This is a genomic window from Stutzerimonas stutzeri (assembly GCF_002890895.1).
In the GTDB taxonomy this organism is placed as follows: Bacteria; Pseudomonadota; Gammaproteobacteria; order Pseudomonadales; family Pseudomonadaceae; genus Stutzerimonas; species Stutzerimonas stutzeri_AB.
Map to the genome: position 1 here is coordinate 224,782 of NZ_POUL01000004.1, position 226,915 is coordinate 451,696.

Sequence of the window (226,915 nt, forward strand, 5' to 3'; positions counted from 1 at the left end):
TATCGTTGCGCCAATCCAGGCGGTGGTGGGGGATTTCCATGGTCTCAACACCCTGGAGCATCAGCCCGCCAAGATCGCCGCGATGGAGGGCCACTGGGATAACGCTTCAGGTGAGCCAACGCCGCTACTGTTGTTTGGCTGGCCAGACATGGAGCGGGAAGAAACTCGCTACAAGGTCGAAATTCCTTATTTGGGCAGTCTGATTCTCAAGCACAGCCTGACCGAGCAGATCCCGGCGCTGAAGGACTTCCCCAAGGAGGACCGGCCCAATTCAACCATTGTTTTCTGGACCTTCCGGATCATGGTTGCGTTGGGGCTGCTGATGATCTTCACCGGTTTCTGGAGTCTGTGGCTGCGTCGCGGCGGCAGACTATTTCACTCCAAGCCATTCTTGCGTCTTGCATTGCTGATGGGCCCGTCGGGGATTCTCGCGATTCTCGCCGGTTGGTTTACCACCGAGGTTGGGCGGCAGCCCTGGGTGGTGTACGGGATCATGCGGACTGCCGATGCGGTATCCAACCATAGCGCCGGGCAGCTGGGGCTGACCCTGGCGATGTTCGTCCTGATTTACTTTGCGGTATTCGGCATTGGTTTCGTCTACGTCCTTCGTCTGATCGGCAAAGGGCCGATCATCAATGAAGGCAACGAGAAGGGCGCCGGTGGGCCGGGCGAGAAGCGCACGCCGATGCGGCCTCTGTCCGCAGCAGACGAGGCGATCCCTCACGATCATGGTGACCAACTGGGCGAGAGGAACTGAGTTATGGGAATTGATCTTTCGCTGATCTGGGCCGTCATCATCATCTTCGGCATCATGATGTACGTGGTGATGGATGGGTTCGATCTGGGTATTGGCATCCTCTTTCCGTTTCTGGCCGATACCTCCGAGCGCGATGTCGCGATGAATACCGTGGCGCCGATCTGGGACGGCAACGAGACCTGGCTCGTCCTAGGTGGGGCCGGACTGTTCGCCGCGTTCCCGCTGGCTTATTCGGTTGTGCTTTCGGCGCTGTACCTGCCGATCATCTTCATGCTGATGGGGTTGATCTTTCGTGGTGTGGCGTTCGAGTTTCGCTTCAAGGCCAGCGCGGCCCGACAGCACGTCTGGGACAAGGCCTTTGTTGGTGGCTCGCTGGCCGCAACCTTCTTCCAGGGGGTCGCACTGGGTGCCTTCATCCATGGCTTCCCTGTGGCTGATCGCGCTTATGCCGGTGGCCCACTGGACTGGCTGACGCCGTTCTCGGTGTTCTGCGGCCTGGCCCTGATCGTGGCGTATGCCTTGCTTGGCTGCACCTGGCTGATCATGAAAACCGCCGGTGACCTGCAGAAACGCATGCATGACATCGGTATTCCGCTGGTCTGGGCGGTGCTGGCCGTTACCGGCATCGTCAGTATCTGGACGCCGCTGACCCATCCGGATATCGCGGAGCGCTGGTTCAGCATGCCGAATCTGATCCTGTTCCTACCGGTGCCGATTCTGGTGCTGGCGTGCACCTTCGGGCTGCTGCGATCAATCAAGCGTTACGCCCATTATTCTCCGTTCCTGTTTACCCTGGCGCTGATCTTCCTGGGTTACAGCGGACTCGGGATCAGCCTCTGGCCAAACATCATTCCGCCATCCGTCACCATCTGGGACGCCGCTGCGCCACCCCAGAGCCAGGGGTTCACCTTGGTCGGAGCGCTGCTGATCATTCCGCTGATCCTCATGTACACCGCCTGGAGCTATTACGTGTTTCGCGGAAAGGTCAGTGCAGAAGACGGCTATCACTGAAACGGGCCGTCACGGAGCGATATATGCAAAACAAGCACGAAAGCGGTGCAGCCGAGCCCAAGCCTCTGTGGAAGCGCATGACCTGGTTGGTTCTGATCTGGTCAGCAAGCGTACTCGCCCTAGGAGTAGTGGCCTGGCTGATCCGACAGGCGATGACTGCAGCGGGCTTGACCTCGCCCTGATCACCGAGCTAGAGCCTTTTAGCGCACGTGCGGCGATATGGCGCGTTGTGGCTGCAGCCTGCTCAGGCTATTTAATGGTCATCCGCGCTGTGAAGTGCTTCATGTTTCCGTCATGTATGCAGGTTAGTTTCGCTGGCATGGACTTTGAAAAGCAGAACTAGGCAAACCTGAGAAGAGGATCGTTTCTATGGACGACTATCAAGACGAAATACTCGAATGGCATGCATCTGAGCAGGATGGGCCAGAGCCTGCTGACGACGCGTTCGAGCTTTGACAGATCACTCGGCTCGCCGTTGTGCGCGCCGATACTCTCCCGGCGTCTGTCCGCTCCAACGTTTGAATGCCCGCTGAAAGGCTTCCGCCGAAGAAAACCCGAGTAACCAGGCGATCTCGCCGAACGCCGATTCGGTGTCGCGGATGTAAGCCATGGCGAGATCTCGCCGAGTGTCGTTGAGAATCGCTCGGTAGCTGGTGCCTTCTTCATCCAACTTTCTACGCAGCGTCCAGGGCGGCAGTTGCAACCGTCCTGCGACCTGCTGCAGATCAGGTTCCTGGCCCTTGAGCATTGGCCCGAGCAGCTGAGCCACGCGCTCGCGGAGGCTGCGGGTGCGGGTGCGGAGCTCCAGTTCAGCTTCGCAAAGCTCAAGAAGCTGGCGCCAGGTGCCCGGGCAGTGTTCCGGGTTACGGAGCGCCAGCGTCGCCTGATCCAACCGCAGCTGATTGTGCTCCGCTGCGAATTCGGCGGGTTTCCCAAAAAATGTTTCGTAGCGTGCGGCGTAATTGGGGCGCAGAAATTCGATCTGCACCGCAACCGGATTGAGTGGTTGGCTCGCGACCGCACCAAGTTGCGTAACCCAGCTGGCCAAAACTGTATCTACGACAAACTGGTTGTAGCTGTTGTATGGGCTGATCGAATAGAACCTGAGCCAGGCACCGGTCGTATCCTCATGAAACCCTGAGGCGCCTCGGTAGTTGCTCGCATAGAGCGGCTCGTAGCGAATCAGCGCACGTGCGGCTTCGCGCACCGTAGGGGCTTGGGCTGAGGTCACCCCGACGAGTCCGAGGTGACCGGCCTTGCGTAGCCGCCCCATTTCGAGCCCCAGCCCAGGATCTCCCACCAGCTGCATGGCCGCATGGCCCAGCCGCATGTAGCGGGGGATGGACAGTCGCGCTCGCGGCTCCGACAGCCGCGCATGGTCGAGGCCGTACGCATCCAGCAGCGGTTGTGGGTCGATGTGTTGTTCCTGCAAGGCACTGATCAGGCTGTGCACGAAGCCGACCGAAAGATCACCGAGGCGAACCCGTTGACGATTCATGGTCGACTTGGCAACCACAGGTTGTTCAATCGCACCGGCTCGCCATGAAGGTGTCTTGTCGGTCTGCGAGGTGAACCTACGAGATTCCAGGGTAGTCCGAGTGTTTGCACCTCCATCCGTGCCAATGTTGCCGTTGTGCTTAGGTTCGCGCCGCAGGTGTTCAGCGGTTCGTCACGCGCACCCGGCACCGCCAGCAGCTCGGCTTCTTCGGAGACGTGTCGTGTATAGCCGTCACAGCCGAGCAGCACGATCAAACGCCCAGCTGGTGTCTGGAGCACCGATGGCGCCCGGTCCTCAGGCGCTTCGCTGTAACGGCGCTCGTAACGGCTCAGATGCTTCTTGTACTGCAGCGGGCCCAGCACATCGCCGTCTGGCATAAACGTTAGGCTGACCTGCCGAAGCGGCCCGCTACCGCTTCGAAGTCGACCCTCGTCCAGATAGGGTTCAGGCAGCACGATCGAGCCGGCGACGAGCGTCACGCCATACGCTTTCGCCAGACCTCCGAAAATTTCCTGATAATCATCGGCCATTTTCCGTGCCTTGAGCTTCAGTACCGCTTCGGTGCGGCGATCATCCCCTTCGTTATCCAGCAACGCCCGCAGGTAGTCCCATGGATTGCTCAGCGCCATCCATTGCATGGCGTCGCGTAGCGTACGGGCCTGCTGGACTTCAGGCTTCTCGCCGAGGGCGAACAAGCCGGTGCCGACATGCTCGGGCAGAATTACAACGGTTCGCGCATTCAGCAATCCGGCTGCTCGCGCCTGGTCCAGGTAGGTGGCGAACTTCAACCGCAATCGTTCGCGGCTCTGGTAGTCCGCCGGCATCAGCCGGGTCTCGATACCGAGCAGGTTGCCGGTCTCACTCGGCTGGCCATGACTCTCGATTGGCAATATCCGGAGATCGGACAGCAGAGGCCCACTGCGACGATCACGGGTCCAGTCGAGATAGATGATGAGCGCCGCCAGGGCGAGGGCGGCGATGCCGAGCAACTTGCTATAGGTGCGCATGCGATACAGAACCGAAGGTGTTGCGCAGAGCCTAGGCATCGTGCTGCCGTTTGCCAAGCGTTTTGCGCGTTTCAGTCAGATAGTTGTAATTTTCGGTCATTGAGCGCGCGGCAGGTGCTGTTTATCGTCACGGCATTGCGACTGCGCCCAACAGAGGCGTGGCGACCGACCGAAGTATTACTGGCACTGGCTGTGCCGCCTGATCGAGGAACGAACATGACTGCTTTTCCGCATCTGCTGGCTCCGCTGGACCTTGGTTTTACCACGCTGCGCAACCGAACACTGATGGGCTCGATGCACACCGGCCTGGAAGAGATGCCTAACGGTTTCGAGCGCATGGCCGCCTTTTTCGCCGAGCGGGCCCGTGGAGGTGTTGGCCTGATCGTCACCGGTGGGGTCGGGCCGAACGAGGAAGGTTCGGTACGCGCCGGAGCAGCCAAGTTGTCGACACCTGAGGAAGCAGAAGAGCACAAGGTGGTCACCCAGGCGGTGCACGAGGCGGGTGGCAAGATCTGTATGCAGATTCTCCACGCCGGGCGGTATGCCTACAGCCCGCAGCTGGTAGGTCCTAGCGCCATCCAGGCGCCGATCAACCCCTTTACGCCACGCGAGCTGGACGAAGAGGGCATCGAAAAACAGATCCGTGACTTCGTCCACTGCGCAAGCCTGGCTCAGGAGGCTGGCTATGACGGCGTCGAAATCATGGGGTCAGAAGGCTACTTCATTAACCAGTTCCTGGTAGCCCATACCAACCACCGCACCGATCGGTGGGGCGGCAGCTACGAAAACCGTATGCGTCTACCGGTTGAAATCGTCCGTCGCGTACGCGAAGCGGTTGGTGCCGAATTCATCATTATTTATCGCCTCTCGATGCTCGATCTGATGGAAGGCGGCAGTACCTGGGATGAGGTACTGATGCTGGCAAAGGCCATTGAGCAAGCCGGTGCCACCTTGATCAACACCGGAATTGGCTGGCACGAGGCCCGCATTCCGACGATTGCCACCAAGGTGCCTCGCGCGGCTTTTACCAAGGTAACGGCGAAACTGCGCGGCCAGGTCGGCATTCCGCTGGTCACTACCAACCGCATCAACACGCCGGAAGTCGCCGAGCAGGTCCTGGCAGAAGGTGATGCAGACATGGTGTCCATGGCGCGTCCGTTCCTTGCTGATCCTGATTTCGTCAACAAGGCGGCCGCGGACCGCAGCGACACCATCAACACCTGTATCGGCTGCAACCAGGCCTGTCTGGACCATACGTTCAGCGGCAAACTGACCACCTGCCTGGTCAATCCACGGGCGTGCTACGAGACCGAGCTGAATTACATCCCCACCACAACGATAAAGAAAATAGCGGTGGTGGGTGCGGGCCCGGCTGGCTTGGCGGCTGCTACCGTAGCAGCGGAGCGTGGCCATCAGGTGACGCTGTTTGACTCGTCGAGTGAGATTGGCGGTCAGTTCAATATCGCCAAGCGTGTGCCGGGCAAGGAAGAGTTCTTCGAAACCCTGCGCTACTTCAAGAGCAAGCTGCAGAGCACTGGCGTCGATGTCCGTCTGGACACCCGCGTCAGTGCGGCTGACCTGCTGGCGGGCGCCTTTGATGAGATCATCCTGGCAACCGGTATCGCGCCGCGCACACCGGATATCCCAGGTATCGATCATCCAATGGTGATCAGCTACATAGACGCGATCCTGCAACGCAAGCCCGTTGGGCAACATGTGGCGGTGATCGGGGCCGGTGGGATCGGTTTCGACGTGTCGGAATTCATCACACACAACGGCCTATCGACCAGCCTCGACAGAGAGGCATTCTGGCGCGAGTGGGGTATCGATCTCGCGCTGGAAGCTCGGGGTGGGGTTGCCGGCGTTCAGCCGGAGCCGCATGCGCCGGCACGGCAGGTCTATCTCCTGCAGCGCAAGAAGTCCAAGGTGGGCAACGGCCTGGGCAAGACAACCGGTTGGATTCACCGCACGGGGCTGAAGAACAAGCACGTGCAGATGATCAGTGCCGTTGAATACCTGGCGGTCGACGATAAAGGCCTGCACATCCGTGTGGCCGATGGCGAGCCGCAGGTGCTTCCGGTTGATACGGTCATTGTCTGCGCCGGCCAGGACCCATTGCGTGAATTGCAGGGCGAACTCGAGGCGGCCGGGCGTCAGGTTCACCTGATCGGCGGAGCCGATGTCGCCGCAGAACTCGATGCCAAGCGCGCCATCAACCAGGGTTCACGGTTGGCCGCTGAAGTCTGATCCAGACAAGTCCCGCTTCTCACGCAGTCTGTTTGGCGGGACTTTTTCGTATAGGAGCGACGATGTGAGTACATCCCTTGCGCTACAACCGGCCGCTGGCGAAACCTTGAAACGGTGGCATCAGATGATTGCAGCCGGAGATCTGAGCCGGCTTCCGGAGCTCTTGCATCCACAGGCGGTGTTCCGCTCGCCGATGGCCTTCGTGCCTTACGAAAGCGCGGCAGCGGTCAATCTGATCCTCAATACAGTGGTGACGGTGTTCGAAGATTTTGCCTACCACCGCGAGTTGGCGAGCGCCGATGGGGCAGATGTCGTGCTGGAGTTCAGCGCGCGCGTCGGTGACCGCCAACTCAAGGGCATCGACATGATTCGCTTCGATGAAGCAGGGCTGATTACCGATTTCGAAGTGATGGTTCGGCCGATGAGCGGACTGCAGGCGCTCGGTGAGGAGATGGGCCGGCGCCTGGCACCTCAGCTCGCGTCACTGAAAGGCCGACCGGCTTAGTCCGACCTGTTCACACTTTGTCGGTGGCGTTTCGACCGCTGCTCCTGGCGCCGAAGTCGCTGCCAACCCAGTCACATTGCCGGTTTCGCTTTTTCCCCTACACTTTGCGCCAACCATGGGCTAGCGGGGCGCCACGAACCCGCAGCGCGGATTCCCGCGGGCCGTTTCAAGTTGTTGAGGAAGCCGAGCATGCAGATCAAACCGCAGACGGTCGAGGCCGTACTGTTCTTCAATGATGGCGGCGTCTGCAAGGAAATGCTCTACCCCGAGTTCGAGGCCATGCTCGATGGGGTGGTGAGCATGCGGGAATTTGCCGATCAGCAGATGCAGGTCGCGTATGTGCTGATCAACCCTCGGCTACAGATTCGCGCGGCGGTTTTCTTCTATCTCGATTTCGACGAGGACGGATCAGCCGACAGTGGCTGGAATATTCCGCTGCGCAGCCTTGCCGAACGCACCGGGCGCGGGCCGGACCTCGGCGCCGGGCCGATTCGCCTGGCCTGTCGTAGCCAGTGCCCGGTTTCCTGGCACCAGATGCACTTATGGGACCCGGACTTGACGCCTGGCAAGAATCACTTCGTCATGTTGCGTGATCGCATCAAGCGCAACCAGTTGGGGCTGCTGGTCGAAGAGGAGACATCGCAAACCGTGCCCGCCGAGCGCCTGCAAATGGTGGCCGAAGATACCTGGTACGCGCCGGACGCGGCCAAGCAGGTCGCCACTCGCCGCGCCGAGCAGCTTGAAAAGGAACAACGACTCAAGGCTGCGCAGTTGATCAAGCAACAGCGTTTGCGCATTGCCAGCCTGGAACAGTTGCGTGAGGCCGACATCGGCAAACTTCGAGAGCTGGCCGCTCAACAGCAAGCAACGCTGCAGAACGAACTGGCTCGATTGCGTGGCGAGTTGCTTGAGCAGGAGCAGCAGACAGTGAAACTTCGCGCGCAGCTCGCAGAGCAGGCCGAGGGCTTCAAGAAGACCCGCGAAGAGATGAGCCGGCAGTTGCGTGCGGTTGAGCAGAACAGTCGCGACGAAGCTGACGCTGCCCGGGCGCGCTTCAGCACCGAGGTGCAGGTGCAAGTCGCCGCAGCGGTAGCCGAATACAAGGAACAGGTTGCTATCCGGGACGTCGAGCTGGCTTATCGCAACGAACTGGATGCGCAGCTTCAGGATGAGATCGAAGCGCTGCAGAAGCAGGTCGGGGTGCTGACCGAGCAGACTGGTGACCGGGTGCTTGAACGTCTTTCCCGGCTCGGCGTGATATTCATGGCTTATCATCCAGGCGCCGGGCATCTGACAATCGTGCTGCAGGACATGGCGGGTTATCAGGAGAATCCCCTGGCCTATGCCGCCGCTAAATGCGGTGTCTCCGAGGAGCAATACGGCAAGTGGGTTCAGCATTATCAGCAACCAACCTGTGTGGCCAGTCTCTCGACGGGCGAGCGCTGCAACATGCCATTGGATAAGGTGGAGTCACCCGCACGCTTCGTGATCGGCGAGTCCAACTGCTGCGCCAGGCACCGGTCTCAGGATCGCCTGCGTATCGGTAGCTGACAGGGTCTCTATTATTTCTGTGTCCATCCCCAGTCTGGCCTCGATACCGCTGCAGCGGCTTGATTTGCCTTGGCTGCACGCAGCCGATGTTCAGGTTGCCATGCTGCGCCTGGATCTGATCGACCCCGAGCTGTCCGGCAACAAGTGGTTCAAGCTCGTCCACCACCTCGCTGCGGCACAGGCCGGCGGCGCGTCAGGGCTGATCAGCGTTGGCGGCCCTCATTCCAATCACTTGCACGCGCTTGCAGCGGCGGCCAAGCGTTACGGCCTGGGCAGCGTTGGGCTGCTGCGCGGCCATGCGCAGCAAACAGCGACTGTCGAAGACTTGCAGCGCTTCGGCATGCAGTTGCACTGGCTGGGTTATGGCGGTTATCGCGATCGGCACCGGGCGGATTTCTTCGATACCTGGCGCGACCGGTATCCTGACTACTACAGCGTGCCTGAAGGTGGTGGCGGGCTTGCTGGTGCGCTGGGTTGCGCTCCGTTGGTCGGTCATGCGCAAACTCGCCTGGCCGCCCTCGGGTGGACGGATTACGACGGCTGGTGGCTTGCCGCGGGCACCGGTACCACCTTGGCCGGGTTGGTGATCGGTGAGGCGCAGCAGCGCAGGAGAACGGTCCATGGAGCCCTGGCAGGCCCGCCTTCGCACGGTGTAGCGGACGAGGTGAGTCGATTGCTGCATGACGCTGGCACAGCTGATTCTGGGTATCAGCTGATCGATGCCTGCCGCGGTGGCTTCGGTCGATTCGATGAGCCGCTGGCTCGGTTCCTGCTGGAGACCGAAGCGATGGCAGGGGTGCCGCTGGAGCCTGTTTACACGGCCAAGGCGATGATGGCATTGCGCCTTAGTGTACAGGGCGGTTATTTTGCCGCTGGTACGCGGCTCATCTTCGTGCACACCGGTGGCCTGCAGGGCAGGAGAGCTGCCGAGGCGCAACTGGAAGAGCTGCTGCGCTGACCTCTCGCTCCCTTGGGATTCATGGATGAACAAGCCGCTAGCTTCGGATCTGCTCCAACGCCTGGTTCCGCTCAACACGCTGCCGTCTCGGTATTTGCAGGAGATTCGTCATCAGTTGGTGTCGCGTACCCTCGCACCAGGCGAGGTGCTGTTCGATGAGCAGACGCCGTCGGGGCTTAGCTATTTTCTGCTCAGCGGCACCCTGTTGCAGCTGACGCCGGATGGCGAGCGTCGTTTGGTTGCGGGCTCGTCTGAAAGTTGCCATGTTTTTGCCTCCGGCGTACGGCTGAACAAAGTCTGCGCCCTGGAAGATGCCAGCGTGTTGTGCATCGACAGTGCGCAGCTCGAGCGCCTTGTGACATGGCAGCATGCCAATGCCGATCTGCTGTTGGAGCTGGCAACGGCAGGTGAGCTGACCGACTGGCTCGAAGCGTTGCTGGAAAACCCGTTGTTCGCCAAGGTGCCCCCAGCAAACGTACGCGACATGCTTACCAAGCTCGAAACCATCGACCTCCCGGCCGGCCACGTGCTGCTGCGTGAAGGTGAGGCTGGCGACTGTTGCTACTTTCTGAAGAGCGGCCGCGCCGAAGTCATGACCGGCCTTGGCAGCGCCAGCCAGGTAGTGGCGGAGCTGGACGTCGGAGCCTGTTTTGGGGAAGAAGCGCTGCTGACCGACGCACCGCGTAACGCCACCGTTACGCTGATCGAGGATGGCTGCGTGCTAAAGCTGGCGCGTGAGAATTTCGTTGCGCTATTGAAAGCGCCGGTGGTTGACGAGCTCAGCCTCGAGGAGGCCAACGCGCTGATCGAGCAGGCTGCTCAATGGCTGGATGTCCGGTTGCTGGAAGAGTATGAGCGGGGGCATGCCCAGCAAGCGCTGACGATGCCACTGCATCTGTTGCGGCTGAAGACGCGATTGCTAAAGCAGGATCGGTTGTACCTGTGTTACTGCGACAACGGCAAACGCAGCGCCAGCGCGGTGTTTCTGCTGACGCAGTTGGGCTTCAGCGCTTATCCGCTGCGGGGCGGCCTCGACGGGCTGTCGGCGGAGGATTATGCGACGTTGCTCTGTGAGCAGGGTAGCGGTTACCTCGCACGTTCCGGCGGGCGTACCGAACTCAGCGGTTGAGCCGATGTGATCCTAGCTCAGCATGACAAGTAGCCAGCCGCCGATGCCACCGGCCATCACCACCAGCCAAGGCGGAAGCTTCCACACCATCAGTGCTGCCAGAGCAATCGCTGCCAGGACAATGTCACCGGGACCAAAAATCGCGCTGGTCCACACCGGATCGTACAGCGCAGCAAGTAACAGGCCGACCACCGCCGCATTCACACCGCCCAGCGCAGCCTGCATCCTTCGATTGGCGCGCAGACGATCCCAGAAAGGCATAGCGCCAAATACCAGTAGAAACGACGGGATGAACACGGCAATCAGGCACAGCGCGGCATTGATCAGACTGCTGCCGCTGTCCATCGAGGCCCCGAGAAAAGCTGAGAAGGTGAACAGCGGTCCTGGGACCGCCTGGGCTGCGCCGTAACCGGCCATAAACGTGTCGTTGCTGACCCAGCCGTTGGGCACGACTTCGGCTTGCAGTAGCGGCAGCACCACGTGGCCGCCCCCGAAGACTAAGGCCCCGGCGCGGTAGAAGCTGTCGACCATCGCCACCAGCTGGTTGCTTGAGACAGCAGCCAAGGCAGGCAGCAGCAGCAGTAATGCAAAGAACAGCAGCAGCGCCACGACGCCGGCTGTTCGGCTCACGCGAGGCTGGAAGTGCGTCAGGCCGGACGCCGCAGCAGGACGAAACATCAGCAGTCCCGTCAGACCGGAGATGGCAATGACGACCAGCTGCGCCCAGGCACTGGCCAACAGCAGAACGGCGCATGCAGCCAGCAGGGCGATAGCGATACGCGGGCCATCGGTGCACAGATTACGCGCCATTCCCCATACCGCCTGAGCTACGACCGCGACCGCGACGATTTTCAGTCCGTGGAGGACTCCGTCCGGCAAGCTGTTTCCCCAGCGGCCGACGCCAAGCGCGAACAATGCCAGCGCGATCGCTGAGGGCAGGGTGAATCCCGTCCAGGCCGCAAGAGAACCGCGATAGCCGCCCCTCAGCAACCCTATGGCGATCCCGACCTGGCTGCTCGCCGGGCCGGGGAGAAACTGACAGAGCGCAACCAAATCCGCATAGCGTTGCTCGTCGAGCCAGCGCCGGCGGTGGACGAACTCTTCACGGAAATACCCCAGGTGCGCCACCGGACCGCCAAATGAGGTCAGGCCCAGGCGCAGAAATAACAGAAAAATTGTCCACGGACTCGAGTGTTCCGGGGCGTTTGAATGGAGCTGGTCCGAGCTCATCGAGGCTGACCCTTGCGGTGAAAGGAGGTGGCACTGCTGTCGCCGCTCAAGTCTGCAGGATGCGGATGACGTTTTCACGTCAGCTGCGGCTCAGTGAGCCGGCCAGGCGCTGGGTACCAGGAACAGACGCTCTTGTTCGATCCAGGTCCCGTTCGCCTGCGGCTCCAGGCGCACCAGCATTTTCGCTTGGCGCTGACCCTCTACTTCGCTGAGCCAACGATCGAAATCGGCCCGCTTCCAAACGTCATCCAGCGGCATCTGCGCAGGTGCCAGCCATGCATGCCGGGGTAGCGGTTGCCAGGTGGCGCGATCGTCGTGTCCAGCGAAGCTGGCCCAGTCTGGGTGACGCAGCCAGCGCCCGCCCAGATGTCTTGGGTCGGCGCCAACAGGCGCAGAGCACCTGCTTGCTAGCGGCCGGAACAGATAGCCGCCCAGCCACAGTGCGCTGTTGATCTGGGCGCAGGTCAGCTCGCTGAGCAGCAGCTGCGCGGCGGGCTCCGACGGCAGCCTGAGTTGATGCTCGCAAAGCCGCCGCAGCTTGATATCGAGCCGGTCGTGGCTGCCGGGGCCCAGCCAGCGATCGTGCCGTGCGCTGTCGCCGTCCAGCCCAAGGTAGAACTTGACGGCCAGTTCCAGGTGATGGACGCCTTCCCGGTCGCGCAGGAGCAGATCCAGTTCGCCGAGGGTATGACCGTCTTGACGGATCGGCAGATTTGCCACCAGCAGATCGATATCCGGCGCCTGGCACAACGCAAATTGCCAGAGTCGCTCGTAATACAGGCCCAGCCGCCGAACACTGCGTTGTGCAAGCCAGGCATCAAGAACGCCCGGCTGCGTGTCGAGCAGGCGCAGCCAGTCCGCGAGTTCATCAGGCTGATCAGCCCAGCGGCTGGCCGTGAGGGGGTGTCGCTGTGGTGCCGGGGCTTCGCTCAGCAAAGGTGGCGAAAGCAGCGCCCAGGCGAGATCCCGCACGGCGGGGTGCTGCAGGCTGGGAAGCAGATCACCAAGACAAGGAAGATTCATGCAAGCAGCATAGCCGAGGTTGGTTTGCTGCCACTTCCAGCTTTCGCCCATAATTCGTCGGCTGCATTGCGACAGGGCATCCAGGTCAACACAGGGCGTTGAACTTGAGTGTGCCTACGCGACACCAAATCAGTGCCTGTTAAGCTTCGGCCGGTCGGTGTTTCTTCTGTTGCGCAATTGCTTGTCACCCGTCTCGCCTCAGGGAGCTTCAATGGATCAGTTCCGCAATATCGGCATCATTGGCCGCCTGGGCAGTTCCCAGGTGCTGGATACCATTCGCCGGTTGAAGAGATTCCTCGTGGAGCGCCACCTGCACGTGATTCTCGAAGAAAACATCGCTGAGGTGCTGCCTGGCCATGGCATGCAGACCTCGTCGCGGCAGCGTCTCGGCGATTCCTGCGATCTGGTGATCGTGGTGGGTGGCGACGGCAGCCTGCTGGGCGCGGCGCGTGCGCTGGCCAAACATCGGGTCCCGGTGCTGGGGATCAACCGTGGCAGCCTTGGGTTTCTCACCGACATCCGCCCTGATGAGCTGGAAGAGAAGGTCGCGGAGGTGCTCAGTGGGCAATACACGCTCGAGAATCGTTTCCTGCTCGAGGCTCAGGTGCGGCGCTTCGAGGAGTCCATCGGTGAAGGCGACGCGCTCAACGACGTGGTGCTGCATCCCGGCAAGTCGACCCGGATGATCGAGTTCGAGCTGTACATCGATGGTCAGTTCGTCTGCAGTCAGAAGGCCGACGGGCTGATCATTGCCACCCCCACAGGCTCTACGGCCTATGCGCTGTCCGCCGGCGGGCCGATCATGCACCCACGCCTGGATGCGATCGTGGTTGTTCCGATGTACCCGCATACCTTGTCCAGCCGGCCGATCGTGGTGGATGGCAACAGCGAGCTGAAAATCGTCGTTTCCCCGAACATGCAGATCTATCCGCAGGTCTCCTGTGATGGGCAGAACCATTTCACCTGTGCGCCAGGCGATACCGTCACGGTGCGCAAGAAACCGCAAAAGCTTCACCTGATCCACCCGCTTGACCACAATTATTACGAGGTCTGCCGCACCAAACTTGGCTGGGGCAGCCGACTCGGTGGAGGGGAATAGTGTTTGTCGACCCGGAGCGCAGCTACGACCTGATCGGGGACGTGCATGGTTGTGCCCACACCTTGACCCGCCTGCTCGAGCAGCTGGGCTATCGTAAGCACGGCGATGTGTGGCGGCATCCACGCCGACAAGTGATCTTTCTTGGCGACATCATCGATCGCGGCCCCCGAATTCGCGAGGCGCTGCATCTGGTCCATGCAATGGTTGAAGCGGGGCAGGCGCATTGCATCATGGGCAATCACGAATTCAACGCGCTGGGCTGGTATACCCCGGCACCGCCCGAGAGCGGCAAGACCTTCGTTCGTGATCACACGCCGCGTTACGCCATGCTGTTGCAGCATACCTTTGAGCAGTTCGAGCAATATTCGGAAGAGTGGAGTGCCTTCCGCGAATGGTTCATGACCTTACCGCTGTACCTCGAAAGCGAGCGTTTTCGCGTCGTGCATGCGTGCTGGGACAACGCTGTGATCAGTCAGCTGCGACTGCGACTGCGGCTGAGCCAGGGCCGCGTCGATCTGGATTTTCTGCGTGACGCGGCGTTCAGCCAGGGCTTCGCTGCCAAGGCGCTGGACCGGCTCCTGCGCGGCACCGACATGCCGCTGCCGGAAGGCCTGACCTTGACCAGTGCTGAAGGCTTCACCCGAAGTTTTTTCAGAACGAAGTTCTGGGAAGAGAACCCCCAGACCTACGGCGATATCGTTTTTCAGCCCGACGGCCTGCCGGAGAAGGCTGCGCGGATGCCGCTCAGCACAAGTCAGAAAAATAAACTGTTGCTCTATGGCCCCGATGACCCGCTGTTGTTTGTCGGGCACTACTGGCGCAGCGGAACGCCGGCGCCGATCCGCCCCAACCTCGCCTGTCTTGATTACAGCGCGGTGAAATACGGCAAGCTCGTCGCCTACCGGCTCGATGAGGAAACCAGACTCGACCCGGCGAAGTTCGTCTGGGTAGACGTGGAGCGATAGATGAACATCGTTGAGGCGCTGCGCCTGCCATTGTCAGAAGACCTGAGCGGATTCATCGCCTTGTTGCATCGCCTGCAGGTCCCTTGCCGGGTCTCGGAAGAGTCCGGCGAGCAGGTGTTGCGGGTGCCGGCAGCAACCGCTGAACAGGTCCGAGAGCTGTATCAGCGCTACCCCAAGGGCGATGGCGCTGTGGTGGCCGAACAACCGGCACGCCGGGGCGGCGGTTTCTTAGCCAGCCTTCGCCGCAGCCCGCTGACAGCAGCCGTGTTGCTGCTGACGGTGATCGCCGCCGCGATCACCATGCTTGGTGAAAACTTCGAGACCATCCGCTGGTTCAGCTTTGGTGACTTCCGCATCGACGGTGAGTACGCCTACTTTGCGACGCTCGAGCAGACGCTGGCCGCCGGGGAGTGGTGGCGACTGGTGACGCCCATCTTCGTCCATTTCGGCTTCCTGCACCTTGCCATGAACTCAATGTGGTACTGGGAACTCGGGCGGCGCATCGAATATCGACAAGGTGCGCTGATGTTGCTTGGCCTTACGCTGGTGTTCGGTGTCGTGTCCAACGTGGCGCAATACACCTACGGCGGCCCGGGCCTATTTGGCGGCCTATCCGGCGTCTTGTACGGACTGCTCGGGCATTGTTGGCTGTTCCAGAAACTGTCGCCCGACGAGGCCTACCGGTTGCCCCCAGGCGTTGTGGTGCTGATGCTGGTCTGGCTGGTGATCTGCCTGACGGGCGTGATCGAAGTGGTCAGCTTCGGCGCCTTGGCGATTGCCAACGCAGCCCACGTTGGCGGGCTGGTGGCCGGCTGCCTGACGGGCATTCTAGGGGGGCTGCTGTCGCGCCGCAGGGCCGCGGTCTAGTGCAGCACAACGGCTGATCGGTTTTCCCTAAAACCGCGGCGCTCGGTAGAATGCGCCCTCGTTTCCCCGGGAGCCGGTCATGTCGTCCTTTATCGAAGCCATCGAAAACATCACCCCTGAAATCTACGAAAACCTGAAGACCGCCGTCGAGCTGGGCAAGTGGAGCGACGGCCGCAAGTTGACGCCCGAACAGAAGGAAACCTGCCTCGGCGCAATGATCGCCTGGGAGCTGAAGAATCTGCCGGAAGAGGAACGTACCGGCTACATGGGTGGCCAGGAATGCGCCTCCAAGAGCAAGAACAAGGCGCCAATCGATACCAGCCTGTTTTCACCCGCTTCCGGGACCCGACACTGATGCTCGAGCTGGGACGCGGCGCCCTGAGCAAGATGTCGATTCAACTGGGTGATCAGGCCCAGTATTCCTTCCGCCTGAACGACACGCTGGTTCCGGTCAATCCACTGATCGGCAAGACGATTCGGCTGGAGTACCTGGGCGCCATCCATTGCAGCCACTGTGGTCGCAAGACCAACAAGAGTTTCAGCCAGGGTTATTGCTATCCCTGCTTCAAGAAACTGCCGCAATGCGACATCTGCATCATGAGCCCGGAAAAATGCCACCACGACTTCGGCACCTGCCGCGATCCGCAGTGGGGCATGGACTTCTGCATGACCGACCACGTGGTGTATCTCGCCAACTCGTCGGGCATCAAGGTTGGCATCACACGTGCTACGCAACTGCCGACGCGCTGGCTCGATCAGGGCGCCAGCCAGGCGCTGCCGATCATGCGCGTCGCGACTCGACAACAGTCGGGTATGGTCGAAGACCTGTTGCGCAGTCAGGTGGCAGACCGCACCAACTGGCGCGCGCTGCTCAAGGGCGATGCTGAGCCCATTGATCTGGTCGAGATCCGTGAACAGATCTTCGATGCCTGCGCCGAAGGGTTGCGGGAGCTGCAACAGCGCTACGGGCTACAGGCGATCCAGCCAGTGGCCGATGCACAGGTGCTGGAAATCCGCTACCCCGTTGAGGCCTACCCAACCAAGATCGTCAGCCTGGACCTGGAAAAGACGCCGGTGGTCGAAGGCACCCTGCGTGGCATCAAGGGTCAATATCTGATTCTCGATACAGGCGTTATCAACGTTCGCAAGTTCACGTCGTATCAGGTAGCTGCAAGCAGCGCGGCGTAGGGTGGATCACGCGTCACCGATCCACCGGGTGGCGATCCACCGGGTGGCGATCCACCGGGTGGCGATCCACGGGTGGCCGTCCACCCAAATGAACACAGCGGCAAATTATTGGTGGATGTAGAAAGCGACATCCACCCTACGGATCGATCATGCAGCTACTGGTTGGATCACGCATGACGATCCGCCCGACAGATGCTATTCACTTGCAGCTTCAAGCTCGCCGCTTTTAGCTGCCTCGAAGAGGCCCAGCCGATGCGCATCGAACAACCGAAAGTCATTCATCTCAAGGATTATCAGGTTCCGGATTACCTGATCGATGAAACCCACCTGACCTTCGAGCTGTACGAGGACCGCACTGTGGTCCATGCGCAGCTGGTCATGCGGCGGAACCCGGAGGCGGGTGCCGGTCTGCCTTCCCTGCGGCTGGATGGCCAGGATCTCGAGCTGCTATCGCTGGCGATCAACGACCGTCAGCTCGGCCTGGGCGATTATGAAGTCGGCGAAGAAAGCCTGACGCTGCAGCCCGACGCGGCGAACTTCACCCTCGACAGCACAGTGGTGATTCACCCTGAAAGCAACACGGCGCTGGAGGGCCTCTACAAATCCGGCAGCATGTTCTGCACCCAATGTGAGGCCGAAGGCTTCCGCAAGATCACCTATTACCTGGACCGCCCGGATGTGATGAGCACCTTCACCACGACGGTCAGCGCCGAGAAGCAGGCCTATCCGATCCTGCTGTCCAACGGCAACCCGCTGGCCAGCGGCGAAGAAGACGACGGCCGTCACTGGGCGACCTGGGAAGATCCGTTCAAGAAGCCAGCCTATCTGTTCGCCCTGGTGGCGGGTGACCTCTGGTGTATCGAGGACAGCTTCACCACCATGAGCGGTCGGGATGTAGCGCTGCGCATCTACGTCGAGCCGGAGAATGTCGACAAATGCCAGCACGCCATGGACAGCCTGAAGAAGTCCATGAAGTGGGACGAGGAAGCCTACGGCCGCGAATACGATCTGGATATCTTCATGATCGTCGCGGTCAACGACTTCAACATGGGCGCCATGGAGAACAAGGGCCTCAACATCTTCAACTCCAGCGCGGTGCTGGCGCGCGCCGAAACGGCCACTGATGCTGCTCACCAGCGCGTCGAGGCCATCGTCGCTCACGAGTATTTCCACAACTGGTCGGGCAACCGCGTGACTTGCCGCGACTGGTTCCAGCTGTCGCTGAAGGAAGGCTTCACGGTATTCCGCGACTCGCAGTTTTCCGCTGATATGAACTCGCCGACTGTTAAGCGGGTGGAGGACGTGTCCTACCTGCGCACCCATCAGTTCGCCGAGGACGCCGGCCCGATGGCGCATTCGGTACGCCCGGAATCCTTCATCGAAATCTCCAACTTCTACACCCTGACCGTTTACGAGAAGGGCGCCGAAGTGGTTCGCATGATCCAGACGCTGCTGGGCGAGGAGGGTTTCCGCAAGGGCAGCGACCTCTACTTCGAGCGGCATGATGGCCAGGCCGTCACTGTTGACGATTTCGTCAAGGCCATGGAAGACGCCAACGGCGCCGACCTGACCCAGTTCAAGCGCTGGTACAGTCAGGCTGGCACACCGCGTCTGGTTGTCAGCGAGCAATACGACGCCACCGCAAAAACCTACAGCCTGACGTTCCGCCAGAGCTGCCCGCCGACGCCTGGGCAGAGCGAGAAGTCGGCGTTCGTCATCCCGGTCTCGCTGGGCCTGCTGGACGGGCAGGGCAATGAAATCGCCTTGCGCCTCCAAGGCGAAGACGCTGCAGTGGGCACTACCCGTGTGTTGGCAGTCGACCAGCCTGAGCAGACCTTCACTTTTGTCGACGTGCCAGAGCAGCCACTGCCGTCGCTGTTGCGCGGTTTCTCCGCACCGGTGAAGCTGGACTTCCCCTACAGCCGCGATCAGTTGATGTTCCTGATGCAGCATGACTCCGACGGCTTCAATCGCTGGGAAGCGGGCCAGCAGCTGTCGGTTCAGGTGCTGCAAGAGATGATCGGTCAACACCAGCGCGGCGAAGCGTTGCAGCTGGATCAACGGCTCGTTGCTGCGCTGCGCAGCCAGCTGGAAGATGAGAGTCTCGATCAGGCCATGGTTGCCGAAATGCTGTCACTGCCGAGTGAGGCCTACCTCACCGAAATCAGTGAGGTGGCTGACGTCGATGCCATCCACGCAGCGCGCGACTTCGCTCGCCATGGTATTTCTGCTGCTCTGTACGATCTGCTCTGGAAGCGTTATCAGGCCAATCGCGAGGTGTCGCGCCAGACGGCCTATGTCGCTGAAGCCAGCCACTTCGCCCGTCGCGCCTTGCAAAACATCGCGCTGTCATACCTGATGCTCAGCGGCAAGCCGGACGTGGTGGCTGCCTGCGTCGACCAGTTCGAGCAGGCCGATAACATGACCGAGCGCCTGACGGCGTTGGCGGTATTGGTCAATTCGAACTTCGAGGCCGAGCGCGCCAAGGCACTGGAAGCCTTTGCCGAGCACTTCAAGGACAACCCGCTGGTCATGGATCAGTGGTTCAGCGTCCAGGCCGGCAATACGCAACCGGGTGGCTTGGAGCGCGTCCAGCATCTGATGCAGCATCCGGCGTTCACGCTGAAGAACCCGAACAAGGTGCGTGCGTTGATCGGGGCCTTCGCCAATCAGAACCTGGTCAACTTCCACCGGGCCGATGGCGCTGGTTATCGCTTCCTCGCTGACCAGGTAATCGTACTCAACAAGCTCAATCCGCAGATCGCTTCACGGCTGCTGGCACCGCTGACCCGCTGGCGCAAGTACGATGCCGGTCGTCAGGGCCTGATGAAAACAGAGTTGGAGCGCATCCTGGCCTCCGGTGACTTGTCGAGTGATGTCTACGAGGTGGTAAGCAAGAGCCTTGCCTGATCAGGGCTGCGACTTGAGGCAATGACTGTCGAGAATCCCGCGCTTGCCGCGGGATTTTTCGTTCACAGAGGTGCTAGCCGGTCGCGATCAGACATCCCCTTCCAATGCCGGAGAAGAAGAGCGCCAAGCGCCGTGCCATAAGGCATACCTATCACGCAACATCATTGAGCCATGCTTAACAAAACATAACGTCCAGCCAATTGCCGCCGCTTTCGAAAGCCCTATAGCATGGCCTCGCCTGCCTTCCTACGCAGGCCTTACCTAATAAGAATAAAGGGGGTATGTATGAGTGAGCCCGTCATGTGGCGCACACCGGTTGGCCGCGTGGAAAAAACGACACGCACGCCGATGTTCCGTAGTCAATCGCCGCTGGCAAGAACGCTCTCGCTCTGCAGTGTTCTCTCCATCCTGTTTCTAGCCGCGCCTGCTCAGGCCCAAAACCCTGCCGAGCCGGGCGTTCGATATGCGATCGAATCGCAGAAAGCCGCCACAAGCTTGCTTCTCGATATTGCCCATGCCGGCAAGCGTCTGGTGGCGGCCGGTGATCGCGGCCACATCCTCTATTCCGACGACGGTGGTTCCAGCTGGACCCAGGCCAAGGTGCCTACCCGGCAGCTGCTGACGGCGGTGTACTTCGCTGACGAACAGCACGGTTGGGCGGTCGGTCACGACGCGCTGATCCTCGGCACCACGGACGGCGGTCAGACCTGGACGCAGCAGTACGAGAACCGCGAAGGCGAAGTGCCGTTGCTCGACGTCTGGTTCGAGAATGCCCAGCACGGTTTCGCCACCGGCGCTTACGGCGTGTTGTTGGAAACCACCGACGGCGGCGAGAACTGGGAAGACGTTGCCGATCGCCTGGACAACGAGGACGGCTCTCACCTCAATGCCATTGCCGAGATTCCCGGGTCCGGCCTGTTCATCGTCGGCGAGATGGGCGGCATGTTCCGCTCCGCCGACATAGGTGAGACCTGGGAGCGCGTTGAGTCTCCTTATCAGGGCTCGTTCTTTGGCGTCGTTGGCGGTGGCGAACCGGGTGTCGTGGTCGCGTTTGGCCTGCGCGGCAACCTGTTCCGCTCAACCGACTTTGGCGATAGCTGGCAAGCCATCGAGCTGTTGGACGATGGTGATGCGGTCGAGTCGGGACTGGCTGATGGCAACAGGCTGGCCGATGGACGCATCGTCGTAGTCGGCCACGGTGGCACCGTGCTCAGCAGCGAGGACAGCGGAAAGAGCTTCACGCTGTTTAGCCGGCCTGACCGGCGCTCCCTGTCGGGCGTCGTCTCCAATCCGGACGGCAACCTGATCCTCGTCGGGCAGAGTGGTGTCAGGATCGTTTCGCCGACCGGCGCCAACCTGCCTGCACAACAACAATAAGCCGGAGCCAACATGACCAAGCATCAGCAGAAGCCGGCGTCGTTTCTCGAGCGCCTGATATTCAACAATCGACCGGCAGTGATCCTTGTCTGCCTGTTGATCAGCGTGTTCCTGTTCTACCAGGCTGCCCAGGTTCGTCCTTCGACCAGCTTCGAAAAGATGATCCCGCTCGGGCATCCCTACATTCAGAACATGCTCCAGCATCGCGATGATCTGGCCAACCTGGGCAACACGGTGCGGATCTCCGTGGCAGCCAAGGACGGTGACATCTTCGCCAAGGACTACATGGAAACGCTGCGTCAGATCCATGACGAAGTGTTCTATATCCAGGGTGTCGACCGCTCCAACATGAAGTCGCTTTGGAGTCCCAGCGTTCGCTGGACCGAGGTGACAGAGCAGGGCTTCGCCGGCGGTGAGGTCATTCCACAGACCTATGACGGGTCGCCGGAAAGTCTCGATGACCTTCGCAGCAACATTCTCAAGTCGGGTCAGGTCGGGCGTCTGGTCGCCAACGACTTCAAGTCCAGCATCATCGACGTGCCGCTGATGGAGTCCTACTCGGATCCGGATGATCGCAGCAAGCAGATCAAGCTCGACTACCAGAAGTTCTCTCACGAGCTGGAAGAGAAGATTCGCGACAAGTACGAGGCGCAGAATCCGAATGTGGAGATTCACATCATCGGTTTCGCCAAAAAGGTCGGTGACCTGATTGATGGTCTGGTCGGCGTCGCACTGTTCTTCTTTGTCGCCATCGGCATCACGCTGGCGCTGCTGTTGTGGTTCACCCGCTGCTTCAAGAGCACCATCGCGGTAGTGGTGACTACCCTGATTGCCGTGGCCTGGCAGCTTGGTCTGCTGCACACCCTTGGATTCGGGCTCGATCCCTATTCGATGCTGGTGCCGTTCCTGGTATTTGCCATCGGGATCTCCCATGGCGTGCAGAAGATCAACGGTATCGCCATGGCTTCCGGCGAAACCGACGACCCGTTAGCTGCGGCACGGATGGCGTTCCGCCAACTGTTCATTCCCGGCATGGTGGCCTTGGCGTCCGACGCCGTCGGCTTCGTGACCCTGCTGTTGATCGATATCGGGGTAATCCGCGAACTGGCGATCGGTGCTTCGCTGGGTGTGGCGGTCATTATTCTGACCAACCTGATCCTGCTGCCGGTGGCGATTTCCTACATGGGCATCAGTCAGCGTGCCGTCAAGCAGGCTCGAGAGGAGGCCGCGCGTAACCACCCGTTCTGGCGTCTGCTGTCCAACTTTGCCAACCCGATCGTCGCGCCTATTTCCATTGTCATTGCGCTGCTCGCCGTGGGTGGTGGACTTTGGTACGGACAGAACCTGAAGATCGGTGACCTCGACCAGGGCGCACCGGAACTGCACCCGGACTCGCGTTACAACCTCGACAACGACTTCGTCATCAGCAACTACTCGACCAGTTCGGACGTGCTGGTGGTGATGGTAAAGACGGCGCCCGAGGGCTGTGCCCATTACGACACGCTCGCCGCCATGGACGAGCTGATGTGGAAAATGGAGAACACTGAGGGTGTCCAGTCAGCGGTGTCGATGGTCACCGTGGCGCGGCAAAGCATCAAGGGCATGAACGAGGGCAGCCTGAAGTGGGAGACCTTGTCTCGTAACCAGTTCGTGCTGAACAGCTCCATCGCTCGCGCCGAAGGCATGTACAACAGTGATTGCTCGCTCGCGCCGGTGCTGGTGTTCCTCAATGACCACAAAGCCGAGACGCTGGAGCATGTTGTTTCTGCGGCCCGCGAGTTCGCCGAGGAAAACAACCGCGAAGGGCTAGAGTTCGTCCTTGCTGCAGGCAATGCCGGTATCGAAGCAGCGACCAACGAAGTCATCGCCGCCTCCGAAACCACCATGCTGATTGCGGTCTACGCAGCGGTGAGTTTCATGTGCTTGCTGACCTTCCGCTCCGTCGCTGCGACCCTGTGCATCGTCCTGCCACTGGTGCTGACTTCCATCCTAGGCAACGCGTTGATGGCCTTCATGGGGATTGGCGTAAAAGTCGCGACGCTGCCGGTGATCGCACTCGGGGTGGGTATTGGTGTGGACTACGGCATCTATATCTACAGCCGTCTGGAATCCTACCTGCGCCAGGGCATGACGCTGCAGGATGCCTATTACGAAACCCTGAAGTCGACAGGCAAGGCGGTGGTTTTCACCGGCATCTGCCTGGCGATCGGTGTGTTCACCTGGGTGTTCTCGGCGATCAAGTTCCAGGCTGACATGGGCTTGATGTTGACCTTCATGTTCCTCTGGAACATGGTCGGCGCGATCTGGCTGCTGCCTGCATTGGCGCGCTTCCTGATCAAACCGGAGAAGCTGCGGCAGAAGGCGTGATGCTCGAGCCGTGACAAAAAAACCGCGACCTCAGGGTCGCGGTTTTTTTATATCCCGCTGGACCTGCAGATGACGCACCCAGTTATGGCTGAACGTTCTTGATCAGTTGCAACTTGACTGGATAGCCCTGGGCAGGCTGCACCACGGTTTCGGTCTCGGTGATGTTCAACACTTTTCCGCTCGGATCTTTTGTCACCGTTACGGTCTTGGTGTACGTGCTTTGCACGACGCAGCCTGTCAGCAAGGCTGCAGCAGCTAGGGCAGCGAAATATGCGGGCGTTTTCATCGGTTGGCTCCGTGCCTAAATGTGGGGCGCGGAAACTACCATCGCATTGCCATCATGGCCACCGAACCAATCAAACGCCTTTGTGAGTCCAATGCACGCAGGCTATGCGATTCGGCTCAAAACCTGCGTTACGGCCTGCGCCGCGACCTCACCGATGACCAGAATCGCTGGGCTCTTGAGCTGAAAAGCGGCTGCGTCAGCGCACATCACACCGAGCTGCGAACGACATTCGCGTTGCTGGGGCAATGAGGCGTTTTCGATCATCGCCACCGGGGTGCTGGCCGACAGGCCGCCTTCCATGAGACCGAGCTGAACCTGCTGCAAGCTGCTTACACCCATGTAGACGACCAGGGTAGTGCCGGTTTTCGCAAGCGCATGCCACTCGGGGCTGCTGCCGTCGAGCGTGTGCGCGGTGACCAGCGTCACGCCGCGTGCCACGCCGCGCTGGGTCAGCGAGATACCGCACTGTGTGGCACCAGCCAGGCCGGCGGTGATGCCATTCACCAGTTCGACCTCTATCCCGCGCTGGGCCAGCCATTCGGCTTCTTCGCCACCGCGGCCGAAAATGCACGGATCGCCACCTTTCAGGCGCACCACGCATTTGCCCTGGCGTGCATAGCGCAGCATCAACCGATGGATGAAGGCTTGTGGTGTCGACCGGCAGCCGCCGCGTTTGCCCACTGGGATCACCCGTGCGTTGGGGCAGTGTTCGAGAATGGCGGGATTGACCAGATCATCGATCAGTACGACCTGTGCCTCACCCATGGCGCGTACGGCCTTGAGTGTCAGCAGCTCCGGATCACCGGGCCCAGCGCCAACCAGCCAGACTTTTGCGCTCATGTTTCCACCTCACCTGTTGCTTTAATCACGTCGGCGACGCGCCTGGCATCGCCAGCTGTTGATGTTCAAGCCACTGCCGGTTGTTTCACCAGCAGCCGCTTGATTTCCGGTACACAGGAGCCGCAGCTGGTGCCGCAACCCAGCTCCCGCTTCAATCCATTCAAATCCAGGCCCCGCTCAATGCCTGAACAGATCGCGTCCTGGCTGACGTTCATGCAGTTGCAAAGCGTCTTCGCGGGGCGCACGTCGCCGCCTGGCGGCGTGCTCAACGGCGCGAGCAACCAGCGGCGCAGTGCCTGGTCGGCCTTGCCGTCGTGCCAGAGTTGCTTGAGCCAGTCGCGCGCGGCGGTTTCGCCGGACAGACTGAGGGCGACAATACGGCCATCCTCGATACGCACCCGCTTGCCGACGCTGCGTCGCGGGTCGTCATAGACCAGCACAGGGCCTTCATCCAGGCCGAGCAGTTGCTCAAGTTGCGCCAGTTGCGTGCAGCTAGGCGGCTCGTTGCATGCCGCGCGGATCACCAGCGCCGGCCGCTCGCGGCCGGTCAGGCTGAAGCTGGCGTAGGCGAAGCCTTCGAACAGCGGGCGCAGCGCTTCGAAGCGTTTCTGCACGGAGCCTTCGACGAGGGCAAAGAACTGCCACGGCAGCTCAATCTTTTCCACCTCGACCCCGGCGTGCTTGAGTTCCGGTTGCTTGGAAATCGGGTCGAAGGCCGGCAGCGTGAGGCTGTTGACGCCCAAGCCCTTGAGGAAGCGGTCACCCCAATGCATCGGCAGGAAAGCCTGGCCCGGACGTAGGCTGTCGTCCTTGTGAACCGGCAACAGCAGCTCGCCACGGCGGCTACGCACCTTGACCAGTTGGCCATCGAGCAGGCGACGACGGCGCATGTCATTGCCGTTCATGCTGAGCAGTGCTTCTTCGACGTGGCCGAATAGGCGCGCAGCGGTTCCGGTGCGGCTCATGCCGTGCCAGTGATCACGCAGGCGGCCGGTGTTCAGCGTCAACGGGAACCGCGCCTCGCGCTTCTCCTTCGGCGCCTGATATTGCTCGGCGAGGAAACGTGCGCGGCCGTTGTCGGTCGGGAACACCCCGTCTTCGTAGAGCCGCGGCGTGCCTTGCCGAGCACCAGCGGGGAAAGGCCATTGCTGCGGGCCGAGACGGTCGATCACGGCGTGGCTGAGGCCGGACAGGTCAAGGTCGCGGCCCTGCGTGAGCAGCTTGTATTCCTCGAACAGCGCCGCTGGGTTGTTGAAGTCGAACAGGCTGGCCTGACCGGGACGCATCAGGCTTTCCAGCCGCCGAGCAAAATCGCAGGTGATCGACCAGTCGGCACGCGCCTCACCCGGTGCGGTGATGGCCGAGCGCACATGGCTGACGCGGCGTTCGGAATTGGTCACCGTGCCTTCCTTTTCGCCCCAACTGGCGGCGGGTAATAGCAGGTCGGCGTAGCGGCAGGTTTCAGTGGTGAAGAAGGCTTCCTGCACCACCACGAACGGGCAAGCCGCTAGGGCTTCGTGAACCTTCTGCTGGTCCGGCATCGATTGCGCGGGGTTGGTGCAGGCGATCCACAGGGCTTTGATCTTGCCGCTGCGCACCGCCTCGAACAGCTCGATGGCCGAGAGACCAGCGGTTTCCGGCAGTGCCGGCACGCCCCAATAGTCGGCGACCTCGGCGCGATGCTCGGCATTGCCAGCTTCGCGATGACCGGGTAGCAGGTTGGACAGGCTGCCCGTCTCGCGGCCACCCATGGCATTGGGCTGACCGGTCAGCGAGAAGGGGCCGGCGCCAGGCTTGCCAATCTGCCCGGTAGCCAGATGCAGGTTGATCAATGCACTGTTCTTGGCGCTGCCGGCCGTGGACTGGTTGACGCCCATGCACCAGAGCGAAAGGAAGCTCGGCGCGCTGCCGATCGTGCGCGCGCAATCCTGCAGCTCGGCCACGCTGATGCCGCAGAGGTCCGCGACCAGGGCCGGGCTGTAGTCGCGAACCAGGCGCTTCAGGTCCTCGAAACCGTCGGTGTGGGCTTCGACGAAGTCCCGGTCGATCCAGCCCTCCCACAGCAGTATGTGCAGGATGCCGTGGAACAGCGCGACGTCCGTGCCCGGAAGAATCGCCAGATGCTGGTCGGCCAGCTCGGCGGTGTCGGTAAGCCGTGGATCGACCACGATGACCTGCATCTCGGGTCGTTTAGCCTTGGCTTCTTCGAGTCGGCGAAACAGCACCGGATGCGCATAGGCCATGTTGCTGCCGACGATCAGCACGCAGTCGCTTTGCTCAATGTCTTCGTAACTGCAGGGTGGCGCGTCGGCACCGAGGCTGCGCTTGTAGCCAACCACGGCTGAGGACATGCACAGGCGCGAGTTCGAGTCGATGTTGTTAGTGCCCACCAGCGCGCGGGCCAGCTTGTTGAACGCGTAGTAATCCTCGGTCAGCAACTGCCCGGAGATATAGAAGGCAACACTGTCCGGCCCGTGCTCGGCGATGGTCTCGGCGAATACATTGGCAGCATGATCGAGCGCGCTGTCCCAGCCGGTACGTGTACGGGCCAGGGCTTTGCCCAAGCGCAGCTCGGGGTAGAGCGCCCGGGCGTCGAGATCGCCGGTCAGGTGCAGGGTCGAGCCCTTGCTGCACAGCTTGCCGAAGTTTGCTGGATGGCTGGGGTCGCCGTTGACATCAAGGATGCGCTCGCCGTCGTGCTCGATCAGCACGCCGCAGCCCACGCCGCAGTAGCAGCAGGTAGAGGCGGTTGTCATTTGCATGGCGCGGTCTCCTGATGAGATTCCCTAACCGTAGGGTGGGCTTTAGCCCACCGTGGCTTGGCTTTAGCAACGGTCTTCAGCATTGAATTTCCAGCACGCATCTCTCTTCTATAACCCGAGCTGCGGTTGCGCGGGTTGGTGGGCTGAAGCGGAGCGCCGCCCGGCCCACCCTACGGTTGCCCGCCACGCTCAGGCGCACTCAGTTGCGCTGTTCAGCGAAAGCAGCACGCGACCGTTCTCGATGCGGGCTTCATGGCGGTGCGCACAGCCAACATCGGGCGCGACCGCTTCGCCGCTGTCGAGGTTGATCTGCCAGTTGTGCAGCGGGCAGGCGACCTGCTTACCGAACACGATGCCCTGGGACAGTGGGCCGCCCTTGTGCGGGCAGCGGTCGTCCAGCGCGAACACTTGATCGTCGGCGGTACGGAATACCGCAATGTCGCCTTTCGGCCCGGCGACAATGCGTGCGCCGAGTGGGTTGATCTCGTCCAGGGAGCAGATATCGAACCATTTCATGGAGTATTTCCTCGCGATGGGGTGATCGGCTGGAGCTGACGGCGGCCGCTCATGCCGGCTCGATCTGGGTCAACTGGATGGTTTCGTACTCTTTCTTCAACGATTGCTCGGCGATGGCCTTCTTCCAGCCGTCGCCCTCGAAACTCAGCGAGAACATCAGCCGCTGGGCCAGCGCCTTGCGCCGGGCTTCGTCCTCGAGAACGACCTTCTTGATGTGTTCCAGGCCGACCCGCTGCATGTAGTGCACGGTGCGCTCGAGGTAGAAGGCTTCTTCGCGGTAGAGCTGAAGAAAGGCAAAGCTGTACTCGGCGACTTCGTCCGCGGTCTTGACCTTGACGAAGAATTCACCGGCCTCGGTCTTGATCCCGCCATTGCCGCCGACGTAGAGCTCCCAGCCCGAGTCCACGCCGATGATGCCGACGTCCTTGATGCCCGATTCGGCGCAGTTGCGTGGACAGGCGGAGACGGCCAGCTTGACCTTGTGCGGCGAGTACATACCGAACAGCGCCTTCTCCAGATCGATGCCCAGCGCGGTCGAGTTCTGGGTGCCGAAGCGGCAGAATTCCTTGCCGACGCAGGTCTTCACGGTACGAATGGATTTGCCGTAGGCGTGGCCGTCCGGCATGTCCAGATCCTGCCAGACGTTCGGCAGGTCATCTTTCTTGATGCCCAGCAGGTCGATGCGCTGGCCACCGGTGACCTTGACCATCGGCACCTGGTACTTGTCGGCAACATCCGCAATGCGGCGCAGCTCGGCAGCATTGGTCACGCCGCCGAACATGCGGGGCACCACCGAGTAGGTGCCGTCTTTCTGGATATTGGCGTGGGCGCGCTCGTTGATGAAGCGCGACTGGGGGTCGTCCTTCGCTTCGCCCGGCCAGGAGGAGATGAGGTAGTAGTTCAACGCCGGGCGGCAGGTGGCGCAGCCGTTGGGAGTGCGCCAGTTCAGGTAGCTCATCACATCCGGAATGCTGATCAGGTGTTGCTCGACAATGGCTTTGCGCACCTGCCCATGCGGGAGATCACTGCACCCGCAGATGGCTTTCTCGCTCTTGGGCTTTACGTCCGCCGCGCCGCCAACGGTGTTCATCAGGATCTGTTCGACCAGCCCGGCACAGGAGCCGCAGGAGCTGGCCGCCTTGGTGTGCTTCTTCACGTCGTCAACGGAGAACAGCCCGTGCTCCTGAATCGCCTTGACGATGTCGCCCTTGCACACACCGTTGCAGCCGCAGACTTCCATGCCGTCGGGCATGGCCATCGCCTTGTTCTGGCCCTGATGACCGGTGTCACCGATGGCGCCTTCACCGAACATCAGGTGATCGCGAATTTCGCTGACGTTATGGCCTTCGCGCACCTGACGGAAATACCAGCCACCGTCGGCCGTATCGCCGTACAGGCAAGCGCCGACGAGAATGTTGTCCTTGATCACCAGCTTCTTGTAGACCCCGCCGATGGGGTCGGAAAGGGTGATGGTCTCGGTGCCTTCACCGCCGAGAAAATCGCCAGCGGAGAACAGGTCGATGCCGGTGACCTTGAGCTTGGTCGAGGTCACCGAGCCGAGATAGCGCGAGAAACCGAGCATCGCCAGGTGGTTGGCGCAGACCTTGGCCTGCTCGAACAGCGGCGCCACCAGGCCGTAGGCTGTGCCGCGATGGTTGGCACACTCGCCGACGGCATACACGCGCGGGTCATAGGTTTGCAGGGTGTCATTGACCAGGATGCCGCGGTCACAGGGGATGCCGGCCTTCTCGGCCAGCGCGCTGTTGGGTCGGATACCGGCGGCCATCACCACCAGATCGGCGTCGATGACCTCGTCATCGGCAAAGCGCACGGCCTTGACCCGACCGGCTTCGTTGCCGATCAGCTCGGCGGTCTGCTTTTTCATCTTGAAGCTCAAGCCGCGGCTTTCCAGGGCGTTCTGCAGGAGGGTGCCGGCCGTCTTGTCGAGCTGGCGCTCCATCGGCCATTCACCGATGTGCACAACCGTGACGTCCATGCCGCGCAGCTTCAGACCGTTGGCGGCTTCCAGCCCAAGCAGTCCGCCACCGATTACCACGGCGTGCTTGTGGGTCTTGGCAGCGTCCATCATCGCCTGCGTGTCAGCGATGTCGCGATAACCGATCACGCCCTCCAGATCATTGCCGGGAACCGGCAGGATGAAGGGATTCGACCCTGTGGCGATCAGCAGTCGGTCATATTCCGCCTCGCTGCCATCCTCAGCGATCACACGGCGCTTGACCCTGTCGATCTCGACCACCTTGCGGTTCAGCATCAAGCGGATGTTGTTGTCGGCGTACCACTTGAGATCGTTGAGCACGATCTCCTCGAAGGTCTGCTCTCCGGCCAGCACAGGGGAGAGCAGGATTCGGTTGTAGTTGGGATGCGGCTCGGCACCGAACACGGTGATGTCGTAAAGCTCGGGGGCAAGCTTGAGCAGCTCTTCCAGGGTGCGTACCCCGGCCATGCCGTTGCCGATCATCACCAGCTTGAGTTTCTTCATGCCGTTCTCCCCGTAGACCGAGCAGTCGATAGCTGCCTGCCGTGCCGTTGTAAAAATCCAGAACGAAAAAAGGCGTCCCACTGATCTCCCAGTGAGGACGCCTTTGTCCTTTTTTCCGTATTCGGAGCCCGACCCTCCACGTTGAAGGTCTGGCCTATGTGAGGCAGGTAATGCAGAGGCTGTGCCAACCGGGCTTTTGAGTGTTTTCAGCGGTTTAGCTGCCGTTACGTGAACGCAATTGGCGATTTATTGCACCGCGATGAAGCGCTCTGCGCAGCACTGGTGCAGGCCGGCACCCAAGCCTGCCGGAAATTGGCCGTTGACAGCCGCCGTGCCGCTTTTCTATTGTTCAGCCCATGCGCCGATTTAGTCAGCTACTTGCGGGGCGCCCGGAGCCGAAGGCTTCGAAATACCGCTAAAGCGCTGGTTCGGTGTCGCCTCCCACCGCTGCCCAGCGGAATTCTTGAGGCGGGACTTCTCCCAATGAATGCACTGCAACGCGCTCCTCTACGCTTGGCCCCGATCACTGGCGGGCTGGTTCGTAGCAATCCAAAAATCCTCCTTGGCGGTAGCCATCAGCCCTCGCTTCTGCGCTATCTGGATGGCTGGCCGAAGCGCTGGGGCAGACCGCGCGCCTTTGTCGTTCAGTTCACCGGAGCTGATGAGTCGCTGGCGCACTTCGCCTCCAACAGTTTTGACCTGGCGGTCGTCCAGGCGCCGAGCGCGGAGCGTCTGGAGGAGTGTGTGCGGCAGCTGACGCGCGTTTCTCGGCAAGGCTTGATCGTCCGACGCGTCAGCATTTGACGGCAGGCTGATCGCTAAGCGCCTTTCGCCCACCAGACGAGCATGACCAGGTTCAACAGCAGTGAGCACAAGGCCAGGCTGCGCCAGACCTTCAACGGTTCACGCTCCAGCAGCGGCAGTTTGGGTGCAGCGCCTGCCAGGCGCTCGCCCTGTTCCAGGGTCAACAGCCATTCTTCCGCCGTTTCGAAGCGCTGTGAGGGATCAGCCGCGACGGCGCGTTTGAGCATGTCGTCCAGCCATTGGGGCAGGTCGGGGCGATAGCGACTGGCCGGCACCGGGTTGCCGAAACGCGGCCGCTGGAAGGCTTCGATTTCGCCGTACGGGTAGTGGCCTGTGAGCAGATAAAAAAGCGTGACGCCGGCTGCGTAGAGGTCCTGTTCCCGGCTTGGCTCTGCGCCAGCAAAGGCTTCCGGGGCGATGTAGCTCGGCGTACCCGGCAGGTTGTGCGGTTGATCCTGGGACAGGCCCGGGCAGTAGGCGAGGCCGAAGTCCAGCAGGCGTAGCTCACCGGCATCATCGCTGTGCAGATTTTCCGGCTTGATGTCGCGGTGCAGGATGTTGCGCCGATGCAACATGCCCAGCGTGCGGATCAGGCGTGGCGTCAGCTGCAACCAGTCGACCATCGCCATCGAGCCCTGCTGGGTGAACAGCTGGGCGAGGGTCTGGCCGCTGTACTCGCGCTGGACGTAGTACAGGTGCTGGCGCTGCGGCAGGCCGTGGGTTTCCGGAAAGTGCCGGCCAGCGACGCGGCGTAAAAACCATTCTTCCTGCAGCAGTGCCGGCCCGGCTTGAGGCTCGTCATGACGACCTGGCGGCAAGGTCTTCAACAGCCAGGGCTGACCCTGCTGATCGCTGACCCGGTAAACCCGCGATTGCCGCGACTCGGCCAATAACGCCGTGACTGTCCAGCCTTCGAACACCTGCCCCGGGCGCAGCTTTGGCGGCAGGGGCCAGCTCGCCAGTTGCGCGAGTGAGTCAGCCAGCGCCGTTTCCGGCAGTTCGTCGACCCGGAGCAGCAGCGCGCTGGCGTTGTCCTGGCTGCCGGTCTGGTGGGCGAGATGGACCAGCGCATGGGCCGCGCGCGCGAGATCCGGCTCGGCCCGCAGGATGTTCTGAATATCGCCCTCGGTAATGCTGGCCCAGACGCCGTCGCTCAGCAGCACAAAGCTTTCGCCAAGCCTGAGTTCGCCGTCGAGATAATCCACCACCAGGTGCTGGTCCAGCCCCATCGCGCGCTTGAGCACGTGCTGCATGTTGGGTTGTTCCCAGACATGGTCTTCGCTTAGCCGCTGCAGCTCCCCATTCAACCAGCGGTAGGCGCGACAATCGCCAACATGGGCGAGGGTGAAGCGGCGCCCGCGCAGTACCAGCGCGGTCAGGGTCGTGAGCAGCGGCAGCCCGCCGCCTTTGGCCTGTAGCCAGCGATTGTGCGCTACCAACAGTCGATCCAGCGACTGCGCGACGGTCCAGGTTTCCGGCGTGGCGTAGTAGTCGGTCGCCAATGCCTGCAGGGTCGCCCGAGCGGCGAGGCCGCCGTCAGCGCAGTGGCTGACGCCATCGGCGATGGCGAACAGCGCCCCCTTGCTGGCAGCAAGGCCCGGGGTCGGTGTCACGATCCGCAGGGCGTCCTGGTTTTCTTCGCGGGGGCCGGTGGCGGTGGCTTCACCAAACGACAGCTGCAAGGGCATGGGCGAAACTCCAATGGCGCGCCTGCAAAAACGAACGACGAAGGCAGGCCCTGAGACCTGCCTTCCAAGTGTTGCCTGGATGAACTCAGACGCGGGCGGCAGTCATCGCGGCAGAACCCCAGGTGGTTCTCCAGCGGCGCTTCACACCATAGAGGCCAAACCACGCCAGCGCACCCAGGCTGGCGAACAGCCAGAGGCCCAGCTGATAGTCTCCCGTGGCCTGCTTGACGGCGCCGAGACCTGCGGTGAGCAGGAAACCACCAATGCCGCCAGCCATGCCGACCAGGCCGGTCATCACGCCGATTTCCTTGTGGAAGCGTTGTGGCACAAGTTGGAACACCGCACCGTTGCCCGCTCCCAGGCTGAGCATGGCGACCACGAACAAGGCCAGTGCAGCCGTCGAACTCGGTAGATTGAAGCCGACAACGAACAGGCAAACGGCAGCAACCGTGTACATCACCAGCAACGAGCGGATGCCGCCGATTCGGTCGGCCAGTGCCCCCCCGAGCGGGCGCAGCATGCTGCCGGCCAAGACGCAGGCGGCGGTGTAATAGCCGGCCTTGACCGGGTCGAAGGCGTACTGATCATGGAAATAGCCCGGCAGGGTACTGGCCAGACCGAGGAAGCCGCCGAAGGTGACGCTGTAGAAGAACATGAACCACCAGCTGTCTCGGTCGCCGAGGGCTTTCATATAGTCGGCAAAGGACTTGGGCGCGGGACGATTCGGTGCATTCTTCGCCTGCGTGGCGAAGATGATCAGCACCAGGACCAGTGGAATCAGCGCGAGACCGAACACATTGCTCCAGCCAAACATCGTCGCCAGCACAGGTGCGAACAGCGCCGCGAACACCGTACCGGAGTTGCCCGCACCGGCAATGCCCATGGCCTTTCCCTGATGCTGCGGTGGATACCACTGCGAAGCCAGTGGCAGGGCGACGGCGAAGGAGGCCCCCGCCATGCCAAGGAAAAGGCCGAGCAGCAGGGCTTGTTCATAACTATGAATGCCATGGAGCCAGGCCACGAACAGCGCAGCGATCACCACGACCTGACCGAACAGCCCGGCGGTCTTGGGGGAGGTGCGGTCGGCCAGCATGCCCAGCACCAGGCGCAGCACTGCACCGGAAAGGATGGGCGTGGCGACCATGAAGGCACGCTGCTGGGTGGTGAGGCCGAGGTCGGCCGCAATCTGCACGCCAAGCGGGCCAAGCACGTACCAGACCATGAAACTCAGGTCGAAATAGAGAAAGGCGGATAACAGGGTCGGCGTGTGGCCGGCTTTCCAGAAACTGGTATTCATCGGGTGGGCTCCAGGCATTCGTCTTGTGCAAAAGAGGCCGCCCCAACTTCGAGGCGAAAACAAAAAGGCGCCGCATCACGCCTGCCGGAGCAGGAATGGTGCGACGCCTTTGTCTTAGGGTGGAGACCGCCGTTGGCCTACCGTGTCGATTGCGAAGCATCTAACGTGCCAGTCAGCCTCCAGCCCCGTTCCATGCGGCTCGTGTCGTTGGTCTCGCCCGGCCAGTCGACGTCGGTTGCACAGCCGTTGTGCGGTGGGCGCCATTTCAGGGCAATGTCTTGCCGATTGTCTTTGTCCTGACGTCGGCTGTTAGGCTTTACCTGCCAAGCTTCGAGGAGTGATTGATGCCCGTTATTGCCAGCCTGACCCTGAACCCGGCAATGGATCTGTCCGTCAGCACTGCGCGGGTAACCAGCACCGAAAAGCTACGCTGCTCACTGCCGCGCCACGACCCGGGTGGCGGCGGGATCAACGTCGCGCGGGTGGTCGACACGCTGGGTGGCGAGGCGGTGGCCGTCTATCCTGCGGGCGGTCCGTTCGGCGATCTGCTCACGCGAGCGCTGGATGAGCTTGGCTTGGCGCACCGCCCCGTTCCGATCGCTGGCGACACCCGTGAAAGTTTTACCGTGGACGAGTTTGAGACCGGGCTGCAGTACCGTTTTGTACTGCCTGGGCCCTCCTTGTCCTCCGAGGAGCTGGCCCGCTGTCTCGATGCACTGACCTCGCTGGACCCGGTGCCGGCTTATCTGGTGCTGAGTGGGAGCTTTCCGCCGGGTGTGGCGCTTACGTTCTACGACGATCTGCTCAGCCTGACGCGCCGCATCGGCGCCAGGCTGGTCGTCGACCTGTCTGGCGAGCCCTTGGCCTACGCGGCACGTCAGGGCGGGGCATACCTGCTGAAACCGAGCCTCAACGAGCTTTCGACCCTGGTCGGTCGCCCGATCACCAGCGAACTGGAGCAGGAGCAAGCGCTGCGCAGTCTGATGGCGAGGGGCTGTGCGCAGATCATCGTGCTGTCGCTGGGCGCGGATGGGGCGCTGGTGGCTTGCGGCGAGCAGTTACAGCGGCTGCGCTCGCCACAGGTTCCAGTGGTCAGTGCGGTAGGCGCCGGCGACAGCATGCTCGGTGCCATCGTGCTGGCGCTGGCCGAAGGGCGCAGCTTGGACGAGGCCGTGCGCTACGGTATCGCCGCCGGAGCCGCCACCGTGATGCGCCCCGGTACCGAGCTCTGCCACCGCGAGGATGTGCAGCGACTGCTGCAGCTCGGTGATGGTAGCGGTTGATCTAGTCGATCCGGTTCACCCGCGGGAATTTGGCGGCAAATGCCTCAGGCATAGCGACAACGCGGCTCTGCACGTAGTCGTAGAAGACGAAGCCGGACTTGGCCATGGCGATCAGCGTGCCGTCCGCCGGCCGGGTGATACGAAAGGTGATATCGCCGCCGTACTTGTTGAAATCCATGACGCCGACTTCGAACAGTAGGGCGTCCCGTGCATGGGCCTCGGCTTTATAGGTGGTGGCCAGGTCGGTGACGATGATGCCGCCGCCATCCTTGCTGGTCTCGGCGATGCCATAGGCGAACAGGAAGCGCGCACGGGCCTCGGAAATCATCGAGATCATCGAGTCGTTGGCGAGGTGGTTGCCGGCGTTGATATCGGTGATGCGAACAGTCAGCTGGGTGCTGAAGCAAAACTGGTCTTCGGGAAACTGCAGGGTCAGGCGGGCCATGATGCTCTCGTTGCTTGTGTTTGGCGCTGGTTGGCAGCGCGACGTGCGGAGGCGGATTGTACGCCTCTGCACGTCAGCACCAAGCTTGATCCGGCCTGTTGATATCGCGTGCGCGGTGTCAGGCGATGCTATGGCGAATGCCTTGCAGGCGCTCATCGATGATCGGGGTGATCAGCGCGTAGCATTCGGCTGGCGCCAGGCTGACCCGCGGTGCGTCGATCAGGTTGCACTCCAGGTGTTCGATGAGGTTGCGCAGGCTGTCGCCACTAATCGGGTCGGTGAGGCGCAGGCAGAGATAGCGCATCTGGATCTGCATATCCAAAGGGCACTTTTCGAAGTTGGCTGCACGCACTGCCAGGCCGCGCAAACGTCCGAGGTCTTCCAGTGCGCGACAGGCCTCGCACATGCCGGATACCTGCGGATTGCCCTGGAAGACAAGGCGCAGCTCAAGCACATGAATGCTTTCGAGGAGTTGCTCGATCAGGATGCAGTGCGGCTCGAAATCCGCTGGGTTCCGGCGGATCTGCTGCCACAGAGCGCGCATCGCCGGACGGTTTTCCTCACCTTTCCACTCCTGCCAGAGCCGATCAATATGGCTCGCAACCTCCAACCGCTGCGCGGCGGCTGCGGCATCAGGTTGGCCACCCAGGCCACGGTGTTTCTGCACGAATTGAAGGACTTCCAGCGAATGCTGCAGCGCCTGGACATCGGTTGCGCTGAGGCGCTTGCGATGCCGCTCGGCTGCAATGCGACTGAGATGGTTGCCGAGCAGCACCAGGCCGGCGGCCAGGATCAGGGCGATCGATACTTCCATGGTCAGGCTTCCGTACGGCTGAGACGAGTGAGGTAGAGCGTCAGGCTATGCAGCTCTTCGGCCTGGGTGCGTTGGCGCTCGACGCCGGTCTCGACCTGATTAAGCTGGTCGCGCAACAGGCGGTTGCCCTGTCGCTGTTCTTCGAGGGCTGTTTGCAGGTGATCGAGTTCGGCCAGGCTCAGCTGGCTGCGCCGCGCCAACTGATCGAGTTCGGCGGCTAATGCACTGCTTTGCTCGCCGCTTTGCTCGAGCAATTGCTGGTGCTGGACGACCTCGGCCTCGACGCGGCGAACTGCGTTGCCGGTCGTGGCGACCACGCTGGTGATGTCCTGGGCGGCGCAGTCGCTGGTCAGCGCCAGCTGGCGGACCTCGTCGGCCACCACCGCGAAACCGCGACCGTGCTCGCCGGCTCGCGCTGCTTCGATGGACGCATTCAGGGCGAGCAACTGGGTCTGTTTGGCGACGTTCTGGATGCTCAGTGCGGCTTTGCCGACGGCAGCCGTGTCCTGCAAAAGCTGGCCGACCGCATCCGACGTGCGCTGCATGCTCTGGCGTACCTCGGTCATGCGGGTGCTGACCGACATCGCGTTGTCGCGGCCGGCCTGGCTTTGCCGGTGGGTGTCGGCAAAGGCTTGCATGGCTTGCTGGCCCAGCGTGCTGACCTGCTCCAGGTTGTGGCTCAGCGCCTTGCTGGCTTCGGTCATCGCCAGCACTCGCTCGCCCTGGCCGATGCTGCTGTGCTCGGCGGTTGCGGCCATGCGCTCGAGGGCATCGCTGGCGAATTGCACTTCACTTCGTAAACGTTCGCTGCGCAGCGATTGAGCGCCAAAGGCGGCGACCAGATCCTCACGAGGCTCGTTGAGCCCCTGCTGCTGGCCGAGCACGGCCAGCAAATGCTCACTGTGGCGCTGATGCTCGCGGCGTTTGCGCTGTTGGGCCAGTTGCAGACCTGCGGCGATACAGGCGAGGGCCAGCGACAGCAGTTGCTGCTGCCACAGCCCCGCCATACAGGCCATGGCCCAGGCAGCGAGCAATAGCCAATCCATGTACGACTGCAGGGCAGCGGTGGTGGCTTGCGATACGGCCTGCGTCGGGCGCGTGGCGTTCAAGGCTCTGTCCATGCTCGTGATCCTTTCTCGATTAGCTTCCTGGAGACTTGTCAGGCCGCAGGCCGCTGCTGGCGCTGGTAGAGGAACTCCAGAACCTGCGCCCGGTAGGCGTGGTACTGGGCGTCGTGGGCCAGGGTCATGCGGTCGCGAGGATGCTTGAGCTCGACGCGCAGAATCTCACCGATGGTTGCAGAGGGGCCGTTGGTCATCATCACGATGCGGTCCGAGAGCAACACGGCCTCGTCAACGTCATGGGTGATCATGATCACGGTGTTGCCAAGGTCGGCGTGGATCTCCATCAGCGAGTCCTGCAGATGCGCGCGGGTCAGCGCATCGAGGGCGCCGAAGGGCTCGTCCATCAGCAACACCTTGGGTTGCATGGCCAGCGCGCGGGCGATACCTATGCGCTGTTTCATCCCGCCGGAGATTTCGCTGGGACGTTTGTCGCGGGCGTGGGTCATGTGCACCAGCTCAAGGTTGTGCTCGATCCAGTCACGCATCTCCCGTTTGCTCTTCTGGCCTTTGAAGACTTCCCGCACCGCCAGCTCAACGTTCTCGTAGCAGGAAAGCCAGGGCAGCAGGCTGTGGTTCTGGAACACCACGGCGCGCTCCGGGCCGGGCTCGTTGACCTCACGGCCGTCGAGGATCACGCCGCCAGTGGTGGCCTGATAGAGGCCGGCGACGATGTTGAGCACCGTTGACTTGCCGCAGCCAGAGTGGCCGATCAGCGAAACGAACTCGCCCTTGGCGATGCGCAGGTTGACGCTCTGCAGCGCGCAGTAGAGTCCCTTGTCAGTGGGAAAGCTGATACCGACGCCGGTGAGTTCGAGATGGGCATTGTTCATGTGATTTTCTCAGCGCAGGTCTGCGTTCTTATCCCAGCTCACGCGGCGCTGGAGCATCAGCATGATGCGATCCAGGGCGAAGCCGATCAGGCCTATGACGATCACTGCGACCATGATCCGGCCGAGCGAGTTGGAGCTGCCGTTCTGGAATTCATCCCAGATGAATTTACCGAGGCCGGGGTTCTGCGCCAGCATCTCGGCAGCGATCAGCACCATCCAGCCGGTTGCGAGCGACAGGCGCAGGCCAGTGAAGATCATCGGAATCGCAGCGGGCAGCACGATCCGGTGCACATGGCTGAGCGGTGACAGGCGCAGCACGCGGCTGACGTTTTGCAAATCCTTATCGAGGTTGGCCACGCCCACCGTGGTGTTGATCACCGTCGGCCACAGGCAGCACAGCGCTACGGTCAGCGCCGAGGTGACGAAGGATTTCGCCATCAGCGGGTCGTCACTGACGTAGACGGCGCTGACCACCATGGTCACCAGCGGCAGCCAGGCCAGCGGCGACACCGGCTTGAAGATCTGGATCAGCGGATTCACCGCGCTATACACCGTCTTGCTCAACCCGCAGACGATGCCCAGCGGCACGGCAATCAGCGAGGCGATGGCAAAGCCGGTCATCACCGTATAGAGGCTGGTGAAGATCTGCTCGAAAAAGGTCGGCTTGCCGGTGTACGGGCGAATCTTCACCTCGGCGTCGGGATTCTTGGCCAGTTTGGCCGCATTGCGGTCCTCCTGACGCTGGTAGAACGCCTCGGCTTTTTCCCGCGACTGGATATGCGCATCGACCAGCCCGTTGAACTGCTCGGCCACCTGGCTCGGCCCGGGAAACTGACCGAGGCTGGTCTGGATGTTCGAGGCCACCAACTGCCAGAACAGCAGGAAGGCAAAGACGCCCACCAACGGCATGATCACCTGCGGCAGCCAGCGCTTGATGCGGGCCTGACGGCCAGCTCTAAGGGTTTCTTTTATGTTCTGCACGACGGCGGGATTGCTCATCGACATGTCCTCCGAAAGGTGGGAGCCGCGCATGGCTCCCGTAGGCGGAATCAGAGCGTGGTATCGCCTTTCAGGCCGATCGCGAACTGTTCGAGATAGGCGTTGGGCGTGTGGCCGTCATAAGCGATGCCATCAATGGTGTCCGCCAGTGGCTCGCGGAAGCCGTCTTCATCTGCTGGGGGGAAGTCCTCGGCTGTCATCAGCCCGTCTTCGATCAGTGCCGCTGCAGCTTCACGGTAAATTTCCGGGCGATAGACCTGCTTGGCCATGTCTAGGTACCAGCTGTCCGGCTTGGCCTCGGCGATCTGGCCCCAGCGGCGCATCTGCGTTAGGTACCAGATGGCATCGGAGTAGTAGGGGTAAGTCGCGTTGTAACGGAAGAACACGTTGAAATCCGGCACCTCGCGTTTGTCGCCTTTCTCGAATTCAAAGGTGCCGGTCATGGAGTTGGCGATGACCTTGGCGTCGGCGCCGACATATTCCGGTCGCGAGAGGATTTCCACCGCTTCCTGGCGGTTGGCGTTGTTGTCTTCGTCCAGCCACTTGCCTGCACGGATCAGCGCTTTGACCAGACGCTTGTGCGTTTCGGGATTGGCTTCGGCCCAGGCTTTGGATACGCCGAAGACCTTTTCCGACATGTTCTTGCGGATCGCATAGTCAGCAACCACGGGTACGCCGATGCCTTTGAAGACCGCCTGCTGATTCCATGGCTCTCCGACGCTGTAGCCATGAATGGTGCCGGCTTCCATGGTCGAAGGCATCTGCGGCGGTGGCGTAACGGAGAGCAACGCCTGGGCATCGATCTGTCCGCTGATGTCGCCTTTCTTCGGTGCGTAGTAACCGGGGTGAATGCCACCGGCCGCGAGCCAGTAGCGCAATTCGTAATTGTGGGTGGATACCGGGAACACCATCCCCAGGTTGAACGACTTGCCGCTGGCGTTGAGCTGCTCGATCACCGGCTTGAGTGCGTCGGCCTCGATGGGATGCACCGGCTTGCCGTCTGCCATCGGCACGTTGGGCTTCATCTGCTCCCAGATCGCGTTGGACATGGTGATGGCATTGCCATTGAGGTCCATGGTGAAGGCCGTGATGATGTCGGCCTTGGTACCAAAACCGATGGTCGCGCCGATCGGCTGGCCGGAGAGCATGTGCGCACCGTCCAGCTCGCCGTCGATGACGCGGTCCAGCAGCACCTTCCAATTGGCCTGGGCTTCGAGCGTGACGTAGAGCCCTTCGTCCTCGAAGAAGCCTTTCTCATAGGCAATCGCAAGCGGCGCCATGTCGGTGAGCTTGATGAAGCCGAGCTTGAGTTCCTCCTTCTCTGGCTCGGCCGCCCAGGCGGCCATCGGCACCAGTTGCAGCAGGGCAGAGCAGCCAATGCTGGCCACCAGCGTTTTCAACAACGTACGGCGGGTCTTGCGCATGATCTATTCCTCAATCGCGAAACGAAAAAAAGGCGTAACGGAAGCACTCTCTGCATGAGCAGAGCGAGCACCGTTGACGCCTTTGTCAATTCGTCCCGATCACCGCCGTTGGCGACCTGAAGACGTGGTAACAGAGGGATTGCAAGGGGCTTGCCAATTCTTAATCTGAGATTTTTTTGGCGACTAGGGTGTTAGGAAGATCTATGTAATACAACGGCTTACGTCTGAAACAACCGGCCAGGCTGAACATGCGTTGGACGTGCGGGCTTGGCACTCCTGGCGATCGCTCGGTGCAATAGCCGTGCACCCAATTCTATCCTTGGCTCCGTTTTGGTTCGTTTGCATGGAAGAGCTGCTTGGAAATGGCGGGCGCAGTGGCGCCCGTCATTCGGACGCGATTGGAGTGGTTAGGGGGCGGCTGGCGCAACGTGTTGTAGTCGGCGAGCAATAGGCTCGTTGGGCCTGGTCGAGAGTCGAAAATGATCGGTACTTGAGTCCCGCAAGGTTTACAGCAGGCATCCGCTCGGCTAATAGCCCCGTCTGGGCCTCGCCGAGACCAGCGCGCTGAGATTTTCGGATCACTGACCCAGCAGGTCGTTCATCGCAATGATCTGTTCAGCGACCTGGATCAGCTTCTGCTGACGGCTCATGGCCTGGCGGCGCATCAGGGTGTAGGCCTCTTCCTCGTTGCAGCTGCGCATCTTCATCAACATGCCCTTGGCCAATTCGACGCGCTTGCGTTCGACCAGTTGCTGGTCGCGTGCATGCAGTTGCGCGCGGATTGCCTGGTCGCTTTCGAAGCGGGCCATGGCCACGTCTAGGATGGGTTTCAGGCGCTGGGCCTGGATGCCTTCAACGATATAGGCGCTAACGCCGGCGCGGATGGCTTGGCGCATGGCATCGGGGTTGTCGTCGTCGGTGAACATGACGATGGGCCGCGGCTGGTCACGGCTGACCATGACCACCTGTTCCATCACGTCCCGGCCGGGGGAGTCGGTGTCGATCAGTACCACGTCGGGGCGAATCGCTTCGACCCGCTCGGGCAGGTCGATGGTCAAACCGGATTCCTCGATCACCTCGAAGCCGGCTTCGATCAGAGCGGTGCGCAGGCGACCGACCTTGCGCGGGGTGTCGTCGATCAGGAGAACGCGAAGCATGACTGTCTCCCTTCTCAAGGCTTGGGGTGTGGTGCGGTGTCGCCCAGGGCATGCAGCGCGAAGCTGCGCGCGTATCCCGCCGGATCGCTGCCATCCCAGCGACTGCCGTCCATGAGCATGGCGCTGCGCATGGGGGAGCCGGGTACGGCGATATTCAAAGCGCTCGCTGCATCGCGGTAGAGGCTGGTCTGCTGGACGCTCTGCGCCACGGCAACGTAATCCGGATCTTCACGCAGCAGACCCCAGCGGCGCAGCTGAGTCATGAACCAGAGGCCGTCGGAGTGGTAGGGCATGTTCACTTCGCCGTTGCCGAAGAAACGCAGCGGGTGCTTGTCCAGCCAGGCATGGCCGAGGCCGTCCTCATATTGACCAAGAAAGCGCGATTCGATGGACGCAACGGGCGCATTGACATAGTCGCTGCCGGCAATCAGCTGTGCAGTACTGCGGCGATTTTCCTGGCTCTCATCGATGAAGCGGCTGGCCTCGAGAATGGCCATGACCAGCGCGCGGGCGGTGTTGGGGTATTGGTCGACAAATTCGCGCGTGCAGCCGAGCACTTTCTCGGGATGGTCGGCCCAGATCGATTGGCTGGTCGCGATGGTAAAACCCATGTCTTCTTCAATGGCTTGGGCGCCCCAGGGCTCGCCGGCGCAGAAGCCGTCGATGCGTCGCGCCCGTAGATGAGCGACCATCTGCGACGGCGGCACCACCACTGTGCGTACGTCAGTCAGCGGATGGATGCCGTGGGCGGCCAGCCAGTAGTAGAGCCAGAGCGCATGAGTACCGGTGGGAAATGTCTGAGCAAGCGTGAGTTTTGCACCACTCTGGCGCACGCATTTGCCGAGCGCATCGGGATCGGTCACGCCGGCTGCTTTCAGCTCATTGGAGAGGCTGATGCTCTGTCCGTTTTGCGCCAGCCCCATCAGTACGGCCATGTCCTTACGCGCACTGCCTCCGATCCCCAGATGCACGGCGTATATCAGGCCGTACAGTCCGTGAGCGGCATCCAGTTCGCCTTCCACAAGCTTGTCTCGCACGCTGGACCAGGAACTCTGCCGTTGCAGGTTGAGCGTGAGGCCGTAGGGCTGCGCAAAGCCCTGGGTGGCGGCGACGATCAGCGATGCAGCATCGGTCAGCGCCATGAAGCCAAGATTCACGACGTGCTTTTCTGGCGCGTCGCTGCCGGCGACCCAGGCTTTGGCGTCAGGGCGGAGCGAAGGGGAGAGATCGGTCATGCTGAAGAAAACCTTTGCCATGCGAAGCGCGCACCGTCCGGGAGGGAACCGGTGCGAAGCGGGATGTCTGGTTCAGGTTTAGCAAGCCACATGCCAAGGACGGTGCAAGACGCCTCTAACTGGTGCACGAGCTCGCAGCAAAGGGCAAGACGGCTGATCGCGACCGGATATGGGAAGTCCTTCAGCTCAGCGCGGATACAGCGGCGGCAGCGCGCTGGCTTCGCGTTCGGCATCGCCAGCCTGACCTGCGGGCAGGTTCTGAATGGCCTGCCACAAGGCTTCGCCTTGCCAGCGCTGACCGGTCTCGCTGTACAGCGCACCATTAAGCCCATCGAGGGCATCGGACAGCGGCTCGAAACGGGCCGCCATATCGGCCAGCGTTTCAGGCTGTTGACGTGCCCAGGCATCGAGCGCATGTCGGGTGGCCTGGGTGTCGTTGGCCAGGCAGGCGCGTTTCAGATCATCAAGCAGGCTGCGCGGAGTCGGGCCGGTCTGCACTGTGCGGATCACCGCTGGTTGCCTGCGCGCATGCAGCCACAAGCCAAAGCCGAGCAGGGTCGTCAATGCCAGCAATGCGCTACTCAGCTGCCAGGGCCATAGCCGTCTCGCCTCTCGCTGTTCCGGCATGTCCGTCGTCTCGATGGCGGGCTGTTGCAGGTCCGGGTTGTCGGCGACCTGCAGGTTGCGACCAGGCAGCGTGCTGCGCTCCAGGCGATCTTCCAGGGTGTTCCACCAGACCACTTCCACGGGCGAGAGTTGGAACTCCCCAGTGCGTGTCGCGACCAGGGCTTCGCGCTGTTCGCGACTGCCGCTGACACCGTTGGCCGTGACTTCGTTGTTCAGGGTCGGCTGGTCGGGGTAGCTGCGCAGTCCCGGAAGCTTGGTTGAGGCGATTGGAGGCAGCTGGCTGCTGGTCAATCCGTCAGCTTTCAAGAGCAAGCTGCGGGTCAGGGCTTCGCCCAGCTGAGCATCCCCTGGTTCCGGACTCCAGGCTTCGACCAGCGTCAGGCTTCGGGCCGGTAGCCAAGCGGCGTCGGCGGGATAGTCAGATGGCTTGGGCTTTACAATTAACGGGATGGTGGGTGATTTGACCTGGGTCGAACGTCCGAACCTCGAGCCATACTGATCACCGGTCGACGGTGCCACGGCCGTGGCGCTGAACAGTTGTGCGGGAACTGTCAGCTCGCCGCTTTTCTGCGGGAACAGCGCATAGCGGATCTCAATCACGCCGTGGCGGACGCCATTGATGTCTTTTTCATAAGTGCGTGGTTCGCCCAGCCGCTGCACCAGCGCATCGTTCATCTGCAGCGGTGACAGGGTGCTGTCGTCGTACAGCGATACGGAGTGGTAGATACGCAGCGTCAGCAGCACCTGCGCCTGCACGTAGGCGACCTCCTGATCAAGACTGGCGTCGATGAATATGGGGGCAAGCAGGTCGCTGTCGCTGGCGCTGGGCTCGGTGACATGCAAGGTGATTGGCTCGCTACGGGCATCGCCGAGCTGCAACGGCGGAATGACGACGTAGCCGGTCTGCAGCGGCTGGAGCGTGACCTGCCACTGGGTAATCGCCTGTGCATCGCCGTTGGTCCCGGCAAGTTGGTTGCTCTGACGTGTCCCGGATACTTTGAACAGGCTGTCGAGGGGCTGCAGGTCGGGCTTACCAAATGCGGTGCCGTCGGCCGTTTCCAGCGTCAGCTCCACAGTTTCGTCCAGGCTCAGCTCGGTACGGTCGACCCGGGCTACCAAGGTAGCAGCGTGGGTTTGCAAGCCCAGCAGGAGCAGAAACACCAGTGTCATCCAGCGCATCATTGATTCAATTCCTGCCGTTTGCGTTGCTCATAAAGAAACTTGCGCCGTAGCAGCTCGCCGGGATCGTCCGGGATCTTGCGCAACCATTGGTTCATTGCCTGATCCTGCTCGGGATCGACCGGCACTTCCTGTGCTTGTGCCATCTGCTGATCGGTCGCGACTGGCTCGGACTCGGGAGGGCTCTCGTTCAGTGTTTCGCTCGACACCTCGCCAGCTGGCTCTGGCGGGGCCTGTGCCGTGGTTTGATCTGTCGAGTCCGACGAGGTGTCTGGCGCTTTGCTTCCACGAGGCTGCTTGCGCTGCTCGGCTTCGGATGTCGATTCCTGGGGTGGCGACGCGTCGGGATCGGCATCAGCTTGAGCCTCTTTTTGTCGCAGGGCCTCTTCGACGGTGGTTTTATTGCGCCGCGCGATGTCCAGACCCGGATCCAGCTCCAGGGCTTGTTCATAGGCTTCGATGGCGGCTTGCAGCTCGTCGTTGCGGGCCAGGGCATTGCCTCGGTTGTAGTGATCGGCTGCGGAGTCGCCCTTGCCGAACTGCTCGGCGGCGCCGGCAAAGTCACCGGCCTGGTAGCGGGCATAGCCCCGCCATTGGTGATCTTCGAAGCGGGTCGCGGCTTCGCCTGGGCGAGAAGATTCCAGCAGGCGCATGCCCTGTTGATCGGGGCGCAGCCATAGGTCGTCAAGGCTCAGGGCGCTGGCGGGTTGCGGGACGAAGAGGACGAGCGGCAAGCAGAACAGCCAACCCCGGCGCCCGGCGAAGGCGGCGAGCAATACCAGAGGGAGCAGCAGCCAGTAGCCTTGGTCCTGCCAGGCGTCGAGACGGGTGGTCTCGTCTTGAGCCACAAGCTTTCCGTTGCGTTCGAGCAAGCCGAGGTTGCGCAGGTCCGCATCATCGACTCGAGCCTGCTGATAGCGACCGCCGATCTGGCTGGCGAAACGCCGCATGGCATTGTCGTCCAGCCGGGGGATGACAATGGAACCTTTGTCATCCTTGAGGAAGCTGCCGTCCTCGAGAGGAATCGGAGCACCTTGCTCGGTGCCGATACCTAACAGAAGCAGCGACTGCTCGTTTTCGTCCAGCTGCTGCTCGATCGATGCGCGCTCCGGCTCGCTCAGACTGCTGCCGATCAGCAGAAGGCGACCAGCACCATTGGCGCCTTGTTGCAGGAGGGCAATGCCTTGCGTCACCGCCAGGTCAGCACGATGGCCGGGTTCGGGCATGAGATCGGGCTGCAATGCGTCCAGAAGGTTTTGCGTGGTGGCCATGTCGTTGGACAAGGGCACCAGGGTGTGAGCGCTGCCGGCGAAGACCACCACAGCGGTCTGGGCATCCTGGCGAGTCTGCAGCAGATCGAGGATCTTGCGCTTGGCCTGCTCGAGTCGGCTCGGCCGCACATCGGTTGCCAGCATCGCCGGGGTGGTCTCCAGCAAGATGATCAGCGGGTCTGCGCGTGTCAGGCTGGGTTGCTCGACCTGCTGCCAGCTTGGCCCTAGCAACGCCAGACAACCCAACAGCCAGGCGCTGCCGAGCAGGATCCAAGGGAGCTTGCTGTTACGCAGCTTGCCGCGAGTGAGCAGAGCGGTATGAAAAGCTTCGGGCAAGAGGCGCTGCCAGCGACCGGTCTGGCGCTGACGATGCCATAAACGCCACATCAACCATATCGGTAGCGGCAATACGATCAACCAGAACGGTCTGAGCAGGTAGGGCAGAAGTTCACTCATGATCGCTTGCTCCGAGCGCCCAGTTGACGCAGCGACAAAGGCAAGACGCTGCGCGCGACCAACAGCCAGCTGAACAGAAGTGCTGCTGCCAATGGCCAGGCGTACAACGCTGTGGCGACGCGTGCCTGAGCCGGCTGCTGGGCGGCCGGCTCAAGTTCGTCGAGGGCGGCACCGACTGCTTCCAGCTCTTCATTTGTACGCGCTCGGAAGTACTCGCCGCCGGTTTCATAGGCAATCGCGCGAAGGGTCGTTTCGTCCAGGTCGCCGCCGGGGTTGAAACCGAACCGGTTGAGCAGGCTGTCATCCGCTTCGGCACCGATGCCGATCGTATGCACCTTGACGCCGGCGGCCGCAGCGAGGCGAGCCGCGATCAAAGGCTCGACTTCGCCACCGTTGTTCGCGCCGTCCGTAATCAGTACCAGTACGCGACTGTTGGCCGGGCGTTCGCGCAAGCGCTTGACGGCCAAGCCGATGGCGTCGCCGATGGCCGTGTTGCTCCCAGCGATGCCGACCGCAGCTTCATCGAGCCAAGTGCGTACCGTTTGTCGATCGAAAGTCAGCGGCGCCTGCAGGTAGGCCTTGCTGCCAAACAGGATAAGCCCGACGCGGTCGCCGCTTCGCCCGGCAATAAAGTCGCCCAACAGGTGTTTGACCAGTTCCAGCCGGCTGACCTCATCGCCTTGCCACTGCATGTCTGGATAGTCCATGGAACCGGACACGTCGACCGCCAGCAACAGGTCGCGGCCATTGGTGGGAAGCGGCAGCGGTTCGCCGAGCCATTGCGGGCGGGCGGCGGCGAGCAACAGCAAACACCAGATGAACAAGTAGGGCAGCTGTTGCCGCCAGGCAGGCAGGGCGATCGCGGCGCGACGGCCAGCCAGCGTTTCCAGCTCGGCCAGAAAGCCGACCTTCAATGCTGCGTCGCCGCTTTCCGATACGGGTAAGACCCAGCGCAGCAGCCAGGGCAGCGGCAACAGTAGCCAGACCCACGGCCAGGCCAGCTCAAACATGCTTGCGAATCCAGATCTGCACGGACTGTTCAAGGCCCTGGATGGCCTTGTCGTCCAGCCGGCACTCGGCGCGGTAAGCGCCTTCAACCAGCACCATCCAGCGCGTCAATCCCGCGGCCGGACAACGATTGTCGAGAAAGGCCAGCCAGGCACGCCCGCTCAATGTATGGGGGTGATCGTCTGGGTAGCGGATCCGGCAAAGGCGTTTCAGTAGCGCATTGAGTTGCTGCAGCCAGTGACTGGCTGGCTGGCCATTGTATGGCTTGCTCAACTGGGCGAGTTCAAGCAGAGCCGTCTGACGTTGCGGGTCGAGCAATTGTTCGTCCTGGGCGGTCACCTCTCGCTTAGCGAGCTGAAGTCTTTTCCAGGGCTGCAGTTTCAGCAGCAGAACGAGGCTGAGCAGCAGGGCAGCGAGAAACCACCAGCCAGCCGCCAGTGGCCACCAACTCACGGCTGCTGGGGTGATCAGGGGTTCAAGCTCGAGGGCATTCATCTGAGGGCGCCTTGGTGCTGCCCGATGAGGTGCTCACGCATTTGCTCCACCAGTTCGCGCTGGGTACCAAGCGGCATCAAAGGCAGGCGCAAACGGTCGGCCAGACGCTTCCAGCGCGCACTTCGGGCTTCGCCTTGCAGCCGGTAGGCTTGTCGCAGCGCCGCGTCATGGGTATCCAATTCCAGCCGAGCGCCGAACTGCGCAAAGCGCAACAGTCCGGCCGCTGGCAGCGCGTGGTCGAGTGGGTCACAGACTGGAATCAGCAACAAGTCGACGTGGCGCGCGAGCAAGCTCATCTGCTGTTCTGCTGCGTCGCTCAGGGCGCGCTCATCACAGAGGATCACCGCCAGGCTACCTGGACGCAGTACTTCACGTGCGCGTCTGAGCGCCAGGCCAAAGGCCTCTGGATCGTCAGGCTGGTCGGCTTGCAAGCCGGCATTGGCGCGCGCCAAACGGTCCAGCAATTGCAGAAGGCTTTGCTTGCTACGCCTCGGTTTGATCTCGTGCTGATCGCCGTGTCCGAATACCAGGCCCCCGACGCGATCGTTGTGGCTTAGCGCGGCCCATCCCACCAGGCTGGCGGCTTGGGCAACCACCACCGACTTGAAGGCCCGAGCACTGCCAAAGAACAACCGCGGGCTCTGCTCGACCAGTAAGTAAATGGGTCGCTCACGTTCTTCGTGGAATAGCTTGGTATGCGGCTCCTGAGTCCGTGCAGTGACACGCCAATCAATGGTGCGAACATCGTCGCCGGCCTGGTAGATGCGCACCTGATCGAAATCCACCCCTCGTCCGCGCAACTTCGAATGGTGCAGGCCAACCAACTGGCTGCGCCGATGCGGGCTGGAAAACAAGGGCACTTCGCGGACTCGATGACGCATGTCGATCAGCTCGGCGAGGCTTACCCGGACGCCATCGCCGGGCCCTGAATGCACCGAGCTGTCGTCGGTGGGCCGCGAGGGTTGCATCAGGCCACCGCGACCACGTCGAGAATACGCTGCAGGACGCGGTCCTGATCGATACCGGCTGCTTCCGCTTCGAACGAGAGGATCAAACGATGGCGCAGCACATCGAACAGCACCGCTTGAATGTCCTCTGGGCTGACGAAGTCCCGTCCCGCCAACCAGGCATGAGCACGGGCGCAGCGATCGAGCGAGATCGAGCCGCGCGGGCTGGAACCGTAGGCAATCCAGCCCGCCAGCTCAGCGTCGAATTTGGCTGGGGTGCGGGTTGCCATGACCAACTGCACCAGGTACTCCTCCACCGCGTCCGCCATGTACAGACCGAGAATTTCCTTGCGCGCAGCGAAGATCGCTTGTTGGGAGACGCGGTGTTCCGGAGCGGCTTCCCCGTTGATCGCTTCGCCGCGAGCCTGTTGCAGAATGCGTCGTTCCACTGACGCATCGGGGAAGCCGAGCTTTACGTGGAGCAGGAAGCGGTCGAGCTGCGCTTCGGGGAGAGGATAGGTGCCCTCCTGCTCGATGGGGTTTTGCGTGGCCATTACCAGAAAGAGTGGTGACAGGTCGTAGGTGCTGCGACCCACGCTGACCTGGCGTTCGGCCATGGCCTCGAGCAGCGCCGACTGCACCTTTGCAGGCGCTCGGTTTATCTCATCGGCCAGCACCAGATTGTGAAAGATGGGGCCTTGTTGAAACACGAAGCTGCCGGTTTCCGGCCTGTAGATTTCAGTTCCGGTAATGTCAGCTGGCAGCAGATCTGGCGTGAACTGGATGCGATGGAATTCCGCTTCAAGGCCGCCTGCAAGCTCTTTGATTGCCCGTGTTTTAGCTAACCCCGGGGCGCCTTCGACGAGCAGGTGGCCGTCAGCGAGCAAAGCGATCAGCAGGCGCTCGATCAGCCGTTCCTGGCCGAGAATCTGGGTGGAAAGAAATTGTCGCAGCGCGACTATGGCTTCACGGTGGTCCATCGCTGAGCTCTTCTACAGGGGCGTGTCGGGGCGGACGCTCGACCAGCACGACTTTAATTCATTAGCGAGGGGCAGGCTATGCGCGGCTCGGCAAGTTCGTCACGCAGCGTTGAGGATGGCCAGCGCCAGTCTCCATTGGTCATGCAACTCAATTAAATGTGACCGCGCGGTCGCTGGCGGCGCCAGACAAAGGAGGCCCTACTGGGTGCATTCCCGGTCCGCTGAACTAACGTTGAACTTACAGGTTGCGTTGCCGGTCAGGTCCCGCGACTGCCCTAGTCGAATTCCAAGCCAGAATGGAGCGAAAAAATGGCGTTCTTTACAGCTGCCAGCAAAGCCGATTTTCAGCAACAACTGAAAGTGGCCCTGGCACAGCATGTCGACGAGAAACTCCTGCCACAAGTGGGGCTCTTCGCCGAACAGTTTTTCGGAATCGTCGCATTGCCCGAGCTGACTCAGCGGCGCATGACCGACCTGGTCGGCTCAACGCTGGCGAGTTGGCGGTTGTTGGAGCGCTTCGACCCAAGCAGTCCTGTTGTCCAGGTGTTCAACCCCGATTATGAAAAGCACGGTTGGCAATCGACCCACAGCGTGGTCGAGGTACTGCACCCGGACATGCCGTTTCTGGTCGACTCGGTGCGCATGGAGCTTACCCGTCGTGGCTATGCCATTCACACCCTGCAGAACAGCGTATTGCAGGTCCGCCGGGACGGTGACGGCAGCTTGGTCGAATTGCTGCCGAAGGGCAGTTCGGGTGAAGGCAGCGGCGCCGAGTCGCTGATATTTGTCGAGATCGATCGCTGCGCCAGTGCGGCGGCCTTGCACGAGCTGGAGCAGTCGCTGCACGGCGTTCTGGCTGACGTCCGTCTGACCGTCAGTGATTTTCCGGCGATGAAGGCGAAGGCCGAAGAGCATCATGCGCGTCTGGCCATGCTGCAACCGGCCGATCACGCCCAGCTGGCTGAGAGCATGGACTTCATGCGCTGGCTGGCCGAAGACCATTTCACCTTCCTGGGGTATGAGGAATTCACGGTTGTCGAACAGGGGGAGGGCGGCCGCATCATTTATGACGAGGCGTCCCTGTTGGGGCTGTCGCGAAATCTGCGCACCGGCCTTGAAGCAGACGATCAACTGATCATGCCGCCAGCGTTGGCCTATCTGCAGGAGCCGCTGCTGCTGTCGTTCGCCAAGGCGGCTACTCCCAGCCGGGTGCATCGGCCGGCATATCCGGATTTCGTCTCCATACGCGAATTCGATGAGCAGGGTCGCGTAACCCGGGAATGCCGCTTCCTCGGGCTCTTTACCTCCTCGGTCTATACCCAGAGCGTGCGTCGGATACCCTACATTCGCAGCAAGGTGGCAGAGGTCATCCAGCGTTCGCATTTCGATGATTCGGCGCATCTGGCCAAGGAGCTGACTCAGGTTCTCGAAGTGCTGCCGCGCGACGAACTGTTTCAGATGACGCTCGACCAGCTGTTCAGCACAGCCATCGCCATCGTGCAGATCCAGGAGCGCAACAAGCTGCGCCTGTTCCTGCGTATCGATCCCTATGGACGCTTCTGCTATTGCCTGGCGTACGTTCCCCGCGACAGTTATTCGACCGAAACCCGCTTGCGCATCCAGCAGGTTCTGGTAGACCGCCTGGAAGCCAGCGGCTGTGAGTTTTCCACCTACTTCTCCGAGTCTGTGCTGATCCGCGTGCAGTTCCTGCTGCGTCTGGACCCGAGCAAGCAGGTGCAGTTCGATCCGGTCCAGCTGGAAAACGAGGTGGTCCAAGCTTGCCGAACCTGGCAGGACGACTACTCGAGCGTAGTCATTGAGCGCTTCGGCGAAGCCCAGGGCACCGGGATACTTGCTGATTTCCCGAAAGGCTTCCCCGCGGGATACCGTGAACGTTTCGCGCCGCATTCGGCGGCTGTGGATATGCAGCACGTGCTCAGCCTCAGCGAGCAGCGCCCGTTGGTGATGAGCTTCTACCAGCCGATCACGGCGGTGGAAAATCGCCTGCACTGCAAGCTCTATCACCTGAACACGTCGCTGCCGTTGTCGGACATGTTGCCGATCCTCGAGAACCTCGGGCTACGCGTGCTAGGCGAGTTTCCGTTCCACCTGCGGCGCAAGGATGGCCGCGAATACTGGATTCACGACTTTGCGTTCACCTACGCAGAGGGGCTCGAAATTGATCTCATGGAGATCAATGAACCGCTGCAGGATGCCTTCATCGCGATCAACAACTGTCAGGCGGAGAACGATGCGTTCAACCGGCTGGTCCTGACCGCCGGGCTGACCTGGCGCGAGGTCGCGTTGCTACGCGCCTATGGCCGCTACCTGAAGCAGATCCGCATGGGCTTCGACCTGGGCTATATCGCCAGCGCTTTGCTCAACCACACCGACATCGCTCGTGAGCTGGTGCGGCTGTTCAAGATGCGCTTCTACCTGGCGCGCAAACTCGGCGAAGAAGATCTTGCCGACAAGCAGGCGCGGCTGGAGCAGGCGATCATCACGGCGCTGGATGACGTGGCGGTGCTCAATGAAGACCGCATCCTTCGGCGCTACCTGGCCCTGATCAAAGCGACGCTGCGGACGAATTTTTATCAGATGGACGCGGCCGGCAAGCCGAAGAGCTACTTCAGCTTCAAGCTCGATCCGCGGTCGATCCCCGAGATGCCACGGCCGGCGCCGAAATTCGAGATCTTTGTTTATTCACCTCGCGTCGAAGGTGTCCATCTGCGTGGCGGCAAGGTCGCGCGCGGCGGCTTGCGCTGGTCCGATCGTGAAGAAGACTACCGCACCGAGGTGCTGGGCCTGGTCAAGGCACAGCAGGTGAAGAACGCGATCATCGTGCCCGGAGGGGCCAAGGGTGGTTTTGTGCCACGTCGTCTGCCTACCAATGGGTCTCGTGACGAGGTGCTGGCCGAGGGCATTGCCTGCTATCGAATCTTCATCAGCGGCCTGCTGGACATCACTGACAATCTCAAAGACGGCAACGTCGTACCGCCGGCCAACGTGCTTCGCTACGACGAGGACGACCCCTATCTCGTCGTGGCGGCCGACAAGGGCACCGCAACCTTCTCCGACATCGCCAACGGCATCGCTGCGGAGTACGACTTCTGGTTGGGCGACGCCTTCGCGTCCGGTGGATCCGCCGGCTATGACCACAAGAAAATGGGTATCACCGCCAAGGGCGCATGGGTCTCAGTGCAGCGGCACTTCCGCGAGCGTGGCATCGATGTGCAGCGCGACAACGTCAGCGTGATCGGCATTGGCGACATGGCTGGTGACGTGTTCGGCAATGGCTTGCTGATGTCCGAAACCTTGCAGCTAGTGGCTGCCTTCAACCACCTGCACATTTTTATCGATCCCGATCCGGACGCTGCGCGCAGCTTTGTCGAGCGCCAACGCCTGTTCGATCTGCCGCGCTCATCCTGGACCGACTACGATGCATCGCTGATCTCCGCGGGAGGCGGCGTGTTCCCTCGCTCGGCCAAGCGTATCGCGATCACGCCGCAGATGAAGGCGCGTTTCGACATCGAAGCGGATCAGCTGACCCCGGCCGAGCTCATCCACGCGTTGCTCAAGGCACCGGTGGATCTGCTCTGGAACGGAGGCATCGGAACCTATGTGAAGAGCACTGCGGAAACTCATGCAGACGTGGGCGACAAGGCCAACGACATCCTGCGGGTCAACGGCAACGAGCTGCGAGCCAAGGTTATCGGCGAAGGCGGCAACCTGGGCATCACTCAGCTGGGACGCGTCGAATACTGCTTGCATGGCGGTGCCGCTAACACGGACTTCATCGACAACGCTGGCGGGGTGAACTGCTCCGACCATGAGGTCAACATCAAGATTCTGCTGAATGAGATCGTTAGTGCCGGGGACATGACCGGCAAGCAGCGTGACCAGTTGCTGTTCGAGATGACCGACGCGGTGGCCGAATTGGTGCTGCACGACAATTACAAGCAGACCCAGGCGCTGTCGCAGGCTGAGCATCGCGCTCATGAGGGCGGCAGTGAGTACAAGCGACTGATCAGTTCCCTGGAAGCCGATGGTCTTCTGGATCGTGCGCTTGAGTTCCTGCCTGGCGATGAAATGCTGGCTGAGCGCGCGAATCTGGGCAAGGGTTTGACCCGGCCTGAGCTGTCGGTGCTGATTTCATACAGCAAGATCGAGCTGAAGGAAGCACTGTTGCAATCGCGCGTGCCGGATGACGCCTATCTGGCACGCGAAATGGAGAGCGCATTTCCGCAGTTGCTGGCCGAGCAGTATCGCCCGGCGATGCTGCAGCACCGTCTCAAACGCGAGATCGTCAGCACTCAGATCGCCAACGACCTGATCAACAACATGGGCATCACCTTCGTTCAGAGGCTCAGAGAGGCTACAGGCCTGAGCGCCGCCAACGTGGCGGGCGCTTACGTGATCGTGCGGGATATCTTCCATCTGCCTCATTGGTTCCGACAGATCGAAGCGCTGGATTACAAGGTTCCGTCTGAACTGCAGCTCAACCTCATGGATGAACTGATGCGGCTGGGACGGCGGGCGACCCGTTGGTTCCTGCGCAATCGTCGCAGTGAGCTGGATGCGGCACGAGACGTCGGGCACTTTGGGCCGCGCGTCGCAGCGCTCGGCTTGAAACTCGACGCGCTGCTGCAGGGCGGAACTCGCGACCTTTGGCAAGCGCGCTACGAGCGCTACACCGACGCAGGTGTGCCCGAGTTGCTGGCCCGGATGGTCGCGGGCACCAACCATCTGTACACGCTGTTGCCGATACTGGAGGCCGCTGATGAAACCGGGCAGCCACCTGCTGAGGTCGCAGCGGCTTACTTCGCCGTGGGCGGTGCGCTGGAGTTACCCTGGTACCTGCAGCAGGTCACCGGTCTGCCGGTGGAAAACAATTGGCAAGCGCTGGCTAGGGAAGGTTTCCGCGATGATCTGGACAGTCAGCAGCGCGCTATCACCGTGTCGGTGTTGCAGATGAGCGACGCGCCTGACGATCTCGATGCTCGCGTTCAGCTATGGTTGGAGCAGCGGGAATATCAGGTCGAGCGTTGGCGGCGAATGCTGGTCGAACTGCGCAGTGCCAGTAGCGTGGATTACGCCATGTATGCTGTCGCCGGTCGCGAGCTGCAAGACCTCGCGTTGGAAAGCGCCAGACGCTAGTTGTGATATGCCGCTGGGTTTCCTGGCGGCTGTTACGCGAAATGAAACGCCGATGTCTATGCATCGGCGTTTTGCGTCATGGAGGCGGTGTTGGGCAGGGGGCTCGTGAGCTTCGTGGCAGTGGCGTTGCTGGATCAGTCGGTATGTACGGCCCGGTTGCCAAGGCGGAACCGAGTGATCTGTGGCAGGTCGCGCAAGTAGCGCACCATGTCCGGAGCACCGGCGAGCTTAAGCCCTTCTCCCAAAGCATTCGCAGCAGGTTGCCGCTTGTCCAGCAGAAGTAGCTCTGAGTTATTCGCGTTGCGCAGCAGCGTCAAGCGAGCATAGGGAATCTTTGCCTCAAGCAGCAGCCCCATGAAGGCGCGATCGCTCCAGGCTTGTGCCGGCATCGTGACGGCATGGTATTCGCTGTCGAGTGCCTGTAATCCGGCTGCATCAAGCCGGTAATCAGTGAGTTCGCAGGGCAGGTTGACCTCCAGCCCCCGCAACCGTGCATAGGCGATGGCGCTGGCGAAGGCTTCAGCATGGTGCTCACCGCTCCAGTAAATCCGCTCGCCAAGCCAGCTGGCTTGGCGAAGCTCGATCGGGGCCTGTGTCTGGAATTCAGGCAATGCGGAGGTGATGGTCCGCACGAAGTCCTTGTAACTGATGACCCGTAGCTGACGGCAGGCGGGTGTGGCGGCAAGCGCCTCGAACGTCGGATAGGTCGCTTCGTCGGGGCTTTGCCCGCCGAGGCCGTCGACCTGTCGCAAATCGAGCGCCGGGTAGGCGCTGCGCTCCTGGCGCACGAGCCGTGTCAACGCTGCATGAGCCTTGGCTTTGTCTTCCTGAATGGGGCCGGAAAGGGCGCTTCTCGGTAAATCGACGAATCGTTGCAGGCAAGGGCCGTCGTTCCAGAAGATGCTCGGCGCCGGCTCCGAGAGGGGAGCAAATGGCAAGCTGATCTGGCTGGCGTGCTCAAGGATCTGGCGCGGTGATTTGCCGGTTAATCCAAGGCGTTGGGCAAATCTGACGATTCGGGAAGTCACGGGCGGCATCGGCTCGGGCAGGCCCATCATGGAAGACGAACGCATAGGGCAACGGTCGAAGTGTGGCAGAGCCGTGCGCCCCGTGCACCGTATTTGCCGAGCTTTTGTTTATAGAATTGGGGATCTCGGTTCAATGACAGATCACTGTCCGAGAGCCGATATGGCAACATCGCTGCGTTGATCAATGAGGGAGCCTCCATGCCAAGCCTCTTGCTGGATATTGCACTGCCCGCCGAAAAACTGCTGGCGGTCTATCAGGGGCGCGCCAATCGTATCCTGATCAAAAGCCGGGAAGGGACGAGCGTCAGCTTGCCGGCACATCACCTGCGACCCTTTCTGACAACGGCGGGCGTGTTTGGTTCATTCGAGATGGAGTTTGCGCCTGAAGGCAAACTGATTCGCTTGCGACGGGTTGATTAGGCGCGCTTCGTCGAGCAATTCGATCACGGGCGCCACGTTGTAGCCCGCTGCGCGCGATGCCCGCCTGCTATACTCTCGCGCCACACTTTCCAGGATCTAGGCTGCGTATGTATAACCTGGCCCGCCAGCTACTTTTCAAGTTTACGCCCGAGACGTCTCATGAGCTGTCGCTCGATCTTATTGGCGCGGGCGGCCGTCTAGGCCTTAACAACATGTTGAATAAGTCTCCGGCGAGCTTGCCGGTGCGGGTGATGGGGTTGGATTTCCCGAACCCTGTTGGGCTGGCGGCGGGGCTGGACAAAAACGGCGAGGCGATCTGCGGAATGTCGCAGCTGGGATTTGGATTTGTCGAGGTGGGTACTGTCACGCCGAGGCCACAACCAGGAAATCCCAAACCGCGTATTTTCCGGTTGCCCGAGGCCGAAGCAATTATCAACCGTATGGGCTTCAACAATCATGGCGTCGACGCGCTGCTGGAAAGGGTCGACGCGGCTCGTTTCAAGGGCATCTTGGGCATCAACATCGGCAAGAACTTCGACACCCCGGTCGAGCGCGCTCAGGATGATTACTTGCTGTGCCTGGACAAGGTCTATCACCAGGCGAGCTATGTCACAGTGAACGTCAGTTCGCCCAATACACCAGGGCTGCGTAGCCTGCAGTTCGGGGACTCGCTCAAGCAACTGCTCGATGCGCTTGGTCAGCGCCGCGAAGACCTCGAAGTGCTCCATGGAAAGCGTGTTCCGCTGGCCATCAAGATCGCGCCCGACATGACCGATGAGGAAACCCGACTGGTTGCCGAAGCGGTATTCCAGGCCGGCATGGATGCAATCATTGCGACCAACACAACGCTTGGCCGTGACGGCGTGGCGGGTCTTGCGCACGCCGACGAAGCGGGAGGGCTTTCCGGGGCCCCTGTTCGTGAAAAGAGCACCCATACCGTCCGTGTGTTGGCACAAACTCTGGCGGGCCGCCTGCCTATCATTGCCGTCGGTGGTATTACGCAAGGGCAGCATGCGGCAGAGAAGATCGATGCCGGCGCAAGTCTTGTGCAGCTCTACACGGGGTTCATCTATAAGGGGCCAGCGCTGATTCGCGAGGCGGTGGACGCCATCGCTGCGCTGCAATCTCAGAAGGGTGCGAATCGTTAATCTGTGCTGCGGTGGGGCTCCCGATGGGAGCCCCGGGCTTCAAGCCCGCCGCCCGGATGGGGCGTGCTAGTCGAAGTCGGTGTGATTGTGTCAGCCGACCGCGTGAAGTTCGTTCAATCGATGAATGCCGGCTGCGCCGGTCAGACCGTCCCAGTTGTCGCCGCGACCCTCCCGCCAGCCGTTAATCCAGGCTTGGCGTACCTCGGGATGAGAAAAAGGACAGAGATCGCGAGATTTACCGTGTATGCCATGCTGATAACCGCGTAGAAATGCTCGTTCCATCGGATCACGCTTGAGTCTTCTCATTGGGTATTGCCCTCAGTGGTTGACTGGTGTTTCCGTTGTCCTCATGGCGAGGTCGGCAGATAGACTGCCAGTGAAGCCCGCTGCCGGCGTGGCGGGTTCTTCCGGCATCGTTGCGATTCCGGACTGAGTCGAGTTCTAACCCAATGACTGCCAAGCGGGAATGATCGTTTTGTAATAAGTAAGTCACCAAACCGTGGTGCCGCCCATAAGGCAGGCGGGGAGCGCTCCCCGCACTGCCAAAGTGGTACCGCAGCGTCTGCTTCGCGACGAAAGACAGCCGCAAACCGCCCGAACATCGACACGAGATCTGGGAGAGTGCTCAACCGGATCGAACAAATTAACTGGACATGCCATGACTGATCGCCACGAACTTATCCTCACCTGCCCAAAAGGGCTCGAGGGCCTGTTGCTCGAAGAAGCCAAGGAGCTCGGGCTCGAGGAGGCGCGTGAGCAGACCGCCGCGATTCGCGGCTTTGCCAGCATGGAGGTCGCCTACCGACTATGCCTGTGGTCTCGGCTGGCCAACAGGGTGTTGTTGGTGATCGAGCGTTTTTCCACGGTGAATGCCGAAACCCTCTATGAGGGAGTTCATCAGGTCGACTGGGCGGAGCATCTCGCAGCAACGGGTAGTCTGGCGGTTGAGTTCAGCGGCCATGGCTCCGGGATCGACAACACTCACTTTGGCGCTCTGAAGGTCAAGGATGCCATTGTCGATCGGCTACGCACCGCAAGCGGTGAGCGACCCAGTGTCGACAAGCTGAACCCGGACCTGCGCATCCACCTGCGTCTTGATCGGGGGCAGGCAGTGCTGTCCCTGGATCTGTCCGGGCATAGCCTGCACCAGCGTGGCTACCGTCTTCAGCAGGGTGCGGCTCCGCTCAAGGAGAACCTTGCGGCAGCCGTACTGATCCGTGCGGGTTGGCCTCGCATCGCTGCTGCTGGCGGCGCTCTGACCGACCCAATGTGTGGCGTCGGCACCTTCCTAGTCGAAGGCGCGATGATAGCGGCGGACATCGCCCCTAATCTTCGCCGTGAGCGCTGGGGGTTCAGTGCCTGGCTCGGCCATGTGCCTGCTCTGTGGAGTCGCCTGCACGCCGAAGCCCAGGCGCGTGCCGAGGCGGGCATGGCCCGACCGCCGCTGTGGATTCGAGGTTACGAGGCGGACCCGCGCCTGATCCAGCCGGCAAAGAACAACATCGAGCGCGCTGGACTGGCGAGCTGGATCCGTGTTTACCAAGGCGATGTAGCGACGTTCGAGCCTAGACCGAATCAACATCAGAAGGGTCTGGTCATCTGCAACCCACCGTATGGTGAGCGCCTGGGCGATGAGGCGAGTCTGGTCTACTTGTATCAGAACCTTGGCGAGCGACTGCGCCAGGCCTGTCTCGGCTGGGAGGCTGCGGTGCTGACGTCAGCCCCGGATCTGGGCAAGCGCATGGGCATCCGTAGCCACAAGCAATACGCTTTCTGGAACGGGGCTCTGCCTTGCAAGCTGTTGTTGATCAAAGTCGAGCTGGATCAGTTCGTCACTGGTCAGCGAGCGGCCACCGCTGAAAGCAAGAGCGAAGAGAAACCCGCAGCGGAATTGGCGCGCCTCAGTGAGGGCGGGCAGATGTTCGCCAACCGGCTGCAGAAGAATCTGAAGCTGCTCGGTAAGTGGGCTCGCAAGCAAGGCATTCAATGCTATCGCTTGTACGATGCAGACATGCCTGAGTATGCCTTGGCCATTGATCTCTACGGCGACTGGGTGCATGTACAGGAATACGCGCCACCGCGCTCGATCGATCCCGAGAAAGCCCAGGCACGACTCTACGACGCCCTAGGCGCTATCCCGCAAGCTTTGGGTGTTCCCCAGGACCGGGTGGTGGTCAAGCGTCGTGAGCGCCAGAGCGGAACGCGGCAGTACGAGCGCCAAGCCACTCAAGGCACCTTTGTTGAGGTCACAGAGGGCGACGTCAAGCTGCTGGTGAATCTCACCGATTACCTCGATACCGGGCTGTTTCTCGACCACCGGCCGATGCGCCAGCGCATTGCGCGCGAAGCGGCAGGCAAGCGCTTCTTGAACCTGTATTGCTACACCGCAACCGCGACGGTTCACGCCGCAAAGGGCGGCGCTCGCAGCACGACGAGTGTCGACCTGTCAAAAACCTATCTGGATTGGGCACGGCGCAATCTGGCGCTCAATGGCCTGTCGGATCGACAGCGTTTGGAGCAGGCCGATGTCATGGCGTGGTTGGAGGAGGACCGTGGCGAATACGATCTGATCTTTATCGACCCGCCAACATTCTCCAACTCGAAGCGCATGGAAGGGGTGTTCGATGTCCAGCGTGATCATGTCGCCTTGCTCGACCTGGCGATGGCAAGACTCGCCGCTGGCGGCACGCTGTATTTTTCCAACAACTTTCGCAAATTCGTCCTCGATCCGGGCGTTGCCGAGCGCTACGCCGTGGAGGAAATTACCGGCGCCACTCTGGATGAAGATTTCCGCCGCAACAGCAAGATTCACCGCGCCTGGAAACTCCAAGCGCGCTGATCTGTTAGGGAAGGTGCCGCGTTTCGGTATCCACCGGCATCGCATTACGCAGCTGATTCGCTGCGCCAGTGATCCAGCGTTGTTGTTTCAATTCAGTGCCGAAGTGATGTCGCGACGGCGGCACTGAACGGACTAGCGTTGCGCGGTGTTTTCGTTGCCGGGACGGTTATAGAGACTGACCAACACCTGGTCCAGCACCGAGGAAGCGCCCCACGGGCGAGGATGGTTGAGGATTGCGACAACAGCCCAGGTATTGCCGTCGTTGTCGCGGCTATACCCAGCGATCGCACGCACCGTGTTCAGCGTTCCGGTCTTGACGTGAGCCTTGCCGGCAACCCCTGTATTACGAAGCCGCTTGCGCATTGTGCCGTCCACCGCTGCCAAGGGCATCGATGAAATGAATTCGGCGGCGTATGGGCTTTTCCATGCGGCTTGTAGCAAGCTGGCCAGCTCTCGCGCGCTGACGCGTTCGGCCCGCGACAGGCCAGATCCGTTCTCGATGACCAGATGCGGCGAAATCAACCCCTTTCTTGCCAGCCACTGGCGTATCACACGCTGTGCGGCCATGGAGTCATCTGCATCCGCTTCGTTACGGAACTCAGCACCCAAGCTCAGGAACAACTGTCGTGCCATGGTGTTGTTGCTGTACTTGTTGATGTCGCGAATGATCTCCACCAGATCTGGCGAATAAGCTCGCGCGATCATCTTGGCGTCAGCTGCCACCGGTGCTACTCGATCCTCACCGAGAATGGTGCCGCCAAGCTCTTTCCAGATCGCGCGAACGGCACCGGCGGCGTAGCGCTGATGGTCCAGTACTGAAAGGTAGGTTTGTCCGCTGCATCCAGCCGGGAGCTTGCCCGTGACCACCACGGTCACCCCTTTACCGTTTTCGATCGGGTTGTAGCGGATGTCGGGCCATCCCGGGCATTTTGCTTTTGGTAAGGCCTGAATGCGATTGTCGATCTGAACTGTGGCGATTGGCGGTTCAACCAGAACCTTCACGTTCCCGCCATCGTTGCGGGCAATGAAACGAAGTGCCTTGAGGTTGACCAACAACGCATCCGGTCCGACCAGGAAAGGCTTGTTCTTGTCATTACCGTCGTCGTCGAATACTGGCAGCGTGGGTTGCACGAAATGGCTGCGGTCGAGGACAAGATCACCGGTAACGGTCTCGACGCCATTGGCCCGCAGGTCCCGCAGCAACAACCAGAGCTTCTCCATGTTGAGCTTTGGATCACCGCCGCCCTTGAGGTAAAGGTTGCCGTTCAGCGTGCCGTTCTCAATCGGCCCGTCAGAATAGAATTCTGTTTTCCACTGATGGTTGGGTCCGAGCAGTTCCAACGCGGCGTACGTCGTGACTAGCTTCATGGTCGAAGCAGGGTTCACTGAGACATCCGCATTAACAAAGGTGGGTGATCCGGTGCCGTTGAGTGGAAGCATGACTACGGAAAGGGCGCTGGTTTCGATCTTGTTTGTCTTGAGTGCCTGTACCACGCGGCTTGGTAAGGTCTGATTGACCGTTTCGGCGAAGGCCGGAATCACTAGTGGCAGCGTCAGCGCGGCAGCGGCGAGGCGGGACCGCAACTGACGGGTCGCGCGGCTCCGGTTGGCTGGTGCAGACAGGCTCGAAATCAATGACATAGCGGTTCCCTACAGCGTTCAGGGAAAAGAGGGCGGGCTATTATGCCCACGTCCGAGAAGTGACATGCTTCTCATCCGACAAGCGTAGACGTCTGGCTCGTCTCCCTGCAAACAAAGATAAGCAAGTAATCAGCGGTCGGAGTATCGGCCACCAGGCCGGCGCTGCAATCGCACAAGCCTCCTGTTGCTGTTAGAGTGCGCGCCGTCATCATCGTTATCTAAGGACCGAATCAATGGCTACCAATCGCTCGCGTCGTTTGCGCAAAAAACTTTGTGTCGACGAATTCCAGGAACTGGGTTTCGAGGTCAGTCTGACCTACCGTGACGGCCTTGAGGCCAAGGCGGTCGATGCGTTTCTTGAAGCCTTCCTGAACGAAGCCATCGAAACCAATGGTCTGGGCTATGTTGGTGGCGAGGATTACGGTTTCGTCTGCCTCGCAAGCCGTGGCTCGGTCAACGAAGAGCAGCGCGGTCAGGTCGATGCTTGGCTCAAGAGTCGCAACGAACTGTCCGAATTCAACGTAAGCCCGTTGATGGACGTTTGGTACCCGGAAAACGAGATCAACGCTAAGGCATGATCGAGTCATCCTTGCCCTGATCGGTTACGGCTGTTTGCCTGGATCTGCGCAATGCAATCCGGGTGACCAGCCGACGCAGTAGATACATCAGCAAGGTAACAGACAGCGCCACGCCGACCCCGATGGCGGCGTTAATCAGGCGCAACTGTGGCAATTCCCAGTCTTGCGCCAAGGTTTCGGCCAGCAACAGAAAGCTCAAGGTTGTTTGCAGGACAAACAAGCCATAGTGATGTGCCTGGAATGCCCTGCTGAGCATTACGAGCGGCAACATGATCATCACCATCATGGGCGGGTCGGCCAGACTGTGGCCCATGTAGATCAGTATTGCTGCTGCACAGAAGATTCCAATGCCGGCCTGTAGGGCGCGAATGAGGCTGCGTTGCAGGTCCATCTGCAGCGTGGTGAACACCGCTAGTGTCAGCCAGTAGCCGCGTGGCAGATCTGCCAGGGTAACGATCAGGCCGCCAGTCGCCGCAGCCAGAATGTAAGTGATCGCGTGCAGCCGCCATTGGCGGATTGGCGTACGCCGCGCCCGGCGACGTAACACTTTCACCATGCTCAACAGTCGCGGCATGTAAGGCCACATGCGCAGGCCATGCATGCCTCGGAGACCGAACGCCAGAAGGGTGACCCAGAGGCCTCCGAGGGCGAACAGCGCCGCAATGGCCTGAGGATTATTAAAGTCCCCGATGCCATGCTGACCTTGGCCTAGACACAAGCAAATCGCCAGGCCTATGCCGAGCTTACCGGCCTCGCTGCCATATCGCTGCAGCCACGCTAGCAGCAATCCATAAAAGGCAAACAGGCCGAGGCTGACAAGCGGGTGGGGGGCTGACCAGAAGCCGAGCCCAGCGCTCCCAGCGCCAAGCCCGATCAAGAGCAGCATTCGCAGCATGCCGAGGCGGTGGAGCGGGTTCGCCTTGGCTGCCTGGAACGCGCCGACTGTTGCCCAAAGGAAACCTGGATGCCCGCTGAATAAACCGAGCAGCAGGGGCAGGGCACAACCCAGGCCGGCGACCGCGGCAGCTCCCCAGGCGGGGCGGCCAGGTTGCCAGCCGATAACCTTCCATGGCGACCTCTTCATCAGGCTCACGTAGGGCTCGAGCGTCCGGTCATTTCGCTGGCCATCTCGGTCGCGTAGCTGTCGGTCATGCCTGCGATGAAGTCGATCATTCGAACAAATGCCTGATACAGCGGCCAATGAGGATCTGGCGCATTATTGCCGAGCAGATCCAGGATGCGGCGATTCTTGAACGATGGCGTTCGACCGCCGTGTTGCTCAAGCGCTGCACCGCAGAATGCGTTTAGCAGTATTTCTAGGGTGGTATAGGCGCCAATCTCATGCAGAGTTTTGCGCTTGTCTTGGAAAATCTTTTCCCGGGCCAGAGCCTTGGCCTGCAGAACGCATTGTTTGGCTGGACCATGCATATGTTCAACCAGATCTCCCGCGAGGCATCCCGTCAGCAGCGCTTGCTGCTGTTCAACGAACGCTTCGGCGGCAGCGTTGGTCAAGTGCTCGATGGCTTTGCCTCTGAGGATCGCCAGCTTGCGTCGACGTGAGCCTTCGGGGCCGAGTTGCCGGTATGTTTCAGGTACGTCATCGCCCACCAGATTCAGCAGTAGGGCTTCCACCTCGGCGTATTCCAGAAGGTCCATTTCAAGCCCATCTTCAAGATCGATGAGCCCGTAACAAATGTCGTCCGCAGCCTCCATAAGATACACAAGGGGATGACGCGCCCACCGTTGTTCGTCCAGCTTCGGTAGGCCGAGTTTGGCTGCTATCTGCTCCAATAGCGGCAGTTCGTTCTGGTAGCAACCAAACTTGTGTTTTTTATAGCCAAGCGCTTCGGCGTGGCGTGATGTCCAGGGGTACTTGAGGTAGGTCCCTAGCGTTGCGTAGGTGAGGCGCGTTCCGCCATCGAACTGGTGATATTCGAGTTGTGTAAGTACCCTGAAGCCTTGGGCGTTGCCTTCAAAATTGAGAAAATCGGCACGTTCGGCATCGCTCATGTCGTCCAGCCAGCCACGCGCGGCCGACTGTTGAAACCAGTGGCGTATTGCATCCTCTCCAGAGTGGCCAAACGGTGGATTACCGATGTCGTGCGCTAAGCACGCGGACTGGATAACCATGCCAAGGTCTGCCGGGCTGCACCATGCAGGCATATCATCCCGAAGAACTTCACCCACCCGCATGCCGAGCGAGCGGCCGACGCAGCTGACTTCCAGCGAGTGGGTAAGGCGCGTATGAATGTGGTCGTTGCTTGAAACCGGATGCACTTGAGTCTTACGTCCAAGCCGGCGGAACGCTCCAGAGAAGATGATTCTGTCGTGGTCCTTGTGAAACGGGCTTCGACCAAGCTCTTCATTGCTGTGTACGGATTTTCCGAGCCGCTCTCGATTCAGCAGCGTGTGCCAGTCCAAAGAGCAATCTCCTTGATGTCGCCAGATGGGGGCGGCTTGCCAGCGCAGCAGCTTGCTCGACGCACGCAACCGAACCGCCCAATAACCAATCAGTAACTGGCTGTCAGCCTACAGAGTTGCTGATCGCTAGACCATCCGCATTTGCTGAGATATTGATCGGCTCTGCTTCGCCTGCTGAGCAGATGTTTTATCCCTTAATGCCGCAGCCTGCGGATGAGGGGGTAAAGCATCATCCCTACTCTAGCCAATTTGCCAACCTTGCCCAGTCGACGGCCAAACAGGGTTAACCCCAGGGTTGCTGCAATCATAAGCGGGCCCTTGCCGTTATGGTGCTCTGAGGAAGCGCTATGGCTACGGCTCGCGACCATTCCCTTGATTCGTTGGAAGGGGTGAACCAATGGCTGTGAGTGATATAGAACTTGTTGGCGGTTCATTTCCATGCGCAAGCGAACAAGGTCCTTGCGCATGGCTAAATCGCCGGAGCTACTTAGCGGTAGGCTCATGGCAGTAAACGCTCCCGGTTGCGGGCCAATTCTTCGACCGTCGCCTGGAAAGGCGAGACGCTTTCTTTGACGATGCGCACGGCGCGGCTGATGCAGACGGCCAGCACAACTGCGTAGATAGCACAGAGAACCAGAATGGCGGCGATAGGGTTGCTGTCCCAGAAGGCGATCACGATTGCAGCTGATAGCCCAACGAGAATCAGCAGCCCGAGGATCAAGCTGAAACTGGCAAGAAGGAACAGCTTGAATACCCGGGCTCGCTCTTCCTGAATCTCAATTCCGATGAGCTCCAGATGCCCTTGTACGAGGCCAGCAAGCGCGCTGCCCATCTTCTTGATGGACGGCGTCGGGGCGTCGTCAGCGTGTCTGGTTTCCATTGGATCCGTTCCCCACATTATTAACGGCGGGTGATCAGGCCGAAGAGAAAGCCGACTCCCGCTGCGATCCCGATCGATTGCCACGGGTGAGTATGAACATACTCCTCGGTGCATTGGATAGCCGCTTGGCCCTGTTCTTTCAGTGTGCCTTCCTGGTCCTTGAGCATTTGACGCGCACGGCTAAGGTTGGCGTTGATCTTACCGCGGAGCTCTTCGGTCTGAGTGCCCGCCGTATCCTGAGTGTGTTTCAAAAGGCGCTCGGTATCACCGATGAGGGTGTGGAATTCTTCAATGAGCGCATTCTGAGCCGCCTGCAGGTTGCGGCGATGAGCTGACTTATTGATCAGAGATGAGGTGTCGGTTCCAGCTGCTCCATCAGGGATGGGCGTGTTGTCGCTGGTGCCAAAAGTCGATTCGGTAGACATCTGCAGTTCCTCTTGAGTCTCGCAGGAACGATAGGTCCCGGCGCTTAGGGTTTCGAGCGTGCAGCTGGTACAAGGTTCCCGTTCCGTTTGAATGGGACTGCAGCACTTACGCTGCCCTGGCGGTCATATTGCTTCCCCAGCATGATCAGACTCCGGAAAAAAGAAAACCCGCTGACGCGGGTTTCCATTGCTACTCAGTTTGCTGCAGCATTCGCTTATTACATCAGCGGGATGGTGTAGCTCGCGATCAAGCGGTTTTCGTTGATATCGTTACCAGTCCCATTGCTACGGGCGGTCGCATTACGCCATTTCAGGTTCAGGTTTTTAAGCGCGCCTTCCTGGAAGGTATAAGCAATGTCCATATCACGTTCCCACTCTTTTCCTTCTACGCCAGCGCTACGCTCGAAGTTGTCGCCAGTGACGTAACGGGTCATGAAGGTCAGGCCGGGAATGCCAATCGAAGCGAAATTAAAGTCGTAGCGTGCCTGCCAAGATTTTTCATCTTCGTTAGCAAAGTCGTTGATCTGAACATAATTCACAAGAAACGGATCGGTTGCGCCAGCCAGATAGGCGAATCCAGTGTCGCCACTCATTTTCTGGTAACCCAGACCAATGCTATGGCCGCTCAAAGAGTAGGTGACCATCGCTCCGAGAGCTTTGTTGTCAACATTGCTGCTACCGTCGTCAGTTGACCGCGCATAGCGCAAGTCTGTCTTCAAAGACTGCTTGTCGCCAAGTGGCAGAACATGGACGAGGTTATACGAGTGTTGCTTATACAGGTCTTCTAGATTGCTGTAGTAATAACCTGCTGTCAGGTTTTCCATCAGCTTATAGTTACCGCCGAGGAAAACGAATTCATCAGATTCGTTAACCGCGTTGGCATCCATAACGATGCCGCGTGTGTTCGTTGCTGCGCCAAATGCAGTCGCGCCATTAACTGCCATCAATTCATGGTTCATCGAATCGCGGTGGTTGATGCGATTCGCGTAGCCGGCTTCGAGGGTGAGGTCTTTGATTTCCTTGGAAACCAACTGTGCGCCTTGCATGACCTGAGGAAGCAAGCGGCTGTCGCTGGTGCCGATGGCCTGATTCTTCAGCTGAAGAGTACCGACCTTAAGTACTGTTTCGGAGAGCTTGGCTTTCGCAGTCAGTCCAAATTCGGAGAAGTCATCTGGAGCTTCGTTTCCGAAGGAGCTAGGCATCAAGCCTGAGCCGGCAGTGTCTTCGCTCGAATACAGCTTGACACCCTGCAGGCCAAGTGCATCAACACCAAAGCCTACGGTACCTTCGGTATAGCCAGATTCAACGCGCAGAATGAATCCTTGGGCCCATTCTTCTTGCTTCGATTGGCCTTTTGCTCCGCCGTCCTGACGGAAGTCGCGGTTGAAATAGAAGTTACGCAGTTCCAAACCAGCCTTGGTGTCTTCAACAAAGGCTGCTTGAGCCATAGTTGGAATAGCCAGTGTTGCTCCCAGAGTGGCAAGGGCCACGCCCCGGGCGATTGGGGTCTTGAGCATTTCTTATTTCTCCTCGTTGGATGATGCTCTGAAGTCGCTCTTTGGCGCCGTGTAATAAAACACTACCTCAGTATTTGAGCCTTTAGACCTTAGTCTTTGAGGCTTAATCGCGGGGCCTTGGTTGACTCGTCGGGAAGTTGTATTCGACCAACTAAACGTGGCCTGAGCGCCACTTCCGTTACGTACCTCAGCCTCCAACCCTGTGACTCTCCGGTCGCTTGGGCTGCAGCATCCTAGCCGTTTGCCAGCGGCGCGTCGATTCGCAAAATCAAACCCTCGTTTGAGTGGGCTCAAGGTCACATTTTTTATTCGGAGTAGTCCAAAAGAATGAGATGTTTACGGGCTGCTGCCGCACCGTGATCCGCCTGCTAGAATTGGCATGCCCTTTAGGTTGAGCGCTTGACTATGCATCTGCCGGAATGCCAATTGTTCGGAACGCTGGGCTGCCATTTGTGTGAGCAAGCCGAGGCGGTAGTACTACCGCTCGTGGAGAATGGGTTGCTGGTAGAGCTGCTAGATATCGCGGAGCGCTCGGACTGGGTAGACGATTATGGCCTTCGCATACCGGTGCTACGTCGTGTCGACACGGGCGCCGAACTGGATTGGCCGTTCGAGGTTGAGCAGGTAGTCTGGTTCTTGCGACGCTAGGATATCAGCGGTTCAGCAACGTGAGCTGAAGTGAACGTTGGTCGCGAGAGGACATGTTAGGCAGTTAATTTGGGTGGGTTCACAGTTAAGCTCTGTCCACATCTAAAAACAAAAAAAACCGGCTCATGGGCCGGTTTTTTTAGGCTAATAAGCCTGTGCGGGATTTTGGTCGGAGCGACTGGATTCGAACCAGCGACCTTCTCGTCCCGAACGAGACGCGCTACCAAGCTGCGCTACGCTCCGAAGATGGCGGGCATTTTACAGAAAAAGTTATGCTTCACAAGCGTTTAGCGAAGGCTTTTTCTGAGGCCAAACACGAGCTAGCGTTGAAAAGAAAAAGGGCTAGAGCTCTTGAACGGTGCGAACCTGGTCCTTGTTTACTCGGCCCGGTTTACCGTCGATTCCTTCAAACTCGTAGAAGCCTGCCTCGTCATCATATTCAGGCTGGTCCAGTGTTTGAATTTCGCGGCCATCGTTGAGCGTGATAACACTGGGACTTGAGCAGCCGGTAAGGAGTGCTATCCCTATCAGAACTGCCAGTGCGGAACCGGTGACTGCGCGCATAATAATTCTCCTCTGTAGTTGCGTCTGTGACGGCAGCTTACGAGGCTAAGTTCCCGCCGAAGGCGCCTGCTTAAAAAGCAGCTCGGGTGAGTTCAGATTGGCCAGGCGCGAATCGTCTATATCGAGATCAAGTGCTCGCGCTTGCAATGCCAGCAAGATCCTTAGGTTACTTCGCTCCCCGTTCTGCCAAGCGTGCTCGATGGCGGGTGCGAGACTGACCGGTATGATGCAGAACAAGGGCTCCCATTGCGCGCCTCGTCGGGCCATCAGCGGCGTTTCAGACTCAAGTTTTGCGGTAGCGTACAGTTGTACAAGCAGCGCTTCGTCGACCAGAGGTGCGTCGCAGGGCAGCACCATGAGCCACGGATGTCTGGCTGCTGCAAGGCCCGCTCGTATTCCTGCAAGTGGCCCTTGAAAATCCGCGACGTCGTCACCAACCAGTCGGTCGGCAAACGCTGCGTATTGTGTCTGGTTGCGATTGCACGAGATCAGGAGGTCATCCGTAAGGGGGCGGGCGATGCGCTGCGGCCACGCTACAAGCGGCTTCCCATGCCACTCCACGAGTCCCTTGTCCCGTCCGCCCATGCGTTGTCCGCGCCCGCCCGCCAATAGCAGGATCGAACAATTCGCCAGCCAGCTCTGAGCCATCAAGTACTCCTTTGTAAGCCGGTCTATAACACCTGGGTGCTCGGTCGATTAATTGAAGGCCAGGACGAATTACTTTTTGTCAGCCCTGCGCCGTTCTGTTGCGTTGCATTTGCCAGCGGGCAGGGAGTGAATGGTTTCAGGCCTTCGGTCAGTACAGGCATGACATGAAATTCGTTGGAGTGTTCCTGCGGTCATTTCTCTTCCAGCGAGGCCGCACCCTGGAGCCCTGGTTTGCTTTGGCCAGGGCAGACTGGTAACCAGTCAGAGGCCACGCCTAGCTGGTGCATTACGTCGGCCAATGTGGTCGGCTCGGCGCGATGGACAAACTGATTGGGTTTTTCACTGTCTACTTTTCCCGTCTTCGCAAATCTGGCTGTGATGTGTCTGGTCTTGCCCATAACTAAGGAGAAATAGGATGCAGGAGAGAAACGCCTGGGTCGATTATGCCAAAGCCATTGGGATCATTCTTGTCGTATATGGGCATGTCGCGCGTGGGGTCTTCAACGCGGGATTGCCGATGGATCAGGATGACTACCTGCTGGTAGACAGTGTCATCTACAGCTTCCACATGCCTCTCTTCTTCTTTCTGTCGGGATTGTTTTTTTACGACTCGCTCGTAAAGCGCGGTAAGGCCGGTCTGATCATCAACAAAGTAGACACCATCATCTACCCCTTTATCGTTTGGTCACTTCTGCAGGGGCTGATAGAGGTGGTGTTGTCGAACTACACGAACGGTGATGTGACGTTAGGGCAAGTATTTTCACTGCTTTGGTCGCCACGGGCGCAGTTCTGGTTTCTGTATGCGCTGTTTCTGGTTTTCGTTGTCTGCTCCTTGGTCTATGCCAGGGCTGACCGTCGCTACTTTTTACCGCTTTTGCTGGTTTTCGGTGTGCTTTACGTGCTCAGTCGAGATCTGGCTGTCGGCAGTGTCGGCAAATTTATCTTTGGTAATGCCGTGTTTTTTGCGCTCGGTATCTGGTTCAACGAGATCAAGGCGTACTTTCTCGCCAGACATGTCACGCTCACTTTGTTGCTCGGCGCGTCGTTTGTCGTCGGACAATACCTCTTTCACGTGACGTTCGGCTTGAGCTGGGAAGTGGGTGGATGGCCCGTGCTCTCGCTCGCGACTGTTTCGATCTTGTTTGTGGTAGCCCTATCAATGTGGCTCGGTCGGCTTCGCATGGCCTGGCTGCTGTTTATCGGCGCCTCATCAATGACGATTTACCTGATGCATATTCTCGCGGGAAGCGGCATTAGGGTTATCCTCGCCAGCTTCATGGGTATTGATTCCATCGCTGTACACTTAATTGTCGGAACGTTGGTCGGGCTTGCTGCCCCCTTGCTGGCTCAGATGATCATCAAGAAGTACGACCTGTACTTCCTGTTAGCCCCACCGAAATCGTTTTCCGCAACCAGCTTGCGGACGAGGGCAATGGCGCATTGAGCGCGGCGATCGGCAGGCATGACGGCTGGTCTGCCAGCTGCCTCCCGTATCGTTTTTATGCAGGAATCCGAACGGCTCTATGGGCTCTTGGCTGCGAAAGGTAGTTTTGCTCAACCACAGCTGATTCGTTGAATTTTCAGCGAATCGTCTGTCGTCAGCGTTAGCCGATGCGCGTTGTATTCCAGCGTAACTACCTCTCCGGGTCGAACAATACGAGCCGTCGCGGCTTTGCTTTTTCGGCGCGCCTGATCGAGTAGCTCCGGGCTCGCCTGCTCCCCAACAAATGTCTGAACTAAAGAAGCGTCGCATTGACTCGCGCTGCCTCCAGTTGCCTGCGCTGTGCTGGGCGATGGCTGACAGCCAATCAGGATACTGCAGCATGCTATCAATGCGGCAGGTCGGACGAGGTTCATACGCGTTCTCCTTCTGTTTGATCGTTAAAATCGATCTGGGTCGGCATGTTGAGTCTGCTGATGGCTAACCATAGCGGACAAGGGAACTGGCGGAACAGCTGCCCCGTCTTACCGTTGAGGGCACATTGCGCACCGCACTGGGCCGCCAAATAAAAAAGGAACTGCGCCATGTTTAATTCATCCGTGATGAAGCGTGTAGCCACTCTCTTGGCAGCGATGCATTTCATGCTGTTCGCTCAGATACCACTGGCCCAGGCGACGATGATTGGTAGCCCAGAAGTAATTGCCGAACAACAGCAGCAGGTGGATCGCCAGCAACTGCTGACAATGCTTGAGAACGAAGATGTTCAGAAGAAACTGGTGTCGATGGGTGTTGAGCAAGATCAGGTCGAACAGCGCATCAACAGCCTGACACCAGCAGAACTTGCGCAATTCAATCAACAGTTGGATCAAGCGCCGGCCGGTGCTGGAGTCGTTGGGATCATCGTGCTGTTTCTCGTCATCTTCATAGTGACCGATCTGCTCTGTGCCACCAACATCTTCAACTTCGTCAACTGTATCAACCGTTGATGGCGAGATTGATACTGCTGTTTGCGGTAATCCTCCTCGGGGCGTGTGCGCGAACGCCAATCGTCCCGGTTGGAGCTTCAGGACTTCCTGAGCGGGTTGAACTGGATGAAGTGCCATTCTTCCCGCAGGAAGACTATCAATGCGGGCCGGCGGCGCTTGCCACTATGCTTACCCAGCGTGGGGTCGCTACTGAGCCGCAACAGCTTGTGGAACGGGTTTATCTTCCGCAACGCAAAGGTAGTCTGCAGGTCGAAATGGTTGCGGCTGCTAGATCTCACGAGTTGCTGGTCTACCCACTGGAGTCACAACTGCAAGCGGTGCTGACGGAAGTCGCAGCGGGAAATCCCGTTCTGGTGCTGCAGAATCTCGCTTTTGATCGCTGGCCTCAGTGGCATTTCGCGGTTGTGGTGGGGTATGACCTGGCCGCGCAGACCATTGTGCTGCGCTCTGGGACTACACGGCGCTGGACCGGAAGTTTTAGCCAGTTCGAGAGAAGCTGGGCGAAGGGCAGTCGATGGGCCGTGGTAACCGTCGCGCCTGACCATTTGCCTCGTACTGCTCAGGAAACTGTATGGCTGAAGGCTGCAAATGACCTAGAGCAGACGGGTCATGCTGGTGCCGCTCGGGATGCTTATGAAACGGCTGCGCAACGGTGGTCCACGGGCTTGTCTTGGTTCGTGCTGGCGAACGCTCGGTATGCGGTAGGCGAGGAGGGCGCAGCGGAGCAAGCCCTGCGTACCAGTGTGCAGCTGGACAATTCATTCGCGCCTGGCTGGTTTAATCTTTCGCATATATTGGCGGAGCGGGGATGCCCTGTGCATGCATCTGCAGCCCGCGCTTGTGCGGTTCGGTTGGCGCAGGACGATGCACGGTTCCGGGTGGCGTTGCCCCCGGGGTCCAAAGAGCGCGGCGCCTGTGAAGCGCCGCCCGCATGTCCTGTGCGATGAAGCCTCAAAAGCCCATTCTGTCGCGCAGGCTGTAATAGAGGGCGCCGAGAGCGCTCAATGGCGCGCTGAATGTCTGTCCACCAGGAAAGGGGTAATGCGGCAAGCTGGCAAAGGCATCAAAGCGCTCGGCCTGTCCTCGTAGCGCTTCGGCTATAACTTTTCCTGCTACATGGGTGTAGGTCACACCATGTCCGCTGCAACCTTGGGAATAGTAGATGTTGTCTCCAAGCCGGCCGACCTGCGGCAGGCGCGACAGCGTCATCAAGAAGTTGCCTGTCCATGCGAACTCTGTCTTGACGTCTCGCAGTTGTGGGAAAGTCTTGAGCATTTTCGGTCGGACTATCGAATCGATATCGGCCGGGTCGCGAGCGCCGTAGACCACTCCGCCGCCATAGATCAATCGCTTATCCGCAGACAGGCGAAAGTAGTCAAGCAGGTAGTTGCAGTCTTCCACGCAGTAGTCTTGGGGGAGGAGGGTTGCAGCTAGCTCAGAGTCGAGTGGCTCTGTAGCAATAACCTGAGTGCCGCAGGGCATCGATTTGGCTGCCAGTTCCGGGACCAGTCCTCCAAGATAGGCATTTCCCGCAACGACAACGAACTTCGCGGATACCTGGCCGTGCTGCGTATGGATCCGCGGACTGCTTCCTCGATCAATGCGAACAGCGGGGGATTGTTCGTAGATAACCCCGCCGAGCGATTCGACGGCCGCAGCTTCGCCTAGTGCAAGGTTGAGCGGGTGGATGTGGCCACCGCCCTGATCCAGCATCCCCCCTGTGTATCGCTCGCACGCTACGACGTTTCTGATCCTGTCATGATCAAGCATCTCGAGTTGATCATAGCCGTAACTCTCCCATAGCGTTTTCTGTGATTCGAGGTGGTGCATCTGCTTGGCATTGAAAGCGGCAAACACGCCTCCGCTTTTCAAGTCGCAGTCGATGCCATAGCGCACCACCCGCTCGCGGATGATGCGCCCACCCTCGAACGCCATGGCTCCGATCAGCCGCGAAGCCTCCGAGCCGGCGCTGCGCTCGACGGTATCAATATCACGACTGTAACTATTAACGATCTGGCCGCCATTGCGTCCCGACGCCCCAAAACCAACCTTGGCGGCCTCGAGCACGACAACCCGAAATCCATGCTCAAGAAGGAATAACGCAGTTGACAATCCGGTATAACCGGCCCCGATTACGCAGACGTCGGTCTCGATTTCGCCGCTCAGGTGGTCGCGAGCAGGTGCTGGGTTTGCCGAGGCAGCGTAGTAGGAAGCGGGGTAAGGTGTGTGCGACATACTGGCTGTCCCGTTTAAAATAATTTACGTCGATGCTATCGCGAGAGCGCAGCAGAACGCCATAGCAGCGACAGCCTACTGCCCGCTTATTCAAAAATTACGGATATCAGTAGCTTAGCGAAAAAAAGCGCTTGACTCTCCCGGGCGAATCTCTAGAATGCGCGTCCATCGGAGGCACATAGCTCAGTTGGTTAGAGCACCACCTTGACATGGTGGGGGTCGTTGGTTCGAATCCAATTGTGCCTACCAATTCCGAAAAGGGTCGCGCTTGCGACCCTTTTTTTATGCCTTGCTTGTCAGTGCGGCAGCTTTCTGAAAGCATCCGTGCTCCGTATATCTCCAGTGACTTCGATCCGCCTCGATCAGCTTAGGCTCCTGCCACTGTGCGGCAGGTTATTCGACGGATCGCTTTCCTGGCTCATCCCAACCCACGTGGCCTTTGGTAGGGGTCACCACTAGGAGAGGAGGCGCCATGCCCATCATTACTCTTCCTGACGGTAGTCAGCGTTCATTCGATCATCCCGTTTCCGTCGCTGAGGTCGCTCAGTCAATTGGCGCAGGTCTCGCCAAGGCCACCCTGGCGGGCAAGGTGGACGGTCGATTGGTCGATGCTTGTGATCTGATTGAGCGCGATGCGAGCCTGCAGATCATCACTCCGAAGGATGACGAGGGGCTGGAGATCATTCGTCACTCATGCGCACATCTGGTTGGGCATGCAGTCAAGCAGCTCTATCCTGCTGCAAAGATGGTTATTGGCCCGGTCATCGCCGAGGGCTTCTATTACGATATCGCTTTCGAGCGGCCGTTCACGCCCGACGACATGGCTGCAATCGAGCAGCGTATGAAGGAGCTGATCGACACTGACTACGACGTGATCAAGAAGGTTACACCGCGTGAAGAAGTGATCAATGTTTTCCAGTCGCGCGGCGAGGACTACAAGCTGCGCCTGGTAGAGGACATGCCCGACGAGCAGGCAATGGGTTTGTATTACCACGAAGAATACGTCGACATGTGTCGTGGTCCTCATGTGCCTAACACCCGTTTCCTCAAATCATTCAAGTTGACCAAGCTGTCCGGCGCCTATTGGCGTGGCGATGCGAAGAACGAACAGCTCCAGCGTGTTTATGGGACTGCATGGGCGGACAAGAAGCAGCTCGCGGCCTACATTCAGCGCATAGAAGAGGCTGAAAAGCGGGATCATCGCAAGATTGGCAAACGTCTTGATCTCTTCCATACGCAGGAAGAGGCCCCTGGCATGGTGTTTTGGCACCCGAATGGCTGGACCATCTATCAAGTGCTCGAGCAGTACATGCGCGGCGTGCAGCGTGTGAACGGCTACCAAGAAATCAAAACACCGCAAGTTGTGGATCGCAGCCTGTGGGAGAGGTCCGGGCACTGGGGCAACTACGCTGAAAACATGTTTACCACTGAGTCGGAAAGCCGCGATTACGCGATCAAGCCGATGAACTGCCCCTGCCACGTTCAGGTGTTCAATCAGGGGCTCAAGAGTTACCGTGAGTTGCCGCTGCGTCTTGCTGAGTTTGGCTCCTGCCATCGCAATGAGCCCTCCGGTGCGCTACACGGGATCATGCGAGTTCGTGGTTTTACTCAGGATGACGCGCACATCTTCTGTACTGAAGAGCAGGTCAGTGCTGAGGCAGCTGATTTCATCAAGCTGACCATGCAGGTCTATGCTGATTTCGGCTTCAGTGATATCAAGCTAAAGCTGTCAACGCGCCCTGAAAAGCGTGTCGGAGACGATGCGTTCTGGGATCGCGCCGAAGCTGCGTTGGCGGGTGCGCTGGATGCGGCTGGTTTGCCTTGGGAGTATTTGCCGGGTGAGGGGGCGTTCTACGGCCCGAAGATCGAGTTTACGTTGCTCGACTGCCTAGGGCGTTCCTGGCAGTGCGGCACCTTGCAGTACGATCCGAACATGCCTCAGCGTCTCGATGCGAGCTATGTCGCGGAGGATAACAGCCGAAAAACGCCGATCATGCTGCATCGCGCGATTCTAGGTTCGTTCGAGCGCTTTATCGGTATCTTGATCGAGCACTATGAGGGTGCTTTCCCGGCCTGGTTGGCTCCGACGCAAGCTGTGGTGATGAATATCACTGACAAGCAGGCGGATTTCGCTCTTGAAGTGGAGAAAACACTCAGTCAAAGCGGCTTCCGTGCCAAGTCTGACTTGAGAAACGAAAAGATCGGCTTTAAAATCCGCGAGCATACCTTGCTCAAGGTTCCCTATCTCTTGGTTATTGGAGACAGGGAGGTAGAGACACGAGCCGTTGCTGTGCGCACCCGTGAAGGCGTTGATCTGGGCTCCATGCCCTTGGATGACTTCACGCAGTTGCTGGCACAAGCGGTTTCCCGGCGTGGTCGCCAAGAATTGGAGTAATGACTATTAAGCGTGAAATGAGACAGGATAAACGAGCTGCACCCAAGGCCCCGATCAACGAGAATATCTCGGCTCGTGAGGTCCGTTTGATTGGTGCTGATGGCGAGCAGGTTGGCATCGTCTCGATTGATGAAGCGCTTCGTATAGCTGAAGAAGCCAAATTGGATCTGGTGGAAATTTCCGCCGATGCCGTTCCTCCTGTATGTCGGATCATGGATTACGGCAAGCACCTCTTTGAAAAGAAGAAGCAGGTCGCTGCAGCGAAGAAGAACCAGAAGCAGATCCAAGTTAAAGAAGTAAAGTTTCGTCCAGGGACGGAAGAGGGCGACTACCAGGTCAAGCTACGCAACCTGGTACGTTTCCTGAGTGACGGGGACAGGGCCAAGGTTTCGTTGAGATTCCGCGGTCGTGAGATGGCGCATCAGGAGCTGGGGATGGAATTGTTGAAGCGGGTCGAAGGTGACCTAGCTGAATACGGTTCGGTCGAACAGCATCCAAAGATGGAAGGACGCCAGCTGATCATGGTCATCGCTCCCAAGAAGAAGAAGTAACCACCAGGGCACTGGCAGGCCTTGCGGTTATTTGAAATCACCCACACTGTGGAGTACCGAACATGCCAAAGATGAAGACTAAAAGTGGCGCTGCGAAGCGCTTCAAAAAGACGGCGAATGGCTATAAGCACAAGCACGCTTTCAAGAGCCACATCCTGACCAAAATGTCTACCAAGCGTAAGCGTCAGCTGCGTGGTACATCTCTGATGCACCCGTCTGACAACGCAAAAGTAGAGCGCATGCTGCGCGTTCGTTAATTCGGTCAAGACTCAGAGGAATAACTCATGGCTCGTGTTAAGCGTGGCGTCGTCGCTCGTCGCCGTCACAAGAAAATTCTGAAACTCGCCAAAGGCTACTACGGCGCTCGTTCGCGTGTGTTCCGTGTTGCCAAGCAGGCGGTGATCAAGGCTGGCCAATATGCCTACCGTGACCGTCGTCAGCGGAAGCGTCAGTTCCGCGCTCTTTGGATCGCTCGTATCAACGCCGGTGCTCGTGTAAACGGTCTGTCCTACAGCCGTTTCATTGCTGGCCTGAAAAAAGCGGCTATCGAGATCGACCGTAAGGTTCTGGCCGAGTTGGCAGTGAACGAAAAAGCAGCTTTTGCTGCCATTGTCGAAAAAGCTAAAGCTTCTCTGGCCTAAGCCCATCGACAATCGAATCTTCGGATTCGTAGCGTCACCGATAGGGGAAGAGCCTTGTGCTCTTCCCCTATTTCGTATCTGAAGGGGCATTTGCAAAAATGCACCTCGCGTAAAGCCTGAGTGCTGATCGTCTGGTGCGGTTCTGCAAGAACCTCTGGAGGTTGTACATGGAAAACCTGGATGCACTGGTCTCGCAAGCGCTTGAGGCTGTGCAACATAGTCAAGACATCACCGCCCTGGAGCAGATCCGGGTTCAGTATCTCGGCAAGAAAGGCGAGCTGACTCAGGTCATGCAGACCCTGGGTAAATTGTCCGCGGAAGAGCGCCCAAAGGCCGGTGCGCTCATCAACGCAGCGAAGAGCCGTGTTCAGGACGAGTTGAACGCCAAGAAGGCGGGTCTTGAGCAAGCTGCACTGAGCACCAAGCTCGCTGCTGAGCGGATCGATGTGACATTGCCTGGCCGTGGAGAGGTCTCCGGCGGGCTGCATCCGGTGACGCGTACGCTAGAGCGGATCGAGCAGTTCTTCAGTCATATCGGCTATAGCGTTGCTGAGGGGCCGGAGGTCGAAGACGACTACCACAACTTTGAAGCGCTCAATATCCCCGGCCATCACCCCGCGCGGGCGATGCATGACACCTTTTATTTCAACGCCAACATGCTGTTGCGTACCCATACCTCGCCAGTTCAGGTCCGTACGATGGAGTCGCAGCAGCCGCCCATTCGTATCGTCTGTCCCGGGCGTGTCTATCGATGCGACTCGGATATCACACATTCGCCTATGTTCCACCAAGTCGAGGGCTTGCTCGTCGATGAGGGCATCAGCTTTGCGGACCTAAAGGGCACAATCGAGCAGTTTTTGCGAGTGTTCTTTGAGAAACCGTTGGGGGTCCGTTTTCGGCCGTCGTTCTTCCCCTTCACCGAGCCGTCGGCTGAAGTGGACATGCAATGTGTGATGTGCAGCGGTAAAGGTTGTCGCGTCTGCAAGCAGACCGGCTGGCTTGAGGTGATGGGCTGCGGCATGGTGCATCCAAATGTGCTGCGCATGTCCGGTATTGATCCAGAAAAGTACCAAGGCTTCGCATTCGGTATGGGAGCCGAGCGGCTTGCCATGTTGCGATATGGCGTCAACGACTTACGCCTGTTCTTCGATAACGACCTGAGGTTTCTGGCGCAATTTCGCTAGGTTCAGAGTCCAGTCAAAGAATCATTAGGAGAGCAGGATGAAATTCAGCGAGCAGTGGTTGCGTACGTGGGTCAATCCGCAGGTTTCCCGCGAGGAGTTGGTGGCGCGGCTATCGATGGTGGGCCTCGAAGTCGATGCAGTCGTCCCGGTTGCCGGCGAGTTCAGCGGCGTTGTCGTGGGTGAGGTGGTGACAGCGGAACAGCATCCCGATGCAGACAAGTTGCGGGTGTGCCAGGTCAGTAATGGACGAGAGGTGTTGCAGGTGGTCTGCGGCGCGCCGAACGTTCGCGCTGGTCTGAAGGTCCCCTTCGCGATGATTGGCGCCCAACTGCCGGGCGACTTCAAAATTAAGAAAGCGAAGCTTCGCGGCGTCGAGTCCAACGGCATGCTCTGCTCGGAAACCGAATTGCAGATCGGTACCGATGACAGTGGGCTGATGGAGTTAGCTAGCGACGCTCCGATTGGTAGCGATCTGCGATCATATCTCGGTCTGGACGATGCGAGCATCGAGATAGGGCTGACGCCGAACCGTGGCGACTGCCTCTCAATCGCTGGGCTTGCACGCGAAGTTGGTGCGATGTATGACGCAGCAGTAACCGTGGTCGAAATCGCTGCCGTGCCCCCGAGCCATGATGAGGTGCGCCCCGTAGAGGTGCTCGCGCCGAAAGCTTGTCCGCGCTATCTCGGGCGCGTAATTCGTAACGTTGACCTGTCGCGATCTACGCCGCTGTGGATGGTCGAGCGGTTGCGTCGCTCCGATATCCGCAGTATTGACGCGGTGGTGGACGTTACCAACTATGTAATGCTCGAGCTCGGCCAGCCGCTGCATGCCTTCGATTTAGCCGAAATCAATGGCGGAATCAGGGTGCGGATGGCAGCGGAGCAGGAAAAGATCGTATTGCTCGATGGGCAGGAAGTAACATTGCGGAGCGATACGCTGGTCATCGCTGACCATCAGCGCGCCCTGGCGATTGCGGGTGTGATGGGCGGTGAGCACAGCGGTGTCAGCGGCTCGACTCAAGATCTGTTCCTTGAGAGCGCCTTTTTCGACACCATTGCGCTCGCCGGCAAGGCTCGCTCCTACGGCTTGCACACCGATGCGTCGCATCGTTACGAGCGCGGGGTCGATTCTCAGTTGGCACGTCGAGCCCTGGAGCGGGCTACTGCGCTATTGTTGGAGGTTGTGGGTGGCAGCGCAGGCCCTGTCATCGAGGCTGCCAGTGAAGTCGATCTTCCGACTGTTCCCCCAATCCTGCTGCGCAAGGATCGAATCGAGCAGATGCTCGGGTTGAGCATGGCGGCCGATCAGGTCGTCTCTCTGTTGTCGGCCCTGGGTCTTGGGGTAGTTGAGCTGAGTCCAGATTCTTGGGAGATCAGCGTGCCCAGTCACCGATTCGACATCAGTCTCGAGGTGGATCTGATTGAGGAGTTGGGGCGTCTGTATGGCTACGACCGCTTGCCGGTTCGCTACCCCCAGGCACGTCTCGCGCCGGAGGCCAGTCCTGAGTCGCTCGCTGGACTGCCCGCCCTGCGCCGGTTGCTAGTCGCTCGTGGCTACCAGGAAGCAATCACCTACAGCTTTATCGATCCGAAAATGTTCGAGCTGTTCAGCCCTGGTATCGAGCCGCTGCAGCTGGCCAACCCGATTTCCTCGGACATGGCGGCGATGCGTGCCACGCTCTGGCCGGGGTTGATCAAGGCGCTGCAGTACAACCTCAATCGTCAGCAAACGCGCATACGGCTGTTCGAAAGCGGGCTGCGTTTCGTCGGCCAGCTGGACACGTTGACGCAGGAGTCGATGCTGGCGGGCGTCATTACTGGGAGCCGCCTGCCAGAGGCCTGGAGCAACGAACGAGCAGCAGCAGACTTCTATGACATGAAAGCCGACGTCGAGGCCTTGCTTGGTTTTGCCGGCGATGCTGTCTCGTATGGGTTTGTCGCTGCTGAACATCCGGCCCTGCACCCCGGTCAGACGGCTCGAATCGAGCGGGATGGGCGCTTGGTTGGTTATATCGGGAGTCTTCATCCGGAATTGGCTGCGACGCTGGGAATCGATCAGCCGGTCTATCTGTTCGAGCTGCTCGTATCCGAGATCAGTGAAGGCCGACTGCCGCGCTTCAGTGAACTGTCTCGCTTCCCTGAGGTGCGCCGTGATCTGGCCATCTTGGTGGCGCGTGATATCCCGGCTGACGACGTGTTGCTATGCATTCGCGGCGCGGCAGGCGAGAACCTGACGGACCTCAAGCTATTTGATGTGTACCAAGGTAAAGGTATTGATCCTCTTAGCAAAAGTGTGGCAGTCGGCTTGACCTGGCAACACCCTTCGCGCACTCTAAACGACGATGAGGTGAGTGGTGCTATGCAGCAAATCCTCTCCTCCCTGGAAGAAAGGTTCAACGCCACGTTAAGGAAATAGCGTATGGGGGCTCTGACGAAAGCTGAAATGGCGGAACGTCTATATGAAGAGCTAGGCTTGAATAAGCGCGAGGCCAAGGAGCTGGTCGAACTGTTTTTCGAGGAAATCCGACAGGCGCTCGAGCATAACGAGCAGGTGAAGTTGTCCGGTTTCGGCAACTTCGACCTGCGCGATAAGCGACAGCGTCCAGGGCGCAACCCGAAAACCGGTGAGGAAATTCCGATCACGGCGCGTCGTGTCGTGACATTCCGGCCAGGGCAAAAACTTAAAGCCAGAGTCGAAGCCTATGCTGGAACCAAGTCATAACGACGAACTGCCAACGATACCTGGCAAGCGCTACTTCACCATTGGTGAAGTTAGCGAGCTGTGTGCTGTAAAACCGCACGTGTTGCGCTATTGGGAGCAGGAGTTTCCCCAGCTGAACCCTGTGAAGCGTCGTGGTAATCGACGCTATTATCAGCGCCAGGACGTGCTGATGATCCGGCAGATTCGCTCGTTGCTTTACGAGCAGGGTTTTACGATTGGTGGGGCTCGCCAGCGGATGTCAGGTGATGAGGCACGTGAGGATACGACCCAATATAAGCAGCTTATTCGGCAGATGATCACCGAGCTTGAGGATGTGCTTCAGGTGCTTAAAAATTAAATGCCTAGCATAAAAACTTTCACATATTCAGTCGCTTAGTGTATAGTTCGATTCGCTTTCAGCAGAGCTGAAGGCATTGTCGGGGCGTAGCGCAGCCTGGTAGCGCACTTGCATGGGGTGCAAGGGGTCGAGTGTTCGAATCACTCCGTCCCGACCAAAAAACCTAAAGAAATCCAGTCGCCTAGCGGTGACTGGATTTTTTTATGTCTCACAGTTTCTTGGCTTTGAGAGTTTTACCGACTGCTGAGGCTGTCGGCTGGGCTGGGGCGTCGCATTGGTTTCAGAGGCATGCTAGATGTGTCTCCCAGTGATGCGGCGCAATGCCGTGGGGGTGCGTAGAGTGGTTTGGCTAGGCAATCTCGTGGGTGGGTTCAGTCGCTAGCCATCGAGGATAAGCGCGTGCGCCTATCCGCTGCATCAATTATGCTTGTGCGGGTTCGGGGTGTTCAGGGTGTTCGGCTTGGATGCGGATGGCTCCAGTGATCGCCTGTCGCTCTCGTGCTGCGCCTGATCGCGTGCCGCATCGTTGGTGTGGTGGCGGGGTGGGGCTGAGGCGGTTCCAGCGATTCCGCCGGTGCTTGCCAGTAGCGCCACTGCGCGATAGGGCCTGATTGCATGCGACTGCATCGGTTTCGAATTAAGCTTTTGCTGGCGCTGCCTTGGTCAGCCATTCTCCAGCGCGCAGCTCTGGCTTGCATAATGTTGTTGAGTTGTTATGTCGGTAAGGTCGAAGGGCGGTATAGCGGCGAGCTAATCAACGCGACCGCGGGATAGCTCTAACTAGGTTGGTGGTGAGTATTGCCGTGGAGCTTTGGCGGAAAAGCTCGGTGGGGGCGGAATGCTGCATCGGCAGCTGAGGTGCTCTCGATGAGCACCCGGGGTTAGCCTGCATTTGATCCGCAAATACTCTGTGGAATAACTGGCTTGCAATTAAAAGACGCCCGGTGCGTTGCACTGGGCGTCTGGAGCTGCCTCCTCTCTGAGGACCTGGAGGTCCACTTCGGGGTGGCGGTTCGCTCTACCTCAGCGAGGCAGGTCGCGCTGTGGATGACCGGTATACAGCTGGCGCGGGCGACCGATTTTCTGTCCCATCGCAATCATTTCTTTCCAGTGCGAGATCCAGCCGACGGTGCGTGCGAGGGCAAAGATCACGGTGAACATGCTGGTTGGAATGCCGATTGCCTTCAGAATGATGCCGGAGTAGAAGTCAACGTTCGGGTAGAGGTTGCGTTCGGCGAAGTAGGGATCGTTTAGCGCAATCTCTTCAAGCTTCATCGCCAATTCGAGCTGTGGGTCGTTGATGCCGAGTTCGCTCAGCACTTCGTCACAGGTCTGCTTCATGACCTTGGCGCGGGGGTCGAAGTTTTTGTAGACGCGGTGGCCGAAGCCCATAAGTTTGAACGGGTCGTTCTTGTCTTTGGCCTTGGCTAGGAACGTTTCGATGTTCGAGACATCGCCGATCTCATCCAGCATGGTGAGCACAGCCTCGTTAGCGCCGCCGTGTGCCGGGCCCCAAAGTGCCGCAATGCCGGCCGCGATGCAGGCGAAAGGGTTGGCGCCGGTAGAGCCGGCCAGGCGTACTGTAGATGTCGACGCGTTTTGCTCGTGATCCGCATGCAGAATGAAGATGCGATCCATGGCCTTGGCTAGAACTGGGCTGATCGGCTTCACTTCACATGGCGTATTGAACATCATGTGCAGGAAGTTTTCAGCGTAGTTCAAATCGTTTCGCGGATACATCATCGGCTGACCCATGGAGTACTTGTATACCATGGCAGCCAGCGTCGGCATCTTGGCGACCAGACGCACCGCGGAGATCTCGCGGTGGTGTGGGTCGTTAATGTCTAGGGAGTCGTGATAGAACGCTGAAAGCGCCCCTACAACGCCGCACATGATGGCCATTGGGTGCGCGTCGCGGCGGAAGCCGTTAAGGAACGACTTGAGCTGCTCATGAACCATAGTGTGGTTCTTGACGGTACTAATGAACTTCGCTTTTTCTTCGGCGGTCGGCAGCTCACCGTTGAGCAGAAGGTAGCAGGTCTCGAGATAATCGGCTTTTTCAGCCAGTTGCTCGATTGGGTAGCCGCGGTGCAGCAAAATTCCCTTGTCACCATCGATATAGGTGATCTTGGATTCGCAAGAGGCGGTCGACATGAAGCCGGGGTCGAAGGTGAAGCGACCCGTGGAGGTCAAGCCTCGTACGTCGATTACGTCGGGCCCTACGGTGCCGGATAGAACGGGCAGTTCGATGGCGTCTGCGCCTTCGATGATCAACTGCGCTTTGTTGTCAGCCATGTATGGCCTCCTGTTTTATGCTTGGAATCATCATGGCCCCCCACGCAGGGCCCGCATCACTATAGTGAGATAAATCACAAAGTCAATTTGGGTGAGCCGCCAGCTGTAGAGGGGGTTTAGGGGTGAATTCGCATCCCAGAAAATGCTATTTACGCCAATTACAAACCCAGGCGCCATCCGCCTTTAGTGGCACTTCACCACATTGTCATTAGCGACCTAACTGTTTATAATCGGCGACCGACCGGCAGGGGCCTTACAGGCAGTTTCCTGTGGGTTGTCACTCGTGGGTGGCGGGTACCGCTGCGTGCTCTTCCCAACAACTTTGCCCTGCGGTTTCGGGGCTCTCAAGTGTGATAAAAAGCCGTGAAAAGCCAACGACCTGTAAACCTAGATCTTAGGACAATAAAACTCCCAATCACTGCTTACACCTCAATCCTTCACCGCATTTCCGGCGTGATCTTGTTTGTTGGTGTGGCCGTCCTACTGCTTGCGCTTGATGTCTCTTTGTCTTCTGTCGAAGGCTTTGAAGATGTGAAAGCGTACCTCGGTAGTACGCTGGCTAAGCTGGTGGTCTGGGCTTTGCTCTCTGCGTTGCTGTATCACCTGGTGGCCGGTGTGCGCCATCTGGTCATGGATACCGGCCATGGCGAAACGCTGGAAGGCGGGAAGCTGGGCTCGAAAATCGTTTTGGCCGTATCGGCAGTGCTGATCGTTCTGGCGGGAGTTTGGATATGGTAACCAACGTCACCAACTTTTCCCGCTCGGGTCTTTACGACTGGATGGCACAGCGCGTTTCAGCGGTGGTCCTAGCGGCTTATTTTCTCTTCCTGATCGGATACCTCATGGCAAATCCGGGGCTGGAATACGCTCAGTGGCATGCGTTGTTCTCCGCTCAGTGGATGCGCATCTTCAGTCTCCTTGCACTCGTTGCCCTCAGTGTTCATGCATGGGTTGGTATGTGGACGATTTCCACTGACTACCTGACCAACATGGCTATCGGTAAGTGGGCTACCGGCGTGCGTTTTCTCTTCCAGGCGGTGTGTGGCATAGCCATGTTCACTTTCTTCGTCTGGGGCGTGCAGATTCTTTGGGGTATCTGATCCATGGCTAGTATTCGTACTCTTTCTTATGACGCCATCATTATCGGTGGTGGTGGCGCGGGCATGCGTGCCGCGCTGCAGTTGGCACAAGGTGGCCATAAAACAGCGGTGGTAACCAAGGTTTTCCCGACGCGCTCGCATACCGTTTCTGCGCAAGGTGGTATCACCTGTGCTATCGCTTCGGCTGACCCGAACGACGATTGGCGCTGGCATATGTACGATACCGTCAAGGGCTCCGACTACATCGGCGACCAGGATGCTATCGAATACATGTGTTCCGTTGGTCCGGAAGCTGTGTTCGAGCTCGAACATATGGGGCTGCCGTTCTCCCGTACCGAGCAGGGCCGCATTTACCAGCGCCCATTCGGTGGCCAGTCCAAAGACTATGGTAAGGGCGGCCAGGCGGCTCGTACCTGTGCTGCGGCTGACCGTACCGGTCATGCCTTGTTGCACACCCTGTACCAGGCCAATTTGAAGGCGGGTACCTCCTTCCTCAATGAGTGGTATGGCGTAGATCTGGTGAAGAACCAGGATGGCGCTATCGTCGGCATCATCGCGATCTGTATCGAAAACGGTGAAACGGTGTATATCCGTTCCAAGGCTGTGGTGCTGGCGACCGGTGGCGCGGGTCGTATCTATGCATCCACTACCAATGCGTTGATCAACACCGGTGACGGAATCGGCATGGCGCTGCGTGCTGGTGTGCCGGTTCAAGACATCGAAATGTGGCAGTTCCATCCGACCGGTATCGCCGGCGCTGGCGTGCTGGTGACCGAAGGTTGCCGCGGTGAGGGTGGCTACCTGATCAACAAGCATGGCGAGCGCTTCATGGAGCGTTACGCGCCGAACGCGAAAGATTTGGCTGGTCGTGACGTTGTTGCTCGTTCGATGGTCAAGGAAATCCTGGCTGGCAACGGCTGTGGTCCAGATGGTGACCACGTGATGCTGAAGCTCGACCACCTTGGTGAGGAAGTTCTGCACAGCCGTCTACCTGGTATCTGCGAGCTGTCGAAGACGTTTGCGCACGTTGATCCTGTTACTGCTCCAGTGCCTGTGGTCCCGACCTGTCACTACATGATGGGTGGCATCGCCACTAACATTCATGGCCAGGCGATGACCCAGGATGCAAACGGTAATGACAAGATCATTGACGGGCTGTTTGCGGTAGGCGAAGTGGCGTGCGTGTCGGTTCATGGTGCCAACCGTCTGGGTGGCAACTCCCTGCTTGACCTTGTTGTATTCGGTCGCGCAGCCGGTCTCCATCTGGAAAAGGCCCTGAAAGACGGTATCGAGCACCGCGGTGCGACTGAAACCGACCTGGACGTTGCTTTGAATCGTCTCGCCAGCTTGAACGAGCGGACAGAGGGCGAAGACGTCGCTTCACTGCGTAAAGAGCTGCAGAGCTGCATGCAGAACTATTTCGGTGTATTCCGTACGGGCGAGTACATGCAGAAGGGTATTGCTCAGCTTGCTGATCTGCGCCAGCGCATCGCTAACGTTAAGATTTCTGACAAGAGCCAGGCTTTCAATACCGCGCGTATTGAAGCGCTGGAACTGCAGAACTTGCTCGAAGTGGCTGAAGCAACTGCCATCGCTGCGGAAAATCGCAAGGAATCGCGTGGCGCACATGCCCGCGAGGATTTCGAAGAGCGTGATGATGAAAACTGGCTGTGCCACACCCTGTACTTCCCGGGTGAGAAGCGCGTAGCCAAGCGTGCCGTGAACTTCTCTCCGAAGACTGTTCCGACTTTCGAACCTAAGGTTCGGACTTACTGAGGTCGCCGATATGTTGCAAGTGAGCGTTTATCGCTATAACCCGGATAAAGACGCAAAGCCCTATATGCAGGACTTTCAGGTCAATACCGATGGTAAAGACCTGATGGTGCTCGACGTGCTTGCTCTTATCAAGGAGCAGGACGAGGGCTTCTCCTATCGCCGCTCGTGCCGCGAGGGCGTTTGTGGCTCGGACGGCATGAACCTGAACGGCAAGAACGGGCTGGCCTGCATCACGCCGCTCTCGTCTGTAGTCAAAGGTAACAAGCTGGTTGTTCGTCCTCTACCCGGTTTGCCAGTTATTCGTGACTTGGCGGTCGATATGGGCATCTTCTATAAGCAGTACGAGAAGGTTCGCCCGTATTTGATGAACGATACCCCGGCTCCGGCTATCGAACGTCTGCAGAGTCCGGAGGATCGGGAGAAGCTTGACGGTTTGTACGAGTGCATCCTTTGCGCTTGCTGCTCCACCAGCTGCCCGTCCTTCTGGTGGAATCCAGACAAGTTCCTCGGACCCGCTGCGCTGCTACAGGCTTATCGATTCCTGGCCGACAGCCGCGACACCGAGACTGAGAACCGTCTGTCTGCTTTGGATGATCCGTTCAGCGTGTTTCGCTGCCGGGGCATCATGAACTGCGTGAGCGTGTGCCCGAAAGGGCTGAATCCGACCAAGGCCATTGGCCATGTGCGGAATATGCTGCTGCAGAGCGCAACCTGATGCACCCAAAGCGTCTGCGAGTATTAATAGTAGTTGCAGGCCTTTAATGCTTTACCGCGACACCTACGGCGCCTGAGTTCAACTCGGCGCCGTAGTCTTAGTAGGAACCCCAGCTCACAAAGCCGTGGTTTCGCTCTGAAAATTTGATGACCAGCAGGGGCATCCGGGGTGGTTCTCGGAAACTATCTGCGCGGTCCGTAGTGGCTTTACCTGGGTCGCTGCTTCAGAACTTGGGAAGTCATGCTGCGGTCTCCACGCTGGTGGTGTCTCCTTATCGAAGGTGACCAGACATGCAAGAAAGCGTAATGCAGCGCATGTGGGACAGTGCCCACCTATCCGGTGGTAACGCTGCCTATGTGGAAGAGCTCTACGAGCTCTACCTGCACGATCCCAACGCTGTGCCAGAAGAATGGCGCACCTATTTCCAGAAGCTGCCAGTCAGCGGTGGCGCTGCGGCCGATGTATCGCATTCGACAATCCGCGATCACTTCGTGTTGTTGGCCAAAAACCAACGCCGCGCTCAGCCTGCTTCGGCCGGTAGTGTCAGTAGCGAGCATGAGAAGAAACAGGTCGAAGTCCTGCGTCTTATTCAGGCGTACCGGATGCGGGGCCATCAGGTGGCTCAGCTTGATCCGCTCGGCTTGCAGCAACGGCCGGCGCCCGCCGACTTGGCAATCAACAACTACGCTCTGACTGACGCCGATCTGGATACGGTATTCCGTACCGGCGACCTTGCCATGGGCAAAGATCAGGCAACCTTGCGTGAAATTCACCAAGCGCTGCAAGAGACGTATTGCCGCACTATCGGGGCTGAGTTCACCCACATCGTCGACTCAGACCAGCGCAACTGGTTTCTGCAAAGACTCGAAAGCGTTCGTGGTCGCCCGTCTTTCTCGCCTGAAATCAAGAGTCACCTGCTTGAGCGGCTGACGGCTGCTGAGGGCCTGGAAAAGTACCTGGGCACCAAGTATCCGGGCACCAAGCGTTTTGGCCTTGAAGGTGGCGAAAGTCTGATTCCATTGCTGGATGAAATAATCCAACGCTCAGGCTCTTATGGCACCAAGGAAATCGTCATTGGCATGGCCCACCGTGGCCGCCTCAACGTACTGGTCAACACCTTCGGCAAAAACCCGCGCGACCTCTTCGACGAATTCGAAGGCAAGAAGGTTGAAGGCCTCAGTTCCGGCGATGTGAAGTATCACCAGGGCTTTTCCTCGAACGTGATGACTCCGGGTGGCGAAATACACTTGGCGATGGCGTTCAACCCGTCGCACCTGGAAATCGTTTCGCCGGTCGTTGAAGGCTCCGTCCGTGCCCGTCAGGATCGTCGTTGCGATGCGGTGGGCGATAAGGTTCTGCCGGTCACGATTCATGGTGATGCCGCCGTGGCGGGGCAGGGCGTCGTGATGGAAACGTTCCAGATGTCCCAGACTCGTGCGTATCGCACGGGAGGTACCATCCGGATCGTGATCAACAATCAGGTTGGCTTTACCACCAACAAGCAAGAAGATGCGCGCTCCACTGAGTATGCGACCGACGTTGCAAAGATGATCCAGGCGCCGATCTTCCACGTGAATGCGGATGATCCAGAAGCTGTTCTCTTCGTCACGCAGCTCGCAGTCGATTACCGGATGCAGTTCAAGCGCGACATTGTTATCGACCTGATTTGCTACCGCCGTCGTGGTCACAACGAAGCGGATGAGCCTAGCGGCACTCAGCCACTGATGTATCAGAAGATCGCCAAGCAGCGCACTACGCGTGAGCTGTATGCCGATTCGCTGACGCAATCAAAAGTTCTCGACAACGAGCGCGTTCAGGCCAAGGTCGACGAGTATCGTGCCGCGTTGGACAACGGTCTTCACGTGGTCAAGAGCCTGGTCAAAGAGCCGAACAAGGAATTGTTTGTTGATTGGCGTCCTTATCTGGGTCATACATGGACTGCTCGCTACGACACGCGTTTCGAATTGAAGGCGCTGCAGGAGCTGTCCAGCAAGATGCTGGCGGTGCCGGAAGGCTTCGTTGTTCAGCGGCAGGTTTCGAAGATTCTCGAAGATCGCCAGAAGATGGGAGCCGGTGCGCTCGCCATTAACTGGGGCTACGCCGAGACACTGGCCTATGCAACCCTGCTGTTCGAAGGCCACCCGGTTCGTATCAGTGGTCAGGACGTGGGTCGGGGCACCTTCTCGCACCGCCATGCGGCGTTGCACAACCAGAAGGATGGCAGCACCTACATCCCGCTTCAGCATCTTTACGAAGGCCAGCCTCGCTTCGACCTCTACGACTCCTTCCTGTCGGAGGAGGCGGTACTGGCGTTTGAGTATGGTTATGCCACTACCATGCCGAACGCATTGGTGGTGTGGGAGGCTCAGTTCGGTGACTTCGCCAACGGTGCACAGGTCGTCATAGATCAGTTCATCACCAGCGGCGAGCACAAGTGGGGCCGGCTGTGTGGTCTGACCATGCTATTGCCGCACGGCTATGAAGGGCAGGGACCAGAGCATTCGTCAGCACGTCTGGAGCGCTATCTGCAACTGTGCGCTGAGCACAACATCCAGGTGTGCGTGCCGACAACTCCGGCTCAGGTCTATCACATGCTTCGCCGGCAGGCGATCCGTCCCCTGCGCAAGCCTCTGGTAGCGCTGACGCCGAAGTCCCTGCTGCGTCATAAGCTGGCGACCTCGACTCTGGAAGACCTGACCCAAGGTTCTTTCCTGACTGTGATTCCAGAGGTCGATCAGATCGATCCGAGCAAGGTCGAACGCGTTGTCATGTGCAGTGGCAAGGTTTATTACGATCTGCTGGACAAGCGCCGCAACGAGGGTCGTGAGGACATCGCCATCGTTCGCCTGGAACAGCTGTATCCGTTCCCAGAAGATGATTTGGCTGAGGTGCTTGCGCCTTACCAGAACATCAAGAATATCGTCTGGTGTCAGGAAGAGCCTATGAACCAGGGTGCCTGGTATTGCAGCCAACATCATATGCGTCGTGTCGCCGTCGCACACAAGAAGGAGCTGTTCCTGCAATACGCGGGTCGTGAAGCTTCTGCAGCGCCTGCGGTCGGTTACGCCTCCATGCACGCCGAACAGCAGGAAAAACTGCTGCAGGACGCCTTCACCGTTTAATCATTCTTGCAAGAGGCCGCGAACATCGCGGCCTTGATGTAAAAACCGAATCAATAGGACCCAGCTAATGGCTATCGAGATCAAAGCCCCTCAATTTCCGGAATCGGTTGCTGACGGCACCGTTGCGACCTGGCACAAGCAGCCAGGCGATGCGGTAAAGCGTGACGAGCTTATTGTCGACATCGAGACCGACAAAGTTGTTATGGAAGTGCTGGCCGAAGCGGATGGCGTGCTGAGCGAAATCGTCAAAAATGAAGGCGATACCGTCCTCAGCGGTGAGCTGCTTGGCAAGCTCGACGCAGGTGCAACAGCCTCTGCTCCCGCCGCATCGGCACCGGCTGAAACCGCTGCTCCAGCAACCTCTGCAGCTTCGGCACCGGCAACCGGCGCAGAAGATGCGATCCTCGCGCCTGCTGCCCGTAAGCTGGCCGAAGAAAACGGCATCGACCCGAACAGCGTCAAGGGCACTGGTAAAGACGGTCGCGTCACTAAAGAAGACCTGGTTGCCGCTATCGAAGCCAAGAAGTCCGCTCCGGCTGCTAGCAAGCCTGCTGCCAGCACTGCTGCTGCTCCTGTCGCAGCGGGCGGTGATCGCACCGAGAAGCGCGTGCCGATGACCCGTCTGCGTGCGAAGGTTGCCGAGCGCCTGGTCGAGGCTCAGTCGAACATGGCGATGCTGACGACCTTCAACGAGGTCGACATGACCGAAGTCATGGCCCTTCGTTCGAAGTACAAGGATCTTTTCGAGAAGACACACAATGGCGTGCGTCTGGGCTTCATGTCCTTCTTCGTCAAAGCTTCTGTTGAAGCGTTGAAGCGTTTCCCCGCAGTCAACGCGTCGATCGATGGCACTGACATTGTCTACCACGGCTATCAGGACATCGGTGTCGCTGTCTCCAGTGATCGTGGCCTGGTCGTCCCTGTTCTGCGCAATGCCGAACTGATGAACCTGGCTGAAGTCGAAAGCGGCATCGCCACCTTCGGCAAGAAGGCGCGTGATGGCAAGCTGTCGATTGATGAGATGACTGGCGGCACCTTCACCATCACCAATGGCGGTACGTTCGGTTCGATGATGTCGACCCCGATCGTGAACCCGCCACAGGCCGCTATCCTGGGCATGCACAACATTCTGCAGCGTCCGATGGCTGTAAATGGTCAGGTGGTTATCCGGCCGATGATGTACTTGGCGCTGTCCTATGACCATCGCCTGATCGACGGCAAGGAAGCGGTCAGCTTCCTGGTGACCATCAAGAACCTGCTGGAAGATCCGGCGCGTCTGTTGCTGGACATCTAACAAGCGTCACGGGCTGCAGTTGGCAGGCTAGGCATTTGCTGGGCCTGCTGTCTGCGGCCTTTGATTTTTTTGCTGCACTCAAGAGGATTCGTAATGAGCCAGAAATTCGACGTCGTCGTGATCGGTGCCGGCCCCGGCGGTTATGTTGCAGCCATTCGCGCAGCGCAGCTGGGTCTGAAGACCGCCTGTATCGAAAAATATCAGGGCAAGGAAGGCAAAACCGCACTTGGCGGAACCTGCCTGAACGTCGGTTGCATTCCATCCAAGGCGCTGCTGGACAGCTCCTACAAGTTCCACGAAGCCCACGAGAGCTTCAAGGTTCACGGCATCAGCACTGGCGAAGTGGCCATGGATGTCCCGACGATGGTCGCTCGCAAGGACCAGATCGTTAAGAACCTGACTGGTGGTGTTGCCGGCCTGATGAAGGCCAACGGCGTGACCGTGTTCGAAGGCCACGGCAAGCTGCTCAGTGGCAAGCAGGTTGAAGTCACCGGCCTCGACGGCAACACACAGGTCCTGGGCGCAGAGCATGTGATCCTGGCTTCCGGTTCCAAACCAGTCGACATTCCGCCGGCACCGGTTGATCAGAACATCATTGTTGACTCCACTGGCGCGCTAGATTTCCAGAGCGTTCCGGCCAAGCTTGGCGTTATTGGCGCTGGCGTCATCGGGTTGGAGCTGGGTTCGGTATGGGCGCGCCTGGGGGCGGAAGTCACTGTCCTCGAAGCAATGGACAAATTCTTGCCTGCCGCGGATGAGCAGATTTCCAAAGAAGCCTTCAAGGTGCTGAGCAAGCAGGGCCTGAAGATTCTGCTGGGCGCCCGAGTCACTGGCTCCCAAGTCAATGGCGATCAGGTTACGGTCAACTTCACCAACGCAGAAGGCGAGCAGCAGCAGACCTTCGACAAGCTGATCGTTGCAGTCGGCCGCCGTCCGGTGACTACCGATCTGCTCGCTGCTGACGCAGGTGTTGATATGGATGAGCGCGGCTTCATCTTCGTCGATGATCAGTGCGCGACCAGCGTTCCGGGTGTTTACGCCATTGGCGACGTCGTTCGTGGAGCCATGCTTGCGCACAAAGCATCTGAAGAGGGTGTGATGGTTGCCGAGCGGATTGCCGGGCATAAATCGCAAATGAACTACGACCTGGTTCCATCGGTCATCTATACCCATCCGGAAATCGCATGGGTCGGCAAGACCGAGCAGGTGTTGAAGGCCGAGGGCGTCGAGATCAACGTGGGCACCTTCCCGTTCGCCGCCAGTGGCCGTGCCATGGCAGCAAACGACACGGCTGGTTTGGTCAAAGTCATTGCTGATGCCAAGACTGACCGTGTTCTGGGTGTGCATGTCATGGGGCCGGCGGCGGCCGAGCTGGTTCAGCAGGGCGCGATCGGCATGGAATTTGGCACCAGCGCCGAAGACCTTGGCATGATGGTGTTCTCGCACCCGACTATGTCCGAAGCGCTTCACGAAGCTGCGCTGGCGGTAAATGGTCACGCGATTCACATTGCCAATCGCAAGAAGCGCTAACGGCGCAGCAGCAAACGGCGGCATGCACTGGGCTTTCAGGCCTAGTGCAGCTGCCGAATACCTTCGCGCAAGGTATGACAGGTCTTTGAAAGGTATCTTCGATAGTTTTCAGCGACTTGAGGTGACGCCGCAGCAATGTGGTGTCTGATGCACATCAAACCGAACGGTAGCTAAGATGAATCTTCACGAATATCAGGGTAAGCAACTGTTTGCCGAGTACGGACTGCCGGTCTCCAAGGGCTACGCGATCGATAGCCCTAAAGAAGCGGCAGAAGCCTGTGATCAGATCGGTGGTACCGAGTGGGTGGTCAAGGCACAGGTTCATGCGGGTGGTCGCGGCAAGGCGGGCGGCGTCAAACTCGTCCGCAGCAAGGACGAAGCCCGAGCATTCGCCGAGCAGTGGCTGGACAAGCGCCTGGTGACCTACCAGACCGACGCCAACGGACAGCCGGTCAGCAAGATTCTCGTAGAAGCCTGCACCGACATTGATAAAGAACTGTACCTGGGTGCCGTCGTTGATCGCGCAACTCGCCGGGTGGTCTTCATGGCCTCCACCGAAGGCGGCGTCGACATCGAAAAAGTCGCTCACGACACGCCGGAAAAAATCCTCAAGGCAACCATTGATCCGCTCGTTGGCGCTCAGCCGTTCCAAGGTCGTGAGCTGGCGTTCCAGCTTGGCCTCAAAGGCGATCAGGTCAAGCAGTTCGTTCATATTTTCGTAGGCTTGGCCAAGCTGTTCGTCGACTACGATTTGGCGCTGCTCGAAGTGAATCCGCTGGTGATCAAGAAAGACGGCAACCTGCACTGCCTGGATGCCAAGCTGAATATCGACAGTAATGCGATTTATCGCCAGCCCAAGCTGCGCGGTATGCAGGACCCCTCCCAGGACGACCCACGTGAGGCCCATGCGGCGAAGTGGGAACTCAACTACGTGGCGCTTGAAGGCAACATCGGTTGCATGGTCAACGGTGCCGGTCTGGCCATGGGCACCATGGATATCGTCAACCTGCATGGCGGCAAGCCTGCAAACTTCCTCGACGTCGGTGGCGGCGCAACTGAAGAACGCGTGACAGAGGCCTTCAAGATCATTCTGTCGGACGAAAACGTCGCAGCGGTTCTGGTCAACATTTTCGGCGGCATCGTTCGCTGCGACATGATTGCCGAAGGCATCATCGGCGCGGTCAAGGAAGTCGGCGTCAAGGTGCCAGTGGTTGTGCGCCTGGAAGGCAACAACGCCGAGCTCGGTGCCAAGATGCTGGGTGAAAGTGGTCTGAACATCATCGGCGCAACCAGCTTGACCGATGCGGCCATTCAAGTCGTCAAAGCCGCGGAGGGCAAGTAATGAGCGTCCTGATCAATAAAGACACCAAGGTCATTTGCCAGGGCTTCACCGGCTCGCAAGGCACCTTCCACTCCGAGCAGGCTATCGAGTACGGCACCAAGATGGTCGGCGGCGTTACCCCGGGTAAGGGCGGTACTACGCATCTGGGGCTGCCTGTTTTCAACACGGTCAAAGAAGCGGTTGCAGCTACTGGTGCTGATGCGTCAGTGATCTACGTGCCAGCACCGTTCTGCAAGGACTCGATTCTTGAAGCGGTGTTCGGCGGTATCAAGCTGATCGTCTGCATCACCGAAGGCATTCCGACCCTCGATATGCTCGAAGTGAAGATCAAGTGCGATGAAATGGGCGTTCGCCTGATTGGGCCGAACTGCCCGGGTGTGATCACGCCCGGCGAGTGCAAAATCGGTATCCAGCCTGGTCACATCCACATGCCGGGCAAGGTCGGCATCGTGTCTCGTTCGGGCACGCTGACCTATGAAGCGGTCAAGCAGACCACTGATGCCGGTTTCGGTCAGTCCACCTGCGTGGGTATCGGCGGCGATCCGATTCCGGGCTCGACCTTCATCGATATCCTCAAGCTCTTCCAAGAAGATCCGCAGACCGAGGCGATCGTCATGATCGGCGAGATCGGTGGTTCTGCCGAGGAGGAGGCTGCTGCTTACATCAAGGCCAATGTCACCAAGCCGGTAGTGTCGTACATCGCCGGTGTTACGGCGCCTGCAGGCAAGCGGATGGGGCACGCTGGCGCGATCATCTCGGGCGGTAAAGGAACGGCAGACGAGAAGTTTGCAGCGCTGCAGGATGCCGGCGTGAAGACAGTTCGCTCGCTTGCCGATATCGGTAAAGCGCTGGCGGAAGTCACTGGCTGGGAAGCCAAGCAGGCCTGATTTCCAGCCTGCGTTGCCTGATGCCAGTCAGCCCTGTCTGACTGGCATTTTTGTTTCTGCAGGATGACGCCGGTGGCATTGCTCCGTCATCGCGAACCCGAGCAGCAATCGTCCAGCTTTGCGCCGTCTCAGATGGGACGGTGACTCCTCGCCCTTACGGGCCATTTCGATTAAGGTGCGTGCTTTTTTTCAGGCGGCTCGGTGTGAGTCGTATCTGGAAGTACGCGCTTGGCGCATTCCTCGCGCCTGAACCTTCTGTAGTGGTGATAGTTCAATGACTCGACTGAAAGGCCTCGACCTGCTGGCCCTCGGCTTCATGACGTTCGCGCTGTTTCTCGGCGCTGGCAACATCATTTTTCCACCCAGTGCCGGGATGGCTGCGGGACAGTCACTTTGGTTTGCTGCGTTGGGGTTTCTGCTGACAGGCGTCGGCTTGCCCTTGCTGACTGTGGTCGCGCTGGCGCGGGTCGGCGGCGGGATGGATCGCTTGACCGCTCCGCTGGGGCGTGGCGCTGGCACGCTGCTGGCCGTCGCCGTGTACCTGGCCATCGGCCCGCTGTTCGCGACGCCGCGAACGGCAGTGGTTTCGTTTGAAATGGGAATTGCACCCTTCACCGGCAACGCTGCCGTTCCCCTGTTCGTTTACACAACGCTGTTCTTTTCGGCGACGTTGTTCCTGGCGGTCAATCCTGGTCAGCTGGTGAACCGCGTCGGCAAGTTCATCACACCGGTTCTGTTGGCAGCGCTGCTGGTGCTGGGCGGCGCAGCCGTGTTCGCGCCGGCTGGCGATATTGGCGTCACCGCTGAGAGCTACCGCAGCGGTCCGCTGCTTAAAGGGTTTCTGGAAGGCTATCTGACCATGGACACCCTGGGCGCGCTGGTATTTGGCATTGTGATCGCGACAGCGATCCGTGATCGCGGTGTGTCCAGCCCGGCTCTGGTGACACGCTACTCAATGGTTGCAGGTGCCATAGCCGCGCTTGGATTGTCACTGGTGTATCTGACGTTGTTCTATTTGGGCGCAACCAGTCAGGGCATCGCTGGCGAGGCACAAAACGGTGTGCAGATTCTGACTACGTACGTGCAACACACCTTCGGTACTACAGGGAGCCTGTTGCTTGCGATCGTGATTACGCTGGCCTGCCTGACGACAGCGGTTGGGCTGACGACTGCTTGTGGCGAATTCTTCAGCGGTTTGATGCCGGTTGGTTATCGCACTGTTGTGGTGGTCTTCACGCTGTTCAGCCTGTTGGTGGCCAATCAGGGCCTGACACAGCTAATCAGTGTCTCTGTGCCCGTGCTGGTTGGGCTCTACCCACTGGCGATCATGCTGGTGGCGCTGAATCTGCTGGATCGCTGCTGGGTTTCGCCTAGCCGGGTTTTCGTCCCGGTGATGGCGGTGACATTGGTCTTCGGTGTTGCGGATGGGTTGTCGGCGGCCGGCTTTACCGACCTGGTTCCCGTTCTGTTCACCAAACTACCCTTGGCCGCGCAGAGCATGGGCTGGTTGGTGCCGGTGCTGGTGACGCTGGTAATTGCTTTCGCTATGGATCGACTGGTTGGTGAGCGGCGTCTCGCAACGTGAGGGCCGTTGCTCCTGGTGTAAGACTGATCGCCCGGATGCCTGATCAGCGGTTCCGCTGGTTATAATCACGCGCATGTGTTCAGAGGGATTGTCATGTCTATTCCCAGTCATCTGCTGCCTCATCTGATCGCGGTCGCGTGGTTCGTGCTGTGCTGGGCCGGCTACACCCGCTACGCAAGCTGGCGAGGCAGGGACACGGCATGCCTCGCTAGCGTCCTGCATCTGTATCGTCAGGACTGGATGCGACGCATGCTGCTGCGCGATAACCGCATTGCCGATGCCAATGTGATCGGCAATCTGGAGCGCAACGCGGCGTTTTTCGCCTCCAGTACCTTGATCATTCTGGCCGGCATTTTGACCGCGCTTGGCGCGTCGGAACGTGCTGTTTCACTGTTGGCAGACTTGCCCTTTGCGCAGCCGGTCAGCCGTGGGCTATCCGAAATCAAGCTGTTGGCGTTGGCGGTCGTCTTCGTTTATGCCTTTTTCACGTTCAGCTGGTGCATGCGGCAATACAACTTCGCTGCAGTACTGGTGGCCTCGGCACCCATGGCGGGTGAGCGTAATGTGAGTGACCTTGAGCGCAAGTCGTTCGCCGAGCGGGCTGCCAGGGTTATCTCAATGGCCGCAAACCAGTTTAATTTCGGTCTAAGGGCGTATTACTTCGGGATGGCTACCTTGTCCTGGTTCATTCATCCGTGGTTCTTCATGGTGGTGACCACCGGTGTAGTGCTTGTTCTCTATCGCCGCGAATTTCATTCCGATGTACTTGAAGTCATGGTGTTCACGCCAACATTGCCTGTCGAGCAACCTAAGGAGTAGGGCTCACGCAGGTAGAGCCGCTAAACTGCGCGGCTTGATCTTCTCTGAGAGTCCGCATGAGCGATAGTCTGATACTGGAGCGTACGCAGCGCTTCCTTTCCCTGTTACGCCACTGTCAGGTGCTCGGCATGCGTGTCGAGCATGCAGATGCCAAGGGGCTCACGTTGCGCCTCCCCTATAGCGAAAAGATCGTCAGCAATCCTGAAAGCGGGCTCGTTCACGGCGGAGCGATTACCACCCTGATGGATACCACTTGTGGTATCTCGACGGCATGCGCGCTGCCTGAGCTTGAGATCTGCCCCACACTTGATCTGCGCATCGATTACATGCATCCCGCCGAGCCCAATCACGACGTGTTTGGCTTTGCCGAGTGCTACCGCGTGACGCCGACGGTCATTTTTACCCGTGGAGTCGCTTACCAGCGCGATATCAATGAGCCGATTGCCCACGTAGTCGGCGCCTTCATGCGCATGGGCAAGAATAGCTTGATGACAGGTTCGGAGACGCCGCAATGAGCGCATTGGATCTCGATGCTTTGGTCAGTGAAGCGCACGCCAGCAATGACTATGACGCACTGTTAAAAATGGTGCCGTACGCCCGTCTAATCGGTATTGAGTGTTTGCGACTGGGCGATGAAATGGTGTTCCGGCTTCCAAAGAATCAGGACAACATCGGAAATCCTACGCTTCCGGCGATCCACGGCGGCGTGATTGCGGGCTTCATGGAACATGCCGCGATGCTCCATCTGTTGATGTTCATGGGCGCACCACATTTACCCAAAATCATCGACTTCTCGATAGATTATCTTCGAGCGGGTCACTATCGTGACACCTTTGCCGCCTGCCAGGTCTGGCGCCAGGGACGTCGTGTAGCCAATGTTGCTGTGACAGCCTGGCAAACCAACCAGGCTGAGCCAATCGCGACTGCGCGTTGCCATTTCAAGGTCAACGAGCCCTGACAGGCCAGCCGCCGGCGCTACTGCAGCTGTCTCGAAGGTGTTGTGAATGGATGCGTTGCTGATACTGGGTGGGCTACTGCTGATCCTGGCGGGCCTGATCTGGTTGGTTGTTCTGGCGTTCGGTACAGGCTTGTTGTGGGGCGTGGGTAGCCTACTGCCTCCGGTAACCCTGGTGTATGTAGCTCGGCATTGGAAGGTCGCTCGGAAGGCGGTGGGGCTGTCCGGTTTGGGCGTTATCCCTCTTGTGGTCGGATTTACCTTGCTCGCCAACCACGAGCCGGAGCGAGTTGCGGCCATTGCCAGTCTTGAGTGGCTTGAGCCGGATGAACAGACTCAGAGCCAACAGCTGAGTTTTCGTTTGCACGGCGAGCTTGATGGTCGTTCGTTCAGTCCTCAGTTCGGGAGCTACGTTGATGGCGTGCTGACACTGCGTGAAGGCGACCAGTTGTTCGCTCGGCAGGAAGTGAGCATTCGCCTCGGTGCAAAGCCATCCGGGGCCATACAGGTCGATGTGCTTCCTCAGGACGTTGATCCTGCTCCAGTGGTCGAAATCAACTGGATGCGGCCAGAGCAGGAGCTTCCAGAGGCCCGCCGAATTCAGAGCGGCTATACCCTTCACCTGAACCTGCAGCCAGCGCCGCCGAACAAGCTGGTCGGTGACTTCCACCTGGTCTTGCCGGCTCATTATCAAACAAGCCTCAGCGGACAGGTCGAACTGTTCACCGACAACCTTCGCTATCGCGCGGGTCACGTGGATCTGACACATGACTCGGTTGATACCCTCGCTTATGTGGCCGGTGATTATTTGCAGCGACGGTTCGATACGCGGGATGTGACCATCGAAACCGTAGCGCCTGTCAATTTACCCGCGTCGAGCTTGGTGCTCTCGATAAGCGCCAAGATTGAGGGGGCGGCGCAGCTTTTCGACCTGGCTATCAGCAAGGGTGACCAGGGTTGGGCGGTAGAAGATGACACTTTCCCCCCTTTGAGCGCCGCAGCCGAAACGCCGGTCAAGCAGACCGCTATTAAAAAAGCGTCGCTGCCGGACAGCACTGCATCGGCCCGAGTCGATCGTCGCCAGCGGTTTTCCCTGGCCCGGTTGCTGCGCAATCCGGAGCGTTACGAGCACCTGCAGGTACGCGCACAGACTAAGAGAGGGGGAGTCGCGGAAGGACGCTTTAAAGGGCTGGACCGAGACGGCAATCTGGCTATCCGGCAAAGGCTGAAGGGGGCCGGAGAGGCGGTTTTCAATCTGAGTCCAGACGATATCGTTCTGATCGAACTGCTGGAACCCTAGCTCGCGCCTAAAACGTTACTCCAGGAAAGACTGCAGCTCGCCTTGCAAGGGCTGCACTTGAATTTCCCGCGCAAGACCCCATCTGCTTGTCATCGCCGCAGTCGCGGTCCGTGCCATTGACGAAGTGGAGTTTGCAAGACGATGAGTGTGGAGACTCAAAACAAAGAAACCCTGGGCTTCCAGACCGAAGTGAAGCAGCTGCTTCACCTGATGATTCATTCCTTGTATTCGAATAAGGAAATCTTCCTTCGCGAATTGATTTCCAACGCCTCGGACGCCGCCGACAAGCTTCGATTCGAAGCGTTGGCCAAGCCTGAGCTGCTTGAGGGCGGGGCGGACCTGAAGATTCGCGTCAGCTTCGATAAGGATGCCAAGACTGTCACGCTTGATGACAACGGCATCGGCATGAACCGCGAAGATGTCATTACTCACTTGGGCACTATCGCCAAGTCGGGTACGGCTGATTTCATGAAGCATCTGACCGGTGACCAGAAGAAAGACTCGCATCTGATCGGTCAGTTTGGCGTCGGCTTCTATTCCGCCTTTATCGTCGCGGAGCAGGTTGAAGTATTCAGCCGCCGTGCCGGGACCTCTGCAGAAGAGGGCGTGTACTGGTCTTCGAAGGGCGAGGGCGATTTCGAGGTTGCCAACATCGACAAGGCGGAGCGCGGCACCCGCATCGTTCTGCACCTCAAGTCTGGCGAAGAGGAATTTGCCGACGGTTGGCGCCTTCGCAACATCATCAAGAAGTACTCCGACCACATCGCACTGCCGATTGAATTGCCGAAGGAGTTTCATGGCGAGGAGAAAGACGAGCCGGCAGAGGCTGAGTGGGAAACCGTCAACCGAGCCAGTGCACTCTGGACCCGTCCCCGCACCGAGGTGAAGGACGAGGAGTATCAGGAGTTCTACAAGCACGTCGGTCACGACTTCGAGAATCCGTTGGCGTGGAGCCACAATAAGGTCGAGGGCAAGCTTGAATACACCTCGCTGTTGTTCGTGCCTGGCCGCGCGCCCTTCGACCTGTATCAGCGCGAAGCGCCCAAGGGGCTGAAACTCTACGTCCAGCGCGTTTTCATCATGGATCAGGCGGATGAGTTCCTGCCGTTGTACCTGCGTTTCATCAAAGGCGTAGTCGACTCCAATGACCTCTCGTTGAACGTTTCCCGCGAGATCCTGCAGAAGGATCCGGTGATCGATTCGATGAAGTCGGCGCTGACCAAGCGCGTGCTGGACATGCTGGACAAGCTGGCCAAAGACAAGCCGGAAGACTACAAGAACTTCTGGAAGCAGTTCGGCCAGGTTCTGAAAGAAGGCCCAGCGGAGGACTTCGCCAACAAGGAGAAGATCGCTGGTCTGCTGCGTTTCGCTTCCACCCAAGATGCTTCTGGTGAGCAAAATGTTTCGCTGGCTGACTACCTGGGCCGCGTCAAGGAAGGTCAGGACAAGGTTTACTACCTCACCGGTGAGTCCTATGCGCAGGTGAAAAACAGTCCGCACCTAGAAGTCTTCCGCAAGAAAGGCATCGAGGTGTTACTGCTGACTGACCGCATCGATGAGTGGCTGATGAGCTACCTGACCGAGTTTGACGGCAAGCAGTTCGTTGACGTCGCGCGCGGCGACCTTGACCTCGGCAAGCTGGATACGGAAGAAGACAAGAAGGCTCAGGAAGAGATTGCCAATGCGAAGGAAGGACTGGTGGAGCGTCTCAAGACTGCGCTGGGTGACGAGGTCGCAGAGGTGCGAGTGTCGCACCGTCTGACTGATTCGCCGGCAATCCTGGCGATCGGCGAGCAAGACCTGGGCCTGCAGATGCGTCAGATTCTTGAAGCCAGCGGACAGAAAGTACCGGAGTCGAAGCCGATTTTCGAAATCAACCCGGCACACCCGCTGATCGAAAAGCTTGATGCCGAGCCGGACGAAGATCGCTTCTCCGATCTGTCACACGTCCTCTTCGACCAGGCCGCACTAGCAGCTGGCGATAGCCTGAAAGATCCTGCGGCTTATGTGCAGCGTCTCAACAAGCTCCTAGTTGAGCTGTCCGCTTAACCTTGAGCAGTGTCATTGAAAGGCCCGTCATTGACGGGCCTTTTTTGTTTCGAACGCGGCGCGGGACTTTGTCGTCGGTACCGTTGCGGCGTTATGAACCGCTACGAGGCGGCACGGTCTATCCGCTTGTTCACTAGGAGGACATCGGTTGCTCAATATACGAAACTGTCTCGCAGCGCTGTGCCTGGTTGTTACTGTCACGCCGGTGCAGGCACGGGATTACCACTACAGCGATTCACATCTTCATTTCGTCGATTTTTTCCAAGAGACCGATGGCATGCAGCAACTGCTCAAGGCCATGGACGAGAGCAACATTGACCACGTGATGATCAGCGGCATTCCGGTTGCGAAGAAGTGGCACGAGAACGAGCCTAAGCGTCCGCGATACTACGCAGGAGATGACGCTGCCGTTTACTGGTACAGCGCGACAGATGTGTTAGTTGCAGCCGCGCTTAAAGAGCTGGACGACGACCAGCGCAAACGCTTCCACCCATTTCTGTCAGGGTTCAATCCCAACGACAAAAATGCCGATGCGCACATCCGTCGGATGCTGGATCTCGATCCTGGGCTATGGCAGGGGTTAGGCGAGGTCTTTACTCGGCATGACGATATAACCGCCCTGACCCAGGGCGACACGCCGCGCGCCAACAATGAAGCGCTTACGCGCGTGTATCACCTTGCAGCCGAAGTCGATCTGCCGGTGATGCTGCATTCGAACATCACCTCCAAGCGCGAGCGCAATCCGCTCTATCTTGAGGAGCTCGAAGAGCCGCTGCGAAATCACCCGCATACCCGTTTCATCTGGGCGCATGCCGGGACGAGTATGGAGTTGTATCGGCATCAGAAGAAGCTCGACTTTCTCTTGCCTACCGTTAAGCGACTGCTTGATGACTACCCAAACCTGTATATCGATCTGTCATGGACCATGCTGGAGCCTTACCTACTGGATCGTTCGGGTAATGTCGATCCAGCCTGGGTGGCCTTGGTCGAGCGCCATCCGACGCGCTTCATGATCGGATCGGATGTGGTCGGCCGGTTTGGTGGGGTCGGCGAAGCAATGCGCGCATTTGATCCTTTCCTTGATGCTTTGTCAGAACCTACAGCGCAGAAGGTGGCGCGAGACAATTTCCTTGATGTGCTGCCGCGAAACCGTGGCCGCGGTGAGTGAGATGAGGCAGTGATTGATGAGGTACACGCACGGTGGCGATCTCAAGGCCGGCGCGTGTATCGGTCAAGCACTCAGCGCCTAGCTCTGCCGAGACTATCGCTCTGGTAAGTGACGTATTCAGCACCATTGGTTCGAGAGTTCGACTATCCGTTTCGCCCCAAAGCTGGGCAGGGCGCAAGGAGATGCGTACCATTCGGCGTTTTTCGCAAGGCATTGGCTGTCGCTTCCAGGGCGATTGGCTTCGCCTGACCCAGCCGTCTACGCCGAGACTTCATCATGTCTAGCCTTTCAACCCAGTTATTCCGCGCTTACAACCGAGTCAGCCTTGTTACACAGATCGTCGTTGGCCTTGTTGCCGGCTGTTTGCTGGCTTGGCTGTGGCCTGAGACCGCAGCGTCGGTCAGTTTGCTGGGTGATTTGTTCGTTGCGGGATTGAAGGCGGTCGCGCCAGTATTGGTCTTTGTCCTGGTCACTGCATCACTGGCTAACCACAAGCGGGGGCAGCCGACGCACATTCGCCCAATTCTGGTTCTCTACGCATTGGGTACAGTCAGCGCTGCAATCGTTGCGGTTATCGCCAGCTTCGTGTTTCCGACGAGTTTGACGCTGGTCAGCCAGGCGAATGACGTCATACCGCCTGCGGGGGTAGGGGCTGTTCTAAAAACGTTGCTGTTCAACGTGGTTGATAACCCAGTCCATGCGCTGATTGACGGCAATTTCATCGGTATCCTGGCGTGGGCAATCGGACTTGGATTTGCCTTCAGGCATGCTCGTCAGAGCACCCGCGATCTGATCTCCGATATGTCAGAGGGCGTGACCCTGATCGTCAAGGTTGTTATCGGGTTTGCGCCACTGGGCATTTTCGGACTGGTCGCCGGGACCCTGGCTGAGTCCGGCTTCGCAGCGCTGGCCGGTTACCTACAGCTGTTGATGGTGTTGGTCGGCAGCATGCTGTTCATGGCGCTGGTGGTTAACCCTCTGATCGTGTTCTGGCAGATTCGTGGGAATCCCTATCCACTGGTGCTGACCTGTTTGCGGGAGAGTGGCATAACCGCATTCTTTACCCGCAGCTCAGCAGCCAACATCCCGGTGAACATGCAGTTGTGCGAGCGACTGGGACTGCATAAAGACACCTATTCGGTTTCGATTCCGCTTGGCGCGACCATCAACATGGGCGGTGCGGCTATCACCATCACGGTGTTGACGCTGGCGGCCGTTAACACGCTGGGTATCGCTGTGGACATCCCAACCGCAATTCTGCTCAGTCTGCTGGCGGCGATCTGCGCCTGCGGTGCGTCTGGCGTTGCAGGCGGCTCGCTGCTGTTGATTCCGCTGGCGTGCAGCCTGTTCGGAATTTCTAACGACCTGGCGATGCAAGTCGTTGCGGTCGGCTTCATCATTGGCGTGATTCAGGACTCGGCCGAGACCGCGTTGAACTCCTCGACGGATGCGCTTTTTACCGCAGCTTCGTGCATGGCGCACGGAGATGTAGAAGGCGCTGTGCAGACGTCCTGATCCGCGTGCGTCTACCAGGTCGCGTCCCGCTTAGGCTACTCGACCCGGCGTGATCTACCAGTGAACAAAACACACCACAAACAATAACGGCGCCCTTTAGGCGCCGTTATTGTTTGTAGCGAGGAATCGATCAGCCTTTCCAGCGCTTCAGTACCAGCGTTGCGTTGGTACCGCCAAAGCCAAAGCTGTTACTCATGATGGTGTCGATTTTCGCATCTTCGCGGGTTTCGCGAACGATCGGCATATCGGCTACCTCTGCATCGAGCTCTTCAATGTTGGCCGAGCCAGCAATGAAGTTGCCCTGCATCATCAGCATGCAATAGATCGCTTCGTGGACACCTGCAGCGCCCAGCGAATGTCCGGACAGGCTCTTGGTCGAGCTAATGGCTGGGATCTTATCGCCAAACATGTTGCGTACGGCCTTGCTCTCAGCGACGTCACCCACTGGTGTAGAGGTGCCATGGGTGTTCAGGTAATCAATGTCACCTTCGACTGTGGCCATTGCTTGCTGCATGCAACGCAGTGCGCCTTCGCCGCTCGGTGCCACCATGTCGTAGCCATCGGAAGTAGCGCCGTAACCGACGATTTCCGCATAGATCTTGGCGCCGCGCTTGAGCGCATGCTCCAGCTCTTCAACCACTACCATGCCGCCGCCGCCGGCGATGACGAAACCGTCACGCTTGGCGTCGTAAGCCCGCGAGGCCTTTTCCGGCGTCGCGTTGTACTGGCTGGACAGGGCGCCCATGGCGTCGAACAGGCAGCTCTGGCTCCAGTGTTCTTCCTCGCCGCCGCCGGCAAAGACGACATCCTGCTTGCCCATCTGAATCTGCTCCATCGCATGGCCGATGCAATGCGCACTGGTCGCGCAGGCCGAGGCGATGGAGTAGTTGATGCCCTTGATACGGAACGGCGTTGCCAGGCAGGCGGATACCGTGCTGCTCATGGTGCGCGGCACGCGGTATGGGCCGATGCGCTTGACGCCCTTTTCGCGAAGGATGTCGATGGCTTCCATCTGATTGATGGTGGAAGCGCCGCCGGAGCCGGCGATCAGGCCGATGCGTGGATCGGAAATATCATCAGCGCTGAGCCCCGAATCTTCGAGAGCCTGTTGCATCGCCAGATAGGCGTAAGCCGCCGCATCGCCCATGAAGCGCAAGACCTTGCGGTCGATCAGCTCTTCGAGGTTCAGGTCGACCGAGCCGGAGACCTGGCTACGCAGCCCCATATCGGCATAGGCCTGATTGAAGCGAATACCGGGGTGGCTGGCCCGCAGGTTGGCGGAAACGGTCTCTTTGTCATTGCCGAGGCATGAAACGATGCCCAGGCCGGTGATTACGACGCGACGCATGCGGAAGTCCTTCAGAAGCTATCAGTAGATGTGAACAGGCCGACACGCAAACCTTCGGCACTGTAGATCTCGCGACCATCCACGCTAACGGTGCCATCGGCGATGCCGAGAACCAGAGAGCGGCTGATGGTGCGTTTGATATGGATGTTATAGGTAACTTTCTTGGCGGTCGGCAGGACCTGACCGAAGAACTTGACCTCGCCAGAACCCAGCGCACGACCACGGCCTGGGTTGCCTTGCCACCCTAGGTAGAAACCGACCAGTTGCCACATGGCGTCGAGGCCCAGGCAGCCAGGCATGACTGGGTCCCCTTCGAAATGGCAGGCAAAGAACCAGAGGTCAGGATTGATATCCAGCTCAGCAACCAGCTCGCCCTTGCCGTACTTGCCGCCGACTTCGCTGATATGAACGATGCGGTCGACCATTAGCATGTTCGGTGCCGGCAGTTGCGCATTACCGGGGCCGAACAGCTCGCCGCGGCTGCAACGGAGCAGATCTTCCCGAGTAAAGGCCTGTTGTTTGGTCATGCGTATTCCTCAATGGTCCCTTTATGGAGGGCTTGCTGCATTCATCCGACTCGACAATAGCGAGTCCGGTCATAAGACTAGTCATAGACTGCTGCCTTGCGCTTAAAGTCACAGCGCAGGGACATGAGTACCGCTCGTTTCGACCAACCACGAGACGACCATGGTGGAAACGGGCCCATACTTTAACACTCCTGACCCGTCACCACGACCATGTGACGTTCTGCCTCTGTATAGACCATTGGGGAATGTCTCCTTGCTACGTCTGCAACACAGCTCGGTAGCATCGGTCGGAAATTGTAATCTGATGATTCCGCGGGTATCAGGGTTTGCACTGGTTGCGCTCGAAGCGGCACGTATAATGCCGGCCATTGCACTTGGTGCCTAAACGGATCCCTCATGACTGAACAGCAACCCATCGCGGTGCTTGGCGGCGGCAGCTTCGGAACCGCCATCGCAAACCTGCTCGCCGAAAACGGTCACAGCGTCCGCTTGTGGATGCGCGATGCCGAGCAGGCCGAGAGTATTCGAGCGCACCGCCAGAACCCGCGCTATTTGAAAGGCGTGACGCTGCTGCCGGCCGTAAACGCTGTCACTGATCTAGGGCAGACGCTGGCCGATTGTCGGCTGATCTTTGTTGCGCTGCCCTCCAGTGCCTTGCGCCAGGCTCTTTCCCCCTTCGCAGAGCAGCTGTCGGGCAAGATGTTGGTAAGCACAACTAAAGGCATCGAGGCGCAAGGCTTCATGCTGATGAGTCAGATCCTGGAACAGATCGCGCCTCAGGCCCGCATCGGCGTGATATCAGGGCCCAATCTGGCGCGCGAAGTGGCTGAACACGCTCTAACTGCGACGGTTGTGGCCAGTGACGACGAGGCGCTTTGCCGTTGTGTGCAGCAGGCGCTGCACGGGCGGACCTTTCGGGTCTATGCCAGCTCGGATCGGTTTGGCGTCGAGCTTGGCGGCGCATTGAAAAACGTTTACGCCATCATGGCCGGCATGGCCGCGGCGCTCGGTATGGGAGAAAACACCCGTAGCATGCTGATCACTCGCGCCCTGGCCGAAATGACCCGTTTTGCTGTTAGGCTCGGAGCGAATCCGATGACCTTCCTCGGCTTGGCCGGAGTGGGTGACCTGATCGTGACCTGCACCTCCACGAAAAGCCGAAACTTTCAGGTGGGCTATGCCCTCGGCGAGGGGTTGAGTCTCGATGAAGCCGTGTCACGGCTGGGTGAAGTCGCTGAAGGCGTCAACACCATCAAGGTTTTGAAGGTCAAGGCAGAGGAGCTGCAGGTCTACATGCCGCTGGTCGCAGGTCTGCATGCCATTTTGTTCGAGGGGCGTACGCTGGATCAGGTCATTGCGCTGCTGATGCGCGGCGAACCGAAGACTGACGTCGATTTCATTTCCACCGACGGTTTCTGATACGACAACGGAGCTATCAATGAACACATCACAACGCAGCGCAGAGCGCGAGTCGCTGATTCTGCGGGCACTCTGGATGCTGGTTTTCTTTTTTGTCTGGCAACTGGCTGAATTGGTATTGCTGGTCATTGTCGTGGCGCAGCTGGTGCTGCAGGCGGTTAACGGCAAAGCGAATGACAGCTTGCTGGAGCTCGGTGACAGCCTCAGCCAGTATGTGGCGCAAATTGGTCGTTTTGGCACCTTCAACACGGACCGTAAACCCTGGCCAATGTCCGACTGGCCCAAGCCGCGTCCAGCCGACCGGGATGCAGCTCCTCCCGTGCAACCGGCCCCTTCGGAGCAGGAGCCTCAACCGTGAGGTTGTGGCTGCTACGCCACGGCGAAGCTGAGCCCCGGAACCGCACTGATGCCGAGCGTAACCTCACTGCAGCCGGTCGAGTTGAAGTGGAGGGCGCTGCCGCGCATCTGCAAGGGCGACCGGTGCAGGCCATTCTGGCAAGCCCCTACCAGCGAGCCCAACAGACCGCTGAACTTGTTCGGCAGACACTCGGTTTCGGCGGTCCAGTTGAAACCGTACCCTGGCTGACGCCGGAATCTGACCCGGCCGATGCGCTGCTCTATCTTGATCGTCGCAGCGAACAGCATGTGCTGCTGGTCACTCATCAGCCCTTTGTCGGTGTGTTCGGCGGCTGGCTGGTCAGTGGTCACCGTGAAGCGCCCATACCAATGGCAACCGCCAGCCTGGCGGAATTGGAAGGGGAACATGTGGCGGCGGGGTTGATGCACCTGGTTGGGCTGCGGCACCCGGTCTGAAGTCAACGGCTTCCTATCTATGCTGGGCCTACTGCTGCAGGTGATGATCCATAAACAATGATAAAAACAGGAGAGCGACACACGTGAGCATCTGGCAACGTCCACCGAGCCTTGAACAACTCAACGCCAACCGGCAGAACACCATTGTCGAACTGCTCGATATTCGTTTCGAAGCAGTCGAAGAGGACTGTCTCACGGCGAGCATGGTTGTCGACTCCCGCACCCACCAGCCTTATGGTCTGCTGCACGGCGGCGCTTCGGTTGTGCTCGCTGAGACCGTTGGCTCAATGGCTAGCTATCAGTGCATCGACCCCAACCGATTCTATTGTGTCGGCCTGGAAGTGAACGCCAACCATATCCGCGCGGTGCGCAGCGGCCGTGTCACTGCAGTCTGCCGTCCGGTTCATCTTGGACGCTCCAGTCACGTCTGGGATATCCGGCTGCACGGAGATGACGGCAAGCTGAGCTGCATCTCGCGTTTGACCGTTGCAGTCGTACCTCTTGGCGAAAACAGCCCACAACCTGTAGGGACATTGTAGACGCCCTTGTTTGGCAGGACTGCCTTTGCTTCTGCCGCTTCGGCCGATTGCCGTTAAGGGAAGGGGCGCCAGACAATGGCCGTCGTTTCCATTCAGCTGCTTAGAACCCATGACGCAACGCATTTTTTTCGCTCACGCCAACGGTTTTCCATCGGCTACCTATCACAAGCTGTTCGAAAACCTGACGCCCGAGTACGCCGTTACCCACCTCGATCAGCACGGTCATGACCCGCGCTTTCCGGTGAATGACAATTGGCAGAACCTGGTGCAAGAGCTTATTGAGCAGCTGGTCGAGTTGCAGGAGCCGGTCTGGGGTGTCGGGCATTCGCTTGGCGGAATGCTGCATTACCACGCTGCTCTGCAACGCCCGGAGCTTTATCGTGGGGTGGTCATGCTCGATTCACCCATGCCGACCTGGCTCGACCAGACGCTGATCTGGGCGGGCAAACGTTTTGGTTTCATTGATCGCCTTACGCCCGCCGGCCGTACCCTGGGCCGTCGCGAGCAGTTCAGCTGCGTCGACGAAGCGCGACGTTACTTCGCGAGCAAAGCACTGTTTCGCGCCTTTGATCCTGCCTGCCTGGATGCGTATGTCGAGCATGGTTTGGAGCCCACCGAGCAAGGCGTCCGCTTGCGCTTCGATCCGGAAACGGAGATTCGGATCTATCGCAGCGTGCCGCATGTGACGCCCGGCTGGCCCCATGCACTGAAAATGCCGCTGGCCGTGGTGCGCGGGCGTCAGAGCCGGGTGGTGCTGCCTCATCATCTCTATTTGTTGCGACTGGTTGCCCACGGGGAGGCACACACCTTACCTGGTGGGCATATGTTTCCGCTTGAGCGACCGGATGACACCGCGGTCCTGCTCAGGCAGTTGTTCACTCGCTGGAGCGAATCGAACAGAAGGGGTGCTGCATGAGTGTTACGTTCGAAGAGATCCGGCTAAGCCTGCCCCATATCGAGGTCGCTGCGCACCTGTACGGTCCGGAGGACGGCCAGCCTGTCATTGCCCTACACGGTTGGTTGGACAATGCGGCTACCTTCTCTCGTTTGGCGCCGTTGCTCGAGGGTCTCCGCATCGTTGCGCTAGACCTTCCAGGACACGGCCATTCCGATCATCGACCGCTCGGTGCCGCCTATAACATCTGGGACTACGCGCACGATGTACTGCAGACGGCCGAGCAGTTCGGCTGGAAGCGGTTCTCCTTATTGGGACACTCGATGGGCGCCATCGTGTCGGTGTTGCTGGCCGGAGCCATGCCTGAGCGGGTCGAGCGGCTGGCATTGATCGATGGGGTGATTCCCTTTACTGGCGAAGCCGAAACTGCGCCACAGAAGCTTGGCGAATCGCTGCAAAAGCTGCTCGCCGTGGACGACAAGCGAAAGCCGGTTTACGCCACCTTCGAGCAGGCTGTTGCGGCACGCATGAAAGGCGTGGGGGCGGTTAGTCACGAGGCGGCCGAGCGGCTTGCGCAGCGAGGACTGATGCCGGTTCCTGGAGGCTATACCTGGCGAACCGATGCGCGCCTTATGCTGCCGTCATCGATGCGACTGACCCGCGCTCATGCTCTAGCATTCGTACATTGCGTAGCTTGCCCGGCGAGCCTGATCCTGGCGGAGCAAGGTTTGCTCAACCAGCCAGCCATGGTCGAATTAACCCAGAACTTGCCGTTCGAGCTGCATCGCCTGCCCGGCGGCCATCATTTGCACCTGGATGATCAGCTCGGTGCTGAGGCGGTGGCGGCCGTTTTCAATCCGTTCTTCGCAGGCTGAGCCGAGGCAGGACGGCGTTACGCAAGAATCTGTCGCAAAGCCCTGCTTGACTTGCTTTTAGCAACTGGTGACGCTGGGCCATCGCCTCAGCAGGGACCACCTCGATGATTGACTTCCATACCATTGCCATCTCCAACGGTCGGACCGCGTCGACGGCGGTGCTCCATTGAGGTGCCGTATGCGAGTTATATCGGTAACAGGGCTGTTCTTGGCTGTCGGCATCACTGAAGCGGCAGACCTTCCGGGCAGCCGAGATTTCGACATGCTGCCACGATACCCACAGTCTGAAATTGTGGCCTTCAAAGAGCGCGACGTGCTGGACCGAACCTATCCTCTTGATTCGATTCGGCGTATCAGTGGGCGGCTACGAATGAGCGATCAGATCACCGCCAGCGGCTATCTGACGGCGGTGACTTATAGGTTGCCCGACGTCCATACGGGCATAGAGGCCTTCGAGCGGTCGCGGAGTCGCCTGTTGCAGGAGGGCGCTGAGCTGCTTTTCTGGTGTGAGGGGCGCGAATGCGGGTCGAGCAGCCTGTGGGCCAATGAAGTGTTTCACCGCTCGACACTTTACGGCCCGGAGGCAAGGCAGGCTTACCTGCTGGCGCGCCTGCCTGGCGATTCGGATCGGCTCATGGCGCTCTATGGCGTTACCCGTGGCAACGGCCGTCCCTATCTGCAAGTGGAGCAGTTCCAGCCGGATGAGCCGCTCGGTATTATCCTGCCGAATCCGGGCACCCTGTTGCGTCAGCTGAAAAGCACCGGCGAACTCTGGCTGCCGCGATTACCACAAGAGCCCACGGCAGAGTGGGGGGCGCTGCTGGCGAACTTGCTGCGGCTCGATAGTACGATACGGGTCGCATTGAGAGGCAAGGGCGCAGCGGCTTGGTACGAAGCGCTGACGCAAGAGAGGATCAAGGCGCGGCGCATCGAAGCAGAAGCCACCGACGAGGATGGGCTGCGGATCACGTTGTTGCGTTGAGGCTCCGTTTCAGTCTGCAAAAGCCACTGCTCTTCCAGGCGCACTTTGCTCTAAAGTGCGCCACCTTCTTCCATAGGTAACACCATGCTCAACAACGATCGTCTGCTGGTGCAGATTCTGCTCCTGGTGTTGCTCGGCGCCTGCGTGTGGGTGTTGGCCCCGTTTGCCTCAGCGCTCTTCTGGGCGGCGGTGCTGGCATTCGCCAGCTGGCCGATCATGCGCGTACTCACCCGATGGATGAGCGGCAATTCCACGCTTGCCGCCACCCTTTTAACGGGCGGATGGATGGTCCTGGTAGCCGTGCCGCTGGTCTGGTTGGGGTTCAACATTGCCGACCAGATCCGCGAGGTCAACGTGCTGGTGCACAATCTGCAGGTGCAGGGGCTGCCGCCACCGCCGGCGTGGCTCGCTGAATTGCCGCTGATTGGCGACAACCTGCTGAGTCTCTGGAACACGCTGGATGAGCAAGGTACGGCCTTCTTCGCGACGATCCGGCCTTATATAGGTCAGGTGGGCAACTGGTTGTTGGTGCGCAGCGCACGCGTTGGCGGTGGGATGCTGGAACTGGCGCTCAGCCTGGTACTGGTGTTCTTCTTTTATCGAGATGGGCCGAAACTGGCTGCGTTCGTACATAGTCTGCTGCATCGACTGATTGGTGACCGCGCTGATCACTACCTGGAGTTGGTAGCCGGTACGGTTCAGCGTGTCGTTAACGGTGTGATCGGCACCGCGGCTGCCCAGGCGATTCTGGCGTACGTCGGATTCAGCATTGCCGGCATACCCGGTGCGCTGATCCTCGGTCTGCTGACCTTCGCTTTCAGTTTCCTGATGGTGCCGCCGCTGATCTGGGGCCCCGCCACGCTCTGGCTTGCCTGGCAGGGTCAGTACGGCATGGCCGTATTTCTGGGGATATGGGGCATGTTCATCATCAGTGGCGTGGACAACGTGCTGAAACCCTACCTGATCAGCCGCGGCGGTAACCTGCCCTTGGTGGTGGTGCTGCTTGGCGTATTTGGTGGCGTGTTGGCGTTCGGCTTCATGGGGCTGTTCCTCGGTCCGACGCTCTTGGCAGTTGCTTACAGCCTGCTGGAAGACTGGCTGGTCAAGGAAGTGCCAGGCATCGTCTCGCCAGCAAAGCGTCCGAGCGATCAACTGGAAGATGCAGCGGTACGCGACTAGCTGACTGCTGCTGGCAGCTCTGTTGCCGGTCGGTTACGCAGGTTCGAGCCGCTAGAGCTGCTCGCTCTCGTATTTGTCCAGCGCATCGCTGGCAACGATCTGTCCCAGCTTGATCAGCTCAGGGGCTTTGTAGAATTCGTAGAAACGGCATGCGCGCTTGGGGATGTTCACCAGGACGTTGGGCGGATAGCCAGCGATCTTGTATTGGGTCAATGAGGATTGCATCACTTCGAAGCTCTGGTTGATGAGCTCCAGCAATGATGCCGGACCGCCCACATCAATCACCATCGATCCCTCGGCCGACTTCGGCGCACTTTGCCCTGATGGGGCGGCCGGCGGCTGGGCCTCGCCAGGTCCACCAACGGCAGCGAGTTCGGCAATATGCTCTTCGAGCCCTTTGCTGCGCCAGAACGGCAGGTGTGAGCTGATCGAGCTGACCATGGCATCGAAGCGTCCTGGGCGGATTATTTCCGGCAGCGGGTATTGCCGATGGTTGTTGGCGTTGAGATTGACGGCGATGATGATGTCGCTGTGGCTAGAGACCACCGGCACGATGGGCAGGGGATTGAGTATGCCGCCGTCGACCAGCATCCGGTTGCCTTGCATGACCGGCGTGAACAGGCTTGGGATAGCTGCCGAGGCGCGCATCGCCAGTTCCAGATTGCCCTCCTGAAACCAGATCTCCTGCTGATTCGTCAGGTCGGCGGCGACGGCCGTGAATGGGATTGGCAAATCCTCAATGTTGACCGAGCCGAGCATCTCCCTGATGCGTCCGAAAATCTTCTCGCCGCGTATCGCCCCGAGGCTGAAACTCGGATCGACCAATCGCAGCATGTCGAAGTAGTCGAGGCTTTCAATCCATTCGCGGTATTCCCCAAGTTTCCCGGCTGCGTAGATCCCGCCTACGACTGCGCCCATCGAACAACCTGCAACACAGGTGATCTCGTAGCCCCGGGTCTCGAGTTCTTCGATTACGCCGATGTGCGCGTAACCGCGAGCCCCCCCCGACCCCAACACCAGTGCGACCTTGTTGCCCATGTAGTTCTCCCTCTTGGCGTTGGGCGATAGCTTCCAGCTTCAGGCTGCAAGCTTCAAGCTAAAGCGAGGAGCTGGTCGTTTCCGAGCAATCCCTTCGGCTCACGCCGCAGCGATGTGGTCACCAGCCTTGCTACAATCGACGCCCGTTTTGCCAGCTTCACGAGAGTCTTTCCCAGATGAGCGAACCCATCCGCCTCACCCAATACAGCCACGGTGCCGGCTGCGGCTGCAAGATTTCGCCCAAGGTGCTGGACGTGATCCTCGCCGGCAGCGGGGCACAGAACCTTGACCCCCGCCTGTGGGTCGGAAATGCCTCGCGTGATGATGCCGCGGTCTACGGCATCGACGAAGAACGCGGCGTGGTATCGACTACCGATTTCTTCATGCCAATCGTCGACGATCCCTTCGACTTCGGCCGTATCGCCGCGACCAACGCCATCAGTGATATCTACGCGATGGGCGGTGATCCTCTCATGGCGATCGCCATTCTTGGCTGGCCCGTCAACGTGCTGCCGCCTGAGGTGGCGCGCGAGGTCATCGCGGGTGGCCGAGCCGTGTGTGAGGCCGCAGGCATTCCGCTAGCCGGCGGGCATTCGATCGACGCGCCCGAACCGATATTCGGCCTGGCTGTGACCGGTCTGGTCAAAAAGAACCAGATGAAACGTAACGACACAGCCTCGGTTGGCTGCAAGCTCTATCTGACCAAGCCCCTAGGTATAGGCATTCTCACGACCGCGGAGAAGAAGGCCAAATTGCGACCCGAGGATGTCGGCAGGGCGCGTGACTGGATGTGCACACTCAATACACCTGGTAGCCGCTTCGGCAAGCTCGACTGCGTGCGTGCGATGACGGACGTCACCGGTTTCGGGCTGCTCGGACATCTGGTCGAAATGGCTGATGGCAGCGCTGTGACTGCGTGCATCGACTACGCCCACGTGCCGCGTCTGGAAGGTGTCGAGTATTACCTCGAACAGGGCTGTGTGCCTGGCGGTGCGGGGCGCAACTTCGAGAGTTATGGTGACCGTATTGCTCCCATTGACGAAGTGCAGAAGCAGTTGTTGTGCGATCCGCAGACCAGCGGCGGATTGTTGGTCGCCGTTGCCCCTGAAGGGGAGGCAGAATTCCTCGCAGTTGCCGCTGAACTCGGCCTGATGCTCCAGCCGATCGGTGAGTTGATCGAAGCCGGCGCCTTTGCCGTCGAGGTACGTTGATGCGTGGCGATACCGATAATTTTGCCGAGCTGTTTCTTAACGATGTGCCGATGATGGACGCACGAGCGCCTGTGGAATTCGCCAAGGGCGCGTTCCCTGGCGTGGTCAACCTGCCGCTGATGAACGATCTCGAGCGCCAGAAGGTTGGCACCTGTTACAAACAGCATGGTCAAGAAGCGGCGATCGAACTGGGCCATCGGCTGGTGAGTGGTCAAGTCAAGGCTGAGCGTATTCAGGCTTGGGCCGACTTCGCCCGCAACAACCCTCAGGGCTATATCTACTGTTTCCGCGGTGGATTGCGCTCGCAGCTGGTCCAGCAGTGGCTCAAGACTGAGGCGGGGATCGACTATCCGCGCGTAACCGGTGGTTACAAGGCGATGCGCCATTTTCTGCTGGACACCATCGAACATGCGGCCGCGCATGACAATTTCGTGCTGGTCGGCGGTATGACCGGGACGGGTAAAACCGAGGTGCTGGCGCGTCTGGAAGACGGAGTTGATCTGGAAGGCATTGCCAATCATCGCGGCTCTAGCTTTGGCAAGCGCGCCACCCCGCAGCCGGTGCAGATCGACTTCGAGAACGCTCTGGCGATTCGCTTGTTGAAGATGCAGAAAGCCGGTGCCAGGCAGTTCGTGCTGGAAGATGAAGCGCGGCTGGTCGGACGCTGTTCTATCCCGCTGCCCTTGTTCCAGGGAATGCAGCACTATCCGCTGGTCTGGCTCGAAGACAGTTTTGAGGGCCGGGTCGATCGCATCCTCAAGGACTATGTGATCGATCTCTGTGCAGAGTTCATCACCGAGTTCGGCGACGAAGGTTTCACCGCATTTACCGAGCGTTTGCAGCAAAGCCTGGTCAATATCAGCAAGCGGCTCGGCGGCGAATGCTACACACGGCTGGCAGCGATCATGGATCAGGCACTTGCCGAACAGGCAAGTACGGGTTCGGTTGATCTGCACCGCGGATGGATCGAGGCGTTGTTGAGGCAGTACTACGATCCGATGTATGCCTACCAGCGTGAAAACAAGGCCGCCAGAATCGAGTTCGCTGGTGAGCAAAACGCGGTCGTCGAGTTCTTGCGCGAGCGCGCTGCGGGTCATGAACACTGAGCAGGTCTCAAAACGAGGATCTAGGGATGAAGAACTTAATCTGTCTATCGCTGTTGGCACTGACCCTGACCGGTTGCGCCGCCAAGACCGCCTACCGAGACAGCTGTGCATCACAGCTGAACGCCGCCTGGGAAGAGCAAAGCCTGGCCGAGGCGGAAGGCTTCGCCGGCACCGTCAGCTATTCCAAGGCGATGGCACTGCTGACCGGCGCCAAGACCCAGCAACAATTCGAGGCCTACCAGGGCTGCGTGGAGAAGGCCAAGAAGGCCCGTTTCTATCTGCGTGAGTCGCGCGCAGGACGCTGATGTTGCTGCCATGCTGTGGCGGTCGCCTGGCCGCCACTTCCTTATCCATCGGTTCCACGCAATCACGGAAGCGATTCAGCAGGGATCTACATGCAGGTTGATTTTTCCGCGCTGGCACCGGTCGAGGCCTATCGTTGGCTAACGTCCACCATTACGCCGCGACCCATTGCCTGGGTCTCGACTTGCTCGACCTCGGGCGTCAGCAATCTTGCCCCGTTCAGCTTCTTCCAGGTCATCAGCAGTAACCCTCCAACGTTGCTGATCAACGTCGGCTTGAAAGACGGCCTACCAAAAGACACCGCCCGGAACGCGCACGAGACAGGGGAGCTCGTTGTGCAACTCGTCAGCGCCGAGCAAGCCGAAGCGATGAACGCCTCTGCGGCTACCTTGCCACACGGCATCAGCGAGTTTGAGCACTGCGCGATTGCCAGCGAACCGGCTAGCCTCGTGAAGGTGCAGCGGGTCGCCGGTGCGCCGGTTGCCTTCGAATGTCGCGTAGCGCAGATCCTGCCATATCCGCCCGAGTCGCCTAATTGCCAGCTCATCTTCGCCGAAGTGTTGTTAGCGCACATCGACGACAGTGTTCTCGATGGGCGAGGTCGCGTCGATTCGGCCCGGCTTGATCTGGTTGGCAGGCTGGGCGGCGCGGCGTACAGCTATACGCGCGAGCGTTTCGAGATGCAGCGACCCTGACAGGCGCCCAAGTTTCTGATCGCTTGGGTCAGGAAACGACCCAAGCTGTGAAGCGGTGTGGCGTCATCACCCGCCGGATCAAGTGACGTATCACAACTTCTCAACACCAAGTTTTCACCGCTTTGCCTGCGCTCGCCGGGTCAGTAGGATCGAAGGAACAAACAAAGGAGAGTTGCATGCGCACCCGATTGGAAGTCTGTCTGCGGTCGGTCAATGAAGTGCTGCTCGGCAAGCAATCGCAGGTGCGATTAGCAATGGCCTGCCTGCTGGCGAGGGGGCACCTACTGGTCGAGGACCTGCCCGGTATGGGCAAGACGACCTTGAGCCATGCGCTTGCGAAGGTCATGGGGCTGGATTTCCAGCGCATCCAGTTCACCTCCGACCTGCTGCCGGGCGATATTCTCGGCACCTCGGTATTTGACAAGGAAAGCGCTCAGTTTGTGTTTCATCCGGGACCGATCTTCGCTGAGCTGGTACTGGCGGACGAAATCAACCGGGCTACACCAAAGAGCCAGAGCGCGCTGCTTGAAGCCATGGAAGAAGGGCAAGTCACTATCGAGGGCGCGACGCGACCTTTGCCCGAGCCCTTCTTCGTGGTCGCCACGCAGAACCCGGTCAGCTCCGGCGGTACATTTGCCCTCCCTGAATCACAGCTGGATCGCTTTCTCATGCGTCTTTCGCTGGGCTACCCGGCTAAAGCGGCGGAGAAAGCATTGCTGCTCGGCGATTCGCGTCGCGATTTGCTCGCCCGATTACAACCCCAGCTGGATCGCGTCGAGTTAGCTGCTATACAGCAGGCGGTGAGCGCCGTTCGCGTCAGTGATGCTCTGGTCGATTACGTTCTGCGCCTGGTCGAGGCCACGCGCACCCAGCCGCAATTCGCCTGGGGCTTGTCACCCCGTGCGAGCCTGGCGCTGCTGGCGGCAGCCCGTGCCTGGGCCTTTCTCGACGGTCGAGACTATGTAATCCCGGAAGACGTCCAGGCGGTGCTGCCCTCGGTGGTTGGCCATCGGTTGCGCGAACGCGCCGATGCCACCGGGCATGGCGGCGGCGCATTGGTGCAATGGCTGCTGCGCGAAGTGCCGGCGCTGTGACGCCGCCTCTGCCGGACTGACGGGGGCGGATATGCGAGTGCTACCACGGATACGAGATCGCTGGCTGCTGAAACGCATACCGCCAGGCCCTAGCGTGCGCCTCAACCAGCGTCGCATCTTCATCATGCCTACGGCGGTCGGGATGAGTTTCCTGGTCGCGCTGCTGTTGATGTTGCTTGCCGCGATTAACTACGAGAGCAGTCTGGCTTACGCCCTGACATTTTTGCTGGGCTCGGTATTTGTCGTGGCAATTTTGCATACCTGGCGCAATCTGGCGGGGCTCGAATTGAAAGCGGGGGGCTCGGAAGCGGTTTTCCTCGGCGAGCAGGCCCGCTTGCGGGTGCGTCTGGAAAGTCGGGGTCGCCTGTACCAGGCCGTCTCGGTGGGTTGGCCTAAAAGTGGCCTGCAGCTGGTCGACGTGCCGGCAGCAGGGACCTGCGAGCTGGAATTGAGCCTGCCCACCGAGCACCGTGGCTGGCTGAGACCAGGACGGTTACGTGTGGAAAGCAGGTTTCCCTTGGGCATTCTAGTGGCATGGAGCTGGGTAGACCTGCAGCAGGCCGCACTGGTCTATCCACGCCCAGTCGCAGGCGAGCCGCCAAAAACCGGCGGGCACGCCGAAGAGAGCGCTGAGGGTTCGCTGGCGCAAGGCAGCGGCATCGACGATTACCAAGGCTTGCGCCCCTGGCAACCAGGCGACTCGAGAAAACGTTTGAACTGGAAAGCCTACTCTCGAGGGCAAGGCTTGCTGGTCAAGGATTTCACTGCGCTGTCCGGCGAGGACCCATTACTGGATTTTGCTGCACTCGACGGCGATGTCGAGTCCCGATTGTCGTTGCTCTGCCACTGGGTAGTGGAGCTGTCGGCGCGCCAGCAACCCTTCGCCCTCCGTGTCGCCGACACCACCATCGAAGCTGGCGCTGGCGTAGAACACCGCAACCGCAGCCTTCGGGCATTGGCGTTGTTCGGACTGCCGTCTGTGGAGCCGAAATGAGCAGCCTGCAGCCCATTCCGCGCAACGGCCTGATCTGGCTGTTGGTAGCACAGGTGCTGGTCATCTTGCCGCATCTGGCTCATCTGCCGCTGTGGATCATTGGCCTCTGGCTGGGTTGCGCGATCTGGCGGGTGCAGATTTTTCGCATGCGCGCTCGATACCCGCGGGGCTGGGTGAAGGCAGTGATGATGCTAGGCGCTGCGTTTGGCGTCTATTTTTCGCGCGGGGGGTTGATCGGACTCGACGCCAGCGTGGTGTTGCTCATCGCGGCGTTCATCCTCAAGCTGGTGGAAATGCGCAGCCGTCGCGATGCCCTTGTCCTGGTGTTTCTTGGCTTCTTTGCCGTGGTCACCAGCTATTTGTTCAATGACGGGCTGCTCGCCGGGCTTTACAGTCTGGCACCAATCGTCGCGCTGCTGGCGGCGATGATAGGCCTGCAGCAGAGTCCGGTGGGCACACATCCCTGGCCAACGCTGCGACTGGCAGGCGCTTTGCTCCTGCAGGCGATTCCCTTAATGCTGGTCCTGTTTGTGCTTTTTCCGCGCCTGGGACCGCTCTGGTCATTGCCGCAGCCGAAGGATCGCGGCGTGACCGGTCTGGCTGACAGCATGTCGCCGGGCGACATGGCCGAACTGAGTCGCTCGAATGCACTGGCGTTTCGCGCCAGTTTTGAAGGCCCGATCCCCGAGCGGGACCAGCTGTACTGGCGTGCGGTCACCTTCGAGCGTTTCGATGGGCGGCGGTGGTCTCAGTCTTTTTCATCGCAGCTTCCACGAGCCCCGGAGTGGTCGCCGCGGGGCGCGCCTGTTGAGTACAGCATCGTCATGCAGCCCAGTGGGCGGCCTTGGTTGTATGCACTAGACGTGGCAAAGGTAGATGCAGGCGACGTGCGACTGATGAGCGACTTCCATCTGGCGCGCCCACGGCCGGTTGAGAAGCCGCTGCTGTACCGGGCGACATCCTGGCCGGAGGCGCTGCGTGAACCAGACGCTGGACCTACGACCCTCGGACGGGCTCTAGAGCTGCCCTTATCGGGTAACTTACGCAGCAGGGCCTGGGCCGCAGAACTGCGGCGTCAGCACCAGACACCCAAGGCAACCGTGCAAGCACTGCTTAGCCATTTCAACCAGCGGCCCTACCGCTATACGTTGCGTCCGTCGCCCGTTGGTGAGGATATCGTCGACGGTTTCCTGTTCGAGACCTTGAACGGATTTTGCGTGCATTACGCAGGCGCGATGACCTTTGTCCTGCGCGCAGCAGGCATTCCCGCACGGGTGGTCGCCGGCTATCAGGGGGGGGAGGTAAATCCGTCGGGCAACTACCTGTCGGTGCGTCAACTCGATGCTCATGCCTGGGTCGAATACTGGGAGGCGGGCAGCGGTTGGGTCAGTGTGGATCCGACATTTCAGGTCGCACCGGAACGCATCGAACGAGGGCTGGAGGAGTCGCTTGGCGCTGAGCAGGATCTGATCGAAGGCGCCATGATGGACCTCCGGCGCTACCGTGATATCAGCTGGCTGAACGACTTGCGGTTTGGTTGGGACAGTCTTAATTACGGCTGGCAGCGCTGGGTGCTGAATTACCAGGGCGAACGACAGCTGGAAGTGTTGCGAGGCCTGTTCGGCAAGGTCGACGCCCGCAATCTCGGTTTTATGATGGTCGCCCTGGGTGCGTTGCTGATTGTCCTGCTGGCGCTTGCGCTCCTGAAGCCCTGGCGCCGGGAACGGGATGCTCAGCTGCGTCAGTTCCAGCGCTTCGAACAACTGCTGGCGCGACATGGCATAGCGCGGCAGTCGGGTGAGGGCGCGCGCGACTTCGCACAACGCGCTGCAAAGCAGCTGCCGGATGTTGCTGCCCAGATCCAGAGGTTTTCCGGGCTGTATGAACAAGCCCGCTATGGGGGGCAGCCAACCGAGCTGGCCGAGATGAAGGCTGCGCTCTACAGGTTGCGCCGACAGCTACCCTGGCGTGGCAGTGGGAGCAACAGGCGGCGTGACATCGACAGCGAGAAGCCATAGCTGCTCGCGATGGCATGACATCACCGATCATTCGCCGATTTCTGTGCCGGTGGGTGCGGCGATAAGATAAACCCAATAATAACGAGCCGAGGTTGGGAATGACCCTGTCCGAACTGCTACAAGCCGTGCGTGAAACTCCTCAAGATGTCGTCGTGCCTTCCAGCTGGGGGCAGGGGCGAGCCGGCTTCGGCGGGCTGGCCGCCGCGCTGGTATTCGAAGCCATGCAGGCCAAGGTGCCAAGTGGTCGCCCGGTGCGGTCGCTGTCTATCAGCTTTGTAGGGCCGCTTGCGGTTGATGTGCCCGTTAGCTTTGAGGCCGAGGTGCTGCGCGAAGGCAAGGCGGTCAGTCAGGTGCTAGGCCGTGCCGTCCAGAACGGTCAGGTAGTCACACTGGTGCAAGGCAGTTTTGGTGCGGCGCGTGTCTCTGCCGTCAGGGTGGAAGCTGAGCCGGCGCCTGAACTGCCACCGGTGGAGGCCTGTCAGGAGTTGCCCTACATCAGCGGTGCCACACCTGAGTTCACTCGCCATCTGGTCATGCGCTGGGGCATCGGCGGTCTGCCTTTCTCTGGTAATACCTCACGAGAAATGGGCGGGTGGGTTCGTCAGCGTGGCGAGGTCGACCGGGAGCCGGTAACCGTCTCGCATCTGCTGGCGCTCGTCGACGCGTGGCCGCCAGCAGTGCTGCCTCATCTGAACAGTTTCGCGCCGGGCAGCTCGCTAACCTGGACTATCGAATTTGTTCAGCCACTGCCAATAATCGACACTCACGAGTGGTGCCGATACCGCGCGGTGATTGAGCACGCTCAGGACGGCTACGGTCATTGCGCCGCGGCGTTATGGACCGGCAAAGGTGAGCTGATTGCCCTGAGTCGACAAACGGTAACCGTCTTCGGTTAACTAGGGCGCTGCCCGCTGGGTCGTTAAACCTGCGGACAGGCACGTCAGCCTCACAGGCTGATGCGCGGTTAGAGCTTGAGTTGGTGGATAGCCTTGCTGAGCTCGCCAGAAAGTGCGGCGAGTTCAGCGCTGGTGTTCGCCGACTCGACGGTTTGCTGCACGGTTTGCTCGGTGACGTCGCGAATGCCGGTGACCGAGCGGTTCAGCTCCTCGGCAACTTCGCTTTGTTGCTCGGCGGCGACGGCAATCTGCGTGTTGCTCTCGCGCATCTGTGCCACCGCTGCGGTGATGGCTTCAAGTGCTAGTCCTGCTTCACGTGCTTCGCGCACGCAGTCGTCCGCCTTGAGCGAACTCTCCTGCATGAACTCGACGGCATCGCGGGTCATGCCCTGCAGCCCGGCGATCATCTGCGTGATTTCGTCTGTGGATACCTGAACGCGTTTGGCCAGGCTACGCACTTCATCCGCAACCACCGCGAAGCCTCGACCCATTTCCCCCGCACGTGCCGCTTCAATGGCTGCGTTCAAAGCCAGCAGATTGGTTTGTTCGGCGATGCTGTGAATGACACTGACCACGCCGTTGATTTTCTGGTTGTCGGCGGCAAGCTGCTCGATGGTTTCGGCAGTCTGCTGTACGCCCTGCGACAGGCTGGATATCGAGCGCTCGACTCGCCCTACGACCTGCTGCCCATTGCCCGCAAGCTGGTCCGCGCTCTGTGATTGGTCGCGCGTCTCTCTGGCGTGTTCGGCGATGTGGTAGACCGTGGCGGTCATCTCGTTGATCGCGGTTGCAGCCTGATCGGTTTCGCTCTGCTGGCCGAGCATGCCCTGGCGGACCTCACCCATGCTCGATGCAAGGCGAGCCGCTCCTTCATCGAGGCGGGTGGCCGCCTGGGCTACGGTTCCGACAATGCGCTGATAACCGGCCTGCATGGCGTTGAATGCCGCTGCCATCTCGCCCACTTCATCACGGCTCGCCAACGGCACCCGCATCGCGAGATCGCCGCTGCGCTCGACATGCACCATGACATTCTTGAGTGTATTGAGATGGCTGAGGAGGAAATGAATCAGCAGCTGTGATGCGGCCAGTAGCACCAACATCAGCACAGCAACAGCAACGGCATAGTTCAGAAAATGTTCACCCAGCAGTTGTATGGCACTGGGCACGCGCGCCAGCACAGCCAGGGTTTCTCCGCCCGGTCTGGTCACAAGCTGGGCGCCCAGCACCGGCGTAGTGTCGAACAGACGGTCATGCTCGATGGCTACCCACCCCTGGCGGGCGGCTACTGGTCGCCCCTCGATAGTGATGGCCTGACCAGCCGGAAACACCTGAATGTCACCACCCGTGGGCATTGCTGTGCCTTCCGGCCAGCTTTGTATCAGTGCCCCTATCTGCTGCGCGTTGTTCTGGGCGTCCTGGCTTCGCGACTGCTGTTCAAGTTGCAGGGCAAAGAGCACCAGCAGCAGGGTGGTTGCGAACGACACCAGGTTCAGCGCCCAGAACTTGTACTTCAGTGACAGATCGCGAATCCATAAAGCCATTGCATGCTCTTCTTATGTCGATGACCGGAACGGTTCGTCGCGCGGAGGCATCGCCGCTTTTTTGCGAACCCGTTCTGTTAACGGCCGAAACGTGTTGGGCTTGAGTCAGTTCAGTCCTCATTTATTGGCTGTATGCGAAAGAATTCCTGAGCACAATGCGTCGTGCTTTGCGCCAGCTGTTCTTCGCTGACACCGCGGTGACGGGCCACTTCACGAAGCACTTCAGGAAGAAACGCCGGCTCGTTCTGGCCACCCTTGGGCTTGGGTCGCAGCGTGCGCGGTAGCAGATATGGGGCATCGCTTTCGAGCATCAAACGGGTCGCAGGAATGTCGCGCACCAATGGGTGCAGGTGGGTGCCGCGGCGCTCGTCACAGATCCAGCCGGTGATGCCGATATGCAGGTCTAGATCGAGATAGGCGTAGAGGGCGCGTTTTTCGCCGGTAAAGCAGTGTACCACTGCAGCGCTGAGCTGATCACGGAACGGCCTGAGAATCTGTACCAGACGTTGGTCGGCGTCGCGCTCATGAAGAAACACCGGCAGGCCGGTTTCTACTGCCAATTGCAGGTGTTCTTCAAGGACTCGCTCCTGTTGCGCGCGAGGAGACAAGTCCCGGTTGAAATCCAACCCGCATTCACCAACCGCGCGTGCCTCGGGTTCGCCGAGTAGGGCCTTGAGCTGTGCGCCGGTACTGGAAGTCCATTGGCTCGCGTCATGAGGGTGAATGCCTGCTGTGCAGAACAGCCGATGTCCGCCTTCATCCAGCTCCCGGCAGAGTGCTAACGCCGATTCGCTTTCGTCGAGGCTGGTGCCGGTCAGGACGAGCTGGGCAACGCCCGCTGCGTGGGCACGATCTACGACCGCGCGTGGGTCTCGGGCGAAGGTAGGGTGGGTAAGGTTGACTCCGATGTCGACAAGCTGCATGAAGTGTCTCGCTTATGAGATCAAAATATATGCATTAAAATCAGCTACTTAAGCATGATAATTAATGTAGATGAAAAGGTGTTGCTGGCGATCAGGCCAAGGCTGTGACAATCTTCGCCACCCTGCGGCGGGGTAGCCGCTGTATAGCTTGTCTGATTCGAGCCGATATCCGGAAATGACCCGACTATTTTCCTTGCTGCTGTGTCTGCTCGTGCTTATGCCCTGGCCGGCGTCTGCGCGGGTTATGGGGCCGCAGGCCTGGCAGTCGGCCGATACCGTACGCGATCTTGCGGACATCCGCCGCAGCGGCGTTTTGCGGGTGCTGGTCAATCAAAGTCGCAATAGCTCCGGCGAGGTTAAAGGCGAAGCTATTGGTGTTGAGTATGTACGCCTGCGTGCGTTCGAGCAGCATCTCAATCGCGGGTCGAAAGGGCCTCCGATCGCCTTGAAGATCATTCCCAAGGCCAAGGATCAGCTGCTCGGCGCGCTGCAGCGCGGGGAGGGCGATCTGGTCGCGCCCGGGGAAATCTTGCCGCAAGGAACGATACGCAGGCTGAGCCGCAGTCGCTCGCTGATCGGTCCGGTGCCGATGGTATTGGTGAGTCGGCAGGGTGGTCCCCGCTATCACAGTTTCGAGCAACTATCCGGTCGTAGCTTGGCGTTGTCCGCTGGCAGTGCCGCAGGTTCTGCTCTCGACAAGCTCAATAGCACCTTGATGCAAGCTGGGCGAGCACCGATTGCCGTCGAATGGGTCGATCCCACGCTGGCGGTGGAAGACGTGCTGGAGATGGTACAAGCCGGCGTCTATCCGGCAACGGTGGTGGAGCAGCCGATTGCGGAGCGATGGGTCAAAGTGCTGCCGAAATTGCGCATCGAGTCGACGCTGACGTTGGGCGCTCCCGCTGACATGCACTGGTTTGTGCAAAAGGATGCGGGGATGTTGCGCGCGAGCATCGACCGTTTTCTTCAAACCTATAACGCACCGGATAACCAGGATGCGGCTTTTGTTCGCGTCTACCGAAGGCTCTATCGGGTTCAGTACCCGCTCGATCGTGTCGGCAGACAGCGCCTGGAAAAGGTGCGTCCGACCTTGCAGCGGCATGCTCAGGGGCAGGAGATTGACTGGCTCAACCTGGCGGCTCTGGCTTTCAAAGAGTCGACGCTGAACCCATCTGCTCGCGGAGCCTCCGGCGCCACCGGGCTGATGCAGGTAACGCCAGCGACCGCTCGCAGCATGGGGGTGCAGGACATCGGCCAGCTGGACAACAATGTGCTGGCCAGCGCGAAGTATCTGGCAAGCATCCGCAAATCCTTTTTCTCCAGTCCCAGGCTGAATGAGCGCGAGCGCATGGCGTTTGTGCTGGCCGCATACAACCTCGGTCCGCAGCGAGTCCAGAGTTTGCGTGCGGAAGCGCGGCGTCGAGGTCTCAATCCTGATCAATGGTTTTTCCAGGTCGAGCGCGTTGCCATGTCGACCATGGGCATGGGCGTGGTCAGCTACGTCAATGCCGTGAACAAGTATTACCTGGCCTATACCCGAGAGCGGTATCTGCTCGAGGGTGGCCCGCAAAGCGCCGGCAACTGAACGCTCAGCCGCGCTCAGCCGCGACCAGTTGCTCAGCCGCTTGAAGGCGCTGACGTTCATGCTCGGTGAAACGTTCGGTCGCCAAGCGGGAAATGGCGGCACGTTTATCCGCTTGGCCGAGGCCCCGGCTGCGTTCAATCCGAAGTTTTTCCTCGCGGTAGGCGGTGACGCGGGCCTGCCATGCTTGACGCTTGGCGTCGAGCTGCTCCAGACGGGCTGCGGCTGCGTTGCCAACCAATTGCTGGCGTAGCTGGCGCAGGTCCGTGAGGTTGCCACCACTGGCTGCTAACGCGCGGGTCTGTTCGCGCAGCTGTACTTGCATCTGTGCCGCCATCGGATCCTGCAGTTCCGCTGGCAGGTTGTTGCGCAAGCGGTCCAGTGCGGCGCCCTTGCCTGACGCATCAAGACTTGGATCATGACGAATTGCCAGGCGTTCCAGCATGAAGCGGTCAGCTGCTTCGTCCGGACCGAAGAAGGTCTGATGGACTAGGTCATCGAATATTCCTGCACGCAACTGCTGAACTGCGCGCAGCCGGTTGCGCATGGCGTCGATGTCTGCCTGCTGCATATGCTGCTGTTCCAGCATCAGCAGCTGCCGCTTGTAGTCCAGGTACTGGCTCAGCAGCTGGGTGGCGTGGCCTGCTGCTGGCGTGGGCAGCTGCGCTTCGATATAGCGACGTAGGCGGTTTACGCTGGTTTCCAGGGGCTCCTCGCCAATCGAGGCAAGGAAGTAATCGAATACGCGGCGTATCTCAGCATCAATGATCAGCTTTCCGGCGGCGTCAGCCCGAAGTCGACCGTCCACTTGGGTGCCGGCAAAGGAGCCTGGCAGGCGGCCAAGTGCATCTGTCCGAGGCCGCGGAATTGGAGCTGCGCGCTCTGGCAGACGGGTCTCGCTGGTATTGATCCGATCGTTCTCGGTGCGGCTCTGCGTTTGGGCAGGTTCTGAGTCGGGCGGGGCACTGCCGTTCATCACAATGCCGATCAGCAGCGTCAGTACAAACAGGGCGGCGATAAGTTTCATCAGGATGCCTTCTAGTCAGAAGGTGGGGCCAGTAGGCCCCACCGGAGCCTCAGAGACCTGCGTTTTTCAGCCGATTGGCATGCTGCCGATACACCGTCACCGGATCGGTTTCGAACAGGCTGGTCAGGCCAAACACCTGATTGACTTCATCCAGATGGTTCATCCGGTAGTTGTCGCGGATGACCATGCCCAGATGCGAGCTGCAACGGCCAACGAGCCCGTCATTGGGCTCGTCAAATGCCAGCGAGCCTGCTCCCATCATGGCGTCACTCACATCCAGTGGGTTGGTCAGCGGGCTGGTGCCGCTCCAGGAGTAGTAACGCACACCGTTGACCTTGTAAGCGCCTTCGCCGCACGCACTGGTCGGCACCCCTTGCGGATACTTCGCATTGAAACGGGCAGCGCCTTCGCTGTTGAGCGATTCAAGCGTACCGAGCGAGTCTTGTGGTTCGGTACTGGTGCTTCCCGAAAGGAAGTGAATCAATGCGCCCATTCCGTTGATGATGCCGGCGAGGATGGCTTCGCCACCGGAGCCTTTCGGAATCTGACGTATCAGATCAGCAACATCGGACCCCTTGTGCGGCGCGCCTACGCTGGTAACCGACGCCACCAGGTCGGGACGGACCGCAGCGACGTAGCGCACAGTCGGTCCGCCGTGACTGTGGCCGACCAGATTCACCTTTGGTTTGCCGCTGATCGCGACGATCTCCTCGACTTGTTGCAAGAGCTCCTCCCCACGAAGCTCCGAGGTGTTGAGCTGACTGACTTCAGTGACGTACACCTGGGCACCGTCACGTCGAAGCGCCTGAGGAATGCCGTACCAGTAGTCGATGCCAAGTATGCTGTCGAAACCGAGCATGCCGTGCGCCAGCACAATCGGATAACGCGTCTGGGTGTAGCCGCTGGAGCCGAACAGGCCTGCCTGGACCTGGCTGGAAACAGCCATTACGGTCCCGAGGCATAGAGCAAACACTGTCTTGTTCTTATTCATGAATGCACTCAACTAGGGTGACTGGAGATTGGGCAATCCCTCGCCATTCACCGCGCCTAGCGCGTACTGCAGCGATAACCGGCGCAGCATTCGTGCCAGTTTGTCTAGCGACTGGTTGAAGTGCTCTGCCGCGGTGTTTCGCCTACGCAGAAACTTAGTGGGCGTAGCGGCATCAGCGAAACGCCTGTTACCAGATGGAACAAGCGGCTGGGTAGGAAAGTGATAGCGCGCACGTTGACCGAACTTATCCGCCAGATCGAGATATTTCGTGACCAATAGGTCCGAAAACAACTAGCTGGTCATGGATAATCGATGGCGGTGATGTACCAGAGCTTCGGTCCGGTAGGCGTCTGCACCTGGACTTCGGCATCCAGCGTTTTGCCCACCAAAGCGCGCGCCAGCGGTGAATCGATGCTGATCAGCCCTTGGCGCAGGTCCAGCTCATCGGGGCCGACGATACGGTAGCGGGCTTGTTCTCCGTCTTCGTCCTCTACAGTCACCCAGGCGCCGAAATAGACCTTTCCGGGATCACTTGGCCGTTCTGCGACCACTTTGAGTTTCTCCAGCCGTTTGGTCAGAAAGCGCACGCGGCTGTCGATTTCGCGCAGCATCTTCTTGCCGTAGGTGTATTCAGCGTTTTCCGAACGGTCCCCTTGCGCGGCTGCCTCGCTGACCGACTGGGTAACCTGAGGCCGCTTCACATGCCACAGTTCATGCAGCTCGGCTCGTAGCCTTGCCTCGCCTTCGGGGGTGATCAGAGGGGTACCGGCAGGGCGAGGTGGACGATAACGGCTCATGGTGTTTCCAGTTCAGGCACGGGCTGGGGATTCTACAGGCAGTCCAACCCGCTGCCTGCTCCGGTCAATTTTCACGCAGCACATTCAGCGGGCTGGCGTTGAGTGCTCGGCGCGTACCCAGCACACCCGCAGCGCCGACTAGTAGCGCGCCGATTAGGGGCAGCAAAAGCAGCCATGGGTGGGGCTGCCAGCGAAGATCGAAGACGAAGTGGTAGAGCAGGGCGCTGACCAGTTCACAGCCCAACGCTGCGAGCACACCGCTGGCGGCGCCTAATACGCCGAATTCGGTCCGCCGGGCTCTGAGCAGTAATTTTCGCTCCGCCCCCAGCGCCCGAAGCAGCGCACCTTGACGAATCCGCTCGTCCAGCGTTGCTTGAAGACCCGCGAACAGTACCGCCAGGCCAGCCGCCAGCACGAACATCAGCACATATTCGACCGCCAGCGAGACCTGCGCCAGGATGCTGCGTAACTGGCTGAGCAAGGCTTCGACCTGCAATATCGTCGCAGACGGAAAGTCCCTGGCCAGCTGCACCAATTCGCGGTCCTTGCCTTCCGGCAGGTGAAAGCTGGTCATGTAGGTGGCGGGCACGTCTTGCAAGGTTTCCGGCTCGAAGATCATGTAGAAGTTGGGCTGGAAACTGTCCCAGTTGACCTCGCGCAAGCTGGTCACGCTGACATCGCGGGTGAGCCCGCCAACGGTGAAGCTGAGTCGATCGCCCAGCTGGACTTGAAGACTTTCGGCCAGCTCGGCTTCCACCGACACGCCGGGCAGTTCGCCTGGTGCTCCGGTCCACCATTGGCCGGCGGTCAGACGATTGTCGGAGGGCAGGTCCTCGGCCCAGGTCAGGCTCAGGTCTCTACGAATCGCACGCTCGCCCTGGCTTTCCTTGCTTACCAACTGGCGCACCGGTTCGCCGTTGATGGCAACCAGGCGACCTGGGACTACCGGGTACAGGGGAGCCGCGTGATCAGAGAGGGCCTCAATGCGTGCGGCGAACGCGTCGCGGTCGGCGGGCAGGACATTCAGTACGAAATGGTTGGGGGCGTCATCCGGCAACTGGTTTTGCCAAGTGTCGAGCAGTTCGCCGCGCAGCAAACCGATCAACGCCATGGCGAGCAGTATCAGCCCGAAAGCCAGCGACTGACCAGCTGCCGCCAGTGGGTGACGGAGTAGCTGTCCTAAGCCAAGACGCCATGTCAGTGATGCGCCTGACAGCGCCCGACGCAGCCCCTTCAATGCCAGCAACAGCAGTCCACCGAGAACCACGGTGGCGAGCAGACCGCCGCCCAGCAGCGCGAGGGTAATCTTCAGGTCCAGACTGAGGCGCCACATGATCAAGCCGAGTGCGATAACGGCGGCGCCGTACACCAGCCAGGAGCTCGGCGGGATCGGCAGCATATCGCGGCGTAGAACCCGCAGCGGGGGCACACGTCCCAACGCGGCCAGCGGCGGCAGGGCGAAACCCGCCAGTGCAACTAGGCCGGTCGCAATCCCAGCCAGCGCTGGCCAAAGCGTGGCGGGTGGCACTTCACTCACGACGAGTTCACGTAACAGGAAAAACAGTCCATGTTGTGCGGCCCAGCCCAGCAGCGCGCCAGCTGTGCTGGCAACCAAACCGAGGTAGGCGAGCTGAAAGGTGTAGAGCAGTAATGCTTCGCGGCGTGACAAGCCAAGGCAGCGCAACAGCGCGCTGGCGTCGAAACGGCGCGCCGCGAAGCGTGCGGCTGATAGCGCCACCGCTACTCCCGCGAGCAGCACAGCGGCCAGGCTGGCCAGGTTGAGGTAGCGTTCGGCGCGTCCCAGTGCGCCGCCAATCTGGCGGTTGCCGTCCTTGGCAGTTTCGATGCGCTGGTGCGGCTGCAGATCAGCTTTGATTGCTTCTTCGTAATCTGCCAGTTGCTCAGGGGAGCCTCGCCAGAGTTCGCGATAGCGCACGCGACTGCCCGGCCGTACCACGCCGGTGCCTTCGAGATCATCCAGGTGCATCAGCACGCGTGGCGTCAAACTGTAGAAATCACCGACGCGATCGGGCTCGTAGGTCAGCACGCGAGTCAGCTGCAGCGGCTTGTTACCAACCTCAATCCAGTCACCGATCTGGAGGTTCAGGGCGGCGAACAAGCGTGCTTCGGCCCAGGCTTGCCCAGGCTTCGGACCTGTTCCGGGCTGTTCGGGCTGATATGGCGCCGCTGCACTGCGAAGCTCACCGCGTAACGGATAGCTGTCATCAGCGGCCTTGACGCTGGTCAGCTGCAGGTTGTCGTCCGTGGCGACGACACTGGAAAACTCAACAACCCGGGCGTGCTGGAGCTGTAACCGTTCACCTGCCTCGATCTGTTCAGGTGCCGCGGGTGCGCTACCGTTCAAGACCAGGTCGGCGCCCAGGAACTCGGTAGCACGCAGCAACATGGCGTCGTTCAGGCGCGCACCGAAATAACCAATGGCCGTACTGGCCGCAACGGCGATCAGCAATGCGAAGAACAACACACGCAACTCGCCAGCTCGCGCATCTCGCGACAGCTGACGCAGCGCTAACTTTGCCAAACGGCTGATGGGCACATGCTTCATTGACTCAACTCGTCGACGAGTTGGCGACCGCCTTCCAGGCGAAGCAGGCGCTGGCAGCGTTGGGCCAGGCGTTCGTCATGGGTTACCAACACCAATGTAGTGCCTCGCTCTCGGTTGAGCTCGAACAGCAGTTCGGTGATGGTTGCGCCGGTGTGGCTGTCGAGGTTGCCGGTCGGCTCGTCGGCGAACAGCACCGCGGGTTCGGCGGCAAAGGCGCGGGCGACGGCCACGCGCTGTTGTTCGCCGCCTGACAGTTGCCGTGGATAATGGTGCAGCCTGGCACCAAGGCCGACCCGGTCGAGCAACTCGGTCGCTTTTGCTTGTGCGTCGGAACGGCCATGCAGCTCGAGCGGAAGCATGACGTTTTCCAAGGCGTTGAGGCTGTCGAGCAGCTGAAACGATTGGAAAACGAAGCCGACGTGCTCGGCTCGCACACGGGCGCGCTGGTCTTCGTCCAGCGCCCCGAGTAGATGACCAGCCAGCTGTACCTCGCCTGATGTCGGCAGATCCAGGCCAGCCAATAAACCGAGCAGCGTCGATTTGCCGGAACCTGAAGTGCCAACGATGGCAAGGCTGTCGCCCTTGTCGAGACTCAACGACACATCGTCTAGTATCGCCAGCTCGCCTTCCGCGCTGGGTACCGCTTTGCTAAGGTTCCGGGCGTCAAGAATGCTGGTGCTCATGGAGAATCCGATGCGAAATTGGCTGAGAGGTGGGGTCCTGGTTTTGCTGTGCTGGGCTCAGGGCGCCATGGCGGGAACGGTGTTGGTGGTCGGGGATAGTATCAGCGCCGCTTTCGGGCTGGAAACCAGCCAGGGCTGGGTACAGCTGCTCCAGCAACGCCTTGATACAGAGAATCTCGACCATCGCGTGGTGAATGCTTCGATCAGCGGTGATACCAGTGCGGGGGGGCTGGCGCGGTTGCCCGCATTGCTGGCGGAATACGATCCGGAGGTAGTCATCATTGAACTGGGGGGTAATGACGGGCTTCGCGGCCAGTCGCCGAAGCAACTGAACAGAAACCTGGCGGCAATGGTCGACCTATCACGTGACGCCGATGCCAATGTCGTGTTGCTAGGGATGCGTTTGCCGCCGAACTTGGGGCAACGCTACACGCGCGCATTTGAGGAAGCGTTCGACTCGCTTGCAGCCGAGCGGAACCTGCCATACGTCCCGTTTCTACTCGATGGGGTTGGGGGTGTTGAGGGCATGATGCAAGCCGATCGCATTCATCCCACTGCGGGTGCCCAGCAGCGGCTGCTGGACAACGTCTGGCCGGTGCTCGAACCCTTGCTTTGAAGCGTGCGCGCGGCTACTGTCGCGCCCCTCGAATCGGAGCCTCAGATGCCGCGCCCAGCCTGGACCCTTTTTGCCTATCGCCTCATCGTTCCAGACGAGCAGTTCGACCTGTTTGCTTGTCGGGAGAATCGGCTGCACCTGGCGTTACGGCAGCTGGAGTTGAGCGGGCAGGTTGATCGCACGCTGTGCGGAGGTTTTCTGCCAGCGCGCCCGCTCTGGAAAGATATCGAGCGCTCCGTGCTCAAGGATCGCCGACTTTGCCCTGCTTGTCGCGATGCACTCAGCGCCCAAAGAAAAGGCCTTCCGTCTGCCGTCAGCGCCTGGTAGGTCGGCGTCCGCCGGTGCTTCGAGTACAATCGGCGCAACACGAACACTCTCCCAAGGAAACCCCTGAATGCTCTCGCGTGCGTTTGCAGTCGCCTGCAGTGTGTCTATCGCAGCTTTATTCTCGGCCAGCCAGTCTGTCGCACTCGAATTACCGCTGCCGCCAGAGGGCGAGGACGTCGTCGGGCAGATCCAAGTGATCAAGGCCAAGTACGAAGACACCTTCGCTGCGCTCGGCGAAACACATGATCTGGGCTATCTGGAATTGGTTGCGGCAAACCCGGGCGTAGACCCATGGTTGCCAGGCGAGGGGACCGACATCATTCTGCCGACTCGGTACATTCTGCCCCCCGGACCGCGGGAAGGCGTTGTGATCAATCTTGCGGAGTACCGTCTTTATTACTACCCGGAGGGCGAGAACGTGGTGCACACCTTTCCGCTCGGCATTGGGCGTGAAGGCTGGGGTTCTCCCGTTGGCAACACGCGGATTTCAGCGATGACCAGCAACCCGGCCTGGTATCCGCCGCAATCTATCCGCGACGAACACGCCGCCGACGGTGATCCGCTGCCGAAGGTGGTGCCGCCAGGGCCGAATAATCCGCTTGGTCCTTACAAGATGAGCTTGGCGTTGCCCGGTTATCTCATCCACGGTTCGAACAAGAAATTCGGAATCGGCATGCGCGTCAGCCATGGTTGCTTCCGTATGCTCAACCACAACGTGTTGGAGCTGGCGGGATTGGTTAAGGTTGGAACATCGGTGCGGATCATCGATGAGCCTTACAAATTTGGCGTGAGCCAGGGCAAGGTCTATTTGGAGGCGCACACTCCGCTCCAGGACGAAGAAAAGAAGATGACGCTCATGGACAAGCATGCGGTGGTGATCAACACATTGCTCAAGCGTGACGAGCCTGCAGGTTCGCTGCAGCTGGACTGGGAAATGGTTCGTGAGATCATTGCGGGCGAGGACGGTCTGCCAATCCAGATCGCCGAGCAGGGCCAGGCTCTGGCCACTCATGAAGAACCCGTCTTCTAGAATTTTGCAGCCTGCATATGGAGTCTGTAAAACCAGGCGCCCATAAAAAAGCCGACCTGATTGCAGGTCGGCTTTTTTTTGCCTGAAGCTTACTTGCGGCTGGCGCGTTCCAGCATACGCAGCGCACGCTCATTGGCTTCGTCAGCAGTCTGCTGAGCCTTCTGAGCAGCCTGCAGAGCCTCGTCGGCACGGCTGTACGCTTCGTCAGCACGCGCTTGAGCGCGGGCGGAGGCGTCTTCGGTCGCGGTCAGGCGGGCTTCGCTTTCTTTGGTCATGCTGTTGCTGCAACCAGTAGCCAGAACTGCGGCGAAAGCCAGAGCAGAAAATTTCAGAACGTTGTTCATCGTGTTCCCCTTAAGGATGAAATCCATGGCAACTCCCGTTATGGAAAGTTGGCGCGCACATACTACCGATTAGTTGCGCTAAGTAAACTGAGCCAAGCAGCTGCTACCACATTTTTTCTGCATGCTCATTCTTTTAACTGCATCTGCTGGCCGAACTGATTGAAAAACAATCAGCGCCAACGCTGCACTCGCTACATGGACCGGTGCGAGTGCCGAAAAGTTGCAGTTTTTATCGGCGTTGACCGTTTGTTTACAGCCCATTCGGTTCATTGCAGCGCGCTGATGATTTAAGCAATTGAAGCGAAGTCTTGCCTGGCGGTAGCATGCGTCGTCCAGCTAACAATAAAAACGGAGAGTGCGTGAGCGTGATCCACGTAACTTCCAGACAATCATGGCAGGTCCAGCCTGCTGAGGAGGCGAGATGACCGAACAGCTGAATATCCATCATGATCGAACGAGTCACCAGTTCGAGACAGTCGTGGATGGCCATCGCGCTTATCTGGCCTATGTTGATCTAGGCAAGCAGACGCTGGATATCTATCGAACCTTCGTGCCCGATGCGCTTCGTGGTCGAGGTGTAGCTGCGGTGTTGACCCGGCATGCGCTGGAATACGCCGAGCGCGAGGGATATACGGTTATTCCGTCCTGCTCGTATGTTGAGTGGTATATCGAACGGCAGGCTGGTGGTGCGGACGGTCCTGACCGGGAATAAAAAAACGCCGGCAAGCGGCGTTTTTTCCAACTCTGACAGCGTCAGTTGCGGGCGCGTTTAGGCAGAACGTCCTTCAGCTTCGTGTGCATGCCGAGCAGCGCTTTTTCGGTGGCTTCCCAGTCGATGCAGGCATCGGTGATGGAGACGCCATATTTCAGATCGTTCAAGTCCTTGGGAATGGGCTGGCTGCCCCAGCCCAGGTGGCTTTCCACCATCAGACCCACGATTGAATTGTTGCCCTCTAGGATCTGGTTGGCCACGTTGTCCATCACCAGTGGTTGCAAGGCTGGATCCTTGTTTGAATTGGCGTGGCTGCAGTCGACCATGATGTTCGGCTTGATGCCAGCCTTGCTCAATTCCTGTTCACATACTGCAACGCTGACCGAATCGTAGTTCGGCTTGCCATTCCCGCCACGCAGCACAACATGACCGTAGGCGTTGCCTTTGGTGGTGACGATGGAAACTCCGCCGGACTGGTTGATGCCCAGGAAACGGTGCGGGCTGGAAACCGACTGCAGCGCGTTGATTGCAACCGTCAGGCTGCCATCGGTGCCATTCTTGAAACCCACCGAAGAGGACAGGCCGGAGGCCATTTCTCGGTGTGTCTGGGATTCGGTGGTACGTGCACCGATGGCCGACCAGCTGATCAGGTCCTGCAGGTACTGTGGGGAAATCGGGTCCAAGGCTTCGGTAGCAGTTGGCAAACCCATCTCGGCGAGGTCGAGCAGTAACTGGCGGCCAATATGCAGGCCATCCTGAATCTTGAACGAATCGTCCATGTAAGGATCATTGATCAGGCCTTTCCAGCCGACTGTCGTGCGTGGCTTTTCGAAGTACACCCGCATGACCAGAAACAGGCTATCGGAGACCTTATCGGCCAGCACCTTGAGGCGTTCGGCATATTCATGCGCGGCCTTCAGGTCATGAATCGAGCAGGGTCCCACCACGACGAACAGGCGATGATCCTTGCCGTCGAGAATGTTGCGTATCACCTGTCGCCCTTCGGAGACGGTCGCCAACGCAGCAGCAGTCAGCGGGATTTCACGCTTCAACTGATCTGGAGTGATCAGTGTCTCGTTGGAAGAAACGTTAAGGTCGTCGATCGGTAAATCAGCCATCGTGTTCTCGTCGGGGTCACAGATGCCGTCCGCCAGCCAATCCCGGTGCGGCGGAGCAGAGCTTGAGGGCGCAGCGGGGAGCGGAACCTTATCGCGTATTGCGTTGCCTCGACAATCATCTTGAAGTCGGACGGCTGGCCGGATATCGCTGGTACCTGTTCTGTCATGCCGCTGTTTATAGCCACTGGGCGCTGTCTGTGGACGCTGATAAGGTGGTCGTTTATTCGCGCCCCCATCATGGCGCTTCACTGATCTGCCGCTGGAGTCCTTGCATGACTGCTCCCAACATTCGAATCGGAATCATTGGTACAGGCGCCATTGGCGGCTTTTACGGCGCGATGCTCGCTCGGGCGGGATACGATGTGCACTTTCTTCTGCGAAGCGAGTACGAGACGGTCCTGCAGAACGGCTTGCAGATAAACAGCGCGGTGCATGGCTCAATGCACCTGGACTCGGTCCAGGCGTATCGCACTGCCGCCCAGATGCCCAAATGCGACTGGTTGTTGATCGGAGCGAAAAGCACCAGTAATAAGGAGTTGGCCCCCCTGATCGCCGAGGCTGCGGCGGAAGACGCCAAGGTCGTGGTGTTGCAGAACGGTCTGGGCGTCGAGGAGACCTTGCGCCAAGCGCTTCCGAGTGACCTTCATCTGCTGGGTGGCCTCTGTTTGATATGTGCGCACCGCTCGGCGTTGGGTGTCGTCGAGCATCAGGCACTAGGCGGGGTAAACATTGGTTACCATTCCGGGCCGGCCAGTGAAGCTGATCAGCAGAGGCTGGTAGAAGAAGCGGTTGCCATGTTTCGCGAGGCGGGCATCGATTCTAATGCAGCCACGAATCTCGCACAGGCGCGGTGGCAGAAGCTGGTGTGGAACCTGCCGTATAACGGTCTCTCCGTCCTGCTCGATGCCAGCACAGCACCCTTGATGTCAAACCCCGACAGCCGAGCCTTGGTCAAATCGATTATGTTGGAAGCCTGCGGCGCCGCCGCTGCCTGTGGCCTACCTCTACCCGATGCGCTTGTGGATCGAATGATGACGTTCACCGATAAAATGCCCGATTATCTGCCGAGCATGTACCACGATCATGCGCAGGGGCGCCCGATGGAGCTCGATGCGATCTATGCTGCTCCGCTGGCCGCTGCGGCAGATGCAGGTTTCGCGATGCCTAAAACAGAAGCGCTGTATCAAGCTCTGCGTTTTTTGTCGGCGCGCACGCACTGACAACCTGGCCTGCCCCCCCCCCCCCCGGCGCGGCAGGTGGCAGGGCGGGCTCGGTGCATAGTGATTTGATTCCCGGCTGCTAAGCTCAATCAAGTCCAGCCATGACTCGAGGCCTGTGGCCGGCGGGTGAGGTGTGATTTGGTAGGTGGCTCGACTGGACTGACGCGTCAGGCTTACCGCGCTGGTATGTCAGATCAAGCAGCGGCCTACCGGCGATTCATATGGAAATGGCCTAGAATTTCTCAGTTCTGGTGCATAACGTTATAAAAACATGGGTGGCGTCCGGGCGCCATTGGCCTTTGAGGGATCTCTATGAAGCTTCAGCAACTGCGTTACATCTGGGAGGTGGCGCACCATGACCTCAATGTCTCGGCAACGGCGCAAAGCCTGTTCACTTCACAGCCCGGTATCAGCAAACAAATCCGGCTGTTGGAAGACGAGCTGGGCGTGGAGGTATTCGCGCGCAGTGGGAAGCATCTGACCCGGGTTACGCCCGCCGGCGAGCGAATAATTACCACCGCTGGAGAAATTCTGCGCAAATGCGAAAGCATCAAACAGATTGCGCAGGAGTTCTCCAACGAAAAACGCGGCACGCTCAGCATCGCCACAACCCACACGCAAGCGCGCTACGCTCTGCCGCCGGTGATCAGTGCATTTATCAAGCAATACCCGGATGTCTCGCTGCACATGCATCAGGGCACGCCGATGCAGATTGCCGAGATGGCGGCTGACGGCACCGTCGATTTCGCCATTGCGACTGAAGGGCTGGAGCTGTTCGGCGACCTGGTGATGATGCCTTGCTATCGCTGGAACCGTTGCGTTGTTGTGCCCCAGGGGCATCCGTTGGCCAAGCTGCAGAAGCTCACGCTGGAAGCCTTGGCCGAACATCCAATCGTGACCTACGTGTTTGGCTTTACCGGGCGATCCAAGCTGGATGAAGCGTTCAGCCACCGGGGCCTGTCGCCAAAGGTAGTGTTTACCGCCGCCGATGCCGACGTCATCAAGACCTATGTACGTCTGGGATTGGGTGTCGGAATCGTCGCGCGCATGGCTGTCGACGCGAAGCTCGACCCGGATCTGGTCGTGCTCGACGCCAGCGAGCTGTTCGAGCCCAGCGTGACCAAAATCGGTTTTCGTCGGGGCACCTTTCTGCGCGGCTTCATGTGTGACTTCATCGAAACCTTTGCCCCGCATCTTGATCGAGAAATGCTTGAGAAAGCTGTGCAATGCAAAAACAAAGTGGAGCTGGACGAATTGTTCATGGATGTCGACCTACCGACCTTCTAATTCGACCGCCATCCCATCCGTTGAACCGACAACAGTACGCCAGGCTCGGCAAGGGGCCGTTTTAAAGCCCCTTGATAGAGAGATCCCGGCGTAGATCGTTAGTTTTTAGCGATCAGGTTCCCGGCGTGTAGGCCGCATTCCTTCTGGGTCGACTCTTCCCACCACCAGCGCCCCTCTCGCTCATGCTGATTTGGCAGCACTGGGCGTGTGCAAGGCTCGCATCCGATGCTGATAAACCCACGTTCGTGCAGGCTGTTGAAGGGCAGCTCGAGCATACGGATATAACCCCAGACCTCTTCGCTGGTCATCTGTGCCAGCGGATTGAACTTGTACAGGCTGTGGTTGGCTGTCGAGAACGCGTTGTCGATTTCCAGAACCGCAACCTGGCTGCGTGTTCCCGGGCTTTGGTCGCGGCGCTGGCCCGTCGCCCAAGCGCGCACGCCTGACAGCTTGCGGCGAAGCGGTTCGATCTTGCGAATCCCGCAGCACTCGCCATGGCCGTCTCGGTAGAAGCTGAACAGTCCCTTCTCGTTAACCATCGGCTGCAACAACGCCGGGTCTGGCGTCATGAACTCGATGGGAATGCAATAGTGCTCGCGGACCTGCTCGATGAACCGATAGGTTTCGCTGTGCAGTCGTCCGGTATCGAGACTGAACACTTTCACGTCCTTGTTCAGCTTCCAGGCCATGTCGACCAATACGACATCCTCGGCTCCGCTGAAGGAGATCCACAAATCATCCCCAAAGAGATCGAAGGCAAGTTTGAGTATGTCCTGCGGAGATTTGCCGGCATATGAGGCTGCCAGCTCAGCTGTATCAATGGTTTGGCTCATCAGGCGGCTTCCTTGGTTGGCGCTTAGCGCTCTGCTGCGCGATGGTAACAAAGAGTCTTTATTACCCTAAATAACGTTTAAGGAAGAAAGCCCATTCTTTGTGGCATAAGCAGCGCGTTGCTTCGCAGGGACCTTGCCGTTAGAGTGCCGCTTCAATTTTTCTGCTGTAAGGAGCGCGTCCGTGGAAATCGCCTGTCTCGACCTTGAAGGGGTATTGGTTCCGGAAATCTGGATCGCGTTTGCTGAGGCCACTGGAATCGAATCGTTGCGGGCAACCACGCGCGACATCCCTGATTACGACGTACTGATGAAGCAGCGGCTGCGTATTCTGGATGAGCACAACCTGAAGCTATCGGACATCCAGAAGGTTATTGCCACATTGCAGTCGCTGGATGGTGCCATCGAGTTTGTGGACTGGCTGCGTGAGCGTTTCCAGGTGGTCATTCTGTCGGACACCTTCTACGAGTTTTCGCAGCCGCTGATGCGTCAGCTAGGTTTTCCGACGCTGCTCTGCCATCGCTTGATCACTGACGAATCGGATCGCGTCGTGGATTACCAGCTTCGTCAGAAGGACCCCAAGCGCCAGTCGGTCATTGCGCTGAAGAGCCTCTACTACCGCATCATCGCAGCAGGCGATTCGTACAACGACACCACCATGCTCTCCGAGGCGCACGCTGGCATCCTCTTTCACGCACCGGACAACGTGATCCGCGAGTTCCCTCAGTTTCCCGCGGTGCATACGTTCGACGCGCTCAAGCAAGAATTCATCAAGGCATCCAACCGCAAGCTGACGCTATAAACGACCAGGCTCCACGGTAGCTGTCCAAGACCCGTGGAGCCTATGACGCCAGCGTCGTCTCCAGGGTTCTCAGTAACACGCTCACCTTGTCCAGCGTCTCCTGATATTCGGCCTGCCACGCCGAGTCAGCCACGATTCCGCCGCCGCCCCAGCAATACACGCCGTCCTTGCGGAACAGCAGAGTGCGGATCGCAATAGAGCTGTCCATTTCGCCACGCACGTCCAGATAGAGCAGTGAGCCACAGTAAATGGAGCGGCGAGTCGGCTCTAGCTCATCGATGATTTCCATGGCCCGAATCTTCGGTGCGCCTGTAATCGATCCGCCCGGAAAGGCACCGGTGAGCAGGTCAAGCGCATCCTTGTTCGGATCGAGTCGGCCCGTGACGCTGCTAACCAGATGATGCACATTGGGGTAGGTTTCCAGGCAGAAAAGCTCCGGAACCCGTACGCTTCCGATCTCACAGCTGCGGCCCAGGTCGTTGCGTAGCAGGTCGACAATCATCAGGTTCTCTGCCCGGTCCTTTGTGCTGGCCATCAGCGCGTCGGCTTGAGCCAGATCGCTTTCCGGGTCCAGATTTCTTGGACGGGTGCCCTTGATCGGGCGGGTCTCGACTGTCCTGTCACTCACGCGCAAGAAACGCTCAGGGGAGACGCTTGCAATTGCGCCTTCTTCCATCGTCATGAAACCGGCGAAGGGGGTCGGGCAGGCGTCGCGCAAGAGGCGGAACGCCTGCCACGGATCGCCGCTATAGATCGCCTGAAACCGTTGGGCGAAGTTCACCTGATAACAGTCACCTGCCTGGATATACCGCTGGATGCGCGATATAGCTTCTTGATACTCGCTGGGCAGCAGGTCCGCGACGAAAGCTGACGACAAGCTGAACGTCGAGGGTGGAGATGCCCAATCAGCCTCGAACAAGGCGGTCAGGCGACTGCGTTCCGCCTGGACCAATGACGGATGAAAGACCAGATGCGTGGTTTGACGCTGGTGATCGTTCACTACGGCCCAGGCATAGACGCCGAACCGGGCGTGCGGTAGGCCCAGGTCATCGGCAGCATGATCAGGCAGCTTTTCCAGTTGTGAGCCGAAGTCATAGCTGAGATAGCCCAGCAGGCCACCGATGAAGGGTAGGTCAATGCCCGACGGCACTTCGGCATCACCCAGTGAACGGAGCGCCTCGCGTAGTCTTGAAAAAAATGCGTCCCCTGTTTCCGACGCGCTCGGGTCTAACACCTGTATTGGCCAGGCGCTGAGCAGGTCGAATCGGCCGCGTTCTGCCACCGGGCGGCCAGAGTCGAACAGCACCGCGCCTGGCGCTTGGCGAATGCGCTCGAACCAAAAGGCTGGATCGGGGCGATAGGGAAGGGCGTGAAGCGTGCAGAGGGGCATGATGTGTTTCGTTCGGGGGGTGACCCGGCCAATAGACCGGGCTATGGCTTAATCGTGAGCCGGGATGTGGCCAAACAGCTCTTGAGCGAATCGCACGCGCTCTTCTGGGGTTTCCTGCCCCCCGCTTTTCTTGAGCTCCTCGACGCGGTTCTCCACGGCATGCGCGCGGTGGGTAAGGCCACAGTCGTTGGCGATCTGAATGTTGAGGCCCGGGCGCGCGTTGAGTTCGAGGATCAACGGTCCCTTATCCTCGTCCAGTACCATGTCCACACCAATGTAGCCAAGGCCGCAAAGCTCGTAGCAGCCGGCTGCAAGCTTCATGAAGCCGTCCCAGTTTGGCAGTTGTACGCCGTCTACGGCGTTGGTGGTATCTGGGTGTTTGGTGATCTTGTTGTTCAGCCAGGTGCCGCGCAACGTGATGCCCGTCGCCAGATCCACTCCGACGCCAATTGCACCCTGGTGGAGGTTGGCCTTGCCACCGGACTGCCGAGTTGGCAGACGTAGCATGGCCATGACCGGGTAGCCCATCAGGACGATGATGCGGATATCCGGCACGCCTTCGTAGCTGATGCTCTTGAAGATCGGGTCGGGGGTCACGCGGTACTCGATCAGAGCGCGGTCGCGGTGCCCACCCAGCGAATACAGCCCGGTGAGGATGTTGGAGATCTGATGCTCGATCTCGTCGTGAGTCAGGATCTTTCCTGACACCGTTCGATAACGCCCCTCGAAGCGATCAGCGATGACGAGGATGCCGTCACCGCCGGCACCCTGTGCCGGCTTGACCACGAAGTCGGTGTGGTCCTTGACGATGTCCTTGAGCTTTTCGATATCACGCTCGGTCTCGATGATCCCGTACATCTCCGGGACATCGATACCGGCTTCGATTGCTCGCTCCTTGGTGATGATCTTGTCATCGACGATCGGATACAGGTTGCGCTTGTTGTACTTGAGCACGTAGTCCGCATTGCGGCGATTGATGCCCATGATGCCTTTGGCTTCGAGTGCCTTCCACGTCTTGATTAGACCGAACATGGCTCAATCCTTCAAAAAGGCTTTGAAACGAAACAGTTCGGTCAGGCGGTAGCCGCGATAACGACCCATCGCAAGCATGAAGCCAACCATGATCAGCAGCACTGCCGGGAAGGTGAACATGAAGTAGGTCAGCTCCGGAATATTCATCAGCAGGAATGCCAGCGCCGCTGCGATGAGCGTACCGACCGCCACCTTGAATGCATGACCGCCGCCACGTTCTTCCCAGGTGATGGAGAGGCGCTCGATGGTCATGGTCAGAATGACCATGGGGAACAGTGAAACGGATAGGCCGCGCTCGAGCCCAAGCTTGTGGCTGAACAGACTGATCACCGCGATCAGCACCACGACGAACGTGAGCACCACTGACAGGCGTGGCAGCATCTGAAGTTTCAAATGCTCAAGATACGAGCGCAGCGAAAGGCCCATTGCCGTGATGACGGTGAACAGGATGATGCCGAACCCGATCTGGGTTTCACGGAAGGCCAGAGCAATCAGAACTGGTGTAAAGGTACCAAGTGTCTGCAGGCCGCCAAGGTTGCGCAGAATCAGAATCACCAGAACACCGATCGGAATCATGATCATGATCTGGTACGTCTGCTGGGTTTGCAGTGGCAGTCCGTAAAGCGAATATTCGAGGAAGTCTGCGTCGGTGTTTTCGTCAGTCAGCTTTGCCAGGCGGATGGCGTTCATCTCGCTGCTGTTTAGCGTGAAGGTGACTTGCGGGTTACGTCCGCCTTCGAGGTTCATCAGCGGCTCGTTGCCAGTCCACCAGACCAGGCGGTCATCCGGCAGGCCTTGCTCACCGGTTTCCGGATTGAAGTACAGCCACTTGTCACCGTTGAAGCTCCGCAGCCAGAGCTCCGGAGATTGCGCCATGTCGGCCTGCAGGCGAACCGTGTGTACGCGCTCCATGGGAACGTGGGCTATGGACAGCAATAGCTCGATCACCCTTGCCTTGTTGGGCGTCGAAGCGTCACCGCCAAGCAGCAGCTTGACGTTGTCGTCATTGGCATTGTTGACCCGCTTGATGGCTTCGCTGATGAAGGTTTCAACGTCTGCCGAATGCTGGCGAATGGGTGATAGCAATGCTTCTGCCGCAATTTTCTCAGCCCCTTCAACCGGAATGCTGTCACGGAAGATCGGGCCGGTAGCCTTGGTTTGTTCACCGCTATAGCGTCGGGTCAGTACCAGTCGGTAGTACAGCGTCTGTTTGCCATTGACGCGCCGCGCTGACCAGGTAACCCGGCGGTTGCCATCGGCACGATTGATGCTCACGCCATAGTTGTTGGAAATGAAGCTCTCATTGAGGCTGACGAATTCCTGATTTAGCGGCGGTACGTACATCTGCAGCTTCACCGGCTCGCGCGGGTTGGCCTGGAATTCGACTTTGGCGTCAATATTCCAAAGGTCATCGGTTTCATCTTCAGTCACCGGAATGCCCAAGATGAAGATCTGGTAGGCGGTGATTGCGATGCCCAGCGAGACGAGCAAAAGAATCAGGATTTTCAGGTGCAGGGTAAGTGCGCGCATGGGGTTACTCGTCAGCGTCAGATTCGATAATGCAGCCGGGTTTGCCAGCAGCGTACTTAAGGTCAGGGTCGACCAAGGCACCGAAGCGAGAGAGCGCCTCGGAACCGATCAAAAGTGGGTATTGGAATGCGCTTCGGTCCGTGAGGTTCACTTCGATGCTGCGTTTTGCCTTGCCCATACACAAATTGAGTTCAACAACCGGGCGCGGCGTATAGGTTTTTTCTTCCTCTGGATCGAAGTCACCCGCACGGCGTTTGATCTTGCTGATGCGTTGCAGCGGGAGTTCGATGGGACGGTCATGGGCTTCATCAATAGCCAGGTAAAAGCGCACCCAGCTTTTTCCGTTGCGCTTGAAGCGCTCGATGTCGCGCGCGCTGAGCGAGGCAGTCTGGGCACCGGTATCAAGCTTGGCTGGCACCTCCAGACCGAAATCCGGCAATGCCACGTGCTCATTCAGGCCATAGATCGTTTTGTCATCGGCCTGTGACAAGAGCGGGGCGCTTAAGAGGCAGAGCAATAGAAGGCGGGTTTTGGTGCTCATAAATCCAGGTAGTCGAGTCGGAAAAGCGGCCGGAACAACGAGCCAGGCTGAAGCACGTCGGAGCGAGCGCCGGACGTGGCGTATATAGCGGCGCATTCTAGCATGGGCGGCAGATCACGAAGCTAGGCTCAAGCCGTACTGCGGCGCCATGGGTCCAGGCGACCTCACTATCGGCAAGCTGATTGTCGACAATCTACTTTTGTATCATTGACCAGGCGTGTTTCCAGGGCTAAGTTGTGGCCATAAACGGCTGAGGTGTCAACAATATGCTGGATGCGCTGGAAGTCCCCCGCCTCGATCAGGTGGACAGCGGAACCCTCTCCGAGCACGTGTTTCGACGGATTCAGGCGGCCATTGTGAAAGGCGACATCGCGCCCGGTAGCAAGATATCGGAGCCTGAGCTTGCGCGTACCTACGGCATCAGTCGCGGGCCACTGCGCGAGGCGATTCACCGGCTGGAAGGGCAGAAGCTGCTGGTTCGCGTGCCGCATGTTGGCGCACGGGTGGTGTCGCTCAGCCATGCCGAGCTGATCGAGCTCTACGAGATCCGTGAGTCACTGGAAGGCATGGCCTGTCGCCTGGCGGCCGAGCGTATGAGCGAGGCGGAAATTCAAGACCTGCGCAAGGTACTGAGCACCCACGAACGCGATGAGGCCTTCCAGGCCGGCGTTGGCTACTACCAGCAGGAAGGCGACTTCGACTTCCATTACCGGATTATCCAGGGCAGCGGAAATCGCACGCTGGCCAAGTTGCTGTGCGACGAGCTGTATCAACTTGTCCGTATGTACCGCATCCAGTTTTCCGCAACGCCCAACCGCCCGCGTCAGGCGTTCGCCGAACACCACCGGATTCTCGATGCCATCGCCGACCGTGACGGCGAGCTGGCGGAGCTGCTGATGCGGCGCCACATCTGCGCTTCCAAGCGCAATATCGAGCGGCACTACCTGGCTGCTCAACAACAGACATCACAACCAAGAGGTGAGGCATGACACTTCCTACCCCCGGTCAGCGTTTCCGTGACGCGGTGGCCAGCGAGCATCCGCTGCAGGTCGTTGGCGCCATCAACGCCAACCACGCCTTGCTGGCCAAGCGCGCCGGCTTCAAGGCCATCTACTTGTCCGGCGGCGGCGTTGCCGCGGGCTCGCTGGGGCTGCCGGACCTCGGTATCACCGGTCTCGATGATGTGCTGACCGATGTGCGTCGCATCACCGATGTCTGCGACCTGCCGCTACTGGTAGATGTCGACACCGGTTTTGGCTCCTCGGCGTTCAACGTGGCGCGTACCGTCAAGTCGATGATCAAGTTCGGCGCGGCGGCGATCCATATCGAGGATCAGGTTGGGGCTAAGCGCTGCGGCCATCGCCCGAACAAGGAAATTGTCACCCAGCAGGAAATGGTCGACCGCATCAAAGCGGCTGTTGATGCACGTACCGACGACAGTTTCGTGATCATGGCGCGTACCGATGCGCTGGCGGTGGAAGGATTGAATGCCGCACTGGACCGCGCCGCGGCCTGCATCGAAGCGGGTGCCGACATGATCTTCCCCGAGGCCATCACCGAGCTGGCGATGTACAAGACCTTCGCCGACCGCGTGAAGGCGCCAATTCTGGCCAACATCACCGAGTTTGGTGCAACGCCCCTGTACACCACCGAAGAGCTGGCCGGCGTCGAAGTGTCCTTGGTGCTCTACCCATTGTCGGCGTTCCGCGCCATGAACAAGGCGGCCGAGAATGTCTACACCGCGCTGCGCCGTGACGGTACTCAGAAAAATGTGATCGACACCATGCAGACGCGCATGGAGCTCTACGATCGCATCAACTACCACGCATTCGAGCAGCACCTCGACTCACTGTTCGCTCAGAAGAAGAGCTGACAGAAAGCCCCCGCTGCGAGCCAGCGGGGGCTGTGCGGTTCATTTTTCAACGTGATTTGCAGTATCCAGAACAAATCCAAGAAGGAGATAGCAATGGCTGAAGCAAAAGTTTTGAGTGGCGCAGGCCTGCGTGGCCAGATCGCCGGCCAGACTGCCCTGTGTACCGTGGGCAAGACCGGTGCCGGGTTGACCTACCGCGGTTACGACGTACGTGAGCTGGCGGCCGAGTGCGATTTCGAAGAGGTGGCCTACTTGCTGTTCTACGGCGAGTTGCCAAACACACAGCAGCTGATCGATTACAAAAGTCGCCTGAAGACCATGCGGGACCTGCCGCAGGCGCTAAAGGAAGTGCTCGAGCGCATCCCTGCCAGTGCGCATCCGATGGACGTCATGCGTACCGGTTCGTCGGTGCTCGGCACGCTTGAGCCCGAGCTCAGCTTCGACCAGCAGCGCGATGTGGCCGAGCGCCTGATGGCCGCTTTCCCGGCAATCATGTGCTACTGGTACCGCTTCACTCATGATGGCGTGCGCATCAACTGCACCAGCGACGAAGAGACCCTGGGCGGTCATTTCCTCGCGCTGTTGCATGACAAGAAGCCTAGCGACTTGCACGTCAAGGTGATGAACGTCTCGCTGATTCTTTATGCCGAGCACGAGTTCAACGCTTCGACCTTCACAGCCCGCGTCTGCGCCTCAACGCTGTCGGATCTCTATTCCTGCGTGACCGGTGCCATCGGTTCGCTGCGCGGCCCGCTGCATGGCGGCGCCAACGAAGCGGCCATGGACATGATCGAGCAGTGGAAGAGCCCGGAAGAAGCGCGTGAAGCCATCCTCGGCATGCTCGAGCGCAAGGACAAGATCATGGGCTTCGGTCATGCGATCTACAGCGTTTCCGACCCGCGCAACGAGGTGATCAAGGTCTGGGCCGAAAAGCTCGCCGATGAAGTGGGCGACACCGTGCTCTATCCGGTCTCGGTCGCCGTCGACGAAACCATGTGGGAGCAGAAGAAGCTCTTTCCGAACGCCGACTTCTACCATGCGTCCGCCTATCACTTCATGGGCATCCCGACCAAGCTGTTCACGCCGATCTTCGTCTGCTCGCGCGTTACCGGTTGGGCATCCCATGTGTTCGAACAACGCAGCAACAACCGGATCATTCGGCCGAGCGCCGAGTACATCGGTCCGGAGCAGCGCAAGGTTGTCCCGATCGCCCAGCGTTGATCGGAGCGAGGGAGCTCGTCGCCGGGCTCCCCGCACCTTGCCCCACAGAACATTACTGAATTGAGTTCTTCCGGCATGAATACAGAACACCGCAAACCTTTGCCAGGTACTGGGCTTGACTACTTTGACACCCGTGAGGCGATCGAAGCTATTCAACCGGGTTCCTATGAAAAGCTGCCCTATACGTCCCGCGTCCTGGCCGAACAGCTGGTGCGTCGCTGTGAGCCCGAAGCGCTGACCGATTCGCTGAAGCAGATCATCGAGCGCAAGCGCGACCTCGACTTTCCCTGGTATCCGGCACGCGTCGTCTGCCATGACATTCTTGGCCAAACCGCGCTCGTCGACCTCGCCGGTCTGCGCGATGCGATCGCGGAGCAGGGCGGCGACCCAGCGAAGGTCAATCCGGTGGTGCCGACTCAGTTGATCGTCGACCACTCGCTTGCGGTGGAATTTGCCGGTTTCGATGCCGATGCGTTCGAAAAGAACCGAGCCGTCGAGGAGCGACGCAACGAGGACCGCTTCCACTTCATTGAGTGGACCAAGACCGCGTTCAAGAACGTCGACGTGATCCCGGCCGGCAACGGCATCATGCACCAGATCAACCTGGAGAAGATGTCGCCGGTGATTCAGGCACGCGGTGGCGTGGCCTTTCCGGATACCTGCGTAGGCACCGACTCGCACACTCCTCACGTCGATGCGCTGGGTGTGATCGCCATCGGCGTCGGCGGCCTGGAAGCCGAAACTGTGATGCTCGGCCTGCCGTCGATGATGCGACTACCCGATATCGTTGGTGTGCGACTGACTGGCAAGCGTCAGCCTGGCATCACCGCCACCGATATCGTCCTCGCGCTGACTGAGTTCCTGCGCAAGGAACGTGTGGTCGGGGCCTGGGTCGAGTTCTTCGGCGAGGGTGCCGACAGCCTGACGATTGGCGATCGCGCGACCATCTCCAACATGTGCCCGGAATACGGCGCGACCGCTTCGATGTTCTACATCGACCAGCAAACCATCGATTACCTCAAGCTGACCGGCCGCGAGCCGGAGCAAGTTGCGCTGGTCGAGCAGTACGCCAAGCAAACGGGCCTGTGGGCAACCGCGTTGGAAGGTGCCGAATACGAGCGCGTGCTCGAATTCGACCTGTCCAGCGTGGTGCGCAACATGGCCGGCCCTTCCAACCCACACAAGCGTCTGCCGACCTCGGCGCTGCACGAGTGTGGCATCGCCGACGAAGACATGCTGGCTGCGGCCAGGGCCGAGGAGGCCGAAGGCCTGCTGCCGGATGGCGCGGTGATCATTGCTGCCATCACCAGCTGCACCAACACCTCCAACCCGCGCAACGTGGTTGCGGCCGGCCTGCTGGCCAAGAAGGCCAACGAGCTGGGTCTGGTGCGCAAGCCTTGGGTGAAGACGTCCTTCGCGCCAGGCTCCAAGGTCGCCAAGCTGTACTTGGAAGAAGCTGGGCTGCTGAGCGAGCTGGAAAAACTCGGTTTCGGCATCGTCGCTTACGCCTGCACCACCTGTAACGGCATGTCCGGTGCGCTGGATCCGGTGATCCAGCAGGAAATCATCGAGCGTGACCTGTATGCCACTGCAGTTCTCTCCGGTAACCGCAACTTCGACGGCCGTATCCATCCGTACGCCAAGCAGGCCTTCCTTGCCTCGCCGCCGCTGGTAGTCGCTTATGCCATCGCCGGTACCGTACGTTTCGATATCGAACAGGATGTGCTGGGTACCGACAAGAACGGCAATCCGATCACCCTGAAGGACCTCTGGCCGTCCGACGAGGAGATCGACGCCATCGTCGCGTCCTCGGTCAAGCCGGAGCAGTTCAAGCAGATCTACATTCCGATGTTCGATCTGGGCACCATCGAGGAAGCCAAGAGCCCGCTCTACGACTGGCGTCCGATGTCCACTTACATCCGTCGTCCGCCGTACTGGGAAGGTGCGCTGGCCGGCGAGCGTACGCTCAAGGGTATGCGTCCGCTGGCGATCCTGCCGGACAACATCACCACCGATCACCTGTCGCCGTCCAATGCCATTCTGCTGAACTCGGCCGCCGGCGAGTACCTGGCGAAAATGGGCCTGCCGGAGGAAGACTTCAATTCCTACGCGACCCATCGTGGCGACCACCTCACGGCGCAGCGGGCGACGTTCGCCAACCCGCAGCTGGTCAATGAGATGGCCGTGGTCGACGGTAAGGTGCAGAAGGGGTCGCTGGCGCGCGTCGAGCCGGAAGGCAAGGTGATGCGCATGTGGGAAGCCATTGAGAGCTACATGACTCGTAAGCAGAACCTCATCATTGTGGCTGGCGCTGACTACGGGCAGGGGTCCTCTCGTGACTGGGCTGCCAAGGGCGTGCGCCTGGCGGGTGTCGAGGTAATCGTCGCCGAAGGCTTCGAGCGCATTCATCGCACCAACCTGGTCGGCATGGGCGTATTGCCGGTAGAGTTCAAGGCTGGCACCACCCGCCTGACCCTCGGTCTTGATGGCACGGAAACCTTCGATATTGAAGGTGAACTGTCGCCGCGCTGCGACCTGGCCCTGGTCATTCGGCACAAGAGCGGTGAAGAGACCCGTGTCCCGGTCACCTGCCGCCTCGACACCGCGGCCGAAGTCGGCGTTTATGAGGCCGGCGGCGTGCTGCAGCGTTTCGCCAAGGACTTCCTCGGACAGGCGTGACTACCAATCGGCCGCTCTGCTTCGGTGCAACCTCATGTACTGAAGCGGGGCGGCGATTGCATCTTTCATCTGCGCTGTGGCCAGCCGGTGGCAGCGGTTTCATGAGGACGAGATTTCCATGGCTCATGTATCCCAGGTCAGAATTCCCGCGACCTATATGCGTGGTGGCACCAGCAAGGGCGTGTTCTTCCGGCTGCAGGACCTGCCGGAAAGCTGCCAAGTGCCGGGCGCTGCGCGCGACAAGCTGTTCATGCGCGTGATCGGCAGCCCCGACCCGTATTCGGCGCACATAGACGGTATGGGCGGGGCCACGTCGAGCACCAGCAAATGCGTCATCCTGTCGAAGAGCAGTCGGCCTGAACACGACGTCGAGTACCTCTATGGTCAGGTGTCGATCGAAAAGCCCTTCGTCGACTGGAGCGGTAACTGCGGCAACCTTTCAACCGGCGCCGGTGCGTTCGCGCTGCATGCCGGTTTAGTGGACGCCGAGCGCATTCCGAAAAACGGCACCTGCGTGGTGCGGATCTGGCAGGCCAACATAGGCAAAACCATCATCGCCCACGTGCCGGTCACCAACGGCCAGGTGCAGGAGACCGGTGATTTCGAGTTGGACGGCGTGACCTTTCCCGCTGCCGAGATCGTGCTCGAATTCCTCGATCCGTCCGACGACGGCGAGGAGGGTAGTTCGATGTTCCCCACCGGCAACCTGGTGGATGATCTTGAGGTTCCCGCCATCGGTACGCTCAAGGCGACCATGATCAGTGCGGGCATCCCGACAGTTTTCGTCAATGCCAAGGACATTGGCTACCAGGGCACCGAGCTGCGTGAGGATATCAACGGCGATCCGGACGCTCTGGCTCGTCTGGAGTCGATTCGTGTGGCCGGTGCGTTGCGCATGGGCTTGATCAAGACCGCGGACGAGGCGCTGACCCGGCAGCACACGCCGAAGGTTGCCTTTGTCTCGCCGCCTAAAACCTATCGAACCTCAAGCGGAAAAACCATTGATGCGACCGAAGTGGACCTTCTCGTCCGCGCTCTGTCGATGGGCAAGCTGCATCACGCGATGATGGGTACGTGCGCGGTGGCCATTGGTACGGCAGCTGCGGTCCCGGGTACGCTGGTCAATCTGGCTGCTGGTGGCGGCGAGCCTCAGGCGGTGCGCTTCGGCCATCCGTCCGGCTCCCTACGTGTCGGCGCAGAGGCAAAACAGGTCGACGGTCAGTGGACCGTAACCAAAGCGATCATGAGCCGCAGCGCTCGAATATTGATGGAGGGGTGTGTGTGTGTGCCAGGCGATACCTTCTGACGATATAACGACACTCGACGACTGATTTGCGACGGAACCGGATTCGGCTGGAGCTGAATAACAAAAAAGTCCGCACAAAGCGGACTTTTTGTTGTCTAGCAAAACGGCAGCTATTTGAGCCGGCGTTCCACGCCTTTCTCGACAAGAATCTTGGCGGATATTTCTTCCACCGAGAAATGGGTTGAGTTGATGTAGTTGATGTTCTCGCGACGGAATAAGTTCTCGACCTCGCGAACTTCGAACTCGCACTGGGCGTAACTGGCATAGCGGCTGTTGGGTTTGCGCTCGTTGCGAATGGCGGTCAAACGGTCAGGGTCAATGGTCAAACCGAACAGCTTGTCGCGGTGGGTCTTGAGGGCGGCAGGAAGTTGCAGGCGCTCCATGTCGTCTTCGGTCAGCGGATAGTTGGCGGCCCGGATGCCGTACTGCATTGCCATGTACAAGCAGGTGGGCGTTTTGCCGCACCTGGAGACGCCGACCAAAATAAGATCGGCCTTGTCATAGTAGTGCGTGCGGGCACCGTCATCGTTGTCCAGAGCGAAATTGACAGCGTCAATTCGCTCCATGTAGTTGGCGTTATGGCTGATCGAATGGGATTTGCCGACGGAATAGGAAGAACGTGACATCAGTTCATGTTCCAGCGGGGCAAGGAAGGATGAAAAAATGTCGATCATGAATCCATTGGACTCAGCCAGGATGTCACGTATCTCCTGGTTTACCAGCGTATCGAATATGATCGGTCGGGCGCCGTCGCTGTCCGCCGCCTTATTGATTTGCTGTACCATTGCCCGCGCTTTTTCAGCCGTATCGATATATGGCCGCGTGAGCTTTGTGAAAGTAATGGTTTCGAACTGTGCCAGTAGGCTTTGGCCGAGCGTTTCGGCCGTAATCCCGGTACCGTCGGATATGAAAAATGCAGTTCGTTTCATTGCGCTTGGGACCTTAAGTCAAGAACGGTTCTCAGCTATAGTAAGCCCCTTCGCCGAGCCTCGATTGGCAGGCATTGTTACTTATTTTGCAGGGCCAGGCCACCGTGCCGCGGATGGGCACGAACCGAGTTTCCAACACAACGTGGAGAGATCACCTTGGTAGAGTACGTAGTTTCCCTCGATAAGCTCGGCAATCATGATGTTGAGCGTGTAGGGGGCAAGAACGCCTCCCTCGGCGAGATGATCAGCAACCTGGCAGGTGCAGGTGTTTCGGTACCTGGTGGTTTCGCCACTACCGCCGAGGCCTATCGTGATTTCATGGAGCTTAGCGGTCTTAACGAGCAAATCCATGAGCTTCTCGATGCGCTGGACGTGGACGACGTCAACGCGCTTGCCAAAGCCGGCGCGCAGATCCGCGGCTGGGTCATGGAGGCGCAATTTCCTCCCAAGCTAGATGCCGACATCCGAACCGCATTTGCTGAAATGGCCGGTGGCAATGAGCAAATGGCGGTTGCAGTTCGCTCTTCGGCGACTGCGGAGGACCTGCCGGACGCTTCGTTCGCCGGACAGCAGGAAACCTTCCTTAACATCCGTGGCGTCGACAACGTTATTCGTGCTGCCAAGGAGGTCTTCGCCTCCCTCTTCAACGACCGTGCAATCGCATACCGTGTCCATCAGGGCTTCGACCACAAGTTGGTCGCGCTGTCAGCGGGTGTTCAGCGCATGGTTCGCTCCGAGACCGGCACCGCAGGCGTGATGTTTACGCTGGACACTGAGTCAGGATTTCGCGACGTCGTGTTCATCACTGGTGCTTATGGCCTCGGCGAGACTGTTGTCCAGGGTGCGGTCAACCCAGATGAGTTCTACGTACACAAGCACACCCTCGAAGCCGGCCGCCCAGCCATCCTGCGCCGCAATCTCGGCAGCAAGGCTATCAAGATGGTCTACGGGGAAGAGGCGAGTGCCGGCAAGTCGGTCAAGACCGTCGAGGTTGACCAGGCTGACCGCATGCGCTTCTGCCTGACCGATGAGGAAGTGGCTAATCTCGCCCATCAGGCGATGACCATCGAGAAGCATTATGGCCGCCCGATGGACATCGAGTGGGCAAAAGATGGTGATGACAATCAGCTGTACATCGTTCAGGCGCGCCCTGAAACAGTCAAGAGCCGCAGCAGCGGGAACGTCATGGAACGTTACCTGCTGAAAGAGAAAGGCAAGGTACTGGTCGAAGGCCGTGCCATCGGTCAGCGTATCGGTGCCGGTCCGGTAAAGATCATTCACAACGTTTCCGAGATGGACAAGGTTCAGCCGGGCGATGTGCTTGTTTCCGACATGACCGACCCTGACTGGGAGCCGGTGATGAAGCGCGCCAGCGCCATTGTCACTAACCGCGGTGGTCGCACCTGTCACGCGGCCATTATCGCTCGCGAATTGGGTATCCCTGCAGTGGTCGGTTGCGGTAACGCCACCGAGTTGCTGCAGGACGGCCAACGGGTCACCGTCACCTGTGCTGAGGGCGACACGGGCCTGATTTTTGAGGGCGAGCTGGGCTTTGACATCCGTCAGAACTCTATCGACGCCATGCCGGAACTGCCGTTCAAGATCATGATGAACGTCGGTAACCCGGACCGTGCGTTTGATTTCGCCCAGCTGCCCAATGAAGGCGTCGGTCTGGCGCGTCTCGAATTCATTATCAACCGAATGATCGGTGTCCACCCCAAGGCGCTGCTCAACTTCGATGGCTTGCCGGCTGATGTGAAGAGCAGTGTCGAGAAGCGCATTGCCGGCTACGGCGACCCGGTCGATTTCTACGTCGAGAAGTTGGTCGAGGGCGTCAGCACCCTGGCGGCTGCGTTCTGGCCGAAAAAAGTCATCGTGCGGCTGTCTGACTTCAAGTCGAACGAATACGCCAATCTGATCGGTGGCAAGCTCTACGAGCCGGAAGAAGAAAATCCGATGCTCGGCTTCCGCGGCGCATCGCGTTACATCAGCGAATCCTTCCGCGACTGCTTCGAGCTCGAATGCCGTGCGATGCGCAAGGTTCGTGACGTGATGGGACTGACCAATGTCGAACTGATGGTGCCTTTCGTGCGCACCTTGGGCGAAGCGTCCCAGGTTATCGACATCCTGGGACAGTTCGGTCTCAAGCGTGGCGAGAACGGGCTGCGCATCATCATGATGTGCGAGCTGCCGTCCAACGCGTTGTTGGCCGATGAGTTCCTCGAGTTCTTTGACGGCTTCTCCATTGGCTCAAACGACATGACCCAGCTTACGCTTGGTCTGGACCGTGACTCCGGAATCATTGCTCATCTGTTCGATGAGCGTAACCCGGCCGTCAAGAAGCTGCTGGCGAACGCGATCGAAGCTTGTAATAAAGCGGGCAAGTACATCGGCATCTGTGGTCAGGGTCCTTCCGATCACCCTGATCTGGCCAAATGGCTGATGGAGCAGGGCATTGAAAGCGTATCGCTGAACCCGGATTCCGTACTCGATACCTGGTTCTTCCTGGCGGACGCCGAAATCAAATAAACGCAGCAGAACGGCAGAAGGGCGATTGTCGCCCTTCTGCTTGATCTCCATCGCGTCATAATCTCAGCCGTCTACCGCTGTCGCGTTAGGCGCGGCTTTGCCAGCACTGTTGTAGCGATTGCTGCGGGACTCGGTGATAGAGATTGGTGAGCGAACTGCTTGTCCATGGTGGATGTTTACGTCCAACGCCGGACGCGTTTCAAGAATGAGGAAACTTACCATGCAATACATCACCCCTGATCTCTGCGATGCCTACCCCGAGTTGGTGCAGGTGGTTGAGCCGATGTTCAGTAATTTCGGTGGCCGCGACTCCTTCGGCGGTCAAATCGTCACCATCAAATGCTTCGAAGACAATTCGTTGGTCAAGGAGCAGGTGGATCTCGACGGTACTGGCAAGGTGCTGGTAGTTGATGGTGGCGGCTCGCTGCGCCGCGCATTGCTTGGTGACATGCTTGCCGAAAAGGCGGCGCGCAATGGCTGGGAAGGTCTGGTCATCTATGGTTGCATACGTGATGTCGACGTGATCGCGCAGACGGAACTGGGCGTTCAGGCCTTGGCTACCCATCCGATGAAAACCGACAAGCGCGGCATCGGCGACCTCAATGTTCCGGTGACGTTTTGCGGGGTTACTTTCCGCCCTGGTGAATACGTGTATGCGGACAACAACGGTATTATCGTTTCGCCCGAAGAGCTCAAGATGCCTGATTGAGCAGCGGCCGTCGGTTGATCAAGCCCGGCAATGCCGGGCTTTTTTGCGATTTGTAGGAGGCGGGACCGTTGCATGATGAACTAGGGCGTACAGGGCTTCTGCATGCCCTTGTGTTGAACGGGCAAGGCGGTGCACGCAGGATTGGCTATACGGACATCTCCAGTCTGGAATTGGCCGAGCATGAAAGCTTGTGGCTCCATTGGGATCGAAGTCAGGCACAAGCACAGGCTTGGCTGCGCAACCACAGCGGTTTGAGTGCGTTCGCCTGCGACGTATTGTTGGAAGAGAATACTCGTCCGCGTTTGCTTTCGCTGCCCGACGACGAGTTGCTTCTGTTTCTGCGAGGCGTGAACCTGAACCCCGACGCCGAGCCTGAGGACATGGTTTCACTACGTGTTTTTGCCGATGCGCGCAGAGTGATTTCGCTGCGCCTGCGACCGCTGCGCTCGACCGAGGTGGTGCTTCATCAACTGGAAACTGGAGTTGGTCCGAAAACAGCGTCCGAAGTATTGCTGAGCCTGGCCGACGCACTCACCGATCGGGTTGACCAACTCGTCGCCGTCCTGACCGAAAAACTGGATGCAGAAGAGGACAGAGTCGAGACGGATGAACGGTACACGCCGCCACAAGACAAGATGTTGTCATTGCGGCGCCAGGCGGCTGGTCTGCGCCGTTTCCTGCTACCGCAGCGCGAAATCTATGCGCAGCTGACACGCAATCGACTGCCGTGGTTTGTCGACGACGATACGGACTACTGGAATGAGCTTAGTAACCGGTTGATTCGTTATCTGGAAGAGCTGGAGCTGGTTCGTGAGCGCGTCAATCTAGTGCTTGAAGCCGAAGAAAGGCGAATGCGCGAGCGAATGAACAGAACCATGTACCTGCTCGGCATCATTACCGGCTTTTTCCTGCCGATGAGTTTTCTTACGGGATTGCTCGGGATCAATGTCGGCGGCATCCCTGGCTCCGAAAACCCTTACGGGTTCGCAATAGCCTGTGTGCTCATTGGTGCGGTTGCGTTTTTTCAGTGGTGGATCTTTCGCCGGCTGAAATGGGTGTGATGTGACTACTCATAGGGCTGTGCCGTCAGAGTCACACTGTTGTCGAGGTATACCATGCACGACCCCTTTGAAGAATCCCTGCGGGACATGCTCAATACGCAGCCAGAGCGTCACGATGACGCCCGTCTGGATCGTGTTCTGAAAACAGCTAATCGACAGGTGGGTGCTGGCGACCTGTTTGGCCTGATTGGCCACTGGCTGCAGGGCGTTATGATCGCATTCAATAGCGGCGCTCCGCACACCTCGGCTGTTACCCGTCGTCATTCCGATTCCCGTACCTCTTTCAATAAGGCCGATTGATCATGGAACTTGATCCCTGGAGCCAGAGCTTTCTGGGTGCTATGAGCGCTCTTTGGCAACCCGTCGCTGCATTCATCCCGCGCTTGTTCGGGGCGCTGTTGCTCGTGGCTATCGGTTTTGTGGTTGCCAAACTTTTGGACACGCTGCTGTCGAAGGTCCTAGCCAAAATAGGACTGGACCGGTTGGTTGCCGGTACCGGGGCGACAAAGCTGCTTGGGCGTGCAGGTATTCGCATGCCGATCTCGGTGTTGCTCGGCAAGATTGTCTATTGGTTTGTGTTGCTGATCTTCTTGGTGTCGGCTGCAGAATCCCTGGGCCTCGCCCGCGTTTCGGCAACACTCGATATGCTCGCGCTTTATGTGCCTAAGGTTTTTGGCGCGGGGCTGATTCTGTTGGTTGGCATACTGCTGGCTCAGCTGGTCAATGGGCTGGTGAGAGGAGCTGCGGAGAGCGTCGGCCTTGAATACTCCGCTGGGCTCGGGCGGATTGCGCAAGGCTTGGTGATCATCATCATCATCTCGGTGGCAATCGGTCAGCTCGAGGTAAAGACCGAGCTGCTCAACTACGTTATTGCCATTGCGCTGATATCCATTGGGTTGGCTGTTGCGCTGGCTTTCGGCCTTGGCAGCCGAGAGCTGGTGAGTCAGATTCTCGCTGGCATCTACGTGCGTGAACTCTATGAGGTTGGCCAAAGGGTGCGCATCGAAGAGCTGGAGGGTTCGATTGAAGAGATCGGGACAGCGAAAACCTTGCTGCTCACTGATGAGGGCGAGCTGATCTCGGTTGCAAATAGAGTGCTGCTTGAGCAGCGCGTAGGCAGCCGTTAGGCCCGGTATTCTGTTAAAGTGCGCCGCCTCTTTTGCGGGTTACCGCAAACGGCCGCCACGATTATTGCCGGTTCGAAGCGTCTTGACTAAAGCCCAACAGCCGACCATGAGCTACGACCCCCGCCAGCTCTCCGATGAGGAGCTGGTGCAGCGTGCCCATGCCGAGCTGTTTCATATAACACGCGCCTATGAAGAGTTAATGCGCCGTTATCAACGCACGCTCTTCAATGTATGTGCGCGGTATTTGGGAAACGACCGAGACGCAGATGACGTCTGTCAGGAAGTGATGCTTAAGGTTTTATATGGCTTGAAGAACTTCGAAGGTAAATCGAAATTTAAAACATGGCTATATAGCATCACTTATAACGAGTGCATTACCCAATACCGAAAGGAGCGTCGTAAGCGGCGCTTACTTGATGCATTGAGCCTTGATCCTGTCGAGGAAGCATCCGACGAAAAGGCTCCCAGCGTTGAACAAAGGCCCGAGCTAGACAAGTGGCTCGTTCATGTGAATCAGATTGATCGGGAGATCCTTGTTTTGCGTTTTGTCGCGGAACTGGAGTTTCAGGAAATTGCCGACATCATGCACATGGGACTAAGCGCAACGAAGATGCGTTACAAACGAGCGCTTGATAAATTGCGCGAAAAATTCTCGGGAGTCGCTGAAACTTAATGGCATTAAGCTGTCCTATTGTTAGCGAACAGCTTGGGCTTGCAGTTAGCCGGTTTCCTTAGATTGTTCTGATACTCACCACCAGATGGGGATTTACGGATGAAGCTTAAAAACACCTTAGGCGTTGTAATTGGCTCTTTGGTTGCCGCCACTTCTATTAGCGCGCTGGCCCAAGGCCAAGGTGCCGTAGAGGTGGAGGCATTCGGTAAGCATTATTTCACCGATAGCTCGCGCGATGTGCAGCGTGACGGCGAACTGTACGGGGCTGGCGCTAGCTATTTCCTGACTGATGACGTTTCGCTTGGTTTGTCATATGGCGAATACCATGACTTGACGTCCCAAGACCCTGTTGGCGCGGGCGGTCATAAGGACATCAAAGGCAGCCTGACTTCCCTTGATGCTACCTATCATTTCGGTCAGCCAGGTGTCGGTCTGCGTCCCTATGTTTCTGCCGGGGCAGCTCACCAGAGCATCGGTCAAGCCGCGCGTGGCGGTCGTGATCACAGCACCTTTGCCAATGTCGGTACTGGCGTGAAGTACTACTTCACCGAAAACTTCTTTGCCAAGGCAAGTGTTGACGGCATGTACAACATCGACGCGGACGAAGCCGAGTGGATGGCTGGCGTAGGCGTCGGCCTGAACTTCGGTGGTGGTGCTCAGCAGCAGGTTGCACAGGTCGAACCGACCCCAGCTCCAGCGCCAGCACCTATGGTCGACAACGAGCCAGAGCCAGAGCCGGAACTGGTCCGCGTCGAGCTGGACGTCAAATTCGATTTTGACAAGGCACGTGTTCGCGAAGAAAGCTATAACGACATCAAGAACCTGGCTGATTTCATGCAGCAGTATCCTCAGACCAACACTACCGTTGAGGGTCACACTGACTCGGTGGGTACCGATCAGTACAACCAGCGGTTGTCCGAGCGTCGTGCCCAGGCCGTTCGCGAAGTACTGGTTAACCAGTACGGCGTTGAGAGCCAGCGTGTCGATTCCGTCGGTTACGGTGAAACCCGCCCGGTTGCTGACAACAGCACTGAAGAAGGGCGTCAGATTAACCGTCGCGTGGAAGCAGAAGTCGAAGCACAGGTTCGTTAATGATCTTGTTTCGCTAGCTCAGCCGGCGCCTGGCAAGTCTTAGGTGCTTTCTAGCTATAAAAAACCCGATGCCAGATTCTGGCATCGGGTTTTTTGCTTTTGTCGCCACGCGGTTATGTCAATCGTGAGCGCCTTTTCATTTGGGAGTGCTACGTGAGTAGCGTCAGCCCATCGCCCCTAGGCGCTATCTGAAAGGCGCACATCTCGATAACCCTGAGGGCTGCCGCCCGCGTCACGGGCGTTCGACGTGTATCTGTTCCTCACAGTTCCTTCTCCCAGCCGCCACAATCATTGCTCCGATGTATGGAAGTCCGCCTCTTTGCTTGCCAGTGGCCTGATGCTCTGAGGTAGATGCCAGGTGCGTCACTCTGCTGCCTCAGGGGAGTTTGCTAGCGCCATACCGCTATGAACCAAGCGTTCGGCAGGTTGGGAGTATGCCTGCACAGTATTCCTTATCGGGCGGCCGCAGCCCGCTCACAAGTTTCGATCCAGAGCGGATATTCCCGAGCATCTGCAGCTGCTCTGCAGCGTAATGCTAGGGGATGTCAAAGTAGAGGAGCTCGCGTGGCGACTGAGGTGATGCCCATGCCTAGATTGCAGCGCTTGCACAAACAAAAAGGCTGCCCCTTTTAAGGGGCAGCCTTTAGGCAGATGCCAAGGCATCTGCAGACCATTGACCCAGACGGTGTCTGGGTCGGATCCAGCTTTTAGTGGAACTGGTTCATGGTGTTGTCTTTACCGCTCGCTTTCAGAGCCGCTTCGCCAGCGAAGTACTCCTTGTGGTTGTCGCCGATGTCGGAGCCAGCCATGTTCTGGTGCTTGACGCAGGCGATACCCTGACGCAGCTCTTGACGCTGTACACCTTTGACGTAGGCCAGCATGCCCTGATCTGCGAAGTACCCTTTTGCCAGATTGTCGGTCGACAGTGCGGCGGTGTGGTAAGTCGGCAGGGTGATCAGGTGGTGGAAGATACCGGCGTGAGCGGAGCCATCCTTCTGGAAGGTACGGATCTTCTCGTCGGCAACTTGAGCCAGTTCGGTTTCGTCGTACTCGACGCTCATCAGTTTGGCGCGGTCGTAGGCTGAAACATCTTTGCCTTCAGCAACGAATGCATCGAACACCTGCTGGCGGAAGTTGAGGGTCCAGTTGAACGACGGGCTATTGTTGTAGACCAGCTTGGCGTTCGGGATCTCTTTACGGATCTCGTCAACCATGGCTGCAATCTGGCCAACATGAGGCTTCTCGGTTTCGATCCACAGCAGGTCGGCGCCGTTTTGCAGCGAAGTGATGCAGTCGAGGACGCAGCGGGCTTCGCCGGTGCCTTTGCGGAACTGGAACAGGTTGCTCGGCAGGCGCTTAGGACGCAGCAGCTTGCCTTCGCGGTTCAGAACCACGTCACCGTTGTTCAGATCGGCAGCGGAGACTTCTTCACAATCCAGGAAGGAGTTGTACAGGTCGCCCAGGTCACCAGGCTCTTTGGTCACGGCGATCTGCTTGGTCAGGCCGGCACCCAGGGAGTCGGTACGCGCAACGATAACGCCGTTGTCGATGCCCAGCTCAAGGAATGCATAGCGGACGGCGGCGATCTTGGCCAGGAAGTCGGCGTGAGGAACGGTTACCTTGCCGTCCTGGTGGCCGCACTGCTTCTCGTCGGAAACCTGGTTTTCGATCTGGATGCAGCAAGCGCCTGCTTCGATCATGCGCTTGGCTAGCAGGTAAGTGGCTTCCGGGTTACCGAAGCCAGCGTCGATGTCGGCGATGATCGGTACGATATGGGTTTCGTAGTTATCGATCTGATTCTGAATTTCGGCAGCCTTGGCGTTGTCGCCAGCTTCACGGGCAGCGTCCAGCGCGGTGAACAGCAGGTCCAGCTCACGGCTGTCAGCCTGACGCAGGAAGGTGTACAGCTCTTCGATCAGGTCGGATACGGCAGTCTTCTCATGCATGGACTGGTCCGGCAGCGGGCCGAACTCGGAGCGCAGAGCAGCAACCATCCAGCCGGACAGGTAGAGGTAACGCTTGTTGGTAGTCTTCAGGTGCTTCTTGATGGAGATCAGCTTCTGCTGACCGATGAAGCCGTGCCAGCAGCCGAGGGACTGCGTGTAGGCGGACGTGTCGGCGTCGTACTCGGCCATGTCCTTGCGCATGATGTCGGCAGTGTACTGCGCAATTTCCAGACCGGTCTTGAATCGGTTCTGAGCGCGCATGCGAGCTACGGATTCAGGGTTAATCGCGCTCCAGCTGCTTCCAGCTGCTTCTTTCAGAGCGGCAACGGCTTTGATGTCGTTTTGATAAGCGGACATGGTCAATCCTTCAAAGAGATTCGTGTTTGGTTGAGCACCGACTTTTCCCACTGAAACCTGCGTGTTTGCGCTGATGATGCGGGCAACACGCGGCAGAGCGTCGAAATATCGACCGAGACGAGGATTGAACCAAGGAGAGGAGGGTATGCAGTTACGACCGCAAGAGAATTCGGTTAGCTGTGGAATGATCGTGGCATTCCTGCACACAGCGACGCGTGGGCCGTTGAGTGAGTCAGCATACTGATGTCTCGAGCTGATGCGTTAATCGCTTCCCCGTCCCTCAGGACGACTCGTTCCAGTCGCAACCTCGTCAGTCCGCCTTGTGGGCAGTACAGTCACGGAACGCCTCTGCTGGTTGGCTGAGTGCGATCCGGAGACCCTCTTCAGGGCCCCTGGTTAGCGGGAGCGGAGCCATAATGCGCTGGCGAAAAGTGTTCGTCAAATGTTTTGTAGTGAACTTTAGTAGGCACTACATTTTTTAACTTAGCGGTGTTTCGCCGCTGAACCTTTTTAATTCAGCGTGTCTACTTTGAGTCGTAGCGATAGGTCTTGGCGACCGCCGGTGGAATATCTGCGTGCCAGGCCGCTCTCGCTAGAGCTTGCGGATTCGTCGACGCCACCGAGCTCAATCCATTCCCCAAGCCGCCCGCTCACTCGAGTATCGGTTTGCTGGATATTGATCGCGCCTGGCTGAGAATTGCTCATGCGGTCGTTATGGCTGCTGATTGTCACTTGCACCCGGTCGCCTTGGACCGTAGCGGTGGCGTAGAAGCCACGAGTTACATCCCGATACTGCGTTTGCTGATAGATCTGCCCGTAGCCATCGCTCCCCGTGGTGTTGATTGGGATGCTTTGACCTACCTGGATCAGCGCCGGATAGCCCTCGGTGGCTTGCACTTGTTGAACTCCGCCGCCTTGGCTACTAGTACTGTGACGAATAATCCTCACCTGGTCCCGACCTCTGTTCTCGCCGCGTCCGCTCTGGATCTCGACGTCGCCGATGCGCGTAGCGCCGTCGATGCGGTAGCCACTTTCGATGCCTGTAGCCGTGTTTTGCGTATCGACGCTGATGAGCAATCTGCGGGGTTCAGTATCGAGCCTGGTCAGCACCTCGCGCAATTTAGTGATTACAGCAGGCGGTGCATTGACGATCAGCTGGTTACCATATGCATTGACCTTACCTTGATCTCCTACCACTGATTGAGCAATCGGTAGTACGTCTTCAGCCATGCGGAAATCCAGAGGAATGACCTCTGTCGCGGCCTGCAGCGTCGAGCCAACGATCAACAGGCAGGCAGCGAGAACGTTACGAGTCATAGTAGAAAACTCCGCATATCGGGATCAGGGAGACTACGGTCCCAGGCGGCATCGAATAGCCTTTGCTGTTGCCGAGCACGCCCTGGGTCCCGGTATAACGCATGACCAGAGAATTGATCAGCGTTCGGTCGAATCAGCATGCCGCATTCATCGGCTATGAGAAATGCGGAGGCTTGTATTGGATAATCCGGATGAGCGCTGCGAATGCGGCAGTTGCTGGTTAATCTGCGGCTGAGGGTGACCAGGCGGTGCCCTTCGATGACTGCGCGAGACGAGTCACCCACCAAGATACGCAGGCGATTGCGCGGATGCGCCCGCAAAAACCGCGAGCATGACATTTGAATGCTGCTGTGGTTGTACAACCAGGGTTCCAGATCTGGTGTGTAGATGCTCAGGTTGCGCCTGACTTGCTCAACCAGCGAAAGCGCGTGCTCACGTGCTCCAGTCATGTCATGGAATGGCTGAATTGTTGTATCGACACCTAGCGAAAACGGCGCTGCGCTCCATTCTGGGAGCGGTGTTGGCGTTGCCGCTGGGTTGTCAATCTGGAAACGACCCGGTGACTGGAACTCGATCATCGACGGGGCGTCTTTACTGACAGAGTGATCCGGGTCGTCATGCGCCATATGGCTAGTGGCTCTTTCGTAGCATATCGACGTGGGGGAGGCCGGCTTCGAGAAACTCTTCGCTGACGACTTCAAAACCAAGACGCTCATAGAACGACGTGGCGTGTACTTGGGCGGTAAGTCGCTGTTCATTAAGGCCGCGCCGCTCGGCCTCGTCAATAACCGCTTTCATCAGCGCGCCGCCGACGTTCATCCCTCGCCAGTCGCGCAATACCGAAACGCGACCAATGTGTCCGTCATTGAGTAATCGGGCGGTACCGATCGGATAGCCGCTTTCCAGAGCTAGGAAATGCACGGCCTCAGCATCATCCGAATCCCATTCCAATTCGGGCGGTACCGATTGCTCAGCAATGAACACAGTCTCCCGAATCCGGCGTAGGTCGGCGTTGTCCTGCTGCCAGTCGGCGATGCGAACTTCTATGTCACTCATCAGCAAACTCCAGACTTCCCTGTTTGACCAGTTGCAGCATGAGATTACGCCCATCCTCATCGCTCAGCCACCCAGCGAGGTTTTCTGCATGGAGCGCGTCGGCGGAACAAACCAATTTCAGCAGCTCTTTTAAGTGGCCTGGCAGCAGTCGGCTTTGGCCGCTGGCAAACAGCAACAGGCCGATGTCTACCTCGCTCCAGGCCAGCCGTGCACTCAGGTTGCGGACCAGTATGGCGCCATCCTCAAGCGCTGCCAGCATTGCCTGTTCGTCAATCTCCGGCCCCTGTACTCGCTCTGGATAGCGCGGCTCGGTCATGAACTGCCCGAACCAGGTGAGCAGCAAGCGCTCGTCACCCATATGCTCGGCGAGCATCGCTCGCAAGCGATCCAGCGCATCGCTCTGGATCTGGTGTGGGTCTTCGATCGGGAGGAGGTCTGCATCACTGTAACGTTCTTCATCAGGCAAAAACTGCGCGAGGAAGTCGGTGAAGTGGGTTAGGACCTCGGCCGCGCTAGGTGCTCTGAAGCCCAGTGAGTAGGTCATGCATGCGTCTTCGGCGGTGCCGAAATGAGCCAGTCTCGGCGGCAGATAAAGCATGTCGCCTGGCTCGAGCACCCATTCGTCAGTGCCTTGAAAATCCGCAAGTATGCGCAGGTCGGCATGCTTGAGCATTGCGCTCTCGCTGTCGCACATCTGTCCTACGCGCCAGCGCCGCTGTCCATGGGCCTGTAGCAGGAAAACGTCGTAATTGTCGAAATGCGGACCCACTCCACCGCCCGGCGCGGCGAAGCTGACCATTACGTCGTCGATTCGCCAGTTTGGCAGGAAACGAAAATGCTCGATCAGCTCGGCGACTTCCGGCACTAGCTGATCGACGGCCTGTACGAGCAGAGTCCAGTCTCGTTCTGGCAGGTTCTGATAGGTGTCCTCGCTGAACGGTCCTCGGCGGAGTTCCCATGGCGTGTCGCCATGCTCGATGACCAGGCGCGACTCGACTTCTTCTTCCAGCGAAAGACCAGCCAATTCGTCCGGAGACACCGGGCTTTCAAGCCCAGGAATGGCCTGGCGGACCAGTAGGGGTTTTTTCTGCCAGTAGTCACGAAGAAACTCGCGCGCGCTGATCCCGCCGAGGATTTGCAAAGGGGTGTCGGAAGTCATGCCAGGTACCTTGCTCTATCAAGAGCCGCAAATAAAAACGCCCGGCACAGCCGGGCGTGCAAAAAATGGGTCGCTCAGATCCGCTTGGCCTGTTCGGCCGCGTTGCCGATGTAGGCGGCCGGAGTCAGTTTGCGCAGCTCCTGCTTGGCTTCGGCCGGCATATCCAGTCCTTCGATGAAAGTCTGCAGCGCCTCGGGGCTGATGCCTTTGCCTCGGGTCAATTCCTTGAGTTTCTCGTAGGGGTTTTCGATGGCATACCGACGCATGACGGTCTGGATCGGCTCGGCCAGTACTTCCCAGCACGCGTCGAGGTCTTCGGCAATGCGCGCTTCGTTGAGCTCCAGTTTGCCGATGCCTTTGAGGCTGGCTTCGTACGCAATGATGCTGTGAGCGAAACCAACACCCAGATTGCGCAGTACGGTGGAGTCGGTCAGGTCCCGCTGCCAGCGCGAGATGGGCAGCTTGCTCGCCAAGTGGCTGAGCAGTGCATTGGCAATGCCGAGGTTGCCTTCGGAGTTTTCGAAGTCAATCGGGTTGACCTTGTGAGGCATGGTCGAAGAGCCGATTTCGCCAGCGACAGTGCGCTGCTTGAAATAACCCAACGAGATGTAGCCCCAGATGTCGCGGTCGAAGTCGATGAGGATCGTATTGAAACGTGCTACTGCATCGAACAGCTCAGCAATGTAGTCGTGCGGTTCGATCTGAGTCGTGTACGGGTTCCAGGAAAGGCCGAGATCGTTTTCGATGAATTCACGCGCATTAGCTTCCCAGTCAACGTCGGGATAGGCTGAGAGGTGGGCATTGTAGTTACCGACGGCGCCATTGATCTTGCCGAGCAGCGGTACTGCCGCCACCTGTGCAATCTGGCGTTCGAGACGATAAACCACATTTGCCAGCTCCTTGCCCAGAGTGGTGGGCGACGCCGGCTGGCCGTGCGTGCGGGAGAGCATAGGCACATCGGCGTGGGCGATGGCCAGGCTGCGGATTGCATCCGCCAGTTGGCGCATCAGCGGTAACAACACCTCGTCCCGGCCTTCGCGCAGCATTAGTCCATGGGACAGGTTGTTGATGTCCTCGCTGGTGCAGGCGAAATGGATGAACTCGTTGACCTTGGCCAGTTCAGGCAGGTGCTTGGCTTGCTCCTTGAGGAGATATTCCACAGCCTTCACGTCGTGATTGGTCGTGCGTTCGAATTCCTTGACGCGTTCGGCGTGCTCGATTTGAAAGTTCTTGGCAAGCTGATCAAGAAGGGCATTGGCCTCGTCCGAGAAGGCCGCCACTTCAGGAATGCCGGCATGCGCCGCCAAGCGCTGCAACCAGCGGACTTCAACCTGGACACGGCAGCGAATCAAACCGAACTCACTGAAAATGGGGCGCAGGGCGCTGGTTTTGCCGGCGTAGCGGCCATCGACAGGGGAAACCGCGGTGAGCGAGGAAAGCTGCATAGAGGGCATTCTCGGACAGTCGAGCAACGAAAAGAGGGCGCAGATTATACATGAAAGCGAAGGGTAGACTGCTGCAGTGGCGACATTGCTTATCGAGCCACCTGTCGCGGCTTATTCCGAGCGGAGCATAGGGTAGAGCTCGTCGAGCAACTTACGCCGGCTGAATACCATCTGCCACCGGTGCCCGCCAAGCTGGCGCCAGAGCCGCGCCGAACGAATGCCTGCCAGCAGAAGCGCGCGGATCTTGGCGGCGTTGTCGCTCTGCTGAAGGTGGCGCATATCACCTTGGACCTGAATACGTTGGCGAAAGGTGCTAAGTGTGTCTTGGTACAGTCCACCAAATGAGGCGATCACATTTTCGTGCGTCAGACCAAAGTGGTCGGCCTGCTGCTGTATCTGGTCCAGGCGACTACCGATCACCTGTAACAGGTCTCTACGTTTATCCAGTTGCCGTTCCAGGCCTATCATCGCCAGCGCGTAGCGCAGCGGCTCGCGTTGCAGACTGCTGGTGTCTCGTTCCAGTGCGCCGACCAGGGCTCGATAGCCCTCCCGAAGGTTCAAGTCATCGCCGCCATAGATTTCCAGAGCAGGCTTGTCTTCTCGAACCAATAGGCTGCCTAGCAGGTTTGCCAAGGCAGCGTTTGGTACCTGGCCGGTTCGGGCTATTCGATCAACCAGTGCCGCCGCTTCGAATACAGCGCCGAGGGCAACGAGCTGTTCCTGTCGCGGCGTCATGGGCGGGCTCCAGCGAACCAGGGCTCTGCAGTTTCGATCACGCCGCCACCGAGGCAGACCTCGCCGTCATAGAACACCACGGACTGCCCAGGCGTTACGGCGCGTTGCGGCTCCACGAATACCGCACGATAGCCGTTATCGGTCTGCTCCAGCGTGCAGGTCTGGTCGCTTTGGCGGTAGCGAACCTTGGCTGAGAGTCGCAAGGGTGTGGACACGTCGATCGGATTGACCCAGAAAATTTCCGACACCAGCAGGGCGCGAGAAAACAGCCAGGGGTGATCATTGCCTTGTCCTACTACCAGCACGTTGCGTTCAAGATCTTTGTTCAAAACATACCAGGGCTCGTCGCTGGCATCCTTAAGGCCGCCAATTCCCAAACCCTGTCGCTGGCCAATGGTGTGATACATGAGGCCGTGATGGCGCCCAATGATCTCGCCTTCAATCGTCTCGATGTCGCCCGGCTGAGCAGGCAGATACTGCTTGAGAAAATCGCTGAACCGGCGTTCGCCAATGAAGCAGATTCCTGTCGAGTCCTTCTTCTTTGCCGTAGCCAAGCCGTGTTTTTCGGCAACTGCCCGGACTGCGGGCTTTTCTAGCTCGCCTACCGGAAACAGTGTCTTGCCCAGCTGCTCGCCGCCAACAGCATGAAGGAAATAGCTTTGATCCTTGTTCGGGTCTAGGCCCTTGAGCAACTCGCTGCGCCCATCAATGTCGCGGCGTCGCACGTAATGTCCGGTGGCAATCAGGTCGGCGCCGAGCGCGAGGGCATAATCAAGAAACGCCTTGAACTTGATCTCGCGGTTGCAAAGAATGTCCGGGTTCGGCGTCCTTCCGGCTTTGTATTCAGCCAAAAAGTGCTCGAACACGTTGTCCCAATACTCGGCGGCAAAGTTGGCTGTATGCAGTTTGATGCCGATCCGGTCACAGACGGCCTGAGCGTCAGCGAGATCTTCCCGCGCAGTGCAGTACTCGGTGCCGTCATCTTCTTCCCAGTTCTTCATGAACAGGCCTTCGACCTGGTATCCCTGCTCAAGCAAAAGCAGGGCGGAAACCGAGGAGTCGACGCCGCCGGACATGCCGACGATGACGCGCAGGTTTTCAGGGGCAATGAGCGGTGAATCAGGCATAAAGACTCAGGATTAACTGCAAAACATCAATTCTAACAGGCCGGCATAGCCAGCGGTTAAGGTCGATCAGTCACGGATGACGGCGAGGTCGTGGGTCGGGCCAGTCAGGTAGTCATCAATACAGCGAAGAATCAGCTCGCTGCGCCAACGTTCTGGTTGCCGGGCCAGTTCGTCTCGAGTCAACCAGAGGGCGGCGACAACGCCGGTGTCGAGCTCGCGCTGCGAGTCATGGCGAATCGGCGAGGCCGAGAAGCAGACGCGCTGGTAGGTCACGCCATTGCTTGGGGCTGTGTAAAGGTAGATTCCCACTACGCCCTCAAGCTGGACTTCCCAGCCGGTTTCCTCAAGGGTTTCGCGTACCGCCGCCTGGCGTAATGTCTCGTCGGGCTCTAGGTGTCCCGCCGGTTGGTTGAGTACCAATCGGCCGCCTTTTGATTCCTCGACCATGAGGAAGCGGCCATCGGCTTCCACAATCGTCGCCACGGTGATGTGTGGGTGCCAGGTCATTTTTGGCCTCTGCATTTTATCGAGCTTCGATGACAGCGCATTGGGCGCGTCCGAAAAAAGAAACCCCGGCTTAGCGCCGGGGTTCAGTTTCATGCGTCAGTAACAGCAGCCCTGATCAAGCCAGGGCAGCGAGCGCAGCGTTGAACGTTGCGCTAGGGCGCATCGCCTTGCTGGTCAGCTCAGGGTTGGAGCGATAGTAGCCGCCAATGTCGACTGGCTTACCCTGCACCTCGGCCAGCTCAGCAAGAATGGCTTCTTCGTTATCCTTCAGCTGCTTCGCCAGGGGGGCGAACTGGGCCTGCAGGTCGGCGTCTTCGGTTTGTGCTGCGAGCTCCTGCGCCCAGTACAGCGCCAGGTAGAAGTGGCTTCCGCGGTTGTCCAGTTCGCCGGTGCGGCGAGACGGGGACTTGTTGTTGTCGAGCAGCTTGCCCGTAGCAGCGTCCAGCGTCTTGCCAAGTAGCTTGGCTTTGACGTTGTCAGTTTTTATGCCGGTCTCTTCCAGCGACACGGCCAGCGCCAGGAATTCGCCCAACGAGTCCCAGCGCAGATGGTTTTCTTCGATCAGCTGCTGGACGTGCTTGGGTGCAGAGCCACCGGCACCGGTTTCGTACATGCCGCCACCGGCCATAAGAGGGACGATAGACAGCATCTTCGCTGAAGTCCCGAGTTCCATGATCGGGAACAAGTCGGTCAGGTAATCGCGCAGCACGTTGCCGGTCACGGAGATGGTGTCCTGGCCACGAATCAAGCGTTCCATGCTGACGCGGATGGCTTCGTTGTAGCCCATCATGCGGATGTCGAGGCCAGCTATGTCATGGTCCTGCAGGTAGGTTTCAACCTTCTTCTGAAGCTCGCGATCATGAGCGCGCTCTGGGTCAAGCCAGAAAATCGCCGGCGTATCCGATTGGCGCGCGCGGGTCACGGCCAGCTTGACCCAGTCGCGAATCGGGGCGTCTTTGGTCTGGCATGCGCGCCAGATGTCGCCTTTCTCCACGGGGTGCTGCATCAGTACGGTGCCGTCGGCCAGCACGACACGCATGATGCCGTCCGCTTGCATCTCGAACGTCTTGTCGTGAGAGCCGTACTCTTCGGCCTTTTGTGCCATCAGGCCAACGTTCGGTACGCTGCCCATGGTCACAGGATCAAAGGCGCCGTTGGTTTTGCAGAAGTTGATCATCTCCTGGTAGATGCGAGCATAGGTGCTCTCCGGCATCACCGCCTTGGTGTCTTTCTGCTTTCCGTCTTTGCCCCACATCTGACCCGAATTGCGGATCATGGCGGGCATGGAGGCGTCGACGATCACATCACTCGGGATGTGCAGGTTGGTGATGCCTTTGACAGAGTCAACCATCGCCATTTCAGGACGCTCGGCATAGCAGGCGTGGATGTCGTGAAGGATCTCTTCCTGCTGGGAGTCGGGCAGCGACTTGATCTTGTCGTAGACGCTGCTGATTCCATTGTTCGGATTAACGCCCAGTTCTTTGAAGAGCTCGCCGTACTTGTCGAAGACGTCCTTGTAGTAAACGCTAACGGCATGGCCGAAGACGATCGGATGCGAGATTTTCATCATGGTCGCCTTGACGTGCAGTGACCACATAACGCCGGTTTCTTTGCAATCCTGCAGCGTTTGCTCGAAAAATTCGCGCAGCTTGTTGCAGCTCATGAACATGCCGTCGAGCACTTCGCCTTTTTGTAGCGAAAGCTGCTTCTTGACCTCGACGTTACCATCCTTGCCGACAAACTCGATGCGCACATCGCCGGCTGCTTCCATGGTGATGGATTGTTCGCTGGAGAAGAAATCGCCGCCGCGCATGTAGTCCGCATGCGACTGCGACGCCTTGCTCCACTTGCCCATAGAGTGCGGGTGCTTGCGAGCGAAGGCTTTAACGGCCGCTGGTGCGCGCCGATCAGAGTTTCCTTCTCGCAGGACGGGGTTTACCGCGCTGCCGAGCACCTTGCCGTAGCGTGCACGCACTTCCTTGTCCGCTTCTGTTTGCGGATCTTCTGGAAAGTTGGGGAGGTTATAGCCCAAGGCTTGCAGTTCGGCGATAGCAGCCTTGAGCTGAGGTACGGAGGCGCTGATGTTGGGCAGCTTGATGATGTTGGCGTCCGGCTGGTTCGTCAGCTCGGCAAGCTTGGCCAGGTCATCGTCTACTACTTTATCGGCATCCAGCTGGTCAGCAAAGCTTGCAAGAATGCGCCCTGCGAGAGAGATGTCACGTGTTTCGACGGCTATATCAGCGGAGGCGGCAAAGGCTTCTACAATTGGCAGAAGCGAGTAGGTGGCCAGCGCCGGGGCTTCGTCGGTGAAGGTGTAGATAATCTTCGAGCGGGTGGACATGTAGAGTTGACTCTCTCTTGCTGAGCGTGCACAGAAACTCGAAGTGCGCAGGTAGGCGCCCTGGCTGCGTCAGCCGTGCCAGTCTCGAGGTTCGCCGCGATGATGTTGGATGCAGCACCACTGGAGTGTTGAGTGTTTGATCCGACCGGCTGCGGTTGGCAGCCTGGCGGTGCAAAGGCAAGGATCTCGTCAAAGATCGGCTGCCTCTCATGACTCGTTAGTCACCTAAGCAGTATATCACCGACGCCCGTTGTCAAAGAATGCCCTGGCCATACGACGAACGAACATATGGTTTAGGCCGATTCAACTGGGTTACTCTTCGAAGATGACCACTGTTTAATGTTTAACCACAAAACGGAGTCCAGCATGGGATACCAAAAGATCCAGGTGCCTGCCAACGGTGACAAAATCACCGTCAATACCGATAACACTCTGAACGTACCCAACAATCCGATCATCCCTTATATAGAAGGTGACGGTATTGGCGTGGACATCAGCCCAGTGATGATCAAGGTAGTCGATGCTGCCGTAGAGAAGGCCTACGGCGGTGAGCGCAAGATCGCCTGGATGGAGATCTATGCAGGTGAAAAGGCGACGCAGGTGTATGACCAGGACACCTGGCTACCCAAGGAAACCCTGGATGTAGTGCGTGATTTTGTGGTGTCGATCAAGGGGCCGCTGACCACTCCGGTCGGGGGCGGCATTCGCTCGTTGAACGTCGCGCTGCGTCAGGAGCTTGATCTTTATGTATGTCAGCGTCCGGTTCGCTGGTTTACCGGTGTGCCTAGCCCAGTGAAGAAGCCTGCCGATGTGGACATGGTCATCTTCCGCGAGAACTCAGAAGACATTTACGCGGGCGTAGAGTGGAAGGCCGGTTCCCCTGAGTGCGAAAAGGTCATCAAGTTTCTAACTGAAGAAATGGGCGTCAAGAAGATCCGCTTTACTGAAAACTGCGGTATCGGTATCAAGCCGGTTTCGCTGGAAGGGACCAAGCGGCTGGTGCGTAAGGCACTGCAGTATGCAGTTGACAATGACCGTAGCTCGGTCACCTTGGTGCACAAGGGCAACATCATGAAGTTCACCGAAGGCGCATTCAAAGAGTGGGGCTACGAGGTGGCACGCGACGAGTTCGGTGCCGAGTTGCTGGACGGTGGCCCGTGGATGCAATTCAAGAATCCCACCACAGGAAAGAATATCGTCGTCAAGGACGCCATTGCTGATGCAATGCTTCAGCAGATCCTGCTGCGTCCCGCCGAGTACGACGTTATTGCAACCCTTAATCTGAACGGCGACTACCTGTCCGATGCGTTGGCGGCGGAAGTAGGCGGCATCGGTATCGCGCCGGGCGCCAATCTCTCGGACACGGTTGCCATGTTTGAGGCCACGCACGGCACCGCGCCAAAGTACGCGGGTCAGGACAAAGTCAACCCTGGGTCGCTGATCCTTTCGGCGGAAATGATGCTGCGTCACATGGGGTGGCTGGAAGCGGCGGATCTGATTATCAAGTCGACCGAAAGCGCTATCGCTGCCAAGACAGTGACTTATGACTTCGAGCGCCTGATGGACGGCGCGAAGCTTATGTCCTGCTCTGAATTTGGCGACGCCATGATCTCCCACATGTAACTGTTCGGGAGAAACACAAAAAGGCCGATCAGTGATCGGCCTTTTTGTTGCCTAGCGTCAGGCGTCTACGGTCGAGCCCTGAGAGGCAGGCGCAACTGCCTCCGCAGTGGTTTGCAGCGACCGTATGTTGGTTGCGTGTAGGCCCTTGGGACCTTGCAGTATGTCGAACATGACCGCTTGCCCAGCTTTCAGAGTTCTGTACCCTTCCATTTGAATGGCCGAGTAGTGGGCGAACAGGTCCTCATCGCCGCCGTCTGCTACGATAAATCCGTAGCCTTTAGCGTTGTTGAACCACTTGACCTTACCGCTTAGCATGCTGTTATCCCTCTGCAAAGGAGTCCATCACTGGAGTAACATCCATTTCATTCCGCGCTGATGCAGCACATGGCCCACATGCGCAGCCCGTTGCCGTTGTGGCACATACTGTTTGTATCATCGTTTTGCCGATAGTCAAGGCGACTCGTCAGGTGGCTGTGAAGCCCTTCTATTTACCCGGCCTCGGCGCCCCGATCTAGAACTGTTATACGCATGCGTGCATTTCCCAAGATTCGACTAACATTCAATCAGGATCGTCCGAAGCCGTCGGACGACGATTCTTCTGGCCTGGCGGTCGAAGAAGCCAAGCCGCAACTGAAGGCACCACCGATGTTCAAAGTTGTCATGTTTAATGATGACTACACGCCGATGGATTTCGTCGTGGAGGTGCTCGAGGGAATTTTCAATCACAATCGGGAGCTGGCCACCAAGATCATGCTGGCGGTTCATACCGAAGGGCGGGCCGTTTGTGGCGTCTATACGCGCGACGTCGCTGAAACCAAAGCAATGCAGGTCAATCAATATGCACGGGAATGCCAGCATCCGTTGCTTTGTGAGATCGAGAAGGACGGTTAAACCCGACTGCTGGGTAAGAGGTGAAAGCTATGTTGAACCGTGAGCTCGAAGTCACACTGAATCTGGCTTTCAAGGAGGCGCGCACCAAACGTCATGAATTCATGACGGTTGAGCATCTTCTGCTAGCCCTGCTGGACAATGAAGCGGCCGCAACGGTTTTGCGCGCCTGCGGAGCCAGCCTCGATAAACTGCGTCACGACCTTCAGGAATTTATTGACTCCACGACACCATTGATTCCACAGCATGATGACGAGCGTGAAACCCAGCCAACTCTGGGCTTTCAGCGGGTACTGCAGCGAGCGGTCTTTCATGTCCAGAGTTCGGGTAAGCGTGAGGTTACTGGAGCCAACGTGCTGGTTGCGATCTTCAGCGAGCAGGAAAGCCAGGCGGTATTCCTGCTAAAGCAGCAGAACGTGGCTCGCATCGATGTCGTCAATTACATCGCTCATGGTATTTCCAAGGTGCCGGGTAACAATGGCAATCCTGATGGCGACGCGGAAATGCAGGATGAGGAGGGCGGTGAATCCTCTACAGCGAGCAACCCGCTCGATGCTTATGCAAGCAATTTGAATGACTTGGCTCGTCAGGGTCGTATCGATCCGCTAGTCGGCCGTGAGCATGAGGTCGAGCGAGTCGCTCAGATTCTGGCTCGTCGTCGCAAGAACAACCCGTTGCTGGTTGGTGAGGCCGGCGTAGGTAAAACAGCTATTGCTGAGGGCCTCGCCAAGCGCATCGTCGACAATCAAGTGCCCGAGCTGCTCGCCAATAGCGTGGTTTATTCGCTCGATCTTGGCGCCTTGTTGGCCGGCACGAAGTATCGAGGGGATTTCGAAAAGCGCTTCAAAGCGCTCTTGAACGAGCTTCGCAAGCGTCCGCAGGCTGTGCTGTTCATTGATGAAATTCACACCATTATCGGGGCTGGGGCCGCCTCGGGTGGTGTGATGGATGCGTCAAATCTACTCAAGCCGTTGCTGTCATCTGGGGAGATCCGCTGTATTGGGTCCACCACTTTTCAGGAATTCCGTGGCATCTTCGAAAAGGATCGGGCGCTCGCGCGTCGCTTCCAAAAGGTCGATGTTTCAGAGCCGTCCGTTGAAGACACAATCGGTATCTTGAGAGGTTTGAAGGGTCGCTTCGAGCAGCACCACAATATTGAGTACAGCGACGAATCGCTTCGCGCTGCAGCGGAACTCGCTTCTCGGTACATCAATGACCGGCACATGCCGGACAAGGCAATCGATGTAATTGATGAGGCGGGCGCATATCAGCGTCTACAGCCTGAAGACAAGCGCGTCTCACGGATAGACGTCGAGCAGGTTGAAGACATCGTCGCGAAGATTGCGCGCATCCCCCCAAAGCATGTGAGCACCTCAGACAAGGAGCTGCTGCGCAATCTGGAGCGTGACTTGAAGCTGACCGTATTCGGTCAGGATGACGCGATCGATTCACTGTCCACGGCGATCAAGCTATCGCGTGCAGGGCTAAAGGCTCCAGATAAGCCGGTAGGCTCGTTCCTCTTCGCCGGCCCTACCGGAGTCGGTAAAACAGAAGCAGCTCGGCAGCTTGCGCGGGCGCTTGGCATAGAGCTTGTCCGCTTCGATATGTCGGAGTACATGGAGCGTCATACCGTGTCTCGGCTCATCGGTGCGCCGCCAGGCTACGTTGGCTTTGATCAGGGCGGGTTGTTGACGGAGGCGATCACCAAGCAGCCGCACTGCGTCCTGCTTCTAGATGAGATCGAGAAGGCGCATCCTGAAGTGTTCAATCTGCTTTTGCAGGTTATGGATCATGGCACCCTGACGGACAACAACGGCCGCAAGGCTGACTTCCGTAACGTGATTATGATCATGACGACCAATGCCGGAGCGGAAACCGCGGCCAGAGCTTCTATTGGCTTCACGCATCAGGATCACGCTTCAGATGCGATGGAAGTGATCAAGAAGAGCTTCACACCGGAGTTCCGGAACCGCCTGGACACGATCATCCAGTTTGGCCGCCTCAGCCACGAAGTCATCAAGAGCATTGTCGACAAATTCCTCATTGAGCTGCAGACGCAGCTTGAGGATAAGCACGTCACGCTTGAGGTTTCGGATGCGGCTCGTGGTTGGTTGGCTGAGCGTGGCTATGATGTGCAAATGGGCGCGCGGCCAATGGCTCGTCTGATCCAAGACAAAATCAAGCGGCCGCTGGCTGAGGAGATTTTGTTCGGGGAGCTGGCTGAGCACGGTGGCGTGGTGCACATCGACATACGTGATGGCGAGCCGTACTTCGACTTCGAAACGTCTGCCGAGCTGGCCTAACACATTGACGCACCGAAACAGAAACGCCCGGTATCGCCGGGCGTTTCTGTTAATGGTGACGGCGGGGCGCCTATCCAGGAGAAGCGCGGCTCCGTACCTGGTGACGCAACCGGGCGAGTTGGATCGCTCCGTTGCGCGACCGCCAACAAAAAAGCCCGGTCGATGCCGGGCGTTCATGCTCGCGTCCTGTCAGCGGGCGCGGTAAGTGATGCGGCCTTTGCTCAGGTCGTAAGGCGTAAGTTCAACGCGAACCTTGTCACCGGTAAGAATCCGGATGTAGTTCTTGCGCATCTTTCCGGAGATGTGCGCAGTAACGACGTGCCCATTTTCCAACTCCACACGAAACATGGTGTTGGGTAGGGTGTCGACGACAGTACCTTCCATTTCGAAGCTGTCTTCTTTCGACATTCAGTAAAGCCCTCGGTGTCCAATGATAGACCCGGTGCGAAGAATGCCCGGGTAAAAGCGGCAAGTATTGTGCCTGAAAGGGCCCCGAGAGCCAAGAGCTCAGGTTAGAGTTATCCAGCGTTGGTTAACCAACAGCTCGATTGGTCGGTATTCAGTCTTGTAGTTCATCTTGCGGCAGTTTTTGATCCAGTATCCCAGGTAGATCGCCTTCAGCCCTAGTCGGGCCGCCTCACCAACTTGCCAGAGAATTGCAAAGCGGCCTAGGCTGCGACGTTCCTCGCTGGGGTCGTAAAAGGTGTAAACAGCGGACAAACCGTTGGGCAGGAGGTCCGTCACCGCCAGCGCAAGCAGGCGTCCTTCCAGGCGAAACTCGTAGAATCGTGAAAACGGCAGATCGCGAACCAGAAAGGTATGAAACTGATCTCGGCTCGGCGGATACATATCACCGTCAGCATGGCGCTGTTCAATATAGTTTGCGTAGAGCGCGTAGTACTCCTCGGTGAACGAAGGGCGGACGTCGGTGACGGTAAGGTCCGCGTTGCGCTTGAGGATACGTTTCTGCTGTCGATTGAGTTGCAGCCCGTCGGCGGGTATCCGTGCTGGAATACAAGCGGTGCAGCGTTGACAGTGTGGGCGGTAGAGATGGTCACCGCTGCGCCGGAAGCCCATTTCGGACAGCTCTGCATACACCTGTACGTCCATCGGCTGGCTGGGGTCGAGGAAGAGCGTAGTGGCCTGCTCGTCGGGCAGATAACTGCAGGCGTGAGGCTGTGTTGCGTAGAACTTGAGACGAGCCAGTGAAGTCATGGGCAGCTCTCGAAAATCTTGAAATCAGTGTAGGTCAGCTTGGCTTCGTCGACTAGGGCTCCCATCGGGCCGTACTGGGTTCATCCAGATAGTGGGCTAGCGTCTTGGCGAAGGTCTGGCGTGGTATGGCTCTCGCGCCAAAACTGGCTAGGTGTTGCGTGTGCATCTGGCAGTCAATCAATTTGAATTCCCAGTCGCGGAGACGTTCCACTAATGTCACGAATCCCGCCTTGGACGCGTCGGTCGTTCGACTGAACATTGATTCGCCGAAGAATAGTCGACCCATTGCGAGGCCATAGAGGCCTCCGACCAACCGTTCGTCTTGCCAGACTTCAACTGAGTGGGCGATGCCGAGCTGATGCAGCTTTAGATAAGCCTCTTGCATCGGTAGGGTGATCCAGGTGCCGTCGGTGTAATTCCGTGGGCCGGCACAGCCTTCAAGGACGTCTCTAAACGCTTTGTCGAAGGTGATGCTGAATGCACCTTGTCGCAACTTCTTGCCGAGGCTGCGTGAGACATGCAGTTCTTCGGGGTAGAGGACGGTGCGTGGGTCGGGTGACCACCAGAGTAGCGGTTGTCCTTCCTGGTACCAGGGAAAGCAGCCGTGACGGTAGGCTGCAAGTAGACGCTCAGGCGAGAGATCGCCTCCTGCAGCGAGAAGCCCGTTGGGATCGCGCATGGCTTTTTCGAGCGGGGGGAACGACAGGTCGTCGCGCTGCAGCCAGGTCAGCATATTGATAGTCACAGGGGCGGATGGCGCATCCGCCCGTATAAGGTTTACAGGTCGAGATATTTTTCAGCATCGAGCGCGGCCATGCAGCCAGCGCCGGCCGAAGTGATCGCCTGGCGATAAACGTGATCGGCTACATCGCCTGCAGCAAACACGCCTGGGATAGTGGTGCTTGTCGCGTCTCCCTCATTGCCGCCCTTGATCATGAGGTAGCCGTCTTTCATCTCGAGTTGGCCTTGGAAAAGGTCCGTGTTGGGCTTGTGTCCGATAGCGATGAAAACGCCTGCCAGGTCGAGCTTCTGCTCCTCGCCGGACTCGGTGCTCTTTAGTCTCACTCCGGTTACGCCACTCGCATTGCCCAGCACCTCTTCAAGCGTGTGGTTCCAGTGCAGGCGAATGTTGCCATTGGCTGCCTTCTCCATGATCTTTTCCTGCAGAATCTTCTCGGAGCGCAGCTTGTCCCGGCGGTGGATCAGATGCACTTCCTTGGCAATGTTTGAGAGATACAGCGCTTCTTCCACTGCGGTGTTGCCGCCGCCGATCACGGCCACGACCTGGTTGCGGTAGAAGAACCCGTCACAGGTGGCGCATGCCGACACGCCTCGTCCTGCGAACGCTTCTTCTGATGGCAGGCCGAGATACTGGGCCGATGCGCCGGTTGCGATGATCAATGCGTCGCAGCTGTAGGTTGCGCTGTCGCCCTTGAGGATAAAGGGTTTCTGCTGCAGTTCGGCGGTGTGGATGTGATCGAAGACTACTTCGGTGTCGAAACGCTCTGCGTGTTTCTGCATCCGCTCCATCAGTGCTGGGCCAGTCAGGCCTTCGACGTCTCCAGGCCAGTTGTCGACCTCAGTGGTGGTTGTCAGCTGGCCGCCAGGCTGAATGCCGGTGATCATCACCGGTTTCAGGTTGGCCCGGGCTGCATAGACGGCGGCGGTATAACCGGCCGGGCCCGAGCCGAGGATGATCAGACGTGAATGCTTGACTTCATTCATAAAAAGCCCTCATAAGCCTTTGTTGCCAATGGAGAAGCGTGCTCCAGTCGAGTCACGCTTAAAAAACTGGCGTTTATGCTACACCGAAGCACGGACAAAAGCCCAAGCCGGCACGGAACCGGCAATGCCATCGAATCGACAAACCCGTACAATGTGCAAGTTCAGGCAGATTACGGTTCATAGAGCGCGCCGCGGGCGCAGGAAATAAAGCGTTTTGAAGAATACCTCCTCTACCGCGCCAGCTTCCGTCTGGCGCCAGCAGCTGCACTACCGTCTCAAAGAGGGTGCACTGATCGCGCTCGGCGCGCTTTGTGCCTACCTTTGGATGGCACTGCTTACTTACGATCCCTCCGATCCTGGTTGGACGCATACCAGCAATGTCCAGCAGGTCCAGAACGCCGCTGGCCGCGCTGGCGCCTGGTTTGCCGACGTGCTGTTCATGGCGCTTGGCTACTTTGCTTTCCTGTTTCCGTTGTTGCTAGGCGTCAAGACCTGGCAGATCTTTCGTGCGCGTCACCAACCCTGGAGCTGGAATGGGTGGCTGTTTTCCTGGCGGCTGATCGGGCTCGTTTTTCTGATTCTTTCCGGTTCCGCACTTGCCTATATCCACTTCCAGTTTGCAGATGGTCTGCCTGCTTCTGCGGGTGGGGCGTTGGGCGAGAGCTTGGGCCAGCTCGCAGAGGCAGCGCTTAATGTCCAAGGCAGCACGTTGCTGCTGCTGGCATTCTTCCTATTTGGCCTAACGGTGTTTACGGACCTTTCATGGTTCAAAGTGATGGACCTGACCGGCAAGATCACCCTCGACCTGATGGAACTGATTCAGAGTTTCTTCAGTCGCTGGTGGTCCGCTCGTAACGAGCGTAAGCAGGTTGTTGCGCAGCTGCGCGAAGCCGACGATGTGGTAAACGACGTCGCCAGTTCGCTTCCTGATCAGCGGGAGCGGGCCAAGGTCAAGGAGCGCCTACTGGAGCGCGAAGAGTCGTTGAGCAAGCACATGAGCGAGCGTGACAAACGACCGCCTCCCGTGATTCCTCCCGCCGCACCGCAAAAGCCGGTCGAGCAAAGCAAGCGTGTGCAAAAGGAGAAGCAGGCCAACCTGTTCGTCGATCCGCTGATCGAAGGCAGCGTGCCGCCATTGTCGCTACTGGACGTGGCGGAAAAGCAGCAGAAACAGTACTCGCCGGAATCGCTTGAGGCCATGTCGCGGCTGCTGGAAATCAAACTGAAAGAGTTCGGGGTAGAGGTCATTGTCGAGTCAGTTCACCCTGGCCCGGTTATCACGCGTTTCGAAATCCAGCCGGCCGCCGGGGTCAAGGTCAGCCGCATCTCCAACCTGGCGAAGGATCTGGCGCGCTCGCTGGCAGTCATCAGCGTGCGCGTCGTTGAGGTGATCCCCGGCAAGACCACTGTTGGTATCGAGATCCCCAACGAGGACCGGCAAATTGTTCGGTTCTCGGAGGTCCTCTCGTCGGCGCCCTACGATGATGCCAAATCGCCCGTCACCATCGCGCTTGGCCACGACATCGGCGGTAAGCCGGTGATTGCTGACTTGGCAAAGATGCCGCACCTGCTGGTTGCCGGTACCACCGGTTCAGGTAAGTCGGTCGGTGTGAACGCGATGATCCTCTCGATCCTTTTCAAGTCGACGCCGGAAGATGCACGGTTGATCATGATCGACCCGAAGATGCTCGAACTGTCGATCTACGAAGGCATCCCACACCTGCTGTGCCCGGTCGTGACTGACATGAAGGAAGCCGCTAACGCGCTACGCTGGAGCGTCGCCGAAATGGAGCGGCGCTATAAGCTGATGGCGGCCATGGGCGTGCGTAACCTGGCCGGGTTCAACCGTAAGGTGAAAGACGCGGAGGAGGCCGGCACGCCGCTGACCGACCCGCTGTATCGCCGTGAAAGCATGGAAGATGAAGCGCCGCTGCTGAAGAAACTGCCGACCATCGTGGTTGTGGTAGACGAATTCGCCGACATGATGATGATCGTCGGCAAGAAGGTCGAGGAGTTGATTGCGCGCATTGCCCAAAAGGCGCGGGCAGCGGGCATTCACTTGATCCTGGCGACCCAGCGGCCCTCGGTGGACGTCATCACGGGTTTGATCAAAGCCAACATTCCGACTCGTATGGCGTTCCAGGTATCGAGCAAGATCGACTCGCGGACGATCCTCGACCAGGGCGGCGCCGAGCAATTGCTTGGGCATGGCGACATGCTTTACCTGCCACCGGGCACCGGGCTGCCGATTCGCGTCCATGGTGCGTTCGTTTCCGATGAAGAGGTTCATCGCGTGGTTGAAGCCTGGAAGGCTCGCGGTGCGCCTGATTACATCGAAGAAATTCTGGTGGGCGTGGAAGAGGCCGGTAGCGGCTTCGATGGCGGCGGAGGCGAAGGCGGCGGTGAGAACAGTGAAGACGATCCGCTTTACGATGAGGCGGTACGCTTTGTTACCGAAAGTCGCCGCGCATCGATTTCTGCCGTTCAGCGCAAACTCAAGATCGGCTACAACCGCGCCGCGCGGATGATCGAAGCCATGGAAATGGCGGGCGTGGTGACATCAATGAACACTAACGGCTCGCGCGAAGTACTCGCGCCGCCTCCTACCCGCGACTAGTTCGCCGAGGGCTTCATGCAATTGATTCGTGCGTTGTTTGCATCCGCTCTGCTTTTTACCCTGGCTCCAGCTCACGCTGACCAGGCGGCTTCTGTGCAGCGCCTGACGGGCTTGCTGCAGAAGGCCGAAACCTTGACCGGCCGGTTTTCTCAACTGTCTCTGGATGGCACTGGAACCCAGCTGCAGGAGACCTCTGGTGAAATGTCGCTTAAGCGCCCTGGCCAGTTTCGCTGGCACACCGATGAGCCGATGGAGCAGTTGCTGGTTTCCAACGGCAAGAAAGTCTGGCTGTACGATCCGGATCTGGAACAGGTAACCATCCAGACGCTCGATCAGCGCCTGACGCATACCCCTGCTTTACTGTTGTCGGGTGATGTCTCGGCGATCAACGAGAATTTCGAGGTGTCGCATCAAGAGGCGGGCGAAGTGGTTGATTTCACTCTCAAGCCGAAAGCCAAGGACACGCTGTTTGACAGCCTTCGTTTATCTTTCCGCGGTGGGGTGATCAACGACATGCAAATGGTTGACGGCGTTGGTCAGCGCACCAATATCCTGTTTCAGGGCGTCAAGTTGAACCAGCCACTCAAGGCTGACCTGTTTACCTTCGAAGTACCGGAAGGGGCTGACGTCATTTCCGAGTAACAGCTGCTCGCCACTCCGTTTACCTATACGGCCTGCTTCCCTGCAGGCCGTTTGCATCAGAGGCTTGCGTCGCCGATGGACCTGTTCAGTCGTGAACCTGTCGCCCAACCCCTTGCTGCGCGCCTGCGCGCCGCCAGCCTGGATGAATATGTCGGGCAGGAGCACCTGTTGGCGCGTGGCAAGCCGTTGCGCGAGGCCCTCGAGCAGGGCGCTTTGCACTCAATGGTGTTCTGGGGGCCGCCTGGAGTTGGCAAGACCACACTGGCCCGGTTGTTGGCGAAAGTCTCGGACGCTCATTTTGAAACCGTCTCGGCGGTGCTAGCCGGTGTGAAAGAGATCCGGCAAGCAGTCGAAATTGCTAAACAGCAGGCGGCCCAGTACGGACGACGTACGATTCTCTTCGTCGACGAAGTACACCGCTTCAACAAGTCCCAGCAGGACGCGTTCCTCCCCTATGTCGAAGATGGCACGCTGATATTTATCGGTGCGACTACAGAAAACCCGTCGTTTGAGCTGAACAACGCGCTGCTCTCTCGCGCACGCGTTTATGTACTCAAGAGCCTCGATGAAGCGGCACTGCGAAGACTTGTCACCCGCGCCTTGACCGAACCGAAAGGCCTTGGTGATTTGCGTCTGAGCCTGCCGGACGAAAGCTTTCAGATCCTGATGGCAGCCGCGGATGGCGATGGGCGACGGTTGCTGAATCTGCTGGAAAACGCTTCCGATTTGGCGGAAGAAGGCGGCGAGATCAGCGTCGAACTGCTACAGGACCTGCTGGGCGACAGCCGTCGGCGCTTCGATAAAGGTGGCGAAGCTTTTTACGACCAGATCTCGGCGCTGCACAAATCTGTGCGTGGATCGAACCCGGATGCCTCGCTGTATTGGTTTGCACGAATGATCGACGGCGGCTGCGACCCGCTGTACATCGCACGCCGGGTGGTGCGCATGGCCAGTGAAGAGGTCGGGAATGCCGATCCACGAGCGCTGAGCCTGTGCCTATCGGCCTGGGATGTTCAAGAACGGCTGGGTAGCCCTGAAGGTGAACTGGCAGTGGCGCAGGCAATCGTCTATCTCGCGTGTGCGCCCAAGAGCAACGCCGTCTACAGCGCCTTCAATGCGGCGATGCGTGATGTCCGCGAGAATGGTTCACAAGAGGTTCCGTTGCACCTGCGCAATGCGCCAACCCGCCTGATGAAGGAACTGGGTTACGGTAATGAATACCGCTATGCACACGATGAACCTGAGGCGTACGCCGCTGGCGAAGATTACTTCCCGGAAACCATAGAGCCGCGGCAGTACTACCATCCGGTGCCGCGTGGGCTGGAAAGCAAGATACGCGACAAGCTTGAGCACCTGACGCGGCTCGATCGGCAGAGCCCGCGTCAACGGAGAAAGACATGATTCGCATGGCATTGGCTGTGGCCGCTGGCGGGGTTGTCGGGACACTGATCCGGTTCGGTGTTTCAACCTGGGTTTCTGCTCAATGGCCAAAGCATTTCTACCTGGCGACCTTGGCGGTCAATGTGCTTGGTTGCCTGCTCATTGGCTATCTCTACGCGTCGTTTCTGCAGCGCCCAGACCTCTCGCCGGAGCTACGCGGCGGTTTGATCATTGGTTTCCTCGGCGCCTTGACCACCTTTTCCAGCTTTTCTCTGGATGGGTTGCGTTTGCTGGAGAGCGGTCAGGCTGCGACGGCGTTTAGCTATGTCGGTGTAAGCGTATTCGGTGGTCTGTTGGCTGCCTGGGCCGGGCTTGCGCTCGCGCGGTTATGAACCTGGCACATATCGCAGTAAACTCCTGTTCCTCTTCGCCTTTCCTCAAAGCTTTCATAGACGAGACCCACCATGCTTGATTCGAAACTGGTACGCACACAGCTGCAAGACGTGGCCGAGCGCCTCGCCACCCGCGGCTATCAGCTGGACGTAGCGCGTATCGAGGCCCTGGAAGCCCAGCGCAAAACCGTGCAGACCCGTACCGAGCAACTTCAGGCTGAGCGCAACGCTCGCTCCAAGTCCATTGGTCAGGCCAAGCAGCGTGGTGAAGACATCGCGCCGTTACTTGCTGACGTCGATCGTATGGGGTCCGAACTGGAAGCCGGAAAGACCGAACTGGAGAACATCCAGAGCGAACTGGATCAACTGATGCTCAGCCTGCCGAACCTGCCTCACGAGTCGGTTCCTGTCGGCAAGGATGAGGATGAGAACGTTGAAGTGCGTCGCTGGGGAACTCCCAAGACGTTCGAGTTCGAGGTCAAGGACCACGTCGCGCTGGGTGAGCAACACGGTTGGCTGGATTTCGAGACGGCTGCTAAGTTGTCCGGCGCACGCTTTGCGCTGATGCGCGGTCCGATTGCTCGTCTGCACCGGGCGCTGGCGCAGTTCATGCTCGATCTGCATACCCGGGAGCACGGCTATGAAGAGGCCTACACGCCTTATCTGGTCCAGGCGCCAGCACTGCAGGGCACCGGGCAGCTGCCCAAGTTCGAAGAAGACCTGTTCAAGATCAGCCGTGAGAACGAGGCTGATCTCTACCTGATTCCAACAGCGGAGGTCTCGCTGACCAATATCGTGGCTGGTGAGATTCTTGATGCCAAGCTCCTACCGCTGAAGTTCGTAGCGCACACTCCATGTTTCCGCAGCGAGGCAGGCGCGTCGGGCCGCGACACGCGCGGGATGATTCGCCAGCATCAGTTCGACAAGGTCGAGATGGTTCAGATCGTCGAGCCGAGCCAGTCACTTGAAGCGCTTGAGGGTCTCACAGCGAATGCCGAGAAAGTGCTTCAACTTCTCGAGCTGCCTTACCGGGTTTTGTCCCTGTGCACGGGCGACATGGGCTTTAGCGCGGTCAAGACCTACGACCTGGAGGTTTGGGTTCCAAGCCAGGACAAGTATCGTGAAATCTCCTCTTGCTCCAGCTGCGGTGACTTCCAGGCCCGTCGCATGCAGGCGCGCTACCGCAACCCCGAAACCGGTAAGCCTGAACTGGTACATACATTGAACGGCTCCGGCCTCGCCGTCGGCCGCACGCTGGTTGCCGTGCTGGAAAACTACCAGCAGGCCGACGGCACTATCCGCGTGCCCGAAGCGCTCAAGTCATACATGGGCGGAATTGAACTAATTGGTTGATTCGGCAGGGCCTGCTTTCGCGGACCTGAGCATCGAACTCGCTGCCAGCCGATAATCAACGGCCCGTCCGGGCTCCTTGATTCTCGACAAGGGCTGTCTTTGCCGTAATGGTTGAGATGGCCCTATCTCACTATGTCACCAGGACTTGCCCATGGATTTTCTGCCGCTTTTTCACAATCTGAAGGGCCGTACCGTATTGGTTGTCGGCGGCGGTGAGATTGCGCTGCGCAAGGCGCGGTTATTGTCAGAAGCGGGCGCTGTGCTGCGCGTGGTCGCTCCAAAAATAGCAGCAGAGCTGAGCGAGTTGGTTGCGGAGGGCGGTGGTCAGACCCTGCACCGCGGTTACCTCCACAGCGATCTGTCAGGGTGCGTGCTGTCCATTGCGGCGACCGATGATGAGCCCTTGAACGCGCAGGTTTCTGAAGATGCCAAGGCGCTTGGTATGCCCGTCAACGTGGTGGACTCACCACAGCTGTGCACGGTGATCTTCCCTGCAATCGTCGATCGCTCTCCGTTGATGATCGCAGTTTCAAGCGGCGGTGACGCGCCGGTGCTGGCCCGCCTGATGCGTGCGCGCATCGAAACCTGGGTACCCTCGGTTTATGGCGAGCTGGCCGGTCTGGCGAAAAAATTCCGCGGGCAGGTCAAAGCAAAGTTCGCCAACGTGCAACAGCGTCGTGTCTTCTGGGAGGAGGTCTTCCAAGGCGATGTCGCTGAGCGAGCACTGGCAGGACAGCAGCAGGAAGCCGAGCGCCTGTTGGTCGAGAAGCTTTCCGGTGCCGAGCCAAAAAGCCTTGGAGAGGTGTATCTGGTCGGCGCAGGCCCCGGTGATCCTGACCTGCTGACGTTCCGCGCCCTGCGTTTGATGCAGCAAGCCGACGTGGTGCTCTATGACCGCCTCGTCGCGCCAGCGATTCTCGATCTGTGCCGTCGGGATGCTGATCGTATCTATGTCGGGAAGCAGCGCGCCGCCCATGCGGTGCCACAGGACCAGATCAACCAGTTGCTGGTGACCTTGGCCAAGGAAGGCAAGCGCGTGCTGCGCCTCAAAGGAGGTGATCCGTTCATCTTTGGCCGCGGTGGTGAAGAGATCGAGGAGCTGGCTGCGCACGACGTACCGTTCCAGGTCGTGCCCGGCATCACGGCAGCCAGCGGTTGCGCCGCCTATGCAGGTATTCCGCTGACGCATCGCGATCACGCGCAGTCAGTGCGCTTTGTGACCGGGCACTTAAAGGATGGCAGCTCCGATCTGCCATGGTCGGAGCTCGTGGCGCCAAGTCAGACGCTGGTGTTTTACATGGGTCTGGTCGGGTTGCCGGTCATCTGCCAGCAATTGATTGCCCATGGTCGCGCCGCTGATACGCCCGCAGCACTGGTTCAGCAGGGTACTACGGTGAACCAGCGAGTCTTCACCGGAACGCTTGCAGATCTGGCCGAGCGGGTCGCCAGTGAGCAGGTTCAAGCTCCTACCCTGGTTATCGTCGGCGAAGTTGTGCAGTTGCGCGAGAAACTCGCCTGGTTCGAGGGTGCTCAGAACCGCGACAGATGATCTGTCGCGGAATGTCGGCAGTTGAGTGATTACCGCGACCAGATGCCTTTGCCGGGCAGACGGTAGCGGTCATGGGGGCGGTGGAGGGCCAAGTCGGGGCCTTTAGGCACGATGCCGTTGGCGTTGATGTGCCGATGACTGGCGTAGTAGTGCTGCTTGATGTGGGTGAAGTCGACGGTTTCCGCAATGCCTGACCATTGGTAAAGCTCTCGAAGCCAGTTCGAAAGGTTCGGGTAGTCTTCGATACGTCGCTGGTTGCACTTGAAATGGCCGTGGTAGACCGCGTCAAAGCGAACGATCGTGGTGAACAGTCGCCAATCGGCTTCGGTCAGGTATTCCCCAGTCAGGTAGCGTCTTTCACCGAGGCGCTGCTCCAGCCAGTCGAGTTCCGCAAATACCTTATCGAACGCCGCCTCGTAGGCTTTTTGCGTCGAAGCGAAGCCTGCCCGATAAACACCGTTGTTGATGTGCGGATAGATGCGCTCGTTGAGTGAGTCAATCTCGGCACGTAGCGGCTCCGGGTAGAGGTCTAGCGTCGAACCGGTCAGCTCATCGAAAGCAGTATTGAAGATTCGGATCAGCTCGGCGGACTCGTTATTGACGATCCGCTGCTGCTCCCGGTCCCACAGGACGGGAACCGTCACGCGGCCGGTGTACTTATTATCGTCCGCGGTGTAGCGCTGATGCAGGTAGGTCAGCCCGTCCAGCGCATCGCCGGTGGAGCCTTTCTCCCTGTCGAACGTCCAGCCGTGTTCGGCCATGAGCCAGCTGACTACCGATACATCAATCAGCGACTCGAGTCCTTTGAGCTTGCGGTAGATCAGAGTGCGGTGGGCCCAGGGACAAGCCAGCGATACATAGAGATGATAACGGCCGGCTTGCGCCTGGACCGCAGGGCGGTCATCTGGGCCCGGCGTGCCGTCCGCAGTAATCCAATCTCGCCGCTGAGCCTGCTCTCGCTGAAATTCACCGTCTCCATTGTTTTCGTACCAACGGTCTTGCCACTGTCCGTCTACTAAAAGCCCCATGTTCGCCTCCAGGTTTCGAATGAGAAACAGTGTAGGTGGCACGGTTCGATGGATCAGTCGTAATGCCCGGTCAAATCAATCGTTTAGCTCGATAGGTTTCGATTCGTCCAGAACTCCCGGGCCTGCGCAAACGCGGCGTCGCGCGGCTGTCCGAGGCCTCGCAGCGCTAGCGCCATTGTCGCAACGACCGCGAGTTCGCCGTAGGCATCTTCGCCCCCTTGCCAGACAGCGAGCAGGTGCTGCGGATCGAGTTGCGCCGGCTTGACGTGACGTTGGGGTGATAGGGCAGGCCAATCTTCGTCCCAAGATGCGCCTGCCTGCGTACCGTAAAGGTGGGCGACACCGTCCGGGTTCACCTCGATTTCGCCACCTTCGCCCTTGATCACGATTGAGGTGTCGCCCAGTAATCGGCTGGCTTCCCGGTGATTGGCCTGATAGCCGGGATGAAAAATGCTCTGCAGACCGCAGCGGGCACCCAGGGGATTGAGGATTCGAGCCAGCGAATGGATCGGTGATCGCAAGCCAAGGATGTTGCGTTGATCGATCATGTGCTGAAGCCCTGGCATCCAGGCACCGAGCGGCATGAATGCAAGATTGCGCTGGTCCAGCGCGGCGCTAGCCTCAGCCCAGTTCTCGCATCGCGGGATGTCCAACAACTCAAGCTGCTGTTCGGTATACATGCGCCCTGCGGTATGCGCGCCACCGCCGTGCATGAATATTCGAACGCCATTGCGTGCCAGGCATTTGGCCGCCAGCAAGTACCACGGTAGGTGCCGTTTTTTGCCCGCGTAGGTGGGCCAGTCAATGTCCACCGCGATCGCTGGGGCCTTCAGCCGTTCGCGCACGGCTTCGGTGAAGCCGGCGAGTTCTTCTGCACTTTCCTCTTTGTGGCGTAGCAGCATAAGAAAGGCGCCGAGTTGCGTGTCCTCGGCTTTGCCGTCCAGCAACATGCCCATCGCTTCGCGGGCCTCTTCACGAGTCAGGTCGCGGGCGCCGCGTTTGCCTTTGCCGAGAATACGGACGAAGACGGCGAACGGGTGTTCAGCAGGGGTGATGACGCTCATATGCAGTTGCTCGGTTTCGGCAGGCCTGCCAACTTTGCTGCAAGCTTGGCGGGGGTGCCTTTGAATAGACGGTTCAGGTGCATGCTGTTGCCCTTGTCCGGGCCTAGCTTCAGGGCGGTGTACTTGATCAGCGGACGGGTTGCGGGCGACAGCTGAAACTCCTGATAAAACTCGCGCAGTACCTTGATGATTTCCCAGTGCTCGGGCTGAAGCGATATGTCTTCTGCATGGGCCAGTGCAGCGGCCACAGGTTCGCTCCAGTCATTCAGGTCGAGCAAAAAGCCTTCCTGATCCACAGCAACCTGTGTGCCATTCACGTTAAGCGTGTTCATAGCCAGGAGTTGGTCCGCTCAAACCGGCAACACAGCTCGACGAAACCCTCATAGTCAATCTGTTGCAAGCGTGCCGGAAGGGCACCAAGGTTGCGCGCGGAGATGTCTTCCTCCAGTGCGAAAAGCGCGATGTTATCTGGCATCAACTCCAGTGCCTGACACTGAGCCGTGCCGTTTTGCAGGGCGTACACGGCGTCGCCGCAGAGCAACAGCGCATCATCAACCGAGAGCAGTCGCAGGCAGCTGACCAGGCGGTCATCGGAAAAAGGCGAGTGTGAAAGCAGGTGCAAGGTTGCCATCAGAGCGTGATCACATGGTCGTAGCGGTTGATAAGAGCGCCGAGGCCAGCGTCATCCAGCAGCTCAACCGGAAGAGACAGCTGTGCATCATCCAGGCCGCGCTCGCAAAGGCTGCGTTTGGCTGCATACAGCGACTCAATGCCAAACATGGGCAACGCCTGCAGGTTGGCAGTCAGGTCCTTCTGCTCAAGCCGAGCAGCTTGTTGTGCAGCTATAAGCTGAAACACACCGTCATCCAGAAACAGCAGGGCGAGCGGCAGCTCAAACGCACCGCCTGCCAGGACAATATCCAGCGCCTCGCGCGCAGACGGACCAGACCACGGCGATTGGCGAGTGATGATGAGCATCGAGCGAGCCATCAATGACCTCCGAAACACACCAGGCGGTCGGCCTGCTGGCTGGCTTCGTGTAGTTGACCTAGACCGGACAGCTCCCACTTAGCAGCCAGGTTTGCCGCCGGACGTTGATAACGGTTTGCTTCCTGTTGATCCAGAACACCGCGGCGCAGGCCGGCGGCGATGCAGACGACACCATCCAGCCGGTGGCGAGTGATGAACTGGTTCCACTGTTCGCTCACGTTTAGCTCGTCCTGCGCAGCGACAATGTTGGCCGAAGCGCTATGCACACCGTCCTGATAGAGGAACAGCCGGACAATCTCGTGTCCACCCGCCAGCGCTGCTTCTGCAAAACGCAATGCGCGCCGTGCAGCAGGAGAGTGCGGAGGTGAGAACAGAGCGATTGCGAATTTCATGGGCCACCAGTTTCAGTACTGGCGGACATGATACGCGAGCTTTGGAAACGAAAAAGCCCGCCGAAGCGGGCTCATTCTAAGCGCGGCTGTTAGTCGTCGCCGCCCATGATGCCCATCAGTTGCAGAAGGCTGATGAACAGGTTGTACAGCGAAACGTACAGGCCGATGGTGGCCATGATGTAGTTGCGCTCGCCGCCATGAATGATGGCGCTGGTCTGGTAAAGGATGCAGACCGAGGAGAACAGCACGAAGCCGGCGCTGATCGCCATTTGCAGGCCGCTGATCTCGAAGAAGAAACCAGCAACCATTGCGCCCAGCAGGACAAAGAAACCAGCGGTGATAAAGCCGCTAAGGAAGCTCATGTCCTTACGCGTAATCAGCACGAACGCTGACAGCCCGAAGAACACCAGAGCGGTCATCGACAGCGCCGATGCAATCAGCTCACCGCCATTCGCGGTACCCAGGTACATGTTGAGGATCGGCCCCAGCGTGTAACCCATGAAACCGGTCAAGGCGAAGGTAGAGAGCAGACCCCACGCGGAATTGCGAAGTTTGACCGTTAAGAAGAACAGGCCATAGAAACCGACCAGCACTACGAAGATGTTTGGATAGGCCGCGTTGGCTTGCATCGCCATGTAGGCGACAAAGGCGCTGAAGCCCAGTGTGATGGCCAGAAGGCCATAGGTGTTGCGCAGAACGCGGCTGACTTCCTTCTGTTCAACCTGCGTGTGCGTAGATGCGTACTGTTGCCTAAGCATGGCGACACTCCTTCAAATGGATTCAGCCTGGAACAAACTGCCACGGATCATAACAGAGCTTTTGTTTCGTCCTAACAACAGTGTTTGACAGACTGTTTCGTTCGGGTACTATGGCGCCCGCTCTCTGCGGAGGAGTGGCAGAGCGGTTGAATGCAACGGTCTTGAAAACCGTCGAAGGGGAAACTCTTCCGTGAGTTCGAATCTCACCTCCTCCGCCACATCGTGAACTGAAGGCCCCGTATTCCGGGGCCTTCAGTGTTTCTGGGGTACGAAAAGGCTTTATGAGCGGTCCCAGAAAGTTCCCAAGGAACGAATGCGGCAGGACGAAAGCCGACCTAAGACGCCAAAGCCGCCATTTTCGCCTGCCCCAGCTAGTGTGCGAGGCGTTGGCGCTGGGTAAAGTCTGCAGATGGGGTACTTTGAGCGAACCCGTTGCCTCGCCCCAATGATTGACGTGACCCCGTGCTTAAACGTGAGGTGGTTGGCGTTTCGTTAGCGTGCTGGTGGGTGCGCTTGGCTACTAAATTTCCGTCGGACAAAAGGAATTGTCAGATGATCCGGATTAGGCTGCCCGAGGCTTTGGCGCTCGTGCGGGAACACTTCAGGCCGCTGTTGTTCACGGCCACAATGGATTCGCCTCAGACCATCCAGGCGATGCTGCTGGATGAGGTGACAGGGGAGTCGTTGGTCTTGACTGGACTTCCTTGTGGCGTATCGGTTACGCGAGCGCAATTGGCAGGGTTGATTAGCGTGATCGAACTCGACGTCAGTGCACTACGGCCGGCTCTGCTCGAGCGCTTGGGAGATCGGCAGATCGCCATCTAGCTGAACGTTTGTCTATGCCTCATCTAGGTAGGCGACGACGTCGAATCTCACATGTTCTGCCACTGTCAAGTAAAAGGCCCCATATTCTGGGGCCTTTTTCGTTTGAGTGCATGAAGCAACTCGCGGACCTGGCTCGCCTCAGGCTACCGAAGCGGTCTGTCGTGTTGAGCCCACTTCCTCTGCGTAGTGGCAGGCCACCAGTCTGTCGTCTACTGGGCGGAACGCCGGTACTTCTGAAGTGCAGCGTTCGGTGGCGTGAGGGCAGCGGGTGTGGAAGACGCAGCCGGTAGGCGGATCGAGTGGGTTGGGCAGTTCGCCGCTGACCTTGATTTTCGGCTTCGTCGAGTCAGGCCGAATGCTTGGCGTCGCGGCCAGCAGCACCTGAGTGTAGGGGTGTAGGGGGCGGGTGTAGCCACAGCATCGATGACACCTTCGGCCTCGCTCGTTGAGCGGCCGCGCGGTGCGGCTAACTGCACCGTTAAACAAGAAGCTGACTGTGCTTATTCTCCGGTGAGTGGGTTATCTAGAATCATTGGTCAAGCCTTCCACCCGGATCTCGTCTCATGTCTTCGCGCCGCTTCCCGCTGCTGCTCGTGGGCGCTTTTCTCGCCCTGTATCTGATCTGGGGTTCGACCTATTTCGTGATCAGGATTGGCGTCCAGTCATGGCCGCCGATGCTGCTGGCCGGGTTGCGCTTTGTCATTGCTGGCAGCCTGATGTTTGCCTGGCTGCGTTGGCGCGGTGTGCCGCTACCCACTGCGCGCGAATGGCGGTCTTGCGCGGTTGTAGGTTTTCTTCTACTCAGCTGTGGTAACGGTGGTGTCACCATCGCCGAACATCTCGGCGTGGCGTCTGCAGTTGCGGCACTGGCGATTGCTACGGTGCCGCTGTTCGCGTTGCTGTTCGGCTTGATCTGGGGGCAGCGGACGACCGGGTTGGAGTGGGGCGGCATTCTTCTGGGGCTGGTCGGCATCGGTTTGCTCAATCTCGGACACAACCTGCAGGCCAGTCCGCTTGGCGCAGTGATAGTGCTAATGGCGGCAGCGAGCTGGGCGTTCGGCTCGATGTGGAGCAGGCATCTCAGTTTGCCGAACGGTGCGATGGCGAGCGCCGCGCAAATGCTGATCGGTGGTGCTGTGTTGCTGTTTGGTAGCGCGGTCAGCGGAGAACGCTTGCAGCAGATGCCGGATATGGCCGGTTGGCTTGCCCTGGTCTACCTCACGTTGCTCGGCTCGATCGTAGCGTTCAGCGCGTATCTCTATCTGCTCAAACATGTAAGGCCAGCGGCGGCAACCAGCTATGCCTACGTGAACCCAGTGGTCGCCGTGTTGCTGGGTATTACCTTTGCCGGTGAGCGAATCGGTGTCGAAGAATGGTTGGCGATGACGGTAATTGTAAGCGCGGTGGTGCTGATCGGACTGCCTCAGTGGCGCCGACCAAAAGTCGCTGTTGCGCCAAGCAATACCTAGATCGCTCGAACCGTCGGCCTTACGGAGGTTGTATGATGACTGCCTCTTGGGCAAGATCAAACTGCTCGCTTGGCGGTCTGAGCCCTTGGCAACCGGGACCCAGCATCCCCCGCTGACCTGCGCTGGGGCTGCCCGGCTTGGCATGGTCATATCCCATTGTTCATCCACGACAGGCGCTCCGATGCCCGCTGCGAAACAACCCGCTTCCAACGACACTCTTTTCATTCTGTCGCTGGTAGTTTTCAACTTCATCTCGTTCATTTCCATTGGTATTCCGCTGGCGTCATTGCCTGGCTATATCCATGAAAACCTGGGATTCAGCACCGCCGTCGCGGGCATCGTGATCGGTGCGCAATACCTCACCACATTGTTGTGCCGACCCTTGGCCGGGCGGCTGGCGGACGAGCGGGGCGCTAAGAAAACCGTTTTGATCGGCATGACGTCTGGGTTGATCAGCGGACTGCTGCTGCTCGCGTCAGCGCTGTTGGAATCCTGGCCGATGGCGAGCATTGCGGTGATGATCGGGAGCCGGTTGATTCTGGGCTTCGCGCAAAGCCTGATCGGCATTTCCGCCATCAGCTGGGGCATCAGCAGGCTGGGTGCAGAAAGCACGGCGCGGATGATTTCCTGGAATGGTGTTGCGGCGTATGGCGGCGTAGGCATCGGCGCGCCGCTGGGCGTGTTTCTGTCGCAGTCATTAGGCTTATGGTCACTGGGCGTGGTGACGATGCTCCTCGCCTCGACCGGCCTGGCGCTGGCCTGGCGGCGCGGCGATGCTCCGCTGAATCCCGGCAAGCGGCTGCCGTTCGGCAAAGTGCTGTGGAAGGTTGCACCGCCCGGACTCAGCCTGGCATTGGCGACCATCGGTTACGGCACGCTGACCGCGTTCATCGCGTTGTATTACAACGCTCGCGGCTGGGATGGGGCGGCTTGGTGCCTCACCGCCTTTGCGTTTGCCTTTATCGGGACGCGTTTGTTGTTGCCCAACCTGATCAACCGAGTCGGCGGTTATTCGGTGGCGATGGTATGTCTGGTGGTGGAAATCTTAGGACTGTTGCTGCTCTGGCTGGCCGAGGCCCCGAGCTTTGCCTTGGCAGGCTCGGCACTGACCGGCTGCGGCTTGTCGCTGCTGTATCCAGCTCTGGGCGTCGGTGTGGTGTCACGCGTAGGAGTCGCTAACCGCAGCTCCGGTCTCAGCGTTTTCGCGATGTTTTTTGACCTGTCGCTGGGTTTGTCCGGTGCCATTATGGGTGCGCTTGCCGCCTATATCGGTATGCAAAGCATCTTCCTGGGAGCGGCCTTCATGGCCGTGGCTGGGCTGTCGATTGTCTGGTTATTGTTGCGGCAGGAACGTGGCACCGAAGCCTGATCCAGCCATGGCGAGTGGGCCCGCCTGACCGATACCCATGCTGGCTCATTGGCTTGACGCGCACATGCCGAGATCCAGCGAAGCGCGCCTTGCCAGTGCCGCCGCGCTGGGGCGGTAGTCGCGCTTGCTACGGTGCAGCTGCTTCCAGAGTTCCAGCGGCTGTTTGGTGCTGAGGTCGGATTGCTTGACCAGGTTTTCCAGCGTTTTGTTGCTCATGTGGCCTCCAATGTCTCGGTAGAGTGGTTGGTGGTCCTGAATAAAGTCGCGTCCTTGCGCCAGCCTTCCCGGCTTTCCATGGCTCCGAGACTGCCCTGATTCGGTTACAGGTTGTTGACAACGCATGTCTGTTTAACTGGGCTGACGAGCGGTATTTCCCCGCTACTAAGTTGTCCTCGTATATGTCTGGTGTGGGGCCTGAATTGCTATAGCGCTGCAACTAGGGCGGGAGAGGTGTTTGGCGTTCCGTTGCTATCTAAATGCAATTACATGCATTCAGGTTTTGCGTTTGTAATAGCGAGTTGAAACGCTAAGCCGCTCATCGAAATAGGGATTTCTCGGTAGAACTTAGGCCCTGGTTCTACCCTCCCAAATAGTGAGGCGACTGCAGGGCGGTCGCCGTTTTCAAGCATCACCAAGTAACTGGAGTAATCTCATGTCGAACGATAAGAGCGGAAATCCGGGTAACTTTTCAAATGATCGCGATAAGGCCTCTGAAGCCGGGCAGAAAGGCGGCCAGGGCAGCGGCGGTAACTTCGCTAATGACCGCGAAAAAGCCTCTGATACTGGACAGAAAGGTGGCCAGAAGAACAGCGGCGGAAACTTTGCCAACGACCGTGAGAAGGCGTCCGAGGCTGGCCAGAAAGGCGGTCAGAACAGCCACGGCGGTGGCCGTAACTCGTAATACGTTTATGGTTCTTTGCTAACCTTCGCCAAATATAAACGGAACTTGCTTTGCAAGTTCCGTTTTTTATGTTGTCGGTTAATGGGCTTGGCGAATCATGTATAAGCGCAAGGCATGACAGTTGTACAGGTTCTGTAAACTTGTATTGCTGAGTTGTTAATCGTTGCTTCGTTGCCAACATAAAATGCTGCAGTCCATCAAGGCTATAGTTAGCGAAGCGGGTAAGACCCCTGCGGGAGCTTGCCGCATCTTCAGAAAGCTGCGATCAGGAGGAGCACATGAGTGAGGCCAACGACCATGGTTGCCTTGAACAAGTGATCGACGGTGTCGTCGAGTTGGGAGATGACCAGCCCAAGGTATCGGTTGGTGACATTCAGAACAAAGTCGGCCAGCGCAGCTTCGGGCCCTTCCTGTTCGTTCCTGCAATCATCGAGATCAGTCCGGTCGGAGGCATTCCCGGGGTGCCAAGCATGCTGGCGCTGATCGTTGCGCTGTTTGCCTTCCAGCTGCTATTCGGTCGACATCATTTCTGGATGCCCGGGTTTCTAGCGCATCGCTCCGTCAGCGGACACAAGCTTGAGAAAGGCCTGAATAAAATTCGTCCGGTGGTGCGCTGGCTCGACAAGGTAAGCAATAAGCGGTTGGGCTGGGCCACGAGCAAAGGCTTTCTGCGATTTATCGCAGTGCTGTGCATTGTGCTGGCAACCTCAGTGCCACCGCTGGAATTGCTGCCATTTGCCTCGACGGCCCCATTCGCGGCGATTGGTCTGTTCGGCCTTGGCATTACCACCCAGGACGGCGCAGCCATCGTGTTGGGACTGATCCTTGCCGTTGGCGCCTTTGTCTTCGCGGGTATGGGCCTGATTGGGTAATCGGCTCGTCCCCCGGGGCTCGGTTCTTCATACCTGGCTCAGTCAGCCTTGTCGTGTAGACGAGCACTGCCTGGCGGTGCCGCGCCGTGATGGCTCGCATATAGACGTGACAGCGGCGCCGCGGATACGCCATGAATCATGATTGAGGCAAATATCAGCGCGCTGGCCGCATGCCAATAGAGCGGATCGTCAAGCTGGCTGTGAGCGAGCGCGGAATAGTAGATCGCGGCGATACCCAGCGGGCCGAACCAGCCGAGGTAGAGCGAGTCCCTTGAATTGAGCGAGTTGCGCCAGGTGGCGGAAAGCAACATCACGCCCGGGGGGCGACGCAATAGCAATATCAGCACCGCAAGTGCCACCAGCGGCCACCCCAGCGTGGCCCACTCGTGCAACGGCAGGGCGATACCGAAAATCACAAACATCGGCAGTGTGAAAAGCTTCGCCACCGCCTCCGGGATGTTCTCTTCCTCCTGCTCCTCGTGCCTCTCGCTGAAGAGGTTGAACGCCAGGCCTGCTGCGAATACCGCCAGCACGCCATCTGTCTGTAGCAGTTTGGCGAGCCCCAGTGTGAGTAGCGAGAACGCCACGGTGTAACCCAGCAGCGAGGAACTGGCGACCAGCTTATTACGCTCGGATAGAACCAGCAGTTTGGCTGCAGCAAACCCTATCACTGCACCCATGAGCGCGGCGCCACCGATGCCGATCAGCACCGACTCGATGAGCCAGCGAGACCAGGCCTGATCTGGCGTATGGCTGAGCATCAGGATCGGTAGCATGACGAAGGCGTAGGCGAGGCCGTCGTTGGCACCGGATTCCGCCGAGAGGGTGTCGCGCAGGCGCAAGGGCAGATGTTCCTTGGCGAACTTGCCCGTCACGATCGAGCTTGCAACAACCGGATCGGTGGGGGTGACTACTGCACCCAGCAGCAAGGCGGCCCATAGCGACAAGCCGAGCAGCCAGCCGGCCAATAACGACGACACCAGCCACATGCCGAGCATGACGAAGGTCAGCAGGAGCATGATCGGCTTGAGCATGGCCTTCAGTGCCGCGGGCTGCAGGCGCAGTGCAACGCCCATCAGTCCAATCGCCAGCGTCAGCCGAGCCGCCTGCTCGAGAATGCTGAACGTATCGCCCCAGCGTGCAAGGTCGAGCCAACTCAGGCCGTAGGGCCCAACGGCAACGCCGACCAGCACCGCCAGCGCCGGCTCGGATACAGGGCTGCGCTTGATCAGCGCCGACAGCAAGGCAATACAGACGGCAACGCCGCCCATGAGGGCGAGTGCAATGTTCAGCTGGGTCATGAAGGCTCCGTATCCGCGATACCTCTATTGCGAACGGTGCTGGTAACAAAATGTTCCCGCTAGCTGCCGGCGCGTTCCATACAGGCCAGATGGCGGTCGTTGACCCGATTGGCAAACCAGGCAGTCGTCAGGTTGCGAGTGATTTTCGGACTTTCCAGGCGAATGCCGGGCAGCACGGCGCGGGGCAGAGGCTTTCCTGCACGCTTATCAGCCAAAGCGAACACGCGCTCATACAGGGTAGTTTTCTCGAATCCGTGCGTATCGCCGCGCTCCAGGGCGTTGCGGATCGCCGTCTCGCTCATGTCGAGCTTGCCCGCCAGCGAGCGAACCGCACGTTCGGTCTGGCCGGCTTTGCTGCTGCCATGAATGATCAGGTCGCCATCGAGGGCTAGCTTGATGCCACTGGCGCGGCTGACTGCAGCCTGAAATGCGGCGTTGCGGCTGGCATACCAGCCGGCATTGAAGTCTGCGAAGCGGTACAGCGGCTGTGTGTAGCTGGCGGGGTAATCCAACAGATGTGCGATACCGAAGTACATGCCGCCGCGGCGCGTGAACACCTCATCCCGGATAGAGCCTTCCCGGCGGTAGGGATAGTCACGTGCGCGGTCTTCAGCGAACGCGATGCTGACTTGCATCGGGCCGCCGGTCTTGACCGGATTCAATGTGCCGAACAATTGCTTGCCGAGCGGCATGATCCCAAGGAAATCGTCAAAGATCGCGCTTAGCTGTTCTTCAGTGCGCACCGCTGCAAGGCGCTGGCTGTATGTCTTGCCATTGGGTGATTGAACGTCCAGAGCCGCGTCGACAATGAAGCGGGGAACATGCAATCGGGACGCGCGGCGGTATATCTCCTCGCGGGCGATTTTGGCCAGGCCTGGGACCGGCGGCGTCGCTTGGAATGTGGATTCCTGCACCGTGACGGCCAGGACAGCGCAGAGGTTTTCATTGGTCGGTGGGATCGCCAACGCATCGAAGGCAGCGTAGATGTCGGTTGCCCAGCCCTGGCGATTCGGGATGGTGCTGGGAATCAGCCGAACGATCTTGGCGCGGACTTCGTCTGGACGAGGCGCTGGGATCTCAGGTTTTTGCGTGCCGCAGCCGGCCAGGCCAGCCAGCAAGGCGCCCGCCGCAGTAAGGGCGAGCCGGCGCTTGGCCCAGGTAGAAAGGGTCGAGGTAGGCGCGTGCGAGTCGGCAACCGAGGCCGGCCGTTTGGAGAGCAAAAAAATCATGCGGTCCCATCTGAATACGTGATGCAGGTTCGGACAGTAAAACAGACGCAGCCGTTCTGCCGCAGCTGATGCGACTGCTGGTGAACTTGAGTGGTGCGTGCTGTCCGAAACCAGACGAGCCCCCGGCGAGCTGGTGGCGCCAACCTGAGACGAGCACCTTACCTCATGAGCGAATCGCACTTCGACGTTCGGCGACTCGAACGCTACGACAGCACCACCCGTGAATACCTGCTGGCCATCATCACCGATGAGGACCACGCCTCCCAGGTTGAACTGGACTGCGGCCAGATCGGCTGGCAATCGACCCTGCGCCATGACCGATTGCACCGTGACATCGATCCGCAGACGGGCAAGCCACACTACCGGTTTGAGGATATTCCAGAGCACGAAGGTGGTGAGTTCCAGCTGGTAAGCCTCATTGCGGAGGGCGGGCGTGGCGCCGAGTTTTCCGAGCTGGCCATGTTCGGCAAACGCTTGGTGACCTTCGACGACCGCACCGGATTGGTCTGTGAAATACGCGATCAGAATCAGTTGGTGCCCCGAAACATTCTCATGACCGGCAGCGGCGACGAGGCCTTCAAGGGCTTCAAGGCGGAGTGGGCAACGCTCTACAACGATCAGCTGGTCGTCGGGAGCCACGGCAAGAACGCCGCCGAGGAGTGGATAAAGCTGCTTGACCGGCATTACGCCGTGCAGAGCGTGGACTGGTCGGGTCGCTATCAGCGCATCCGCGATGCGCTCGGCGTCGGGCCAGACGGCTATGTGATTCACGAGGCGGCCGAGTGGCACCCTTATCGCCGCGAATGGCTGTTCTTTCCGCGCAAAATCTCGACTGAGCCCTTCGACGAGGCGGTAGACGAGCGGGAGCGCGGGGCCAATACCTTGATTATTGCTAATGAGGATTTCAGCCAGATTCGAACCCTGGAAGTCGGTCAGCGTATTCCTGAGCGGGGCATCTCCTCGTTCAAGATCCTGCCGGGCCATCCCAACGAGTGCATTGGCCTGAAAAGCGTCGAAATCGGTGATCGAACCGAGAGCTATCTGTTCTGCTTCAACCTCGACGGGGAGGTGCTTCTGGACGATATCTTCATCGGTGATTACAAGTGCGAGGGGCTCGAGATCCTTTGATGACCGCTCGATTGCTTGGAAAGTCATTGCTCGCCATGCCGAAACACAGCGGGTTGCCCAACACAGGCGCGGTTTCGGCTACGCTGACGCTCCCTGGCGTCGTTACAGACTCGAACATGCATCAGCACATCCCCGCGCAATCTCGTTCAGCTTCCGGGTCCAGCTTCTGGCGCGACGCGGCGCTGCCGTTCATCGAGTCGCGCAGCGTGGAAGATGGTCGCCGCGTCTGTTATGCACGGCACAGTCACGAAACCTTTTCCATCGGCTTGATCGACAGCGGCGCCAGTACCTATATCAACGGCGATCATCAGTGCCGCATCGAGGCCGGCACGCTGGTGCTGATGAACCCCGGCGACGTACATGCCTGCAATCCGATCCAGAACCAGCCGTGGGCGTATCGCATGCTCTACGTCGAGACTCGATGGTTGAGCGAACTGCAGGACGCCCTGGGCATGGATGGCGCAGGTTTTCGCCGTTTCGCCCCGATAATGACGCGCGACCCGCTGCTGCAGGCTGATTTTTGCCGTTTTCATGCGGTACTCGTCGACGACAATGCCGACTTGCTGCAAAAGGAGACGGGCGCCGTAGCGTTCTTCTCCCAGCTGCACGAGCGATTGGGACTCGACGTTGAGGTTCCAGTGAGCGATCTAAAGCTGCAGCGCGCCGCTGAATACATTGCGGACAATTATCAGCGCTCCCTCAAGCTGGACGAGATCAGCCTGATTGCGGGCGTCTCACCGTCGAGTCTCATCCGCGCTTTCAAAAAGCATTTCGGGATGACTCCTCATGCGTATCTGACCAACCGGCGCGTGCAGTTCGCGCGCGCCGAACTGCGGCGCGGCCGGCCTATCTCGGATGTGGCGCTGGCTGCGGGGTTTGCCGACCAGGCGCACCTGCAGCGCGCCTTCAAGCAACTGCTGGCCGCCACGCCCGGGCACTATCGAACAGTGAATCGGAACGTGCGCCACAACATCCGTCAGGTCAGCAGCAAGTAAGTCGCGCAGGCGGTCAGCAGCGCTGCCATCAGTCGATTGAACAGCCGTACTCGTGCGGGCTCGTTAAGGTAGTGCCGCAGGAAGGTGCCTGCGTACGCCCAGCAGGCTACTGAGGCATAGCAAATCACGAAATAGACCGCGGCGAAGCGCCATACCGAAGGCGCATCGCCGGCCGCAGCGAACAAGCCCATTCCCGCGACCGAAGCCAGCCAGGCCTTGGGATTGAGCCACTGCATCGCTGCGCCATACAGCACGGTCGGCGGCACCACAGGTTTGTCTGCATTCAGACGACCGTCGTCCGCCGCCAGCCGAAACGCCATGTACAGCAGAAAAGCCACGCCAGCCAGCCTGATCGATTCCGTCAGCCAGGGCCAATGATCGAGCACTTGGTTCAGGCCCAGCCCGATCAGCAACAGCAACAGCGTGAAGCCAAGGGTCGCGCCGCTGACGTGGCGCATGGCTGGGCGCAAGCCGAACTGCGCGCCGGCGCTGAGCGCAACGATATTGACCGGGCCGGGCGATATCGAGGACGCCAGCGCGAAGGCGGCCATAGACAGCAAAAGACTCATCGAAAACTCCTGAACGTACGCTTGAACACCAGCGCGACGATAGGAGCGGACACAACCGACGTATTGAAGAAAATGCGCGTTGTACGGTTTACCAACGCAACAGCCGTGGGCCGAGTAGGGCGCCGACGGCGGTGGGGATGAGCATGCCAAGCACATACCAGACGGCCCAGAAGGCGACACTCATCTCCGGGCAATGCAGGCTGTAGGCAAGCGTTGCCATCGAACCGGCCAGCAACCCCCCAGCTGCGCCGGCGAGACGCAGCCGGGTCGGCGCAAAACCACGGATCGCCCAGAACACGCAGACGAACGTGGGAATCGACAGCAGCGCGATGTTCAGCGGGCAGACTCGCCAGGTTTCACCGAATATCAGTGCCCAACGGCTGTTGGCCGAAACGCTGAGCAACAGGCCCAACGCTGCCAGCCAAACCGCTATCACCGGCAATGCGACTGTGGCCCAGCCGTTACCCACAGGCGCTCCTGGTCTGGCGAGCCGCGTGGTTACCAGCAAAGCGCCGGCGAGCAGGCTTGCCGGTAGCGCCAGCTTGGCCCAGAACAGCGGTGTCGTCGCGACTTGGCCGATGTCCGGGCGAATACCGAAGACCGTCAGTAACAGCAGCAATGCCAGCACCAGGCCAATGACCAAGGCGGTCCCAAAGCGTCGCGCGACGATCTGCCGATCCACGGGCGGTGCGTGGTTGGCGAGCATGTTGATCAGCTCGTCGGTCTTCATCGATGTCCTCCAATCAGGGCGGCCAGCGCTTTCAGGCCGCGGTGAACGCCCACCTTGACTGCTGATGCCGAAAGGCCGGTGCGTCGAGCGGTTTCTTCCACCGAAAGCCCCTGCAATTTGACGTGAAGAATGGGCAAGCGTTGCTTGTCCGGGAGTTGTTCGAGCAGCCGGGCCAGGTCCCGCTGCGCTTGCTGGGCCTGGTGATCTTCGTCGGCTAGCAGCTCCGCCTGGCCGCTCAATGAGTCGTTCAAGGCATCGTGCCTTGCATGGGCTCGAAAATGGTCCATCAGTTTGTAACGCGCTATCGCCTGTACCCAGGCGGTCACCGGTTGCTCGCGGCGATAGGTATGCCGCGCGTTGTGCACCGCCAGCAGGGCTTCCTGCAACAGGTCTTCGACCTCGGGCGATTGCAGTCGGCGCCTGAGGAAGCTGCGCAGATGCGCGCCGAGCAGCGTCAAGAATTGCCGATAGGCCTCATCGTCGCCGTCCAGCCCCAGCAGTAACAGCTGTTGCAGGTGGGCTTCGCGTGCCTTGAGCGCCTCATGACTGGTAGTTCGTTGCATCGGTCGCTCTGGTTACACGGAAGAAAAAATCGATGCTGTGCGTCCCTTGCATCCAACCCACGGCAGGGTGGCGGCGCGCCGCTACGGTAGGACGAGATGGAAGAAATCTCAAAAATATATTTCTTGCTCCCGCTGTAACCGAGCGACCGAACAGGGCGAATTACTGGTCGAGCTGCCAGTAAACCACTGTCAGCCACACAGCCTGGAGAAACATCAAATGAATAATCTCGCCCTTGCTGCAGCAGCCGTTGCCCTTGCATCCATCGCCGCCGGCGCCACGGCTGCTGAAAAAACCGAAGGCGCCATGGAGAAATGCTACGGCGTCGCGCTCGCCGGCCAAAACGATTGCAAAGCCGGTGCCGGCACCAGCTGCGCCGGCACCTCGAAAGTGGATTACCAGGGCAATGCCTGGAAAAAAGTACCGGCCGGTACTTGCACTGAAATCAAGACGCCCGAAGGCATGGGCTCGCTGACGCCGATCGAGTCCTGACAGGAGCCGCCGCATGAGCATGTCAGTTCTGGGCGCTGGTCTTGGCTTGAAGCCCGAGCATTACGAGCCGGCGTACGACTGTGCCGCGCCGGGCCTCTGGTTCGAAGTGCATCCGGAAAACTACATGCTCGGCGGCGGCCCCCGTCTGGCCTGGTTGGACGCCATCGGCGAGCGTAATCCGCTTTCGTTGCATGGCGTATCGCTGTCACTGGCTGCCGATTACCCGCCGGACGAATCCCATCTGCAAGGCCTCAGATCATTGATCGAGCGGGTTCGGCCTGCACTGGTTTCCGAACACCTGGCCTGGTCTGCCTGGCGAGGTCAGTACAACCCCGACCTGTTGCCTTTTCCGCGAACCGAGGCGGCTCTGGCTCGAATCGTCGATAACATCCAGCGCACCCAGGAGGTGCTGGGTCGGCAGATCGCAGTGGAAAACCCCAGCCACTACCTGCGCCTCGAGGGGCATGAGTGGGATGAAATCGAGTTTCTGGCTGAGCTGGCCCGTCGCAGCGGCTGCGGCCTGCTGCTGGACGTCAATAACGTACACGTCAGCGCTCACAATCTGGTCTTCGATGCTGCTGCTTATATCGATCGTTTTCCCGCTGAAGCTGTACTGGAGGTGCATCTGGCCGGGCATAGGCAGGACAGCTCCGCGCATTCAGGGTTATTGATCGATTCGCACGACGCGCCGATAGCGGCCGCCGTCTGGTCGCTCTATGACCGATTGATCGAGCGTATCGGCACACGGCCCACATTGATCGAACGTGATGACCAGCTGCCAACCTTCGCCGAGCTGCTGGTTGAGCGCGACCATGCGCAGCGGCTGCTTGAGAAAAGGGGGCGACATGACGCTCACGCTCGCTGATTTTCAGGATGGCTTGGCTGAAGCGCTATGGACCGACGAACCCATGGGCCCTGGTCCTTCTGCTGCCAATCCCCCCACTGATTGGCTGGCGAGGCTGGCGGCGCAACCAGGGTTCGCGGTCTACCGCAACACCGTGCTGAAGGGGTGCGTCGATGCGCTGCGGGCGAACTTCCCGACGGTCGAACGACTGGTGGGTGCCGAGTGGATGAGTGCGGCAGCGCGCGTGTTTGCACAGCAGTGCCCTCCGACCCAACCGCAGTTGGTTCGCTATGGCGAGCGCTTTGCAGACTTTCTTGAACGGTTCGAACCTGCCCGCGACTTGCCTTACCTCGCCGAGGTCGCGCGCCTCGATCAGCTGTGGCTGTTAGCCTTTGCCGCGCCGGAACATCCCCGACTTGGATTGCATACGCTGAGTTCGATGGCGCCGGCGCAACTCGCCGAACTGCGTCTGCGACCCAGCGCAGCGGCGCACTGGCACTGGTCCGGTATGCCGGCCTTCACCCTGTGGCGTTGCAACCGCGAAGGCGCCGAGCTGCCCGATCCGCTGCTCTGGCAGGGCGAGGGCACATTGCTCTGCAGACGAGACAACCGGGTCGTCTGGCAGCCCCTGAGTCTTGGCGGTTGCGCCTTTCTCGACGCCTGTGCCGATGGCCATACCCTTGCCAGCGCATCGGATCTCGCGCTCGAGGCCCAGCCCGCGCTGGATTTCAATGCGTTGCTGGCGGCTCTGTTTGCCGCCCAGGTCTTCGCCGCCGAGTGATCACCCACTGGAGTAACCGACATGCACACCTTGCACAGGAACCCAGCCAGCCCGACATCGAGCCCGTTGCAGCACTGGAATCGACTCGCCTTATGGCTGCAGCACCACGTCAGCGACTCGATGTTGAGCCTGGTGGCGCGCCTGGCCATCGCCGCGGTGTTCTTCTATTCGGGGCGAACCAAGGTTAGCGGATTTCTCACGATCAAACCCAGCACCTTCAACCTGTTCGAAACCGAGTACGCGCTTCCGCTGTTGTCGCCTCAGCTGGCGGCGCACCTGGCCACTTATGCCGAGCATCTGTTTCCGCTTCTGCTGGTGATCGGGCTCTTCACGCGGCTATCAGCGTTGGCCCTGCTGGGCATGACGCTGGTGATCCAGGTCTTCGTATACCCCGATGCCTGGCCCACGCACCTGACCTGGATCGGGCTGATGCTGGTTGTTATCGGACGCGGCGCCGGGCATTGGTCCGCAGACCGGATGTTGGGCATTCGCTGAGGCGGCGTGGTTGAACGGTCGCGTTAATGTTGCAGGCTAAACTCAACGCTGCCGGTGCAGTCCAAGCCGCTGTCTCCAAACCGGAGTCGCCGCGCCTTTCTGCGCATCAATCACGGGAGATTCGATGGCCTCTATCGACTTGCTGATCAGTGACTGTGACGGCGTCATCGTCGACAGCGAAATCATCAGCCACCGCGTGCTGTTCGAGGCGTTGAGCCTGCATGTTCCGGCCGAGCAACTGCACGCCGCTTTGGAGGGCACGTTCGGTCTGACCGTCCCGAGCATCATCGATCTGATCGAAAAGCGCTTCGGCCTGGCCATGCCCGAAACCTTCGATGCCGATCTGCGTCGGCAGAGCGAGAAGGTCGTGGCGGAAGAAGTCCAGGCAATTCCCGGCGTGCGCGAGGCGCTGCTGGCGATCAAGCTGCCGCTGGCAGTAGCCTCGAACAGCCGTTTGCATAACGTTCAATCATCGTTGCAGCGTGCGGGCCTGGTCGAGCGGGTGGCCGGCAACATCTTCTGCGCTGAAATGGTCCGCTCACCCAAACCGGCGCCCGATGTCTACCTGCTCGCGGCCGAACGCATGGGCGTCGCGCCTGGCCATTGCCTTGTCGTCGAAGACAGCCCGACCGGCGTGCTGGCCGCGCGAACAGCCGGGATGCAGGTAATCGGCTTTACCGGCGCCAGCCACATCCCCGCCGGGCATGATCAGGCGCTACGGGAGTTGGGCGTGGCCGCCGTGATCAATGACATGCGTGTCCTGCCAGCAGCGGTAGAGGCACTGGCCCGCTAAGCACTGGTGAACGAGACGGCGTGAAGAAACCGGCGAACCTGCGCAACGGTCCTTCAGCGCGCTTGTCTGTACTGAAACGGACGGATTGCGAGCAAGACATGGTCGAGCGTTGGAAGTGGTTTCTCATCCGCATCAGCAAGCGGCCCTGGTTTAGAGCCAGCCTGTATTCGGTCCTGGGAATAGCCACTGCGCTGGTGGCGCTGGTGGTGGCTCCCTACATTCCGGATGACCTGTCGACGAAGATCGGTTCCGATGCCGTCGACAACATTCTCGGTGTCCTGGCGTCCAGCATGCTCGCGGTCACCACCTTTTCCCTGAGCATCATGGTGGCGGCATATGGCTCCGCAACAAACAATGTCACGCCACGTGCCACTTCTCTGCTGGTAGAAGACCCCACCACGCAGAACACCCTCTCCACCTTTATTGGTTCATTCATTTTCAGTCTGGTTGGCATTATCGCGTTGAGTACCGGGCTATACGGCGAAAATGGCCGCGTGGTGCTGTTCGCGGCGACGATTATCGTGGTCATCCTGGTGCTTTACGCGCTGTTGCGCTGGATCGATCAGTTGTCCGGGCTCGGCCGAGTCGCCGAAACAACGGCCCGTGTCGAGAAGGCTGCTACCCAGGCGCTGTGCCAGCGGATGGAGCAACCATTTCTGGGCGGTCGTCCGCTGGAAGTCGATCCGAAAGTATTGCCGGGCGCGCGTCCGTTGTTCTCGGACAAGATCGGCTTCGTTCAGCACATCGACATGCCCGCCTTGGGCGAACTGACCAAGAAGGAAGGCTGTGCAGTCTATGTTTGTGCACTGCCTGGGATCTTCGTGGAGCCGTCGCAGCCGATCGCCTGGTCGGTGGGGATCGATAAAGAATGTGACAGCGCGCTATGCGATGCCTTCGTCGTCGGCTCACAGCGAACCTTCGACCGAGATCCACGCTACGGCATTATCGTCATGGCAGAGGTCGCCTCGCGTGCGCTGTCGCCTGCCATGAACGACCAGGGCACCGCAGTCGATGTGATTGGCCGAGGTGTTCGCGTGCTGTCGCACCTGTCCAGGCCGACCCCGCCGGAAGACCCTAAGTTCGACCGGGTATTCGCGCCGGGACTGAGCGTAGCGGACATGCTCGACGATTTCTTCACGCCCATTGCGCGTGACGGTGCGGCGGTGGTCGAGGTGGGCATTCGATTGCAGCAGGCATTGGCATCGCTCGGGCGCCTTGGCGACGCGGCTATCACACTTGCAGCGAACCATCACGCCCATTCGGCGCTCAAACGCGCGGAGGCAGGGCTGTCGTTGCCAGATGACTATCAACGGGTACGCCAGGCAGCACAGGAGATAGGGCTGCTCGACGTTTCGGGCTAGTAGGTCAGCCGACCCTAGGTGTTATGGCTTCGCTGGGCGTTGTTTGTAAAACCTTACTTTTCCTTTACGCCCGCTACACACCAAGCTGACTGTCTTACGCGTACAGTCTGGTTCAGGCTGACGGAACAGCCAGCTCCTTTGGGTGGGTTTGCCGCAACCCGGCTGTCAGCTTAGAGTCAGCCATTGTGCATGCGGCAACCCGCTGCTTTTTTTGACCAGGATCGGCTGTGGCGCGAGACCGGTCGTTTTCAACCCCATTTTTTCATCGTGGAGAGACCCGTCACTATGATTCTTCGTAGAAACTTCCTGGCTGCCGTGGCCGGCGTAGCGCTGTTTGGACAGACGCTCATGGCCCACGCTGACCTGCCGGACTTCACGCCTCTGGTGGAGGATGCTTCGCCCGCGGTGGTGAACATCAGCACCAAGCAGAAACAACCGATGCGCGGCAACGCGCAGGCACAGATGCCTGATCTTGAGGGCATCCCGCCTATGTTCCGCGAGTTTTTCGAACGTGGAATGCCTCAGCAACCCGAGCGTCGCCGTGAAGCTCAGTCGCTGGGTTCGGGCTTCATCATTTCCGAAGACGGCTATGTTCTGACCAACAACCACGTTGTCGCCGACGCGGACGAGATCATGGTGCGCCTGCCGGATCGCAGCGAGATGCAAGCCAAGCTGGTGGGTGCTGACCCGCGCAGCGACGTGGCCTTGCTGAAAATCGAAGGTGACGGCCTGCCGACCGTCAAGATTGGCAGCTCCGAAGAGTTGAAAGCAGGGGAGTGGGTGGTCGCGATTGGCTCGCCCTTCGGTTTCGACCATACGGTGACTGCAGGCGTGGTCAGCGCCAAAGGTCGCAGCCTGCCGAACGAGAGCTACGTGCCTTTCATCCAGACCGACGTGGCAATCAACCCGGGTAACTCCGGCGGCCCGCTGTTCAACCTTGAAGGCGAAGTCGTAGGCATCAACTCGCAGATCTTCACCCGCTCCGGTGGTTTCATGGGGCTGTCGTTTGCCATCCCGATTGACGTTGCCATGGACGTGGCCAACCAGCTGCGTGAAGACGGCAAGGTCAGCCGCGGTTGGCTTGGCGTAGTCATCCAGGAAGTGAACAAGGACCTGGCCGAATCGTTCGGGCTTGATCGTCCCGCTGGTGCGTTGGTGGCCCAGGTGATGGATGGCGGTCCGGCAGCCAAGGGTGGTCTGAAAGTTGGCGACGTGATTCTTAGCGTCAATGGCAACTCGATCGACATGTCTGGCGATCTGCCACATTTGGTTGGCGCAATGAAGCCGGGTAGCAAGGCCAAGCTCGAAGTGGTGCGTGATGGCAAGCGTCAGACGCTGAACATCGAAATTGGCGCGCTGCCGGAAGACGGTGACGTCGTCGCTTCGGCCGATGGCTCGGGCGCCAACACGCAGAGCGCCAATCGCCTCGGCGTTTCGGTAGCCGAACTGACCGATGCGCAGCGTCAGGCGCTGGAGATCTCCGGAGGCGTGGTGATTCGCGACATCAGCCAGGGCCCGGCAGCGATGATCGGCCTGCGCCCGGGTGACGTCATCACTCACCTGAACAACGAAGCGATCGATTCGGTCAAGCAGTTCACCAAGGTGGTCAAGGATCTGCCGAAGAACCGCTCTGTTTCGATGCGGGTACTGCGTGAAGGTCGCGCCAGTTTCATTACCTTCAAGCTGCCCAAGTAAGCGGTCATCAAGCAAGACCAGAAGGCCCGCCATGTGCGGGCCTTCTTGCGTTAAAGAGGGATATCAGGGAGTGCAAGGCCAGGCTTCGCGGCGTTGGTCGCGAACTCCCCGGCCCGGTAGTGGCTCCATATGGTTTGAACCACGCTCTGGAGGTTTCCATGAATCCGTCGCTGACGCTGGGATTACTGCTAGTACCTGCGGTGGCCATGGCCGAGCCGCTGCATCTTGAACGTGAGCTGAATGACTTGCGTGTCGATGTCGAGGTCAGTGAGCTGGAGACAGATCCCGGCCCCGGAATCGAGTCCGGACTAGTTCAGGTTCTGATCACCAATCACGAGCGCTTCAAAGTAGCGTGCCAGCTCCATCCCGGAGAAACCGAAGCCTCGCCTGGCCTGGATAGCACGCCCATCACCATCATCGCGCCGGAAGGGCGCCGAGCGCTCACGATGAGCGGCGAATACGGTGACTCAACCCTTAATGCGCTGCTGACCTGCATACGGGACGAATGACACCGAGTCGATCCGGTAATAACGTGAAATCAAACGACTGTTTCGGCTGGTTCTGAACAGCGCGCGGTTCTCAACCTGCCGGATCAGGGATAGCCGTCCGGCTTGTACACGCGGTGAGACGAGGGCGAGTTGTTAGCGAGTTTGCCGACTGGGCGGCGCGGCCTGGCAACCAGTTCGCCGCCGCAATTGGGGCAGATGAAGTCCAGTTTCGAAGCGGCACAGCTGAGGCAAAAGGTGCACTCGAACGAGCAAATCAGCGCCTGCTCCGAGCCGGGCGGTAGATCGACATTGCAACACTCACAGCTTGGGCGAAGGGCAAGCATGGGTCTGAATCCTTCCTGATGTGGATGATTTCGCATCATTGCTCGGGCATCGGATGGCGTCACCCAAGGGCAAATGGAACATGTTCGGCTCACGGTTTTCCAAGTGCCAATGCGAACCATCAACCGATCGCTTAAGCTAGCGCGCTGCGCACAGAGCTGTACTCGTTTCGGCAGAAATATTTCGCAGTTCCGAACCGTCCGGGCGTCAAAGGAAACCAAATCTTGAATTACGCGTGGGGAGCCAAACCGGGACGGTCGGTACCGTTGCGCAGCCGTCTGTTGACCATCGCATTGGCTGGGATTTTGCCGCTGGCCCTGGTCGCAGGGCTGGGACTGCTCTCGATCGTCTCCGAACAGACAGAGCTGGCCAAGCAGCGCAGTCTTGAAGCGACGCGCCTAGCCGCGACCGCCGTGGAGGTCGAGTTGAGCAGGTCGCTCAACGTGCTCCAGGCATTGTCGCAGTCGCCCCTTCTGGATAGCGGCGATATCGATGGGTTTGCCGATATGGTTCGCCGCGTGTTGCCCTCGGTCCCTAGCTGGTATGCGTTGCTGATCCTGAGTCCGGAAGGCGAGGTGTTAAGGCGGGTGTCGCTGAACAATCCTCCAGCTTCCAGAACCATGGCCGAGCCGCGCAGCTTTGCCGAGCTGATTCGAACGGGCAAGCCGCAGGTCGGGAGCATGAGCCAGGGACCCGGCGGTGTCTGGGGTGTCCCGCTGCGTGTGCCGGTCCAGCAAGGCGATATGATTCAATACGTATTGACCGCAGTGCTCAGGCCGCAAGCGGTCGCTGATGTGATTGCCAATCGGAGGCTGCCGACCGGTTGGGTCAACACCGTGCTGGATTCCAACGGAACGCGAATCGCGCGCTCGCTGCACCACGAAGAGACGCTCGGGTTGCCAGCTTCACCCACACTGGCGGCCATCTTGCAGGAGAACGCCGGCGAAGAAGGGATCGGCCTTTCCAGAACCATGGAAGGCAATTCGGTCTACACCTCCTTTGTACGATTGCAGCCGTCTGGGTGGATAGTGGCAACCGGCGTACCCACCGAGATTGTCGAAGCCGGCGCGGCGCGTGCCTATACGGTCTATGGCGGCGGGTTGCTGCTGTCACTGGTGTTCGCGGTCACAGCTGCACTCGTCGCAACACGCCGGATCAACGTCCCGATGAGGCATTTGCGGCGAGCGGCTCAGGCTATCGGCCAGGGCCAGGCCTTTCAGGGGCCCAATAGCGAGATCGAAGAGATCCGTGAAGTCGGGCGAGCACTGGAAAGCGCCGCGCAGGCGCGTCTGTCGAGTGAGGCCGAGCGTGACAGCATGCTGTCGCGGCTGGAGCTGGCGCAGCAGGATCTGACCCAGCAGGTCCGCGACCTGGAGTCGGTCCAGGATTTGAGCAGTCGGCTGCTGGAAATGCCGTCTCTGAACGACCAGCTACAAGCGATCATCGATGCCTTGTGCAAGCTGCACGGCGCCGCGCATGGCCTGCTGGCGCTCAGCGACGGCGCGTCGCCCTTGCGCATTCACGCCTCGAGGGGCTTCTCGGTGGCTTCGTTGGCGCTCATGGATGATGTGCAGCCTGGCTTGGGTGCCTGTGGCACAGCGGTGCAACAAGGGGCGCGGGTGGTGGTGTCCGATACCGAGACCGATCCCCGCTTCAGTGAATTTGTCTCCGTCTCCCGCAGCGAAGGATTTCGCTCGGTTCACAGCACACCGATTCGGCACAGTGACAACAGCGTTTTGGGCACGCTTACGGTGCAGCTCAAAGAGGCGCGATCGCCGACGGAACGGGAGATTCGACTCGCCGATGTGTTAGCGGGCATGGCCGCGGTGTTCATCGACCGGGCGCGGGCGCAGACCAAGGCGGGCATGTTCGAGCAACGCCTTCAGGTAGCGCTGAATTCGTCCACAGTGCCCTTTGCAGTCCTTTCTCCCCATCGGAACGCGGCGGGTGAGTTGGACGACTTCTGTTTCGATTTCATCAACCCTACCGGTGCGTCCAGCCTGCGCGGAACGGTCGCCGACCTGACCGGGCGGCGCCTTCGTGAGGTGCTTGGCGACGCCGCCAATCCGCAAACATTGCAGACTTTGCTGGAAGTAGCCAGGTTTCAGCAACCGTGTGATCTGGAATTGCGTAGCACTGCGTTCGACAGCGATCGCTGGCTACGGGTGATCGCAACGCCGTTCGATCAGCGCCTGGCCGTCTGGTTCGCTGACGTATCCCAGGCCAAGCAGCATGAGCAGGAGATCCGCGAATCCGCACGGCGCAAGGATGAATTCCTGGCGACCCTTGCTCATGAGCTGCGCAACCCGCTGGCGCCGATTCGCCTGGCTGCCGGGATTTTCGGTTCAACAGCGGCAAGCGATGCGCAAAAGATCCGCAGCCAGCAAATCATCGAACGCCAGGTACGGCACATGGCGCTGTTGCTCGACGATCTGTTCGACATTTCCCGTATCACGCTTGGCAAGCTGGCCCTGCGAAAGGAGCAACTGGATCTGCGGAACGTCATCGAGGCGGCTGTCGAGACTGCCCGAGAGAAGATTGAGGCGAAGCAACATGAGCTGGTAGTGACGCTGCCGGCCATGCCCATCCTGCTGGACGCCGATCCGCTTCGTCTCGAGCAGATCCTGACCAACCTGCTTAACAACGCAGCGAAATTCACGCCCAATGGCGGTTGCATTCGCATCAACGCGGTTCGGAACGGCGAAACCGTCAAGGTCTCGGTCATTGATAACGGTGTGGGTATCGCGCGGGAAAATCTCAGGCTGATATTCGAACGGTTCGCTCAGGTGCCGGTCGCCGGCTCGCACATCAACTCCGGCCTCGGCATCGGCCTGGCATTGGCCAAAGGGCTGGCGAAGCTGCACGGAGCAGACCTTCGGGTGCGCAGCGAAGGGCTGGGTCACGGCTCGGAGTTCATCCTGACCCTGCCGGTGCTGCCTGCCAGTAGCATAGGCACGGACGATGACGTCAGCGAAAGCATCACCCTGAACAAAAGGCTCGTTCTTGTCGCGGACGACAACCGGGACATTGCCGAGACCATGGCCGAGATCTTGCGGCTGGAAGGGCACGAGGTGCACCTTGCGTTTGATGGCATCGAAGCCTTCGAGCGTTACCTGCAGCTCAAACCGGAGGTGGTTGTGCTGGACATTGGCATGCCCGGCCAGCGGGGTGACGAAGTGGCACGGGCGATCCGTGCTCATCCAAACGGCGCAAGTGTGCGATTGATCGCCATCACCGGGTGGGGCCAGCCGAGCGATCGTGAGCAGGCTCTAGCCGCAGGCTTCGATATTCATATGACCAAGCCAGTCGACCTGCGTCGGTTGATCGCCGTAGTCGGCGGTTGAGTTTAGGCAATGTTGGGGCAGGGCTAGCTTCTGTCTCGCTACTGCGCTAGAAAAGAGCATCCGCTTGCGACTCGCATGGACATTGAGCTGTGGCGGTGCAGTATCAGGGCCTTGCAAAGGGCTGAATGCAGCCGAGGCGTGCGAGTGCTGAGTGGCGCGCATTGTGCTTGTGACAAGACTGCCGTGAGCAAGTGTTCATGGCTTTGAAGTGATATCGGGAGAGACTGCAACGGTTTGGCCGTGTGCAGCGCCGAAGGAGCAACCGCCCCGGAAACTCTCAGGCAAAAGGACCGTTATCACGGGTGAACTCTGAAGAGCCGTCGGGCCATCGTCGCCCGTCGCACCGAAGGAGCAAGCGAGCGGTGCTCGTGAAACTCTCAGGTCCAGAACAGAGGGGGCGCCTGATCCGCATAGTGTGGACGGGCTCTGACCCCTTGACGTTCTGGAGCTGTAAGCATGAAAACGATCGCTGTCATTGGTGGCGGTATCACCGGCATCACTACGGCCTACGCGCTGGCCAAGCGCGGTTTCGCCGTCACGCTGTTGGAAAAGCATCGCTACGCGGCGATGGAAACCTCGTTCGCCAACGGCGGCCAATTGTCCGCCTCCAACGCCGAGGTCTGGAATCACTGGTCAACCATCCTCAAGGGCATCAAGTGGATGCTCAAGAGCGACGCGCCTCTGCTGGTCAACCCCAAACCGAGCTGGCACAAGCTGTCCTGGTTCGCCGAGTTCATCGGCTCTATTCCGCAATACCGCCAGAACACCATCGAAACGGCTCGCATGGCTATTGCCGCTCGCGAGCACCTGTTCGCCTGGGCCGAGGAAGAGGGCATCGATTTCGACCTGAAAAATGCCGGCATTCTGCACATCTACCGTGACAAGGCCGGCTACGACCATGCCGGCCAGGTATCCAGCTTATTGGCGCAAGGCGGGCTACCGCGGCGTAGCGTGACACCTGACGAGATGCGGGCTATCGAGCCAACGCTGGCAGGGAAATACTACGGTGGCTATTACACCGAGTGCGATTCCACTGGCGACATTCACATGTTCACCAACGGCCTCGCGGCGGCGGCCATACGCTTGGGTGTCGAATGCCGTTACGGTCAGGAAGTGAAAGGCGTGTCGACTAACGGCAGCCAAGCAAGGGTGACGCTCGCTACGCCGGGTGGAGACGAAACCGAAATCTTCGATGGCGTGGTGGTATGCGCCGGAACCGCTAGCCGCGCGCTGGCTGCGCAACTCGGCGATCGGGTGAACATTTACCCAGTCAAGGGCTATTCGATCACGGTGAACCTCAACGACGAGACCAGCCGCGCCTCGGCGCCTACCGTTAGCTTGCTGGACGACGAAACCAAGCTGGTCACCAGTCGCCTGGGCGACAGCCGCCTGCGAGTAGCAGGCACCGCCGAGTTCAATGGCTATAACCGTGACATTCGCGCGGATCGGATCCGTCCGCTGGTGGAGTGGGTAGCCGAGTGCTTCCCAGGGGTCAGTACCCAGAGCGTGGTCCCCTGGGCCGGCCTTCGACCGATGATGCCGAACATGATGCCCAAGGTCGGCCGCGGCAGTTCACCCTGTGTGTTCTACAACACCGGTCATGGCCACCTGGGCTGGACGCTCTGCGCCATTACCGCCGACATGCTGGGTGACGTGGTGAGCGATTCGATGGGCAGCTCCTCATCGACGACCGCGGCTAGCCGCCAGCCCGCCCACGCCTGAAGCGTATGACGGCTGTTGCGCTGGCTGCAGCCGTCATCGGTGCGAGTAGCGTCTGCTTGTGGAGCGGCTGCGGAACAGGCTGCTCTCTATTCAACCCTGCAGTGGGCGGCTGTCGGGTTGGTATTTATTACCCACGGTGCTCAGTCGTCACGGGTCAGCACTTCCAACAGCTCGATCTCGAACAGCAGGTTCGAGTTCGGCGCGATGTGTTCACCTACCTGCCGTTCGCCATAGGCGAGGTGGGCGGGGACGAAAAGCCGGCGTTTGCCGCCGACTTTCATGCCCATCAACCCCTGGTCCCAACCCTTGATCACCCGGCCGGTGCCGATCACGCACTGGAACGGCTTGCCGCGATCATAGGACGAGTCGAAGACTCGGCCGTCTTCGAGTTGGCCGTGGTACTGCGTGGTGATCAGGGCGCCTTTGACCACGGCCTTGCCGTCGCCAAGCTGGATGTCTTCGATCCGAAGTTCGTTGCTCATCGTGTCTCTCGTGATGTCTTGTTGTGTGCGTTGCTAGACCAGCACTTGGCGTGTGCTGGCAATAAGTTGATGCACCTGCTTTTCCACGTCTGGCGCGGTGGGCGTTTCCGGGCCGCGGCCGCGCGGGCAGGGCAGGCTGGCGGTGGTGCCGAACAGTCGACAGATCAGCGGTCGCTGCGCATAGGCCTCGCAGCCGTTCGGCCCCAGGTGCACGCAATTCCAGTGGGCGAGGGCGGCGTCATGCTCAGCAACGCTCTTGTGCGGCAAGCGGGCCATTTCTTCCGAAGAAGCGGTGACCGGGCCACAACAATCGTGACAGCCGGGTTCGCAGGCGAAACCCGGAATCTGGCGGCGCAGGTGATCGATTTTGCGGTTGGTACAGGTCATGCGCGGCATTTTGATCAGGGGGCCGGCATGGTACTCGCCTGAGCGATAAATGCCTGCCCCCCCGGGGTGCTTTTATCGCGCCTCGATGATGTCGTCCCAGTCGTGATGCTTTTTCACGTACGCCGCAACGAACTCGCACACCGGCACGATGCGCTTGCCACTCTGACGGGTGTCATCAAGGGATTCGCGGATCAACTTGCTGCCCATGCCCTGACCCTCCAGGCTTGAGTCGACCTCGGTATGGCTGAATACCCGGCGATCGCCATCGTCTTCATAGCTGGCGACGCCTAGCGCCTCGCCGTCAACGGCCAGGACATAGCATTGCTGGGACTCATCGTGACGCACGACTGCGTTGTTGTCGTTCATTGAATTGAATCTCCGGTTGGTCTGGCCGCGGTCAGGCGGCAGGGCTGTTCAAGTGTTGAGCGCTAGAGCTCGTCGACCAGGCGCTTGCCCAGGTCGGTGCCGTGTGCCAAGGCTTCGTCATAGCTGCTGAAATGCTGTGTCTGGTCGACGCTTACCGGGACGATGATTTCCAGATCTTTCACCACTTCAGCGCCTACGGCCCACAACGTCTCGCCAAAGGTTTCGTACTCATACCCAGTGAGGTGCACGATTACGTCGTGATCGCGGTAGATCAGCCGATCGCTGTGCGGAATCTGATGGTTGCTGCCGCTGGGTATATGGGCAGGGGCTTCGAAGTAGGGCTCTTCGGCGTCCGGTTTGACTGCCTTGGTCATCGCTGGGCCTCCCTTGTGGGTTGTGTAGCTTGGGCCCGCAGTTGGCGGGCATCGTTCCGTCACGGTGAGTGCACGCGACGGGCGCGACATCAGCCGCCGAGGGCTGGGTATGCGACTGAAGTAGCGCCGTATCGACCAGCAAGTCGCATGGCGGTGTGTCGAGTGGGGGATAGCATGGCCGTATAACAATACGACTGGAGCATCCATGACTCGCCGCGCCAGCTTCTTCTCGCGCATGTTATTGCTGTTGAGCCTGCTGGCCTGCCCAACGTTGTTTGCGCAGGAGTTGGACGCGCAGATCCAGCAACTATTTCCCAAAGCTACGCGCATCGAAGCGAAGCAAGACAATCCGCCGGTGCACAGTGTCTACCAGTTGGACGAATTGCTCGGCTATGCCTTCGAGTCCACCGACTATTCGAACCTGCAGGGGTTTTCCGGCAAACCGATCCGTCTGCTGATCGGCATGGACACTCAGGGTGTGCTGGCCGGGGTGAAAGTGCTGGAACATCACGAGCCGGTTTTCCTACACGGGCTGGGCGAACAACCTCTGTTCGACTTCGTTGACCAGTACCAACAGAAATCTATCGGCATCCCCATTGTGGTGGGCGGTTCACAGGGATCGGCCAGCGCCAGTGAGTCGATTGTCCGAATCGACGGGGTGAGCAAGGCAACCGTGTCGGTGGTGATCCTCAACGAAACCGTGTTGCTCTCCGCCCTGAGCGTGGCTCGCAAGCTGCTCGAAGGGTTCGCCAGTGGTCCCTTGGCCACGGCCAAGCCTGACCTCTATGAACCGCTCGACTGGTCACAGCTGCTGCAGCGTGACTATCTTCAGCACTGGACGATCAGCCGCGAGGAGGTCGAACGTGGCTTGGGCCATTCTATTGATGGATACCTGGGCATCGAGCCGGAGAGCGATACCCAGCCCTTCACCGACCTCTACTTCGCCTACCTGAACGCGCCAACCATCGGTCGCAACCTGTTGGGTGACGCAGGATTCGCCAGACTCAACGAAGAATTGAAAGCCGACGAGCAGACTGTGCTGGTGCTCTCTTCGGGCATGTACCGCCATGTGCCGGACGACTTCGTGCCGGCCACATCGCCCAGCCGACTGGTGTTGATGCAAAACGGTCGCGCCATCGACCTCTATGACATGAACTTCAACAACGGCGCGGTGATGGAGTTGCTCGACGCACCGCTTGAAGAGGGCGAGGCGCAGATCTTCCGCATCAAGGCACATAGCGCGTTCAACCCAGCCGAGCCTGCCGGATTGCGCCTGAACGTGAACCTGCAGCGCAACCATCTGGTGCAAAGCAGCACGGACTTCACCCGTGACTTTCAGCTCGACCAGGCGCTGTTCAACATCGAAGAGGCACAGGCCGTAGTCGAGCCGACGCCCATCTGGTTGCGCATGTGGCAGGAGCGGGTGTGGCAGATCGGCGTGCTTGGCGTGTCGCTGATCCTGCTGAGCGGGGTGTTTATCTGGCAGCACCGCATCAGCCAGCACAGCCGTGGTTTCCATCTGTTCCGCGCGGGTTTCTTGTTGTTCACCCTGGTGTTTATCGGTCTTTATGCCCAGGGTCAGCTCTCGGTGGTGAACATCTTCACGCTGCTGTTGGCGCTGGGGGAGAACTTCGATATCCGTGTGTTCCTGATGGACCCGGTGATCTTCATCCTCTGGAGCTTTACCTTTGTCAGCCTGTTCATCTGGGGCCGTGGCGTATTCTGCGGATGGCTCTGCCCGTTTGGCGCGCTGCAGGAAATGCTCGGTTGGCTGGCCAAGCGTCTGCGCATTCGCCAGTGGAAAATCTCCGATCGCAGCCATCAGCGCTTGCAGTGGTTGAAGTACCTGATCCTCATCGGCCTGGTGCCGACCGCCTTCTATTCACTGACGTTGGCCGAGAGGCTTGCCGAAGTGGAACCGTTCAAGACCAGCATCACGCTGTTCTTCGTGCGCAGCTGGCCATTCGTGCTTTATGCAGTGGTTCTGCTCGGGCTCGGGCTGTTCGTGCACAAGTTCTATTGCCGCTACGTCTGCCCGCTGGGTGCGGGGCTGGCGATGCTCGGCAAGTTCCACCTGTTCTCCTGGCTCAAGCGCATCGACGCGTGCGGCCAGCCCTGCCAGCACTGCAAGCATCAGTGCGAGATCGGCGCCATCAAGCGCGATGGGCGTATCGACTATGACGAGTGCATCCAGTGCTTGGAGTGCATCGTCATCCTCAACAACGATGACCAGTGCGTGGCCACCATCAGCGCGCGCAAGCGAGCCGAGAAGGCGGCCAGACAGGCGCAGAGCGGGCTGATCACCAGTGATGCCATGGCGCCGCGTGCACCGGCCTGCTGATCGTCGCTTCTGGCTGACTGGTCGGTTCTGCAAAATCGCACAATGCGTCTGCGCTGCTGCGTATTGTTCTCCTGCCTCAGGTCGCTAGGATCGAGCGACTCGCCGTGTCGGCATCCCCGGCACGCCCCGAACTTCGCTGCAGAGAGAAACTCATGGCTGAACGTGAAATCGTGGTTGTCGGTGCAGTGCGCACGCCGATTGGCTCCTTTGGTGGCGCACTCAAGGACGTCGACCTGATCACCCTTGCCACCACCGCCTGTCGCGGTGCGCTGGAGCGTTCCGGCACGCCCGCGGACGCCGTCGGTCACGTGGTGATGGGCAACGTGATCCCCACCGAACCACGAGACGGCTACCTGGCGCGGGTCGCTGCAGTGGACGCCGGTATCCCGTTGGAAACTCCTGCGTTCAACGTCAACCGACTGTGCGGCTCGGGCTTGCAGGCGTTGATTTCGGCGGCCCAGTCAATCCTGCTGGGTGACACCGATGTGGCCATTGGTGGCGGCGCGGAAAGCATGAGCCGCGGCCCGTTCATCCTGCCGAACCTGCGCTGGGGCGCGCGCCTTGGTGACAGTCAGGCTATCGACTACATGAACACCCTGTTGCACGACCCCTGGGGCAAGTTCCATATGGGCGTCACCGCGGAAAACGTGGCCGAGCGTTATGGCATCAGCCGCGAACAGCAGGATGCGCTGGCGCTGGAAAGTCAGCAGCGCGCCGTGCATGCAATCGAAAGTGGCCGCTTTCGCGAGCAGATCGTTCCGGTTGAAATCACCACCCGAAAAGGCGGTGTGCTGTTCGACACCGACGAGCACCCGCGCGCGGACCTGACCGCCGAGCGCCTCGCGGCGTTGAAGCCGATCTTCAAGAAAGACGGTGGCAGCGTGACGGCGGGTAACGCCTCCGGCCTCAACGATGGTGCTGCTGCGCTGGTGCTGGCCGAAGCCGGACGGGCGCGTGCGTTGGGGCTCCAGCCCATAGCGCGGCTTGTTGGCTACGCGCATGCCGGCGTCGACCCGGCGTACATGGGCATTGGACCGGTGCCGGCTGTGCGCAGGCTGCTGGAACGCACCGGAATCAGCCTCGACCAGATCGACGTGATCGAAGCCAATGAAGCCTTTGCTGCCCAGGCCTGCGCAGTCATGCAGGAGCTGGGCATGGACCCGGCGCGGGTCAATCCCAACGGTTCGGGTATCTCCCTCGGTCATCCAGTGGGCGCGACAGGTGCGATCATCACGGTCAAGGCGATCCATGAACTGCAGCGCGTTCAGGGCCGCTACGCGCTGGTGACCATGTGTATCGGTGGCGGGCAGGGTATCGCGGCGGTCTTCGAGCGCTGCTGAACCCGAAGGCGCAGCAACAACTCGTCAGGCTGGCGCCGATTGCATTGAAGATTTGCGCGCAGCAGCCGACAAGGCTCTAGCGAGGTGACCACTCGGCACGAGACCGGCTTTCCACAGGACCATCCATGAACAACGCATCCGCTACCGACGCCTTATCGCTTCTGCTGTTCACGCTGCGCAGCGGCAAGCAGATGGCGATCAACCTGTTGAAGGTCAGCGAAATCATTCCGACGCCGTCGCTGACGCGGCTGCCCGAGTCGCATCCTCATGTCCGCGGCGTTGCTACGCTGCGCGGCCAGCCGTTGTCGGTGATCGACCTCAGCCTGGCGATCGGCATGGCACCGTTGCAGGACCCCAAAGGGGGCTGCCTGATCGTCACCGAGATCAGCCGTTCCAAACAGGGCTTGCATGTTCAGGCGGTGGTCAAGATTGTGCATATCCAGACGTCGAAAATCCTCCCGCCGCCCTATGGCGCACGCGCCAGCTCGTTCATTACCGGAACGGCGGAAGTGGATGGCGAGCTGATCCAGATCCTCGATGTGGAAAAGGTCATTCACAATATCGCCCCCGTGCCCGGTGAGGCCGACATTTCTCATCTTGATGACCAGGATGCGCAACTGCTCACCGAAACCCGCGCGTTGATCGTTGATGACAGCCAGGTAGCCATCCACATGTCGGTGTCCGCGCTGACCAAGATGGGGATCACCTGCCATGCGGTGCGAAGTGCGCGTGAAGCATTCGAGACACTCGATAGCCTCAAGGGTGGTTACGAGGCGATCAATTGCGTGGTGTCGGACATCGAGATGCCCGAAATGGATGGCTATTCCTTCACCCAGGCGCTGCGCAAGCACCCGGACTACGCGTCCATTTATGTGCTGCTGCATACCTCGCTGGACAGCACAATCAGCACCGACAAGGCCAAGGCTGCTGGTGCCAATGACATCCTGACCAAGTTTTCACCACCCGAAATGACCAAGTGCATGCTGCGCGCGGCCCGGGTGATTCACCTCGGCGAGGATGCATCGGTCGCTTGAAAGGCCTGTTGTCGTATTTTTCGCGAAAGCCATTCCTGCATAGCGGCGGCGCTGGAAGCGCCGCCTTGATCTTCACGCACCGTACTTGCCGAAGCTCGCATCACGTGTGTTTACGTAGAGCGCATACAGCGAGTGGCTGCCCGCCATGAACAGGCGGTTGCCCTTGGCGCCGCCGAAGCACAGGTTGGCACAGCGTTCCGGTAATCGGATCTTGCCGATCGCCTTGCCCGCCGGGTTGAAGATCATCACGCCATCAAGGTCGGCGGTCACCGCTTCCGGGGCGCCTGAGCTGCCCCAGCCACACCACAGATTGCCGTCCTCGTCGCATTTGATGCCGTCCAGTGCGCCATACGCCGAGGCTTCGATGTGCTTGCGGCGTTCGCCAAGGGTGCCGTCGTCCTTGACCGGGTAAGCCCAGATCAACCGGTTCGGCTTGGCCCGACCTTCCACGACATAGAGCGTCTTCTGATCAGGGGAGAAGCACAGCCCGTTAGGCCCGGAAATCGAATCGATCACGCGGGTCACGGCGCCGGTTTCACCGTCGATACGGTAAACGGCATCCGACAGCTCAGTCTGGACCTTGTGGCCCTCGTAATAGTTGCCGGTCTGGAAAGGCGGGTCGGTAAACCAGATCGAGCCGTCGCCGCGAACTGCCAGGTCATTGGGCGAGTTGAAGCGCTTACCTTCGAACTCGCTGGCCAGCACAGTGATGCTGCCGTCTGGCTCGGTGCGGGTCACACGACGGCCCAGATCATTGGTGGTCGAACCTTCGCACGTCAGCAGCCGGCCCTGAAGGTCGCGCGCGAGGCCGTTGGAATGGTTGGAAGGCTGGCGGAACACATCGAAGGAGCCGGTGATTTCGTCCCAACGCATGATGCGGTTTTCCGGAATATCGCTGACCAGCAGGTAGCGACCGTCGCCCACCCAGACAGGGCCCTCTGCCCAGCGCATGCCGGTGGCGAGACGTTCGACGCTGGCGTTGAACAACCGGTACTTGGCGAAACTCTCGTCGAGTATTTCAACCAACTCGTCTGGGTAACGCTGGGTCAGCGGTTCAGCTGAAGCAAGCCTGGGAAAGCCGAGGCTGCCCATCGACGCAACGCCGGCTGAGAACATCAGCGAGCTTTTCAAAAAAGAGCGTCTATCGTTCTCTGGCTTGTCGCTGGTCAGTGGCGCGTTGATGGTGATCGTCATGAGGGCTTCATCCGTTTGTTATTGTTAGACGTCGTACAACATCGATGAGTATTGTCAGCGTCTTTGCCAATGTCAAAGCGAAATGCCGCTGAAATGGGGGTTCTTGAATTGCTCAACACATAATGTTGTCCGATAACTATGGTTTTCATTCAAGGGCGCTCCCGCGGCCTTAGCCACGTAGAATGGCTGTCACGGCAATAGGTGGGGCGGCGAACGGTGGATCTGCAGCAAGGATTTGTGCTCACTCGGCACTGGCGCGATACCGCGGCGGGTACAGAGGTCGAGTTCTGGTTGGCAACTGATGCCGGCCCACGTCGCCTGCGGGTGCCGTACCAGCCTTCGATTGCCTTCATTCCAGCGGCTCAGCAGCGCAAGGTTGAAATGCTGCTCAAGGGCGAGCGCGACGTTGAGCTGCGGCCCTTGAATCTGACTGATTTCCGCCACCGTCCGGTGGTCGGGCTGTATTGCAAGCAGCACCGTCAGCTGATGAACCTCGACAAGCGCCTGCGCGACGCGGGACTGGATGTTTACGAAGGCGACATCCGTCCGCCAGAGCGTTACCTGATGGAGCGCTTTATCACCGCCCCGGTCAGTTATGCCGGCCAGCCGAACGAAGAGGGTGTATGGGTCGAGGCGCAGATCAAGCCT

210 protein-coding genes, 4 tRNA genes, 1 pseudogene and 2 riboswitches (2 of these 217 running past the window's edge) are annotated in these 226,915 nt (G+C 59.3%); of the genes and pseudogenes, 121 read left to right on the forward strand and 94 right to left on the reverse strand.

Going from position 1 to position 226,915, the window contains the following annotated elements:
• The 3 genes in view from CXK96_RS09400 to CXK96_RS09410 are tightly spaced (at most 23 nt apart) and all read left to right on the forward strand, a layout consistent with a single transcriptional unit that may run on beyond the window.
• Nucleotides 1-757 carry the 3' portion of a cytochrome ubiquinol oxidase subunit I gene (locus tag CXK96_RS09400; protein WP_102836202.1) on the forward strand. Its footprint begins 683 nt before the window's first position, so the window shows 757 of its 1,440 coding nt (coding positions 684-1,440); its start codon lies beyond the left edge, outside the window; it ends in the stop codon at nt 755-757.
• Between the two features lie 3 nt (nt 758-760).
• Complete coding sequence (gene cydB / locus CXK96_RS09405; RefSeq protein ID WP_102836203.1) at nt 761-1,768, forward strand: cytochrome d ubiquinol oxidase subunit II; 1,008 nt, start codon at nt 761-763, stop codon at nt 1,766-1,768.
• Between the two features lie 23 nt (nt 1,769-1,791).
• Nucleotides 1,792-1,950 (forward strand): DUF2474 domain-containing protein, encoded by a 159-nt coding sequence (locus tag CXK96_RS09410; RefSeq protein ID WP_102836204.1) that lies wholly within the window; start codon nt 1,792-1,794, stop codon nt 1,948-1,950.
• Nucleotides 1,951-2,228: 278 nt separating this feature from the next.
• On the opposite strand, the gene CXK96_RS09415 is transcribed toward CXK96_RS09410, so the two are convergent.
• Both CXK96_RS09415 and CXK96_RS09420 read right to left on the reverse strand, forming a co-directional pair.
• The gene (locus tag CXK96_RS09415) at nt 2,229-3,266 is read right to left on the reverse strand and encodes an AraC family transcriptional regulator (protein WP_102836412.1); all 1,038 of its coding nucleotides are present in this window, start codon (nt 3,264-3,266) and stop codon (nt 2,229-2,231) included.
• On the reverse strand, nt 3,263-4,273 hold the full coding sequence (locus tag CXK96_RS09420) for a carbon-nitrogen hydrolase (protein ID WP_102836205.1): 1,011 nt from the start codon (nt 4,271-4,273) through the stop codon (nt 3,263-3,265). Before CXK96_RS09420 ends, CXK96_RS09415 begins: the two co-directional genes overlap by 4 nt.
• A 216-nt stretch (nt 4,274-4,489) precedes the next feature.
• Between CXK96_RS09420 and CXK96_RS09425 the strand changes: the two genes are divergently transcribed.
• The 5 genes from CXK96_RS09425 to CXK96_RS09445 all read left to right on the forward strand — a co-directional run bounded on the left by CXK96_RS09425 (nt 4,490) and on the right by CXK96_RS09445 (nt 10,663).
• Nucleotides 4,490-6,520 carry an NADPH-dependent 2,4-dienoyl-CoA reductase gene (locus CXK96_RS09425; protein WP_102836206.1) on the forward strand — a complete coding sequence of 677 codons (2,031 nt, stop codon included), beginning with the start codon at nt 4,490-4,492 and terminating at the stop codon, nt 6,518-6,520.
• Between the two features lie 64 nt (nt 6,521-6,584).
• On the forward strand, nt 6,585-7,025 hold the full coding sequence (locus tag CXK96_RS09430) for a nuclear transport factor 2 family protein (protein ID WP_256061651.1): 441 nt from the start codon (nt 6,585-6,587) through the stop codon (nt 7,023-7,025).
• Nucleotides 7,026-7,214: 189 nt separating this feature from the next.
• The gene (locus CXK96_RS09435) at nt 7,215-8,576 is read left to right on the forward strand and encodes a chromosome partitioning protein ParA (protein WP_102836207.1); all 1,362 of its coding nucleotides are present in this window, start codon (nt 7,215-7,217) and stop codon (nt 8,574-8,576) included.
• 13 nt (nt 8,577-8,589) lie between these two features.
• The gene (locus tag CXK96_RS09440) at nt 8,590-9,534 is read left to right on the forward strand and encodes a 1-aminocyclopropane-1-carboxylate deaminase/D-cysteine desulfhydrase (RefSeq protein ID WP_256061655.1); all 945 of its coding nucleotides are present in this window, start codon (nt 8,590-8,592) and stop codon (nt 9,532-9,534) included.
• 25 nt (nt 9,535-9,559) lie between these two features.
• Nucleotides 9,560-10,663 carry a cyclic nucleotide-binding domain-containing protein gene (locus CXK96_RS09445; protein WP_102836208.1) on the forward strand — a complete coding sequence of 368 codons (1,104 nt, stop codon included), beginning with the start codon at nt 9,560-9,562 and terminating at the stop codon, nt 10,661-10,663.
• A gap of 12 nt (nt 10,664-10,675) precedes the next feature.
• Here CXK96_RS09445 and chrA read toward each other — a convergent pair whose 3' ends face one another.
• Nucleotides 10,676-11,893 (reverse strand): chromate efflux transporter, encoded by a 1,218-nt coding sequence (gene chrA, locus CXK96_RS09450; RefSeq protein WP_102836209.1) that lies wholly within the window; start codon nt 11,891-11,893, stop codon nt 10,676-10,678.
• A 90-nt stretch (nt 11,894-11,983) separates the two neighbouring features.
• On the reverse strand, nt 11,984-12,916 hold the full coding sequence (locus tag CXK96_RS09455) for a DUF1853 family protein (protein ID WP_102836415.1): 933 nt from the start codon (nt 12,914-12,916) through the stop codon (nt 11,984-11,986).
• Between the two features lie 211 nt (nt 12,917-13,127).
• On the opposite strand from CXK96_RS09455, the gene CXK96_RS09460 reads away from it, so the two are divergent.
• The 8 genes from CXK96_RS09460 (at nt 13,128) to CXK96_RS09495 (ending at nt 23,689) form a co-directional block, all read left to right on the forward strand.
• Nucleotides 13,128-14,015: an NAD(+) kinase gene (locus CXK96_RS09460; RefSeq protein ID WP_045426155.1), complete on the forward strand. Its 888-nt coding sequence runs from the start codon at nt 13,128-13,130 to the stop codon at nt 14,013-14,015.
• A complete protein-coding gene (locus CXK96_RS09465; protein WP_102836210.1) occupies nt 14,015-14,980 on the forward strand; it encodes a metallophosphoesterase in 966 nt (321 codons plus the stop codon). The genes CXK96_RS09460 and CXK96_RS09465 overlap by 1 nt, the downstream gene beginning before the upstream one ends.
• The gene (locus tag CXK96_RS09470) at nt 14,981-15,847 is read left to right on the forward strand and encodes a rhomboid family intramembrane serine protease (RefSeq protein WP_102836211.1); all 867 of its coding nucleotides are present in this window, start codon (nt 14,981-14,983) and stop codon (nt 15,845-15,847) included.
• A gap of 79 nt (nt 15,848-15,926) precedes the next feature.
• Nucleotides 15,927-16,202 (forward strand): YeaC family protein, encoded by a 276-nt coding sequence (locus CXK96_RS09475; protein ID WP_102836212.1) that lies wholly within the window; start codon nt 15,927-15,929, stop codon nt 16,200-16,202.
• On the forward strand, nt 16,202-17,035 hold the full coding sequence (locus CXK96_RS09480) for a DUF2797 domain-containing protein (RefSeq protein ID WP_102836213.1): 834 nt from the start codon (nt 16,202-16,204) through the stop codon (nt 17,033-17,035). Before CXK96_RS09475 ends, CXK96_RS09480 begins: the two co-directional genes overlap by 1 nt.
• A gap of 252 nt (nt 17,036-17,287) precedes the next feature.
• A complete protein-coding gene (gene pepN / locus CXK96_RS09485; protein WP_102836416.1) occupies nt 17,288-19,945 on the forward strand; it encodes an aminopeptidase N in 2,658 nt (885 codons plus the stop codon).
• A 285-nt stretch (nt 19,946-20,230) separates the two neighbouring features.
• A complete protein-coding gene (locus CXK96_RS09490; RefSeq protein WP_102836214.1) occupies nt 20,231-21,322 on the forward strand; it encodes a WD40/YVTN/BNR-like repeat-containing protein in 1,092 nt (363 codons plus the stop codon).
• A 12-nt stretch (nt 21,323-21,334) separates the two neighbouring features.
• Nucleotides 21,335-23,689 carry an efflux RND transporter permease subunit gene (locus CXK96_RS09495; RefSeq protein WP_102836215.1) on the forward strand — a complete coding sequence of 785 codons (2,355 nt, stop codon included), beginning with the start codon at nt 21,335-21,337 and terminating at the stop codon, nt 23,687-23,689.
• 82 nt (nt 23,690-23,771) lie between these two features.
• On the opposite strand, the gene CXK96_RS09500 is transcribed toward CXK96_RS09495, so the two are convergent.
• From CXK96_RS09500 to nirB, 5 genes are all read right to left on the reverse strand, one after another.
• Nucleotides 23,772-23,975, reverse strand: coding sequence for a hypothetical protein (locus CXK96_RS09500; RefSeq protein ID WP_102836216.1), 204 nt, complete (start codon nt 23,973-23,975; stop codon nt 23,772-23,774).
• Between the two features lie 102 nt (nt 23,976-24,077).
• The gene (cobA, locus tag CXK96_RS09505; protein ID WP_102836217.1) at nt 24,078-24,815 is read right to left on the reverse strand and encodes a uroporphyrinogen-III C-methyltransferase; all 738 of its coding nucleotides are present in this window, start codon (nt 24,813-24,815) and stop codon (nt 24,078-24,080) included.
• 65 nt (nt 24,816-24,880) lie between these two features.
• Complete coding sequence (locus tag CXK96_RS09510; RefSeq protein ID WP_102836218.1) at nt 24,881-27,577, reverse strand: nitrate reductase; 2,697 nt, start codon at nt 27,575-27,577, stop codon at nt 24,881-24,883.
• Nucleotides 27,578-27,766: 189 nt separating this feature from the next.
• Nucleotides 27,767-28,093, reverse strand: a complete 327-nt coding sequence (gene nirD / locus CXK96_RS09515; protein WP_102836219.1) for a nitrite reductase small subunit NirD — start codon at nt 28,091-28,093, stop codon at nt 27,767-27,769.
• 49 nt (nt 28,094-28,142) lie between these two features.
• On the reverse strand, nt 28,143-30,593 hold the full coding sequence (gene nirB, locus CXK96_RS09520; RefSeq protein WP_102836220.1) for a nitrite reductase large subunit NirB: 2,451 nt from the start codon (nt 30,591-30,593) through the stop codon (nt 28,143-28,145).
• A gap of 483 nt (nt 30,594-31,076) precedes the next feature.
• Here nirB and CXK96_RS09525 point away from each other — a divergent pair, with 483 nt between their 5' ends.
• On the forward strand, nt 31,077-31,397 hold the full coding sequence (locus CXK96_RS09525) for a hypothetical protein (RefSeq protein ID WP_102836221.1): 321 nt from the start codon (nt 31,077-31,079) through the stop codon (nt 31,395-31,397).
• A gap of 14 nt (nt 31,398-31,411) precedes the next feature.
• Here CXK96_RS09525 and CXK96_RS09530 read toward each other — a convergent pair whose 3' ends face one another.
• Both CXK96_RS09530 and CXK96_RS09535 read right to left on the reverse strand, forming a co-directional pair.
• Entirely contained in the window at nt 31,412-33,085 is a 1,674-nt protein-coding gene (locus CXK96_RS09530; protein ID WP_102836222.1) for a bifunctional protein-serine/threonine kinase/phosphatase, read from the reverse strand.
• 85 nt (nt 33,086-33,170) lie between these two features.
• Nucleotides 33,171-34,382 carry an MFS transporter gene (locus CXK96_RS09535; protein ID WP_102836223.1) on the reverse strand — a complete coding sequence of 404 codons (1,212 nt, stop codon included), beginning with the start codon at nt 34,380-34,382 and terminating at the stop codon, nt 33,171-33,173.
• 344 nt (nt 34,383-34,726) lie between these two features.
• Between CXK96_RS09535 and CXK96_RS09540 the strand changes: the two genes are divergently transcribed.
• Nucleotides 34,727-35,665 carry a 1-phosphofructokinase family hexose kinase gene (locus CXK96_RS09540; RefSeq protein ID WP_102836224.1) on the forward strand — a complete coding sequence of 313 codons (939 nt, stop codon included), beginning with the start codon at nt 34,727-34,729 and terminating at the stop codon, nt 35,663-35,665.
• Nucleotide 35,666: 1 nt separating this feature from the next.
• Here CXK96_RS09540 and CXK96_RS09545 read toward each other — a convergent pair whose 3' ends face one another.
• The 14 genes from CXK96_RS09545 to CXK96_RS09610 form a co-directional block, all read right to left on the reverse strand.
• The gene (locus CXK96_RS09545) at nt 35,667-36,110 is read right to left on the reverse strand and encodes a thioesterase family protein (protein WP_073301959.1); all 444 of its coding nucleotides are present in this window, start codon (nt 36,108-36,110) and stop codon (nt 35,667-35,669) included.
• 118 nt (nt 36,111-36,228) lie between these two features.
• On the reverse strand, nt 36,229-36,924 hold the full coding sequence (locus CXK96_RS09550) for a hypothetical protein (RefSeq protein WP_102836225.1): 696 nt from the start codon (nt 36,922-36,924) through the stop codon (nt 36,229-36,231).
• Between the two features lie 2 nt (nt 36,925-36,926).
• Nucleotides 36,927-38,045 (reverse strand): methyl-accepting chemotaxis protein, encoded by a 1,119-nt coding sequence (locus tag CXK96_RS09555; protein ID WP_102836226.1) that lies wholly within the window; start codon nt 38,043-38,045, stop codon nt 36,927-36,929.
• 38 nt (nt 38,046-38,083) lie between these two features.
• Entirely contained in the window at nt 38,084-38,878 is a 795-nt protein-coding gene (locus tag CXK96_RS09560; RefSeq protein WP_102836227.1) for an ABC transporter ATP-binding protein, read from the reverse strand.
• A 9-nt stretch (nt 38,879-38,887) separates the two neighbouring features.
• Nucleotides 38,888-39,877, reverse strand: coding sequence for an ABC transporter permease (locus CXK96_RS09565; protein WP_102836228.1), 990 nt, complete (start codon nt 39,875-39,877; stop codon nt 38,888-38,890).
• A gap of 50 nt (nt 39,878-39,927) precedes the next feature.
• Nucleotides 39,928-41,301, reverse strand: coding sequence for a CmpA/NrtA family ABC transporter substrate-binding protein (locus CXK96_RS09570; protein ID WP_102836229.1), 1,374 nt, complete (start codon nt 41,299-41,301; stop codon nt 39,928-39,930).
• Nucleotides 41,302-41,879: 578 nt separating this feature from the next.
• On the reverse strand, nt 41,880-42,458 hold the full coding sequence (locus tag CXK96_RS09575) for an ANTAR domain-containing response regulator (RefSeq protein ID WP_102836230.1): 579 nt from the start codon (nt 42,456-42,458) through the stop codon (nt 41,880-41,882).
• A gap of 14 nt (nt 42,459-42,472) precedes the next feature.
• Nucleotides 42,473-43,693, reverse strand: coding sequence for a CmpA/NrtA family ABC transporter substrate-binding protein (locus tag CXK96_RS09580; RefSeq protein ID WP_102836417.1), 1,221 nt, complete (start codon nt 43,691-43,693; stop codon nt 42,473-42,475).
• A 186-nt stretch (nt 43,694-43,879) separates the two neighbouring features.
• Complete coding sequence (locus CXK96_RS09585; RefSeq protein ID WP_102836231.1) at nt 43,880-45,502, reverse strand: BatD family protein; 1,623 nt, start codon at nt 45,500-45,502, stop codon at nt 43,880-43,882.
• On the reverse strand, nt 45,499-47,226 hold the full coding sequence (locus tag CXK96_RS09590) for a VWA domain-containing protein (protein WP_102836232.1): 1,728 nt from the start codon (nt 47,224-47,226) through the stop codon (nt 45,499-45,501). Before CXK96_RS09590 ends, CXK96_RS09585 begins: the two co-directional genes overlap by 4 nt.
• Nucleotides 47,223-48,236 (reverse strand): VWA domain-containing protein, encoded by a 1,014-nt coding sequence (locus tag CXK96_RS09595; protein WP_102836233.1) that lies wholly within the window; start codon nt 48,234-48,236, stop codon nt 47,223-47,225. Before CXK96_RS09595 ends, CXK96_RS09590 begins: the two co-directional genes overlap by 4 nt.
• Nucleotides 48,229-48,729 carry a DUF4381 domain-containing protein gene (locus CXK96_RS09600; protein WP_102836234.1) on the reverse strand — a complete coding sequence of 167 codons (501 nt, stop codon included), beginning with the start codon at nt 48,727-48,729 and terminating at the stop codon, nt 48,229-48,231. The genes CXK96_RS09595 and CXK96_RS09600 overlap by 8 nt, the downstream gene beginning before the upstream one ends.
• Nucleotides 48,726-49,697 (reverse strand): DUF58 domain-containing protein, encoded by a 972-nt coding sequence (locus CXK96_RS09605; RefSeq protein ID WP_102836235.1) that lies wholly within the window; start codon nt 49,695-49,697, stop codon nt 48,726-48,728. The genes CXK96_RS09600 and CXK96_RS09605 overlap by 4 nt, the downstream gene beginning before the upstream one ends.
• Nucleotides 49,697-50,656, reverse strand: a complete 960-nt coding sequence (locus tag CXK96_RS09610) for an AAA family ATPase (RefSeq protein ID WP_102836236.1) — start codon at nt 50,654-50,656, stop codon at nt 49,697-49,699. Before CXK96_RS09610 ends, CXK96_RS09605 begins: the two co-directional genes overlap by 1 nt.
• 309 nt (nt 50,657-50,965) lie before the next feature.
• On the opposite strand from CXK96_RS09610, the gene CXK96_RS09615 reads away from it, so the two are divergent.
• On the forward strand, nt 50,966-55,813 hold the full coding sequence (locus tag CXK96_RS09615) for an NAD-glutamate dehydrogenase (RefSeq protein WP_102836237.1): 4,848 nt from the start codon (nt 50,966-50,968) through the stop codon (nt 55,811-55,813).
• 134 nt (nt 55,814-55,947) lie between these two features.
• On the opposite strand, the gene CXK96_RS09620 is transcribed toward CXK96_RS09615, so the two are convergent.
• Nucleotides 55,948-56,871 carry a DUF6685 family protein gene (locus CXK96_RS09620; RefSeq protein ID WP_102836238.1) on the reverse strand — a complete coding sequence of 308 codons (924 nt, stop codon included), beginning with the start codon at nt 56,869-56,871 and terminating at the stop codon, nt 55,948-55,950.
• 168 nt (nt 56,872-57,039) lie between these two features.
• Between CXK96_RS09620 and CXK96_RS09625 the strand changes: the two genes are divergently transcribed.
• Entirely contained in the window at nt 57,040-57,261 is a 222-nt protein-coding gene (locus CXK96_RS09625; protein ID WP_102836239.1) for a DUF2835 domain-containing protein, read from the forward strand.
• Between the two features lie 107 nt (nt 57,262-57,368).
• Nucleotides 57,369-58,409 (forward strand): quinone-dependent dihydroorotate dehydrogenase, encoded by a 1,041-nt coding sequence (locus tag CXK96_RS09630; RefSeq protein WP_102836240.1) that lies wholly within the window; start codon nt 57,369-57,371, stop codon nt 58,407-58,409.
• A 90-nt stretch (nt 58,410-58,499) separates the two neighbouring features.
• Here the strand turns inward: CXK96_RS09630 and rmf are convergent, their stop codons facing one another.
• Nucleotides 58,500-58,715: a ribosome modulation factor gene (gene rmf / locus CXK96_RS09635; protein WP_082082129.1), complete on the reverse strand. Its 216-nt coding sequence runs from the start codon at nt 58,713-58,715 to the stop codon at nt 58,500-58,502.
• Nucleotides 58,716-59,067: 352 nt separating this feature from the next.
• Here rmf and rlmKL point away from each other — a divergent pair, with 352 nt between their 5' ends.
• Complete coding sequence (rlmKL, locus tag CXK96_RS09640; protein ID WP_102836241.1) at nt 59,068-61,248, forward strand: bifunctional 23S rRNA (guanine(2069)-N(7))-methyltransferase RlmK/23S rRNA (guanine(2445)-N(2))-methyltransferase RlmL; 2,181 nt, start codon at nt 59,068-59,070, stop codon at nt 61,246-61,248.
• 132 nt (nt 61,249-61,380) lie between these two features.
• Here the strand turns inward: rlmKL and dacB are convergent, their stop codons facing one another.
• The gene (gene dacB, locus CXK96_RS09645) at nt 61,381-62,889 is read right to left on the reverse strand and encodes a D-alanyl-D-alanine carboxypeptidase/D-alanyl-D-alanine endopeptidase (protein ID WP_180981511.1); all 1,509 of its coding nucleotides are present in this window, start codon (nt 62,887-62,889) and stop codon (nt 61,381-61,383) included.
• 233 nt (nt 62,890-63,122) lie between these two features.
• On the opposite strand from dacB, the gene CXK96_RS09650 reads away from it, so the two are divergent.
• Nucleotides 63,123-63,467 carry a YggL family protein gene (locus CXK96_RS09650; RefSeq protein WP_102836242.1) on the forward strand — a complete coding sequence of 115 codons (345 nt, stop codon included), beginning with the start codon at nt 63,123-63,125 and terminating at the stop codon, nt 63,465-63,467.
• Here CXK96_RS09650 and CXK96_RS09655 read toward each other — a convergent pair.
• The 6 genes from CXK96_RS09655 to CXK96_RS09680 all read right to left on the reverse strand — a co-directional run bounded on the left by CXK96_RS09655 (nt 63,457) and on the right by CXK96_RS09680 (nt 68,710).
• On the reverse strand, nt 63,457-64,551 hold the full coding sequence (locus CXK96_RS09655) for an FUSC family protein (RefSeq protein WP_102836419.1): 1,095 nt from the start codon (nt 64,549-64,551) through the stop codon (nt 63,457-63,459). The genes CXK96_RS09650 and CXK96_RS09655 overlap by 11 nt on opposite strands.
• A 5-nt stretch (nt 64,552-64,556) precedes the next feature.
• Nucleotides 64,557-65,888, reverse strand: a complete 1,332-nt coding sequence (locus CXK96_RS09660; protein WP_102836243.1) for a deoxyguanosinetriphosphate triphosphohydrolase — start codon at nt 65,886-65,888, stop codon at nt 64,557-64,559.
• A 194-nt stretch (nt 65,889-66,082) separates the two neighbouring features.
• Nucleotides 66,083-66,391: a hypothetical protein gene (locus CXK96_RS20935; RefSeq protein WP_102836244.1), complete on the reverse strand. Its 309-nt coding sequence runs from the start codon at nt 66,389-66,391 to the stop codon at nt 66,083-66,085.
• Nucleotides 66,388-66,768 (reverse strand): phage holin family protein, encoded by a 381-nt coding sequence (locus CXK96_RS09670; RefSeq protein WP_102836245.1) that lies wholly within the window; start codon nt 66,766-66,768, stop codon nt 66,388-66,390. The genes CXK96_RS20935 and CXK96_RS09670 overlap by 4 nt, the downstream gene beginning before the upstream one ends.
• Nucleotides 66,769-66,788: 20 nt before the next feature.
• Nucleotides 66,789-67,193, reverse strand: a complete 405-nt coding sequence (locus CXK96_RS09675) for a DUF883 family protein (protein ID WP_102836246.1) — start codon at nt 67,191-67,193, stop codon at nt 66,789-66,791.
• A gap of 218 nt (nt 67,194-67,411) precedes the next feature.
• Nucleotides 67,412-68,710, reverse strand: coding sequence for an OprD family porin (locus CXK96_RS09680; RefSeq protein ID WP_102836247.1), 1,299 nt, complete (start codon nt 68,708-68,710; stop codon nt 67,412-67,414).
• Between the two features lie 405 nt (nt 68,711-69,115).
• Here CXK96_RS09680 and CXK96_RS09685 point away from each other — a divergent pair, with 405 nt between their 5' ends.
• Nucleotides 69,116-69,358: a glutaredoxin family protein gene (locus CXK96_RS09685; protein ID WP_102836248.1), complete on the forward strand. Its 243-nt coding sequence runs from the start codon at nt 69,116-69,118 to the stop codon at nt 69,356-69,358.
• A 166-nt stretch (nt 69,359-69,524) separates the two neighbouring features.
• Here the strand turns inward: CXK96_RS09685 and CXK96_RS09690 are convergent.
• The 3 genes from CXK96_RS09690 to mobA all read right to left on the reverse strand — a co-directional run bounded on the left by CXK96_RS09690 (nt 69,525) and on the right by mobA (nt 70,570).
• Nucleotides 69,525-69,601: transfer RNA gene (locus CXK96_RS09690), tRNA-Pro, on the reverse strand.
• Nucleotides 69,602-69,700: 99 nt separating this feature from the next.
• The gene (locus CXK96_RS09695) at nt 69,701-69,922 is read right to left on the reverse strand and encodes a YgdI/YgdR family lipoprotein (RefSeq protein WP_102836249.1); all 222 of its coding nucleotides are present in this window, start codon (nt 69,920-69,922) and stop codon (nt 69,701-69,703) included.
• 45 nt (nt 69,923-69,967) lie between these two features.
• A complete protein-coding gene (gene mobA / locus CXK96_RS09700) occupies nt 69,968-70,570 on the reverse strand; it encodes a molybdenum cofactor guanylyltransferase MobA (RefSeq protein WP_102836250.1) in 603 nt (200 codons plus the stop codon).
• 415 nt (nt 70,571-70,985) lie between these two features.
• On the opposite strand from mobA, the gene CXK96_RS09705 reads away from it, so the two are divergent.
• Complete coding sequence (locus tag CXK96_RS09705; protein WP_102836251.1) at nt 70,986-72,014, forward strand: acyltransferase family protein; 1,029 nt, start codon at nt 70,986-70,988, stop codon at nt 72,012-72,014.
• 110 nt (nt 72,015-72,124) lie between these two features.
• On the opposite strand, the gene CXK96_RS09710 is transcribed toward CXK96_RS09705, so the two are convergent.
• Both CXK96_RS09710 and CXK96_RS20750 read right to left on the reverse strand, forming a co-directional pair.
• Nucleotides 72,125-72,427: an I78 family peptidase inhibitor gene (locus CXK96_RS09710; RefSeq protein ID WP_102836252.1), complete on the reverse strand. Its 303-nt coding sequence runs from the start codon at nt 72,425-72,427 to the stop codon at nt 72,125-72,127.
• A complete protein-coding gene (locus tag CXK96_RS20750) occupies nt 72,424-72,654 on the reverse strand; it encodes a hypothetical protein (RefSeq protein WP_180981516.1) in 231 nt (76 codons plus the stop codon). Before CXK96_RS20750 ends, CXK96_RS09710 begins: the two co-directional genes overlap by 4 nt.
• Between CXK96_RS20750 and CXK96_RS09715 the strand changes: the two genes are divergently transcribed.
• Together CXK96_RS09715 and CXK96_RS09720 are read left to right on the forward strand one after the other, a co-directional pair.
• Complete coding sequence (locus tag CXK96_RS09715; protein ID WP_102836253.1) at nt 72,596-72,997, forward strand: PA2779 family protein; 402 nt, start codon at nt 72,596-72,598, stop codon at nt 72,995-72,997. The two genes, CXK96_RS20750 and CXK96_RS09715, sit on opposite strands and share 59 nt — an antisense overlap.
• Nucleotides 72,994-73,944 (forward strand): PA2778 family cysteine peptidase, encoded by a 951-nt coding sequence (locus tag CXK96_RS09720; protein ID WP_102836254.1) that lies wholly within the window; start codon nt 72,994-72,996, stop codon nt 73,942-73,944. The genes CXK96_RS09715 and CXK96_RS09720 overlap by 4 nt, the downstream gene beginning before the upstream one ends.
• Before the next feature lie 4 nt (nt 73,945-73,948).
• Here CXK96_RS09720 and CXK96_RS09725 read toward each other — a convergent pair whose 3' ends face one another.
• Entirely contained in the window at nt 73,949-75,232 is a 1,284-nt protein-coding gene (locus CXK96_RS09725) for an NAD(P)/FAD-dependent oxidoreductase (protein WP_102836255.1), read from the reverse strand.
• A 172-nt stretch (nt 75,233-75,404) separates the two neighbouring features.
• Here CXK96_RS09725 and CXK96_RS09730 point away from each other — a divergent pair.
• The 10 genes from CXK96_RS09730 (at nt 75,405) to CXK96_RS09775 (ending at nt 83,219) form a co-directional block, all read left to right on the forward strand.
• A tRNA-Val gene (locus CXK96_RS09730) sits at nt 75,405-75,481 on the forward strand.
• A 223-nt stretch (nt 75,482-75,704) separates the two neighbouring features.
• A complete protein-coding gene (gene thrS, locus CXK96_RS09735) occupies nt 75,705-77,627 on the forward strand; it encodes a threonine--tRNA ligase (RefSeq protein ID WP_102836256.1) in 1,923 nt (640 codons plus the stop codon).
• On the forward strand, nt 77,627-78,178 hold the full coding sequence (gene infC / locus CXK96_RS09740; protein WP_019339385.1) for a translation initiation factor IF-3: 552 nt from the start codon (nt 77,627-77,629) through the stop codon (nt 78,176-78,178). Before thrS ends, infC begins: the two co-directional genes overlap by 1 nt.
• A gap of 62 nt (nt 78,179-78,240) precedes the next feature.
• A complete protein-coding gene (rpmI, locus tag CXK96_RS09745; protein WP_019339386.1) occupies nt 78,241-78,435 on the forward strand; it encodes a 50S ribosomal protein L35 in 195 nt (64 codons plus the stop codon).
• Between the two features lie 27 nt (nt 78,436-78,462).
• Nucleotides 78,463-78,819 (forward strand): 50S ribosomal protein L20, encoded by a 357-nt coding sequence (gene rplT / locus CXK96_RS09750; RefSeq protein WP_019339387.1) that lies wholly within the window; start codon nt 78,463-78,465, stop codon nt 78,817-78,819.
• A 167-nt stretch (nt 78,820-78,986) separates the two neighbouring features.
• Nucleotides 78,987-80,003: a phenylalanine--tRNA ligase subunit alpha gene (gene pheS / locus CXK96_RS09755; RefSeq protein ID WP_102836257.1), complete on the forward strand. Its 1,017-nt coding sequence runs from the start codon at nt 78,987-78,989 to the stop codon at nt 80,001-80,003.
• A 37-nt stretch (nt 80,004-80,040) separates the two neighbouring features.
• Nucleotides 80,041-82,419, forward strand: coding sequence for a phenylalanine--tRNA ligase subunit beta (pheT, locus tag CXK96_RS09760; RefSeq protein ID WP_102836258.1), 2,379 nt, complete (start codon nt 80,041-80,043; stop codon nt 82,417-82,419).
• A 3-nt stretch (nt 82,420-82,422) separates the two neighbouring features.
• Nucleotides 82,423-82,725 carry an integration host factor subunit alpha gene (gene ihfA / locus CXK96_RS09765; protein WP_003282572.1) on the forward strand — a complete coding sequence of 101 codons (303 nt, stop codon included), beginning with the start codon at nt 82,423-82,425 and terminating at the stop codon, nt 82,723-82,725.
• Entirely contained in the window at nt 82,706-83,062 is a 357-nt protein-coding gene (locus CXK96_RS09770) for a MerR family transcriptional regulator (RefSeq protein WP_025242142.1), read from the forward strand. Before ihfA ends, CXK96_RS09770 begins: the two co-directional genes overlap by 20 nt.
• Before the next feature lie 80 nt (nt 83,063-83,142).
• Nucleotides 83,143-83,219: transfer RNA gene (locus CXK96_RS09775), tRNA-Pro, on the forward strand.
• 866 nt (nt 83,220-84,085) lie between these two features.
• Here the strand turns inward: CXK96_RS09775 and gltA are convergent.
• Entirely contained in the window at nt 84,086-85,357 is a 1,272-nt protein-coding gene (gene gltA, locus CXK96_RS09780; RefSeq protein WP_102836259.1) for a citrate synthase, read from the reverse strand.
• Nucleotides 85,358-85,720: 363 nt separating this feature from the next.
• Here gltA and sdhC point away from each other — a divergent pair, with 363 nt between their 5' ends.
• The 17 genes from sdhC to sstT all read left to right on the forward strand — a co-directional run bounded on the left by sdhC (nt 85,721) and on the right by sstT (nt 106,514).
• Entirely contained in the window at nt 85,721-86,095 is a 375-nt protein-coding gene (sdhC, locus tag CXK96_RS09785) for a succinate dehydrogenase, cytochrome b556 subunit (RefSeq protein ID WP_102836260.1), read from the forward strand.
• Nucleotides 86,089-86,457 (forward strand): succinate dehydrogenase, hydrophobic membrane anchor protein, encoded by a 369-nt coding sequence (gene sdhD / locus CXK96_RS09790; protein ID WP_102836261.1) that lies wholly within the window; start codon nt 86,089-86,091, stop codon nt 86,455-86,457. Before sdhC ends, sdhD begins: the two co-directional genes overlap by 7 nt.
• Before the next feature lie 3 nt (nt 86,458-86,460).
• On the forward strand, nt 86,461-88,233 hold the full coding sequence (sdhA, locus tag CXK96_RS09795; RefSeq protein WP_102836262.1) for a succinate dehydrogenase flavoprotein subunit: 1,773 nt from the start codon (nt 86,461-86,463) through the stop codon (nt 88,231-88,233).
• A 10-nt stretch (nt 88,234-88,243) separates the two neighbouring features.
• Nucleotides 88,244-88,948, forward strand: coding sequence for a succinate dehydrogenase iron-sulfur subunit (locus CXK96_RS09800; protein ID WP_045426311.1), 705 nt, complete (start codon nt 88,244-88,246; stop codon nt 88,946-88,948).
• Nucleotides 88,949-89,238: 290 nt separating this feature from the next.
• Nucleotides 89,239-92,070, forward strand: a complete 2,832-nt coding sequence (locus tag CXK96_RS09805; RefSeq protein WP_102836263.1) for a 2-oxoglutarate dehydrogenase E1 component — start codon at nt 89,239-89,241, stop codon at nt 92,068-92,070.
• A gap of 67 nt (nt 92,071-92,137) precedes the next feature.
• Nucleotides 92,138-93,364 carry a 2-oxoglutarate dehydrogenase complex dihydrolipoyllysine-residue succinyltransferase gene (odhB, locus tag CXK96_RS09810; RefSeq protein WP_102836264.1) on the forward strand — a complete coding sequence of 409 codons (1,227 nt, stop codon included), beginning with the start codon at nt 92,138-92,140 and terminating at the stop codon, nt 93,362-93,364.
• A gap of 93 nt (nt 93,365-93,457) precedes the next feature.
• Complete coding sequence (gene lpdA / locus CXK96_RS09815; protein ID WP_102836265.1) at nt 93,458-94,894, forward strand: dihydrolipoyl dehydrogenase; 1,437 nt, start codon at nt 93,458-93,460, stop codon at nt 94,892-94,894.
• Nucleotides 94,895-95,069: 175 nt separating this feature from the next.
• Complete coding sequence (gene sucC / locus CXK96_RS09820; protein WP_102836266.1) at nt 95,070-96,236, forward strand: ADP-forming succinate--CoA ligase subunit beta; 1,167 nt, start codon at nt 95,070-95,072, stop codon at nt 96,234-96,236.
• Nucleotides 96,236-97,123, forward strand: coding sequence for a succinate--CoA ligase subunit alpha (gene sucD / locus CXK96_RS09825; protein WP_102836267.1), 888 nt, complete (start codon nt 96,236-96,238; stop codon nt 97,121-97,123). The genes sucC and sucD overlap by 1 nt, the downstream gene beginning before the upstream one ends.
• Before the next feature lie 274 nt (nt 97,124-97,397).
• Nucleotides 97,398-98,708 (forward strand): branched-chain amino acid transport system II carrier protein, encoded by a 1,311-nt coding sequence (brnQ, locus tag CXK96_RS09830; RefSeq protein WP_102836268.1) that lies wholly within the window; start codon nt 97,398-97,400, stop codon nt 98,706-98,708.
• A 93-nt stretch (nt 98,709-98,801) separates the two neighbouring features.
• Nucleotides 98,802-99,527, forward strand: a complete 726-nt coding sequence (locus CXK96_RS09835; protein ID WP_102836269.1) for a DUF599 domain-containing protein — start codon at nt 98,802-98,804, stop codon at nt 99,525-99,527.
• A 56-nt stretch (nt 99,528-99,583) separates the two neighbouring features.
• Nucleotides 99,584-100,042, forward strand: a complete 459-nt coding sequence (locus tag CXK96_RS09840; RefSeq protein ID WP_102836270.1) for a PaaI family thioesterase — start codon at nt 99,584-99,586, stop codon at nt 100,040-100,042.
• Nucleotides 100,039-100,485 (forward strand): PaaI family thioesterase, encoded by a 447-nt coding sequence (locus CXK96_RS09845; RefSeq protein WP_102836271.1) that lies wholly within the window; start codon nt 100,039-100,041, stop codon nt 100,483-100,485. The genes CXK96_RS09840 and CXK96_RS09845 overlap by 4 nt, the downstream gene beginning before the upstream one ends.
• 46 nt (nt 100,486-100,531) lie before the next feature.
• Complete coding sequence (locus CXK96_RS09850; protein WP_102836272.1) at nt 100,532-101,782, forward strand: MFS transporter; 1,251 nt, start codon at nt 100,532-100,534, stop codon at nt 101,780-101,782.
• A 141-nt stretch (nt 101,783-101,923) separates the two neighbouring features.
• Nucleotides 101,924-103,831: a molecular chaperone HtpG gene (gene htpG, locus CXK96_RS09855; RefSeq protein ID WP_102836273.1), complete on the forward strand. Its 1,908-nt coding sequence runs from the start codon at nt 101,924-101,926 to the stop codon at nt 103,829-103,831.
• 157 nt (nt 103,832-103,988) lie between these two features.
• Entirely contained in the window at nt 103,989-104,999 is a 1,011-nt protein-coding gene (locus tag CXK96_RS09860) for an amidohydrolase family protein (RefSeq protein WP_256061654.1), read from the forward strand.
• Nucleotides 105,000-105,275: 276 nt separating this feature from the next.
• Entirely contained in the window at nt 105,276-106,514 is a 1,239-nt protein-coding gene (gene sstT, locus CXK96_RS09865; protein ID WP_102836275.1) for a serine/threonine transporter SstT, read from the forward strand.
• 130 nt (nt 106,515-106,644) lie between these two features.
• On the opposite strand, the gene fabB is transcribed toward sstT, so the two are convergent.
• A complete protein-coding gene (fabB, locus tag CXK96_RS09870) occupies nt 106,645-107,862 on the reverse strand; it encodes a beta-ketoacyl-ACP synthase I (RefSeq protein ID WP_102836276.1) in 1,218 nt (405 codons plus the stop codon).
• A gap of 11 nt (nt 107,863-107,873) precedes the next feature.
• A complete protein-coding gene (gene fabA, locus CXK96_RS09875; protein WP_045426348.1) occupies nt 107,874-108,389 on the reverse strand; it encodes a 3-hydroxyacyl-[acyl-carrier-protein] dehydratase FabA in 516 nt (171 codons plus the stop codon).
• 396 nt (nt 108,390-108,785) lie between these two features.
• Here fabA and CXK96_RS09880 point away from each other — a divergent pair, with 396 nt between their 5' ends.
• From CXK96_RS09880 to CXK96_RS09915, 8 genes are all read left to right on the forward strand, one after another.
• Nucleotides 108,786-109,808, forward strand: coding sequence for an NAD(P)H-dependent glycerol-3-phosphate dehydrogenase (locus CXK96_RS09880; protein WP_102836277.1), 1,023 nt, complete (start codon nt 108,786-108,788; stop codon nt 109,806-109,808).
• A 19-nt stretch (nt 109,809-109,827) separates the two neighbouring features.
• Nucleotides 109,828-110,166 (forward strand): DUF4389 domain-containing protein, encoded by a 339-nt coding sequence (locus tag CXK96_RS09885; protein ID WP_102836278.1) that lies wholly within the window; start codon nt 109,828-109,830, stop codon nt 110,164-110,166.
• Nucleotides 110,163-110,621, forward strand: coding sequence for a phosphohistidine phosphatase SixA (gene sixA, locus CXK96_RS09890; protein WP_102836279.1), 459 nt, complete (start codon nt 110,163-110,165; stop codon nt 110,619-110,621). Before CXK96_RS09885 ends, sixA begins: the two co-directional genes overlap by 4 nt.
• Nucleotides 110,622-110,704: 83 nt before the next feature.
• Nucleotides 110,705-111,160: a hotdog fold thioesterase gene (locus CXK96_RS09895; protein WP_102836280.1), complete on the forward strand. Its 456-nt coding sequence runs from the start codon at nt 110,705-110,707 to the stop codon at nt 111,158-111,160.
• 109 nt (nt 111,161-111,269) lie between these two features.
• Nucleotides 111,270-112,076, forward strand: a complete 807-nt coding sequence (locus CXK96_RS09900) for an alpha/beta fold hydrolase (RefSeq protein WP_102836281.1) — start codon at nt 111,270-111,272, stop codon at nt 112,074-112,076.
• On the forward strand, nt 112,073-112,930 hold the full coding sequence (locus CXK96_RS09905; RefSeq protein WP_102836282.1) for an alpha/beta fold hydrolase: 858 nt from the start codon (nt 112,073-112,075) through the stop codon (nt 112,928-112,930). The genes CXK96_RS09900 and CXK96_RS09905 overlap by 4 nt, the downstream gene beginning before the upstream one ends.
• A 178-nt stretch (nt 112,931-113,108) precedes the next feature.
• On the forward strand, nt 113,109-113,912 hold the full coding sequence (locus CXK96_RS09910) for a DUF4892 domain-containing protein (RefSeq protein ID WP_102836283.1): 804 nt from the start codon (nt 113,109-113,111) through the stop codon (nt 113,910-113,912).
• A gap of 84 nt (nt 113,913-113,996) precedes the next feature.
• Nucleotides 113,997-115,091 (forward strand): AI-2E family transporter, encoded by a 1,095-nt coding sequence (locus CXK96_RS09915; RefSeq protein ID WP_102836284.1) that lies wholly within the window; start codon nt 113,997-113,999, stop codon nt 115,089-115,091.
• A 51-nt stretch (nt 115,092-115,142) separates the two neighbouring features.
• On the opposite strand, the gene CXK96_RS09920 is transcribed toward CXK96_RS09915, so the two are convergent.
• Complete coding sequence (locus tag CXK96_RS09920; RefSeq protein WP_102836285.1) at nt 115,143-116,129, reverse strand: patatin-like phospholipase family protein; 987 nt, start codon at nt 116,127-116,129, stop codon at nt 115,143-115,145.
• A 176-nt stretch (nt 116,130-116,305) separates the two neighbouring features.
• Between CXK96_RS09920 and selD the strand changes: the two genes are divergently transcribed.
• The 8 genes from selD (at nt 116,306) to CXK96_RS09960 (ending at nt 124,446) form a co-directional block, all read left to right on the forward strand.
• Entirely contained in the window at nt 116,306-117,340 is a 1,035-nt protein-coding gene (gene selD / locus CXK96_RS09925; RefSeq protein WP_102836286.1) for a selenide, water dikinase SelD, read from the forward strand.
• Nucleotides 117,340-118,446, forward strand: coding sequence for a tRNA 2-selenouridine(34) synthase MnmH (mnmH, locus tag CXK96_RS09930; protein ID WP_102836287.1), 1,107 nt, complete (start codon nt 117,340-117,342; stop codon nt 118,444-118,446). Before selD ends, mnmH begins: the two co-directional genes overlap by 1 nt.
• Nucleotides 118,447-118,472: 26 nt before the next feature.
• The gene (locus tag CXK96_RS09935) at nt 118,473-118,751 is read left to right on the forward strand and encodes a hypothetical protein (RefSeq protein WP_073299532.1); all 279 of its coding nucleotides are present in this window, start codon (nt 118,473-118,475) and stop codon (nt 118,749-118,751) included.
• 90 nt (nt 118,752-118,841) lie between these two features.
• Entirely contained in the window at nt 118,842-119,444 is a 603-nt protein-coding gene (locus tag CXK96_RS09940; protein WP_102836288.1) for a flavin reductase family protein, read from the forward strand.
• A gap of 176 nt (nt 119,445-119,620) precedes the next feature.
• A complete protein-coding gene (locus tag CXK96_RS09945; RefSeq protein ID WP_102836289.1) occupies nt 119,621-120,538 on the forward strand; it encodes an AAA family ATPase in 918 nt (305 codons plus the stop codon).
• Nucleotides 120,539-120,569: 31 nt separating this feature from the next.
• Nucleotides 120,570-121,532, forward strand: a complete 963-nt coding sequence (locus tag CXK96_RS09950; RefSeq protein WP_102836290.1) for a DUF58 domain-containing protein — start codon at nt 120,570-120,572, stop codon at nt 121,530-121,532.
• Nucleotides 121,529-123,550, forward strand: a complete 2,022-nt coding sequence (locus CXK96_RS09955) for a transglutaminase TgpA family protein (protein ID WP_102836291.1) — start codon at nt 121,529-121,531, stop codon at nt 123,548-123,550. The genes CXK96_RS09950 and CXK96_RS09955 overlap by 4 nt, the downstream gene beginning before the upstream one ends.
• Nucleotides 123,551-123,648: 98 nt before the next feature.
• Nucleotides 123,649-124,446, forward strand: coding sequence for an acyl-CoA thioesterase (locus CXK96_RS09960; RefSeq protein WP_102836292.1), 798 nt, complete (start codon nt 123,649-123,651; stop codon nt 124,444-124,446).
• Nucleotides 124,447-124,514: 68 nt separating this feature from the next.
• On the opposite strand, the gene CXK96_RS09965 is transcribed toward CXK96_RS09960, so the two are convergent.
• Nucleotides 124,515-125,987 carry a methyl-accepting chemotaxis protein gene (locus CXK96_RS09965; RefSeq protein WP_102836293.1) on the reverse strand — a complete coding sequence of 491 codons (1,473 nt, stop codon included), beginning with the start codon at nt 125,985-125,987 and terminating at the stop codon, nt 124,515-124,517.
• Between the two features lie 110 nt (nt 125,988-126,097).
• Nucleotides 126,098-126,910: a TatD family hydrolase gene (locus CXK96_RS09970; RefSeq protein WP_102836294.1), complete on the reverse strand. Its 813-nt coding sequence runs from the start codon at nt 126,908-126,910 to the stop codon at nt 126,098-126,100.
• A 175-nt stretch (nt 126,911-127,085) separates the two neighbouring features.
• Between CXK96_RS09970 and CXK96_RS09975 the strand changes: the two genes are divergently transcribed.
• Nucleotides 127,086-128,495, forward strand: coding sequence for a transglycosylase SLT domain-containing protein (locus CXK96_RS09975; protein ID WP_102836295.1), 1,410 nt, complete (start codon nt 127,086-127,088; stop codon nt 128,493-128,495).
• 4 nt (nt 128,496-128,499) lie between these two features.
• Here the strand turns inward: CXK96_RS09975 and CXK96_RS09980 are convergent, their stop codons facing one another.
• The 5 genes from CXK96_RS09980 to CXK96_RS10000 form a co-directional block, all read right to left on the reverse strand.
• The gene (locus CXK96_RS09980; RefSeq protein WP_102836296.1) at nt 128,500-129,519 is read right to left on the reverse strand and encodes a lipase secretion chaperone; all 1,020 of its coding nucleotides are present in this window, start codon (nt 129,517-129,519) and stop codon (nt 128,500-128,502) included.
• 49 nt (nt 129,520-129,568) lie between these two features.
• The gene (locus CXK96_RS09985; protein ID WP_423835186.1) at nt 129,569-130,465 is read right to left on the reverse strand and encodes a triacylglycerol lipase; all 897 of its coding nucleotides are present in this window, start codon (nt 130,463-130,465) and stop codon (nt 129,569-129,571) included.
• Nucleotides 130,466-130,809: 344 nt separating this feature from the next.
• The gene (greB, locus tag CXK96_RS09990; RefSeq protein ID WP_102836298.1) at nt 130,810-131,307 is read right to left on the reverse strand and encodes a transcription elongation factor GreB; all 498 of its coding nucleotides are present in this window, start codon (nt 131,305-131,307) and stop codon (nt 130,810-130,812) included.
• Nucleotides 131,308-131,371: 64 nt separating this feature from the next.
• Entirely contained in the window at nt 131,372-133,873 is a 2,502-nt protein-coding gene (locus tag CXK96_RS09995) for an ABC transporter permease (RefSeq protein ID WP_102836299.1), read from the reverse strand.
• Nucleotides 133,870-134,556: an ABC transporter ATP-binding protein gene (locus CXK96_RS10000; protein WP_102836300.1), complete on the reverse strand. Its 687-nt coding sequence runs from the start codon at nt 134,554-134,556 to the stop codon at nt 133,870-133,872. The genes CXK96_RS09995 and CXK96_RS10000 overlap by 4 nt, the downstream gene beginning before the upstream one ends.
• Nucleotides 134,557-134,566: 10 nt before the next feature.
• On the opposite strand from CXK96_RS10000, the gene CXK96_RS10005 reads away from it, so the two are divergent.
• The 3 genes from CXK96_RS10005 to CXK96_RS10015 all read left to right on the forward strand — a co-directional run bounded on the left by CXK96_RS10005 (nt 134,567) and on the right by CXK96_RS10015 (nt 136,529).
• Nucleotides 134,567-135,172, forward strand: coding sequence for an arylesterase (locus CXK96_RS10005; RefSeq protein WP_102836301.1), 606 nt, complete (start codon nt 134,567-134,569; stop codon nt 135,170-135,172).
• 45 nt (nt 135,173-135,217) lie between these two features.
• The gene (locus CXK96_RS20940) at nt 135,218-135,499 is read left to right on the forward strand and encodes a hypothetical protein (RefSeq protein ID WP_102836302.1); all 282 of its coding nucleotides are present in this window, start codon (nt 135,218-135,220) and stop codon (nt 135,497-135,499) included.
• Between the two features lie 67 nt (nt 135,500-135,566).
• On the forward strand, nt 135,567-136,529 hold the full coding sequence (locus CXK96_RS10015) for a L,D-transpeptidase family protein (RefSeq protein ID WP_102836303.1): 963 nt from the start codon (nt 135,567-135,569) through the stop codon (nt 136,527-136,529).
• A gap of 89 nt (nt 136,530-136,618) precedes the next feature.
• Here the strand turns inward: CXK96_RS10015 and CXK96_RS10020 are convergent, their stop codons facing one another.
• A complete protein-coding gene (locus CXK96_RS10020) occupies nt 136,619-136,873 on the reverse strand; it encodes an Lpp/OprI family alanine-zipper lipoprotein (protein WP_029404583.1) in 255 nt (84 codons plus the stop codon).
• 421 nt (nt 136,874-137,294) lie between these two features.
• On the opposite strand from CXK96_RS10020, the gene CXK96_RS10025 reads away from it, so the two are divergent.
• Complete coding sequence (locus tag CXK96_RS10025; RefSeq protein ID WP_102836304.1) at nt 137,295-137,585, forward strand: GNAT family N-acetyltransferase; 291 nt, start codon at nt 137,295-137,297, stop codon at nt 137,583-137,585.
• A gap of 41 nt (nt 137,586-137,626) precedes the next feature.
• Here CXK96_RS10025 and CXK96_RS10030 read toward each other — a convergent pair whose 3' ends face one another.
• Nucleotides 137,627-138,703 carry a 3-deoxy-7-phosphoheptulonate synthase gene (locus tag CXK96_RS10030; RefSeq protein WP_102836305.1) on the reverse strand — a complete coding sequence of 359 codons (1,077 nt, stop codon included), beginning with the start codon at nt 138,701-138,703 and terminating at the stop codon, nt 137,627-137,629.
• Between the two features lie 272 nt (nt 138,704-138,975).
• Between CXK96_RS10030 and CXK96_RS10035 the strand changes: the two genes are divergently transcribed.
• Nucleotides 138,976-139,923 carry a putative 2-dehydropantoate 2-reductase gene (locus tag CXK96_RS10035; protein ID WP_102836306.1) on the forward strand — a complete coding sequence of 316 codons (948 nt, stop codon included), beginning with the start codon at nt 138,976-138,978 and terminating at the stop codon, nt 139,921-139,923.
• Nucleotides 139,924-140,235: 312 nt separating this feature from the next.
• A complete protein-coding gene (gene cysB / locus CXK96_RS10040; protein WP_102836307.1) occupies nt 140,236-141,210 on the forward strand; it encodes an HTH-type transcriptional regulator CysB in 975 nt (324 codons plus the stop codon).
• Nucleotides 141,211-141,308: 98 nt separating this feature from the next.
• Here the strand turns inward: cysB and CXK96_RS10045 are convergent, their stop codons facing one another.
• Entirely contained in the window at nt 141,309-142,043 is a 735-nt protein-coding gene (locus CXK96_RS10045; protein WP_102836308.1) for a phosphoadenylyl-sulfate reductase, read from the reverse strand.
• A gap of 181 nt (nt 142,044-142,224) precedes the next feature.
• Between CXK96_RS10045 and thrH the strand changes: the two genes are divergently transcribed.
• The gene (gene thrH, locus CXK96_RS10050; RefSeq protein ID WP_102836309.1) at nt 142,225-142,842 is read left to right on the forward strand and encodes a bifunctional phosphoserine phosphatase/homoserine phosphotransferase ThrH; all 618 of its coding nucleotides are present in this window, start codon (nt 142,225-142,227) and stop codon (nt 142,840-142,842) included.
• Between the two features lie 40 nt (nt 142,843-142,882).
• Here thrH and pabB read toward each other — a convergent pair whose 3' ends face one another.
• From pabB to CXK96_RS10070, 4 genes are read right to left on the reverse strand one after another with little or no spacing between them, the layout of a single operon-like run.
• Nucleotides 142,883-144,232: an aminodeoxychorismate synthase component I gene (gene pabB, locus CXK96_RS10055; RefSeq protein ID WP_102836310.1), complete on the reverse strand. Its 1,350-nt coding sequence runs from the start codon at nt 144,230-144,232 to the stop codon at nt 142,883-142,885.
• 48 nt (nt 144,233-144,280) lie between these two features.
• Nucleotides 144,281-145,264, reverse strand: a complete 984-nt coding sequence (locus CXK96_RS10060) for an alpha-L-glutamate ligase-like protein (protein WP_102836311.1) — start codon at nt 145,262-145,264, stop codon at nt 144,281-144,283.
• 3 nt (nt 145,265-145,267) lie between these two features.
• Nucleotides 145,268-146,794, reverse strand: coding sequence for an inactive transglutaminase family protein (locus CXK96_RS10065; protein ID WP_102836312.1), 1,527 nt, complete (start codon nt 146,792-146,794; stop codon nt 145,268-145,270).
• Nucleotides 146,795-146,798: 4 nt separating this feature from the next.
• Nucleotides 146,799-147,335, reverse strand: coding sequence for an ATP-dependent zinc protease (locus CXK96_RS10070; RefSeq protein ID WP_102836313.1), 537 nt, complete (start codon nt 147,333-147,335; stop codon nt 146,799-146,801).
• A 266-nt stretch (nt 147,336-147,601) separates the two neighbouring features.
• Here CXK96_RS10070 and CXK96_RS10075 point away from each other — a divergent pair, with 266 nt between their 5' ends.
• The 5 genes from CXK96_RS10075 to prpF all read left to right on the forward strand — a co-directional run bounded on the left by CXK96_RS10075 (nt 147,602) and on the right by prpF (nt 154,414).
• Nucleotides 147,602-148,324 (forward strand): GntR family transcriptional regulator, encoded by a 723-nt coding sequence (locus CXK96_RS10075; RefSeq protein WP_102836314.1) that lies wholly within the window; start codon nt 147,602-147,604, stop codon nt 148,322-148,324.
• Nucleotides 148,321-149,208, forward strand: coding sequence for a methylisocitrate lyase (gene prpB, locus CXK96_RS10080; RefSeq protein ID WP_102836315.1), 888 nt, complete (start codon nt 148,321-148,323; stop codon nt 149,206-149,208). Before CXK96_RS10075 ends, prpB begins: the two co-directional genes overlap by 4 nt.
• A 93-nt stretch (nt 149,209-149,301) precedes the next feature.
• Complete coding sequence (gene prpC, locus CXK96_RS10085; protein WP_102836316.1) at nt 149,302-150,429, forward strand: bifunctional 2-methylcitrate synthase/citrate synthase; 1,128 nt, start codon at nt 149,302-149,304, stop codon at nt 150,427-150,429.
• A 75-nt stretch (nt 150,430-150,504) separates the two neighbouring features.
• Nucleotides 150,505-153,108: a Fe/S-dependent 2-methylisocitrate dehydratase AcnD gene (acnD, locus tag CXK96_RS10090; RefSeq protein WP_102836317.1), complete on the forward strand. Its 2,604-nt coding sequence runs from the start codon at nt 150,505-150,507 to the stop codon at nt 153,106-153,108.
• A gap of 118 nt (nt 153,109-153,226) precedes the next feature.
• On the forward strand, nt 153,227-154,414 hold the full coding sequence (gene prpF / locus CXK96_RS10095) for a 2-methylaconitate cis-trans isomerase PrpF (protein ID WP_102836318.1): 1,188 nt from the start codon (nt 153,227-153,229) through the stop codon (nt 154,412-154,414).
• A 110-nt stretch (nt 154,415-154,524) separates the two neighbouring features.
• Here prpF and ppsR read toward each other — a convergent pair whose 3' ends face one another.
• On the reverse strand, nt 154,525-155,343 hold the full coding sequence (gene ppsR, locus CXK96_RS10100) for a posphoenolpyruvate synthetase regulatory kinase/phosphorylase PpsR (protein ID WP_102836319.1): 819 nt from the start codon (nt 155,341-155,343) through the stop codon (nt 154,525-154,527).
• A gap of 156 nt (nt 155,344-155,499) precedes the next feature.
• Between ppsR and ppsA the strand changes: the two genes are divergently transcribed.
• The 7 genes from ppsA (at nt 155,500) to CXK96_RS10135 (ending at nt 162,534) form a co-directional block, all read left to right on the forward strand.
• Nucleotides 155,500-157,872, forward strand: a complete 2,373-nt coding sequence (ppsA, locus tag CXK96_RS10105; RefSeq protein ID WP_102836320.1) for a phosphoenolpyruvate synthase — start codon at nt 155,500-155,502, stop codon at nt 157,870-157,872.
• 220 nt (nt 157,873-158,092) lie between these two features.
• Nucleotides 158,093-158,581, forward strand: a complete 489-nt coding sequence (gene rraA / locus CXK96_RS10110) for a ribonuclease E activity regulator RraA (protein WP_102836321.1) — start codon at nt 158,093-158,095, stop codon at nt 158,579-158,581.
• Between the two features lie 68 nt (nt 158,582-158,649).
• On the forward strand, nt 158,650-159,642 hold the full coding sequence (locus CXK96_RS10115) for a zinc transporter ZntB (protein WP_102836322.1): 993 nt from the start codon (nt 158,650-158,652) through the stop codon (nt 159,640-159,642).
• Between the two features lie 54 nt (nt 159,643-159,696).
• A complete protein-coding gene (locus CXK96_RS10120; protein WP_102836323.1) occupies nt 159,697-159,942 on the forward strand; it encodes a CrfX protein in 246 nt (81 codons plus the stop codon).
• A 2-nt stretch (nt 159,943-159,944) separates the two neighbouring features.
• Entirely contained in the window at nt 159,945-160,769 is an 825-nt protein-coding gene (locus CXK96_RS10125) for a mechanosensitive ion channel family protein (protein ID WP_102836324.1), read from the forward strand.
• Nucleotides 160,770-160,851: 82 nt separating this feature from the next.
• Entirely contained in the window at nt 160,852-161,442 is a 591-nt protein-coding gene (gene sigX / locus CXK96_RS10130; protein WP_102836325.1) for an RNA polymerase sigma factor SigX, read from the forward strand.
• A 99-nt stretch (nt 161,443-161,541) separates the two neighbouring features.
• Nucleotides 161,542-162,534, forward strand: coding sequence for an OmpA family protein (locus tag CXK96_RS10135; protein WP_102836326.1), 993 nt, complete (start codon nt 161,542-161,544; stop codon nt 162,532-162,534).
• Between the two features lie 707 nt (nt 162,535-163,241).
• Here the strand turns inward: CXK96_RS10135 and CXK96_RS10140 are convergent.
• From CXK96_RS10140 to CXK96_RS10185, 10 genes are all read right to left on the reverse strand, one after another.
• Nucleotides 163,242-164,837, reverse strand: coding sequence for an isocitrate lyase (locus CXK96_RS10140; protein ID WP_102836327.1), 1,596 nt, complete (start codon nt 164,835-164,837; stop codon nt 163,242-163,244).
• A 510-nt stretch (nt 164,838-165,347) separates the two neighbouring features.
• Entirely contained in the window at nt 165,348-166,154 is an 807-nt protein-coding gene (locus CXK96_RS10145) for a secretin N-terminal domain-containing protein (protein ID WP_102836328.1), read from the reverse strand.
• Nucleotides 166,151-166,780 carry a histone acetyltransferase HPA2 gene (locus CXK96_RS10150; protein WP_102836329.1) on the reverse strand — a complete coding sequence of 210 codons (630 nt, stop codon included), beginning with the start codon at nt 166,778-166,780 and terminating at the stop codon, nt 166,151-166,153. Before CXK96_RS10150 ends, CXK96_RS10145 begins: the two co-directional genes overlap by 4 nt.
• Before the next feature lie 4 nt (nt 166,781-166,784).
• Nucleotides 166,785-167,210 carry a GNAT family N-acetyltransferase gene (locus tag CXK96_RS10155; protein WP_102836330.1) on the reverse strand — a complete coding sequence of 142 codons (426 nt, stop codon included), beginning with the start codon at nt 167,208-167,210 and terminating at the stop codon, nt 166,785-166,787.
• Nucleotides 167,203-168,369 (reverse strand): cupin domain-containing protein, encoded by a 1,167-nt coding sequence (locus CXK96_RS10160; RefSeq protein ID WP_102836331.1) that lies wholly within the window; start codon nt 168,367-168,369, stop codon nt 167,203-167,205. The genes CXK96_RS10155 and CXK96_RS10160 overlap by 8 nt, the downstream gene beginning before the upstream one ends.
• Nucleotides 168,370-168,443: 74 nt before the next feature.
• Nucleotides 168,444-169,814, reverse strand: coding sequence for an adenylosuccinate lyase (purB, locus tag CXK96_RS10165; protein WP_102836332.1), 1,371 nt, complete (start codon nt 169,812-169,814; stop codon nt 168,444-168,446).
• 111 nt (nt 169,815-169,925) lie between these two features.
• The gene (gene hflD / locus CXK96_RS10170) at nt 169,926-170,549 is read right to left on the reverse strand and encodes a high frequency lysogenization protein HflD (RefSeq protein ID WP_102836333.1); all 624 of its coding nucleotides are present in this window, start codon (nt 170,547-170,549) and stop codon (nt 169,926-169,928) included.
• Nucleotides 170,546-171,676 carry a tRNA 2-thiouridine(34) synthase MnmA gene (gene mnmA, locus CXK96_RS10175; protein ID WP_102836334.1) on the reverse strand — a complete coding sequence of 377 codons (1,131 nt, stop codon included), beginning with the start codon at nt 171,674-171,676 and terminating at the stop codon, nt 170,546-170,548. The genes hflD and mnmA overlap by 4 nt, the downstream gene beginning before the upstream one ends.
• Before the next feature lie 66 nt (nt 171,677-171,742).
• Entirely contained in the window at nt 171,743-172,183 is a 441-nt protein-coding gene (locus tag CXK96_RS10180; RefSeq protein ID WP_102836335.1) for an NUDIX hydrolase, read from the reverse strand.
• 115 nt (nt 172,184-172,298) lie between these two features.
• Nucleotides 172,299-174,524: an NADP-dependent isocitrate dehydrogenase gene (locus tag CXK96_RS10185; protein ID WP_102836336.1), complete on the reverse strand. Its 2,226-nt coding sequence runs from the start codon at nt 174,522-174,524 to the stop codon at nt 172,299-172,301.
• Between the two features lie 366 nt (nt 174,525-174,890).
• Here CXK96_RS10185 and icd point away from each other — a divergent pair, with 366 nt between their 5' ends.
• The gene (icd, locus tag CXK96_RS10190) at nt 174,891-176,147 is read left to right on the forward strand and encodes an NADP-dependent isocitrate dehydrogenase (protein ID WP_102836337.1); all 1,257 of its coding nucleotides are present in this window, start codon (nt 174,891-174,893) and stop codon (nt 176,145-176,147) included.
• Nucleotides 176,148-176,204: 57 nt separating this feature from the next.
• Here icd and cspD read toward each other — a convergent pair whose 3' ends face one another.
• Complete coding sequence (gene cspD / locus CXK96_RS10195; RefSeq protein ID WP_045426519.1) at nt 176,205-176,462, reverse strand: cold shock domain-containing protein CspD; 258 nt, start codon at nt 176,460-176,462, stop codon at nt 176,205-176,207.
• 213 nt (nt 176,463-176,675) lie between these two features.
• On the opposite strand from cspD, the gene clpS reads away from it, so the two are divergent.
• A complete protein-coding gene (clpS, locus tag CXK96_RS10200; protein ID WP_102836338.1) occupies nt 176,676-177,038 on the forward strand; it encodes an ATP-dependent Clp protease adapter ClpS in 363 nt (120 codons plus the stop codon).
• A 29-nt stretch (nt 177,039-177,067) separates the two neighbouring features.
• Nucleotides 177,068-179,338 carry an ATP-dependent Clp protease ATP-binding subunit ClpA gene (clpA, locus tag CXK96_RS10205; protein WP_102836339.1) on the forward strand — a complete coding sequence of 757 codons (2,271 nt, stop codon included), beginning with the start codon at nt 177,068-177,070 and terminating at the stop codon, nt 179,336-179,338.
• 189 nt (nt 179,339-179,527) lie between these two features.
• Here the strand turns inward: clpA and infA are convergent, their stop codons facing one another.
• The 4 genes from infA to trxB form a co-directional block, all read right to left on the reverse strand.
• Nucleotides 179,528-179,746, reverse strand: a complete 219-nt coding sequence (infA, locus tag CXK96_RS10210) for a translation initiation factor IF-1 (protein ID WP_002553999.1) — start codon at nt 179,744-179,746, stop codon at nt 179,528-179,530.
• A 99-nt stretch (nt 179,747-179,845) separates the two neighbouring features.
• Complete coding sequence (locus CXK96_RS10215; RefSeq protein WP_102836340.1) at nt 179,846-180,553, reverse strand: arginyltransferase; 708 nt, start codon at nt 180,551-180,553, stop codon at nt 179,846-179,848.
• Between the two features lie 52 nt (nt 180,554-180,605).
• Nucleotides 180,606-181,286 (reverse strand): leucyl/phenylalanyl-tRNA--protein transferase, encoded by a 681-nt coding sequence (aat, locus tag CXK96_RS10220; protein WP_102836341.1) that lies wholly within the window; start codon nt 181,284-181,286, stop codon nt 180,606-180,608.
• A gap of 44 nt (nt 181,287-181,330) precedes the next feature.
• Complete coding sequence (gene trxB, locus CXK96_RS10225) at nt 181,331-182,278, reverse strand: thioredoxin-disulfide reductase (RefSeq protein WP_102836342.1); 948 nt, start codon at nt 182,276-182,278, stop codon at nt 181,331-181,333.
• 214 nt (nt 182,279-182,492) lie between these two features.
• Between trxB and ftsK the strand changes: the two genes are divergently transcribed.
• From ftsK to cysG, 6 genes are all read left to right on the forward strand, one after another.
• On the forward strand, nt 182,493-184,895 hold the full coding sequence (ftsK, locus tag CXK96_RS10230; protein ID WP_180981513.1) for a DNA translocase FtsK: 2,403 nt from the start codon (nt 182,493-182,495) through the stop codon (nt 184,893-184,895).
• 15 nt (nt 184,896-184,910) lie between these two features.
• Nucleotides 184,911-185,537 (forward strand): outer membrane lipoprotein chaperone LolA, encoded by a 627-nt coding sequence (lolA, locus tag CXK96_RS10235; RefSeq protein WP_102836343.1) that lies wholly within the window; start codon nt 184,911-184,913, stop codon nt 185,535-185,537.
• Nucleotides 185,538-185,612: 75 nt separating this feature from the next.
• Nucleotides 185,613-186,938 (forward strand): replication-associated recombination protein A, encoded by a 1,326-nt coding sequence (locus CXK96_RS10240; protein ID WP_102836344.1) that lies wholly within the window; start codon nt 185,613-185,615, stop codon nt 186,936-186,938.
• Nucleotides 186,935-187,309 (forward strand): fluoride efflux transporter CrcB, encoded by a 375-nt coding sequence (crcB, locus tag CXK96_RS10245; RefSeq protein ID WP_102836345.1) that lies wholly within the window; start codon nt 186,935-186,937, stop codon nt 187,307-187,309. The genes CXK96_RS10240 and crcB overlap by 4 nt, the downstream gene beginning before the upstream one ends.
• A 72-nt stretch (nt 187,310-187,381) precedes the next feature.
• Nucleotides 187,382-188,662 carry a serine--tRNA ligase gene (serS, locus tag CXK96_RS10250; RefSeq protein ID WP_102836346.1) on the forward strand — a complete coding sequence of 427 codons (1,281 nt, stop codon included), beginning with the start codon at nt 187,382-187,384 and terminating at the stop codon, nt 188,660-188,662.
• A 151-nt stretch (nt 188,663-188,813) separates the two neighbouring features.
• Complete coding sequence (gene cysG / locus CXK96_RS10255) at nt 188,814-190,211, forward strand: siroheme synthase CysG (protein WP_102836347.1); 1,398 nt, start codon at nt 188,814-188,816, stop codon at nt 190,209-190,211.
• A gap of 29 nt (nt 190,212-190,240) precedes the next feature.
• On the opposite strand, the gene CXK96_RS10260 is transcribed toward cysG, so the two are convergent.
• The 7 genes from CXK96_RS10260 to CXK96_RS10290 all read right to left on the reverse strand — a co-directional run bounded on the left by CXK96_RS10260 (nt 190,241) and on the right by CXK96_RS10290 (nt 194,443).
• Nucleotides 190,241-191,239: a glutathione S-transferase family protein gene (locus CXK96_RS10260; protein WP_102836348.1), complete on the reverse strand. Its 999-nt coding sequence runs from the start codon at nt 191,237-191,239 to the stop codon at nt 190,241-190,243.
• A gap of 83 nt (nt 191,240-191,322) precedes the next feature.
• A complete protein-coding gene (locus CXK96_RS10265; RefSeq protein WP_102836349.1) occupies nt 191,323-192,303 on the reverse strand; it encodes a glycosyl transferase family protein in 981 nt (326 codons plus the stop codon).
• Complete coding sequence (locus tag CXK96_RS10270; RefSeq protein WP_102836350.1) at nt 192,300-192,635, reverse strand: TusE/DsrC/DsvC family sulfur relay protein; 336 nt, start codon at nt 192,633-192,635, stop codon at nt 192,300-192,302. Before CXK96_RS10270 ends, CXK96_RS10265 begins: the two co-directional genes overlap by 4 nt.
• Entirely contained in the window at nt 192,632-192,934 is a 303-nt protein-coding gene (gene tusB, locus CXK96_RS10275) for a sulfurtransferase complex subunit TusB (protein WP_102836351.1), read from the reverse strand. The genes CXK96_RS10270 and tusB overlap by 4 nt, the downstream gene beginning before the upstream one ends.
• A complete protein-coding gene (gene tusC / locus CXK96_RS10280) occupies nt 192,934-193,293 on the reverse strand; it encodes a sulfurtransferase complex subunit TusC (protein WP_102836352.1) in 360 nt (119 codons plus the stop codon). The genes tusB and tusC overlap by 1 nt, the downstream gene beginning before the upstream one ends.
• Entirely contained in the window at nt 193,293-193,685 is a 393-nt protein-coding gene (gene tusD / locus CXK96_RS10285) for a sulfurtransferase complex subunit TusD (protein WP_102836353.1), read from the reverse strand. The genes tusC and tusD overlap by 1 nt, the downstream gene beginning before the upstream one ends.
• A gap of 89 nt (nt 193,686-193,774) precedes the next feature.
• Nucleotides 193,775-194,443, reverse strand: coding sequence for a Bax inhibitor-1/YccA family protein (locus tag CXK96_RS10290; protein WP_102836354.1), 669 nt, complete (start codon nt 194,441-194,443; stop codon nt 193,775-193,777).
• Nucleotides 194,444-194,571: 128 nt separating this feature from the next.
• On the opposite strand from CXK96_RS10290, the gene CXK96_RS10295 reads away from it, so the two are divergent.
• Nucleotides 194,572-194,661: transfer RNA gene (locus CXK96_RS10295), tRNA-Ser, on the forward strand.
• 334 nt (nt 194,662-194,995) lie between these two features.
• The gene (locus CXK96_RS10300) at nt 194,996-195,268 is read left to right on the forward strand and encodes a DUF1652 domain-containing protein (RefSeq protein WP_102836355.1); all 273 of its coding nucleotides are present in this window, start codon (nt 194,996-194,998) and stop codon (nt 195,266-195,268) included.
• A 138-nt stretch (nt 195,269-195,406) separates the two neighbouring features.
• On the opposite strand, the pseudogene CXK96_RS10305 reads toward CXK96_RS10300, so the two are convergent.
• Nucleotides 195,407-195,679 (reverse strand): annotated as a pseudogene (locus tag CXK96_RS10305) (oligopeptide/dipeptide ABC transporter ATP-binding protein); the annotation flags it as partial.
• Between the two features lie 152 nt (nt 195,680-195,831).
• Here CXK96_RS10305 and yedA point away from each other — a divergent pair.
• Nucleotides 195,832-196,737, forward strand: coding sequence for a drug/metabolite exporter YedA (gene yedA / locus CXK96_RS10310; RefSeq protein ID WP_102836357.1), 906 nt, complete (start codon nt 195,832-195,834; stop codon nt 196,735-196,737).
• Between the two features lie 181 nt (nt 196,738-196,918).
• On the forward strand, nt 196,919-198,106 hold the full coding sequence (locus CXK96_RS10315) for an MFS transporter (RefSeq protein ID WP_102836358.1): 1,188 nt from the start codon (nt 196,919-196,921) through the stop codon (nt 198,104-198,106).
• Between the two features lie 45 nt (nt 198,107-198,151).
• On the opposite strand, the gene CXK96_RS20755 is transcribed toward CXK96_RS10315, so the two are convergent.
• Nucleotides 198,152-198,322, reverse strand: a complete 171-nt coding sequence (locus CXK96_RS20755; protein ID WP_180981514.1) for a hypothetical protein — start codon at nt 198,320-198,322, stop codon at nt 198,152-198,154.
• Between the two features lie 355 nt (nt 198,323-198,677).
• Between CXK96_RS20755 and CXK96_RS10320 the strand changes: the two genes are divergently transcribed.
• Both CXK96_RS10320 and CXK96_RS10325 read left to right on the forward strand, forming a co-directional pair.
• On the forward strand, nt 198,678-199,007 hold the full coding sequence (locus tag CXK96_RS10320) for a general stress protein (protein WP_423835187.1): 330 nt from the start codon (nt 198,678-198,680) through the stop codon (nt 199,005-199,007).
• 278 nt (nt 199,008-199,285) lie between these two features.
• Entirely contained in the window at nt 199,286-199,879 is a 594-nt protein-coding gene (locus tag CXK96_RS10325) for an exopolysaccharide biosynthesis protein (RefSeq protein WP_102836360.1), read from the forward strand.
• 38 nt (nt 199,880-199,917) lie between these two features.
• Here CXK96_RS10325 and CXK96_RS10330 read toward each other — a convergent pair whose 3' ends face one another.
• Nucleotides 199,918-201,180, reverse strand: coding sequence for a cation:proton antiporter (locus tag CXK96_RS10330; protein WP_102836361.1), 1,263 nt, complete (start codon nt 201,178-201,180; stop codon nt 199,918-199,920).
• A 59-nt stretch (nt 201,181-201,239) separates the two neighbouring features.
• Nucleotides 201,240-202,409 (reverse strand): DUF1615 domain-containing protein, encoded by a 1,170-nt coding sequence (locus CXK96_RS10335; protein ID WP_102836362.1) that lies wholly within the window; start codon nt 202,407-202,409, stop codon nt 201,240-201,242.
• Between the two features lie 165 nt (nt 202,410-202,574).
• Here CXK96_RS10335 and CXK96_RS10340 point away from each other — a divergent pair, with 165 nt between their 5' ends.
• Both CXK96_RS10340 and CXK96_RS10345 read left to right on the forward strand, forming a co-directional pair.
• Entirely contained in the window at nt 202,575-203,537 is a 963-nt protein-coding gene (locus CXK96_RS10340; RefSeq protein ID WP_102836363.1) for a hypothetical protein, read from the forward strand.
• Between the two features lie 116 nt (nt 203,538-203,653).
• Nucleotides 203,654-204,532 carry an AraC family transcriptional regulator gene (locus CXK96_RS10345; RefSeq protein ID WP_102836421.1) on the forward strand — a complete coding sequence of 293 codons (879 nt, stop codon included), beginning with the start codon at nt 203,654-203,656 and terminating at the stop codon, nt 204,530-204,532.
• Here the strand turns inward: CXK96_RS10345 and CXK96_RS10350 are convergent.
• The 3 genes from CXK96_RS10350 to CXK96_RS10360 all read right to left on the reverse strand — a co-directional run bounded on the left by CXK96_RS10350 (nt 204,514) and on the right by CXK96_RS10360 (nt 206,394).
• On the reverse strand, nt 204,514-205,101 hold the full coding sequence (locus CXK96_RS10350) for a LysE family translocator (RefSeq protein WP_102836364.1): 588 nt from the start codon (nt 205,099-205,101) through the stop codon (nt 204,514-204,516). The two genes, CXK96_RS10345 and CXK96_RS10350, sit on opposite strands and share 19 nt — an antisense overlap.
• Nucleotides 205,102-205,189: 88 nt before the next feature.
• Nucleotides 205,190-205,831 carry a DUF1109 domain-containing protein gene (locus tag CXK96_RS10355; RefSeq protein ID WP_102836365.1) on the reverse strand — a complete coding sequence of 214 codons (642 nt, stop codon included), beginning with the start codon at nt 205,829-205,831 and terminating at the stop codon, nt 205,190-205,192.
• Nucleotides 205,828-206,394 (reverse strand): sigma-70 family RNA polymerase sigma factor, encoded by a 567-nt coding sequence (locus CXK96_RS10360; protein WP_102836366.1) that lies wholly within the window; start codon nt 206,392-206,394, stop codon nt 205,828-205,830. The genes CXK96_RS10355 and CXK96_RS10360 overlap by 4 nt, the downstream gene beginning before the upstream one ends.
• Nucleotides 206,395-206,611: 217 nt before the next feature.
• Between CXK96_RS10360 and CXK96_RS10365 the strand changes: the two genes are divergently transcribed.
• The 8 genes from CXK96_RS10365 (at nt 206,612) to CXK96_RS10400 (ending at nt 213,362) form a co-directional block, all read left to right on the forward strand.
• Nucleotides 206,612-206,884, forward strand: a complete 273-nt coding sequence (locus CXK96_RS10365; protein WP_102836367.1) for a DUF2282 domain-containing protein — start codon at nt 206,612-206,614, stop codon at nt 206,882-206,884.
• A gap of 19 nt (nt 206,885-206,903) precedes the next feature.
• The gene (locus CXK96_RS10370) at nt 206,904-207,749 is read left to right on the forward strand and encodes a DUF692 domain-containing protein (protein ID WP_423835188.1); all 846 of its coding nucleotides are present in this window, start codon (nt 206,904-206,906) and stop codon (nt 207,747-207,749) included.
• Nucleotides 207,730-208,509, forward strand: a complete 780-nt coding sequence (locus tag CXK96_RS10375) for a DNA-binding domain-containing protein (protein WP_102836369.1) — start codon at nt 207,730-207,732, stop codon at nt 208,507-208,509. The genes CXK96_RS10370 and CXK96_RS10375 overlap by 20 nt, the downstream gene beginning before the upstream one ends.
• Nucleotides 208,510-208,530: 21 nt before the next feature.
• Nucleotides 208,531-209,004, forward strand: a complete 474-nt coding sequence (locus tag CXK96_RS10380; RefSeq protein WP_102836370.1) for a DoxX family protein — start codon at nt 208,531-208,533, stop codon at nt 209,002-209,004.
• Between the two features lie 124 nt (nt 209,005-209,128).
• Complete coding sequence (locus tag CXK96_RS10385) at nt 209,129-209,797, forward strand: HAD family hydrolase (RefSeq protein WP_102836371.1); 669 nt, start codon at nt 209,129-209,131, stop codon at nt 209,795-209,797.
• Between the two features lie 20 nt (nt 209,798-209,817).
• On the forward strand, nt 209,818-211,158 hold the full coding sequence (locus tag CXK96_RS10390; protein WP_256061676.1) for a DUF2254 domain-containing protein: 1,341 nt from the start codon (nt 209,818-209,820) through the stop codon (nt 211,156-211,158).
• 285 nt (nt 211,159-211,443) lie between these two features.
• Nucleotides 211,444-212,853, forward strand: coding sequence for a DegQ family serine endoprotease (locus CXK96_RS10395; protein ID WP_102836372.1), 1,410 nt, complete (start codon nt 211,444-211,446; stop codon nt 212,851-212,853).
• Nucleotides 212,854-213,011: 158 nt separating this feature from the next.
• Complete coding sequence (locus CXK96_RS10400; protein ID WP_102836373.1) at nt 213,012-213,362, forward strand: hypothetical protein; 351 nt, start codon at nt 213,012-213,014, stop codon at nt 213,360-213,362.
• Nucleotides 213,363-213,445: 83 nt separating this feature from the next.
• Here the strand turns inward: CXK96_RS10400 and CXK96_RS10405 are convergent, their stop codons facing one another.
• Nucleotides 213,446-213,685: a DUF1272 domain-containing protein gene (locus CXK96_RS10405; RefSeq protein ID WP_102836374.1), complete on the reverse strand. Its 240-nt coding sequence runs from the start codon at nt 213,683-213,685 to the stop codon at nt 213,446-213,448.
• A gap of 222 nt (nt 213,686-213,907) precedes the next feature.
• On the opposite strand from CXK96_RS10405, the gene CXK96_RS10410 reads away from it, so the two are divergent.
• The gene (locus CXK96_RS10410; RefSeq protein ID WP_102836375.1) at nt 213,908-217,027 is read left to right on the forward strand and encodes a hybrid sensor histidine kinase/response regulator; all 3,120 of its coding nucleotides are present in this window, start codon (nt 213,908-213,910) and stop codon (nt 217,025-217,027) included.
• 205 nt (nt 217,028-217,232) lie between these two features.
• Nucleotides 217,233-217,330, forward strand: a riboswitch (glycine riboswitch).
• Nucleotides 217,331-217,334: 4 nt separating this feature from the next.
• Nucleotides 217,335-217,421, forward strand: a riboswitch (glycine riboswitch).
• A gap of 62 nt (nt 217,422-217,483) precedes the next feature.
• The gene (locus CXK96_RS10415; protein ID WP_102836376.1) at nt 217,484-218,749 is read left to right on the forward strand and encodes a D-amino acid dehydrogenase; all 1,266 of its coding nucleotides are present in this window, start codon (nt 217,484-217,486) and stop codon (nt 218,747-218,749) included.
• Between the two features lie 140 nt (nt 218,750-218,889).
• On the opposite strand, the gene CXK96_RS10420 is transcribed toward CXK96_RS10415, so the two are convergent.
• From CXK96_RS10420 to CXK96_RS10435, 4 genes are all read right to left on the reverse strand, one after another.
• On the reverse strand, nt 218,890-219,231 hold the full coding sequence (locus CXK96_RS10420; RefSeq protein ID WP_102836377.1) for an FKBP-type peptidyl-prolyl cis-trans isomerase: 342 nt from the start codon (nt 219,229-219,231) through the stop codon (nt 218,890-218,892).
• 33 nt (nt 219,232-219,264) lie between these two features.
• Entirely contained in the window at nt 219,265-219,618 is a 354-nt protein-coding gene (locus tag CXK96_RS10425; protein WP_102836423.1) for a YkgJ family cysteine cluster protein, read from the reverse strand.
• A gap of 72 nt (nt 219,619-219,690) precedes the next feature.
• A complete protein-coding gene (locus tag CXK96_RS10430; RefSeq protein WP_102836378.1) occupies nt 219,691-219,984 on the reverse strand; it encodes a GNAT family N-acetyltransferase in 294 nt (97 codons plus the stop codon).
• A 62-nt stretch (nt 219,985-220,046) separates the two neighbouring features.
• Nucleotides 220,047-220,358 carry a hypothetical protein gene (locus CXK96_RS10435; protein ID WP_102836379.1) on the reverse strand — a complete coding sequence of 104 codons (312 nt, stop codon included), beginning with the start codon at nt 220,356-220,358 and terminating at the stop codon, nt 220,047-220,049.
• Between the two features lie 205 nt (nt 220,359-220,563).
• On the opposite strand from CXK96_RS10435, the gene CXK96_RS10440 reads away from it, so the two are divergent.
• The 3 genes from CXK96_RS10440 to CXK96_RS10450 all read left to right on the forward strand — a co-directional run bounded on the left by CXK96_RS10440 (nt 220,564) and on the right by CXK96_RS10450 (nt 225,073).
• Nucleotides 220,564-222,699, forward strand: a complete 2,136-nt coding sequence (locus CXK96_RS10440) for a NosR/NirI family protein (RefSeq protein WP_102836380.1) — start codon at nt 220,564-220,566, stop codon at nt 222,697-222,699.
• Nucleotides 222,700-222,851: 152 nt separating this feature from the next.
• Nucleotides 222,852-224,039, forward strand: a complete 1,188-nt coding sequence (locus CXK96_RS10445) for an acetyl-CoA C-acyltransferase family protein (RefSeq protein ID WP_102836381.1) — start codon at nt 222,852-222,854, stop codon at nt 224,037-224,039.
• A 125-nt stretch (nt 224,040-224,164) separates the two neighbouring features.
• Nucleotides 224,165-225,073, forward strand: coding sequence for a chemotaxis protein CheV (locus tag CXK96_RS10450; RefSeq protein ID WP_102836382.1), 909 nt, complete (start codon nt 224,165-224,167; stop codon nt 225,071-225,073).
• A gap of 72 nt (nt 225,074-225,145) precedes the next feature.
• On the opposite strand, the gene CXK96_RS10455 is transcribed toward CXK96_RS10450, so the two are convergent.
• On the reverse strand, nt 225,146-226,267 hold the full coding sequence (locus tag CXK96_RS10455; protein WP_102836383.1) for an SMP-30/gluconolactonase/LRE family protein: 1,122 nt from the start codon (nt 226,265-226,267) through the stop codon (nt 225,146-225,148).
• A 216-nt stretch (nt 226,268-226,483) separates the two neighbouring features.
• On the opposite strand from CXK96_RS10455, the gene CXK96_RS10460 reads away from it, so the two are divergent.
• Nucleotides 226,484-226,915, forward strand: partial view of a DNA polymerase II gene (locus CXK96_RS10460; protein WP_102836384.1) — the beginning only. Its footprint extends 1,932 nt past the window's final position; only the first 432 of its 2,364 coding nucleotides appear in the window; the start codon lies at nt 226,484-226,486; its stop codon lies off the right edge, out of view.

Excerpts from the sequence above, each read along its gene's own strand:
- cydB (WP_102836203.1), top strand. The coding sequence starts at position 761 with ATGGGAATTGATCTTTCGCTGATCTGGGCCGTCATCATCATCTTCGGC.
- CXK96_RS09410 (WP_102836204.1), top strand. The coding sequence starts at position 1,792 with ATGCAAAACAAGCACGAAAGCGGTGCAGCCGAGCCCAAGCCTCTGTGG.
- CXK96_RS09415 (WP_102836412.1), bottom strand. The coding sequence starts at position 3,266 with ATGAATCGTCAACGGGTTCGCCTCGGTGATCTTTCGGTCGGCTTCGTG.
- CXK96_RS09420 (WP_102836205.1), bottom strand. The coding sequence starts at position 4,273 with ATGCGCACCTATAGCAAGTTGCTCGGCATCGCCGCCCTCGCCCTGGCG.
- CXK96_RS09425 (WP_102836206.1), top strand. The coding sequence starts at position 4,490 with ATGACTGCTTTTCCGCATCTGCTGGCTCCGCTGGACCTTGGTTTTACC.
- CXK96_RS09435 (WP_102836207.1), top strand. The coding sequence starts at position 7,215 with ATGCAGATCAAACCGCAGACGGTCGAGGCCGTACTGTTCTTCAATGAT.
- CXK96_RS09445 (WP_102836208.1), top strand. The coding sequence starts at position 9,560 with ATGAACAAGCCGCTAGCTTCGGATCTGCTCCAACGCCTGGTTCCGCTC.
- chrA (WP_102836209.1), bottom strand. The coding sequence starts at position 11,893 with ATGAGCTCGGACCAGCTCCATTCAAACGCCCCGGAACACTCGAGTCCG.
- CXK96_RS09455 (WP_102836415.1), bottom strand. The coding sequence starts at position 12,916 with ATGAATCTTCCTTGTCTTGGTGATCTGCTTCCCAGCCTGCAGCACCCC.
- CXK96_RS09460 (WP_045426155.1), top strand. The coding sequence starts at position 13,128 with ATGGATCAGTTCCGCAATATCGGCATCATTGGCCGCCTGGGCAGTTCC.
- CXK96_RS09470 (WP_102836211.1), top strand. The coding sequence starts at position 14,981 with ATGAACATCGTTGAGGCGCTGCGCCTGCCATTGTCAGAAGACCTGAGC.
- CXK96_RS09475 (WP_102836212.1), top strand. The coding sequence starts at position 15,927 with ATGTCGTCCTTTATCGAAGCCATCGAAAACATCACCCCTGAAATCTAC.
- CXK96_RS09480 (WP_102836213.1), top strand. The coding sequence starts at position 16,202 with ATGCTCGAGCTGGGACGCGGCGCCCTGAGCAAGATGTCGATTCAACTG.
- pepN (WP_102836416.1), top strand. The coding sequence starts at position 17,288 with ATGCGCATCGAACAACCGAAAGTCATTCATCTCAAGGATTATCAGGTT.
- CXK96_RS09490 (WP_102836214.1), top strand. The coding sequence starts at position 20,231 with ATGAGTGAGCCCGTCATGTGGCGCACACCGGTTGGCCGCGTGGAAAAA.
- CXK96_RS09495 (WP_102836215.1), top strand. The coding sequence starts at position 21,335 with ATGACCAAGCATCAGCAGAAGCCGGCGTCGTTTCTCGAGCGCCTGATA.
- CXK96_RS09500 (WP_102836216.1), bottom strand. The coding sequence starts at position 23,975 with ATGAAAACGCCCGCATATTTCGCTGCCCTAGCTGCTGCAGCCTTGCTG.
- cobA (WP_102836217.1), bottom strand. The coding sequence starts at position 24,815 with ATGAGCGCAAAAGTCTGGCTGGTTGGCGCTGGGCCCGGTGATCCGGAG.
- CXK96_RS09510 (WP_102836218.1), bottom strand. The coding sequence starts at position 27,577 with ATGCAAATGACAACCGCCTCTACCTGCTGCTACTGCGGCGTGGGCTGC.
- nirD (WP_102836219.1), bottom strand. The coding sequence starts at position 28,093 with ATGAAATGGTTCGATATCTGCTCCCTGGACGAGATCAACCCACTCGGC.
- nirB (WP_102836220.1), bottom strand. The coding sequence starts at position 30,593 with ATGAAGAAACTCAAGCTGGTGATGATCGGCAACGGCATGGCCGGGGTA.
- CXK96_RS09525 (WP_102836221.1), top strand. The coding sequence starts at position 31,077 with ATGAATGCACTGCAACGCGCTCCTCTACGCTTGGCCCCGATCACTGGC.
- CXK96_RS09530 (WP_102836222.1), bottom strand. The coding sequence starts at position 33,085 with ATGCCCTTGCAGCTGTCGTTTGGTGAAGCCACCGCCACCGGCCCCCGC.
- CXK96_RS09535 (WP_102836223.1), bottom strand. The coding sequence starts at position 34,382 with ATGAATACCAGTTTCTGGAAAGCCGGCCACACGCCGACCCTGTTATCC.
- CXK96_RS09540 (WP_102836224.1), top strand. The coding sequence starts at position 34,727 with ATGCCCGTTATTGCCAGCCTGACCCTGAACCCGGCAATGGATCTGTCC.
- CXK96_RS09545 (WP_073301959.1), bottom strand. The coding sequence starts at position 36,110 with ATGGCCCGCCTGACCCTGCAGTTTCCCGAAGACCAGTTTTGCTTCAGC.
- CXK96_RS09550 (WP_102836225.1), bottom strand. The coding sequence starts at position 36,924 with ATGGAAGTATCGATCGCCCTGATCCTGGCCGCCGGCCTGGTGCTGCTC.
- CXK96_RS09555 (WP_102836226.1), bottom strand. The coding sequence starts at position 38,045 with ATGGACAGAGCCTTGAACGCCACGCGCCCGACGCAGGCCGTATCGCAA.
- CXK96_RS09560 (WP_102836227.1), bottom strand. The coding sequence starts at position 38,878 with ATGAACAATGCCCATCTCGAACTCACCGGCGTCGGTATCAGCTTTCCC.
- CXK96_RS09565 (WP_102836228.1), bottom strand. The coding sequence starts at position 39,877 with ATGAGCAATCCCGCCGTCGTGCAGAACATAAAAGAAACCCTTAGAGCT.
- CXK96_RS09570 (WP_102836229.1), bottom strand. The coding sequence starts at position 41,301 with ATGCGCAAGACCCGCCGTACGTTGTTGAAAACGCTGGTGGCCAGCATT.
- CXK96_RS09575 (WP_102836230.1), bottom strand. The coding sequence starts at position 42,458 with ATGCTTCGCGTTCTCCTGATCGACGACACCCCGCGCAAGGTCGGTCGC.
- CXK96_RS09580 (WP_102836417.1), bottom strand. The coding sequence starts at position 43,693 with ATGACCGATCTCTCCCCTTCGCTCCGCCCTGACGCCAAAGCCTGGGTC.
- CXK96_RS09585 (WP_102836231.1), bottom strand. The coding sequence starts at position 45,502 with ATGATGCGCTGGATGACACTGGTGTTTCTGCTCCTGCTGGGCTTGCAA.
- CXK96_RS09590 (WP_102836232.1), bottom strand. The coding sequence starts at position 47,226 with ATGAGTGAACTTCTGCCCTACCTGCTCAGACCGTTCTGGTTGATCGTA.
- CXK96_RS09595 (WP_102836233.1), bottom strand. The coding sequence starts at position 48,236 with ATGTTTGAGCTGGCCTGGCCGTGGGTCTGGCTACTGTTGCCGCTGCCC.
- CXK96_RS09600 (WP_102836234.1), bottom strand. The coding sequence starts at position 48,729 with ATGAATGCCCTCGAGCTTGAACCCCTGATCACCCCAGCAGCCGTGAGT.
- CXK96_RS09605 (WP_102836235.1), bottom strand. The coding sequence starts at position 49,697 with ATGCAACCCTCGCGGCCCACCGACGACAGCTCGGTGCATTCAGGGCCC.
- CXK96_RS09610 (WP_102836236.1), bottom strand. The coding sequence starts at position 50,656 with ATGGACCACCGTGAAGCCATAGTCGCGCTGCGACAATTTCTTTCCACC.
- CXK96_RS09615 (WP_102836237.1), top strand. The coding sequence starts at position 50,966 with ATGGCGTTCTTTACAGCTGCCAGCAAAGCCGATTTTCAGCAACAACTG.
- CXK96_RS09620 (WP_102836238.1), bottom strand. The coding sequence starts at position 56,871 with ATGATGGGCCTGCCCGAGCCGATGCCGCCCGTGACTTCCCGAATCGTC.
- CXK96_RS09625 (WP_102836239.1), top strand. The coding sequence starts at position 57,040 with ATGCCAAGCCTCTTGCTGGATATTGCACTGCCCGCCGAAAAACTGCTG.
- CXK96_RS09630 (WP_102836240.1), top strand. The coding sequence starts at position 57,369 with ATGTATAACCTGGCCCGCCAGCTACTTTTCAAGTTTACGCCCGAGACG.
- rmf (WP_082082129.1), bottom strand. The coding sequence starts at position 58,715 with ATGAGAAGACTCAAGCGTGATCCGATGGAACGAGCATTTCTACGCGGT.
- rlmKL (WP_102836241.1), top strand. The coding sequence starts at position 59,068 with ATGACTGATCGCCACGAACTTATCCTCACCTGCCCAAAAGGGCTCGAG.
- dacB (WP_180981511.1), bottom strand. The coding sequence starts at position 62,889 with ATGTCATTGATTTCGAGCCTGTCTGCACCAGCCAACCGGAGCCGCGCG.
- CXK96_RS09650 (WP_102836242.1), top strand. The coding sequence starts at position 63,123 with ATGGCTACCAATCGCTCGCGTCGTTTGCGCAAAAAACTTTGTGTCGAC.
- CXK96_RS09655 (WP_102836419.1), bottom strand. The coding sequence starts at position 64,551 with ATGAAGAGGTCGCCATGGAAGGTTATCGGCTGGCAACCTGGCCGCCCC.
- CXK96_RS20935 (WP_102836244.1), bottom strand. The coding sequence starts at position 66,391 with ATGAGCCTACCGCTAAGTAGCTCCGGCGATTTAGCCATGCGCAAGGAC.
- CXK96_RS09670 (WP_102836245.1), bottom strand. The coding sequence starts at position 66,768 with ATGGAAACCAGACACGCTGACGACGCCCCGACGCCGTCCATCAAGAAG.
- CXK96_RS09675 (WP_102836246.1), bottom strand. The coding sequence starts at position 67,193 with ATGTCTACCGAATCGACTTTTGGCACCAGCGACAACACGCCCATCCCT.
- CXK96_RS09680 (WP_102836247.1), bottom strand. The coding sequence starts at position 68,710 with ATGCTCAAGACCCCAATCGCCCGGGGCGTGGCCCTTGCCACTCTGGGA.
- CXK96_RS09685 (WP_102836248.1), top strand. The coding sequence starts at position 69,116 with ATGCATCTGCCGGAATGCCAATTGTTCGGAACGCTGGGCTGCCATTTG.
- CXK96_RS09695 (WP_102836249.1), bottom strand. The coding sequence starts at position 69,922 with ATGCGCGCAGTCACCGGTTCCGCACTGGCAGTTCTGATAGGGATAGCA.
- mobA (WP_102836250.1), bottom strand. The coding sequence starts at position 70,570 with ATGGCTCAGAGCTGGCTGGCGAATTGTTCGATCCTGCTATTGGCGGGC.
- CXK96_RS09705 (WP_102836251.1), top strand. The coding sequence starts at position 70,986 with ATGCAGGAGAGAAACGCCTGGGTCGATTATGCCAAAGCCATTGGGATC.
- CXK96_RS09710 (WP_102836252.1), bottom strand. The coding sequence starts at position 72,427 with ATGAACCTCGTCCGACCTGCCGCATTGATAGCATGCTGCAGTATCCTG.
- CXK96_RS09715 (WP_102836253.1), top strand. The coding sequence starts at position 72,596 with ATGTTTAATTCATCCGTGATGAAGCGTGTAGCCACTCTCTTGGCAGCG.
- CXK96_RS20750 (WP_180981516.1), bottom strand. The coding sequence starts at position 72,654 with ATGAAATGCATCGCTGCCAAGAGAGTGGCTACACGCTTCATCACGGAT.
- CXK96_RS09725 (WP_102836255.1), bottom strand. The coding sequence starts at position 75,232 with ATGTCGCACACACCTTACCCCGCTTCCTACTACGCTGCCTCGGCAAAC.
- thrS (WP_102836256.1), top strand. The coding sequence starts at position 75,705 with ATGCCCATCATTACTCTTCCTGACGGTAGTCAGCGTTCATTCGATCAT.
- infC (WP_019339385.1), top strand. The coding sequence starts at position 77,627 with ATGACTATTAAGCGTGAAATGAGACAGGATAAACGAGCTGCACCCAAG.
- rpmI (WP_019339386.1), top strand. The coding sequence starts at position 78,241 with ATGCCAAAGATGAAGACTAAAAGTGGCGCTGCGAAGCGCTTCAAAAAG.
- rplT (WP_019339387.1), top strand. The coding sequence starts at position 78,463 with ATGGCTCGTGTTAAGCGTGGCGTCGTCGCTCGTCGCCGTCACAAGAAA.
- pheS (WP_102836257.1), top strand. The coding sequence starts at position 78,987 with ATGGAAAACCTGGATGCACTGGTCTCGCAAGCGCTTGAGGCTGTGCAA.
- pheT (WP_102836258.1), top strand. The coding sequence starts at position 80,041 with ATGAAATTCAGCGAGCAGTGGTTGCGTACGTGGGTCAATCCGCAGGTT.
- ihfA (WP_003282572.1), top strand. The coding sequence starts at position 82,423 with ATGGGGGCTCTGACGAAAGCTGAAATGGCGGAACGTCTATATGAAGAG.
- CXK96_RS09770 (WP_025242142.1), top strand. The coding sequence starts at position 82,706 with ATGCTGGAACCAAGTCATAACGACGAACTGCCAACGATACCTGGCAAG.
- gltA (WP_102836259.1), bottom strand. The coding sequence starts at position 85,357 with ATGGCTGACAACAAAGCGCAGTTGATCATCGAAGGCGCAGACGCCATC.
- sdhD (WP_102836261.1), top strand. The coding sequence starts at position 86,089 with ATGGTAACCAACGTCACCAACTTTTCCCGCTCGGGTCTTTACGACTGG.
- sdhA (WP_102836262.1), top strand. The coding sequence starts at position 86,461 with ATGGCTAGTATTCGTACTCTTTCTTATGACGCCATCATTATCGGTGGT.
- CXK96_RS09800 (WP_045426311.1), top strand. The coding sequence starts at position 88,244 with ATGTTGCAAGTGAGCGTTTATCGCTATAACCCGGATAAAGACGCAAAG.
- CXK96_RS09805 (WP_102836263.1), top strand. The coding sequence starts at position 89,239 with ATGCAAGAAAGCGTAATGCAGCGCATGTGGGACAGTGCCCACCTATCC.
- odhB (WP_102836264.1), top strand. The coding sequence starts at position 92,138 with ATGGCTATCGAGATCAAAGCCCCTCAATTTCCGGAATCGGTTGCTGAC.
- lpdA (WP_102836265.1), top strand. The coding sequence starts at position 93,458 with ATGAGCCAGAAATTCGACGTCGTCGTGATCGGTGCCGGCCCCGGCGGT.
- sucC (WP_102836266.1), top strand. The coding sequence starts at position 95,070 with ATGAATCTTCACGAATATCAGGGTAAGCAACTGTTTGCCGAGTACGGA.
- sucD (WP_102836267.1), top strand. The coding sequence starts at position 96,236 with ATGAGCGTCCTGATCAATAAAGACACCAAGGTCATTTGCCAGGGCTTC.
- brnQ (WP_102836268.1), top strand. The coding sequence starts at position 97,398 with ATGACTCGACTGAAAGGCCTCGACCTGCTGGCCCTCGGCTTCATGACG.
- CXK96_RS09835 (WP_102836269.1), top strand. The coding sequence starts at position 98,802 with ATGTCTATTCCCAGTCATCTGCTGCCTCATCTGATCGCGGTCGCGTGG.
- CXK96_RS09840 (WP_102836270.1), top strand. The coding sequence starts at position 99,584 with ATGAGCGATAGTCTGATACTGGAGCGTACGCAGCGCTTCCTTTCCCTG.
- CXK96_RS09845 (WP_102836271.1), top strand. The coding sequence starts at position 100,039 with ATGAGCGCATTGGATCTCGATGCTTTGGTCAGTGAAGCGCACGCCAGC.
- CXK96_RS09850 (WP_102836272.1), top strand. The coding sequence starts at position 100,532 with ATGGATGCGTTGCTGATACTGGGTGGGCTACTGCTGATCCTGGCGGGC.
- htpG (WP_102836273.1), top strand. The coding sequence starts at position 101,924 with ATGAGTGTGGAGACTCAAAACAAAGAAACCCTGGGCTTCCAGACCGAA.
- sstT (WP_102836275.1), top strand. The coding sequence starts at position 105,276 with ATGTCTAGCCTTTCAACCCAGTTATTCCGCGCTTACAACCGAGTCAGC.
- fabB (WP_102836276.1), bottom strand. The coding sequence starts at position 107,862 with ATGCGTCGCGTCGTAATCACCGGCCTGGGCATCGTTTCATGCCTCGGC.
- fabA (WP_045426348.1), bottom strand. The coding sequence starts at position 108,389 with ATGACCAAACAACAGGCCTTTACTCGGGAAGATCTGCTCCGTTGCAGC.
- CXK96_RS09880 (WP_102836277.1), top strand. The coding sequence starts at position 108,786 with ATGACTGAACAGCAACCCATCGCGGTGCTTGGCGGCGGCAGCTTCGGA.
- CXK96_RS09885 (WP_102836278.1), top strand. The coding sequence starts at position 109,828 with ATGAACACATCACAACGCAGCGCAGAGCGCGAGTCGCTGATTCTGCGG.
- CXK96_RS09900 (WP_102836281.1), top strand. The coding sequence starts at position 111,270 with ATGACGCAACGCATTTTTTTCGCTCACGCCAACGGTTTTCCATCGGCT.
- CXK96_RS09905 (WP_102836282.1), top strand. The coding sequence starts at position 112,073 with ATGAGTGTTACGTTCGAAGAGATCCGGCTAAGCCTGCCCCATATCGAG.
- CXK96_RS09910 (WP_102836283.1), top strand. The coding sequence starts at position 113,109 with ATGCGAGTTATATCGGTAACAGGGCTGTTCTTGGCTGTCGGCATCACT.
- CXK96_RS09915 (WP_102836284.1), top strand. The coding sequence starts at position 113,997 with ATGCTCAACAACGATCGTCTGCTGGTGCAGATTCTGCTCCTGGTGTTG.
- CXK96_RS09920 (WP_102836285.1), bottom strand. The coding sequence starts at position 116,129 with ATGGGCAACAAGGTCGCACTGGTGTTGGGGTCGGGGGGGGCTCGCGGT.
- selD (WP_102836286.1), top strand. The coding sequence starts at position 116,306 with ATGAGCGAACCCATCCGCCTCACCCAATACAGCCACGGTGCCGGCTGC.
- mnmH (WP_102836287.1), top strand. The coding sequence starts at position 117,340 with ATGCGTGGCGATACCGATAATTTTGCCGAGCTGTTTCTTAACGATGTG.
- CXK96_RS09935 (WP_073299532.1), top strand. The coding sequence starts at position 118,473 with ATGAAGAACTTAATCTGTCTATCGCTGTTGGCACTGACCCTGACCGGT.
- CXK96_RS09940 (WP_102836288.1), top strand. The coding sequence starts at position 118,842 with ATGCAGGTTGATTTTTCCGCGCTGGCACCGGTCGAGGCCTATCGTTGG.
- CXK96_RS09945 (WP_102836289.1), top strand. The coding sequence starts at position 119,621 with ATGCGCACCCGATTGGAAGTCTGTCTGCGGTCGGTCAATGAAGTGCTG.
- CXK96_RS09950 (WP_102836290.1), top strand. The coding sequence starts at position 120,570 with ATGCGAGTGCTACCACGGATACGAGATCGCTGGCTGCTGAAACGCATA.
- CXK96_RS09955 (WP_102836291.1), top strand. The coding sequence starts at position 121,529 with ATGAGCAGCCTGCAGCCCATTCCGCGCAACGGCCTGATCTGGCTGTTG.
- CXK96_RS09960 (WP_102836292.1), top strand. The coding sequence starts at position 123,649 with ATGACCCTGTCCGAACTGCTACAAGCCGTGCGTGAAACTCCTCAAGAT.
- CXK96_RS09965 (WP_102836293.1), bottom strand. The coding sequence starts at position 125,987 with ATGGCTTTATGGATTCGCGATCTGTCACTGAAGTACAAGTTCTGGGCG.
- CXK96_RS09970 (WP_102836294.1), bottom strand. The coding sequence starts at position 126,910 with ATGCAGCTTGTCGACATCGGAGTCAACCTTACCCACCCTACCTTCGCC.
- CXK96_RS09975 (WP_102836295.1), top strand. The coding sequence starts at position 127,086 with ATGACCCGACTATTTTCCTTGCTGCTGTGTCTGCTCGTGCTTATGCCC.
- CXK96_RS09980 (WP_102836296.1), bottom strand. The coding sequence starts at position 129,519 with ATGAAACTTATCGCCGCCCTGTTTGTACTGACGCTGCTGATCGGCATT.
- CXK96_RS09985 (WP_423835186.1), bottom strand. The coding sequence starts at position 130,465 with ATGGCTGTTTCCAGCCAGGTCCAGGCAGGCCTGTTCGGCTCCAGCGGC.
- greB (WP_102836298.1), bottom strand. The coding sequence starts at position 131,307 with ATGAGCCGTTATCGTCCACCTCGCCCTGCCGGTACCCCTCTGATCACC.
- CXK96_RS09995 (WP_102836299.1), bottom strand. The coding sequence starts at position 133,873 with ATGAAGCATGTGCCCATCAGCCGTTTGGCAAAGTTAGCGCTGCGTCAG.
- CXK96_RS10000 (WP_102836300.1), bottom strand. The coding sequence starts at position 134,556 with ATGAGCACCAGCATTCTTGACGCCCGGAACCTTAGCAAAGCGGTACCC.
- CXK96_RS10005 (WP_102836301.1), top strand. The coding sequence starts at position 134,567 with ATGCGAAATTGGCTGAGAGGTGGGGTCCTGGTTTTGCTGTGCTGGGCT.
- CXK96_RS20940 (WP_102836302.1), top strand. The coding sequence starts at position 135,218 with ATGCCGCGCCCAGCCTGGACCCTTTTTGCCTATCGCCTCATCGTTCCA.
- CXK96_RS10015 (WP_102836303.1), top strand. The coding sequence starts at position 135,567 with ATGCTCTCGCGTGCGTTTGCAGTCGCCTGCAGTGTGTCTATCGCAGCT.
- CXK96_RS10020 (WP_029404583.1), bottom strand. The coding sequence starts at position 136,873 with ATGAACAACGTTCTGAAATTTTCTGCTCTGGCTTTCGCCGCAGTTCTG.
- CXK96_RS10025 (WP_102836304.1), top strand. The coding sequence starts at position 137,295 with ATGACCGAACAGCTGAATATCCATCATGATCGAACGAGTCACCAGTTC.
- CXK96_RS10030 (WP_102836305.1), bottom strand. The coding sequence starts at position 138,703 with ATGGCTGATTTACCGATCGACGACCTTAACGTTTCTTCCAACGAGACA.
- CXK96_RS10035 (WP_102836306.1), top strand. The coding sequence starts at position 138,976 with ATGACTGCTCCCAACATTCGAATCGGAATCATTGGTACAGGCGCCATT.
- cysB (WP_102836307.1), top strand. The coding sequence starts at position 140,236 with ATGAAGCTTCAGCAACTGCGTTACATCTGGGAGGTGGCGCACCATGAC.
- CXK96_RS10045 (WP_102836308.1), bottom strand. The coding sequence starts at position 142,043 with ATGAGCCAAACCATTGATACAGCTGAGCTGGCAGCCTCATATGCCGGC.
- pabB (WP_102836310.1), bottom strand. The coding sequence starts at position 144,232 with ATGCCCCTCTGCACGCTTCACGCCCTTCCCTATCGCCCCGATCCAGCC.
- CXK96_RS10060 (WP_102836311.1), bottom strand. The coding sequence starts at position 145,264 with ATGTTCGGTCTAATCAAGACGTGGAAGGCACTCGAAGCCAAAGGCATC.
- CXK96_RS10065 (WP_102836312.1), bottom strand. The coding sequence starts at position 146,794 with ATGCGCGCACTTACCCTGCACCTGAAAATCCTGATTCTTTTGCTCGTC.
- CXK96_RS10070 (WP_102836313.1), bottom strand. The coding sequence starts at position 147,335 with ATGAGCACCAAAACCCGCCTTCTATTGCTCTGCCTCTTAAGCGCCCCG.
- CXK96_RS10075 (WP_102836314.1), top strand. The coding sequence starts at position 147,602 with ATGCTGGATGCGCTGGAAGTCCCCCGCCTCGATCAGGTGGACAGCGGA.
- prpB (WP_102836315.1), top strand. The coding sequence starts at position 148,321 with ATGACACTTCCTACCCCCGGTCAGCGTTTCCGTGACGCGGTGGCCAGC.
- prpC (WP_102836316.1), top strand. The coding sequence starts at position 149,302 with ATGGCTGAAGCAAAAGTTTTGAGTGGCGCAGGCCTGCGTGGCCAGATC.
- acnD (WP_102836317.1), top strand. The coding sequence starts at position 150,505 with ATGAATACAGAACACCGCAAACCTTTGCCAGGTACTGGGCTTGACTAC.
- prpF (WP_102836318.1), top strand. The coding sequence starts at position 153,227 with ATGGCTCATGTATCCCAGGTCAGAATTCCCGCGACCTATATGCGTGGT.
- ppsR (WP_102836319.1), bottom strand. The coding sequence starts at position 155,343 with ATGAAACGAACTGCATTTTTCATATCCGACGGTACCGGGATTACGGCC.
- rraA (WP_102836321.1), top strand. The coding sequence starts at position 158,093 with ATGCAATACATCACCCCTGATCTCTGCGATGCCTACCCCGAGTTGGTG.
- CXK96_RS10120 (WP_102836323.1), top strand. The coding sequence starts at position 159,697 with ATGCACGACCCCTTTGAAGAATCCCTGCGGGACATGCTCAATACGCAG.
- CXK96_RS10125 (WP_102836324.1), top strand. The coding sequence starts at position 159,945 with ATGGAACTTGATCCCTGGAGCCAGAGCTTTCTGGGTGCTATGAGCGCT.
- CXK96_RS10135 (WP_102836326.1), top strand. The coding sequence starts at position 161,542 with ATGAAGCTTAAAAACACCTTAGGCGTTGTAATTGGCTCTTTGGTTGCC.
- CXK96_RS10140 (WP_102836327.1), bottom strand. The coding sequence starts at position 164,837 with ATGTCCGCTTATCAAAACGACATCAAAGCCGTTGCCGCTCTGAAAGAA.
- CXK96_RS10145 (WP_102836328.1), bottom strand. The coding sequence starts at position 166,154 with ATGACTCGTAACGTTCTCGCTGCCTGCCTGTTGATCGTTGGCTCGACG.
- CXK96_RS10150 (WP_102836329.1), bottom strand. The coding sequence starts at position 166,780 with ATGGCGCATGACGACCCGGATCACTCTGTCAGTAAAGACGCCCCGTCG.
- CXK96_RS10155 (WP_102836330.1), bottom strand. The coding sequence starts at position 167,210 with ATGAGTGACATAGAAGTTCGCATCGCCGACTGGCAGCAGGACAACGCC.
- CXK96_RS10160 (WP_102836331.1), bottom strand. The coding sequence starts at position 168,369 with ATGACTTCCGACACCCCTTTGCAAATCCTCGGCGGGATCAGCGCGCGC.
- purB (WP_102836332.1), bottom strand. The coding sequence starts at position 169,814 with ATGCAGCTTTCCTCGCTCACCGCGGTTTCCCCTGTCGATGGCCGCTAC.
- hflD (WP_102836333.1), bottom strand. The coding sequence starts at position 170,549 with ATGACGCCGCGACAGGAACAGCTCGTTGCCCTCGGCGCTGTATTCGAA.
- mnmA (WP_102836334.1), bottom strand. The coding sequence starts at position 171,676 with ATGCCTGATTCACCGCTCATTGCCCCTGAAAACCTGCGCGTCATCGTC.
- CXK96_RS10180 (WP_102836335.1), bottom strand. The coding sequence starts at position 172,183 with ATGACCTGGCACCCACACATCACCGTGGCGACGATTGTGGAAGCCGAT.
- CXK96_RS10185 (WP_102836336.1), bottom strand. The coding sequence starts at position 174,524 with ATGTCCACCCGCTCGAAGATTATCTACACCTTCACCGACGAAGCCCCG.
- icd (WP_102836337.1), top strand. The coding sequence starts at position 174,891 with ATGGGATACCAAAAGATCCAGGTGCCTGCCAACGGTGACAAAATCACC.
- cspD (WP_045426519.1), bottom strand. The coding sequence starts at position 176,462 with ATGCTAAGCGGTAAGGTCAAGTGGTTCAACAACGCTAAAGGCTACGGA.
- clpS (WP_102836338.1), top strand. The coding sequence starts at position 176,676 with ATGCGTGCATTTCCCAAGATTCGACTAACATTCAATCAGGATCGTCCG.
- clpA (WP_102836339.1), top strand. The coding sequence starts at position 177,068 with ATGTTGAACCGTGAGCTCGAAGTCACACTGAATCTGGCTTTCAAGGAG.
- infA (WP_002553999.1), bottom strand. The coding sequence starts at position 179,746 with ATGTCGAAAGAAGACAGCTTCGAAATGGAAGGTACTGTCGTCGACACC.
- CXK96_RS10215 (WP_102836340.1), bottom strand. The coding sequence starts at position 180,553 with ATGACTTCACTGGCTCGTCTCAAGTTCTACGCAACACAGCCTCACGCC.
- aat (WP_102836341.1), bottom strand. The coding sequence starts at position 181,286 with ATGCTGACCTGGCTGCAGCGCGACGACCTGTCGTTCCCCCCGCTCGAA.
- trxB (WP_102836342.1), bottom strand. The coding sequence starts at position 182,278 with ATGAATGAAGTCAAGCATTCACGTCTGATCATCCTCGGCTCGGGCCCG.
- lolA (WP_102836343.1), top strand. The coding sequence starts at position 184,911 with ATGCAATTGATTCGTGCGTTGTTTGCATCCGCTCTGCTTTTTACCCTG.
- CXK96_RS10240 (WP_102836344.1), top strand. The coding sequence starts at position 185,613 with ATGGACCTGTTCAGTCGTGAACCTGTCGCCCAACCCCTTGCTGCGCGC.
- crcB (WP_102836345.1), top strand. The coding sequence starts at position 186,935 with ATGATTCGCATGGCATTGGCTGTGGCCGCTGGCGGGGTTGTCGGGACA.
- serS (WP_102836346.1), top strand. The coding sequence starts at position 187,382 with ATGCTTGATTCGAAACTGGTACGCACACAGCTGCAAGACGTGGCCGAG.
- cysG (WP_102836347.1), top strand. The coding sequence starts at position 188,814 with ATGGATTTTCTGCCGCTTTTTCACAATCTGAAGGGCCGTACCGTATTG.
- CXK96_RS10260 (WP_102836348.1), bottom strand. The coding sequence starts at position 191,239 with ATGGGGCTTTTAGTAGACGGACAGTGGCAAGACCGTTGGTACGAAAAC.
- CXK96_RS10265 (WP_102836349.1), bottom strand. The coding sequence starts at position 192,303 with ATGAGCGTCATCACCCCTGCTGAACACCCGTTCGCCGTCTTCGTCCGT.
- CXK96_RS10270 (WP_102836350.1), bottom strand. The coding sequence starts at position 192,635 with ATGAACACGCTTAACGTGAATGGCACACAGGTTGCTGTGGATCAGGAA.
- tusB (WP_102836351.1), bottom strand. The coding sequence starts at position 192,934 with ATGGCAACCTTGCACCTGCTTTCACACTCGCCTTTTTCCGATGACCGC.
- tusC (WP_102836352.1), bottom strand. The coding sequence starts at position 193,293 with ATGGCTCGCTCGATGCTCATCATCACTCGCCAATCGCCGTGGTCTGGT.
- tusD (WP_102836353.1), bottom strand. The coding sequence starts at position 193,685 with ATGAAATTCGCAATCGCTCTGTTCTCACCTCCGCACTCTCCTGCTGCA.
- CXK96_RS10290 (WP_102836354.1), bottom strand. The coding sequence starts at position 194,443 with ATGCTTAGGCAACAGTACGCATCTACGCACACGCAGGTTGAACAGAAG.
- CXK96_RS10300 (WP_102836355.1), top strand. The coding sequence starts at position 194,996 with ATGATCCGGATTAGGCTGCCCGAGGCTTTGGCGCTCGTGCGGGAACAC.
- yedA (WP_102836357.1), top strand. The coding sequence starts at position 195,832 with ATGTCTTCGCGCCGCTTCCCGCTGCTGCTCGTGGGCGCTTTTCTCGCC.
- CXK96_RS10315 (WP_102836358.1), top strand. The coding sequence starts at position 196,919 with ATGCCCGCTGCGAAACAACCCGCTTCCAACGACACTCTTTTCATTCTG.
- CXK96_RS20755 (WP_180981514.1), bottom strand. The coding sequence starts at position 198,322 with ATGAGCAACAAAACGCTGGAAAACCTGGTCAAGCAATCCGACCTCAGC.
- CXK96_RS10325 (WP_102836360.1), top strand. The coding sequence starts at position 199,286 with ATGAGTGAGGCCAACGACCATGGTTGCCTTGAACAAGTGATCGACGGT.
- CXK96_RS10330 (WP_102836361.1), bottom strand. The coding sequence starts at position 201,180 with ATGACCCAGCTGAACATTGCACTCGCCCTCATGGGCGGCGTTGCCGTC.
- CXK96_RS10335 (WP_102836362.1), bottom strand. The coding sequence starts at position 202,409 with ATGATTTTTTTGCTCTCCAAACGGCCGGCCTCGGTTGCCGACTCGCAC.
- CXK96_RS10340 (WP_102836363.1), top strand. The coding sequence starts at position 202,575 with ATGAGCGAATCGCACTTCGACGTTCGGCGACTCGAACGCTACGACAGC.
- CXK96_RS10345 (WP_102836421.1), top strand. The coding sequence starts at position 203,654 with ATGCATCAGCACATCCCCGCGCAATCTCGTTCAGCTTCCGGGTCCAGC.
- CXK96_RS10350 (WP_102836364.1), bottom strand. The coding sequence starts at position 205,101 with ATGAGTCTTTTGCTGTCTATGGCCGCCTTCGCGCTGGCGTCCTCGATA.
- CXK96_RS10355 (WP_102836365.1), bottom strand. The coding sequence starts at position 205,831 with ATGAAGACCGACGAGCTGATCAACATGCTCGCCAACCACGCACCGCCC.
- CXK96_RS10360 (WP_102836366.1), bottom strand. The coding sequence starts at position 206,394 with ATGCAACGAACTACCAGTCATGAGGCGCTCAAGGCACGCGAAGCCCAC.
- CXK96_RS10365 (WP_102836367.1), top strand. The coding sequence starts at position 206,612 with ATGAATAATCTCGCCCTTGCTGCAGCAGCCGTTGCCCTTGCATCCATC.
- CXK96_RS10370 (WP_423835188.1), top strand. The coding sequence starts at position 206,904 with ATGTCAGTTCTGGGCGCTGGTCTTGGCTTGAAGCCCGAGCATTACGAG.
- CXK96_RS10375 (WP_102836369.1), top strand. The coding sequence starts at position 207,730 with ATGACGCTCACGCTCGCTGATTTTCAGGATGGCTTGGCTGAAGCGCTA.
- CXK96_RS10380 (WP_102836370.1), top strand. The coding sequence starts at position 208,531 with ATGCACACCTTGCACAGGAACCCAGCCAGCCCGACATCGAGCCCGTTG.
- CXK96_RS10385 (WP_102836371.1), top strand. The coding sequence starts at position 209,129 with ATGGCCTCTATCGACTTGCTGATCAGTGACTGTGACGGCGTCATCGTC.
- CXK96_RS10395 (WP_102836372.1), top strand. The coding sequence starts at position 211,444 with ATGATTCTTCGTAGAAACTTCCTGGCTGCCGTGGCCGGCGTAGCGCTG.
- CXK96_RS10400 (WP_102836373.1), top strand. The coding sequence starts at position 213,012 with ATGAATCCGTCGCTGACGCTGGGATTACTGCTAGTACCTGCGGTGGCC.
- CXK96_RS10405 (WP_102836374.1), bottom strand. The coding sequence starts at position 213,685 with ATGCTTGCCCTTCGCCCAAGCTGTGAGTGTTGCAATGTCGATCTACCG.
- CXK96_RS10415 (WP_102836376.1), top strand. The coding sequence starts at position 217,484 with ATGAAAACGATCGCTGTCATTGGTGGCGGTATCACCGGCATCACTACG.
- CXK96_RS10420 (WP_102836377.1), bottom strand. The coding sequence starts at position 219,231 with ATGAGCAACGAACTTCGGATCGAAGACATCCAGCTTGGCGACGGCAAG.
- CXK96_RS10425 (WP_102836423.1), bottom strand. The coding sequence starts at position 219,618 with ATGACCTGTACCAACCGCAAAATCGATCACCTGCGCCGCCAGATTCCG.
- CXK96_RS10430 (WP_102836378.1), bottom strand. The coding sequence starts at position 219,984 with ATGAACGACAACAACGCAGTCGTGCGTCACGATGAGTCCCAGCAATGC.
- CXK96_RS10435 (WP_102836379.1), bottom strand. The coding sequence starts at position 220,358 with ATGACCAAGGCAGTCAAACCGGACGCCGAAGAGCCCTACTTCGAAGCC.
- CXK96_RS10440 (WP_102836380.1), top strand. The coding sequence starts at position 220,564 with ATGACTCGCCGCGCCAGCTTCTTCTCGCGCATGTTATTGCTGTTGAGC.
- CXK96_RS10445 (WP_102836381.1), top strand. The coding sequence starts at position 222,852 with ATGGCTGAACGTGAAATCGTGGTTGTCGGTGCAGTGCGCACGCCGATT.
- CXK96_RS10450 (WP_102836382.1), top strand. The coding sequence starts at position 224,165 with ATGAACAACGCATCCGCTACCGACGCCTTATCGCTTCTGCTGTTCACG.
- CXK96_RS10455 (WP_102836383.1), bottom strand. The coding sequence starts at position 226,267 with ATGACGATCACCATCAACGCGCCACTGACCAGCGACAAGCCAGAGAAC.